The sequence below is a fragment of the Winkia neuii subsp. neuii DSM 8576 genome (genome assembly GCF_000420405.1).
In the GTDB taxonomy this organism is placed as follows: domain Bacteria; phylum Actinomycetota; class Actinomycetes; order Actinomycetales; family Actinomycetaceae; genus Winkia; species Winkia neuii.
This window is the reverse complement of the sequence record NZ_ATUW01000003.1, coordinates 1-230,686: the sequence shown is the minus strand read 5'-3', so window position 1 is coordinate 230,686 and position 230,686 is coordinate 1. Positions and strand designations below refer to the sequence as shown.

207 protein-coding genes, 7 tRNA genes, 1 rRNA gene and 1 other RNA gene (1 of these 216 cut by a window edge) are annotated in these 230,686 nt (G+C 57.1%); 138 read left to right on the top strand and 78 right to left on the bottom strand.

Going from position 1 to position 230,686, the window contains the following annotated elements; all coding sequences use genetic code 11:
* A protein-coding gene (gene ftsH, locus G437_RS0104395; protein WP_024331373.1) for an ATP-dependent zinc metalloprotease FtsH crosses the window boundary here: on the top strand, positions 1-646 show its 3' portion. 1,373 nt of this gene lie to the left of the window's left edge; 646 of the gene's 2,019 nt are visible here — the last part of the coding sequence; the start codon falls outside the window, past its left edge; the stop codon is at positions 644-646.
* A gap of 26 nt (positions 647-672) precedes the next feature.
* The gene (gene folE, locus G437_RS0104390) at positions 673-1,242 is read left to right on the top strand and encodes a GTP cyclohydrolase I FolE (protein ID WP_024331372.1); all 570 of its coding nucleotides are present in this window, start codon (positions 673-675) and stop codon (positions 1,240-1,242) included.
* Between the two features lie 95 nt (positions 1,243-1,337).
* Here the strand turns inward: folE and G437_RS0104385 are convergent, their stop codons facing one another.
* The 3 genes from G437_RS0104385 to speC form a co-directional block, all read right to left on the bottom strand.
* Positions 1,338-2,243, bottom strand: a complete 906-nt coding sequence (locus tag G437_RS0104385) for a DMT family transporter (protein ID WP_024331371.1) — start codon at positions 2,241-2,243, stop codon at positions 1,338-1,340.
* 122 nt (positions 2,244-2,365) lie between these two features.
* The gene (gene potE, locus G437_RS0104380) at positions 2,366-3,817 is read right to left on the bottom strand and encodes a putrescine-ornithine antiporter (protein WP_029769270.1); all 1,452 of its coding nucleotides are present in this window, start codon (positions 3,815-3,817) and stop codon (positions 2,366-2,368) included.
* 44 nt (positions 3,818-3,861) lie between these two features.
* Positions 3,862-6,063 (bottom strand): ornithine decarboxylase, encoded by a 2,202-nt coding sequence (speC, locus tag G437_RS0104375; protein WP_269431440.1) that lies wholly within the window; start codon positions 6,061-6,063, stop codon positions 3,862-3,864.
* Between the two features lie 514 nt (positions 6,064-6,577).
* Here speC and folP point away from each other — a divergent pair.
* Genes folP through G437_RS0104355 form a run of 4 tightly spaced genes read left to right on the top strand, consistent with a single transcriptional unit; the run spans position 6,578 to position 9,964 of the window.
* Positions 6,578-7,429: a dihydropteroate synthase gene (gene folP / locus G437_RS0104370; protein ID WP_233186746.1), complete on the top strand. Its 852-nt coding sequence runs from the start codon at positions 6,578-6,580 to the stop codon at positions 7,427-7,429.
* Entirely contained in the window at positions 7,426-8,688 is a 1,263-nt protein-coding gene (folK, locus tag G437_RS0104365; RefSeq protein ID WP_024331367.1) for a 2-amino-4-hydroxy-6-hydroxymethyldihydropteridine diphosphokinase, read from the top strand. Before folP ends, folK begins: the two co-directional genes overlap by 4 nt.
* A complete protein-coding gene (locus tag G437_RS0104360) occupies positions 8,688-9,170 on the top strand; it encodes a DUF3180 family protein (RefSeq protein WP_024331366.1) in 483 nt (160 codons plus the stop codon). Before folK ends, G437_RS0104360 begins: the two co-directional genes overlap by 1 nt.
* Positions 9,171-9,229: 59 nt before the next feature.
* The gene (locus G437_RS0104355) at positions 9,230-9,964 is read left to right on the top strand and encodes a hypothetical protein (protein WP_070454712.1); all 735 of its coding nucleotides are present in this window, start codon (positions 9,230-9,232) and stop codon (positions 9,962-9,964) included.
* Positions 9,965-9,973: 9 nt separating this feature from the next.
* Here the strand turns inward: G437_RS0104355 and radA are convergent, their stop codons facing one another.
* Genes radA through G437_RS0104340 form a run of 3 tightly spaced genes read right to left on the bottom strand, consistent with a single transcriptional unit; the run spans position 9,974 to position 13,578 of the window.
* The gene (radA, locus tag G437_RS0104350; protein WP_024331364.1) at positions 9,974-11,362 is read right to left on the bottom strand and encodes a DNA repair protein RadA; all 1,389 of its coding nucleotides are present in this window, start codon (positions 11,360-11,362) and stop codon (positions 9,974-9,976) included.
* A 35-nt stretch (positions 11,363-11,397) separates the two neighbouring features.
* On the bottom strand, positions 11,398-12,069 hold the full coding sequence (locus G437_RS0104345; protein ID WP_024331363.1) for a potassium channel family protein: 672 nt from the start codon (positions 12,067-12,069) through the stop codon (positions 11,398-11,400).
* A 21-nt stretch (positions 12,070-12,090) separates the two neighbouring features.
* Positions 12,091-13,578, bottom strand: a complete 1,488-nt coding sequence (locus G437_RS0104340; protein ID WP_024331362.1) for a TrkH family potassium uptake protein — start codon at positions 13,576-13,578, stop codon at positions 12,091-12,093.
* 190 nt (positions 13,579-13,768) lie between these two features.
* On the opposite strand from G437_RS0104340, the gene G437_RS0104335 reads away from it, so the two are divergent.
* Positions 13,769-13,984: a helix-turn-helix domain-containing protein gene (locus G437_RS0104335; protein WP_024331361.1), complete on the top strand. Its 216-nt coding sequence runs from the start codon at positions 13,769-13,771 to the stop codon at positions 13,982-13,984.
* A gap of 66 nt (positions 13,985-14,050) precedes the next feature.
* Positions 14,051-14,149, top strand: coding sequence for a 30S ribosomal protein bS22 (locus G437_RS11175; protein WP_003792170.1), 99 nt, complete (start codon positions 14,051-14,053; stop codon positions 14,147-14,149).
* Positions 14,150-14,518: 369 nt separating this feature from the next.
* On the opposite strand, the gene G437_RS0104325 is transcribed toward G437_RS11175, so the two are convergent.
* On the bottom strand, positions 14,519-15,358 hold the full coding sequence (locus G437_RS0104325; RefSeq protein ID WP_024331360.1) for an HAD family hydrolase: 840 nt from the start codon (positions 15,356-15,358) through the stop codon (positions 14,519-14,521).
* A gap of 34 nt (positions 15,359-15,392) precedes the next feature.
* Between G437_RS0104325 and G437_RS0104320 the strand changes: the two genes are divergently transcribed.
* Positions 15,393-16,058, top strand: coding sequence for a histidine phosphatase family protein (locus G437_RS0104320; protein ID WP_024331359.1), 666 nt, complete (start codon positions 15,393-15,395; stop codon positions 16,056-16,058).
* On the opposite strand, the gene G437_RS0104315 is transcribed toward G437_RS0104320, so the two are convergent.
* Genes G437_RS0104315 through G437_RS0104300 form a run of 4 tightly spaced genes read right to left on the bottom strand, consistent with a single transcriptional unit; the run spans position 16,055 to position 17,924 of the window.
* A complete protein-coding gene (locus G437_RS0104315) occupies positions 16,055-16,426 on the bottom strand; it encodes a membrane protein (protein ID WP_024331358.1) in 372 nt (123 codons plus the stop codon). The two genes, G437_RS0104320 and G437_RS0104315, sit on opposite strands and share 4 nt — an antisense overlap.
* 39 nt (positions 16,427-16,465) lie before the next feature.
* A complete protein-coding gene (locus tag G437_RS11610) occupies positions 16,466-16,597 on the bottom strand; it encodes a hypothetical protein (protein WP_269431441.1) in 132 nt (43 codons plus the stop codon).
* A 59-nt stretch (positions 16,598-16,656) separates the two neighbouring features.
* Complete coding sequence (locus tag G437_RS0104305) at positions 16,657-16,959, bottom strand: hypothetical protein (protein WP_024331357.1); 303 nt, start codon at positions 16,957-16,959, stop codon at positions 16,657-16,659.
* The gene (locus G437_RS0104300; RefSeq protein WP_024331356.1) at positions 16,959-17,924 is read right to left on the bottom strand and encodes a hypothetical protein; all 966 of its coding nucleotides are present in this window, start codon (positions 17,922-17,924) and stop codon (positions 16,959-16,961) included. The genes G437_RS0104305 and G437_RS0104300 overlap by 1 nt, the downstream gene beginning before the upstream one ends.
* 277 nt (positions 17,925-18,201) lie before the next feature.
* Between G437_RS0104300 and G437_RS0104295 the strand changes: the two genes are divergently transcribed.
* Together G437_RS0104295 and G437_RS0104290 are read left to right on the top strand one after the other, a co-directional pair.
* Entirely contained in the window at positions 18,202-20,562 is a 2,361-nt protein-coding gene (locus G437_RS0104295) for a carbon starvation CstA family protein (protein ID WP_024331355.1), read from the top strand.
* 5 nt (positions 20,563-20,567) lie between these two features.
* The gene (locus G437_RS0104290) at positions 20,568-20,756 is read left to right on the top strand and encodes a YbdD/YjiX family protein (RefSeq protein WP_024331354.1); all 189 of its coding nucleotides are present in this window, start codon (positions 20,568-20,570) and stop codon (positions 20,754-20,756) included.
* A 143-nt stretch (positions 20,757-20,899) separates the two neighbouring features.
* On the opposite strand, the gene G437_RS0104285 is transcribed toward G437_RS0104290, so the two are convergent.
* The 4 genes from G437_RS0104285 to G437_RS0104270 all read right to left on the bottom strand — a co-directional run bounded on the left by G437_RS0104285 (position 20,900) and on the right by G437_RS0104270 (position 25,398).
* Positions 20,900-21,775: a 1,4-dihydroxy-2-naphthoate polyprenyltransferase gene (locus G437_RS0104285; protein WP_024331353.1), complete on the bottom strand. Its 876-nt coding sequence runs from the start codon at positions 21,773-21,775 to the stop codon at positions 20,900-20,902.
* Positions 21,776-21,810: 35 nt separating this feature from the next.
* Positions 21,811-22,944, bottom strand: a complete 1,134-nt coding sequence (locus G437_RS0104280; protein WP_024331352.1) for an AMP-binding protein — start codon at positions 22,942-22,944, stop codon at positions 21,811-21,813.
* Positions 22,941-24,281, bottom strand: coding sequence for a YkvI family membrane protein (locus G437_RS0104275; RefSeq protein ID WP_024331351.1), 1,341 nt, complete (start codon positions 24,279-24,281; stop codon positions 22,941-22,943). Before G437_RS0104275 ends, G437_RS0104280 begins: the two co-directional genes overlap by 4 nt.
* A gap of 139 nt (positions 24,282-24,420) precedes the next feature.
* Entirely contained in the window at positions 24,421-25,398 is a 978-nt protein-coding gene (locus tag G437_RS0104270) for a 1,4-dihydroxy-2-naphthoyl-CoA synthase (RefSeq protein WP_024331350.1), read from the bottom strand.
* Positions 25,399-25,462: 64 nt separating this feature from the next.
* On the opposite strand from G437_RS0104270, the gene G437_RS0104265 reads away from it, so the two are divergent.
* From G437_RS0104265 to G437_RS0104250, 4 genes are all read left to right on the top strand, one after another.
* Complete coding sequence (locus G437_RS0104265; protein ID WP_024331349.1) at positions 25,463-25,795, top strand: hypothetical protein; 333 nt, start codon at positions 25,463-25,465, stop codon at positions 25,793-25,795.
* Positions 25,785-26,831, top strand: a complete 1,047-nt coding sequence (locus G437_RS0104260; RefSeq protein ID WP_167561063.1) for an o-succinylbenzoate synthase — start codon at positions 25,785-25,787, stop codon at positions 26,829-26,831. The genes G437_RS0104265 and G437_RS0104260 overlap by 11 nt, the downstream gene beginning before the upstream one ends.
* Entirely contained in the window at positions 26,831-28,582 is a 1,752-nt protein-coding gene (gene menD, locus G437_RS0104255) for a 2-succinyl-5-enolpyruvyl-6-hydroxy-3-cyclohexene-1-carboxylic-acid synthase (protein WP_051141878.1), read from the top strand. Before G437_RS0104260 ends, menD begins: the two co-directional genes overlap by 1 nt.
* 80 nt (positions 28,583-28,662) lie before the next feature.
* The gene (locus tag G437_RS0104250; RefSeq protein ID WP_024331346.1) at positions 28,663-30,132 is read left to right on the top strand and encodes a S1C family serine protease; all 1,470 of its coding nucleotides are present in this window, start codon (positions 28,663-28,665) and stop codon (positions 30,130-30,132) included.
* Here the strand turns inward: G437_RS0104250 and G437_RS0104245 are convergent.
* Complete coding sequence (locus G437_RS0104245; protein WP_060797707.1) at positions 30,129-31,373, bottom strand: isochorismate synthase; 1,245 nt, start codon at positions 31,371-31,373, stop codon at positions 30,129-30,131. The genes G437_RS0104250 and G437_RS0104245 overlap by 4 nt on opposite strands.
* An 89-nt stretch (positions 31,374-31,462) precedes the next feature.
* Here G437_RS0104245 and G437_RS0104240 point away from each other — a divergent pair, with 89 nt between their 5' ends.
* From G437_RS0104240 to G437_RS0104135, 21 genes are all read left to right on the top strand, one after another.
* Positions 31,463-32,218, top strand: coding sequence for a demethylmenaquinone methyltransferase (locus G437_RS0104240; RefSeq protein ID WP_024331344.1), 756 nt, complete (start codon positions 31,463-31,465; stop codon positions 32,216-32,218).
* 223 nt (positions 32,219-32,441) lie between these two features.
* Positions 32,442-33,842: a geranylgeranyl reductase family protein gene (locus tag G437_RS0104235; RefSeq protein ID WP_024331343.1), complete on the top strand. Its 1,401-nt coding sequence runs from the start codon at positions 32,442-32,444 to the stop codon at positions 33,840-33,842.
* Positions 33,843-33,933: 91 nt separating this feature from the next.
* On the top strand, positions 33,934-34,314 hold the full coding sequence (ndhC, locus tag G437_RS0104230; RefSeq protein ID WP_024331342.1) for an NADH-quinone oxidoreductase subunit A: 381 nt from the start codon (positions 33,934-33,936) through the stop codon (positions 34,312-34,314).
* Between the two features lie 13 nt (positions 34,315-34,327).
* Positions 34,328-34,912, top strand: coding sequence for an NADH-quinone oxidoreductase subunit B (locus tag G437_RS0104225; RefSeq protein WP_029769260.1), 585 nt, complete (start codon positions 34,328-34,330; stop codon positions 34,910-34,912).
* Positions 34,909-35,631, top strand: coding sequence for an NADH-quinone oxidoreductase subunit C (locus G437_RS0104220; protein ID WP_024331340.1), 723 nt, complete (start codon positions 34,909-34,911; stop codon positions 35,629-35,631). Before G437_RS0104225 ends, G437_RS0104220 begins: the two co-directional genes overlap by 4 nt.
* Complete coding sequence (locus G437_RS0104215; protein WP_024331339.1) at positions 35,631-36,998, top strand: NADH-quinone oxidoreductase subunit D; 1,368 nt, start codon at positions 35,631-35,633, stop codon at positions 36,996-36,998. Before G437_RS0104220 ends, G437_RS0104215 begins: the two co-directional genes overlap by 1 nt.
* Positions 36,998-37,729: an NADH-quinone oxidoreductase subunit NuoE gene (gene nuoE, locus G437_RS0104210; protein WP_024331338.1), complete on the top strand. Its 732-nt coding sequence runs from the start codon at positions 36,998-37,000 to the stop codon at positions 37,727-37,729. Before G437_RS0104215 ends, nuoE begins: the two co-directional genes overlap by 1 nt.
* Positions 37,726-39,024, top strand: a complete 1,299-nt coding sequence (nuoF, locus tag G437_RS0104205) for an NADH-quinone oxidoreductase subunit NuoF (RefSeq protein ID WP_024331337.1) — start codon at positions 37,726-37,728, stop codon at positions 39,022-39,024. The genes nuoE and nuoF overlap by 4 nt, the downstream gene beginning before the upstream one ends.
* On the top strand, positions 39,021-41,582 hold the full coding sequence (locus G437_RS0104200; protein WP_024331336.1) for an NADH-quinone oxidoreductase subunit G: 2,562 nt from the start codon (positions 39,021-39,023) through the stop codon (positions 41,580-41,582). Before nuoF ends, G437_RS0104200 begins: the two co-directional genes overlap by 4 nt.
* Complete coding sequence (nuoH, locus tag G437_RS0104195; RefSeq protein WP_024331335.1) at positions 41,579-42,901, top strand: NADH-quinone oxidoreductase subunit NuoH; 1,323 nt, start codon at positions 41,579-41,581, stop codon at positions 42,899-42,901. The genes G437_RS0104200 and nuoH overlap by 4 nt, the downstream gene beginning before the upstream one ends.
* Before the next feature lie 22 nt (positions 42,902-42,923).
* A complete protein-coding gene (nuoI, locus tag G437_RS0104190; protein ID WP_176745092.1) occupies positions 42,924-43,550 on the top strand; it encodes an NADH-quinone oxidoreductase subunit NuoI in 627 nt (208 codons plus the stop codon).
* Positions 43,547-44,518: an NADH-quinone oxidoreductase subunit J gene (locus G437_RS0104185; RefSeq protein WP_024331333.1), complete on the top strand. Its 972-nt coding sequence runs from the start codon at positions 43,547-43,549 to the stop codon at positions 44,516-44,518. The genes nuoI and G437_RS0104185 overlap by 4 nt, the downstream gene beginning before the upstream one ends.
* On the top strand, positions 44,515-44,814 hold the full coding sequence (gene nuoK, locus G437_RS0104180) for an NADH-quinone oxidoreductase subunit NuoK (RefSeq protein ID WP_024331332.1): 300 nt from the start codon (positions 44,515-44,517) through the stop codon (positions 44,812-44,814). The genes G437_RS0104185 and nuoK overlap by 4 nt, the downstream gene beginning before the upstream one ends.
* Before the next feature lie 13 nt (positions 44,815-44,827).
* Positions 44,828-46,774 (top strand): NADH-quinone oxidoreductase subunit L, encoded by a 1,947-nt coding sequence (gene nuoL / locus G437_RS0104175; protein WP_024331331.1) that lies wholly within the window; start codon positions 44,828-44,830, stop codon positions 46,772-46,774.
* Positions 46,775-46,789: 15 nt separating this feature from the next.
* Positions 46,790-48,328: a complex I subunit 4 family protein gene (locus tag G437_RS0104170; RefSeq protein ID WP_024331330.1), complete on the top strand. Its 1,539-nt coding sequence runs from the start codon at positions 46,790-46,792 to the stop codon at positions 48,326-48,328.
* A gap of 1 nt (position 48,329) precedes the next feature.
* Entirely contained in the window at positions 48,330-49,889 is a 1,560-nt protein-coding gene (gene nuoN, locus G437_RS0104165; RefSeq protein ID WP_024331329.1) for an NADH-quinone oxidoreductase subunit NuoN, read from the top strand.
* On the top strand, positions 49,886-50,899 hold the full coding sequence (locus tag G437_RS0104160; protein ID WP_024331328.1) for a polyprenyl synthetase family protein: 1,014 nt from the start codon (positions 49,886-49,888) through the stop codon (positions 50,897-50,899). Before nuoN ends, G437_RS0104160 begins: the two co-directional genes overlap by 4 nt.
* 107 nt (positions 50,900-51,006) lie before the next feature.
* On the top strand, positions 51,007-52,203 hold the full coding sequence (locus tag G437_RS0104150; protein WP_081638900.1) for an MFS transporter: 1,197 nt from the start codon (positions 51,007-51,009) through the stop codon (positions 52,201-52,203).
* 17 nt (positions 52,204-52,220) lie between these two features.
* Positions 52,221-53,219 (top strand): EamA family transporter RarD, encoded by a 999-nt coding sequence (gene rarD, locus G437_RS0104145; RefSeq protein ID WP_024331326.1) that lies wholly within the window; start codon positions 52,221-52,223, stop codon positions 53,217-53,219.
* A gap of 27 nt (positions 53,220-53,246) precedes the next feature.
* Positions 53,247-53,462 (top strand): hypothetical protein, encoded by a 216-nt coding sequence (locus tag G437_RS0104140; protein WP_024331325.1) that lies wholly within the window; start codon positions 53,247-53,249, stop codon positions 53,460-53,462.
* A gap of 87 nt (positions 53,463-53,549) precedes the next feature.
* Positions 53,550-54,992 (top strand): FAD-dependent oxidoreductase, encoded by a 1,443-nt coding sequence (locus G437_RS0104135; RefSeq protein ID WP_024331324.1) that lies wholly within the window; start codon positions 53,550-53,552, stop codon positions 54,990-54,992.
* 40 nt (positions 54,993-55,032) lie between these two features.
* Here the strand turns inward: G437_RS0104135 and G437_RS0104130 are convergent, their stop codons facing one another.
* Positions 55,033-55,530 carry a YajQ family cyclic di-GMP-binding protein gene (locus G437_RS0104130; RefSeq protein ID WP_024331323.1) on the bottom strand — a complete coding sequence of 166 codons (498 nt, stop codon included), beginning with the start codon at positions 55,528-55,530 and terminating at the stop codon, positions 55,033-55,035.
* A gap of 163 nt (positions 55,531-55,693) precedes the next feature.
* Here G437_RS0104130 and G437_RS0104125 point away from each other — a divergent pair.
* The 5 genes from G437_RS0104125 (at position 55,694) to G437_RS0104105 (ending at position 57,570) form a co-directional block, all read left to right on the top strand.
* Positions 55,694-55,776, top strand: a tRNA-Tyr gene (locus G437_RS0104125).
* 91 nt (positions 55,777-55,867) lie between these two features.
* Positions 55,868-55,940, top strand: a tRNA-Thr gene (locus G437_RS0104120).
* A 20-nt stretch (positions 55,941-55,960) separates the two neighbouring features.
* Positions 55,961-56,034: transfer RNA gene (locus tag G437_RS0104115), tRNA-Met, on the top strand.
* A gap of 52 nt (positions 56,035-56,086) precedes the next feature.
* Positions 56,087-56,257: a 50S ribosomal protein L33 gene (rpmG, locus tag G437_RS0104110; protein WP_004807388.1), complete on the top strand. Its 171-nt coding sequence runs from the start codon at positions 56,087-56,089 to the stop codon at positions 56,255-56,257.
* Positions 56,258-56,337: 80 nt separating this feature from the next.
* The gene (locus G437_RS0104105) at positions 56,338-57,570 is read left to right on the top strand and encodes a UDP-N-acetylmuramate dehydrogenase (protein ID WP_024331322.1); all 1,233 of its coding nucleotides are present in this window, start codon (positions 56,338-56,340) and stop codon (positions 57,568-57,570) included.
* Here G437_RS0104105 and G437_RS10905 read toward each other — a convergent pair.
* The 5 genes from G437_RS10905 to G437_RS0104080 are packed head-to-tail and all read right to left on the bottom strand — an operon-like array spanning position 57,567 to position 62,864.
* A complete protein-coding gene (locus G437_RS10905) occupies positions 57,567-59,237 on the bottom strand; it encodes an alpha/beta fold hydrolase (RefSeq protein ID WP_024331321.1) in 1,671 nt (556 codons plus the stop codon). The two genes, G437_RS0104105 and G437_RS10905, sit on opposite strands and share 4 nt — an antisense overlap.
* A 42-nt stretch (positions 59,238-59,279) precedes the next feature.
* The gene (locus G437_RS0104095) at positions 59,280-59,951 is read right to left on the bottom strand and encodes a response regulator transcription factor (RefSeq protein WP_024331320.1); all 672 of its coding nucleotides are present in this window, start codon (positions 59,949-59,951) and stop codon (positions 59,280-59,282) included.
* Complete coding sequence (locus tag G437_RS0104090) at positions 59,948-61,501, bottom strand: sensor histidine kinase (RefSeq protein WP_024331319.1); 1,554 nt, start codon at positions 61,499-61,501, stop codon at positions 59,948-59,950. The genes G437_RS0104095 and G437_RS0104090 overlap by 4 nt, the downstream gene beginning before the upstream one ends.
* On the bottom strand, positions 61,502-61,645 hold the full coding sequence (locus G437_RS11310) for a hypothetical protein (RefSeq protein ID WP_155845681.1): 144 nt from the start codon (positions 61,643-61,645) through the stop codon (positions 61,502-61,504).
* A 10-nt stretch (positions 61,646-61,655) separates the two neighbouring features.
* The gene (locus tag G437_RS0104080; RefSeq protein WP_024331318.1) at positions 61,656-62,864 is read right to left on the bottom strand and encodes a pyridoxal phosphate-dependent aminotransferase; all 1,209 of its coding nucleotides are present in this window, start codon (positions 62,862-62,864) and stop codon (positions 61,656-61,658) included.
* 194 nt (positions 62,865-63,058) lie between these two features.
* On the opposite strand from G437_RS0104080, the gene G437_RS0104075 reads away from it, so the two are divergent.
* The 11 genes from G437_RS0104075 (at position 63,059) to G437_RS0104025 (ending at position 71,957) form a co-directional block, all read left to right on the top strand.
* Positions 63,059-63,134 (top strand) — tRNA-Trp (locus G437_RS0104075).
* 91 nt (positions 63,135-63,225) lie between these two features.
* A complete protein-coding gene (gene secE, locus G437_RS0104070) occupies positions 63,226-63,450 on the top strand; it encodes a preprotein translocase subunit SecE (RefSeq protein WP_024331317.1) in 225 nt (74 codons plus the stop codon).
* Positions 63,451-63,466: 16 nt separating this feature from the next.
* Positions 63,467-64,354 (top strand): transcription termination/antitermination protein NusG, encoded by an 888-nt coding sequence (gene nusG / locus G437_RS0104065; protein ID WP_024331316.1) that lies wholly within the window; start codon positions 63,467-63,469, stop codon positions 64,352-64,354.
* A 145-nt stretch (positions 64,355-64,499) separates the two neighbouring features.
* On the top strand, positions 64,500-64,934 hold the full coding sequence (gene rplK, locus G437_RS0104060) for a 50S ribosomal protein L11 (protein ID WP_024331315.1): 435 nt from the start codon (positions 64,500-64,502) through the stop codon (positions 64,932-64,934).
* 77 nt (positions 64,935-65,011) lie between these two features.
* Positions 65,012-65,722: a 50S ribosomal protein L1 gene (rplA, locus tag G437_RS0104055; RefSeq protein ID WP_024331314.1), complete on the top strand. Its 711-nt coding sequence runs from the start codon at positions 65,012-65,014 to the stop codon at positions 65,720-65,722.
* 498 nt (positions 65,723-66,220) lie between these two features.
* Positions 66,221-66,991 (top strand): TSUP family transporter, encoded by a 771-nt coding sequence (locus G437_RS0104050; protein WP_024331313.1) that lies wholly within the window; start codon positions 66,221-66,223, stop codon positions 66,989-66,991.
* Between the two features lie 221 nt (positions 66,992-67,212).
* Positions 67,213-67,734 carry a 50S ribosomal protein L10 gene (gene rplJ, locus G437_RS0104045; RefSeq protein WP_024331312.1) on the top strand — a complete coding sequence of 174 codons (522 nt, stop codon included), beginning with the start codon at positions 67,213-67,215 and terminating at the stop codon, positions 67,732-67,734.
* 76 nt (positions 67,735-67,810) lie between these two features.
* Positions 67,811-68,194, top strand: a complete 384-nt coding sequence (gene rplL / locus G437_RS0104040; RefSeq protein WP_024331311.1) for a 50S ribosomal protein L7/L12 — start codon at positions 67,811-67,813, stop codon at positions 68,192-68,194.
* 101 nt (positions 68,195-68,295) lie between these two features.
* Positions 68,296-69,207 (top strand): 16S rRNA (adenine(1518)-N(6)/adenine(1519)-N(6))-dimethyltransferase RsmA, encoded by a 912-nt coding sequence (gene rsmA / locus G437_RS0104035; RefSeq protein WP_024331310.1) that lies wholly within the window; start codon positions 68,296-68,298, stop codon positions 69,205-69,207.
* Positions 69,204-70,139: a GHMP family kinase ATP-binding protein gene (locus G437_RS0104030; protein WP_024331309.1), complete on the top strand. Its 936-nt coding sequence runs from the start codon at positions 69,204-69,206 to the stop codon at positions 70,137-70,139. Before rsmA ends, G437_RS0104030 begins: the two co-directional genes overlap by 4 nt.
* On the top strand, positions 70,140-71,957 hold the full coding sequence (locus G437_RS0104025; RefSeq protein ID WP_024331308.1) for an ABC-F family ATP-binding cassette domain-containing protein: 1,818 nt from the start codon (positions 70,140-70,142) through the stop codon (positions 71,955-71,957).
* Positions 71,958-71,961: 4 nt separating this feature from the next.
* Here G437_RS0104025 and G437_RS0104020 read toward each other — a convergent pair whose 3' ends face one another.
* Both G437_RS0104020 and G437_RS0104015 read right to left on the bottom strand, forming a co-directional pair.
* Positions 71,962-72,465, bottom strand: a complete 504-nt coding sequence (locus G437_RS0104020) for a MarR family winged helix-turn-helix transcriptional regulator (protein ID WP_024331307.1) — start codon at positions 72,463-72,465, stop codon at positions 71,962-71,964.
* Positions 72,466-72,503: 38 nt separating this feature from the next.
* Positions 72,504-73,160, bottom strand: a complete 657-nt coding sequence (locus G437_RS0104015) for a TetR/AcrR family transcriptional regulator (protein WP_051141884.1) — start codon at positions 73,158-73,160, stop codon at positions 72,504-72,506.
* 49 nt (positions 73,161-73,209) lie between these two features.
* On the opposite strand from G437_RS0104015, the gene G437_RS0104010 reads away from it, so the two are divergent.
* From G437_RS0104010 to G437_RS0103950, 13 genes are all read left to right on the top strand, one after another.
* Positions 73,210-73,280, top strand: a tRNA-Gln gene (locus tag G437_RS0104010).
* A 44-nt stretch (positions 73,281-73,324) separates the two neighbouring features.
* Positions 73,325-74,083 carry a sugar phosphate nucleotidyltransferase gene (locus tag G437_RS0104005; protein ID WP_024331305.1) on the top strand — a complete coding sequence of 253 codons (759 nt, stop codon included), beginning with the start codon at positions 73,325-73,327 and terminating at the stop codon, positions 74,081-74,083.
* A gap of 36 nt (positions 74,084-74,119) precedes the next feature.
* A complete protein-coding gene (locus G437_RS0104000; RefSeq protein ID WP_024331304.1) occupies positions 74,120-75,109 on the top strand; it encodes a ribose-phosphate diphosphokinase in 990 nt (329 codons plus the stop codon).
* A gap of 196 nt (positions 75,110-75,305) precedes the next feature.
* A complete protein-coding gene (locus G437_RS0103995) occupies positions 75,306-75,941 on the top strand; it encodes a 50S ribosomal protein L25/general stress protein Ctc (RefSeq protein ID WP_024331303.1) in 636 nt (211 codons plus the stop codon).
* Positions 75,942-76,007: 66 nt separating this feature from the next.
* Positions 76,008-76,598 (top strand): aminoacyl-tRNA hydrolase, encoded by a 591-nt coding sequence (gene pth / locus G437_RS0103990; RefSeq protein WP_024331302.1) that lies wholly within the window; start codon positions 76,008-76,010, stop codon positions 76,596-76,598.
* 5 nt (positions 76,599-76,603) lie between these two features.
* Positions 76,604-80,161, top strand: a complete 3,558-nt coding sequence (gene mfd, locus G437_RS0103985) for a transcription-repair coupling factor (RefSeq protein WP_024331301.1) — start codon at positions 76,604-76,606, stop codon at positions 80,159-80,161.
* A 57-nt stretch (positions 80,162-80,218) separates the two neighbouring features.
* Complete coding sequence (locus G437_RS0103980; protein WP_029769251.1) at positions 80,219-80,911, top strand: cytochrome c biogenesis CcdA family protein; 693 nt, start codon at positions 80,219-80,221, stop codon at positions 80,909-80,911.
* A gap of 27 nt (positions 80,912-80,938) precedes the next feature.
* Entirely contained in the window at positions 80,939-81,508 is a 570-nt protein-coding gene (locus G437_RS0103975) for a TlpA family protein disulfide reductase (RefSeq protein ID WP_024331299.1), read from the top strand.
* A 42-nt stretch (positions 81,509-81,550) separates the two neighbouring features.
* On the top strand, positions 81,551-82,069 hold the full coding sequence (locus G437_RS0103970; protein ID WP_024331298.1) for a hypothetical protein: 519 nt from the start codon (positions 81,551-81,553) through the stop codon (positions 82,067-82,069).
* Between the two features lie 178 nt (positions 82,070-82,247).
* Positions 82,248-83,528, top strand: a complete 1,281-nt coding sequence (eno, locus tag G437_RS0103965) for a phosphopyruvate hydratase (RefSeq protein ID WP_024331297.1) — start codon at positions 82,248-82,250, stop codon at positions 83,526-83,528.
* 299 nt (positions 83,529-83,827) lie between these two features.
* Positions 83,828-84,430: an FtsB family cell division protein gene (locus G437_RS10900; RefSeq protein WP_024331296.1), complete on the top strand. Its 603-nt coding sequence runs from the start codon at positions 83,828-83,830 to the stop codon at positions 84,428-84,430.
* Entirely contained in the window at positions 84,427-84,948 is a 522-nt protein-coding gene (locus tag G437_RS0103955; RefSeq protein ID WP_024331295.1) for a DUF501 domain-containing protein, read from the top strand. Before G437_RS10900 ends, G437_RS0103955 begins: the two co-directional genes overlap by 4 nt.
* Positions 84,941-85,870 carry a Ppx/GppA phosphatase family protein gene (locus G437_RS0103950; protein WP_024331294.1) on the top strand — a complete coding sequence of 310 codons (930 nt, stop codon included), beginning with the start codon at positions 84,941-84,943 and terminating at the stop codon, positions 85,868-85,870. The genes G437_RS0103955 and G437_RS0103950 overlap by 8 nt, the downstream gene beginning before the upstream one ends.
* Here the strand turns inward: G437_RS0103950 and nhaA are convergent.
* Positions 85,841-87,073 carry a Na+/H+ antiporter NhaA gene (gene nhaA, locus G437_RS0103945; protein ID WP_231782309.1) on the bottom strand — a complete coding sequence of 411 codons (1,233 nt, stop codon included), beginning with the start codon at positions 87,071-87,073 and terminating at the stop codon, positions 85,841-85,843. The genes G437_RS0103950 and nhaA overlap by 30 nt on opposite strands.
* Before the next feature lie 186 nt (positions 87,074-87,259).
* Here nhaA and G437_RS0103940 point away from each other — a divergent pair.
* A tRNA-Leu gene (locus G437_RS0103940) sits at positions 87,260-87,333 on the top strand.
* 152 nt (positions 87,334-87,485) lie between these two features.
* On the opposite strand, the gene G437_RS0103935 is transcribed toward G437_RS0103940, so the two are convergent.
* Entirely contained in the window at positions 87,486-88,727 is a 1,242-nt protein-coding gene (locus tag G437_RS0103935) for a metal-dependent hydrolase family protein (RefSeq protein ID WP_024331292.1), read from the bottom strand.
* Positions 88,728-89,338: 611 nt separating this feature from the next.
* Between G437_RS0103935 and G437_RS11505 the strand changes: the two genes are divergently transcribed.
* Positions 89,339-90,106, top strand: a complete 768-nt coding sequence (locus G437_RS11505) for a hypothetical protein (protein ID WP_024331291.1) — start codon at positions 89,339-89,341, stop codon at positions 90,104-90,106.
* Positions 90,107-90,249: 143 nt separating this feature from the next.
* On the opposite strand, the gene G437_RS11645 is transcribed toward G437_RS11505, so the two are convergent.
* Positions 90,250-90,534 carry a helix-turn-helix domain-containing protein gene (locus G437_RS11645; protein ID WP_024331290.1) on the bottom strand — a complete coding sequence of 95 codons (285 nt, stop codon included), beginning with the start codon at positions 90,532-90,534 and terminating at the stop codon, positions 90,250-90,252.
* 36 nt (positions 90,535-90,570) lie between these two features.
* Between G437_RS11645 and G437_RS11415 the strand changes: the two genes are divergently transcribed.
* The 3 genes from G437_RS11415 to G437_RS0103910 all read left to right on the top strand — a co-directional run bounded on the left by G437_RS11415 (position 90,571) and on the right by G437_RS0103910 (position 92,408).
* Positions 90,571-90,795 carry a hypothetical protein gene (locus tag G437_RS11415; protein ID WP_024331289.1) on the top strand — a complete coding sequence of 75 codons (225 nt, stop codon included), beginning with the start codon at positions 90,571-90,573 and terminating at the stop codon, positions 90,793-90,795.
* A 289-nt stretch (positions 90,796-91,084) separates the two neighbouring features.
* Positions 91,085-91,930, top strand: a complete 846-nt coding sequence (locus G437_RS0103915) for a Bax inhibitor-1/YccA family protein (protein ID WP_024331288.1) — start codon at positions 91,085-91,087, stop codon at positions 91,928-91,930.
* 70 nt (positions 91,931-92,000) lie between these two features.
* Positions 92,001-92,408, top strand: a complete 408-nt coding sequence (locus G437_RS0103910; protein ID WP_024331287.1) for an FKBP-type peptidyl-prolyl cis-trans isomerase — start codon at positions 92,001-92,003, stop codon at positions 92,406-92,408.
* A 39-nt stretch (positions 92,409-92,447) separates the two neighbouring features.
* Here G437_RS0103910 and msrA read toward each other — a convergent pair whose 3' ends face one another.
* Entirely contained in the window at positions 92,448-93,062 is a 615-nt protein-coding gene (msrA, locus tag G437_RS0103905) for a peptide-methionine (S)-S-oxide reductase MsrA (protein WP_029769248.1), read from the bottom strand.
* Between the two features lie 96 nt (positions 93,063-93,158).
* Between msrA and G437_RS0103900 the strand changes: the two genes are divergently transcribed.
* A complete protein-coding gene (locus G437_RS0103900; RefSeq protein WP_024331285.1) occupies positions 93,159-94,637 on the top strand; it encodes an AI-2E family transporter in 1,479 nt (492 codons plus the stop codon).
* A 45-nt stretch (positions 94,638-94,682) separates the two neighbouring features.
* On the opposite strand, the gene greA is transcribed toward G437_RS0103900, so the two are convergent.
* Both greA and trhA read right to left on the bottom strand, forming a co-directional pair.
* Entirely contained in the window at positions 94,683-95,162 is a 480-nt protein-coding gene (gene greA / locus G437_RS0103895; RefSeq protein WP_024331284.1) for a transcription elongation factor GreA, read from the bottom strand.
* A gap of 106 nt (positions 95,163-95,268) precedes the next feature.
* Positions 95,269-95,961: a PAQR family membrane homeostasis protein TrhA gene (gene trhA, locus G437_RS0103890; protein WP_024331283.1), complete on the bottom strand. Its 693-nt coding sequence runs from the start codon at positions 95,959-95,961 to the stop codon at positions 95,269-95,271.
* A gap of 171 nt (positions 95,962-96,132) precedes the next feature.
* Between trhA and G437_RS0103885 the strand changes: the two genes are divergently transcribed.
* Complete coding sequence (locus G437_RS0103885) at positions 96,133-96,891, top strand: isoprenyl transferase (protein WP_024331282.1); 759 nt, start codon at positions 96,133-96,135, stop codon at positions 96,889-96,891.
* On the opposite strand, the gene G437_RS0103880 is transcribed toward G437_RS0103885, so the two are convergent.
* Both G437_RS0103880 and xseA read right to left on the bottom strand, forming a co-directional pair.
* Positions 96,888-97,100: an exodeoxyribonuclease VII small subunit gene (locus G437_RS0103880; RefSeq protein ID WP_024331281.1), complete on the bottom strand. Its 213-nt coding sequence runs from the start codon at positions 97,098-97,100 to the stop codon at positions 96,888-96,890. The two genes, G437_RS0103885 and G437_RS0103880, sit on opposite strands and share 4 nt — an antisense overlap.
* Positions 97,093-98,385, bottom strand: a complete 1,293-nt coding sequence (gene xseA / locus G437_RS0103875; RefSeq protein ID WP_231782310.1) for an exodeoxyribonuclease VII large subunit — start codon at positions 98,383-98,385, stop codon at positions 97,093-97,095. The genes G437_RS0103880 and xseA overlap by 8 nt, the downstream gene beginning before the upstream one ends.
* 109 nt (positions 98,386-98,494) lie before the next feature.
* Between xseA and G437_RS0103870 the strand changes: the two genes are divergently transcribed.
* Complete coding sequence (locus tag G437_RS0103870) at positions 98,495-99,502, top strand: 4-hydroxy-3-methylbut-2-enyl diphosphate reductase (protein ID WP_024331279.1); 1,008 nt, start codon at positions 98,495-98,497, stop codon at positions 99,500-99,502.
* A gap of 53 nt (positions 99,503-99,555) precedes the next feature.
* Positions 99,556-100,641, top strand: coding sequence for a redox-regulated ATPase YchF (gene ychF / locus G437_RS0103865; protein ID WP_024331278.1), 1,086 nt, complete (start codon positions 99,556-99,558; stop codon positions 100,639-100,641).
* A 166-nt stretch (positions 100,642-100,807) separates the two neighbouring features.
* On the opposite strand, the gene G437_RS0103860 is transcribed toward ychF, so the two are convergent.
* From G437_RS0103860 to G437_RS0103820, 9 genes are all read right to left on the bottom strand, one after another.
* Complete coding sequence (locus G437_RS0103860) at positions 100,808-101,881, bottom strand: ABC transporter ATP-binding protein (protein WP_024331277.1); 1,074 nt, start codon at positions 101,879-101,881, stop codon at positions 100,808-100,810.
* 6 nt (positions 101,882-101,887) lie between these two features.
* Complete coding sequence (locus G437_RS0103855; RefSeq protein ID WP_197409613.1) at positions 101,888-103,177, bottom strand: ABC transporter substrate-binding protein; 1,290 nt, start codon at positions 103,175-103,177, stop codon at positions 101,888-101,890.
* A gap of 14 nt (positions 103,178-103,191) precedes the next feature.
* Positions 103,192-104,061: a carbohydrate ABC transporter permease gene (locus G437_RS0103850; protein WP_024331275.1), complete on the bottom strand. Its 870-nt coding sequence runs from the start codon at positions 104,059-104,061 to the stop codon at positions 103,192-103,194.
* A complete protein-coding gene (locus tag G437_RS0103845; protein WP_024331274.1) occupies positions 104,058-104,966 on the bottom strand; it encodes a carbohydrate ABC transporter permease in 909 nt (302 codons plus the stop codon). The genes G437_RS0103850 and G437_RS0103845 overlap by 4 nt, the downstream gene beginning before the upstream one ends.
* A 92-nt stretch (positions 104,967-105,058) precedes the next feature.
* Positions 105,059-105,505, bottom strand: coding sequence for a PACE efflux transporter (locus G437_RS0103840; protein ID WP_024331273.1), 447 nt, complete (start codon positions 105,503-105,505; stop codon positions 105,059-105,061).
* A 93-nt stretch (positions 105,506-105,598) separates the two neighbouring features.
* Positions 105,599-106,132 (bottom strand): type 1 glutamine amidotransferase domain-containing protein, encoded by a 534-nt coding sequence (locus tag G437_RS0103835; protein ID WP_024331272.1) that lies wholly within the window; start codon positions 106,130-106,132, stop codon positions 105,599-105,601.
* Between the two features lie 48 nt (positions 106,133-106,180).
* Positions 106,181-107,194: an amidohydrolase family protein gene (locus G437_RS0103830; RefSeq protein WP_024331271.1), complete on the bottom strand. Its 1,014-nt coding sequence runs from the start codon at positions 107,192-107,194 to the stop codon at positions 106,181-106,183.
* A 125-nt stretch (positions 107,195-107,319) separates the two neighbouring features.
* Positions 107,320-108,429: a glycosyltransferase gene (locus tag G437_RS0103825; RefSeq protein WP_024331270.1), complete on the bottom strand. Its 1,110-nt coding sequence runs from the start codon at positions 108,427-108,429 to the stop codon at positions 107,320-107,322.
* Complete coding sequence (locus G437_RS0103820) at positions 108,426-109,517, bottom strand: glycosyltransferase family protein (protein ID WP_231782311.1); 1,092 nt, start codon at positions 109,515-109,517, stop codon at positions 108,426-108,428. Before G437_RS0103820 ends, G437_RS0103825 begins: the two co-directional genes overlap by 4 nt.
* A 273-nt stretch (positions 109,518-109,790) precedes the next feature.
* Between G437_RS0103820 and G437_RS0103815 the strand changes: the two genes are divergently transcribed.
* Positions 109,791-110,939 (top strand): glycosyltransferase, encoded by a 1,149-nt coding sequence (locus G437_RS0103815; RefSeq protein WP_024331268.1) that lies wholly within the window; start codon positions 109,791-109,793, stop codon positions 110,937-110,939.
* Here G437_RS0103815 and G437_RS0103810 read toward each other — a convergent pair.
* On the bottom strand, positions 110,936-112,222 hold the full coding sequence (locus tag G437_RS0103810; RefSeq protein WP_024331267.1) for an oligosaccharide flippase family protein: 1,287 nt from the start codon (positions 112,220-112,222) through the stop codon (positions 110,936-110,938). The two genes, G437_RS0103815 and G437_RS0103810, sit on opposite strands and share 4 nt — an antisense overlap.
* A 126-nt stretch (positions 112,223-112,348) precedes the next feature.
* Here G437_RS0103810 and G437_RS0103805 point away from each other — a divergent pair, with 126 nt between their 5' ends.
* Complete coding sequence (locus G437_RS0103805; protein ID WP_024331266.1) at positions 112,349-113,929, top strand: asparagine synthase-related protein; 1,581 nt, start codon at positions 112,349-112,351, stop codon at positions 113,927-113,929.
* On the opposite strand, the gene G437_RS0103800 is transcribed toward G437_RS0103805, so the two are convergent.
* From G437_RS0103800 to mgtE, 4 genes are all read right to left on the bottom strand, one after another.
* Complete coding sequence (locus G437_RS0103800; RefSeq protein ID WP_024331265.1) at positions 113,926-114,780, bottom strand: DNA-methyltransferase; 855 nt, start codon at positions 114,778-114,780, stop codon at positions 113,926-113,928. The two genes, G437_RS0103805 and G437_RS0103800, sit on opposite strands and share 4 nt — an antisense overlap.
* 160 nt (positions 114,781-114,940) lie before the next feature.
* Positions 114,941-116,335 (bottom strand): L-serine ammonia-lyase, encoded by a 1,395-nt coding sequence (locus tag G437_RS0103795; RefSeq protein WP_024331264.1) that lies wholly within the window; start codon positions 116,333-116,335, stop codon positions 114,941-114,943.
* Between the two features lie 33 nt (positions 116,336-116,368).
* Positions 116,369-117,655, bottom strand: a complete 1,287-nt coding sequence (locus G437_RS0103790) for an SLC5/6 family protein (RefSeq protein WP_029769244.1) — start codon at positions 117,653-117,655, stop codon at positions 116,369-116,371.
* 442 nt (positions 117,656-118,097) lie between these two features.
* A complete protein-coding gene (gene mgtE / locus G437_RS0103785; protein WP_024331263.1) occupies positions 118,098-119,441 on the bottom strand; it encodes a magnesium transporter in 1,344 nt (447 codons plus the stop codon).
* A 52-nt stretch (positions 119,442-119,493) separates the two neighbouring features.
* Between mgtE and G437_RS0103780 the strand changes: the two genes are divergently transcribed.
* Entirely contained in the window at positions 119,494-120,264 is a 771-nt protein-coding gene (locus G437_RS0103780) for an Fpg/Nei family DNA glycosylase (protein ID WP_024331262.1), read from the top strand.
* Here G437_RS0103780 and G437_RS0103775 read toward each other — a convergent pair.
* From G437_RS0103775 to G437_RS0103765, 3 genes are all read right to left on the bottom strand, one after another.
* Entirely contained in the window at positions 120,248-120,862 is a 615-nt protein-coding gene (locus G437_RS0103775; RefSeq protein ID WP_024331261.1) for a lysophospholipid acyltransferase family protein, read from the bottom strand. The genes G437_RS0103780 and G437_RS0103775 overlap by 17 nt on opposite strands.
* 50 nt (positions 120,863-120,912) lie before the next feature.
* Positions 120,913-122,439 (bottom strand): glycerol kinase GlpK, encoded by a 1,527-nt coding sequence (gene glpK, locus G437_RS0103770; protein ID WP_024331260.1) that lies wholly within the window; start codon positions 122,437-122,439, stop codon positions 120,913-120,915.
* Between the two features lie 177 nt (positions 122,440-122,616).
* Positions 122,617-124,359, bottom strand: coding sequence for a glycerol-3-phosphate dehydrogenase/oxidase (locus G437_RS0103765; protein WP_024331259.1), 1,743 nt, complete (start codon positions 124,357-124,359; stop codon positions 122,617-122,619).
* A 109-nt stretch (positions 124,360-124,468) separates the two neighbouring features.
* Between G437_RS0103765 and G437_RS0103760 the strand changes: the two genes are divergently transcribed.
* The 6 genes from G437_RS0103760 (at position 124,469) to G437_RS0103735 (ending at position 132,854) form a co-directional block, all read left to right on the top strand.
* Complete coding sequence (locus G437_RS0103760; RefSeq protein ID WP_231782312.1) at positions 124,469-125,470, top strand: sugar-binding transcriptional regulator; 1,002 nt, start codon at positions 124,469-124,471, stop codon at positions 125,468-125,470.
* Positions 125,471-125,616: 146 nt separating this feature from the next.
* Positions 125,617-127,083 (top strand): amino acid permease, encoded by a 1,467-nt coding sequence (locus G437_RS0103755; protein ID WP_024331257.1) that lies wholly within the window; start codon positions 125,617-125,619, stop codon positions 127,081-127,083.
* 466 nt (positions 127,084-127,549) lie between these two features.
* The gene (locus G437_RS0103750) at positions 127,550-129,190 is read left to right on the top strand and encodes a peptide ABC transporter substrate-binding protein (protein ID WP_024331256.1); all 1,641 of its coding nucleotides are present in this window, start codon (positions 127,550-127,552) and stop codon (positions 129,188-129,190) included.
* Positions 129,191-129,254: 64 nt separating this feature from the next.
* On the top strand, positions 129,255-130,181 hold the full coding sequence (locus G437_RS0103745; protein WP_024331255.1) for an ABC transporter permease: 927 nt from the start codon (positions 129,255-129,257) through the stop codon (positions 130,179-130,181).
* Positions 130,174-131,115 carry an ABC transporter permease gene (locus G437_RS0103740; RefSeq protein ID WP_024331254.1) on the top strand — a complete coding sequence of 314 codons (942 nt, stop codon included), beginning with the start codon at positions 130,174-130,176 and terminating at the stop codon, positions 131,113-131,115. Before G437_RS0103745 ends, G437_RS0103740 begins: the two co-directional genes overlap by 8 nt.
* A complete protein-coding gene (locus G437_RS0103735; RefSeq protein ID WP_024331253.1) occupies positions 131,115-132,854 on the top strand; it encodes a dipeptide ABC transporter ATP-binding protein in 1,740 nt (579 codons plus the stop codon). Before G437_RS0103740 ends, G437_RS0103735 begins: the two co-directional genes overlap by 1 nt.
* Before the next feature lie 63 nt (positions 132,855-132,917).
* Here G437_RS0103735 and G437_RS0103730 read toward each other — a convergent pair whose 3' ends face one another.
* The gene (locus G437_RS0103730; RefSeq protein WP_024331252.1) at positions 132,918-134,498 is read right to left on the bottom strand and encodes an aminopeptidase P family protein; all 1,581 of its coding nucleotides are present in this window, start codon (positions 134,496-134,498) and stop codon (positions 132,918-132,920) included.
* A 50-nt stretch (positions 134,499-134,548) separates the two neighbouring features.
* Here G437_RS0103730 and G437_RS0103725 point away from each other — a divergent pair, with 50 nt between their 5' ends.
* On the top strand, positions 134,549-135,391 hold the full coding sequence (locus G437_RS0103725; RefSeq protein WP_024331251.1) for a PHP domain-containing protein: 843 nt from the start codon (positions 134,549-134,551) through the stop codon (positions 135,389-135,391).
* A gap of 3 nt (positions 135,392-135,394) precedes the next feature.
* Here the strand turns inward: G437_RS0103725 and G437_RS0103720 are convergent, their stop codons facing one another.
* Positions 135,395-136,909: a DEAD/DEAH box helicase gene (locus G437_RS0103720; protein ID WP_024331250.1), complete on the bottom strand. Its 1,515-nt coding sequence runs from the start codon at positions 136,907-136,909 to the stop codon at positions 135,395-135,397.
* A 168-nt stretch (positions 136,910-137,077) separates the two neighbouring features.
* Here G437_RS0103720 and G437_RS10895 point away from each other — a divergent pair, with 168 nt between their 5' ends.
* Entirely contained in the window at positions 137,078-137,695 is a 618-nt protein-coding gene (locus G437_RS10895) for a ferritin-like fold-containing protein (RefSeq protein ID WP_024331249.1), read from the top strand.
* On the opposite strand, the gene G437_RS0103710 is transcribed toward G437_RS10895, so the two are convergent.
* Positions 137,692-137,913, bottom strand: coding sequence for a DUF3107 domain-containing protein (locus G437_RS0103710; RefSeq protein WP_024331248.1), 222 nt, complete (start codon positions 137,911-137,913; stop codon positions 137,692-137,694). The two genes, G437_RS10895 and G437_RS0103710, sit on opposite strands and share 4 nt — an antisense overlap.
* Before the next feature lie 99 nt (positions 137,914-138,012).
* Here G437_RS0103710 and G437_RS0103705 point away from each other — a divergent pair, with 99 nt between their 5' ends.
* A complete protein-coding gene (locus G437_RS0103705; protein WP_024331247.1) occupies positions 138,013-141,033 on the top strand; it encodes a PD-(D/E)XK nuclease family protein in 3,021 nt (1,006 codons plus the stop codon).
* Positions 141,030-144,170, top strand: a complete 3,141-nt coding sequence (locus G437_RS10515) for an ATP-dependent helicase (RefSeq protein WP_024331246.1) — start codon at positions 141,030-141,032, stop codon at positions 144,168-144,170. Before G437_RS0103705 ends, G437_RS10515 begins: the two co-directional genes overlap by 4 nt.
* Here G437_RS10515 and G437_RS0103695 read toward each other — a convergent pair.
* Both G437_RS0103695 and G437_RS0103690 read right to left on the bottom strand, forming a co-directional pair.
* A complete protein-coding gene (locus tag G437_RS0103695) occupies positions 144,157-144,363 on the bottom strand; it encodes a hypothetical protein (protein WP_024331245.1) in 207 nt (68 codons plus the stop codon). The genes G437_RS10515 and G437_RS0103695 overlap by 14 nt on opposite strands.
* Before the next feature lie 132 nt (positions 144,364-144,495).
* Complete coding sequence (locus G437_RS0103690; protein WP_024331244.1) at positions 144,496-145,650, bottom strand: phosphotransferase; 1,155 nt, start codon at positions 145,648-145,650, stop codon at positions 144,496-144,498.
* A gap of 249 nt (positions 145,651-145,899) precedes the next feature.
* On the opposite strand from G437_RS0103690, the gene G437_RS0103685 reads away from it, so the two are divergent.
* The 17 genes from G437_RS0103685 to G437_RS0103605 all read left to right on the top strand — a co-directional run bounded on the left by G437_RS0103685 (position 145,900) and on the right by G437_RS0103605 (position 159,408).
* The gene (locus tag G437_RS0103685; RefSeq protein ID WP_024331243.1) at positions 145,900-147,096 is read left to right on the top strand and encodes a TadA family conjugal transfer-associated ATPase; all 1,197 of its coding nucleotides are present in this window, start codon (positions 145,900-145,902) and stop codon (positions 147,094-147,096) included.
* Complete coding sequence (locus G437_RS0103680; protein ID WP_024331242.1) at positions 147,096-147,944, top strand: type II secretion system F family protein; 849 nt, start codon at positions 147,096-147,098, stop codon at positions 147,942-147,944. The genes G437_RS0103685 and G437_RS0103680 overlap by 1 nt, the downstream gene beginning before the upstream one ends.
* On the top strand, positions 147,941-148,825 hold the full coding sequence (locus G437_RS0103675; RefSeq protein WP_024331241.1) for a type II secretion system F family protein: 885 nt from the start codon (positions 147,941-147,943) through the stop codon (positions 148,823-148,825). Before G437_RS0103680 ends, G437_RS0103675 begins: the two co-directional genes overlap by 4 nt.
* A 56-nt stretch (positions 148,826-148,881) precedes the next feature.
* Positions 148,882-149,004, top strand: a complete 123-nt coding sequence (locus G437_RS11605) for a hypothetical protein (protein ID WP_269431442.1) — start codon at positions 148,882-148,884, stop codon at positions 149,002-149,004.
* Positions 148,997-149,398 (top strand): hypothetical protein, encoded by a 402-nt coding sequence (locus G437_RS0103665; protein WP_024331240.1) that lies wholly within the window; start codon positions 148,997-148,999, stop codon positions 149,396-149,398. The genes G437_RS11605 and G437_RS0103665 overlap by 8 nt, the downstream gene beginning before the upstream one ends.
* Positions 149,388-149,795, top strand: a complete 408-nt coding sequence (locus tag G437_RS0103660; RefSeq protein WP_024331239.1) for a hypothetical protein — start codon at positions 149,388-149,390, stop codon at positions 149,793-149,795. The genes G437_RS0103665 and G437_RS0103660 overlap by 11 nt, the downstream gene beginning before the upstream one ends.
* A complete protein-coding gene (locus tag G437_RS0103655; RefSeq protein WP_024331238.1) occupies positions 149,792-150,238 on the top strand; it encodes a hypothetical protein in 447 nt (148 codons plus the stop codon). The genes G437_RS0103660 and G437_RS0103655 overlap by 4 nt, the downstream gene beginning before the upstream one ends.
* Positions 150,239-150,274: 36 nt before the next feature.
* Positions 150,275-151,390, top strand: a complete 1,116-nt coding sequence (prfB, locus tag G437_RS0103650; RefSeq protein ID WP_024331237.1) for a peptide chain release factor 2 — start codon at positions 150,275-150,277, stop codon at positions 151,388-151,390.
* Positions 151,391-151,498: 108 nt separating this feature from the next.
* The gene (gene ftsE, locus G437_RS0103645) at positions 151,499-152,188 is read left to right on the top strand and encodes a cell division ATP-binding protein FtsE (protein WP_024331236.1); all 690 of its coding nucleotides are present in this window, start codon (positions 151,499-151,501) and stop codon (positions 152,186-152,188) included.
* A gap of 3 nt (positions 152,189-152,191) precedes the next feature.
* Positions 152,192-153,106, top strand: a complete 915-nt coding sequence (gene ftsX / locus G437_RS0103640) for a permease-like cell division protein FtsX (protein WP_024331235.1) — start codon at positions 152,192-152,194, stop codon at positions 153,104-153,106.
* A complete protein-coding gene (locus G437_RS0103635) occupies positions 153,107-154,354 on the top strand; it encodes a M23 family metallopeptidase (protein WP_024331234.1) in 1,248 nt (415 codons plus the stop codon).
* 41 nt (positions 154,355-154,395) lie between these two features.
* Positions 154,396-154,926: an SsrA-binding protein SmpB gene (smpB, locus tag G437_RS0103630; protein ID WP_024331233.1), complete on the top strand. Its 531-nt coding sequence runs from the start codon at positions 154,396-154,398 to the stop codon at positions 154,924-154,926.
* Between the two features lie 68 nt (positions 154,927-154,994).
* Positions 154,995-155,363, top strand: a transfer-messenger RNA (tmRNA) gene (gene ssrA, locus G437_RS11165).
* A 685-nt stretch (positions 155,364-156,048) separates the two neighbouring features.
* On the top strand, positions 156,049-156,333 hold the full coding sequence (locus G437_RS0103620) for an HU family DNA-binding protein (RefSeq protein ID WP_004807577.1): 285 nt from the start codon (positions 156,049-156,051) through the stop codon (positions 156,331-156,333).
* Positions 156,334-156,502: 169 nt separating this feature from the next.
* The gene (locus tag G437_RS0103615; protein ID WP_231782313.1) at positions 156,503-156,811 is read left to right on the top strand and encodes a DUF3039 domain-containing protein; all 309 of its coding nucleotides are present in this window, start codon (positions 156,503-156,505) and stop codon (positions 156,809-156,811) included.
* Positions 156,742-158,610, top strand: a complete 1,869-nt coding sequence (locus G437_RS0103610) for a DEAD/DEAH box helicase (protein WP_425273936.1) — start codon at positions 156,742-156,744, stop codon at positions 158,608-158,610. Before G437_RS0103615 ends, G437_RS0103610 begins: the two co-directional genes overlap by 70 nt.
* Positions 158,611-158,715: 105 nt before the next feature.
* Positions 158,716-159,408, top strand: coding sequence for a sugar phosphate isomerase/epimerase family protein (locus tag G437_RS0103605; RefSeq protein WP_162138734.1), 693 nt, complete (start codon positions 158,716-158,718; stop codon positions 159,406-159,408).
* Here G437_RS0103605 and G437_RS0103600 read toward each other — a convergent pair whose 3' ends face one another.
* A complete protein-coding gene (locus G437_RS0103600; protein ID WP_024331229.1) occupies positions 159,409-160,767 on the bottom strand; it encodes a nicotinate phosphoribosyltransferase in 1,359 nt (452 codons plus the stop codon).
* 118 nt (positions 160,768-160,885) lie between these two features.
* Here G437_RS0103600 and G437_RS11410 point away from each other — a divergent pair, with 118 nt between their 5' ends.
* The 4 genes from G437_RS11410 to G437_RS0103580 are packed head-to-tail and all read left to right on the top strand — an operon-like array spanning position 160,886 to position 163,393.
* Complete coding sequence (locus G437_RS11410) at positions 160,886-161,167, top strand: ATP-dependent Clp protease adaptor ClpS (RefSeq protein WP_070454744.1); 282 nt, start codon at positions 160,886-160,888, stop codon at positions 161,165-161,167.
* The gene (locus G437_RS0103590) at positions 161,167-161,766 is read left to right on the top strand and encodes a DUF2017 family protein (RefSeq protein ID WP_024331227.1); all 600 of its coding nucleotides are present in this window, start codon (positions 161,167-161,169) and stop codon (positions 161,764-161,766) included. The genes G437_RS11410 and G437_RS0103590 overlap by 1 nt, the downstream gene beginning before the upstream one ends.
* Positions 161,767-161,775: 9 nt before the next feature.
* Positions 161,776-162,579, top strand: a complete 804-nt coding sequence (gene murI, locus G437_RS0103585) for a glutamate racemase (protein ID WP_024331226.1) — start codon at positions 161,776-161,778, stop codon at positions 162,577-162,579.
* A gap of 10 nt (positions 162,580-162,589) precedes the next feature.
* Positions 162,590-163,393: an MBL fold metallo-hydrolase gene (locus tag G437_RS0103580; RefSeq protein WP_024331225.1), complete on the top strand. Its 804-nt coding sequence runs from the start codon at positions 162,590-162,592 to the stop codon at positions 163,391-163,393.
* A 4-nt stretch (positions 163,394-163,397) separates the two neighbouring features.
* Here the strand turns inward: G437_RS0103580 and rdgB are convergent, their stop codons facing one another.
* Together rdgB and rph are read right to left on the bottom strand one after the other, a co-directional pair.
* On the bottom strand, positions 163,398-164,021 hold the full coding sequence (rdgB, locus tag G437_RS0103575) for an RdgB/HAM1 family non-canonical purine NTP pyrophosphatase (RefSeq protein ID WP_029769234.1): 624 nt from the start codon (positions 164,019-164,021) through the stop codon (positions 163,398-163,400).
* The gene (rph, locus tag G437_RS0103570) at positions 164,014-164,745 is read right to left on the bottom strand and encodes a ribonuclease PH (protein ID WP_024331223.1); all 732 of its coding nucleotides are present in this window, start codon (positions 164,743-164,745) and stop codon (positions 164,014-164,016) included. Before rph ends, rdgB begins: the two co-directional genes overlap by 8 nt.
* A gap of 58 nt (positions 164,746-164,803) precedes the next feature.
* Here rph and nudC point away from each other — a divergent pair, with 58 nt between their 5' ends.
* Both nudC and G437_RS0103560 read left to right on the top strand, forming a co-directional pair.
* A complete protein-coding gene (gene nudC, locus G437_RS0103565) occupies positions 164,804-165,733 on the top strand; it encodes an NAD(+) diphosphatase (protein ID WP_024331222.1) in 930 nt (309 codons plus the stop codon).
* Positions 165,734-165,768: 35 nt separating this feature from the next.
* On the top strand, positions 165,769-167,829 hold the full coding sequence (locus G437_RS0103560) for an ATP-dependent DNA helicase UvrD2 (RefSeq protein ID WP_024331221.1): 2,061 nt from the start codon (positions 165,769-165,771) through the stop codon (positions 167,827-167,829).
* Here the strand turns inward: G437_RS0103560 and G437_RS0103555 are convergent.
* Positions 167,807-168,760: a hypothetical protein gene (locus G437_RS0103555; protein WP_024331220.1), complete on the bottom strand. Its 954-nt coding sequence runs from the start codon at positions 168,758-168,760 to the stop codon at positions 167,807-167,809. The genes G437_RS0103560 and G437_RS0103555 overlap by 23 nt on opposite strands.
* Before the next feature lie 85 nt (positions 168,761-168,845).
* A complete protein-coding gene (locus G437_RS0103550) occupies positions 168,846-170,363 on the bottom strand; it encodes a zinc-dependent metalloprotease (RefSeq protein WP_024331219.1) in 1,518 nt (505 codons plus the stop codon).
* 182 nt (positions 170,364-170,545) lie between these two features.
* Here G437_RS0103550 and G437_RS0103545 point away from each other — a divergent pair, with 182 nt between their 5' ends.
* On the top strand, positions 170,546-171,571 hold the full coding sequence (locus G437_RS0103545) for a YlbL family protein (protein WP_141739546.1): 1,026 nt from the start codon (positions 170,546-170,548) through the stop codon (positions 171,569-171,571).
* Between the two features lie 12 nt (positions 171,572-171,583).
* On the opposite strand, the gene G437_RS0103540 is transcribed toward G437_RS0103545, so the two are convergent.
* Entirely contained in the window at positions 171,584-172,117 is a 534-nt protein-coding gene (locus tag G437_RS0103540; RefSeq protein WP_024331217.1) for a PPA1309 family protein, read from the bottom strand.
* Positions 172,118-172,264: 147 nt separating this feature from the next.
* Between G437_RS0103540 and G437_RS0103535 the strand changes: the two genes are divergently transcribed.
* Positions 172,265-175,252: a UPF0182 family membrane protein gene (locus G437_RS0103535; protein WP_024331216.1), complete on the top strand. Its 2,988-nt coding sequence runs from the start codon at positions 172,265-172,267 to the stop codon at positions 175,250-175,252.
* 60 nt (positions 175,253-175,312) lie between these two features.
* Here G437_RS0103535 and G437_RS0103530 read toward each other — a convergent pair whose 3' ends face one another.
* Both G437_RS0103530 and G437_RS0103525 read right to left on the bottom strand, forming a co-directional pair.
* Positions 175,313-175,684 (bottom strand): fluoride efflux transporter FluC, encoded by a 372-nt coding sequence (locus G437_RS0103530; protein WP_024331215.1) that lies wholly within the window; start codon positions 175,682-175,684, stop codon positions 175,313-175,315.
* 1 nt (position 175,685) lies between these two features.
* Entirely contained in the window at positions 175,686-176,147 is a 462-nt protein-coding gene (locus tag G437_RS0103525) for a fluoride efflux transporter FluC (RefSeq protein WP_051141876.1), read from the bottom strand.
* 34 nt (positions 176,148-176,181) lie between these two features.
* Here G437_RS0103525 and aroD point away from each other — a divergent pair, with 34 nt between their 5' ends.
* The 10 genes from aroD to G437_RS0103475 all read left to right on the top strand — a co-directional run bounded on the left by aroD (position 176,182) and on the right by G437_RS0103475 (position 193,451).
* Positions 176,182-176,868 carry a type I 3-dehydroquinate dehydratase gene (gene aroD, locus G437_RS0103520; RefSeq protein ID WP_024331213.1) on the top strand — a complete coding sequence of 229 codons (687 nt, stop codon included), beginning with the start codon at positions 176,182-176,184 and terminating at the stop codon, positions 176,866-176,868.
* A gap of 47 nt (positions 176,869-176,915) precedes the next feature.
* Positions 176,916-177,752 (top strand): inositol monophosphatase family protein, encoded by an 837-nt coding sequence (locus G437_RS0103515; protein ID WP_024331212.1) that lies wholly within the window; start codon positions 176,916-176,918, stop codon positions 177,750-177,752.
* A gap of 3 nt (positions 177,753-177,755) precedes the next feature.
* Positions 177,756-178,412, top strand: a complete 657-nt coding sequence (locus G437_RS0103510; protein WP_024331211.1) for a TetR/AcrR family transcriptional regulator — start codon at positions 177,756-177,758, stop codon at positions 178,410-178,412.
* 106 nt (positions 178,413-178,518) lie between these two features.
* Positions 178,519-179,226: a biotin--[acetyl-CoA-carboxylase] ligase gene (locus G437_RS0103505; RefSeq protein ID WP_024331210.1), complete on the top strand. Its 708-nt coding sequence runs from the start codon at positions 178,519-178,521 to the stop codon at positions 179,224-179,226.
* The gene (locus G437_RS0103500; protein WP_024331209.1) at positions 179,226-180,983 is read left to right on the top strand and encodes an ATP-binding protein; all 1,758 of its coding nucleotides are present in this window, start codon (positions 179,226-179,228) and stop codon (positions 180,981-180,983) included. Before G437_RS0103505 ends, G437_RS0103500 begins: the two co-directional genes overlap by 1 nt.
* Entirely contained in the window at positions 180,980-182,539 is a 1,560-nt protein-coding gene (locus G437_RS0103495; RefSeq protein ID WP_024331208.1) for an acyl-CoA carboxylase subunit beta, read from the top strand. The genes G437_RS0103500 and G437_RS0103495 overlap by 4 nt, the downstream gene beginning before the upstream one ends.
* A 17-nt stretch (positions 182,540-182,556) precedes the next feature.
* On the top strand, positions 182,557-191,574 hold the full coding sequence (locus G437_RS0103490; protein WP_024331207.1) for a type I polyketide synthase: 9,018 nt from the start codon (positions 182,557-182,559) through the stop codon (positions 191,572-191,574).
* Entirely contained in the window at positions 191,574-192,041 is a 468-nt protein-coding gene (locus G437_RS0103485) for a holo-ACP synthase (RefSeq protein WP_029769225.1), read from the top strand. The genes G437_RS0103490 and G437_RS0103485 overlap by 1 nt, the downstream gene beginning before the upstream one ends.
* The gene (locus G437_RS0103480; protein WP_024331205.1) at positions 192,031-192,630 is read left to right on the top strand and encodes a biotin transporter BioY; all 600 of its coding nucleotides are present in this window, start codon (positions 192,031-192,033) and stop codon (positions 192,628-192,630) included. Before G437_RS0103485 ends, G437_RS0103480 begins: the two co-directional genes overlap by 11 nt.
* Positions 192,631-192,677: 47 nt before the next feature.
* Positions 192,678-193,451 (top strand): glutathione binding-like protein, encoded by a 774-nt coding sequence (locus tag G437_RS0103475; RefSeq protein ID WP_024331204.1) that lies wholly within the window; start codon positions 192,678-192,680, stop codon positions 193,449-193,451.
* Between the two features lie 54 nt (positions 193,452-193,505).
* Here G437_RS0103475 and G437_RS0103470 read toward each other — a convergent pair whose 3' ends face one another.
* Complete coding sequence (locus G437_RS0103470; protein WP_024331203.1) at positions 193,506-194,996, bottom strand: DUF1846 domain-containing protein; 1,491 nt, start codon at positions 194,994-194,996, stop codon at positions 193,506-193,508.
* 285 nt (positions 194,997-195,281) lie between these two features.
* Positions 195,282-196,118, bottom strand: a complete 837-nt coding sequence (locus tag G437_RS0103465; RefSeq protein WP_024331202.1) for an aldo/keto reductase — start codon at positions 196,116-196,118, stop codon at positions 195,282-195,284.
* Between the two features lie 170 nt (positions 196,119-196,288).
* On the opposite strand from G437_RS0103465, the gene G437_RS11500 reads away from it, so the two are divergent.
* The gene (locus tag G437_RS11500) at positions 196,289-197,647 is read left to right on the top strand and encodes an endo-beta-N-acetylglucosaminidase family protein (protein WP_024331201.1); all 1,359 of its coding nucleotides are present in this window, start codon (positions 196,289-196,291) and stop codon (positions 197,645-197,647) included.
* Here the strand turns inward: G437_RS11500 and G437_RS0103455 are convergent.
* Entirely contained in the window at positions 197,631-198,626 is a 996-nt protein-coding gene (locus tag G437_RS0103455; protein WP_024331200.1) for a LacI family DNA-binding transcriptional regulator, read from the bottom strand. The genes G437_RS11500 and G437_RS0103455 overlap by 17 nt on opposite strands.
* Positions 198,627-198,806: 180 nt before the next feature.
* On the opposite strand from G437_RS0103455, the gene G437_RS0103450 reads away from it, so the two are divergent.
* From G437_RS0103450 to G437_RS0103420, 7 genes are read left to right on the top strand one after another with little or no spacing between them, the layout of a single operon-like run.
* Positions 198,807-201,803, top strand: a complete 2,997-nt coding sequence (locus G437_RS0103450) for an alpha-mannosidase (RefSeq protein ID WP_024331199.1) — start codon at positions 198,807-198,809, stop codon at positions 201,801-201,803.
* Positions 201,791-202,951, top strand: coding sequence for a glycoside hydrolase 5 family protein (locus tag G437_RS0103445; RefSeq protein ID WP_231782314.1), 1,161 nt, complete (start codon positions 201,791-201,793; stop codon positions 202,949-202,951). Before G437_RS0103450 ends, G437_RS0103445 begins: the two co-directional genes overlap by 13 nt.
* Complete coding sequence (locus G437_RS0103440; RefSeq protein ID WP_024331197.1) at positions 202,948-203,943, top strand: family 20 glycosylhydrolase; 996 nt, start codon at positions 202,948-202,950, stop codon at positions 203,941-203,943. Before G437_RS0103445 ends, G437_RS0103440 begins: the two co-directional genes overlap by 4 nt.
* Positions 203,861-204,220 carry a hypothetical protein gene (locus tag G437_RS0103435; protein ID WP_155845678.1) on the top strand — a complete coding sequence of 120 codons (360 nt, stop codon included), beginning with the start codon at positions 203,861-203,863 and terminating at the stop codon, positions 204,218-204,220. The genes G437_RS0103440 and G437_RS0103435 overlap by 83 nt, the downstream gene beginning before the upstream one ends.
* Before the next feature lie 30 nt (positions 204,221-204,250).
* On the top strand, positions 204,251-205,549 hold the full coding sequence (locus G437_RS0103430) for an extracellular solute-binding protein (RefSeq protein ID WP_024331195.1): 1,299 nt from the start codon (positions 204,251-204,253) through the stop codon (positions 205,547-205,549).
* Between the two features lie 19 nt (positions 205,550-205,568).
* Positions 205,569-206,489, top strand: a complete 921-nt coding sequence (locus G437_RS0103425; protein WP_024331194.1) for a carbohydrate ABC transporter permease — start codon at positions 205,569-205,571, stop codon at positions 206,487-206,489.
* A complete protein-coding gene (locus tag G437_RS0103420) occupies positions 206,486-207,361 on the top strand; it encodes a carbohydrate ABC transporter permease (RefSeq protein ID WP_024331193.1) in 876 nt (291 codons plus the stop codon). The genes G437_RS0103425 and G437_RS0103420 overlap by 4 nt, the downstream gene beginning before the upstream one ends.
* Here G437_RS0103420 and G437_RS0103415 read toward each other — a convergent pair.
* The gene (locus G437_RS0103415) at positions 207,358-208,341 is read right to left on the bottom strand and encodes a S41 family peptidase (protein ID WP_024331192.1); all 984 of its coding nucleotides are present in this window, start codon (positions 208,339-208,341) and stop codon (positions 207,358-207,360) included. The two genes, G437_RS0103420 and G437_RS0103415, sit on opposite strands and share 4 nt — an antisense overlap.
* 193 nt (positions 208,342-208,534) lie before the next feature.
* Between G437_RS0103415 and G437_RS0103410 the strand changes: the two genes are divergently transcribed.
* Positions 208,535-209,911, top strand: a complete 1,377-nt coding sequence (locus tag G437_RS0103410) for an NAD-dependent succinate-semialdehyde dehydrogenase (RefSeq protein WP_024331191.1) — start codon at positions 208,535-208,537, stop codon at positions 209,909-209,911.
* 61 nt (positions 209,912-209,972) lie between these two features.
* On the opposite strand, the gene G437_RS0103405 is transcribed toward G437_RS0103410, so the two are convergent.
* From G437_RS0103405 to G437_RS10885, 9 genes are all read right to left on the bottom strand, one after another.
* Positions 209,973-211,400, bottom strand: coding sequence for an MFS transporter (locus G437_RS0103405; protein ID WP_231782315.1), 1,428 nt, complete (start codon positions 211,398-211,400; stop codon positions 209,973-209,975).
* Between the two features lie 277 nt (positions 211,401-211,677).
* The gene (locus tag G437_RS0103400; RefSeq protein ID WP_024331189.1) at positions 211,678-212,556 is read right to left on the bottom strand and encodes a YsnF/AvaK domain-containing protein; all 879 of its coding nucleotides are present in this window, start codon (positions 212,554-212,556) and stop codon (positions 211,678-211,680) included.
* Positions 212,557-213,176: 620 nt separating this feature from the next.
* A tRNA-Met gene (locus G437_RS0103395) sits at positions 213,177-213,250 on the bottom strand.
* 55 nt (positions 213,251-213,305) lie between these two features.
* Complete coding sequence (locus tag G437_RS0103390; protein ID WP_029769221.1) at positions 213,306-213,827, bottom strand: dihydrofolate reductase; 522 nt, start codon at positions 213,825-213,827, stop codon at positions 213,306-213,308.
* Between the two features lie 5 nt (positions 213,828-213,832).
* Positions 213,833-214,648 carry a thymidylate synthase gene (locus G437_RS0103385; RefSeq protein ID WP_029769220.1) on the bottom strand — a complete coding sequence of 272 codons (816 nt, stop codon included), beginning with the start codon at positions 214,646-214,648 and terminating at the stop codon, positions 213,833-213,835.
* Positions 214,649-214,650: 2 nt separating this feature from the next.
* Positions 214,651-215,418 carry a hypothetical protein gene (locus G437_RS0103380; RefSeq protein ID WP_024331186.1) on the bottom strand — a complete coding sequence of 256 codons (768 nt, stop codon included), beginning with the start codon at positions 215,416-215,418 and terminating at the stop codon, positions 214,651-214,653.
* 2 nt (positions 215,419-215,420) lie between these two features.
* Positions 215,421-215,831: an OsmC family protein gene (locus G437_RS0103375; protein ID WP_024331185.1), complete on the bottom strand. Its 411-nt coding sequence runs from the start codon at positions 215,829-215,831 to the stop codon at positions 215,421-215,423.
* 3 nt (positions 215,832-215,834) lie between these two features.
* Positions 215,835-216,359: a YdcF family protein gene (locus tag G437_RS0103370; RefSeq protein WP_024331184.1), complete on the bottom strand. Its 525-nt coding sequence runs from the start codon at positions 216,357-216,359 to the stop codon at positions 215,835-215,837.
* Complete coding sequence (locus G437_RS10885) at positions 216,356-216,844, bottom strand: DUF2505 domain-containing protein (RefSeq protein ID WP_024331183.1); 489 nt, start codon at positions 216,842-216,844, stop codon at positions 216,356-216,358. Before G437_RS10885 ends, G437_RS0103370 begins: the two co-directional genes overlap by 4 nt.
* 64 nt (positions 216,845-216,908) lie before the next feature.
* Here G437_RS10885 and G437_RS0103360 point away from each other — a divergent pair, with 64 nt between their 5' ends.
* Positions 216,909-218,372 carry a sensor histidine kinase gene (locus tag G437_RS0103360; protein WP_024331182.1) on the top strand — a complete coding sequence of 488 codons (1,464 nt, stop codon included), beginning with the start codon at positions 216,909-216,911 and terminating at the stop codon, positions 218,370-218,372.
* A 59-nt stretch (positions 218,373-218,431) separates the two neighbouring features.
* Here the strand turns inward: G437_RS0103360 and G437_RS0103355 are convergent, their stop codons facing one another.
* Complete coding sequence (locus tag G437_RS0103355; RefSeq protein WP_024331181.1) at positions 218,432-218,680, bottom strand: WhiB family transcriptional regulator; 249 nt, start codon at positions 218,678-218,680, stop codon at positions 218,432-218,434.
* 147 nt (positions 218,681-218,827) lie between these two features.
* The gene (locus G437_RS0103350; RefSeq protein ID WP_024331180.1) at positions 218,828-221,617 is read right to left on the bottom strand and encodes an ATP-binding protein; all 2,790 of its coding nucleotides are present in this window, start codon (positions 221,615-221,617) and stop codon (positions 218,828-218,830) included.
* Positions 221,618-221,716: 99 nt separating this feature from the next.
* Here G437_RS0103350 and ligA point away from each other — a divergent pair, with 99 nt between their 5' ends.
* Positions 221,717-224,077 (top strand): NAD-dependent DNA ligase LigA, encoded by a 2,361-nt coding sequence (gene ligA / locus G437_RS0103345; protein WP_101590531.1) that lies wholly within the window; start codon positions 221,717-221,719, stop codon positions 224,075-224,077.
* On the opposite strand, the gene G437_RS0103340 is transcribed toward ligA, so the two are convergent.
* On the bottom strand, positions 224,074-225,330 hold the full coding sequence (locus G437_RS0103340; RefSeq protein WP_024331178.1) for a phospholipase D-like domain-containing protein: 1,257 nt from the start codon (positions 225,328-225,330) through the stop codon (positions 224,074-224,076). The two genes, ligA and G437_RS0103340, sit on opposite strands and share 4 nt — an antisense overlap.
* A gap of 75 nt (positions 225,331-225,405) precedes the next feature.
* Between G437_RS0103340 and gatC the strand changes: the two genes are divergently transcribed.
* The 5 genes from gatC to G437_RS0103310 form a co-directional block, all read left to right on the top strand.
* On the top strand, positions 225,406-225,702 hold the full coding sequence (gatC, locus tag G437_RS0103335) for an Asp-tRNA(Asn)/Glu-tRNA(Gln) amidotransferase subunit GatC (RefSeq protein WP_024331177.1): 297 nt from the start codon (positions 225,406-225,408) through the stop codon (positions 225,700-225,702).
* On the top strand, positions 225,703-227,205 hold the full coding sequence (gene gatA, locus G437_RS0103330) for an Asp-tRNA(Asn)/Glu-tRNA(Gln) amidotransferase subunit GatA (protein ID WP_024331176.1): 1,503 nt from the start codon (positions 225,703-225,705) through the stop codon (positions 227,203-227,205).
* Entirely contained in the window at positions 227,202-228,701 is a 1,500-nt protein-coding gene (gatB, locus tag G437_RS0103325; RefSeq protein ID WP_024331175.1) for an Asp-tRNA(Asn)/Glu-tRNA(Gln) amidotransferase subunit GatB, read from the top strand. The genes gatA and gatB overlap by 4 nt, the downstream gene beginning before the upstream one ends.
* Entirely contained in the window at positions 228,698-230,122 is a 1,425-nt protein-coding gene (locus G437_RS0103320) for an NAD-dependent malic enzyme (protein WP_024331174.1), read from the top strand. Before gatB ends, G437_RS0103320 begins: the two co-directional genes overlap by 4 nt.
* 439 nt (positions 230,123-230,561) lie before the next feature.
* Positions 230,562-230,686 (top strand): 16S ribosomal RNA (locus G437_RS0103310); the annotation flags it as partial.

The window sequence follows — 230,686 nt, the reverse complement described above, 5'->3', positions numbered from 1 at the left end:
GGATCCGGTTACCAAGGTGACTATTCTGCCGCGTGGGCGGGCCTTGGGCTACACCATGGTGATGCCTAACGAGGATCGCTATTCGAAGACTCGCAACCAGCTGCTCGACGAATTGGTTTACGCTATGGGCGGGCGCGTAGCCGAGGAACTGATCTTCCAGGATCCTTCGACGGGCGCCTCCAACGATATTGACAAGGCCACCCAGACTGCTCGCAAGATGGTCACCGACTACGGGATGTCTTCGAAGGTGGGCACCATCAAACTCGGTTCCGAGGACACGCAGCCGTTCTTGGGGCGCGAGATGGCATCGGGCTCTGGCATGTCTGGCGAGTTCGCCGCCCTCGTAGATCACGAGGTGCAGGCACTCCTGGAACGGGCTAACCGTGAAGCTTGGCAGGTGCTTTCTGCTAACCGGCACGTCCTCGATCGGCTTGCCGAAAGGCTGTTGGATAAGGAAACTGTTCTGGAAAATGAGCTCAACGAGATCTTCGCTGACGTGCGTAAGCAGCCCCAGAGGCAGACTTGGGCATACAACGCGGACGCTGCTGTGGAGGGCGCCACGTTTGGCAATCCGATCGGCAACGAATCTGACGCCCAGACTCCCAGCCAACCGGTTCCCCCGCAGATTGACTCTGCTGTCGACTAAATAGTTTCAGCTGGCGAAATACGGTAATGAGTAGAGAATTCGATTACGAGCGCGCGCGCAGAGCAGCTTACGAGCTGCTGTGTGCGATAGGGGAGGATCCTTCCCGTCCTGGATTAGAAGAAACTCCCGACAGGGTTGCCAGGGCGTGGAAGGAACTGTCGGTGGGGTTGCACGAGGATCCTTCCGAACACCTCCAGAAACAATTCGAGGTTGGCACTGACGAGATTGTGCTGATTCGCGACATCCCCTTCTACTCAGTGTGTGAGCACCACCTGCTGCCGTTCTTTGGGATGGCAAATGTGGCGTATTTGCCCGCTCACGGCAAGGTTACCGGTTTGTCCAAAATTGCTAGGTGTGTCGAGGGCTTTGCCCGCAAACCTCAGGTGCAAGAACGTCTTACTGCCCAGATTGCCGACGCCCTTTCCCAGAAGCTGCACGCTGCCGGGGTAGCGGTAGTTTTAGAGGGCGAGCACCTGTGCATGACCATGAGAGGTATTAAAAAGCCCGGGGCTAAGACTGTGACTTCAGCTTTGCGCGGGCAGATGCGCAGGAACCAGGCTACCAGAGCCGAAGTTTTGCGGCTCATTACCGGTTAGAACTTACTTGCCCCGGGGTTGCGCAGCTGCGGCGGCACCTGTGTTTGTTCTTTACAGAAGTGGAGCGGGGCACGTGCGGGGGGGCGGGCGTTCGGCTAGCTTTTGCTCTCGACGCGCGCACGGGTTTTTGCTTTTCGGGCTGAGGTGAGTTCTGAAGCTAAAATTGCTGCCACGATCAGGCCTCCGCCGATTACTAGGCGCAAGGTGAGTGGTTCTCCTCCGAAAATAATTGCCGTGACGGCGGCGAATACTGGCTCGCAGGTCATGATGATTGCGACCCTGGTCTGGCTGATGCGCGACTGGGCCCAGGTCTGTAAGAGCATGGCCAGTGATCCGCCCAGCAGAGCCATATAAAACAGGGCGAACCACGTGAAGGCCGTCTTAGGTACCTGTATTCCCCCGGGCGCTGCAAGCAACAGCGACAGCGCGCCCATCATGATGAGTTGGGTTGAGGCCAATGTTTGGGAATCAGTTCGCTTGGAAAAGCGACCTAACAATACGATGTGCAGCGAGTAGCACACGGAACCGGCCAGCGTATAGGTTTCGCCGAGGCCAAAACTTAGGCCTCGCAGTGACAAGATCGCCAGTCCCAGGGTAGCTACCGCAGAGGTGTAGATAACTATGGGCTTGGGGGGCTGCCTGTACATGAGGAGTAGCAAAACTGGAGTTATCACCGCGTACATGCCGGTTATGAAACCGGATACGGAAGCATCTACTGACGCCAGCCCTATCGATTCCAGGTACTGGGCTCCCACGTAGAGGCAGGCTAGCGCCAGCCCGTACCACCAGGCCGTTTTAGAAGCCCACAGGACTCGCCGGCGAAATATCAAGAAGGTGAAGACCGCTGTGAGCACGAAGCGCCAGCCCAGAAAGTCAAACACCGGCAACTCGGTGGTTACTTTCTTGATCATAAAGAACATGGAGCCCCAAATTGAGGTGGCTAAAATCAGCCCCAAGCTGGGCAGAAGTGTGCCGGCGGATCTGAGGGGGGTGGGAAACATCTACGGGTGCTTTCGTGGGGGAAAAGATGGAATATTGACGTGTTATTTATGCGGGCCACAGATGAAGAGTGTGGCGTGACGGCAGGAGCCGCCACGCCACACTCTTGTGGTTTAGGCTAAGCCTACAGAGCTTCTGGCTCGCCCTCTACCTTGGAAGAACCGCTTGTGAGCAGATCGTCCTTATCGGCAGAGTAGTGGTCAGACAGCCTAGAGTTTTCGTCTACTTCGTGCTTGTAGCCCTTCAGGTCCATGACCTTAGGAGCAGCCAGGCCGAACAGCAAGAAGCTGAAGAAGAAGACTAGGGCGCCGCCCATCATCGCAGACTCGCCCGCAGTGTAGAGCGCGTAGCAGCTGTAAATGCCGGCGATAATCGCGATGGTATTGGTAACGCGTGCCTCGCGCTTCGGTACGTTGGCAACCTTCTGCATAACCATCAGTGAACCCATGCAAAGGATGTAGGGGACCACGTTTGTGATGACCGCAAGATTTACCAGTACCTCGAACTGCTCGGACAAGCTTGGGCTGATTGTCATCAGCGAAAGCAGAGTCTGGGCGATAGTAATAATGACCATGCCAACGATAGGGGCGTTTGCCTTGGTGACCTTGGTGAAGGCCTTCGGCATCATACCTTCCAGAGCCAGCGAACGGGCCACCTGGGCAATGGTGAACTGCCAGCCCAGCAGGGAGCCGAAGCACGAGATCACCATCATTGCCAGCACGATCTTGCCGATGGTCGGGTTGAACATCTGCGAGAACGCGAGGCCGAACGGGCCATTGGAGTTAGCAAGGTCCTTATAGTCGACAATGCCGAACATGACGTTGGTGGACACGATGTACATCGCGGCCGCACCCAGGCAGCCACCAAGAACTGCCAGGGGCACGTTCTTCTCGGGGTTCTCGACGGAGTCGGAGTTGGCCGACGCCGACTCGATTCCCAAGAAGCCCCACAGGGTCATTGCGATAGAGGCGCTGATCGCGGGGAAGGTACCCATGTGGTGCGGGTTCCAAGCGTCAACCCACATGTGGCCGCTGAACCAGAACCAGCCGATGATCGAAATACCTACGACGGGAATGATCACGCCCCAGATAGTGAACGTCGAAAGCTGGCCGGTAATGCGGGCACCACCGAAGTTCAAAACGGTGGCTAGCCAAAGCGTCACGATGGTAAGAACGCCAACTAGCAGCGGGCCTTTGTCCATGTTGCCAGTGTCAACCTGGAACAGGCTGAGGGCGTAGCCAACCGCCGAAATGGCGATTGCGATGTTAGCGATCACTAGCGAAATGAAGTAGGCGAAGTTAGTTAGGAAGTTACCTGACTTACCAAATGTGTATTCTGCGTAGCCGCCCATGCCGCCCGGCTTCTTGGTGTAGCGGCCCGCCTTCGCGAACGCGTACGCCAGCAAAGTCGCGCCACCAGCAGTAATGATCCACGAAAGAATCGAGATCGTACCGACCTGGGCCAGCTTAGTGGGGAGCATAATGATGCCAGAGCCCATCATGTTAACCATGGTGAGCACCGTCAGCTGCACTACGCTCATGCGCTTCTTATCAGGAGCGCTTTTAGTGTCTGACATATATTTCCTTGTGTCTGCGAGATGAGAGTACTAAAAGGGTTGCCTTAGTTTTCTTTGAGTGCTTCTTCCTTCAGCACGTAGCCGTAAGCGCGCTGGCGTCCGTCTTCCTCGGTGACCATGTGGACACCCTGGAGTTCGGGAGCGAAACCGGGGAGCACGTTGATGCCTTCCTCAAGGGCCATGAAGTACTTGAGCTGGGTGTCGGACCATACCTCGCCCGGAGCAACACAGATGATGCCCGGAGGGTAGGGCAGAGCGCCCTCGGCAGCGACGCGGCCTTCGGCCTCTTCGATCGGAATGAAGTCGATCTGCCCGCGTAGGAACGCGAAGTTTGCCTGCTGGGTGCTGGTAGCAACCTCGGGGAAGTGTTCCTCGCGGAACATGTCCTTCTGCAGCTGGGCAACGGTGCGATCCTTGTAGAAGTCGTGCATCTCCTGGCAAAGCTGGCGAATGGTGTAGCCCTCGTAGCGCTCGTGGTTGGCGGCGTAAATGTCGGGCAGCACCTCGGCCAGCGGGGCGTCCTCGTCAACTAGCTTCTCGAAACGGACCAGAGCGGAAACCAAATCCTCCATCTTGGAGAGGGTTTCTGCCGGAGTCATCAGGAACAGAATCGAGTTGAGGTCGTTCTTTTCCGGAATGAAATTCTGGGTACGCAGGTAGTAGCAGAGGATGTTGGCAGGAATGCCGAAGTCCTCGTACTCAAAGCCGCCGGTCTTGTTGATCAGGCCGGGAGTGGTAAGCAGCAGCTTCATCGGGTCGACGAAGTACTGCCCCTTCTCGTAAGAATCGAAGCCGTGCCAGGATTCGCCGGGAACAAATTCGAAGTACTTGCGTTCCTTAGCGATCTCCTCGGTGTCTGCGTCCTCCCAAGGCTTGCCATCTACAGTCGGCGGCACGAACGGCTTGATCAGATGGCAGTTCCGCAGGATCATCTTGCGGGTCTCGATACCCACGCGAACCGCGTCAGCCCACAGTTTCTCGCCGTTGCCGTTGGCGTGCATCTGGGCGTTGACGTCCAAGGATGCGAACAGCGGGTAGTAGGGGCTGGTGGAGGCGTGCATCATGTAGGACGCGTTGAACTGGTCGAAGTTGACGTAGCGGTCCTGGCCCTTGATGTGCGAATCCTTCTTGTGGATCTGCGAGGCCTGCGAGAAGCCAGCCTGCTGCTTGTGTACAGACTGGGTGACGATGATGCCCGGATCTTCTGGTCCAAGTTCCAGCTTCATCGGCGAGCAGGGAGCCATCATAGGAATCCACTGTTCGTAGCCGACCCAAGCGGAGTCGAACAGAATGTAGTCGCACAGGTGGCCAATCTTGTCGACAACCTGGCGGGCGTTGTAAATGGTGCCGTCGTAGGTGCCCAGCTGAATGACAGCGAGGCGGAACGGACGCTTTTCGTCCTTCTTGTCGGGGTTTACCTTAGCTACGCGCTCGCGCAGGTAATCCTCGTCGAAGCAGTGCGAATCGATACCGCCGATGAGGCCGAAGGCGTTGCGCCCGGTCTCGAGGTAAACGGGATCGGCACCGGCCTGGGTTAGAGCACCCAGGTGGACGGACTTGTGGTTGTTGCGGTCGAACAAAACCATGTCACCGGGAGTGAGCAGGGCGTTCAGCACCACCTGGTTAGAGGCGGAAGTACCGTTCAGAATGAACCAAGTATTGTCAGCGTTGAAAATCTTGGCAGCGTTCTGAGTTGCGGCAGCCGGCGGGCCATCGTGGATCAGCAAGTCGCCCATTGAAACGTCGGCGTTGCAAAGGTCGGTGCGGAAGACGTTGTCGCCGTAGAAGTCGAAGAAACGGCGCCCGGCGGGGTGCTTGCGGTAGAACTGGCCACCCTGGTGTCCGGGGCAGTCAAAGGCGGTGAAGCCTTTTTCGTGGTACTTCACGAGCGAGCCGAAGAACGGAGGCAGGACCTTGTCGTCGTACTTGCGGGCAGCCTCTTCGATCTTGCGACCGTAGAATTCGGCCTGGCCAGCATCGGGCGAAATAACGCCGTAAATGCCTTCGAAGGATTCAGGGCTCTTGTCGCCAGCAACGGAGAATACCGGGATCCCCCAGCCAGTGTCGGTAATCCGCTGGAGAGTCCCGTTTCCTAGATCTTCCTCGTCTAAAATGACTACAGATACATCGGTGTAGTCGGTGTCCTCGACGCAGACCACTTCGCGGTCGGTCGGAACGAATTCATTCTCTATCTCAAACAGTGTAGAGCTAAGCGCTACTTTGCCCTGTTTGGCCAAAGAACTCACCCCTTCTGAAGTAAGTATTAAAATCTGCTGACAACATTCAATGCCGTCAGAGCAAACACGACTGTAGAACCGTGTTACGCCGATCCCAGTTTTACATCTGTAACCCGATTCGCAAAGGACTAAAGTCGGTCAAAGCTGCAGGTGATAACTGCTGATCAAATGGGATATGGTGCGTAAAAAAGATGTAAAACATGCAGGTCATACAGGGTTTAATGTGTTGCGAGCACCACTTTTGCAAATTTGCCGTAAAAGCCCATGCGCAACTGCTTCTTTGTGGTATGGCTAACTCGCATTCTTATGCGAAGGTGCTAGTTGTAGGCCTTTGTGAGATTCCCGGCTAGGGTGAGAGGGAGAAGATTTAGTTGCTGAGTTAAGTAATTTTAATCTCGCGAAATTGTTGTCCCAAATAAGAGCTAAAACAGGATTTGCCATGATTTGCCGATGGGACTTCGGTTTTGAGTCCGCGCCCGCGTCGACTACTCCGAAGATTGTCTGTTTTCGCTAGGGTTAAAGGGTGAGTAGCTCCAGTATGAAAACCTTGTTGATGGCGGTCTGCAACGTAACTCCCGATTCCTTTTCGGACGGTGGCGACCACCAGCGTCCCCAAGAGGCAATCGAATACGCCAAGAATGCGGTGCGCGTAGGTGCCGACCTCATTGACGTGGGTGGCGAATCTACGCGGCCAGGATCAACCCGCATCAGCCCCACCGAGGAAATTAGGCGCGTCGGGCAGGTAGTCCAAGAACTCGTGAGCTCGGGCATTACCGTTTCGGTCGACACAATTCACGCTGCCACTGCCGAATACGTGCTGGATCTAGGGGCGCAGATAATAAACGACATCTCGGGCGGAGCCTACGACCCAGACATGGTCTCGGTAATTGCCGACTCCGATTGCGACTACATACTGCAACACATGCGCGGAACCCCCGACACAATGGACCAACTCGCCAGCTATCCCGAAGGCGTAGTGCCCACAGTAATCGACGAGCTGCGCCTAAACACCGACAAATTTATTCGCGCCGGCGTCTCGCCCTCCCGAATCATCTGGGATCCGGGCCTGGGGTTCGCTAAAACTCCCGCCCAATCCTGGTCCCTGCTCGGTGCCACCGCCGAATTAGCCTCCGCCAGCCCCTGCGGAAAAGTACTCATCGGCACGTCTCGCAAACGCTTTTTAGAGAGCGCGGTCCCTGCCGGCACCCAGGCGCCGGCCAACCGGGGCAACATAAAGGCGCACGAGCGGGACCTGGTTACGGCGGCGACTTCCGCCCTCGCCAGCGCCAGTGGGGCGTGGGGGGTGCGCGTACACGATGTGGCCCGCACTCGCGCCGCCCTCGACCTGATGAGCGAGCTAGAGGGGAAGCAATGAGCGCTCCCAAAGATTGCATCTCGCTGGTAGGCATTACCGCCCTCGGAAAACACGGCGTCTACGACTTCGAACGGCAAACGGGCCAGACTTTTACAGCCGACGTGGACGTATTTACCTCCACCAAAAGGGCGGGCAGCACGGACGCTTTAGAAAACACGATCGACTATTCGGTGCTTGCCGAAAAGGTGCGGGCGGTGCTCGCAGGTCCGCCCTCGAACCTTATAGAACAGGTAGCAGAACACGTAGCGCGAGTGGCCCTCGAATCAGGTGCGGCCGCCACCCGGGTGCGCATCCACAAGCCGGAGGCCCCGATCGAGGCTCAAGCAAAAGACGTAACGGTCACCATTTGGCGCGGGGCTCAAACGGACCAGGTGATCACCGACCTTGCTGCGGCCGAGGGCGGCGACCTGCCTAACGGGGAGGCTGCCCCACTTCCGCCGGACCTAGACAAAGCTACCGAGTCGATTCCAGCGCCAGGCCAGGGAGCCTTAGAACAAGCTGGACACGCCCGCGGGGCGGTTTTGGCTCTGGGGGCCAACCTTGCCGACCCGGTCGTCACGTTGCGGCGGGCGGTGGCCGACCTTGAAAAGGTTCCTGGAATAAACCTGGTAAGGGTTTCGCCACTGGTGCGCAGTGCTGCGGTAATTGACCCAGAGCAGAAGGCTCAGCCCGACTATCTGAATGCGGTACTTGAAATTACTACCACGCTCTCGCCTCGCGAGCTGCTGGACGAGTGCGCGCGAATCGAAAATAGTCACGGGCGCGTGCGCACCGAGCATTGGGGGCCGCGCACGCTGGATATAGACATCGTCACGATCGATGGAATCGTTAGCCAGGACCCGGCGCTAACCTTGCCCCACCCACGCGCCCACCAGCGTGCCTTCGTGCTCGTGCCCTGGTCGCTCATGGATCCGAACGCAGTGTTGAAAAACCAGCAGGTAGCAGACCTAGCGCGCCTTGCCCCCGATCGGGGCGGCATTAAGCACGTGTGGGAAAACTGGCTGGACGTAGTCGAGGCTGCGGCTGGAAACAGTGAACCTGCCCCCTTCACGGGCACGGTACCCCTGCCCTCGTGGGAAGCCGTAGTTCGGGGAAACCAGACCATCCGGGTTGTGGACGACGACGGGGCTAGCCCCGCCCAGGAAGGGGCGCCCACTAGGGCCAAAACCGCCAAAAAGGTCAGTTGGGTCAGGCAAATGTGGGAATTTTTGCGGCGGGAACCCACCCCGTCTCCGGTTCGTAAGGAAACTGAAAACTAGTGGTACAGCTGAAATGGTGGGCGCTAGCGCTCCTGGCAGTTGGGGGAGCGGCGCTAAACCTCGTCCTGTCGGCAGTACTGCTGGCTGTAGGGGAGCTGCCTCCCAGCCTGCACCCGATCGTCGGGGGAGTCATTGCCGTCATGGCGTTGGCTCTGTTCTGGGCGGGCCGCAGGGTTCTTGCCTACCGCAAAAAGAAATCGCACATGAGTCCAATCATGGCCGCCAATATTGCCCTTATGGCTCAGAGTGCGGCAATTTTTGGGTCCGCTTTAGCCGGGTTTGCCGCAACGGGCATTGCCGTCGCCCTCACCCAGTTGGGGGCCCACCGCGACAGTGCGGCTATCAGTTCTGCGGTGGCGCTAGTTGCAGCGCTGGCCTTTTTAGGGGTGGGCCTACTAGTGCAACATTGGTGCCGCATTGACGACGACGATGATGACGACGATTCGAAAACGTCGCGTCCGCGCGGCGCCCAACCCGCCTAAACGCCTTCGTTCGGCGCGCCAGGTGGGCGCGCGCTGGCAGGGCCGGTACCGTCTTCTATATGAGCCAGCCCAAACGCAACCGCAAAACGACCTCGAAACCAAGAAAGAACGCTGGCTCTAGCACAAACAGGGGCCGCCGCCCCTCCCCACGGCGGCAAACTAACCGGCCTGCGGGGGCACCTCGGCAACGCCGGCGCCCTACCCGCCAACAGTTCTGGGTGCGCCGCCTGGTGGCTTTGGCCATACTCATAGCTCTGCTAGCCGGGGGCGTCTACGTTTGGATGTGGGCTAAGGGAAAGCTCGCCGAGGACGCCCAAAAAGCCGCCGCAAAGGCGAAATCGCAGGCGCAGGTGTACATGCCAAAAGACTGTCAGCTGAAGAATTTAGAAATTAGGGTTTCTCCAGAACAAACCGTCTACCAGGTAGGTAGCGAAGTTGGGCTGCAGATGTCGGTCAAGAACACCGGCGAGACCCCCTGCATAGCGGACGGTTCCTTCGCGAAGGTGGGAGTTCACATAAAAAGCGGTGACCAAGACACTTACTTTTCGCTGCCGTGCAACAAGGATCTTCCCAAGAAAACCCTGTTGCTCGACAAGAATCAAACCTGGCAAAAGACTCTAGCCTGGGATGGGAGTACAGCCGACAAAAAATGTGCTGCAACCGGCTCAGCCCAAGCTGGCACCTACAAGCTCATTCCCGTCTTTGGGAACAAGGAATTCCCAGGGGAACAGTCGATAGTTACTTTTGAGGGCGCGCCGGCCCCTCAGAGCCAAGAAACCCCGCAGGGCCAGTAACCCTACCGCTTAGGAATGGCTCGGTGGCAACGCCGCCCCAACCGCCTGGGCCACGTTCGCTACGGGAAGCAAGCGCATATTTTTTGGTGCCGCCAGCTCTTCTGCCCCCTGGGCGGGCACAATCGCCAGCTGGAAACCCAGCCGGGCGGCCTCGCCAAGACGCCGCTGCAGCCCCACGCATGCCCGTAGTTCGCCGGTTAGGGACACCTCCCCGCAGGCGATTAGATGGGGATCGGCAACCCGCCCGGTAGAAGCAGAAACCACCGCCAAAGCGGTTGGCAGGTCAATTGCCGGTTCGGCAGTTTTTGCCCCACCCACCGTAGACACGTAGACGTCTTGGTGGGTTAAGTCCAAACCTAATCGAGCCTGCAAAACCGCCAATGTCATTGCCACGCGGGAGCGATCTAGCCCCACCGCTGCCCGCCTGGGCGAGCCCCCGGAAACGGAGGGGGCCACCAGCGCCTGCACCTCGGTGGGCAGAGGACGGCGGCCAGCTAAAGAGACCGTAGCGCACGTGCCTGGAACCGCCTGCCTGTCCTGGGACAAGAACAGGCCAGAGGGATCTTCTAGGCCCACAATGCCGCGTTCGCCCAATTCAAAACAGCCCACCTCGTCAGTGGGGCCGTACCTGTTTTTTACGGCCCGCAACAGGCGCAACCTGGAGTGGCGGTCGCCCTCGAACTGGCAGACCACATCGACTAAGTGCTCCAAAATGCGCGGGCCAGCAATACCTCCGTCCTTGGTTACGTGCCCCACTAGCAGGACGGGGATATTGCGGGATTTTGCGGCCTGAATTAGCGCGGCGGTAACCTCGCGCACCTGGGCTACCCCGCCGGGGGAACCTTCAATTTGGGCTGAAGCAAAGGTTTGTACTGAGTCGGCAACCACCAACGAGGGCGAATTCTGCTCGATATGCCCCAGAACCGTACCCAGGTCAGTTTCAGAAGCCAGTAGCAGGGAGGGATCTAAAGCTCCAATGCGCTCGGCACGCAAACGTACCTGAGAAGCTGATTCTTCGCCGGTAATGTACAGGACCTTCCCACCTCCCTCGGCACGGGACTGCCTGGCAGCCTTAGCCGCCACGTCGAGCAACAAAGTGGATTTGCCAACCCCAGGTTCCCCCGCCATCAGCACGACTGCGCCAGGTACGATCCCGCCGCCTAGTACTCGGTCCAATTCGCTCACCCCACTGGGGCGGGCAGTGGCCGAAGTGATGTCGACTTGCTCAATTGGCAACGCCTGCTGGCGCGGCGCCGTGGCAGCAGACTTGGTTCCAGCCGGGGCGGCCCCGACCTCGTCGACTGTGCCCCACTGTTCACATTGGCGGCATTGGCCAACCCACTTGGCAGAGGTCCACCCACATTCGCTGCAGCGGTAAAGAGTCTTATTTTTGGCCATACCAGAAATCTAACGCGCCCCACCCACAGATGAGGTTAGGGGCGTTCAGCGAAGCGTTCCAGTAGCTCGGCGTCCCCGGAAACAATGATGATGTCGTTTTTGTCGATGCGCGTTTGGGCGGTGGCATATTCGAAGGGCTGCCCCGGGCTCATTACGCCCAGGATTACCACGCCAAAGCGGGCTCGGATGTCTAGCTCGTCCAGAGTGAAGCCGTAGCATTCCTGCGGGGGGCGCATCTTTACGATTGAAAAGCCCTTGCGGTCCATCTCGATGTAGTCGAGCATGCGGCCGCTAACCAGGTGGGCGGTGCGCTGGCCTGCATCGAATTCGGGGTAGACCACGTGGTGGGCGCCAATGCGCTTTAGAATGCGCCCATGTTCGCGCGAGGTAGCCTTGGCCCAAATGGAGGGCATGCCAATGTCTACTAGGTTCGCAGTAATAAGTACGGAGGCCTCTAGTGAGGTACCCACCCCAACTACTGCGTTTTGGAACTCGCGAGCCCCCAGCTGTTCTAGCGCCTCCATATTAGAGGCGTCGGCTTCCACTAGGGGCAGGCGGCCCTGCCAACGTTGGACTATGGTGGGATCCTTTTCGACAGCCAAAATCTCGCGCCCCAGTGAGTCAAGTGTGGCCGAGACTGCCGAGCCGAAGCGACCCAAACCAATTACTAAAGTTGCCGATGCCTCGGGGGCGTCCTTTTTAGCCATGCCTTTATCCTAAACCCGTCTTTAACCAATTGCCGGACGCTCTTCTGGCATCCGGATCACCCGGCGGCGTTCGCGCAGGGCGAGGGCGGCCGCCACGGTCATAGTGCCCATGCGCCCAGAAAACATTAGTGCAGTTAAAAGGTATTTGCCAGCCGCTGGTAACAGGGGGGTGATCCCAGTAGATAACCCCACCGTGGCGAAGGCCGAGATCACTTCGAAGCTGATTTCGTCTAGCGAAAAGTTGGTGAAGACGAGCAGGCCGAAGATCGAGATTGCAACGAGTAGTGAGCCGATCGAAACCACGGCCACCGAAAGGCGCACGGTCTGCGGGGGAATGCGACGGCCAAAAGCCTCGATGTCGCGATCGCCTCGAGCCTCGGCAACAATTGCCAGCACCATAACAGCCAGGGTGGTTACCTTGATGCCGCCTGCCGTAGAGGCTGACCCGCCGCCAATGAACATCAAAATATCTTGTAAGAACCAGGTGGCGCTGGTCTCGTCGGCAACGTTGATTGTAGATATGCCTAACGAGCGCGAGTTGACACCCAACAGCAGCGAGGTGAGCATTTTGGCGTGTGGGGGCATGGGTTGCAGCGTTTGGGGATTGTCCCATTCGGAGGCCCCCAAGATGGCTGCCGCCCCGATGATTAGCAGCACGTAGGTGGTCAACGTCATCTTAGTGTGCAAGGTCCACAGCCTGGGATTGCGCCACCTGCGGGCTATGTCTAAAGTCACGGGAAAGCCTAGGGCGCCCACAAACATGCCTACGATTATGGGCATCATTATCCACCAGTCAGCAAAGTAGGCGTTCATCCCCTCGGGCAAAACTACGAATCCGGCGTTGTTGAAAGCCGATATTGCCATGAAGAACGAGTGCCACACGGCCGTTTTAAAGTTTTCGCCTAGCATCACAAAACGGGGCAGCATGATTATGAACAGCAGCCCTTCCATGGTGAAAGAAGTGACGACTACAGCTTTGACTAATGAACCTACCGCCCCTAGCGAGTCTGTTTTGGTCTCGGTTGCAGCCAACATGCGCTGGGTGAGCCCGATGTGACGGGATACTGCCAGGGCCAAGATCGAAGCGAGAGTCATCACTCCCAGGCCGCCAACTTTGATCGCCACTAAGATGACGGCTTGACCAAATACTGACCAGTAAGAGGCAGTATTCACAGTTGTTAGACCTGTCACACATACCGCGGAGGTGCCCGTGAAGAGCGCGTCAACAAAGGGGGCGCGGTGCCCGCTCTGGGTGGCGAAGGGCAGTTCGAGGGCGACAGTAACCACCGCGATGATGGTTAAAAAGGTAAGAATCGCTAAGCGTGCCGGGGATTGTTTAGCAACTTTGTCAACGTAAAGCTTGATCCTCCCGAACGAGGTGGATACGTCGGCTGAGGTGGCATTGTCGGTACGGGAAAAGTCTAACGAAGGGGGCTCTTCGATGGCGTCTTTAGGCACCTCAAGTGCGCGAATGCGGCCAGCGGGCCTTGAATATGCACGACGCGCCATCGCCTGGCGGCCTCCTCGGTGTGAACTAATAGCTTACGTGTGCGCCCATTTGGCGCAGTTCCAAGGGTACCTATAAACGCTACTTAGGGCTAACAATGTTCTAAACCGGTGTGCAGGGAAGCCAAAATCGCATACAATGTCCCTGTGCCGTCACAACGTCGGTAGGTCTCTCAGTCAAGGTGGAGTTTAAATGTCGCAGCAGCCGCCCCGCTTCGTAACCGTAGCCGAGCTGGCTGAACTAATGCGCGTATCCAAAATGACCGTTTATCGGATGATCCACAACGGAGACATTCCCGCAGTGCGGGTCGGAAAGTCCTACCGAGTGCCACAGGTAGCTGTGAATCAGCTCATTGATGCCAGCATTGGTGACTGGTCTGATAGTGGCAATGCGGCAATTGGCGGGTAGAATCTTTTAGGTTACGTGCCCGATGGCATGTGAAGCTGTACGAATCCGATTATTTAGGAGGCACCTATGGGCTCCGTTATTAAGAAGCGCCGTAAGCGCATGGCAAAGAAGAAGCACCGCAAGCTTCTGCGCAAGACTCGTCACCAGCGTCGTAACAAGAAATAAGGTGTTGAGGCCCGGGCAACCCCGGGCCTTTGCCATTTAAAACCCTGCAGTCTTCACTCCCACCCTTGCGCACTTGGGTGAGTGGTGCGCGCTCCCGCCCGCGCGCACTCGGGTAGGTGGGGTGCGCTCCCGCCCGCGCGCACTCGGGTAGGTGGGGTGCGCTCCCGCCCTTGCGCTTCGCGCAAATGCCGGCCCTCGCACGCTGGGGTCAGAAGGATGCGCTCCCGCCCTTGCGCTTCGCGCAAATGCCCGTCCGCGCCCAGAGCGCATCCTTCTGACCCCAGCGCGACACCAATGCCGGTCCCCGCCTAGAGCGTATCCAACTTGCCAAACCGGAGCAGGCGTTGTCGATGTGTCGACGTCGGCAGGTTACCTGTGCTTAGCTAGGCGCTTTAGCTGGCGCACTAGAGTGCGCGCCAGCCAGTAGGCAGCCGCAATCTTTGCCGATCGTTTTGCAGCTTTTTTGGCCCCGGAGGACAATTCTCCGCGTTTGCGCCAGCGCATGTCGTAGATACGCCACCCGGCCGCCAGGGCTGCGAGCCGCAACTTCGTGTCGGGGTTGATAGCAGCCGGGTGGCCAACCGTGCGCAACAGAGGCAGGTCATTTACAGAATCTGAGTAAGCGTAAGAAAGGTCCAAATCGATGTTGCGTTTGCGGGCTAGCCAGTGTACGGCGCCAACTTTGCCAGCGCCATGCATTAGCGGGGAATTCAGCCTAGCTAAGCAGCGTCCATTCTCGTCTAAAGCCACCTGAGTGCCAATTCCCCCGGTGGCCCCCAAACGGCGCGCCAACAGATCAGTAATTTGCGAGGGGGTGGCCGAAATTAGCCACACGTCGTGCCCGCGGGCGCGGTGGTTATCTAAGAGCTCCTTAGCTCTGGGGAATATTCGCGAGGCAAAGAACTGGTCGTAAATCTCCTCGCCAATGGCGATGATTTCCGCCTCGGAATGGCCTTCCAAACATTTGAGCGCGCGCTGAACCAGCGCATCAATTTCCTTCTTGTCCTCGCCAAAGAGCATGTATTTCCAGGCACCCTTAGCGGCTACTGCCAGATCGGCCCAACCTACTATGCCGCGTCTCCAAAGTTCTTGCGCCAATATGAACGAGGAGGAGCCGCGGATCAGGGTTTCGTCGACGTCAAAAAATGCTGCAATGCGCCGTTGGGCACCGCCCGCCCGGGTCTTTGCATCATTTCCGGTGTATGTCACGTCTTAACCCTATATTGACCGTTAGTGTTGTTGCATGAACAAAACTATTGTGCACGTGATGCGCCACGGGGAAGTGGACAATCCTCAGGGAATTCTCTACGGGCGCCGTCCAGGATTTGGGCTCACCGAACTAGGCAAGAAGATGGTTGCCGGGGTGGGCGAGCATTTCAAGTCTATCGACGCGGATATTCGGGCGGTGGTGGCTTCGCCCCTATTGCGTGCCCAGGCTTCCGCCGCCCCCACAGCGAAGCTGTACGGGTTGCCGGTGCTTTCGGACAAGCGCCTGGTCGAGGCCGGCAACACTTTCGAGGGAATGGCCGTAAATGCGAATCGGAGCGCCCTCGCCAGCCCCAAATATTGGTGGCGCTACCGCAACGTGTTCGAACCCTCCTGGGGTGAGCCCTACGAACAGATCGCGCGCCGCATGGTTGCCGGCGTAGCTCATGCCAAAGCACTGGCCAGTGGGGGAGAGGCCCTAGTGGTGTCGCATCAGCTGCCGATTTGGACGTTGCGGCGTTTCGTAGAAGGGCACCACCTCTGGCACGATCCCCGCAGGCGGCAGTGCTCGTTAGCCTCACTAACCTCGTTTACGTTCGAGGGCGACACCTTGGTAGCGCTGACCTATTCGGAGCCGGTCGGCTACATGCTAGGCAAGGCCGCAGATATGGTGCCCGGCGAGTCTGAGGCGCGCCTGGCCTAGTTGGCCTCCTTGCCATCCTCCTCGTCGCGACGCTTTTGCATGTCCCGCTTCAGCTTGAACAAGAATTCTGGATCGTCGTCGGGAGCCAGTTCTTTGGGGCGGGGGCCGGGAGCGTTGCGACGGAAATTGATGGGGGTAGCCGCCGACCACATGGTGGTAGAAACCTTCCCGTCGTTAGCTTCGGCTGCCAACACCCTGGAGGTCACGATCCAACCGAGTCCACCCAACGGCAAGGTCAGAACAATGAGCAGCATCCAGATGCCCTTCGGTAGCCCTGCGGGCATTTTTTGCGAGGGCGTGCGCCCGCAGTCGGCCAGCGCGTAGATTGTTACTGCTAGCGTAAGTATTGCCATTGCTACCCGTACCATGGGCCCAGTCTAAAGAAAACGGGCCCGCCGGGCAGCTATCTACGCGCGCGGCGAATATTTCCAGTCGGTGTTTTTGCGTTTGTCCACCCTGTTGGTGTGGCTATACCAGCAAAGGCTGCCAATTAGCCCTGCCAATACCAGTGCTGCAATAATCCAAACTCCCGTTGTCATTTCGCCTCCTCGGGAAATTCAAACAGGGAGAGGTTTACGCCCGGTTAACTGCCAGTGTGCTACAGGGAAAGTGGATCTTCGCCAGGTAAGTACGTGATGTTGTCCAGCGGACCCCAACCGACATAGTGGTCGCTAAGTTCACCGTCGCAAAACTGTGCGTGCACCTCTAAGTAGTGGGCTAGCGAGAGTACGTAGTGGCGCTGACAGTAGGTGAGTGGCACGGGCCGGCCGTTTTCGCGGGCGATTATTACGTGAGTGGGACTTTCGGAACAGTACCCCTCTTCGTAACAGCAGCGCGAGAGGTTTCCCCCAGAGCCGATCAGCTGGTCGACGTCTACATCGTCCATTGTGCGGGTGGGCACTAGTCCTCCTTCTTGAAGTATTTTTCGGCTGCCTGCGCCATTTGCCCTTCCACGGCACGGGTATGAGCGTCGAGTTCAGCATCGGTGAGCGGTTGGCGCATGTCGTACCAGCGGGCCCAACGCTCGTGGTGGCGCCTGTGCGCCCGGTTGAAGGGAACCATGGTGGCTTCTGCCTCGGTTTCGATGCCGAAGGCCGCCCCGTCTTGGTCCCAGTGCGCCAGTAGCACCTGGTCCTTGGCAGGAACTACGAGGGCGTAGGGCAGCTGTTTAGTGAAGATTGCGTAGGCGGGGGTGGGGCCCACGTAGGAAACGTCGGCTAAGGCTGGCGCGAGGGGAGCGTACTGCACACCCGCATTCAGGGCGTAGTCTTCGACCTCGGACCCGTCCATTATTACGTCGAGCGAGGAGGAAGCGGGAATTTCGTTTGCAGAAACCGAGCCGGGGCGCAAAGCGCGCACGCGCACCTGGGCCACGGTTTTCGCTAAAGATTTCGCGAGCCAATCCTGCAGAGCAGCAGCGTGCGCAAAATTGGAGGTATTGGTGTAAATATTACCGAAACCGACGATGTCTAACTCTACTCTGGCCAGGTCCCCCTCTATCCCGGGCTTGCCCCAAGGCTGGTTGGACTCGTAGGCGGCCTCGCGGGCTACAGAATTGCCAATTGCGTCATGGCGAATGATTAGTTCGTACCAGTTTTGCAGCGGTTGCACAGGGCCTAAATCTTTGAAGGAATCCGGGTCGGTGTAGTGCATGTCCTTACCGTCCACCTTGAAGCGGGCCCGTGCCCCTTCCAGCTGGAGTACCCCCTCGCGGGGAGTCCCGTCGAGCTCGCGGTAGTGGACCGCGAATGCGCTGGGGTTGCCGTCTACCTGGACGAATGAGGCTGGGGTCAGATTAGAGCCGTGAATGGAAAACCGCGAAGTAGCACCGTCCAAGAGCGCGGTGTCGGCCAAGGTACAAGTCACATAACCTCCAAAAGCGTCAACTCGGCCAGCCTAATACATAGGCATAGCAAAATGGAATGGAAGAGAAAAGTGGTGGTTGCGATGCGGACTTTTATGCAGTAGCGTCTTTACTAGCCGATTGGGGTCTGACTTGGACTAATGCTTGGAACAGAGCGGTTTTAGGCATTCGGACCTATGTGTTTTAGGTTCGCCTAAGTATTATCGAACTGGTTTGCTCTGAGCTAGATCGGCGACGAGCAGGCATATGGTAAATACCATCTAGAAAAGCGAGAAAAATATGGCAACCACATCTCAGGTTGATAAGCCATCTTATACCGCAGAAGAAGAGAAACTTGTCATCCGCAACAAGGATGGAGTGCCGGTAGGTGTAAAGCCCCACAGCAAGTGGACTCCGGCAAAGATTGTTCTGTGGGTAGCTATTGCTCTTCTCGGCGCAGTAGGCTGGACGATGCTCGCCATCGTGCGCGGCGAAAAGGTAGACGCGATTTGGTTCGTGATTACCGCTATCTGCTCCTATGCAATCGGCTACCGCTTCTATGCGTTATATATTCAGCGCAAAATCATGCGTCCCTCTGATAAGAACGCTACCCCCGCAGAGCGGATCAACAACGGCAAAGACTTCGACCCCACCAACCGCGTAGTCCTCTACGGACACCACTTCGCGGCAATCGCCGGGGCGGGCCCGCTTGTGGGGCCCGTACTCGCTGCGCAGATGGGGTACCTGCCTGGCACCTTGTGGATCATCTTTGGCGTCATCATCGCCGGTGCAGTTCAGGACATGTTAGTGCTGTTCTTCTCGATGCGTCGCGGCGGGCGCTCCCTAGGGCAGATGGCTACCGACGAGATCGGCAAGATCGGCGGAACGGTAGCCACAATCGTGGTATTCGTAATGCTCATGATCGTGCTGGCAGTGCTGGCCATGGTTTGTGTAAACGCGTTGGCCGCATCCCCGTGGGGCGTCTTCTCGGTCGGGTCCACAATTCCAATCGCAATCTGCATGGGCCTGTGGCTGCGCTACGTACAACCTGGCAAGATCACCCAGGTGTCGGTGGTCGGCTGCACCCTCTTGATCGTTGTTATCATCATGGGCCGCTACGTGGCCGAATCCTCTTGGGGGCGTGAGTTCCTCCACCTTTCGCCCACCACCCTGGTATGGGCAATGGTCATCTACGGTTTCCTAGCGGCAGTTCTTCCCGTCTGGGTATTGCTCACTCCGCGCGACTACCTGTCCACCTTCATGAAGGTCGGCACTATCTGCGTACTCGCCCTCGGCATTGTGTTCATTCGCCCAATCGTGCAGATGCCCGCGGTCACCGAATTCGCTCTGTCCACCTCGGGCCCGGTATTCGCCGGCGAGCTCTTCCCGTTCCTGTTCATCACCATTGCCTGCGGCGCCCTTTCGGGCATGCACGCCATGGTTTCCTCGGGCACCAGCCCCAAGATGATCCAAAAGGAACGTCAGGTCCGCATGATAGGTTACGGCGGCATGCTCATGGAATCCTTCGTGGCAATCATGGCGCTCGCGGCTGCCGCCTCCCTAAACCAGGGCATCTACTTCGCAATGAACACCTCCGACGCCACTGTCGACAAGCTTGCTGGCACTTCGGTGACTCAAGTGACCAAGGACCGCGAAGAAATCACCAATGCCGCCCTCGGCAACCTGGGGGTAACTAACGTAAAGGGCCAGCCCATCGAGGCCAAGTGGGAATCTTGGGACGACGCTGGCAACCCCAAGACCTTCCACGGTGCCGACGCCCTCAAGCAGGTCGCCAAAGACGTTGGCGAGCCCTCAGTTGTTTCCCGCACAGGTGGTGCTCCCACCCTGGCTGTGTCCATGTCGCACATTTTGCACAAAGTCGGCGGCGGCAAGGCAATGATGGGCTTCTGGTACCACTTCGCCATCATGTTCGAGGCGCTGTTCATCCTGTCGGCAGTGGACGCGGTAACCCGTGTAGCCCGCTTCCAGCTCTCTGACGCAATCGGCAACATGATCCCCAAATTCGCAGACCCCTCCTGGAGGGTGGGCGCCTGGGTCTCCACCGGCGTCGTCGTTGCTGCCTGGGGTTCTTTGCTGCTAATGGGAGTCACGGATCCGCGCGGTGGCATTCAGACGCTCTATCCGCTCTTCGGCATTGCGAACCAGCTGATCGCAGCAGTAGCACTGCTGGTGGTGCTCGTGATGGTGATTCGCAAGGGGTATGCCAAGTACGCTTGGATTCCCGCTATCCCGTTCATTTTTGACACGGTAGTCACCTTCACCGCTTCCTGGCAGAAGATCTTCAGCACTGACGCCAAGGTTGGTTACTGGCAGCAGTGGCGCGAAGCGCGCGCAGCGCTGCCCGGCCAGACCGGCGAGCAGGCCGAGATTACTCAGGCGATTATTCGCAACACCTTCATTCAGGGCACCCTGTCGATCGTGTTCGTAGCAGCGGTAGCCTTTGTGATCGTCTGCGCCGGCATCCGCGTCTGGAAGACCCTGCGCACCGGCGACGTCACTACCTCCGAGGATCCGTTCGTCGAGTCGAACTTCTACGCTCCCGAACACCTCATTGCTACTAAGCTCGAAAAGAAGCTGGTTGCAGAATACCGTGTGGTTGGCGACCCGAAGCTGATTCCTGGGGCTAAACCCGTAGAGTAGGAAATATGGCACTCAAAGAAAAATTGGCGCACCTGCGTTCGCTGTGGCGCGACTTTACCGGCGAAAGTGCCTACGACAAATACGTCGAACGGCACCGGTTGGAACATCCCGACCACGAGCCCATGAGTGAGCGTGCCTTCTGGCGGGCTCGCGCCGACTTCGACGAGGAGAATGTTTCCTCGGGGTGCTGTTAGCGGTAGCTTCAGGTAGCTATAACCGGACAGAAATAGGGGCTTGATTGCGACAGTCGCAATCAAGCCCCTAACTTTTACATTCGGCCCGCGGGCCCAAAGTGAAAGAGCAAGCGGGCAAGGCCAGCCGAGAAGCGGGGGACAGGTCAGAGCAAAGCCACTAGCAAGGTGACAACGCCGGCTGCCAAGGTCAATTGCCCGGTGCGAGTGAGTACCTGCAGGAGGGAATGCCCTCGTGCTCCCCGAACTACTGGCAGGCAGGAAATGAGCCCGCACACCTCTAAGACCACAGCCGCAACTATGGCAAGTACGTGCCCGGCCAAGCCCACCCCGATGCACACGGGAGCAAGCACCAGGTAGCCCACGTAGGTGCGCCTCGCCCTCGCCTCGCCCAGGCGTACCGCCAGCGTCTTCTTGCCGGCCTGCCTGTCAGTGGGAATGTCGCGAATGTTGTTGACCATCAACAGTGCGCAAGAGTAAAGGCCCATGCCCGCCCCAACCAGCCAGGAACCAAAAGGAGCGGAGAGTAGGCAGACGTAGACCGTGCCTACGGTTGCCATCAGCCCAAAAAAGACAAACACAAAGATCTCGGCTATACCCATGTACCCGTAGGGGTGTTTGCCGCCTGTGTAAAACCAGGCTGCCACTATCGCAGCCAACCCCAGGCCGAGCAGCCACCATCTGCCCGTGAGAGCCACCAGAAGTAAACCGAGTACCGCTGCAGCAGCAAAACAGCCCAAGGCCACCGCCAACACTACCTTTGCGGACACTTTTCCCCCGCCGGTGAGCCTGGGCGGGCCGGTACGGAAATCGTCGGTTCCTCGCACCCCATCGGAATAGTCGTTAGAAAAATTGACGCCAATCTGCAGCAGCAATGCCACCGCCAAAGCCAATGCAACCCGAGGAAAAGAAAATCCCTCCCCGGCATACGCGAGCCCGGCCCCGGCGAGCACGGGGGCCGCTGCGGCGGGCAAAGTGCGCAGGCGGGCGCCCTCAAGCCAATCAGAAACGGTAGTTTTCATAAAATTCCTTTCCCAGCAAGCGGGACGAAGCTCAATTATTTCACCCAGTCAGGCTCATCCAGCAAAGCCTGCCCCGCCAGGCGGTCCACCTTTCCAGAGGCCAACATTGGCACCGAGTGTTGGACGAATATGCGCGGGGCTGCCGTCCTGCCCAAGGCAGCGCCCACGTGGGAGCGAAGCTCCTCGGCATGGTCTGCAACCCGAAAATCGGCTTCGACAATGGCCCCTACCTGCTGGCCCCAGCGGCCGCCCTCGACGGGTAAAACCGCCACCCGGCGGACACCGGGAAAGGTAGCCAGAGTTTCTTCAACTTGCCTGGCAAAGACTTTTACGCCTCCGGAAATAATCACGTCGTCCAAACGCCCCAGCACTTTTAGGTGTCCGTCAAAAACCCCGGCGTCGTTCGTTACATGCCAGCGCTTACCCCCACTGGTAGAAAAGGCAGGAGAGGTCGGCTCGTCTAAGTAACCGGCAGCCAGCATAGGCCCGCTTAGGCGAATACGCCCGCCCTCGGTGCAAACGCTAACGCCCTGCAGAGGTAAGCCGTCGTAAACACATCCACCTGCAGTTTCGGTCATGCCGTAGGTAGTGACCACCGGCAGTCCGGCTTGCCTGGCACGGCGCAGTAGGGAAGCAGAAGAGGGCGCCCCACCCACCAAAATGGCACGCAGCTCGGCAAGGGGTGCGAGGTCTTGGTCGCCCTCCAAAAGATCACTCAACTGGGTGGGTACGAGGGAAACGAAGCCTCCCCGGGGAGCCAAGGTGGCGATTTTTCGTTCCCGGAAGGGGAGCTCGGAGGGGGCAAGTACCGGGAAGGTACCGCCTGCGCAAGATCTGGCAAGCACCTGAAAACCTGCCACGTGATGGGCAGGGAGGGTAAGTAACCAGCGCCCTCGCCCTCCAAAACGGGCAGCTGTGGCTGCTTCAGACGCAAGGAAGGCCCCCGCTCCAAGCCCCACCAGATGGCCAGCCCCGGTGGTAGAGCCCGAAGTCTGCAAAATGAAATCGACCCCGTCGAGATGCCCCGCGCGGGCAGCTACCACGGTGGTGCTCGCTCCGGGGGCAACGGGCATCAGCGGTTCAAAATGCCCGGGAGCGCGCAACCGCTTTTCAATCTGCTGGTAGAGGACGTCGATGCCCTGTGTAGCCGGGCAGACGAAAGTAATCATTGGCTCTTCGCAGAGTCAGCTGGGGGTTCCTCTGCGTCCGCCGCATCCTGATTCGTGTCCTCTTGAGCCTCTTCGATTTCAGGCAAAATGTCGTAGTCGACATTTTCCTCTTCGAGCTGGTCCACAGCTGCAGTGCCAATCGTAGAATGCAGATCTTGGGTATCGGCAGGGGAATCTTCCAGGGCGGTTTGCAGCGCCTTTTCGTGGCGTTTAGAAAACGGCTTGTCGTTCCGCATCTTCAGGCGGAACAAACGCAAGATCTTCCCGCGTCTAGTGGTTTCTTCGCGAATGTCAGAACGAGTCTTGAAGTAGGCCACCAACAGCACAATCGTGAGTGCCAGCCCCACCCAGCCGACCACTGGGTACACGTAGGAAACTACGTTTTGGAAGCCCATAAACGAAATGGCAAAACCAGCAGCCGGAAGGGCCACCAACAAGGTGACAAATCGCCCTCGAGAATTATTTGAATAGCGCGTTGCCAGAGCGTAGTAAATGCCAATCGCGGTGTTGAAGATCATCAAGAAAATGACCACGGACATGAGTGCGCCGAGCCACGGATGAATTTGGTTGACCAAGGTGAGCATGGGCAAATCGTCGCCGGCCACCACGTCGATGCGCGACAGCAACGCCAATGTTGCCACCACCATCAAGGCGCCGAATACGAAGCCGCCAATTACCCCACCCCAGCCGGCGATCTTGGGATTGGCAATGTCGCCCCCAATCACAATCGACATGGACACCGACAAAACGAGGGCGAGTGGCACATAGTTCAAGATAGACATGGACCAGTGCGGAACCGCAGTATGAACGGACTTGGCAGCCGCATCCATCTCGGCAAAGGACAGGTGCATGTGCGAGAAGGCATAAACAGCAGCAATGATTACAAAGACGATCATAACCGGTGTAATGCCACCAATCACAGCCGTTACCTTGTCCACGTCGAGCAAGCCGATGCCAATGGTTAAAGCGAGCAAAATGGTAGAGCCCACCCACACGGGCAGGCCAAATTGCTGGTTGAGTGAGGAACCGCCCCCGGCCATCATGGCGATGCCAATGCAGAACAGCGAAAAAGTAATTACAACGTCAAAAAAGATCGCTACGTACTTGTGAGTAACCTCGCCAAAAACGTCAGAATGGTCGTTCGCCAAGACATAGGAACCGAGCTGAACAAAAGCTAAGCCCGAAACTGCGAAAATAACGGCCGCAATCAGCGCGGCCACAACTCCCCAAATTCCGAAACCAGCGAAGTACTGCACCACCTCTTGGCCGGATGCAAAACCGGCGCCAACAGTGATGCCAACGAAGGCCATAGCTACGGTAAGTATTCTTTTGTACATAAACTTCTTTCGTAGAGTGCGCGCCTAGTTTATCGGCTCTTGGCGCACCTGGCAGCAGTAGTTGGTCTTATTCACATCTGTTTGGCCGGCAGTTTTGCATCCGTTTGCCAAAAATATTGGGGTCTGCGCAGATACTTGGCTAGTAGTAGTAAGGGTAATCCGACCAGTTCGGGCTGCGGTGTTCCAAGAAGGCGTCGCGCCCCTCCTGCGCCTCGTCAGTCATGTAGGCAAGTCGGGTAGCTTCCCCGGCAAATACCTGCTGGCCCGCAATGCCGTCGTCGACCATATTGAAGGCAAACTTCAGCATGCGGATAGCCTGCGGAGACTTGGTGGCAATGATGCGGGCGTAGGTGCACGCGGCCTCCTCGAGCTTTGCGTGGGGGACCGCCTCGTTTACCACCCCCCAAGACTCGGCCTGGGCAGCAGAATATTCGCGGGCCAGGAAGAAAATCTCGCGGGCCCGCTTGTCGCCAGCCTGCCGCGCAAGCAGCGCCGACCCGTAGCCCGCATCGAATGAACCCACGTTCGCATCCGTTTGCATCAAGCGGGCGTGCTCTAAAGAAGCCACCGCCAGATCGCACACAACCAGGAGCGAATGGCCCCCTCCGGCAGCCCACCCGTTCACCGCAGCAATAACCGGCTTGGGCATAGTGCGGATCAGCCGTTGCACCTCCAAAATGTGGAGCCTGCCCGCCCTGGCGGGGTCAATCTGCTCACGCCTCTGCGCTAGCTGCGCGCCCGCGTCGGCCCCTTCGACCTCGTAACGATAACCATCCTTGCCGCGAATGCGCTGATCGCCCCCGGAACAAAACCCGTATCCGCCATCGCGCGCAGAAGGGCCATTGCCAGTCAGAATGATTGCTGCCACATCCGAAGTCATGCGTGCATGGTCTAGCGCCTTATACAGTTCATCCACGGTAAGAGGGCGAAATGCGTTGCGCACGTCGGGCCGGTCGAACGCAATCCGCACCACCGGCAAATCCTGGCCAGCGGGACACCCGTCAACCTGCCCGCGCGAGATACCACGGTGGTAAGTGATGTCAGAAAAATCGAATCCTTCGACCTCGCGCCAACGGTCCGGGTCGAATGTGTCAGAAACAAATGGGAGCGTGCTCATGGCACAAGTGTAGCGGCGCTTTAGAGCAAGGCCGGCTAGCATTGTTAGGGCGAAAGGGGAAACAGTGATTTTTGTTGGTTTGATTTTTTCAATAGCAGCGCTCGCGGTTTCAGCATGGTTCCGCTGCGGCAGTTCGCCTAGAGCCCGCGCCTGGGTGCAGGGGAAGGGAATGTTCGACGCGCACTTTGCCCTGTTGCTGTTCCCAGGCATAGGACTAGCAGTCTTGGGTCTGTCCCTAGTTGGCTTATTCCAAATGGTGCACGGGATATGCGGCCTAATCCTGTCGCTGGTTGCAGTACTATTAGTGCTCGTTGGGGCCGTGGCCGTAGTGTGGGGATTGCTAAACTTCTCCATTCCCGCCCCCCTCTACCCGAAGTGGGCGCGCGATGCCAACTGAAAAACGCGCAGCAGGCGCCGGAAGTGGCACGGCATCGCTCGAGCAGAATGTGGTGCTAACTGAGCTGAAAAACCCTTTTCCACAGCTGAAGCGAGTGCTCGCATATTCGCTTCCCCTGCGCCGAAAGTTCCGGCGCATTTCGGTGCGTGAAGGCCTCCTTTTAGAGGGCGAAGCTGGCTGGGGGGAGGCCGCCCCCTTCTGGGACTACGACGCCCGCGAATCCGCTCGCTGGCTGAAAGCGGGGCTGAAAGCCGCCACCAGCCCATACCCCCGCCCCAAGCGGCAGGAAGTAGACGTAAACGTCACGATTCCTGTGACTGCGCCCTCGGTGGCCGCCCAACTAGTTCGCGACAGCGCGGGCTGTAAAACTGCCAAAGTGAAGGTAGCAGACCCCGGCTCTGACCTACGCTCCGACTGTGAGCGCGTGCACGCAGTAGCCGCGGCACTTGGCGAGGGCGGAAAGGTGCGTGTGGACGCGAACGCAGCCTGGGACGAAGAACAAGCCGTGAAGGCTATTAGGGAACTTACCGCCGCCGCTCGCGATGGAGGCCTGGCTGGGTTGGAATACGTCGAACAACCCTGCAAAACAGTTCCAGAGCTGGCTAGGGTGCGCTCCCGCGTGGAAGTTCCCATTGCGGCAGATGAATCTATTCGCCGTGCACGGGACCCCCTGGAGGTTGCCAAAGCGGGGGCGGCGGACGTTGCCGTGGTCAAGGTGGCTCCGCTGGGCGGCATCGACCGGGCCGTCCAAATCGCCCACGAAACCGGCCTCGAACTGGTGATTTCTTCAGCCCTGGACACCTCGGTTGGAATATCGGCTGGGGTTGCGGCAGCGGCCGCACTGGATCACCTAGACCACGCCTGCGGGCTGGCAACCGTCCAACTGTTTACCGGCGACGTCGCAAAACAAAGTAGGCTGCCCCGGGGCGGGCGACTAAGCGTAGGGAGGGCGGAAGTCGACACCGCTAAGATTAGATCCGCCCCGCGCCTGGCAGAGCGCTGGCAGAAACGTTTGGAAGAAATGATGAGGTACTAATGCATTTCGGTGCAGCCGAAGAAACATACGGCAACGATCCCACCGCCAGCCGCGCCCGCGACGTGATAGGAGCCCTAATCGGGGCGGGGGTATGCCACCTGGTTATTTGTCCAGGCTCCAGAAATGCCCCCTTGACTTATGCGGCAGCGGCAGCCGAACGCGCGGGCAAACTGAAGCTTCACGTGCGCGTAGACGAGCGCACGGCTGGATTCTTCGCCCTCGGGATTGCCCGAGGCCTGCAATTGCAGGCAAAGCAGGCGCCAGTGGCGATATGTACCACTTCGGGAACTGCGGTTTCGAACCTGCACCCAGCCCTAGCTGAAGCCGACGCAAACGGAATTCCCCTGATAGCCGTCAGTGCAGATAGGCCCGCCAGGTTGCGGGGCACAGGAGCAAACCAGACCACTTGGCAGGTGGGCATGTTCGGGCAAAATGTTCGCGCCGAAGCCGATCTGCCAGCCCGCGGCGAGGGTGGAAGGGCGCTCGCGCGGCAGATCTTTCGCCTAGTTGATGCTGCCTTGGGCGAGGGAGGCAGGCCCGGACCCGTACATCTGAACGTGTGCTTGGACGAGCCGTTGGCCGGAAAGGCAGCCGAGCCCAAAATTATTGCCCGGCCCCGCCGCGAGCGAAGCGGCCTCGGCCGACGCGGGTGGCCCAAGGGGCTAGACCCAAATGCCAACACGGTGATTGTCGCAGGGGATGACATGGGGAGTGGGGAGCAGATCGTAGCCCTATCCCGTGCCAAAGGGTGGCCGCTGCTGGCAGAACCCACCTCGCCCGCATGCTACGGGCCGGCACTCGCGCACTACCTGTACTACCTGGACAAGATGCCAGCAATCGAACAGGTGCTGGTATGCGGGCACCCCACCCTCTCGCGCCCAATAACAAAACTGCTCTCGCGCACCGACCTCAATATTGTTGCGGTTACAGATTCGACCGGCCGCTACTGCGACGTGGCGGGCACGGTAGCTACCGTCCTCGAAGAGGTTCCCAAGGCGGAAGCGGCGCCAGGGAAAACGAACCTAAGTGGGGGCGAGGGCGAAAGACAAGCGCCTCTACCCGACAAGTGGCGCGCCGCCGAAGCCGCTGCAGCGAAAGCTCTCACCTCGCGCCTGAGCCAGATTCCCGAGGCCGGCGAACCTTTGGACCCACTCCAGGTAGCGACCACGATCTGGCGCATCCAAGGGGAGGGGCACGCCCCCCTGTTGCTCTTCGGAGCCTCCAACACAATCCGCCTGGTGGATCGGGCTGGAACTACCCCTGCCACCCCGGTGCAAGCCCTGGCCAACCGCGGGTTGGCTGGGATAGACGGAACGCTCAGTTGCGCTCGCGGACTCGCTTCGGGCACCGGCCAACCGGTGCGCGCAGTGGTGGGCGATCTGACCTTCCTGCACGATTTGGGGGGACTATTGAATGGCCGCTACGAAGAGCAGGTCGACCTACAAATCGTCGTACTAAACGATGCCGGCGGATCCATCTTTGCGGGGCTCGAGCACGGCGGGCAGCTGCACCGGCAAGATTTCGCTAGATTCTTCGCCACCCCCCAAGATTTCGCGCTGCCGGCACTAGCGCGGGGGCTCGGTGCCACCTACCAGGTAATACCCACTCTCGAAAGTTTAGAACGCGCCCTCGCCATGCCGGTGCGCGGAGTGAGCATACTCGAGATCGACACAGCCGTGCCCAACCTGCGGCAGCTCGACCAAGCGCTCAGCGAAAAAATGGAGGCCGCCCTCGCGCCCCTATTTTCATAGAATGGTCACAGCAGTGCTATAGCAGCCACTAATACGCACCTGTTTGACTTAGGGTGAAAAGCTAAGACACGGAGGAATAGATGAGCCAGGACAACGTTTTCGGCCCCAACGGCCACCAGCAGCACCAAAACGAAACAGCGGCAGGTGCTTCGGAACTAGCCGGTTCCTCAACTCCTGCATCTACGAATGGTGCAGGTGGGGGTGCGGGCGCCGCAAAAGGCGCCAGCGAATCGCACCCTAGCTCAAATCCCTTTGCCAATCCGGGGGCCGGTCCAACCCAGAGGCAAGAAGCAGGCTCGGCCACGCCCTCGCGCCAAGGCATTGGCCAAGAGTGGGCTGCCACTGATACCGGCCAGGAAGGCTACCACTACAACAACCACCCCTACGGCGCCTACGGCCAGCCCACTTACAACCAGGCGTACAGGCAACCCAAACAAAAGTCGCGGCCGGGATGGGGGGCGCTCATCGCCACCGGCGTAGTAGCTACGCTCATCGGTGGGGCGGGAGCGGTGGGGGTTGTAAAAGCCACCTCTAACTCGCTCGGAGCTTCGGTTGCCACGCAGGCGCCGGTTTCGCAGGCGAAAAACACTAAGGCTACAGATTGGGAGACCGTGGCTAAAAAGGTCACTCCGGCAGTAGTTGCAATCCAGGTCTCCGACGGTCAATCCGCCGCCGACGGTTCGGGAGTGATATTCGACTCCGCCGGACACATTCTGACTAATCACCACGTCATAGCCAATGCTGCCCAGGGCGGGCGCATCGCGGTCACCACCGCCTCAGGCGAAATTTTTGAAGCTGAGGTAGTAGGCACGGATCCCACCACCGATTTGGCGGTACTGAAACCCATAAATCCGCCCAAAGACTTGCAGATGGCAAAGCTGGGGGCTTCGTCAGGGCTAACCGTGGGGCAACCAGTGGCGGCAATCGGCAATCCGCTCGGGTACTCCTCGACTATGACCACGGGCGTTATTTCCGCCCTCGACAGGCCCGTCTCTGTGCAACAAGAATCCTCGGGATTTAAACGGGGCGAGCAGGTGGTTACGAACGCGATCCAAGTGGACGCGGCAGTCAATCCTGGCAACTCCGGAGGCCCGCTATTCAACGCCTCCGGCGAAGTAATTGGCATCAACTCTTCGATTGCTTCCCTGTCCGACAGCGCGGGGGAATCCTCGGGGTCCATCGGCCTGGGGTTTGCTATTCCAATTGATCTGGCGAAACAGGTTTCCCAGCAGCTACTACAAAAGGGTAAGGTTCTCCACGCCTACATTGGGGTAATGGTTACGAACGGTTCGGCTAGAGTCGACGGCACCATTCGCGCAGGAGCCAAAATTGCCGAGGTGCTTCCCGGGCAGGCAGCTTCTAAGGCGGATGTAAAAAGTGGCGACGTGGTCGTTGCGGTAGACGGTAAGTCGGTTTCTTCGGGGAATTCGCTAATCGGCTACGTGCGTCGCTATGCGCCGGGGGACAAAGTCAAACTCACCCTGGTGCGTGCCGGCAAGAAGAAGGACGTCCAGGTGACTTTGGGGGCTCAGGATTCCTCGCGCAGCTAGCTCAGCGAATCCAGCGCAGCTACCATAGGCTGCATCTTTGCCTCGGTTTCGGCCAGCTCGGTTTGCGGGTCGGATTCGGGCATGATTCCGGCGCCCGCATAAATGTCGATTTGGCGGGCGCCCTCCAGTATTTGGCCTCCACGCAGGGCGATGCCAAATTCGCCGTTTCCAGCCTTGTCTACCCATCCCACCGGGCCTGCGTAGCGACCTCGGTTCATCTGTTCTGCCGCGGCCAGTATTTTGCGGGCGACGTCGGTGGGGGTGCCACAGACTGCGGCGGTGGGGTGGAGGGCACCTGCGGCTGCCAGTGCGGAGCTATTGGTTTTGGCGTGCACGTCTGTTGCCAGATGGCAGACGTTGGGCAGGCGCAGTAGGGCCGGGGCGGCGGGGATCTGCAGCTCGGTGGTCAGGGGAGACAGTGCTTCGCGCACCGAGGCCACGGCTATTTCGTGTTCGCGTTGGTCCTTCGCTGAGGCCAGAAGCTTGGCGCCCTCGTCGGGGCCAGCAGTGCCAGCTAAAACGCGGCAAAACAAGTTTCCGTTCGAGGTCGACGCCAGCAGCTCGGGAGTAGCCCCCACGAGTCCTTGAACCGCGTATATCCAACAGGTCGGGTAGGCGGCAAAGAGGGCGGCGCACAGCCCGCGCTGATCGATCGGGGTGGCGGTGGTGATTCGTTTGTTTCGCGCTAGGACAACTTTTTTAGCCTCGCCTTGGCGCAGTCGGGCTGCCACGTTAGCTACAGCTTCGGCCCACTCAGCCCCCGTGAGTGCTCCCGGACGCTCTGCGCCTTTGCCTAGAGGCGGCAATGCGGCGAGCCGTTTAGAGCCTAATTGGCGGAGCTTTGACGGCGAGGGGAAGAGGGGCCGCAGGTCTTCGCCCTCGTAAGAAATGAGCCAGGTGTCCTGCCTGGTTGCGACCAGCAAATTGGCGGGTATTTCTAGCAAGCCGCCACTGGCAAAACCGAACGAGCCGAAGGCGATTGGCAATTCAAATGGCAGAGATTTTTCCTGGGGTAGCTTTGGGCTGAAATTATTCCAGCGGCAATCTGCGTCGGTTATTGCGGTGGTCCCCGGTTCGCGATGCATCCTGCGCTTTCCCCAACCGATTAGGGCGAGGTCGGAGCTTACCCAAGCGCTCAAGGAAGAGGTGGGGATAAAGCCGAACAGTTCGGGGACTATTGGCAAGGGGTTGGCGAGCCTTTGCACGTTTAGTTTCGAGCCCGGCAACGATAGGGGTGCCAATTTTTACCTCCGCTAACAAAAGATATGGTCCGCGAACATACTACGCAGTAAACATGACATTGTCCGCTTGCGGTGCCAGAATAAAACTCATGACCAAGAGCTTTAAGCGCGCATTTTCCTCCTCCGCCCCTGCAGGTAGTTCCCAGGTGGCGGCGGATCTGGGGAAAGATCCGGAAACCGTGGCCTCCATGTTCGACCAGGTGGCACGCCGTTACGACATAACTAACGATCTGATGTCTCTGGGGCAGGACAGGCTTTGGCGTCTGCAGGTGCGCAAGAAGTTGGACCCTCGCGAGGGCGAAAGGATTTTGGATTTGGCGGCGGGTACGGGTACTTCTACCGCTGAATATGTAAAAAGTGGAGCTAACGTGGTGGCCTGTGATTTTTCAATTGGAATGGTCACCGAGGGCAAGCGCCGTCATCCGGATATTGACTTTGTAGCAGGTGATGCAATGGCGTTGCCCTTCGCCGACAATTCTTTCGACGCTGTAACTATCAGCTTTGGGCTGCGCAACGTGAAAGACACCTCTAAGGCTCTATCCGAGATGCTTCGAGTCACTCGCCCCGGGGGGCGTATTTTGATTTGCGAGTTTTCGCGTCCGTCGGTCGGAGGGTTCCGCCAGGTCTATAACTGGTATTTGCGGCACGTGCTTGTGCGTATTGCGAAGAAGGCGGGCTCGAACAACCCCGCCTACGCGTATCTGGCTGATTCCATTATCGATTGGTACGACCAGCCCACTTTGGCCAGGCTTATGCGCCATGCCGGATGGGATAACCCCCAGTGGAAGAATTTGACCCTTGGGGTAGTGGCCCTGCACTCGGCTGTAAAACCACTGCAAATCTGAGTCCTAGCTGCGCTAACTTGGCCTTTCGCGAATCATTTAATAGACAACATCGCCGTTGCATAATCAGGTGGGCGACGGTCTCCGAACGTGCCCTGGGTAAGGCCTGACAACAGGCATTATGCGGCCCTAGAGCGGGTTAAAGTACTTCCGAGTATTCTTTCAGCTGACATTTGCTGCCCTGTGGCAAGTGGTGGAACTGTAAGAATCGGAAAAGGAAACGACTTTGGGGTTTGACAAGAACCGCGTCGAAACTGACGTAGTTGTTGTAGGCGCCGGACCTGCAGGATCAGCCGCAGCTTACTATCTGTGCCGCGCCGGCCTAGACGTGATCGTGCTCGAGCGGGCCGTTTTCCCTCGCGACAAAACATGCGGGGACGGGCTTACCCCGGCTGCGGTCGCAGAACTGTTGCGCATGGGCATAGATCCACGAACTGACCCCGGGTATCAGAAGAATGCCGGGCTAGTGGTAATCGGTGCTGGCAACAGGGTAGAACTGCCTTGGCCAGAGCAGGCCACCCGCCCCGGATTCGGGTCTGCTCGCCCTCGCATTTCCTTGGACCAATCTTTAGCTATGCACGCCCGCGCCCAAGGGGCGCAGGTATGGGAAGGTGTAAATGTAACGGGCGCCATCTACGATTCTGGGCGCGTCGTTGGGGTACAAGTGCAGCGCAAGGCCGATCCGCTAGAGGGCCCCAAGGTCAAAGACCAAGAGCTCTATGACGCGCTCACCCCCGCTGAAGCGCAGCATAGCCCAGCGCAATTGGAGGCCGCCCGCAAGGATAGGGAGCGCGTCTCGGCAATGCCAGAAGAATTTCAGGTGCGCGCACGCCTAATAGTCGACTGTGGTGGGGTAGCTGCAAAGCTAGCCACAAAAGTGGGGCGTGTGAAATTGGCAAACCGGCCCATGGGTGTGGCGGCGCGCACTTACTACCGCAGCCCGCGGGCGCACGAAGCGAACATGGAATCCCAGCTCGAACTGTGGGACGGCAAACCGGGCAAATCTAACCTGCTTCCCGGCTACGGGTGGATGTTCCCGCTAGCCGGTGGGGTGGTGAACGTGGGGCTAGGGTCTGTGTCTTCGACCTCGGCGGCAACTAAACTGCCCTACAAGCAAATCTTCAACTCCTGGACCGGTGCTACCCCTGCTGCTTGGGGCTACAACAGCGACAATCAGGTGGGGGCGCTCAAATCGGCCGCCCTGCCAATGGCGTTTAATCGCAAACCGCAGTACGAAGCGGGGTTGGCCTTGCTGGGAGACGCGGCTGGCATGGTAAGCCCCTTCAACGGCGAGGGGATTGCTCCCGCATTAGCGGGGGCGCGCATGCTTGCCGAGGCCACCCAACTGGCCTTCGCGCGTAACAGCGTAGCCGGCTTTGATTCGGCCATGGAAGTATTTGTGCAACACCTGAGTGACGAATGGGGCGGCTATTACCGGCTCGGAACGGTGTTTGTGAAACTAATTGAACGACCAAAAATAATGCAGGCTTGCACGCGCTATGGGCTTCCCCTCGATCGCCTCATGGTTGCAGTTCACAAGCTTTTGTCCGACGGATATGAACGGCACGGCGGCTCCATCGACGATCGTTTTATTGCCCTTCTAACGAGGCTGGTGCCGAAAGTATGAGCGTTATGATTTACGCTCGAATAAAAGTCACGAGCGTTCACGGTTTTCAAGACAGGGCGTTTGTAACGCCAAATAAAAAGATGGAGGCAACATGTCACAGTTTCTGATTATGGCTGCCGCCGCCCTCGTGCTGGCGGTGGGTGGCTTGGTGCTGTCGGCTTTTTTGGGAACGAAGAAGTTCTCGCGCACTAAGGAACAGACCTACGAATGTGGCATTGACCCGATCGCTGCTGAATCCGCCCACGAGGGCAGGTTTCCAATTAAGTATTACTTCGTGGCAATGACTTACATCGTCTTCGACATCGAAGTCGTGTTCTTGTACCCCTGGGCTGTTTCCCTGAACAAGTTTGGCGCCTTGCCGAACGGCCAACACCTGGGGCTTATTTCGTTAGCTGCAATGATGATCTTCCTGCTGCTTCTAGTGGTGCCCTACGTATATGAGTGGCGTCGCGGCGGTCTGGACTGGGACTAGGAAAGGGTTGAGAATGGCTGAAGTTGGTGGCCGCCGCGAGCAGATGGAAAATGATCTGCCGAACGGTTTTGCAATTACCTCAATGGAGCGCCTCATTGGTCTAGCCCGAAAAGCCTCGGTTTGGCCTGTGACTATGGGGCTGGCGTGCTGCGCAATTGAAATGATGTCTGCAGGTACTCCCCGCTACGACATTTCGCGCTTTGGTATGGAAGTGTTCCGTGCTTCGCCGCGTCACGCAGATCTGATGATCGTCTCCGGTCGAGTGGCGCACAAAATGGCTCCTATCATCCGCAACGTCTACGATTCCATGCCTGAGCCAAAATGGGTCATTTCTATGGGGGCTTGTGCGTCTACGGGCGGCATGTTCAACAACTATGCGGTAATCCAAGGCTGCGACCACGTGGTGCCCGTCGATGTGTACCTGCCTGGCTGCCCGCCTCGGCCTGAGGCACTTATCAACGCGATTTTAGTGTTGCACGATCAGATTCACTTCCAAGAACCGCTTACCGAAAAGCGCCGCCGCGAGGTTGCCCGTTTAGCCGAGAAAGCGGCCCTCGAGGCTACTCCTACCCATATGCAGAAGGGACTGTTGGCATGAGCGAAAACAATATCGTTCCCTCCCACTCGGAAGGCAGCCCCGAGCGTGCCAATCCAAATCCCGAGCTAATCGGGGTTCGCCAGGGGCTATTCCACGTTGCTGATGCCGGCGATACCACGGGTTTTGGCGGGCTAGAACAAAAGGTATTCCTTCCCGGCGAATCCACGCGCCCCTATGGCGGTTGGTTCGACAGCGCGGTAGACGCCCTCGAGGAAGATATCCGCGAGGCCGGCCTCGAAGTTGGCAAGGTAATCGAGCGCGTGGTGGTGGATCGCGACGAGCTAACTTTGTACATAAGCCGCGAAAACATTGTGCAGGTCTGCCAGATGCTCCGCGACGATCAGGATTTGCGTTTCGAGATGTGTTTGGGCGTAAACGGAGTGCACTACCCGCAAGATGCTGGGCGGGAATTGCACGCCTGCTACATGCTCCTTTCATTTACTCATGGCCGCCAGCTGCGCCTCGAGGTCAGCTGCCCCGAAGACGATCCCAAGATCCCGTCCGTCGTTTCGGTATACCCCGGCAACGATTGGCACGAGCGCGAGACCTGGGATTTGATGGGCATCGTGTTTACAGGGCACCCGTCGCTTACACGCACCGCATTGCCCGACGATTGGGTGGGGCACCCGCAGCGCAAGGATTATCCACTGGGTGGCATTCCGGTCGAATACAAGGGCGCTACAGTTCCGCCCGCTGACGTACGGAGGTCTTACAACTAATGTCGCATTCAACGCCGCTTTACCAGGCTGCACCTCCGGTAGTAGACGACGAGGGGCTCCCCGAGTTCACTTCGTCGGGGGGTGATTGGGACGAGCTCACTCAGCAGATCGAGGAGCAGTCTCTTCACGAGAAGTTGGTCAACGAGCGCATTGTGGTCAATCTCGGTCCGGTCCACCCTTCCACCCACGGGGTGTTGCGCCTGATCGTCGAAATTGATGGCGAAATTGTTCGCAAGGTTCACGTGGGTACCGGGTACTTGCATACCGGCATCGAAAAGAACATGGAATACCGCACTTGGACGCAGGGCTCCACATTCTGCACTCGCATGGATTACGTGGCCTCGATGCTGAACGAGGGCGCCTACGTGATGGCCGTCGAAAAGCTCATGGGGATTACCGCTCAGATTCCTGAGCGTGCCCAACTCATTCGCGTACTAATGATGGAGTTGACGCGCGTCGCCTCCCACATGGTAGCCATAGCCACTACGGGCAACGAACTCGGTGGCACTACCTTGATGACAATTGGTTTCCGAGGCCGCGAAGAGATCTTCCGGATCTTCGAGCGCGTGACGGGCTTGCGCATGAATAACGCCTACCTTCGCGTGGGCGGGGTGGCACAGGATCTTCCTTCGGGCACCACCGAATATGTGCGCGATCAGCTTCCCAAGGTACGCCGCGACCTTGGCGAGCTCGAGGATCTGATCATGGATAACCCCATATTCAAATCCCGTTTCCAAGGGGTTTCGTACATTTCCCCAGAGGCTATCTTCGCCATGGGGCTTACGGGGCCTTCGCTGCGCGCTGCCGGCTATGCCTACGACGTGCGCAAGATGATGCCGTACTGCGGTTACGAAAATTTTGAGTTTGACGTGTGCACTCAAACGACTTCCGACGCATACGGGCGCATTAGGGTTCGTTTCGACGAGTGCTACCAGTCATTCCGCATCATTGAGCAGGTGCTGGATCGTTTGGACGAGTGCGAGGGGGAGCCGGTAATGGTCGAAGATAAGTCGATCGCCTGGCCATCCCAGCTGTCGGTAGCCGCCGACGGGCAGGGGAATTCTCTCGAACACATCAAGCACATAATGGGCACTTCCATGGAGGCCCTAATACATCACTTCAAGCTAGTCACCGAGGGTTTCAAGGTCCCCGCGGGGCAGGCAACGCAGATTATCGAACATGCCAAGGGCATCATGGGCTGCCACGTGGTATCGAATGGGGGAACTCGCCCCTACCGGGTGCATTTCCGGGAGCCGTCCTTTTCGAATTTGCAGTCGCTTTCGTTACTTGCCGAGGGCGGGATGATTTCCGACCTCATTGTGTCGCTGGCATCGCTTGATCCGGTACTGGGAGGGGTTGACCGCTGATGAGTAACTATTCGCCCGAGGTCGAAGAGCGGCTGCGCCGTGAGGCCCGCCAGATCATGGACCGCTATCCGGAGGGACACCAGCAATCGGCGCTAATTCCGATGTTGCACTTGGTTCAGTCCGAAGACGGTTATGTGAGCGCGAATGGCATTGCTTTTTGCGCGCAAATGCTCGATATGTCGCGCAGTGAGATTTCGGCTGTGGCCACTTTTTACACCCAGTTCAAGCGCCACCCTGCCGGCAAATACAATTTCGGTATCTGCACGAACGCGCTGTGCGCAGTAATGGGTGGGGATGCCATTTACGAGGCGGTGTCTAGCCACCTCGGGATTGGCACAGACGAGACTACCGAAGATGGCAAGATCACGCTCGAAGCTATCGAATGTAATGCGGCGTGCGATTATGCCCCGGTGGTGATGGTCAATTGGGAATTCTTTGACAACCAAACGCCTCAGTCTGCTTTGGATTTGGTCGACGACATTCAGGCTGACCGGCCTATTCATCCCACCCGCGGGCCGCAGGTTTGTCCCACGTTTACCCAGAACGAGCACCTGTTGGCAGGGTTTTTGGACGGGCATCAGCACGAGGGCCCTTCTGCGGGCGAGCCGTCCGTGTTAGGGCAGCGCATTGCTCGCGAAAAGGGTTGGAAGGCACCCGATAACGAGCAGGCAATAGCCGCAGCTAAGGCCGCGCGCGAGCAGGCTGAAAATGAAGGGGAAGAGGACAAGTGAACGGAATAACCACTGACACTCTTACGCCGATCCTCACCGAGCACTGGGGCGAGGACCGGTCGTGGACCTTGGAACATTACCGGGCTCACGGCGGCTACGAGGGGCTAAAGAAGGCTCGGGCGATGAAGCCCGAGGACGTAGTAAACGCGGTCAAAACTTCCGGATTGGCCGGTCGTGGCGGCGCCGGATTCCCGGCGGGTCTGAAGTGGTCTTTCTTGCCACCTGACGACGGCGGTCCCCGATATTTGGTGGTAAATGGCGACGAGTCGGAGCCAGGAACCTGTAAAGATATGCCGCAGATTATGGCAAATCCGCACTGCCTCATCGAGGGCATGGCCATCACTTCCCATGCTATTGGTTGTAAGCAGGCGTTTTTGTACCTGCGTGGCGAGGTAGCTCATGTTTACCGCCGCATTCTTTCCGCTATCGCCGAGGCCGAGCAGGCGGGCATTTTAGGGGATCTTAAGATTGTGGCTCACGCAGGGGCGGGAGCTTACATCTGTGGCGAGGAAACTGCACTGTTAGATTCGTTGGAGGGGCGGCGTGGACACCCGCGTTTGAAGCCTCCATTCCCGGCGGTGTCGGGTCTGTATGCCCGCCCAACTGTGGTGAACAACGTAGAAACCATTTCCCAAGTTGCCGGGGTATTCAAGAATTCTGTCGATTGGTACGCCTGTATGGGCACCGAAAAATCACGCGGTCACGGTATCTTCTCGATCTCTGGGCACGTAAAGCACCCCGGCCAGTTCGAGGCGCCGCTCGGAATCACCATGCGCGAGATGCTCGAAATGTGTGGAGGCGTTCGCGAGGGGCATGAGCTCAAGTTCTGGGCTGTGGGTGGCTCGTCCGCCCCGATTTTTACCCCTGAGCATTTGGATGTGCCGCTTACCTACCAAGACGTGGCAGCCGCCGGTTCGATGCTTGCGACTCGAGCCATTCAGGTTTTTGACGAAACGGTTTCTGTCGTTCGCGTCATTACCCAGTGGATCGATTTCTACCAGCACGAATCCTGCGGCAAATGCACTCCCTGCCGCGAGGGGACCTACTGGTTAAAGCAAATTATGCACCGTCTACTCGAGGGCAAGGGCCGCCCGGGAGACCTGGAGCTCATGGAAGACATCTCGTCTAATATCGCGGGCCGCAGTTTCTGCGCCCTCGGTGACGCGGCGGCTACTCCAATTCCCAAGGCTCTGAAGTACTTCCGCGAGGAATTCGAGGCAGGTTACAGGCATCCCGCCTGGGAGCTGTTCCCCTACGAAGCATCCACCAAGTTCAGTGAAGGAGGCGCCCGATGAGCGAAGCGAGCGATTTGATTTCGATCAAGATCGACGGCCAGAGCGTCGAAGTACCCAAGGGCACACTGATTATTCGGGCGGCGGAAAAGCTTGGGATTCACATTCCGCGCTTCTGCGACCACCCCTTGCTCGATCCCGCTGGGGCTTGCCGTCAGTGTCTAGTAGAGGTGGCTATGCCTAACCGCTCAGGCGAGGTTGCAAAGATGCCTAAGCCGCAGCCGGCATGCACCATGACAGTAGCTCCCAAAATGGAGGTCTATACCCAACGCACTTCTGAGGTGGCGAAGAAGGCTCAGCACGGAATTATGGAGTTCTTGCTGATCAACCACCCTCTAGATTGTCCAATTTGCGACAAGGGCGGCGAATGCCCTCTGCAGAACCAGGCGATGTCCCATGGGCAGGGCGAATCGCGTTTCGGCGAAGCAAAGCGTACCTTCCCCAAACCGGTATCGCTAACTTCGACAGTTTTGCTCGACCGCGACCGCTGCATTTTGTGCCAGCGGTGTGTGCGCTTCCAAAAGCAGATTGCTGGCGACCCGTTCATCGATCTGCAGGGGCGTGGCGGTGGGTCTTCCCCGCGTGACAACCACGTTTTCATGGGCGAGCAGATTGGTCGTTTCGACACGAAGTCGCTGGGCATTGCGTCTGCGGAACAGGCAGGCTCTAGTGTTGCCTCAGCTGAGCTTTCGGGCCCTGGGGGCGCAGCTGGTGCTGAGCAGGGTTACCATACCGGGCAGATTTATCCGGCGGATCAAGACCAGTCCGGGCGCCGGTTCTCCTCTTACTTTGCTGGCAATATAATCCAGATTTGCCCGGTGGGGGCGCTCACTTCTGCAACCTACAGGTTTAGGGCCCGCCCGTTCGACCTCGTTTCTACCCCGGGGGTAACCGAGCACGATGCTTCTGGCGCAGTGCTCCGCAACGACGTGCGTCGCGGCAATATTGTGCGTCGTCTGTCCGGGCGCGACATGGAAGTGAACGAGGAATGGATTTCAGATAAGGACCGTTTCGCCTATCAGTGGCAGTTCGGTAAGAATCGCCTGTCCATGCCCCTTGTGCGCAAGGACGGCGAGTTGGTCCCCACTTCTTGGGCCGATGCTCTAGATCAGGCGGCCCGAGGTCTTTCCAAGGCGCAAAACCCTGCCTTGCTGCCCGGCGGGCGCCTCACTTTCGAGGACGCTTTTGCCTGGTCTAAGTTTGCTCGAGTGGGCCTGCGCACAAATAACGTGGATGCTCGCTTCCGGCTCGCAGGGGCCGAAGAAGAGGCGTTCTTGGCCTCCTCGGTGGCGGGCAACGGACTCGACGTAACCTATGCGGATCTTGATAAGGCAAAGCAGGTACTGCTTGTTGGGCTAGAGCCCGAGGACGAATGCGCTACTTTGTTCTTGCGTCTGCGCAAGGCCTCTCGCAAGGGGCTCAAGGTTGCTACCGTGGCACCTATTTTCACAGCGGGGTCCGCCAAGATGGGGGCCGTGCACGTGCCAGCGGCCCCGGGTACTGAACCCGAAGTGCTAGCAGCGATTGATAGCTCCGCTAGCGGGGATCAGTCCTATATTGCCGACGGGCTAAAAGAGGGCATCGTGCTAGTTGGCGAACGTGCCAGCCAGGTACCCGGTCTGCTTACTGAGGTAGTGAAACTCGTAGAGCGCACCGGGGCAGCTCTGGCATGGGTGCCCCGGCGAGCCGGCGAACGTGGAGCCCTCGAAGCGGGGCTGCTTCCGTCGGTGTTGCCGTTTGGCCGCGCGGTTGCTGATCCGGCTGCACGCACTTCTTTGCAGGATCTGTGGGGTCAGCTTCCCACGGAATCCGGCCTCGATTTGGAGGGGATCTTGCAGGGGGCAGCCTCCGGCAAGGTTGACGCTCTAGTTGCCGGTGGAATCGATACCCGCGATTTGCCGGTCGATGCGTTGGCGGCAATTAGATCTTGTAAGTTTGTTGTAAGTCTCGAGGTTTTACAAACCCCGCTGACTCAGATAGCCGATGTAGTGTTGCCGGTAGCTCCCGTAGCCGAGAAGGCCGGCACGTTCATTAACTGGGAAGGGCGCTTGCGTCCGTTCGGGCAGTCTCTTTCGTCGCCGGCAATGAGCGATCGTGAGGTGCTCGATTTGCTGGCCACTGAAATGGAACGGCCGATTTCGTTAGCTTCTTTAGCGGATGTACACAACGAGGCCAATGTGCTGATGAACTGGGAAGGTAAGAGGGCGCTGCACCCGCACGTGAGCGCTGGCGCGTTGGCCGCGCCTGGGCAGGGGCAGGCGGTGCTTGCTACGCACAAGCCGCTGCTCGACAATGGCATTCTTCTTTCGGGCAACTCTGCTTTGGCAGGGAGCGCACGTCGATCCGTGGCGTGGATACCCAAGTCTTTTGGTGTGCCCGAAGGTGCCGAGGTGAATATTTCTACTGAGGCGGGCACTATTACACTGCCCGCTCACGTAGCCGAAATGGTCGATCGGGTGGTTTGGTTGCCGCAGTGCTCCGACCGCTCCCACGTGTACGAAACACTCGGCGTCGGTAGTGGCGCTGTAGTAAGCGTTACTGCCTCGGAGGTGACCCGGTGAACGCTCTGACAATATTTTCTACGGCAGGACATGAGGTCCAGCCGGCAGACTTTAGCCAGGAAACTTGGTGGCTAACCCTCATAAAAGCGGTTTTCATCATTGTTTTCTTGCTCATTACAGTGATTATGGCGCTGTGGGTCGAAAGGCGCGGTTTAGCGCGCATGCAGACCCGCCCAGGGCCGAATGTGCACGGCCCATTCGGGCTTCTGCAGGCGGTCGCCGACGCGGTGAAGTTACTCGTCAAAGAAGACTTTAACAAAGAGGGCGTGGACCGAATCTTGTATCTGGTGGGCCCCCTGATCGCTGCTTTCACAGCTTTCATGGTGTTGGCGGTGGTTCCTTTTGGGCCTAACGTGAACATTCTTGGCCACTCCACCCCCTTGCAACTAATGGATCCCTCTATTGGCGGGTTGTACGTGTTGGCGATTGCCTCGCTGGGAGTTTACGGGATTATCCTGGGCGGATGGTCCTCTAAGGGAACGCTCCCGCTGCTAGGGGCTATGCGTTCGTCGGCTCAGGTCATCAGCTACGAACTGGGCATGGGAATGGCAATGGTGTCCGTGTTCATCGTGTCTGGGTCCATGCGTACTTCCCAGATCGTGGCAGCCCAGTCTCCCGTGTGGTGGTGCTTCGCCCTCATCCCGGCGGCCTGCATCTACTTCATTAGCGCCATTGCCGAGATCAACCGCTTGCCGTTCGATCTTCCAGAGTGCGAGGGCGAGCTGGTTGCCGGCCACGAGACCGAGTATTCGTCGATGAAATTTGCTTGGTACTACTTGGCTGAATACATCAACATGTTCAACGTCTCCTGTGTATTTACCACCTTGTTCTTGGGAGGTTGGCGCTTCCCATTTGGGGAATACATTTTGGGCGGGGTCCTAAACACTGGCTTTTTCCCGATGCTGTGGTTCATCATCAAGATGTGGGCGGTTGCCTTCTGCATCATTTGGGTGCGAGGCACCTTGGTGCGTGTTCGCTACGACCAGCTCATGAATCTGGGGTGGAAGGTTCTGCTCCCCATCTCGTTGGGGTGGGTCGTAATCGTAGCCCTCATGCGTGGAATCAGCCTCTACGCTCACGTAACCCTCGTGCAGATGCTCATTGGAATTGCCGTCGTCTTCTTAGTTGCGCTCGTGGTAATCGGATTGACTGGGCGGCAAAAACAACACGACACCGGGCCCGATGAGCCGTTCGATCCAATGGCAGGGGGATATCCTCTGCCACCGCTACCTGGCCAGCAAATGCCGGTAAGTCCGCGTGCTGGGCGCGCTGAGGTAACCCTTGCTGGAGCAGGGAAGGAAGGTGAACCAAGTGAGTAGACGAAATCCCACCCGCGAGGACATGCGCTACGAGCATGATCCGAAGGGGCCACTAGGGAAACTGTTTTCGCCATGGGCAGGATTTGGAGTCACCATCTCCTCTTTCTTCCGCCCCACCGTTACTGAACAGTACCCTTTCGAGGGTCCCTATGTGCAGCCGCGTTTTCACGGCAGGCACCATTTGAACCGCTATGCCGACGGCCTCGAAAAGTGCATTGGCTGCGAGCTGTGCGCTTGGGCGTGCCCGGCGGACGCAATTTTGGTCGAGGCCGCTGTAAATCGCCCCGACGCACAATATTCCCCAGGGGAACGTTACGGCAGGGTCTACCAGGTTAATTACTTGCGTTGTATCTTCTGCGGCTACTGCATAGAAGCGTGCCCTACCAGGGCGCTGACTATGTCTAACGATTTCGAATTGGCCGAGCAGCATCGCGACCGGCTAATTTACGAAAAAGACCAGCTGCTGGCCCCAATGCAGGAGGGCATGCTTGCCGCCCCGCACCCGATGGTCGAGGGCACCACCGACGGTGACTACTACCGTGGAGCCGTTTCTGGCCCAACTGAGGCACAGATTTCATGGGTCAAGGACCATCGCCCGGAAGATCCCACGCTCTCGACTGCTAAGGCGGTAAAGGAGGAAGCACTGTGAACACGGTCCTGCCGCTAGCAGCGCAAACAATTTCTACTGGCGAAACGGTCATGTTTTGGATTGCAGCCCCACTATTGGTGTTGGCCGCATTGGGAGTCGCACTGTGCCGGAAGGCGGTCCACTCTGCAGTCTGCATGGTCGCCGCAATGCTCATTCTGGCTCTTTTGTATATCCAGCAGGGCGGACTCTTCTTGGGGGTAGTACAGGTAGTCGTATACACCGGCGCGATCATGATGATGATCTTGTTCGTCGTAATGATGGTCGGGGTCTCGGCTTCCGACAACTATCGCAAGTCCTCGACCGGGTTGCGCTGGTTCGCCTGGTTGGCTGGGGCTGGTCTTATAGCTCTACTAACCTGCGCGGTTGTTGCCTCTAAACTGCCGGTGTTTGGTCGCCTGGCAGATGCGGCCGGTTCCGACAATCCGGTGGCTGTTGGCATTTCAATCTTCACCGAACATACCCACACGCTAGTTCTTGCCGACGTTCTGCTGATCACTGCAGTAGTTGGCTCTATGCTGCTGAACCACGCCGATCGCCTGCTACCCAAGGCAGACCAGCGCCACACGCTGGCAGCCAGGTGGAATGCGTGGCGGACTCACGGCACACACCTCGGGCAGCTGCCCGCCCCCGGTGTCTATGCCACTACCAACGCGGTCGATGTCCCCGCCATTTCTGGCGAAACAGGCGAACCTATCGAAGCTTCTGTATCGCGGGTATTGCGCGCGCGGGGCGAGGCCCGCACACTCGCAACCGTAGAGCCCAAAGCGGCGGCTGCGTTGCGTGAAGAGCGTAGCGGGGATAAGTCGAAAGGGCTGCACGGCGCCGCTGCTACCAAGGCAGTGGGCCGGTCCGGAGCCTGGGGTATGCCCGGTCAGGGAGCCCCCACCGGTCTGCGGCAGCCCGGCAAACGCGAGGTGGAGGCCGCCGGCCCCCAACCCGTCCAGGGAAAGGAAGGCGAAGATAAGTGAGCCTCACTAACTACGTCGTGCTGGCAATAGTTTTGTTTGCCATCGGCGCCGTAATCGTACTTACTCGGCGCACTGCATTGATCGCCCTCATGGGAGTAGAGCTAATGCTCAACTCAGTGAATCTTATGCTCGTCACCTTCGCGCGCATGCACAACAATATAGAAGGCCAGACCATGGCATTCTTCGTGATGGTTGTGGCTGCCGCCGAAGTAGTGGTTGGGCTGTCCATTGTCGTATCGATCTTCAAGTCCAGGCGCACCACCTCGGTTGATGCTCTGAACTTGATGAAGAACTAGGAGGCTAGCTCAAATGAATGCTATGGCACCTGGGGTAGCCACCGGTGCGGCCGCCTACGCGTGGCTGATGATCGTACTGCCGCTTGTGAGCGCAGGGCTGCTACTGCTGGCCGGGCGGGCTAGCGATCGCTGGGGGCACTGGGTTGGCGTCGTCGCCTCTTGGGCCTCTTTCGTCGTGGGCCTGCTTATTGTGTTGCAGCTTTACACCCTGGCTCCCGGTTCTAGGGCGCTGCATGTAAAACTGTTCGAATGGGCAGGGCTCGGAGCAGACAACACCATTGAATTGGGACTTCGGTTAGACCCGCTTTCTATGACTTTCGTGATGCTGGTTACCTTCGTGGGTTCCCTCATTCACGTCTACGCGGTGGGCTATATGGAACATGACGCAGATAGGCGCAGGTTCTTTGCCTACCTAAACTTCTTCGTTGCGGCGATGCTCACGCTCGTGCTTGGCGATTCCTACCTATTGCTGTTCTTCGGCTGGGAGGGCGTCGGTTTGGCCTCCTACCTGCTGATTGGATTCTGGAACCACGTTCCTGAGAACGCCACAGCGGCAAAGAAGGCCTTCGTTATGAACCGCGTGGGCGATATGGGCTTGCTGTTGGCCATGATGGCTATGTTCAAGGTGGTTGGCTCTTTTGCCTTTACAGATGTGCTTGGCAGCGCCGCTGACGGTACTATGACACGCCACTGGGCAACAATTATTGGCATCTTCTTGCTAGTGGCCGCCTGCGGTAAATCGGCGCAGTTCCCCTTACAAGCGTGGTTGGGCGATGCAATGGCCGGACCCACTCCGGTTTCAGCGCTCATCCACGCGGCTACCATGGTCACGGCCGGTGTCTATTTGATGGTCCGCTCCGGGCTCATTTACTCGGCGGCTCCAACTGCTCAGCTGCTGGTAGCAATAGTAGGGGCCATTACCTTGCTGTTCGGAGCCATTGTCGGCTGCGCAAAGGACGATATGAAAAAGGTGCTAGCAGCATCTACCATGTCGCAGATCGGTTACATGATGCTGGCGGCGGGGCTCGGCCCAATTGGCTGGGTCTTCGCGATCTTGCATCTGGTCGGACACGGGTTCTTCAAAGCTTTGATGTTTTTGGGAGCCGGCTCGATCATGCATGCAATGAACGAGCAGGTAAACATGCGCCGCTTCGGCGCATTGTCGAAGGTAATGAAGGTCACCTGGCTTACGTTCATGATGGGCTGGCTAGCGATTCTGGGCATCCCCCCGTTCACAGGCTTCTTCACCAAGGATCCGATCATCGAATCCGCGTTTGTGCCCGATGCTTTCGGCACTGCAGGAGCCTGGATCTTTGGGCTAATAGCTCTAGTTGGGGCAGGGATCACGGCCTTTTATATGTCGCGGCTATTCTTCATGACTTTCCACGGCGAAGCCCGCTGGACCACGGTTAACGATGGTGGACAGGTGCACCCAAGCGAAGTTGGTCCTTTGATGACCATTCCAATGATCATTTTGGCAATATTTGCGATCGGCTTTGGTGCGGCGGTGGCACCCACAGGGTTCTTCGCCAACTGGCTAGAACCTGTTACCGGGAAAGCCTCCCACGGCGAACCCGTGCTGGCCCCCCTCGCAATAACCATTTGTACTCTTGCCGTCGTGCTTATTGGGGCAGTTGTTGCCTGGATCAAGTACGGACGCAGGAGCGTGCCGAAGATTGCTCCCGCAGCGAATCCGCTCGTTGTTGCTGCACGCAACGACTTGTACCAAGACTCAATCAACGAATCCCTATTTATGCACCCCGGTATTGCCCTTACCAAGGGCATCACAGTTGCCGACAAGGGAGGCATCGACGGAATCGTGGGTGGGCTCGGAAAAGGCTCGCTCGGGCTTGGCAACTTCATCCGCAAAATTCAAAACGGCCACATTCGCTCCTACGCCGCGTACATCGCTTGCGGCGTTCTGGTTGCCCTTGTTGCCGTGTTCGGAACCAGGCTCTGAGGCGGTAGGTAAGATATGCAAGTTATTAACGCGACGTTCCCGCTACTTACACTGTTAGTAGCAATCCCTGCCATCGCAGCCTTGCTGCTATGGTTGGTTCCTGCTCTGCGCAACAGTGGCCGCCTAATTGGCATCCTTACTTCGGGGATTGTTCTTCTTGGAGCTATTGCCGCTGCAGCAAGTTTTGACTATGGCAAGGCTGGTGCCTACCAGTGGGCCGAAACGTATCCGTGGATCAGCCAGTTGGGGGTTTCCTGGGCACTTGGTGTCAACGGCCTCTCGTTGGCGATGCTTCTGCTGTCTGCACTGCTGACGCTGCTGGTAATAGTCGCCTCCTCCCGCGAAGGCAAGTACTACGCCTCTACTGAAAAGGCCGAGGGCGGGTATGTAGCGCTGATCTTGGCGCTAGAAGCCTTCATGGTGTTGATCTTTACCGCTCGCGACGTCTTCCTGTTCTATCTGGCGTTCGAAGCTATGCTCATCCCGGTTTACTTCATGATTGGGCGCTACGGCCGTAACGGACGTGCGCCAGCACTCAAGTTCCTCTTGTACTCATTGGCTGGTGGTCTGGTCATGCTAGCCGGGGTAATTGGGCTTTACGTGGTGGCACCGCGGCCGAGCGGTACCTTCCTGATCGAAAATCTGGCTGGCCAATTGCACGTATCCGCCGGCATCGAGATGGCACTGTTCCTCAGTTTCTTCGCTGCCTTTGCGATCAAGGCTCCCATGGTGCCGGTACATACCTGGTTGGCGGATGCCGCTGAAAGCGCCCGTCCGGGAACATCCACCCTGTTAGTGGGCATCCTGGATAAGATTGGCACTTACGGCATGATCGCCATGTGCTTAGCTATCTTCCCAGGCGCTTCGCACAGAGCAGCCTTGCCAATTGTGATCGTTGCCGTAGTCTCGGTACTCTGGGGTGGAATTGCAGCCATAGGGCAAAAGGATCTGCTGCGGCTAATCTCGTTTACATCTGTGTCCCACTTTGGCCTCATGGTTATGGCTATCTTCATTGGAAACCAGACCGCGCTGATCGGGGCGATGGTTTACATGGTCGCCCACGGTCTGTCCATTGCCGGCATGTTCCTAATTTCGGGCTTTATGACAAACCAGGCCGGCACCCAGAAGATTGCTGAATTTGGGGGATTGCAGAGGATAACCCCGGTGTTGGCTGGCACCTGGCTGATTTCTGCTCTGGCAGCCATAGCCCTGCCCGGACTTTCCGGATTCCCGGCTGAGTTCATGGTCTTCGTTGGCACCTACAAGGTGCAACCGGTGGTGGCATTTTTTGCGGTATTTGGGGTAATCCTGGCGGTGTTGTATGCGCTGATTCCCTACCAGCGGATCTTTACCGGCCCGCCGAATCCGGAGCGGCAAAAGCTCCACGATCTAACCGGGAGCCAAAAGTGCGTTGTAGGGGTACTTTTAGCAGCCATGCTGGCATTGGGATTCTTCCCCAAGGCCGTAACTACCCTGGTTGAGCCTACCGCAGCCCAAGTAGTCCCGGCCCCGGTGCAAGTTGGCCCCGCCGGTGTAGACACGGAAGGGAAATAACATGCAAGCAACCCAATTTAGTCAGTGGCTTATTTTGTCGCCGCTAATCGTGCTGCTCGCCGGCGCGATCGTGGGGGTGCTCATTGAAGCCTTTGTTCCGGCCGCCATCCGCCGTAAGGTTCAGGTGGTCTGGAGCGTCATCACAATCCTGGGTGCTGGAATTGCCCTCACAATTCTGGGGCTCGAGACTTACGGGAAAATGCCTCAAACTGTGGGAGCAGGCGAATATAGCGCGGATGGTCTCACCTTTGGGGCGCAGGTGATAATGCTGATAATCGGTCTGCTGTCGGTACTTGTCATGGCTGACCAGACTGAGCTCGGGGACGGCTCATTTGCCGCCCAGCCGGCAGACGTTCCGGGCTCGCGAGCTGAAGAACTTTCCCAACACGTTGGTTACCAACGCTCGGAAATGTTCCCCCTCGCTCTGTTTTCGCTAATCGGATTGATGGTGTTCCCCGCAGCGAATTCATTGCTCACCCTATTCATCGCCCTCGAAGCATTTTCACTTCCCTTCTATATCCTGTGTGCCACCGCTCGACGCAGGCGGCGCATTAGCCAGGAAAGCGCTATCAAGTACTTCGTGCTCGGGGCTTTTTCTTCTGGCTTCTTCCTGATGGGGGAGGCAATGCTGTTCGGCTATTCGGGCTCGCTTTCGCTCAGCGAGATTGCCAAGACGGTGCCCATGGCCGGCGGGGATTTGGACTGGCTGTTGCTAGCAGGCGTTGTACTCATGACAGTAGGCTTGCTGTTCAAAGTCGGGGCAGCGCCCTTCCACGCGTGGACTCCAGACGTGTATCAGGGAGCACCGACTCCAATCACGGGGTTCATGGCAGCAGGAGTAAAAGCCGCAGCATTTCTGGCGATGGTCCGCTTCTACTTCGTGATTGCCGGACAGCTCGGCTGGAACCTCGTGATCTTTATGTGGATAGTGGCCATTTTGACCATGTTTGTGGGAACCTTCTGGGGCCTTGTTCAAGAAGACATCAAACGCATGTTGGCCTTCTCGTCCATAGCTCACGCTGGTTTCATTTTGATCGCAATCATTGCGCTAGACGACCAGTCGACGGCAGCAGTGATGTTCTATCTGCTTTCTTACGCGATCGCTACCATCGGCGCTTTCGCTGCTGTGACGTTGGTACGTCAGCAGGATCCGGAGGGCAAGATATTGGGCGAGGCTAATCGCATTGAGGCCTGGGCCGGGCTTGGGCGGAAAAACCCGCTGCTAGCTGGTTCGATGTTGGTCTTCCTGATGTCGTTTGCGGGCATCCCCCTTACGGCAGGATTTATTGGCAAGTTCGTCGTGTTCGCCTCCGGGCTGAGGGCGGGGCTGTGGCCGCTGGTGATCATCGCGGTAGTAGCATCCGCGATGACAGCGTTCTATTACTTCAACCTTGCACGCACCATGTTTATGGACGAGCCGGCGACCAGTTCCAAGGTCGTTAAATCTCAGGGCATTGTTATGCCGGTTGTGATTCTTTGTGCAGTTCTAACCGTGCTACTTGGCGTACTTCCCGCGCCGGTCCTGAATTTCTTGGCAAATGCGACTATCTTCGTTCCGTGACCCAAACTGCAGTAACTCTAAAATCAGCTGACCTGCAGAGCGAACTCGAAAATGCTCTGGACGAGGTCGAGCGCCGCCTCCGCGACTCTGTCGTGGGGGCGCGCGGGCTAGTCGACGATCTGACCGCGCACCTGATGGCCGCCGGAGGGAAGCGGATGCGGCCTATGCTGGTGTTGCTTTGTGCTCAGCTAGGATCGCCCTCGCGCAGGTCCTCTAACAGCGTGTTGGACGCTGCTGTGGTGGTGGAACTAACCCACCTTGCAACGCTCTATCACGACGACGTAATGGACAGCGCCCCCTCGCGTAGGGGAGCGCCCGCAGCCCAGCGGATTTGGGGGAACAACCGCGCAATCTTGGCCGGGGACGTGCTCTTTTCGAGGGCGTCTCGGCGCGTGGCCAAGCTCGGTCCGGAGGCCGTGATGCAGCACGCGGCCACTTTTGAGCGGCTGTGCATGGGACAGTTAAACGAGACCTTTGGTCCAAACGAAGACGAAGATCCGGTGGACTTTTACATTCAGGTGCTCGCTGACAAGACCGGTTCGCTGGTTGCTCAATCCGCCCGCTACGGCGCCGAGATGAGTGGAGCCGGACCAGAAGTAGCCAACTACGTTGCTGAGTATGGCGAGAAGGTGGGCGTTGCATTTCAGATTGCCGACGACGTAATCGATCTGGCTTCGGATCCCGAAACCTCTGGCAAAACCCCGGGTACCGATCTGCGCGAAGGGGTCGATACTCTTCCCACGCTCCTGCTCAAGTCGCAGGCTGCAAAAGGCGAATTGGACGCGAAGGGAACCCAGATCTTACGTCTTCTCAAAAACGACCTGGAAGACGATGCGGCACTGGCACAAGTCGTGGGGCTGCTGCGTGAACACCCGGTGCTGGAACAAACTCGCGCGTTGGCACGCCAGTGGGCCGACGAGGCGAAGCAAGTGTTGGAGGCGCTGCCCAAATCCGACGCCCACTCCGCACTCTGCGAGTTCGCAGACCTGCTGGTAGATCGCATGTCTTAGGCAAGAAAAGCTATACAGAAGCGCCCTTTTGGGCGCTTTTGTATGTTAAGCCTCAAATGGCTTCCCAGCCTTGGAATTACTAGCCAAATCCCTATACTGAAAAGGGTATGAGTAAATCCAGTAATTCCCCAAAGCTGTTCACCCCATCTTTCATATCGCTTACATTTTCGTCATTTTTCGTAATGTCGACTATGTACTTCTTGATGTCGACCATGGTGGGATACGCGATCTCAGAATTTGCTGCAGGCTCCTCGGCAGCAGGATTGACTTCAGGAATCTTTATTTTCGGCGGCTGCTTCGGCAGAATAATCGCCGGAAGGGCCCTAGAAAGATACGGAGAGCGTGGCCCAGCGGCCATATTTTTTGCCCTGTTCGTGTGTAGCGCCGGGGCATATTTTTTGGCTTCGTCGCTGACCGTGTTGCTAGTTATACGTCTCTTTCACGGACTCTGCTTTGGAGTTACCGCAACGATTCTGGCAGGCGCCGCCATGCGTACCGTGCCTCCGGCGCGGCGCGGGGAGGGATCCGGATGGTTTTCCACGGGAACCTCTATGGCCACCGGAATTGCTCCCTTCGTTGGTATGTGGCTGGCTTCGCTGCCACATGGGTACGCGATCCAGTTTGGCGTTTCGACGGGCATTGCGGGAGCCTCCACCGTCCTGGCTCTGGCGTGTTGGAAGCAGCTGTCAGTGGCTGAACCAGGGCAGGAAAAAGAACCAGAACACGGCATAAACAAGTGGCTGGCGCCCAAAGCCTTGCCGATTGCCCTAGTTGTTTCGTGCTGCTCCGCGGCTTACGGCTTTTTGCTGTCGTTTTTGCAGCCCTTTGCTGCTCACCGCTCGCTTGAAGGGCCCGCCCGCTGGTACTTCGTGGTGTACGCGGCAGTTATTTTATTGTCGAGGCCGATTGGTGGGGTAGTGCAGGACAGGCGCGGCGACGACGTGGTGGTTATTCCCACGTTGCTGTGTTTTACGTGCGGCTATCTGCTTACCGCCAACGCGCACGGGTCGATAACGCTGCTGGCTGGGGCCGCCCTGTTGGGCCTTGGCTATGGAACTGGAATTTCGGCCGGGCAGGCCAGTGCGGTTGCGAAGGCTGGCCAGCGCAGGGCAGGCATGGCAGTGTCTAGCTACTACTTACTCATCGACTTGGCAACCGGGGTAGGTCCCTTCGTAATTGGGGCTGTGCTGCCGCTCCTCGGCTACCAGCTCACGTTCTCGCTTGCCGGGTGCCTAGCACTCATTGGCTTGGCGTTGTACCTAACGTGGGCACGTAAAATTCCCGACGCCAAAATCCTCCTCTAATTCGAATAGTAAGGAAAATGTCCGAACAAGCTCGCCAAATAGACAAAACCGGCTACCTAGTAGGTATTGCTGCCTACGTGATCTGGGGAATGTTCCCCCTCTACTTCATTTGGCTGGCACAGGCAGATGCGGTAGAAATCGTTTTCTACCGCGCCCTGTGGGGCCTGGCAGCAGTAATTGTATTTTTAGCCTGCACACACAAGATGGGCAATCTACGTTCAACTCTCCATAACCGGCGGGCGGTAGGGACGTTGATAATTGCCGGGTTCTTAGTGTGCGCGAACTGGACGATTTACGTATACGCGGTCAATTCAGGCCGAACGGTAGACGCTGCCCTAGGCTATTTCATAAACCCGATCATGACCGTCGCACTTGGAATCGTAGTTTTGCGCGAAAAAGTGTCGAAGCTGCAGGCTGCAGCCATTTTTTGTGGAATAGCTTCGATCGTGGTGATGGTAGTAGGCATGGGGTATTTGCCCTGGATTGCCATAGCCTTACCGCTGTGCTTCGCTTTTTATTCGCTGGCTAAAAAACAGGTGGCTGCATCAACGCCCCCGGTAGCCGGGATGGTGATTGAAACTGCTGCGATCGTTCCACCTCTTGCAGTCTACGAATTTTACCTGACCAGTCAGGGCAAAGATGTGGTTTCGAAAATTCTGTCAGGTGGGGGAGGAACCCGCGAGATCGTGATCATGATGGCGCTACTTGCCGGATCCGGAATTGTGACCATAGTGCCCCAAACCATGTTCGCCTGGGTTTCCACCAGGCTGCCGCTTGGTGTGCTGGGAATGATCCAGTACTTCTCGCCGGTCATGCAACTGATAATCGGGGTATTCATTTTCCACGAGCACATGCCGCTGGCGCGCTGGTTGGGCACTGCCATAGTGTGGGTAGCACTAATGTTTTTGACCGCAGATATGCTGGTGTCCTCGCGCCGCACGAACCGAATCCTCGCAGCAGGAACAAAAGGCACGGCCCCCGACACCCACGGCGGGAAAGGCAATCTAGCGCACTGACCTGTAGGGTAGAACGCGGGAGGAAAGATGGGTAGCTTCGCGAATAGGCCGGCATTTGCACTGTTTTGCGTGGCAATAGGGTTGTTCTTGTTGGCCAGGTTGAGTCAAGTGTATGTGAACAAGATACTCGCACTGGTACTCGGAGTTGCAGCCCTGGTTGCGGCACTGGCGGGGCTAGCTGTTGCGGTATTTTGGAAACCGCCTACAGACCCCGATGAACTATGGTGGTCCAGGCGTGGCTAAGCCCACTAAAACTACTTTCCGCTTCGGCGGTGCACTAAACTGACACAAATAGTGTTACTGACAAGAAAAAACAATTGAAAGGCCCGTATGAGTGAGCGTCCGCTGAACGTTGCTGTTATTGGAGCCGGCCCAGCCGGCATTTATGCCTCCGACATTTTGGCCAAGTCCGGGCTGGATGTACAGATTGACTTGTTTGAACGGCTGCCAGCCCCGTACGGGTTGGTTCGCTACGGGGTAGCCCCTGATCATCCGCGCATTAAGCAGATCATTTTGGCGCTGTTTAGAATTTTGCAGCGCGGAGACATTCGCATGTTCGCCAACGTAAATATTGGCCACGATGTAACGGTGGAGGACCTGCAAGAACACTACGATGCGGTGGTTATGGCGACCGGTTCTGACCGGGATCGTCCTTTGGATATTCCCGGGGTTGACCTGCCCCAGTCCTTTGGGGCTGCGGACTTTGTGTCTTGGTACGACGGAAACCCGGACTACCCGCGTACCTGGCCCCTGGAGGCCGAAGAAGTAGCTGTAATTGGGGTGGGCAACGTTGCCCTCGACGTGGCGCGGGTGCTGGCTAAGCACGCCGAGGACATGTTGGTCACCGAGATTCCCGAAAACGTCTACGAAGGTCTAAAGAAGAATCCGATCAAGACCGTGCACGTTTTCGGCCGGCGCGGGCCGGCTCAGGTCAAGTTCACCCCCCTGGAGCTGCGGGAACTGGGCAAACAACCAGATGTGGACGTGATTGTCGATCAGAAAGATTTCGATTTCGACGAGGGCTCGCAGCAGCAGCTGAAGGCCTCTAACCAGGCGCGCCAGGTTGTGAAGACGCTGACTAACTACGCCACTACCGATCCGGCCGAGCAAACTGCGTCCAGGCGCATTCATATTCACCTGTTTGAGGCTCCGGTCGCCATTTTGCCTGACGAGGACGGAAACGTGAAAGCATTCCGCACCGAACGCACGAAGCTAAATGGCGATGGCACGGTATCGGGCACGGGCGAATACACCGAGTGGCCGGTACAGGCCGTATACCGGGCGGTGGGCTATTTCTCCTCGCCTGTCGAGGGGCTGCCTTTCGACAAGGTGCGCGGCATTATTCCCAACGTGGAAGGACGCGTTATTGGCCCCGACGGCGAGCCGCTGAACGGGGTGTACGCAACTGGCTGGGTAAAGCGTGGCCCGGTGGGGCTCATAGGTTCGACCAAGTCCGATGCCCAGCAGACTATCGGCCACCTGGTTGAAGATTGTAACCAGGGCAAGCTGCACGCCAAAGATCAGAAGGCAGTTGGCCACGATGCTATGGTGCGCCTGCTGGAAGAACGAGGCGTGCGCTTTACTACCTGGCAGGGCTGGGAGTTGCTCAATGCCTACGAAGAGAAGTTGGGGAAGGATTTCGGCGAGGTCGAGGGCGGACGTGGCCCCCGTGAGCGGGTAAAGGTGGTTTCCAGGGAGGCTATGACTCGCATTTCTCGCAACGAACTTTCCGAGGGCGAGGTTCTAGATCTAATAGGTGACGTAGAGAAGTAATGTCTAGGGTTGGGCCCGGCACGTGCCGGGCCCAAAACTTTTACCTATAGTTCACAAATTGCAGTGCTACGTCCACGTCGGCCTCTTTGAGGAGCGAAATTGTGGCCTGCAAGTCGTCGCGGGATTTTGAAGATACGCGCAATTCGTCGCCTTGTATTTGGGCTTTGACAGATTTTGGCCCCTTGTCCCGGATGATCTTTGAAAGTTTCTTGGCTGTTTCCTGGGGAATTCCTTCGCGCAGAGTTCCCACTAGGCGACAGATTTTCCCAGAAGGTTTGGCCTCCTTGTCGCCAAAATCTACTGCCTTTAGCGAGACGCCGCGGCGAAAAAGTTTTGATTCTAAGATGTCTATTATGGCGTTTACGCGTTCGGGAGTGTTCGCTTCGAGTGTGATAGTGTCCCCGTTCAGTTTTACCAAGGCGTCAACTCCGCGGAAGTCGTAGCGCGAAGAAACTTCTTTTGCGCATTGATTAACCGCGTTGTCTACTTCCTGGCGGTCGACTTTTGAAACTACGTCAAATGAGGATTGGCCTGCCATTTTGTCTCCTTCATCAGTTTTTGGCCAAAGCGTTGCTGCACTGAAAATTACTCGCAAAATTTACTAGTGGCAACTGTCACGTCCTGGCGATTAGCATTTGGGAGTGGAACTTTGCTATTCTTTCGGGGCACCGTTCGTTACGGCGCAAGCGTGAAAACGCACTGGCGGGTTACCAAAGCGGCCAAATGGACCTGACTGTAAATCAGATGGCTTTCGCCTTCGGGGGTTCGAATCCCTCACCCGCCACGGTCAGTAGGTAGCTACTGGTTAAGTGACGAGCCTCGCAGGGCCCCGATCTTGCTCAGCAAAGATCGGCGGGCTAAGCTTGTTCACTGTTGCCCCGATAGCTCAGGCGGTAGAGCGCATCCTTGGTAAGGATGAGGTCACGAGTTCAAATCTCGTTCGGGGCTCAGGTTCTTTTAGAACCAGTGGCGAGGTAGCTCAGCCGGTCAGAGCGCACGACTCATAATCGTGAGGTCGGGAGTTCGAGTCTCCCCCTCGCTACTACAGAAAATAGCCATCCGCTCCGGCGGTCAAGCGAAAAGAGGAATGAATCGTGGCAAGCAAGTCATCGGACGTGCGCCCTAAGATCACTCTGGCCTGCACGGAGTGTAAAGAGCGCAACTACATCACTAAGAAGAATCGGCGCAATACCCCGGATCGGCTGGAATTGTCCAAGTTCTGCCCGCGTTGCCGCAAGGCTACTACGCACCGCGAGACGCGCTAACTGATTTTCGATTAGGCTCCCTGCCCTTGGCAGGGAGTTTTTTATGCCTTCGTCCCCGCGGGCATTATAAGGTTGATGGTATGGACTTTGTTGATTCTTGTGGGCCTATTCCTTCCGAGGCCGGATGCGCGCGTCCGTCCCCTGTGCCATGGTGCGCACCGGGCAGGCAGGCGGCTATCGAAGCTGGCACGGCCACGCTAGCGCAGCTGACCACGTTGGGGGTTGGGGGCAAGGTTAAAGAGCTTGTAGTTGCGACCACGGAAGAACAAATAATCGATACCGTGAGGGCTGCCGATGCTGCCTGTCAGCCTCTGCTGGTGCTGGGCGGGGGGTCCAATATTGTTGCCTCGGACGATCCTTTCGACGGGGTAGTGCTGATCGACAACAGACGGGGAATTCGGGTTCCGGATGAATCCGCCTGCGGGGGAGCTACCGTTTCTGTAGTAGCGGGTCATCCCTGGGACGACTTTGTCTGTGAGGCCATAAGCAGGGGCTGGGCTGGAGCGGAAGCAATGTCGGGGATTCCAGGCAGCGTGGGGGCTGCTCCGGTGCAAAATATTGGCGCTTACGGTGCTGAGGCGGCCGACATCCTGGCGCTCGTTACCGTTTGGGACAGGGCGCGCAGTGCCCGGCGAATGCTTCCCCTTGCCGACTTGAAGCTGGGGTATCGCACCTCGGTGTTGAAAAGGTCCCTTACTGATCCCAACGCCGGCGGTGGCCAAACCTGGGGTCCCACGGGCCGTTACGTAGTTTTGGAAGTTCAATTCCAGATGATGCATGCGACCCGTTCCGCTCCGGTGCGCTACGGGCAGCTGGCAAATCACCTAGGGGTTGAAATAGGCGAGCGCGTAAGCTCGGCCGCACTGCGGGAGGCAGTCTTAGATTTACGCCGTTCAAAAGGTATGGTCTTGGACTATTCAGATCCCGACACTGCCAGCGCTGGCTCGTTCTTCACAAACCCGATAATGAGCGAAGAAACGGCCGCGGCGCTGCCAGAAGAAGCCCCCAAATTTGCGGTGCAGAACCATTCGTTGCTCGATTCTGTAACCGGGACGGGCCCGCAGATTAAAGGACAAATAAAATCTTCTGCAGCCTGGCTAATCGACCACTCCGGCATTGGAAAGTCCGCTAAAGCACCTGGAAGCACGGGGCGGGCAACCGTGTCCTCAAAGCACGTACTCGCCCTCACTAATCGAGGGGGCGCCACCGCCCAGGAAGTTGCCGAACTCAGCCGGTACGTGCGCGAACACGTCCGCGCCACCTACGGGGTGTCTCTAGTTCCCGAACCGGTAGCTGTGAACGTAGCGCTCTAATCCCGTGGCGTTGCCATCGCCGTCAGGGCCCGTATTACCAGGGCCCGCGCCTGCTTTGAGGTAAGCAGGCGCATGTGCCCGATGGTAGGGGCCACTACGTTTTGGGCGCCGGGTAACTCGGTGGGCGGAACATGTTCGTCCCACCGGGCACTTATCGCAATAATACGGGCATCTACCTGCGGCAACGATTGGGATTGCCATTCAGCTTCCAACCCGGATGGACGCAAATCGGAGGTGTGCGATGCCGTTCCCAAAAAACCGTTCGCCAAAGGGCTGCCCCTAAACGGGGCGCCAAGTGAGACCATTGCACGCACTCGTTGCCCCTCCGGTCCCGCCAGCACGCGCCGCCCAACCAAGCCGCCCTTCGAATGGGCTACCAACACGATGCCTCTAGCATCCGTCTCGCGCAGACGTTCTTCTACAAGTTTGGCCAAATCCGGAACAGGCCCGAGCATATTCTTCAGTTGCGGCAGCATGCGGACTTTCCCACCGCGAGCAACAATGTCCCGGGCAATGGCAGACATTGCCATAGGCTGCTCCCAAACCCCGGGAAGCATCCAACATTCCAAACCGCTCAGAGGCCCCCGCAGCGGCACTTTTGAGGAAAGCTTAGACACTTGATCGGGAGCATCCGAAAAGTCCGCTGCAACTGCCCTAGGAATTGCCACGAGGGCCCCTAGGGCATAGTCGGTAGCCGTTTCCACGACCTGACGTAGCTTGTGCAAAGGAGGCAGATCGCCGCCCTCGGCAATTTCGTAGTCGCCTACGCGCAGTTGAATCCAAGGTGAGGGCGAATCTGTAGCCCACTTGTTAGCGCGAGAGCGGGCGTGGGCTAGTTGAGCCAACTCGTCGGCCACAACGTCGGCATACTTGAAAATAACGGAATGCGCCCCGCCAGAAACCTCCACCAGACGGGTCCGCCCCTCGGCACCTCGAGAACTACACAGCTCGGCCAGCCAGCCCCTGGGAGCAATCGAATCGTATTCGCCACGCGAGATCACCAGCTCGCCCTGATATTCTTCAATGCGATCTTCGATCGCAAAATTCATCATCGCGGGCAGCGTCTCTAAGAACCAGGCCACCCCCGAAAGCAGGTAGGCGCGTGCAGCGATCAAACCCAGCTTTATGGGCTCGTGAGCACTGGACTGCAAGAATCGCAAAGCAGCCTCGTGCAGGGATCGCTCGCGGGCATTTACCGGCGCTCCCTGCAACATTATTGCCTCTACTAGTTCGGGGCAGATACGAGCCAGTTCCATAGCCACCTGCGCTCCCATGGAATGTCCGAGCACCACCACCGGGGTAGAAATGCGTTCCTCAGTCGCAAGAGTTTTCAAAGTAGCGGCCACGGTGCGCGCAAAGGACTTTATATCCATGGCCTCGCTGGGTTTCGGGAGCCCTCCGAAACCGGGCAGGTCAAACAGGATTGCGTTCCCGTACTTAGAAAGTTCGTGTGCCAGAGGAACGAAGTAACGGGCCGACACCCCGATACCATGAATCAGAACGAAAGTAGGGGGAGTAGCCACCGAAGACTTAGCCGTAACCAGATGGTAGCGCACAAAAACCCCGTCAATGTGACGCACTGACACTGCCGCGGTGCCGGCCTTCCTATTGGCCTGGTCTACCACCCACGAATCTAGTACAACTTTGTGCCGGGACTTCCTGATCATCTATCCAGCCTATACAACTGCGACTGGAGCGGGGAAAGATTTCTAGATGATCGCCAGTCTGTAGCCCATGCCACGAACAGTGACGATGCGTTTGGCGCCAATCTTGCGACGAAGATAGCCCACGTAAACGTCGATTACGTTGGAACCTGGATCGAAGCCGTACCCCCACACCATCTCGAGTAGCTGCGTCCTAGACAGCACCTGGTCGGGGTGCTCCATGAAAGCCTGCAGCATAGTGTACTCGCGCGAAGACAGTTCCACCTTTTTCCCGTCGGCCACAGCCTGGCGGCGTCGAGTATCCAGCTCCAAGTTGCCCACGGTAATAAGGTTTTCTGCATTGCCGTTAGCTCCACCGGACTGCTTGATGCGCAGCTTAATGCGCGCCACCAGCTCCTCGAAACGGAACGGTTTAGGCATGTAGTCGTCGGCGCCGCCCTCGAGCCCCGCCACCGTGTCTTCGACAGATGAACGGGCGGTAAGGACTATGACGGGCATGGTCACACCCTGGCCGCGAATCTGCTTAAGCACCTCGAACCCATCCATGTCCGGCAGGCCAATGTCCAATATAACCAGGTCAAATTCGTCGCCCAACACAAGATCTATGGCAGCGCCGCCGCTCTGGGCGACCACGGCCTCCATACCCTCTTTTTCAAGGCCTTGGGCGATGAAGGAGGAAATGCCTGCTTCGTCTTCAACAACGAGTATTTTTGTCACTCGTCCACGTTCCCTTCAATGTCGGCGGTTGACGTGTCGGTCGGTAGTGCGATAGCGAAAACTGACCCTACTCCTTCCCTGGAGCGCAGCTCGAGGAAACCACCGTGCGCCGTTGCAATTGCGGTTACGACAGCTAGCCCAAGCCCGGATCCCGGCCTCGACGAATCCGCCCGCATGTAGCGTTCGAAGACCCGACTTTGTGAATCTTCTGGAATGCCGATCCCGTTATCCCTTACCCAAAGTCGCATTATTCCACAATTCTTATCAGGCCGCTCTGGCAAGACTGGGCTGGGCCCCGCCTTGGAATTGGTGCGCCTTATAACATTGGTGGCAACTACCTGGCCGCTTTCATCTAACAGGGGCGGGCAGTCGGAGGTAGTGAGACCGATTTCTATAGTGCTATCCGCCCCCGAATATTTCACCGCATTCGACACTAATGCCATCCAAGCCTGCTGGATGCGTTGGGCATCCCCGATATACACCAAGGGAGTTATTTCGCCCAGCTTCCATTTGCGCTCCCCAAGGGCCGTAGCCCCCTCGTAAACGTTTAGTGCGAGGTCGAACATGTCGATCGGGTCGGATTGGAAATAACCGGTACGCCCAGCTGCCGCCATTGTAGTTACGTCGTTAGTCAGCCGTTCCATGCGCGCGAGTTCGTCTAACGCTAGCTTTTTTACTTTTTCGATCTGGTCGGGATCGTGCGGATCCATTACCTGTAGATGCCCGGACACTACGGTGATGGGGGTGCGCAATTCGTGCCCAACGTCGTCCATTAGGTTGCGCTGCGATTCCAAAGAAGTCTCGAGCCGATCCAACATTTGGTTGAAAGAAGAAGCTACGATCGACAGTTCCCTCGAGGACGAAACCGGCATTCGCTGTGAAAGATCGTCTTTGTCGGTGGCCTGCGATACCTTTACCATTTCTTCTAAAGAGCGCAGCATTATTCCGGACATAATCCGAATACCTACGTATAGCAGCGAGATTGAGGTAGCGGCGAAACCGAAATAGAGCCACAGGAACTGCATCGCCTCCCATAGGCGGGCGTTGCGATCTTGAACCAGCACCAGTGCGCCAGGCTTGTCGCCCTTTACTTGCAGGGGAAGCACGGTTACCAGGTACTGGGTGCGGGAGGTTTTTACCACCTGGGTGGTGCCCCGTCTGGCCGGCAAATAGTTGTGCAGAGCCGCTAGCAGTTGAGAATCGTTGTAGGCTGGGATACCCCACCTGCCCTGGTGAGCGTCCAGATTTCCGTTGTAAAAGCCCAGGTAGGCGGAGTAATCAAAGGGGTTGCGCCTAGACAGGTAGCCGTATACGGCATTCGAGGTAGTAGGAAATTTTGCGCCCTCGGCAAATGTGTGCACCGAATCCCGAAAGGTGTCGGCGTTGCGAAATTCGCGCGAGGCTGCGGTAGCCATGGCAGACAACATAAGTGTCAGCCCCAAGAATGCTACGCACACTACCGCCACTGAAAGGGTCATGGTGGTGAGGCGAGAACGGAAATTGCCAAGAGGGCGAAGCGGAAGTCTCTTATTAGTGCGCTTTGCCGCCACTTAGGACACCGACCGGTCAATTTGAATAATTGTGCCCTCGTCGCGAGGATCGGGGTTGCGGATGTCGGCGTAGGTGAAACCAAGCACGCACAGGGCAATCACCACCAAAATGGTGGCGATTGCCGCTGTGTGACGTAGTCTCAAGATCCTCGACCTACTTGGTGCCTATCAGTTTTTGTACGCGGGAGATCCCCTCTACCAGATCGTCGTCGCCCAGAGCATATGAGAAACGCAGGTAGCCGGAAGGGCCAAACGCCTCGCCAGGAACTGCAGCGACTTCGGCCTCTTGCAAAATTAGCTGAGCTAGCTCGGCGGAGGTGGTAGGGGTGTGTCCGGCAATCTCGCGCCCGAGAACGCCTTTTACAGAGGCATACACGTAGAACGCTCCACGCGGTGTAGGTACCTCGAAGCCATCGATCTGATTCAACATTTCGACCATTTTCTTGCGACGGCGATCGAAAGCGGCGCGCATCTGCTCGACCGCTGTGAGGGGGCCGGACACTGCTTCGAGGGTGGCCCGTTGGGCCACGTTACAAACATTAGAGGTCAGGTGTGACTGCAAATTTGCGGCCGCAGTAATCACGTCAGTGGGACCAATCATCCACCCCACCCGCCAGCCGGTCATGGCATAAGTTTTTGCCACCCCGTTAATCACCACCGTCTGGTCGGCCAATTCGGGGACCTCTTTGACAATGTGAGCGGGCTGCGCGCCGTCGTAAAGCAGGTGCTCGTAGATCTCGTCGGCTACTACCCACACGCCCTTGTGCAATGCCCACTGGCCAATTGCTCGCAGCTCGGCCGGAGTGTAGACCGCGCCCGTTGGGTTAGTGGGGCTACAGATTAGGACTACTTTTGTTTTCTGGGTGCGCTTTTCCTCGAGTTGGTCGACTGTCACCTTGAAGTTCTGGTCGGCGTCAGCAAACACGGGTACTGTGACACCGCCCGATAGGCTGATGACCTCGGGGTAAGTAGTCCAGTAGGGGGTAGGCAGTAGCACTTCGTCGCCAGGATCAAGGAGGGCGGCGAACGTTTGGGTAACAGCCTGCTTAGCACCATTAGTAACAAGAACGTTGGCGGGATCCACTTCGTAACCAGAATCGCGAAGTGTCTTCTTAGCAATTGCCTCGCGCAACGCGGGAAGACCGCGGCCGGGGCTGTACTTGTGGTTGACTGGATCTTTCGCTGCCGCAATGGCAGCCTCGACAATGTAGTCGGGAGTTGCGAAATCGGGTTCGCCAGCGCCGAAACCAATTACAGGTTTGCCCTGCGCTTTCAAAGCTTTAGCTTTATTTGAAACTGCCAAGGTGGCAGAAGTTGCAATTGCGCCGATCCGTTTGGATACGCGGGAGGTAACATTTGCCATGGCTTCATTCTGCCATGTTTCACCCGACCTAACGAATTGTCTATTTGCCAGCCACTCAAACAAACTTGAGCTCATGTTTACTTGCACGGACCTGCCCTCTAGGGGAAAAGTCACAGTTTCTGGTGAGGATTTTGATCAGGTGGGCGAACTCCGCTAGAGTAAACGAGCTAGTTAGTTCTAACTGAGCTAACTTTAGGGCAGTGGCGCAATTGGTAGCGCACCGGTCTCCAAAACCGGCGGTTGTGGGTTCGAGTCCCTCCTGCCCTGCCACTTAGGCAGGTTCCCGGGTAAGCTGGGATCAGTTGGAAAAAGAAAACCCGGCTCCCACCTGTAAAGCGGAGTCGCTACCAGTGAGGTGAACGTGGCCGAAACAGCAAAAGGAACTGAGCAAGAGAAGACGGGAATATTCGCCCGCGTTGCCCTGTTCCTCCGCCAGGTGATTGCAGAGCTAAAGAAAGTTGTCTACCCGTCCCGCGACGAACTGTGGACCTACTTCTTGGTGGTAATTATTTTCGTGGTCACCATTATGGCCTTCATAGCCCTGGTGGACTTCGGGTTTTCCGCCCTCGTCAAGCTCATCTTTTAGCGTCTAGGAGTATTTCGTGTCAGAACAAAACGAGGTTCCCGAAGAGGAAGTTCGCGCTGAAGCAACAGAACCTGAAACCGCCCAGGCCCCCAAGGTCGAGCAGGCGGAAGCTGCGCCAGAAGAGGGCGAACAGGCCGCTGTCGAAGCCGCGCCAGCCGAAGCTAGTGAAGAGCCCGAAGGCGGCCGCGTGTCCTCCGAAGGGGAAGCGGCTCCAGCTGAAGGCGAACCCACGGAAGCCACCCAAAAAGAGGGCGATCAGGGCCAGGATGGCGAAACTAGCGCCACTGCCGAGCAACTGCGCGAGGAGCTCGAATTTCTGCCCGGATACTGGTACGTGCTGCACACCTACTCCGGCTACGAGCGCAGAGTAAAAGCAAACCTGGAACAGCGAATCCAAACCTTCAACATGGAGGACTACATCTACCAGGTAGAAGTCCCCATGGAAAAGGTCATCGAAATAAAGAACACCAACCGCAAGGTAGTGGACCGGGTGCGCATCCCGGGGTACGCCCTCGTTCGCATGGAACTGGTGCAAGAAAACCCCGACGCCTGGCGTGTAGTAAAAGACACCCCGGCTGTGACCGGTTTCGTCGGCGATAGGCAAGCCCCCGTGCCACTACAACTAGACGAGGTAGTGAACCTGCTCGCGCCCACCCCAGAATCTGAGGCGGCAGCCGAATTCGAAGCCGGGCAGGCAAAACCCAAGAAGGAAGAACCACTACCAATCAAGGTGGATTACGAGGTCGGCGAATCCGTCACCGTCATCGACGGGCCCTTCGCCACCATGCAGGGGACAATCTCCGAGATCATGCCCGAAAATCAGAAACTCAAGGTTCTGGTGGTTATCTTCGAACGCGAGACCCCAGTAGAACTCGGCTTCAACCAGGTAATGAAGTCCAACTAACAAAGTCTTGCGTGAACTCACTCACGCAAGTCGCATTTTGGCGCCCCCGAGCGCTAAGATCGACTCCTGTGCCCATCGCCAGGGCGCAACATGTAAACACAAGCGGGGAAATCCCGCTACGTACTCAGATTGAGAAGGACCCAACATGGCACCTAAGAAGAAGGTTGTCGGCCTGATCAAACTGCAGATCCAGGCAGGCGCCGCAAACCCGGCACCTCCCGTCGGCCCGGCCCTAGGCCAGCACGGCGTGAACATCATGGAATTCTGCAAGGCCTATAACGCCGCCACCGAATCCCTACGTGGCAACATTGTTCCAGTCGAGATCACCGTTTACGAGGATCGCTCGTTCACGTTCATCACCAAGACTCCGCCGGCCTCCCAAATGATCAAGAAGGCTGCTGGGCTCGACAAGGGTTCGGGCACCCCGAACACCGTCAAGGTTGGCAAGGTCACCATGGATCAGGTGCGCGAAATTGCGCAGACCAAGATGGAAGACCTGAACGCAAACGACATCGACGCCGCCTGCAAGATCATTGCCGGCACCGCCCGTTCCATGGGTATCACCGTCGAAGGCAAGTAACCCAACCTAAAAGATCCCGTAAAGGGGAGTGGAAGAGGTAGAGCACCTCGTTCACCACAACTGCAAGGAGAAGCAGAATGAAACGCTCTAAGAGCTACCGTTCCGCAGCTGAAAAGGTCCACAAGGGCGAGCTATACGCACCCCTCGAGGCCATGAAGCTGGCCAAAGAAACGTCCACAACTAAGTTCGATGCGACCGTCGAAGTTGTCATGCGTCTAGGGGTTGACCCGCGCAAGGCCGATCAGGCGGTTCGTGGCACTGTGTCCCTGCCGCACGGCACTGGCAAGACCCAGCGGGTCCTGGTCTTTGCCGCTGGCGAGCGTGCACAGCAGGCGATCGATGCCGGAGCTGACGAAGTCGGCGCAGATGAACTTATCGAGAAGGTCCAGAAGGGCTACACCGACTTTGACGTAGCAGTGGCTACCCCCGACATGATGGGCAAAGTCGGCCGCCTCGGGCGCGTGCTAGGTCCCCGCGGCCTCATGCCGAACCCCAAGACCGGCACTGTGACCATGAACGTCGAAAAGGCCGTCAAAGAAATCAAGGCTGGCCGCATCGAATACCGCGTAGACAAGCACGCCAACATGGCATTCGCCATCGGCAAGGTCTCGTTCACTGCCGAGCAGCTCACCGAGAACTACGCGACCGTTCTTGACGAAATTCTTCGCGCGAAGCCGGCCTCCTCCAAGGGCCGCTACATCCTGAAGGCTACCGTGTCCACCACCATGGGCCCCGGTATTCCGCTGGATGCCTCTCTAACTCGCGACCTGCTAGGTGACGCTCACTGAGTCGATCCCATAGGCAGGTAAAAAGAGCACCCCAACCAAAGGGGTGCTCTTTTTGTGCGATAAATACCGTAATAGGCATCTCCGCGCCCACAAGCTGAGGTAGGTAGGGTGCGCTCCCGCCTTTGCGTTTCGCGCAAATGCCCGTCCGTTGAGCTTGGTGAATGGGGTGCGCTCCTGCCCTTGCGCTTCGCGCAAAGGTTTGTTCGGCGCACGCTTAGGTGAGTAGGGTGCTCTCCTGCCCTTGCGCTTCGCGCAAATGCCCTTCCGCGCCCAGAGCGCACCCCATTCACCAAGCTCTTGACCAACAATGCCCTTCCGCACCCAGAGCGCACCCTACTCACCAAGCTCTTGACCAACAATGCCCGTCCGCACCCAGAGCGCACCCTACCTACCCGAGGCTCCCAATCTTGCGCCTTGGGACTGAAGGGCGAAAACCAGAAATGTAAGAAGGGTCTCCGCTGCATATTCAGTTGTGGATGAGCGCGTAATATTGCACGCGTGAGTATTTCCTTGTGGGCAATTTTGTTAGTAGGGTCAGCTGTCGCCGGCTGGATTGACGCGGTGATAGGTGGGGGCGGACTCATATTGATTCCGCTGATCATGTCCACCATGCCACACCTTGCCCCGGCCGTTGCGCTTGCCTCAAACAAGCTCGCGGCCGTATGCGGTACCGCATCGGCGGCCGTGTCGCTAACCCGCAACGTCGGAGTTTCTAAAGAACAGCTCATCAAATATGGCCCAGTGGCCGTCCTCTGCGCGGGCCTCGGAGCCGCTACTGCCTCCGCAATCAACTCGGACTACATGCGGCCCATAGTGATCGTCCTGTTGCTCCTATCCGGAACATTCGTTGCGCTAAAGCCCTCGTTTGGAAAAGAAATAGAAACCACGCGCACTCCCTCCCGCCGAGGACGCATAGGCGCATTCCTGCTGGTGGCCCTTGTAGCGGTCTACGACGGACTATTCGGCCCGGGCACAGGGATGTTTTTGATTATGGGATTTACCGCCCTGCTAAGCCAAAGCTTCCTGCGTTCTGCAGCTCTCGCGAAAGTAGTAAACACCTGTACCAACATTGGCGGCCTGGTGGTATTCGCCCTCGCCGGGCACATCTGGTGGGCGCTAGGATTTGCCCTTGCCGTCGCAAACGTAATTGGAGCGCAACTCGGGGCGCGGACGGTAGTCAAAGGCGGAACTAAGCTGATCCGCCTAGCCCTACTGACGATGGTGGTAGTTATGTCTGCATATCTGGCTTACCAGCAGTGGTGGGTGTAGCGTTGCGCACAAAAAACTAGGAAGGCTTGGTGCAGGGGCGCCCCACTGCTACCCTAGTAATCGCCCAAGACCGCAGGTGTCCGCAAAGCGTGGACTCAAATCCGGATGGAGCCGGCGTAGGTGACCAAAGCGCTATAGCTTCTGCTTGTATGCCCCGGCACCTATGCCCGGGGTTTTTCTATATCCCCCTCCGGCCTGTGGCACGATCGGAAGGAGGGCCTATGGCAAGGCCTGAAAAGTCTGCGGCAATCGCCGAACTAGAAGAGCTCTTCCGCTCTTCTAACGCGGTGCTGCTGACGGAATACCGTGGGCTTTCCGTGGAGCAGCTCAAGACGCTGCGCCGCTCGCTTACTGGTATTGCTACCTATTCCGTCGTGAAGAACACGCTTGCCCGTATCGCAGCCAAAAATGCTGGCGTCGAAGGCCTTAGCGAGGACCTAGTCGGACCTACCGCTATCGCATTTGTTTCCGGCGAAGCCGTCGATGCGGCTAAGGCACTGCGTGACTTCGCGAAGGACAACGAAGCACTCGTACTGAAGAACGGTGTCATGGATGGCACTGCTCTTACCGTTGAAGACGTCAAGAAGCTCGCCGACCTCGAGTCGCGCGAAGTTCTGCTGTCCAAGGTTGCAGGAGTCCTCAAGGCTCCTATCGCCAAGGCTGCACAGGTCTTCAATGCGCCCGCCCTCAAGACGGTGCGCACCATCGACGCCCTGCGCGAGAAGCAGGAAAAGGCAGCTTAGTCTGCTAAAACCCGGCCGTTAGGCCACAAAAGAAAACCTCTGCTCGCGAAGCAGGACAAACCGAAAGGATGCCAAAATGGCTAAGCTCACTACCGACGAGCTACTCGATGCTTTCAAGGAAATGACCCTCATCGAAATCTCCGAATTCGTCAAGAAGTTCGAAGAAGAATTCGATGTTGAAGCTGCTGCTCCGGCCGCCGTTGCCGTTGCCGCCCCGGGTGCAGGCGATGCCCCCGCAGCCGAAGAAAAGACCGAATTCGACGTAGTCCTCGAATCTGCTGGCGACAAGAAGATCGCCGTCATCAAGGCTGTCCGCGCTGCCACTTCGCTCGGCCTGAAGGAAGCCAAGGACCTGGTTGATTCCGCTCCTAAGGCCATCCTCGAAGGCGCTCCGAAGGAGAAGGCAGAAGAACTCAAGGCTGCTCTGGAAGAGGCCGGCGGCACCGTCACCCTCAAGTAGTCTTATTCAGCCTCCAGCCAAGCGTTGGCACCTTGCTTTTCGCAGGGTGCCAACCTTGCGTTAAAACCAACTTTTTCTGCCCTCGAACCCCGTGTAACCTTATGAGCGTGAACAATTCTTCCCTTGAAGCTGGCCTTTTAGGCCCAGCCGAAATACGCGAAATCTGCTCAGCCATAGGAGTGACGCCAACCAAAGTATTAGGGCAGAATTTTGTTCACGATGCCTCCACTGTTCGGAAAATCGTGCGCGAGGCAGGCAACGTAGACGGCCAGCACGTGCTCGAGGTAGGTCCGGGGCTCGGTTCACTTACGTTAGCTCTGCTCGAGGCCGGCGCCGGCGTAACTGCCGTAGAAATAGATCCCCGGCTTGCCGCGGCGCTCCCACAAACGGTCCTCGCCAGACAGGCGGAGGCCGGGTCTCGTCTGCGGGTGCTGTTAGCAGATGCGATGGAAGTTACGGCGGCGGAAAAACTCGAACAGGCAAAGATCGTAGCTGGCCCTCCGTCGAAAATTTTTGCTGGACCACCCACGCACATCGTGGCGAACCTGCCCTATAACGTTGCTGTGCCCGTGCTGCTCACGCTCCTTGAGGCACTTCCGTCTGTGCACACCGTGCTGGTTATGGTCCAATCTGAGGTCGCAGACCGGCTGGCGGCCGGCCCAGGCAACCGCACCTATGGGGTGCCGTCCGTGAAAGCCGCCTGGTACGGTCAAGCAGAGCGCGCCGGAACCGTAGGGCGGGCAGTGTTCTGGCCAATCCCAAACGTAGATTCTGCGCTGGTGCGCCTGCGTCGCACGCCCAGTCCCAAGGCGGATCGGACCAGCGTGTTTACGCTGATAGATGCCGCGTTTAACCAGCGGCGCAAGACATTGCGGCAGGCTCTGAAAGGGTATTTCGGTTCCGCCGACGCTGCCGCCGAAGTGCTGCAGAAAGCCGGCATCGATCCGGCTCGTCGTGGGGAAACATTGACTGTGGCTGACTTCGTAAAGATTTCGCAAGAGGCTAATTCGTGAAGGCATCTGCGCCCGGAAAACTAAACGTAACCTTAGCCTGCGGTGCCCCCGACGAACGTGGCTACCACCCACTGCGCACCGTTTTTATGGCCGTAGATTTGCGCGAAGAGGTGGCAATAGCACCCGCTCCGGCCTGGTCGGTGCGTACGCGCATGCTCAGCGAAACCGGACAGGAACTGGCGCTGCCTCAGGAACTGCTGGAACTACCCACAAATGCGAACCTTGCAGTAAAAGCCGCCAAGGCAGTGCTGCGAGAGGCGGGTATAGAGAGCGCGGCAGCGCTGACAATAACGAAACGAGTCCCGGTAGCAGGGGGCATGGCCGGAGGATCAGCAGATGCTGCAGCAGCAATTGTTGCTACGGCGGCAACCTTCGGGGTCAAAGGGGACTGGCAGCAGCTAGCGCGCACGCTCGGGGCTGACGTTCCATTTGCACTTGCCGGCAACGCCGCCCTCGGCACAGTTTACGGGGATCACCTTTTCCCTGTACCTGCCTGCAGGCGCCACTGGGTCTTTGCCTGCGCCAACGGAGCCGGTCTCTCTACTCCCACCGTCTTCAAACGTTTTGACCAGCTACCTCGCCCAACCCACCCGAGCTGGGTGCTGCCTGCCACCTCCCTCAGGCCACTAGAGGGCCAGCTTGGGGAGGCGTTGATAGATCCTGACCCGCGCCGCCTTGCGGGAATGATGTTCAACGATCTGCAAGCGGCCGCGGTTGCAGAGCGGGGCGCTCTTGCCGAAGTAATCGAGGCCGCAACTAGCGCGGGCGCACTGTGCGCGCAGGTTTCAGGGTCGGGACCCACAGTGGTGGCGTTGGCACCAGACGGGGAATCCGGGCGGCGAATAGCTGCAAAACTGCAAAAGTTAGATTCCGTTGCGCGCGCAATTGTTACTCAAGGGCCCGCCCTGGGGGCAAGGATTGAGGGAAAATAGATGGCTCACTTGTTAGGTGTGCAAAATGCAGGAGCGCTAGCGGGCTCCCGCAAAATATTAGCTGATTTTACGGCCGGGATTGCAGACGGGGACCGCATTGGGGTACTTGGGCCAAACGGGGCCGGAAAGTCTACGTTGCTGCGCCTGTTAGCCGGCAGCCAGGAGCTGGATTCTGGCCTGCGAACAGTGACCGACGGGGTAGACATTGGCTTGGTTGGGCAGGTGGACCAGCCGAATCCGCAAGCCACCGTACGCGAAGTGCTGCACGGGGATGCGCCCGAATATAAATGGGCTTCCGATCCCGACGTACGCTCAATCCACGCCGGACTGCTAGAGGGGATTAGCCTCGACACGCTGGCCGGCGAGCTCTCGGGAGGCCAGCGCAGACGCGTGTGCCTGGCCGCCGCTTTAGTTGCTAAACCGCGCCTGCTGCTGCTGGACGAACCCACAAACCACTTAGATGTCGAGGGCGTAGCCTGGCTTGCCGAGTATCTGCGCTCGCATCGGGACAATGTTGGAGCGCTAGTGGTAGTAACGCACGACAGGTGGTTTTTGGATGCGGTCTGTTCTTACATCTGGGAGGTTGTCCCCGGGGTCGACCCCGGTTTTGGCAAACCGCAGATTGCCGGCCACATCGAGATCTACGAGGGCTCTTACGCGGCCTACATTTTGGCGCGCGAAGAGCGTGCGCACGCCGCCCAGGTGGCAGCCGAGAAACGGCAAAATGCTTTGCGCAAAGAACTCGCCTGGCTGCGGCGCGGGGCGCCTGCTCGCACCTCAAAACCCAAATTTCGCATTGAGGCAGCAGAGTCGCTAATCCAGAACGTACCGCCGCCTCGCGACAGCGTGGAACTGGTTTCTATGGCCACTGCCCGGCTGGGCAAACGCGTTATAGATCTCGAGAATGTGACTTTCTCCTACCCCGGCCAAGACCCCATCCTCGAAGGTGTCACCTGGCGGCTGGCTCCCGGTGAACGCGTGGGAATAGTAGGCATAAATGGGGCCGGTAAGACTACTCTGCTGCGTCTACTGCAGGGAAGTTTGGAACCGACCTCGGGCCATATTCGACGTGGCAAAACTGTTCAGCTTGCCACCTTGTCGCAAGCTACCCACGAGCTCGACCAGATAGCACATAGGCGCGTGGTCGAGGCGGTAGCCGACGTGAAACAGTCGATCGTGGTAGCGGGTAAGGAAATAAGCGCCTCCCAGTTGGTGGAAAGGCTGGGGTTTACAAAAGAACGCGCCTGGACGCGCATCAGTGACATATCGGGTGGGGAACGGCGTCGCCTGCAGCTTATGCGCCTATTAATGTCCGAACCCAACGTGTTGCTTTTAGACGAACCCACTAACGATCTGGATACAGACACCCTGGCTCAGATGGAAGATCTGCTAGATTCCTTCCCCGGCACGCTGGTGGTAGTCTCGCACGATCGATATTTGCTCGAACGTGCCACTGACCACCAGATGGCCTTGCTTGGAACGGGCGAGCTACTGGATCTGCCCGGGGGAGTGGACCAGTACTTGCAAATGCGCTCTAAGCGCGGTGGAGCCCAGGCTGCACCTAAGAAGGAGGCTTCGGATGGCAACGCTCAGTATGCGGCCCGCAAACTGGCCCGTTCGCTGGAACGCAAGGTAGATAAGGCCCAGGCCCAAATCGCTGAGCTCGAACAGAAAATGGCGGAAGTATCTGCAGACCTATCCGCCGAAGGGATCTCTAAGCTGGCCGAGCTGAATAGGCGGTTGCAGGAAAAGCAATCCGACCTGGACGAGCTGGAAGAACAGTGGCTAGAGGCCGCCTCGAAAGTCGAGGGCGACTAGCCGGCTACTTTTCAAAGTTGGCTAACAGGGGGCGCAACAGGTTGGCGAGTTCGCGGCGCTGCGCCTCTGTGAGGGGACTGAGGGCGGTTTGCTCAAATTGGAGAAGTTCGCCCATGGCCTTTTCCACCCGGCGGATGCCCAGTTCAGTTAGGGCCACGTTCACTACGCGCCGGTCCGTTTCGCAGGCGCGGCGGCAGACCAGGCCCTTTTGCTCGAGTCGATCCACCCTGTTAGTCATGGTGCCCGAGGAAACCAGCAATTCGTTCATCAGCTTTCCGGCGGTGAGCTCGTAGGGGCTGCCTGCTCGCCGTAGGGCCGCCAAAACATCGAATTCCCAGGTTTCCAATTCTGCTTTTGAAAAGGCTCGCCGGCGCGCCAAATCAAGGTGCCGGGCCAGGCGCGACAGGCGGGAAAGAACGTGCATGGGGCTAGTGTCAAAAGAGGGCACTTCTTTGGCCCAGGCCGCTACTATCCGGTCTACCTCGTCGGTTATCTCTGCTTTTGCCACGTACCTAAATTAGACCAGCGAGGGCGAAAACGAAAGAGCTAGGCGCTGGCGGGATCGATCGTGACCAGCTTGGGGTTTGGGCGCATGCCGCGCAGCCCATACCAGGCCAGGTTTATGACGTGGGCGGCTACCGTTTGTTTGTCGGCACTGCGTTCTTCGAGCCACCATTGGCCCACCTGCGAGACAATGCCCACTAGCATCTGCGCGTACATTGGCGAGGGCGCAGTGTCTAGACCCACGGCCTGGAGAGTTTGGGCGAGCAAATACTCGGCCTTGGCAGCTACGTCGCCCATGATCGACGAGTAGGGCCCTGTCGAGCGCGAGACGGGTGAGTCTCGCATCAAAAGCCGGAATCCGTCCTCGTTATCTTCTATGTAGGTGAGTAGGGCGATTGTTGAAGCTTCAACCATTTGGCGCGGTGACGTGGACTGTTCCAGGGCCCCAATGATGGTGTGGGTCAGCGAGGACACCTCCCGGTCGACAACTACCGCGTAAAGGCCCTCCTTCCCTCCGAAGTGTTCGTAGAGCAGCGGCTTCGAGACTTTAGCTGCAGCGGCAATTTCTTCGACCGAGGTCGCTTGAAAGCCGCGGGCAGCAAAGATCGGGCGGGCTACAGAAATGAGCTGTTCGCGCCGCTGGAGGCCGCTCATACGCGGTTTTGAAACCAAAATTAGTGCCCTTTCTAAATGTGACATTCGCCCGCCAGTTTTTACTATAGAGAAAAACATGGCATGCTTGAACCATTCCGCCCTAGTGTAATGGCAGCACGCGGGTTTTTGGTACCTACAGTCCGGGTTCGAATCCTGGGGGCGGAGCTACCAGCAAAGGCTGGTGCTGCAAAGCAACATTCGGGGGACCAGTGGAACGCACAGTAATCATTTTGGCCGCCGGCCAAGGTAAGCGAATGCATTCAACCCTACCTAAGGTTCTTCACGAAATGGGCGACAAAACCCTGCTAGGGCACGCCCTAACTGCAGCCCAGTCGATTGAGCCGGATCGCCTGTGTGTGGTGGTGCGCCACGAGCGCGAAAAGGTTGCCGCCCACGTACGCGAGGTAGCCCCGCAGGCGGTCGTTGCCGATCAAGACGAAATCCCAGGAACTGGTCGAGCCGTGGCCTGCGCCCTCGAAAAATTAGCCGAAACTAAGCCGGTAACGGGTACGTGCGTGGTCACTTCCGGCGACGTGCCCCTGCTCGAAGGCGATACTCTAAACGCCCTAATTGAAGCCCACGAGGAGGCGGGAGCCGCCGTCACCTTGCTGTCGACTAAAGTTGACGACCCAACTGGGTACGGCCGCATTTTGCGCGATGCGGACGGAAATGTAAAGGGAATTGTCGAACACCGCGATGCTAGCTCTGCACAGCTGGTAATAAACGAGATAAACGCGGGGATCTACGCTTTCGATGCGACTTTCCTTGCCGATGCGCTAAAGAACTTGGACACGAACAACGACCAGGGCGAAGTCTATTTGACAGACACCGTCGCTATCGCAGTGGATAGGGGGCTGCCGGCAGCAGCTCACATTCTGGCAGATTCGGTTCAAGCAGAAGGCGTCAATACACCCGAACAACTGGGTGCTTTGGCTAAGATCTATGCGGAACGGCGTTCGCGTCGCTAAAGCAGGGCTAGGCAAAATTTTAGAAGGGACCAGTCGATGACAGGCATCATCTCCTCCGGCGAGAAACGACTAGTTGTTGTTTCGGGGCGCGCATACCCGGAATTGGCGGAGGAAGTGGCAAAAGAGCTGAAAACTGAGCTGCTTCCTACCACGGCATACGACTTTGCGAACGGCGAGATCTACGTTCGTTTCAACGAGTCTGTGCGTGGAGCGGACGCATTTGTGATTCAGTCCTACACTCAGGATCTGAACAAGTGGCTGGTCGAGCAGCTGATTATGGTTGATGCGCTCAAGCGGGCTTCGGCGAAGCGCATCACTGTGGTTGCGCCCTCGTACCCCTATGCTCGCCAGGATAAGAAGCACCAGGGGCGCGAACCGATTTCCGCTAGGCTGGTTGCTGATCTGTTCAAGACTGCTGGGGCCGACCGCATCATGTCGGTGGATCTGCATGCGGCTCAGTCCCAGGGGTTTTTCAACGGCCCGCTCGACCACCTGTATGCGATGCCTGTTTTGGTCGACTATGTAAAGACACGCGTGGGTGCGGACAAAGACAAGATCACCGTTGTTTCCCCCGATGCTGGGCGCGTGCGAGTTGCTGAAAAGTGGGCGAATCGACTGGGAGGGTGCTCTTTGGCCTTCGTGCACAAGACCCGCGACACCACTAAACCTAACCATGCGGTTGCCAACAGGGTAGTTGGCGAGGTCGAAGGTAAGCACTGTGTGCTGGTTGACGACATGATTGACACCGGCGGCACTATTGCCGAGGCCGTGAAGGTACTGCTAGCTTCGGGGGCTAAAGACGTGATTGTGGCCGCTACACACGGCATCTTGTCTGATCCTGCGGTAGAGCGGCTATCCGAGTGTGGTGCCCGCGAGGTAGTGGTGACTAACACGCTGCCGATCGAGGGGAACAAGCGTTTTGAAAAGTTGACCGTTCTTTCTATTGCTCCGCTGCTTGCGCGTGCGATCAAGGAAGTGTTCGACGACGGTTCGGTTACTTCGCTTTTTGACGGTCCTGTAGCCTAGATTTGTTTGGTACGCCCCTGCTGGTAGCGGGGGCGTACTTTTCTTGTGATCTACTTCGCGGCCGTTGCTTTGAGGGCATCAGAGCCGCTAAACTGGCTGAGTTGCCTCGGCGAGGGAGGCCTTCGGGCGCTCCGTTATCGACGCGGCCGCAGGGGTACCTGCGTCCTCCGGGGCCACTACTACCCGAAAGGACATCATGGCTGAAAATAAGCTTGAAGCTACACTACGTAACGACTTTGGCAAGGGCTTTGCCCGCCGCGCCCGCGCTGCAGGCAAGATTCCCGCTGTAATTTACGGTGGCAAGGATCATAAGACTACTCACGTTACCCTGCCTGCCCACGAGACTTTCCTGATCGTAAAAGACAACGCTAACGCTCTGATCGACCTCGACATCGAGGGCACCGAGCAGCTCGCCCTGGTAAAGGACATCCAGCATCACCCGGTGCGTTGGGACATCCTGCACGTCGATTTGCTCGCGGTTACCCGCGACGAGAAGGTCAACGTCGAAATTCCTCTGGAGATCGAGGGCGAACCCGCTCCCGGCCTTACTCACGTTCAGGAAACCTTCGAACTGCCTGTTATTGCTCCGGCAATTGCTATTCCGGAATTCCTCACGGTTTCCATCGAGGGCATGGAGGCCGACACCACGTTGCGTGCCGAGGACATTAAGCTGCCCGAGGGCGTCGAGCTGGACATTGAGCCCGAGGCTGAGATTCTGACCGTCCGCGAGCCCGAGGAAGTTGACATTCCCGAGCCCGAGGCCGGCGAGGGCGCAGAAGAAGCTACCGAAGAAGCGGCAGCCGAATCTGCCGAGGGCGATTCCGAAGAATAAAAATCGCGATAAAATCCGGGGCGGGGGACTGCCCCGGATTTTTGTTGCCCTGGGAGGGACTGGAATATGACTTGGTTGGTTGTTGGGCTTGGCAATCCTGGGCAAAAATACGAGCGCACGCGCCATTCTGTGGGGCACCTGGTGGTGGAGGCTGCCGCGAGGCGCTTTGGGGCCTCTTTTAAGAAGCACAAGGCGGGGGCCTTTGTTGCCACCGGCAGGGTGGGCCTGGGGCCGGGAGGCGCTCCCGGGCCGAAGGTGATTCTGGCTACGCTCACCTGCTATATGAACGTTTCCGGGGGGCCCACGTCGGCTCTGGCGAAGTATTTTGAGGTCGGCCCACAAGAGCTGTTAGTCGTTCACGACGATTTGGATCTTGACGAGGGGCGGCTGCGTCTGAAAGCTGGGGGCGGTGAGGGCGGACACAATGGGCTAAAGTCTATTTCAAAGTCCCTGGGATCTCGCGATTATGCGCGTTTGCGCGTGGGGATTGGGCGGCCGCCGGGCCGGCAGGATCCGGCTGACTACGTCCTGGCTCAAATGGCTGGCAAGAAGCTTACCGAGTACGAGGTGCTTGCCCAGCGAGCCGTGGATGTCATCGAGGATGTTGTGACCACTGATTTTTTGGGGGCGCAGATGCGTCTTCACTCTAACGGTTAGGTTTTATGAGTATTTTTACGCCCCGCCTTGCGGGAATTAGTCAGCAGGTAGGCGAGCTGTTGCCTCAGCTGGATATGAGCGAACGCGAACTGGTCGTGACCGCCGTGAAGGGGGTCCGGCCCGCACTCGTGGATTTGCTGGCCCAGAAGAATGAGGGGCTTACCGTCGTTGTCACTGCATCGGGCCGGGATGCCGAGGTGCTTTCGGCTGAGCTTGCTAATTTCACTGACGGGGTTGCGGTCTTTCCTTCTTGGGAGACGTTGCCACACGAGCAGTTGTCGCCGCGCAGCGACACTATGGCCACGCGCGCGAAGGTGCTGCGGCGGCTGCTACATCCGGTCGAGGGGGATGCCCATACGCCGCCAATAAAGATTTTGTTGCTGCCGGTGCGGGCGTTGCTGCAGCCGTTGACTAGAAGCCTTGCCGAGGTCGAACCAGCGGTGGTGCGCGAGGGCGATACTGTGTCTCCGACCAGCCTAGTTAAGCGTCTATTGGAGTTGGGGTACACCCGTACAGACCTGGTGGAACGCCGTGGTGAGGTGGCCGTGCGAGGGGGCTTAGTAGACGTGTTTCCGCCTACCGAGTCGCATCCGTTGCGTCTGGAGTTCTTTGGCGACGATGTCGAGGAAATTCGTGCTTTCGCGGTTTCGGACCAACGCACTATTGAAAAGGCCCGCAATGGGCTGTGGGCGCCTCCTTGCCGCGAGTTATTGCTGGACGAGGGCGTTCGGCGGCGGGCGGCTAACCTGCAGAACCAGTTGCCCGGTTTTGCTGAAATGCTCGAGCGCATTAGCCAGGGCACCGCCACCGAGGGCATGGAAGTGCTGATGCCGGTGCTGAAAGACGATATGACGCCGTTGGCGCAGCTGCTACCTGAGGGCGCGTTGATTGTTGCCGACGATCCGGAGCGCATTGAGGCGCGCAGCACTGATCTGCTGAAGATGACTGCAGAATTTATGGAGGCAGCCTGGTCGTCTGCGGCAGCCGGGGGAAAGGTTCCCTTTTCCGTGAAGGAGCTGCCTTTTGAAAATATTGCCGACACGAAAGAGCTAGCCCTTGAGCGAGGGATGCGCTGGTGGGAGTTTACGTCCCTGCGGGCTTCGGGCGAGGGGGGAATTCGTGCTGTTGAGGTCGCAGCTACAGAGCCTGCAGCTTATAGGGGAGATGCGCGCAAGCTGGGCAAAGACATAAAGGGGTGGATAGCCAGCGGCTGGCAGGTGGTTTGTGCTACTCCCGGGGTAGGTGGTGCTAACCGGTTGCAGGCGCGCCTTGCCGAGATCCAGATTCCGGCGCGCACTGTGGACCAGATTGGCACAGCTCCCTTTGCCGATCCCGTGGTCCGCGTGCTGCCTGCTGCGGTTCAAAATGGTTTCGTTTCAGAAAAGGCCCATTTTGTGCTGTTGTCTGAGGCAGATATTACGGGCAAATCGAGGTCTAATGTAGGGGTTAAGAACAAGGTTCCGGCCCGCCGCAAGAAGGGTGTAGACCCGTTGGCACTGCATGCTGGCGACTACATTGTGCACGAGCAGCATGGCGTGGGCAGATTTATTGAGCTGGCGACTCGCACAATGGGGCGTGGCAAGGATCAGGTTACCCGCGAATACCTGGTAGTCGAGTATGCGCCCTCGAAAAAGGGCCGTCCTGCGGACCGGCTCTGGGTGCCCACCGATTCGCTGGATCAGGTAAGTAAATACACGGGTGGTGAGACCCCGCAGCTGTCAAAGATGGGGGGCTCTGACTGGGCTAAGACTAAGGCCAAGGCCCGCAAGGCAACGCGCAAGATAGCGGCCGAACTGATTCGCCTCTACGCTGCCAGGCAGGCTACTAAGGGGCATGCCTTTTCTGCGGACACGCCCTGGCAGCGCCAGCTCGAAGACTCTTTTGAATACGTGGAAACTCCCGACCAGCTTACCGTTATCGACGAGGTAAAGGCTGACATGGAAAAGCCCGCCCCGATGGATCGGCTGCTATCCGGAGACGTGGGTTACGGTAAAACCGAGATCGCCATCCGGGCAGCGTTCAAAGCCGTTCAGGATTCCAAGCAGGTGGCGGTACTAGTTCCCACCACGTTGCTAGTGCAGCAGCACTACGAGACATTTTCCGAACGGTACGCAGGTTTTCCGGTAAAGGTTGCCGCCCTTTCGCGCTTCACTTCTAAAAAGGAAGCTGAGCAGATAAAAGATGAGCTGCTGGCCGGGGGAATTGACGTGGTGATTGGTACCCATTCTTTGGTAACCGGGCAGGTGCGTTTCAAGGATTTAGGGCTTGTGATCATTGACGAGGAGCAGCGTTTTGGAGTGGAGCACAAAGAAACTTTGAAGCAGCTGCGCACCAACGTGGACGTGTTGTCCATGTCGGCTACGCCCATTCCCCGCACGCTTGAAATGGCTGTTACTGGCATTCGAGAGATGTCTACGCTGGCCACTCCGCCTGAAGAACGGCATCCGGTACTTACCTATGTGGGCCGTTACACCAATAGTCAGGTGAAGGCTGCGATCAGGCGCGAGATGCTGCGCGACGGACAAACTTTCTTTGTGCACAACAGGGTAGATTCGATTGCAAAGGTGGCCGCAGACATTGCTCAGTTGGTGCCGGAAGCTCGGGTTGGGATAGCTCACGGCAGAATGTCGGAAAGCCAGTTGGAGTCCGTGATCATGGACTTTTGGAACCGCGACCTGGATGTGCTGGTTTGTACCACTATCGTTGAAACGGGCTTGGATATTTCGAATGCGAACACGCTTATAGTGGACCGCTCTGATCGCATGGGCCTCTCTCAACTGCACCAGTTGCGGGGGCGCGTGGGCCGAGGGCGTGAGCGGGCTTACGCCTATTTCCTGTATCCGGGCGACAAGCCGCTAACCGAGACGGCTCACCAGCGCCTTTCGACTATTGCGGCTAATACGGATCTGGGAGCCGGCACTGCTGTTGCCATGAAGGATCTTGAAATCCGAGGGGCAGGTAATCTTCTTGGGGGCGAACAGTCTGGCCACATTGCCGGCATTGGTTTCGACCTGTACGTGCGCATGGTTTCCGAAGCTGTGGCCGAGTTTCGCGGGGAGCAAGCCGCTCCCAAGGAAGAGGTCAAGATTGAGGTTCCTATTGATGCACACGTGCCCGAGGATTACGTGCAGGGCGAGCGCCTGCGCATGGAGATCTACGCAAAGTTGGCCAGTGCGGAAAATCAGTCCGATCGCGAGGGCGTGCGTGCGGAATTGTTGGACCGTTACGGCCCCTTGCCTGCGCCCGTAAAGCGCCTGTTTGCCGTGGCCCAGTTGCGTCAGAAGGCTAGGGAGGCCGGGGTCAATGACATTGCTATGCAAGGCAAGTATGTGCGCTTTGCCCCCGTCGAGTTAGCGGATTCACAGATGCTGCGGCTGCGTCGAATTCATCCGGGCACCGTTATGAAGCCTGCCGTAAGGCAAGTGTTGGTGCCGGCCCCGACCGATGGCAAGATTGTGGGTCTTGAGCTGCTTGCTTGGATCGAAGAGGTATTGGTGCTGCTGTCCACCAAGGTGTCTTCGCTAAACGCCGATCCGGATGCGGGAGCAAAAAACCACAATTAGGTTAGGCCAGCCTAAGGCGTAGTATGGGGTGGTACTGACGCCCGACAACCTGATGGGATGCCCGTGGAAGTTTCTGTGACCGCCGCCTTTTTAGGTGGAATATTGGCCTTTGTTTCGCCCTGTTTCCTGCCTGTAGTTCCAGTGATAGTGGCTTACATGGCGGGTATCCAGGTCGAGGGCGGACAAACTAACCGGGTGCGTGCGGTGAGTCATGCACTGGTATTTATAGCCGCATTTTCGCTGGTATTTGTTGGCATTTGGGCCCTGGTTGGAATGGTTGGCCTAGTGGTGGGCCAGTACAGGGGGATTGTTAGGGTTTGCGGGGGAGTGATCTTGGTTGTTATGGGCCTGCAACTTGCAGGCATAATAAACGTTCCCTTTTTGAACCAGAATTTTCGGGTGGCGGTGGATGCTGCCCATGCGCCCACGTATCGCCGCTCGGCCCTGTTAGGCTTGGCTTTTGGGGCGGGGTGGACGCCGTGCATAGGCCCAATTCTGGGGGCTGTTATTGCCCTCGCCACGTCCAGTGCCACGATGGGGCGCGGGCTGGTGCTCATGGTAATTTTCTGTGCGGGGCTGGGACTGCCATTGCTTGCAGTGGCAGTGGGCTCTTCGTTTGTTACCGAAAAGCTGACCTGGTTTAAGAAACACTATCAACTGACTACCACGGTTTCGGGGGCCTGCCTGGTGGTCATAGGAATTTTGATGGCGGCAGGGTTGCTTTCAAAGGTGACTGGGCTGGCGCTGTAGCTAAGCTGTAGAAGAAAGGAAACTCCGATGCGTATTAAACAGGTCGGGCGCGTGGTGGCTTTTCTGCTGGGCGTTGCCCTGATAGTGGGAGCTGCCGTTTACTTCACTCGCGGCGGGCAGTCTTCGCAGCCGCTGCCTTCTAAGGCGGAAGCCGCTAAAACGTCCGGTACGCTAGCTCACGGAAAGCCAGCTCCCGATTTTACGGGGACTGATCTGGATGGCAAGCAGGTGTCGCTGAAGGATTTTAAGGGCAAGCCGGTGTGGTTGGTGTTTTCTGCTTCCTGGTGCGATGCCTGCAGGGAAGAGGCCCCCGATATAAATGAGGCTGCCAAGCGGTATGGGAATAAGGTGCAGTTCATTTCCGTAAATCAGGATTCGGCTAAGTCCGATGCTGCCGCCTTCGCCAAGGATTTTTCGCAGGTGTATCCGCTGGTTTTGGATTTGGATGCGAAGATTTCTAGGCGGTACCAGGTGATGGCCCTGCCAGCGCATTTCGTGTTGGATAAGGAGGGCAAGCTGGTGGCGAATACGGTGGGCGAGGTCGGCCCCGAAGAAATTGCGCGTACGCTTTCTATTGCTCAGGGGGCTAAGCACTAACTACCTCGGCTACACTTGGGGCAGTAGACGGAAAGGTACACAGTGAAGTTTTCCAAGTTCTTAGCTGCCGCAGCCGGTGTGGGGCTTGCCCTCTCGGCTTGTTCAGCTCACCCTGGGGCGGCCCTAAATATTGACGGCAAGAGCTACACGGACAAGCAGATTTCGCAGGCTGCCACGCAGCTTTCCGAGCTGACTGGGCAAAAGCTCAACAACATGTATGTGGCCCAGTTCTTGTCCGTTTCCCCGGGCGTGCAAGATGTGGTGAAGGAGCAGAAGCTGCCTGCCACTGAGGCACAGGTGCGTCAGCAGATTGCTAGGCAGCAGCAAGCAGGCCAGTTCAAGCAGGGAAAGGTTTCGGATCTGTCTGTGCGTTTTTTGCAGACTATGACCGTGCTCAACGGGCTGGGTCAGCAGAAGTCGGCGCTAGTTTTTGAAAAGAATGCGAAGCACAAGATCTCTCTTAGCCCGCGTTACGGCAAGATGAGGGCGGACGGGCGTCCGGGCAATGCACTTCCGTCCAACGTGGTCACCGCTGCCGATCCCACCTCGGGGTCTAGGTAGTCGTGGTGGCGAAGTAGCTTTAACCACAAGGTCGCTGGGACTTATGTCGGCGCTGGCAAGCATGGGGGCGCCAAGTAAGCTTCCAGCGATCTTTTTTCTGGGATGGCTAATGCGAGTTGCGACACTCTGCGGCTAGGCTAGAAGTGTATTAGCGGCCAATAACTGATTGGAGTATCACGTGGCAAGCATCATTAACGTAAGCGCACGCGAGATCTTGGATTCGCGCGGCAATCCCACCGTCGAAGTTGACGTACAGCTAGAAGATGGGGCTTCGGCACGCGCAGCTGTTCCCTCTGGTGCCTCTACTGGCGCTTTCGAGGCGGTCGAACGTCGCGACGACGACCAGAACCGTTATCAGGGCAAGGGCGTGCAGGACGCCGTCGAGGCCGTTGTCGACGTGATTGGCCCCGAGATCCGTGGCGAGGATGCTGAGGACCAGCGCCGCATTGACCAGATCATGCTGGATCTTGACGGCACCGATAACAAGGGCAAGTTGGGTGCCAACGCCATTTTGGGCGTATCCCTAGCAGTTGCCAAGGCTGCCGCAGAGTCTGCCCTGCTTCCTCTGTACCGTTACATTGGCGGGCCGAACGCGCACGTTCTGCCAGTGCCTATGATGAATATTTTGAATGGTGGCTCGCACGCCGACTCTAACGTCGACATTCAGGAATTCATGATTGCCCCGATTGGGGCTCCTTCCTTTGCCGAAGCACTGCGTTGGGGTGCCGAGACCTACCACACTTTGAAGAAGGTCATAAAGGATCGTGGCCTGTCTACCGGCTTGGGTGACGAGGGCGGGTTCGCCCCGAACCTGGAGTCCAACGCTGCCGCCCTCGACCTGATCGTCGAGGCGATTCAGAAGGCAGGTTTCAAGCCCGGCCACGATATCGCCCTGGCACTGGATGTGGCTTCGTCCGAGTTCTTCGAAAATGGCAAATACAATTTCGAGGGCGAGGCCCGCGACACCGAATACATGGTGAAGTACTACGATCAGCTGATCGACAAGTATCCGCTGGTTTCCATCGAGGACCCGCTTTCCGAGGACGAATGGGAAGATTGGGCGAAGCTGACCCAGCACGTAGGCGACAAGGTGCAGCTGGTTGGCGACGACCTATTTGTCACCAACCCGGAGCGTTTGAACAGGGGCATCGAGCAGGGCGTAGCTAATGCGCTGCTAGTGAAGGTAAACCAAATTGGTTCTTTGACCGAGACCCTGGATGCTGTCGAAACTGCCCACCGCCACGGCTACGCAACCATGACTTCGCACCGCAGTGGCGAAACAGAAGACACCACTATTGCCGACCTGGCCGTCGCTACCAACTCCGGCCAGATCAAGACTGGGGCACCGGCTCGTTCTGAGCGCGTTGCCAAGTACAACCAGCTGCTGCGCATTGAGTCCCAGCTGGGCGACGCGGCTGTGTACGCTGGTCGCAGCGCCTTCCCGCGTTTCAAAGCCTAAGGTAAAAGGCTAATAGCTGAGCCTGCCCCACCCCGGGCAGGCTCAGTTTTATTTTTGTCTCAAAGTCTGCCGCGTGCGCATTGCACGACAAAAATTTGGGGAGTTACTGGCATGATTGGACCATGGGTACAAAACGGCCGCCACTGAGGGGACAAAGACAGCCTGCCCGTACCCAAGATGCTGCCGCCGGGAGCAGGCAAAAACAGGCTGCGGCCTCGAAAATGAAGAAGGCTTTGGCCTCACCTGGTGGGCCGGCCTCAAGAAAGAGGCCACCACGTGGGGCAGGGGCGTCGAAATTTGTGCGTAACGTTCAGCACTCGCACGCCGAAGCACCCACGCCCTCGCGCTTTAGACGCAGTTCCGAGGCCGTCGAGCGTGCCCGCATCCAGGGCGCCAAAAAATCGCAGAGGGCACGCACTATCTCGCTTGGGTTCAAGAAGGGCCCGCACATTCGGGTTTCGTTTGTGGCGATGCTTGGCGTGCTCGCCCTCGTGGGAGCATTTGTGGTGCCGCCTTTGTTCAACCTGTTCGACCAGATGGAACAGGCCAGATCCTTGCACCGCCAATTAGAAGAGGCCAAAGCCCAAAACGTCGAGTTGCGCAGGCAGGTGCAAAGGTGGTCCGACCCTGCCTATATGGCGTCGCAAGCCCGCCAGCGGCTGGGGTATGTGAAGAAGGGTGAGACCCAATTTGTTGTGGTCGATCCCGGTAAAAACTACAAGCGCGACGCCCAAATAAAACCCCACCGTGGCCCAAAGGAACCGTGGTTTATGATCATGTCGGAAACTACCAAGGCGGCAGGGAAGGCAACCACACCCAAGCGCACTCATTCCTCGGGGCGCGGAACCCCACAAGAGGGCGCCACCCAGGCCCCCAAAGAAGACAAGGAGGCTCCCCAGTGAACATTACCCAGGCCAGTGAAACCGACCTAGAAGTATTGGGCTCCCAGTTAGGTCGGGTTCCCAGGGGAGTTGTTGGAATTGCTGCCAGGTGCGTTTGTTCCAAGCCGCTGGTGGTGGCTACGGCTCCGACGTTGGAAAATGGGGAGCCATTTCCCACGGTTTTTTACCTTTCCCACCCCGCATTGGTAAAGGCAGCCTCGCGTCTCGAGGCCGAAAAACAAATGGAGGGATACCAGAGCCTGCTCCAAGACGAAGCTTTTGCGCAGCGCTATAAGCAGGCCTACCAAACCTACTTGGAGCAGCGCCGCCAGATTGCCAAACTGGCGGGAGTAGAGGTCCCAGAAGCCATCCAGAAAGTTGCAGCCGGGGGGATGCCAACTAGGGTGAAGTGCCTGCACGCGCTCATTGGGCACTCGCTGGCTTCTGGACAGGGCGTAAATCCGGTTGGAGACTTGGCGTTGCAAAAGATTGCCGAGCTGGGCATGTGGGGTAGGGAGCAGTGCTACTGCAATGACTAAAGTTGCGGGAATAGATTGTGGCACAAATTCGATTCGCCTGATATTGGCCCAGGGCGAGGGCGGTAAAATCAGCTCTTTTTGCAAGCAGATGAAAGTTGTCCGGCTCGGGGAGAACCTGGAAAAGACCGGCCAAATAAGTGAACAGGCCCTGCGGCGGGCGTTCGCCGCAACCGAAGAATACGCCCGCCAAATTGAGGGGTTCGGGGCGCAGCGAGTGCGCTTTGTGGCCACGTCGGCCTCGCGCGATGCCAAGAATTCTGACGTCTTTGCGGATGGGGTGGAAAAAATCCTGGGAGTGCGCCCCGAGGTTATTCCTGGCACTCAGGAGGCCCACCTGTCCTTTGTGGGAGCGCTCAGCGGGCCAGAACCGGATTTTCCCGCTCTGATCGTAGACATTGGCGGCGGCTCCACTGAATTCATTTTGGGGGATCGGAGTGGACAAAAATCGCTGTCCACAAAGATGGGTTCGGTGCGTTTTACCGAACGATATTTTCCAGGCGAGGATGGAATCGACCTGCGCTCTGGTGCGTGTGAGCGGGCCAGGGAGCGGACTCGCGAACTAATTCGGGCTGCCGATGCCGAAGTAGACCTCAGTAGGACTCGCAGTCTTCTTGGGGTAGCTGGCACCTCGAACACTGTTATGGCGATGGCCTTAGGGCTAAGCTACGACAATCAGGAAGCCCTAGACAAAGCGGTGCTAACTTGTGAAGAAATGATTGCTGCCTGCGAAAAGATGGCAACTATGACAGTTGGTGAACGGGCCCACCTGCCCTACATGCCCTCTGGGCGCGAAGACATCATAGGAGCGGGTGCGTTAATCTGGAAAGAGATAGTCGCGGCCGTGCAGGAAAAATCGGGTATCGAATCTGTTCGCTGCTCAAGCCGCGACATACTAGACGGTATAGCGCTTAGCCTTCTGTAGGCCGCGCACAGGCTGGCGGACTCGCCAACGCAACAGGCTAGCCCCAAGCAGTGCCGACAAGCCTGTGCCAAGCAACACTCCCAGGCGGCCGGCCTCGGTCAGATCGGTCTGCGAGGGAAAGGCGAGAGAGGCAATAAGTAGGGAAACAGTAAACCCAATACCTGCCACGAAAGAAAGAGGCAACACGTCCTGGTAGTCGACCCCGCCCCCAAGCTTTAGCGGGGAAAGCTTAGTTAGCGCCACAACAGAACCAAAAATCCCGACTGCCTTCCCGAAGGGCAGGGCTAGCGCCACCGCAACCGAAACCGGGTGGGTGAGTAGAGAAATTGCGCCGCCCTCGGTGGAGGTAATGTTTACCCCCGCTGCAAAGAATGCGAACACGGGCACGGCAAACCCAGCCGACAGTGGATTCAGCGCGGTGGAAAGGCGGTGGGTGAGGCAGACGCGCTCCCCCCTCTTGCGCTTAGCTGGGACTACCAGCCCCAGGGCCACTCCGGCGATGGTGGCATGAATACCTGAGCGGTACATGAAATACCAGGCTGCAAGCGCAAGAGGGGCTAGCAGGTACCACTTACAAATGCGCTTTTGAGCTAGCATCGCAAAAGTTGCTACTGCCAGCGCGCACAGGCCCAAATTGGAAAAACTGAGCGCATCTTGCGGGTAAAAAATAGCAATAACCAGAATGCCCAAAAGGTCATCCACCACAGCTAACGTGAGCAAAAAAGTGCGCGCCGCGGGAGGCAAGCCCTTGCCAAAAATAGCCAAAATAGCAATAGCGAAGGCAATGTCGGTGGCTGCCGGAATGGCCCAGCCGCTGAGGGCCTCCGGAGCTCCCAGCACAGTGACGGACGCAGCATAAATAGCGGCGGGAACAGCCATTCCAAACACCGCCGCCAGCATCGGCAAGGCGGCTTGCTTCGGGTCGCGCAGCGAGCCCGCCACGAATTCCTGCTTGAGTTCCAAGCCCACAACGAAGAAAAAAATCGTCAGCAGGCCATCCTGAGCCAAATGCGCGAGCGACATTTGCAAACCCAAACTGGCCGGGCCAATCAGAAATTCTGAAAGCGCCTCGTAGGAGTGGCGCATCGGCGAATTAGCCCAAACCAATGCCAAGGCCGCGGCGGCCATAAGCGCCTTGCCGGCAGCAGCATCATCTCTCATCTGGTGGGCGAGTGCGGAAAAGGAAAAAAGTTTCTTCTTCACGGACATCCTGTCCTTGAGTCGTAAGGGGCTACCAGCAAATGCCGAGCAGCCGGTTGCGGCATGAACTTTCCTAGTTCTCTGACCGGGCTAGTCTAACCAGATCCGCGCAAAAAATTCACCTTCAAACTATTTTGTCTGCGAGCAAAGTTTATAAATTGTGTACACTTGCGCTAGTCTGTACTAGTTGCCCCCATGGCCCAATTGGCAGAGGCAATCGACTTAAAATCGATGTGTTGTGGGTTCGAGTCCCACTGGGGGCACTCTTAGAGGCTGCCGGGCGCCCGAATATTCATTGTAGTGCTGCGGCGTTTTGTTGAAATAGCAGCCATTCTTCGCCCTCTTCTGCAGGGTTAGCTGCTGATTTACCGAATGGAACGCTGCGAGTTGCTTCTACTGCTCACTCGAGGCTGGTTTATCTACGTGCCACCACTTCGCCCTCTTTGAAAATCCACGACATGTTTTCCACCCTTAGGTCGCGAATGTTTTGTGTGGGGTCGCCCTCCAGCACTATCAAATCGGCACACTTGCCGGCCTCTAAAGTGCCTGTGACTTGGTCCACCCCGAGCATTTGCGCACCGTTCTTAGTGGCGCAAGTAAGCGCAAAAAGTGGGCTAAAGCCAACCTTTTCGACAAAGGAATAAATCTCGCCTAGTAGCGTAGTCCCGTAGGGGGTGAGCGAAGAGCAGAAGGAATCGGAACCGGTAGTTAGGACTATGCCCTTTTCGTGGGCCTTGCGAAGGTTGGCATAGACGCGCTGCAGTTCGCGCTCCGCCCTAGTTTCGCCCGGGTATTCATCTTGTTCGGGATTATATTCAGGAGGATAGGTCTTAAACCACTGCTCTAGGAATTGAATCGTAGGGCAGAAATAGATGCCCTTTTCTGCCATGATGTCCAGGGTTTCAGACCCTAATGTCTGGCCGTGAATAATCAGATGTACCCCAGCTTTGGCTGCCTCCAAGGCGCCCTCGTAACCTTCGCAGTGGGCCCAAACGGGAACGTGAACCATATTCCCCTCGTCGACTACAGCCTGGATTTCCTCTGGCGTATAGTGCTGCTCCAGCTTGTCGTCGTAGCGCCAGATGCCGCCCCCCGTGGCCCAGATTTTGAGGGCGTCTACGTTCTCGCGCAGGCGGCGACGTACGGCTTTGCGCAGCTCCCATGGGCCGTCGACCCGTTCGGCCCACGGGTGAGAATATTCGTTGAATTCTAGAGGGAGCCGGTGCGAATCCCCGTGTCCACCCGTGCGACAAAAACCCCGGCCAGTGCAAATCATGCGGGGGCCTCGCATTATGCCAGCCTCAATAGCGTTGCGAATCTGTACGCCTGAGCGGGAAATTTCGGCGACCGTAGTGAGGCCCGACTCTAAGGCGTCCCGGGCCTGCTGGACTGCCACAACAGTTTGATAGGTAGGGTCGTCTAGAACCCACTGGGTGTCGTCGTCTGACTCGTTGCCTGTGAAATGCAGGTGGGAGTCGATCAATCCCGGCAGCACGGTCTTGCCTGTGCAATCTATAAGCTCATAACCGGCCGGTACGGGCACAGCAGTGCCCGCATAGGTGATCTTGGCTCCCTCTAGCAGAACGGTGCCCTCTTCGATGGGGGCAGAACCGGTCCCGGGAATGACCTTGGCGTTTTGGAGGGCGTAATGATTCAAGATAGCTTCTTTCGACGGGGCGCAACACTGGGCACTACCTATGTTAGGGGGAAAGCTCCGCCCGCGAGGCCATATCGCAAACGCTGCTTACCACGCCGAAACGCAAGACAGCCTTTAAAAAATGAGCGGAGCTCGGCCTTGGCAACGATTGCCAAACTATATTGTCTTTTCGAGAATAAAATTATCACCTCAACCTTTTAATAATTTCATCTCGAAAAGACGTATGCGGACGGCAAAATAGTTAGTTTTGATAATTCTTAAACGCTGGCAGGGAGTTGCACTGTTGAGAAGGGGGCGTGCGGTCTAAAAACTAGTCGAGAGGTCGCAAGAGACGGGGTGAACGCAGAATAGTTGCAGGTGAGAAGCTTTCTGCTTAGCTGTGTCTCTACCTTTCAGGCTGCTGGAAATTAGCTAGCGAAGGTGTTGAATTGGGTGATTCGGTGGCAAAAAATTCCATTCTTGCCATTTCTTGCAAATTTAGAAACCTTTGCAAGTCTGCCTCGCCATACTTTCGAAAAAAGATAGGAAATTTTCTGGATAAAAAAAGGTCGGTGCGCTAGATTAGTTTCGCGCGCGTTAATATATGTTCAATCTCGGAAAGAGGAAGAAAGATGCGTAAGACTACTAAGGCCTGCGCCGTAGGGACCCTCGCCCTGGTGTTGGGCGGAATGACACAGCTGTCTGCCCTGGCTAACGAGGCCCCGGGGGGTCAGCCCGCCCCGAGCAACACGACGGCGACCAATACTGAAAACAAGCCTGCCGCTGAAAAGCCTTCGACGGATAAGCCGTCGACCGACAAGCCTGTCAAGGAAGAGGAAAACGACTACGGCCACACTCCGGGAACCCTCGACAAGATGAAGGATACCCGGGCTCAGCTTGAAAAGTACCAGCAGGCACTAACCGACAAGGTACCAGCTGGATACGAGAAGTGGGCTCAGTCCAAGGAGGTGCAGGAAGCTCGGGCCAAGGCTAAGAAGGAATACGATCAGGCATTCGGTGGCCAAAAGCTCACTCGCGACGAGATGAAGCAGGTAGTTGCCTACAATGAAGGCAAGATCAACTACTTGCCGAAGCACCTGTGGAAGTACTCCGAAAAGGCTCAGAAAGAAAAGCCAGCGGTTGCTCCCGCAGCCCCCGAAAAGGGCAAGGTAGCCCAGAAGAAGGTTGCCGAAAAGAAGGCTGAGCCTAAGAAGGTAGAGGCCAAGAAGGCCGCCGCCAAGAAGGGCGAGGTCAAGAAGGTAGTAAAGGTGGTTGCCGGAACTTCGCAGAAGAAGGCTCTCGCCAACACCGGTTCCACCGCAGCTATGGTAGGCGGGGTGTCGCTTGCGCTTCTGCTCGCCGGCGGCGGTGCCTGCGCATACGCGCGCAAGCGGGCCTAGTTTTCCCGCTCGCCTAGGGGCAGTGCGCCCCTTGTTGCCCCTAGGCATATTACTTGCTGGCGGATGTCCTCTAATCAGCCTGTAATGTGAAAGTAATTGGCCCCCAAGGTAATCTTGGGGGCCAATTACTGGTTGGAAACAGACTATTTTTGGCGGATGTTGCGAATTAGTGACAGAGCCTTTTGCGGATCTTCTTCATATAGTTTAACTAACTTGGAGGAAGTAACCGAATCCCCTTGCGAATCGTTGCAAAAGTTAGTCTCTTTATTTAGATAGTCTATGACGTCCGCAAAATACACTTTACGATATTTATTGATTGTATGGCAGGGGAGTTTGCCTCTGTTGCAAAGTTCGGCGACCGTGTAGCGCGAGACTCCCAAAAGGTCTGCCGCTTCTTGCAGCGAGATGAGCTCTTCGTGTGGGCACAAGGTGATAGGTTTCCAGGTAGAGAGCGCTTTTGCCGCATGGATCAGAATTTCGCCAAGGGGATTTGGCAGGTCTACTACCTCGCCATTTACGACCAGTTCCGCCTTGCACCTTTTCGTGAAGTTTTGGGCGGTGCGGGCTACGTGTCTGTAACTGTTGAGCAGCTCAGTGCGATCGCGAGCCCTGTCCGGAAAAAGGTCTTATTCTCAACTTTTAGCCCCATTTTGTCTCCATCGATAAGCTCAGAGCGTGATGCTACGTAGGTCTGAGTGAAATGCAAATATGTTGAAAACGTGTAACAGCTACCATCGTTAGTAGAGGGCGGTTTCTATATCTACATTTCTACCTTCGTTGTTCCATGAGATATTTATATAGTAATTGAGTGAAAAAAACTAATTTAGTTGGGGTGTTTCGTTTCCATTTCGCCGCCAGTTGGGGCAGGGAGGGCTAGCTCATATTGCCGAGCGTGAAAAGTTGCCCTTTCGGCGAGCAAAATTTGCCGATGCTAATACAATGGCGGTGAAACGCAACTAGTACGCAAAGGAAACGCTCATGGCAAACCCCGTAATCAACGGTGTTGAACAGGACCTGCGCAGGGGGCGCGTCGCTCAAAGAGGCTACGTTCCTCCGCAGCAGGGGCAATTCACTCAGCAGGACCCATATGCTCAGGCCGGGCAGGCGGCACAGGGGTCTCCAGCGCAGACCTCAGCCCGTCCCATTACTTACGAGGACGTAATCAACAAGTCCGGCATCATGCTCGGATTGCTCTTTGTAGCCGCAGCAGCAGTCTGGGTAATCGGCAGTTATATCCCGGCCGTGGCTGCCCTAGGCGCCAGCCTCGGAGCCCTCGGTGCTTTTGTTGTGTCGATGGTGTGCATCTTCAAGCGGAAGATCACCCCGGCTCTCTTTGTTACGTATTCGGTCCTTGAAGGTGCCGCACTCGGCGGTATTTCGATGGTCTTTGAACAGAGGTTCCCAGGTGTAGTGGTCCAGGCTGTGGTTGCTACTGCAGCCATATTCGCGGTCACGTTGATCCTATTTAAGTCGGGTTACGTGCGCGGGTCTTCGAAACTCATGAAGTTTGCCCTGATCTCTCTGGTCGGAATCTTGATATATTCCATTGCTTCGTGGCTACTTACCGCCTTCGGCGTTATTACAAATCCGATGGGCGCTGACTCGATTACCCTGTTTGGTATCCCGTTGGGTGTCTTGGTGGGGATCTTCGCGGTAGTGGTTGGTGCCATCTGCCTGATCTTGGATTTCGAGGTGGCCAGGCAAGCAGTAGAAACAGGGGCCGCCTCCGAACTCTCCTGGCGGGTCGCCTTCGGCATAGTACTCGATACCGTCTACATCTACGTTTACCTGCTGCGCCTGCTGGCTGTGGCACGCGACAACTAGTTCGTAGCAACTAGCTCGCAACATCTTTGGAAAACGCGCCTTCGGGCGCGTTTTCTATTACCCTGAAACCATGAGCGAACAACTATTGCCCGAAGTGCAGGGCGAATTCGGAACCAAGCCCAAGCTAACTTTTGCTTGCCCGGAACCGCCGGCAGAACTCGAAGTATCCGTCCTCAAAGAGGGGGACGGCCCGGCCGTGGAAGAGGGCGACTACATTGCCTGCAACTACTTAGGGCAGGTGTGGGACGGCAACATTTTTGACAACTCCTACGATCGCGGGCAGCCACTCTCATTCCAGGTGGGCGTTGGCCAAGTAATCCAAGGCTGGGATAGGGGCCTGGTAGGGCTAAAAGTAGGCACGCGCGTGCTACTTTCAATTCCCCCTGAACTCGGCTACGGCCAGCGCGGGGTTCCGCAGGCCGGCATCAAAGGCGGAGACACCTTAGTGTTCGTAACGGACGTACTAGGCATCCTGTAAGAACGAATGTTGGCGGCTCGCGGGCCGCCAACATTTTTGCTAAACCAACCCGGTGGGGCAGGTAAAACCGTTCGGCCCATGCATGCAGTATCCGTTTGGGTTCTTATACAAGTAAGCCTGATGTTCTTCCTCGGCTGGGAAAAATAGGCGTTCGCTATTAGGGGCGTGTAATTCGGTAACAATCCTGCCCTCGCCGGCCTCAGCTAAAACTTTTGCGAATGCTGTGCGCGTGGCTTTTGCAACCTCGAACTGGGCGTCGGTGGTGGTAAATATAGCGCTGCGATATTGCGTGCCCAGATCGTTGCCCTGTCGATTTAGTTGGGTGGGATCGTGGTTTTCCCAAAACACCTTTAAAATCTCTTCTGCGCAAGTCTCTTCCGAATCGTAAACTACGCGCACGGTCTCGGCGTGGCCGGTTTTCCCAGTGCATACCAGGCGGTAGGAAGGGCTTGCCACGTGCCCGCCTTCGAAACCGACCGAGGTATTTACCACCCCGGGCGTGTTCCAAAAGATGCGTTCAGCGCCCCAAAAACAGCCCATAGCTAAGTCGATGATTCTTGCAGAGGGTGCGAATGGGCCCTCGGGTGCGGTGCCCAGCACGGGATGGACCCCGCCCTCGGCAGATAGTTTGTTTCGAAAAGGAAAAGTAACCATTGGGCCTCCCAGCTTGTTGTTACCCCAAACATCCCACATTGGGGCAGTTAGTGCATTACCTATAAGCTTGATTCAATCGCACATTTAGGAAGAAGTATGGCAGACAAAGAAACAAGACGCGTCCCTGACTTTGCCGGCACAGTCAAGCGGGCACTAGAACGGATTCGCGAATCGCGCAGCGAAAAACAGGCTGACAGGTACAAGCCCCGCCGGCACTCAGCTGGAAAAACAGTGGAGCTCGAGGACGCGGCCCAGGCGGTATCTCCCACGCTCAGGGTGGCTGCCGCCTGGTCGTGGCGCCTGCTGCTTGTGGGCTTTGCTGCCGCCTGCGTGCTCTGGCTTCTCTCGCAGCTGACAGTGGTGGTGATCCCGCTGCTCGTAGCCCTGCTGCTTACCGTGCTACTAGAGCCAATCGTGAGGCTGTTCCCTTCCACCTCGGCGTGGCGCACAGTTGGCACCGTTGTGGCACTGCTAGTTGGGTTGGGTCTAGTTGGCGGGCTACTGTATTTGGCCTCGAGCCAGATAGTTGACAACATCGGCCCGCTAGCCGCCAAGGCGCGAGGTGGCTTAGATGATGCCGTGGACTGGATTTCGAATGGTCCATTAAAGCTCGACCAACACCAAATCGAAGAATACGTACGCAAGCTACAAGGCGAAATTGGTTCCTTCTTGCAGTCGAATAGCTCGCGCATTGCCTCCGGGGCACTTGCGGTTACCTCCTCGATAACCAACATTGTTACTTCGGCTTTGATGGTGCTTTTCTGCGTGTTCTTCTTCCTAAAAGATGGGCGCAAGATCTGGCAGTTCTTTGTGCGGTGCATGCCCGAGGGGGCGCGCAATCCCGCAAATGAAGCTGCCATCCGCGGGTGGGTTACTATTTCTTCATATGCCAAGGCGCAGATGGAAGTTGCCGCCATTGACGCGGTGGGCATCGGTGCCTCCGCCGCAATCTTGGGGGTGCCACTAGCGTTACCCATCGCTGTTTTAGTGTTCTTAGGCGCGTTCATTCCCATTGTCGGAGCTATTGCCACGGGTGCAATTGCCGTCCTGGTAGCACTAGTCGACCAGGGCATTACCGTGGCGCTAATAATGCTGGCTGCCATACTAGTGGTGCAGCAAGTTGAATCGAATCTGCTGCAGCCCCTGCTCATGTCGAATGCTGTGTCTTTACACCCGCTGGCAGTCTTACTTGCGGTCGCTGCTGGCGGTTTCACCATGGGTATTGCCGGGGCAATGTTCGCCGTGCCGCTAATGGCATTTATCAACACAGTGGTCATGTACCTGCACGGATACGACTCTTTCCTGCGCCTTGCCTACGATCCGAAAAGGCCGGGTGGGGCACCGGGAACCCTCGACGACGAAATAGCCAGGTCCTTGCAGCCTAAGGCCAATAATCTGCGCGAAGCAGCAAAGATGCGCCAGAAGTTGCAGGGCGCAAACGCGGCTCCCGACGAGGTCGAAATTGAGGTAGTTTCCGCCCAAGAGGCGCAAAAGGCGGTGGGTGAGGACGCCGAGGTCGCCCAGGAGGATCGTGAGGCGCTCCAGAGTGAGGTGCGCACCAAACTCGAGGATTAAATACTTGTGGGGACCAGCTGGTCCCCACAAGTATTTTGCCTAACTCTAGGCGGTGTAAGGCTTAACTTCCCCGATCTGGACCTCGATGTCCTTACCATTTGGGGCCGTGTAAGTGACGGTTTCGCCGCTCTTGTGCCCAATTAGCGCCTTGCCGATTGGGGCGTCAGGCGAGAAGACCTCGACTCCTAGGCCTTCTGAGGCCTCACGGGTGCCGAGCAGGAAGCGGATCTCGCGCCCCGCCATCTTTACGTTCACGATCATGCCGGGTTCGACAATGCCGTCGTCTGCCGGGGTCTCGCCAACTTCGGCATTTTCCAACAGATCTTCGAGCTGGGCGATGCGAGTTTCGTTCATGGACTGGGCCTCGCGGGCGGCGTGGTAGCCGCCGTTTTCCTTGAGGTCGCCCTCCTGGCGAGCCAAGTCAATGCGCTTTACAATTGCGGGACGCTGTACGTCGCGACGGTCGTTAAGTTCTTCTACCAGCTTGTCGTAAGCTTCCTTAGTGAGCCAGGTAGTGTCTGCCATAGCATCCTCCATAACTAAAACACTGGTGCCCGGGAGCTCCCGGGCACATATGCCGCCTAGGATACCAGCTCGGTCGCTTTCACTACAGTTTTAGCTAGCCAAGTCACTAACTGAGCAGCGCAAAATAGGCGCTAATACAGTGGCAGACCCATCCCGCCAACGTGAATGCGTGAAAGAGCTCGTGAAAACCAAAGTAGCGAGGTGAAAAATCCGGCCACTTGAAACCGTATACGACTGCCCCCACCGTGTAGCAAATACCGCCGGCAGCTAGTAGCCAAGTGAAAGCTAGGCCGCCATAGTGTGCCAGTTCTGGCAAATACCACACGGCTACCCATCCCAAGATCACGTATATGGGGGTATAAACCCAGCGCGGGGCTGCCGGCCACAACCATTGCAACGCTATGCCGGCACCTGCTCCAATCCACACTACGAGCAACAAAACCACTGTGTCGTGTTCGGGCAAAACGCCTACTGCCATGGGTGTGTACGTGCCTGCGATGAGCAGGAAAATGTTGGAATGGTCCCAGTTGCGCAAGAACTTGTCGGCGAGGCGCCCCCAGTAGTGACGGTGGTACAGCCCAGAGATGCCAAACAACATTAATGAGGTGAGTAAAAATACGGCCGCCGCTGCCCGCCCTCCAACGGTAGGCGTAAGCACTATTAGCACTAGCAAAGCTGCCATAGAAACGGGTGTTGCAACAGTGTGAAACCACCCGCGCAACAGCGGTTTTTTTACGGTTGATTCGCGCGGATCGAGCCTGTGCCAGAGCGAACGCTCGCCATTTCGTTTTGCGTGCAAGAGGGAACCTCCGAACTTACCTAACCGTAACTTACGTTAGCGTAGGGAGACAGGTTTAGCCAGACGGTCCAGGAGAAAACGGACCTGCCAAACGCACACAAATATTATTGGTTAGCGAAATTGAAACAGACAAGGCCGGCTAGGTGCATTAGATTGGTTAGCGGAGGTGCCATGGCCTACAACGTTTTATATGAGGTATACGAGCGGCGACTAGTCGGTGAAATCGACACCGACAACATGCCCCGCCACATAGGTGTAATCCTTGACGGGAATCGCCGGTGGGCAAAGTCTGTTGGTATCGAGGCCAGCGCGGGCCACCGGCGCGGAGCTTCCAAGATAGAAGAATTTCTAGGGTGGGCAAACGAGGTTGGCACCGAGGTAGTAACTCTGTGGATGCTCTCGACAGATAATCTGAAGCGCGACCCCCAGGAACTGTCCGCACTCTTCGAGATCATTGCCGAGGCTGTGGATCACATAGCCCAAGCTGGAAAATGGCGTATCCGCGTAGTGGGCGCCAAAGATGTGCTGCCCGAAGAGTTCGCCTCCCGGCTACGGGCAAACGAACAGGCCACAGCTTCGTGCAAAGGCATGCAGGTAAACGTGGCAATAGGCTACGGCGGTCGCGAAGAAATAGCCGACGCGGTTAGGGCGATCCTACGGGAAGCCGCAGAACGAGGCCAAAGCCTCGAGGACGTAGCCGCCAACCTGAAGGTTTCGGACATTACCGAGCACCTGTACACCAAGGGGCAGCCCGACCCAGACCTAGTTATCCGCACCTCGGGCGAACAGCGCCTGTCCGGATTTTTGCTGTGGCAGAGCGCCCACTCAGAGTTCTACTTTTGCGAGGCCTACTGGCCCGACTTCCGCAGGGTAGATTTTCTGCGTGCGCTGCGCGACTACTCCCAGCGCGAACGGCGGCTAGGGCGCTAATCCTGCTTAGGGGCTGCCGCATCCAAACGCTGCTTGGCTGAATCCAAAAACGCCTGGCAGTGCTTTGCTAGCTCCTCACCACGCTCCCACATCTTGAGGGCGTCCTCGAGCGGGACTTGCCCGCCCTCCAACTGCCGAACAGTAGCCACTAGTTGGTCGCGTGCTTGCTCGTAAGAGAGCTCCTCGACCGGAGGCAGATTCTCACTCATTTTCGTTACCTTCCTTTCCTGGCGTAGCGCCCACAACCTGGGCAACCATGCGTCCTTTAGCTAATAACCCCTCGATCAGATCACCCTTGGAGACCTGCTTGGCCGAGGTAATTACCTGCCCTGAAGGGGTGCGCAACACGGTAAAACCGCGCTCTAAAATGCTCTGCGGGGATAGGGCCCGCAGCGCTTGCGCAGCACTTTGAATCTGCCCCTCAGCAAGTTCGACCAGCGACCTGGTACGCAAACGGAGGCGCTCGCGGGCCCCCGCCAGACGCTCGGCCTCGACGTCGAACATAGCCGAAGGACGCGCCATCACAGGGCGCGCTCGCAGATTGGCAAGGCCCGTAAGCTCGGCGTCAAGGCGCTGCCCCAACAGGTACGACAGGCGCGCGCGAATATCGGCAACGAGCACTTCCTGTTCGGCAACATCCGGCACTACCTTGCGCGCCGCATCGGTAGGAGTGGAAGCGCGGTAGTCGGATACCAGATCCAAAAGAGGAGCGTCAGTCTCGTGGCCGATAGCCGAAACTATGGGGGTTCTTGCCGCCGCTGCCGCCCGCACTAACGATTCCTCGGAAAAAGGTAACAAATCCTCGACAGATCCGCCCCCGCGCGCAATCACGATCACTTGTACGGCCGGATTGGAATCCAGTTCGGCGAGGGCGGCCGACACTTCGCCAACACAGCGTTCACCCTGGACTGCGACCTCGCGAATTTCGAAGCGGGTAGAAGGCCAGCGGGCCTGCGCGTTCACCACTACGTCGTGTTTAGCCTTGGCGTTGCGCCCACAGATCAATCCCACTACCTGCGGCAAAAACGGCAGGGGCTTTTTGCGCTCTGTAGAAAACAGGCCTTCGGCGGCCAGCGCCTTGCGCAGCATTTCGATTCTGGCTAGAAGATCCCCGAGTCCGGAGGTATGAATTTCGTGAGCGAACAGCGACAGAGAACCGTTCACCTCGTAATAGTCGGGTTTCGCGTTGACTACCACGCGGGCGCCCTCGTCAAACCCGGGACCGGCCTTGTCTACTACGCCAGCAAATGCCTTCACCGTCATGGAAACGTTTTGATTCAGGTCGCGAATAGTGAAAAATGCCATGCGAGTGCCCGGCCGGCGCTTGTATTCGACAACCTGACCTTCAACCCACAGGGCCGACATGCGGTCTACGTACTTTTTGATGTTCGCAGAAAGCAGCGCTAAAGGCCACGGGTTCTCGCGTGTCGTCAGAGACGCCCTGGGGGCGAGGTTAGAAGTATTCACAAGGCCAAGCTTTACATACTTTGGCACCCGGCGGTTTTTATCCACAGCTTTTGCCCTAGTTCGGCCTGAGAGGAGCCGTTAGCGAAATATTTCTCACTGGAGGGCACCTCTTGGCAGAAGTAGGTACATTAGGGGCGTGAGCGAAAAGAAAAAGATCCTGTTAGCCGCACCTCGCGGCTACTGCGCCGGCGTAGACCGCGCGGTAGACGCGGTCGAAAAAGCTCTGGAACTTTACGGGGCACCCATCTACGTGCGCAAAGAAATAGTGCACAACAAGTATGTGGTTGAAACCTTGTCTGAGCGGGGAGCCATCTTCGTTTCAGAAACGGACGAGGTGCCCGAGGGCGCACGCGTTGTTTTTTCTGCCCACGGTGTCTCGCCAGCTGTACATGCTTCCGCTAAGGCGCGGCAACTGCAAACTATTGACGCCACCTGCCCGCTAGTTACCAAGGTGCACCGGCAGGCGGTCCGTTTCGCCAAAGACGACTACGACATTGTGCTAGTTGGCCACGAGGGCCACGAAGAGGTCGAAGGCACCCAGGGCGAGGCCCCCGAACACATCCAGGTAATTGACGGCCCCGACGAGATCGACAAGCTGCAGGTGCGCGACCCAAATAAGGTGGTGTGGCTGTCCCAAACTACGCTGTCGGTAGACGAAACGAAAGCTACCGTAGACCGGCTCCGCCAGAAATTCCCCAATTTAGTTGACCCGCCCTCTGGCGACATTTGCTATGCCACCCAAAATAGGCAGGGAGCGGTAAAACAGATTGGCAAGCAGGCAGACGTGATGATCGTTGTTGGCTCTGCGAACTCGTCGAATTCTGTGCGCTTGGTCGAGGTCGCACTCGAGGCGGGAGCCGGGGCCGCCCACCGCATCGACAAGGCCGGGGAATTGCAAGAAGAATGGTTTGCAGGCGCAAATACCGTGGGGCTCACTTCTGGCGCTTCCGTGCCCGACATCTTGGTGCGCGACGTAATAGCCTGGCTTGGCGAACGCGGCTTTGAAACCGTCGAAAAGGTGCGCACGGTAGACGAATCTGTCACTTTCTCGCTTCCCAAGAACCTTCGCGCAGATCTGATGGAGGCTGGCAAGCTCGATCCGAAGGAACGCAAACGCAAGCCGGGGCCGGGCCACACCTGCTAGCAAATTACGGGGCACGGATTTGGCTAGACTCCCTTTGCGGCTAGACTGGTCCCGTGGCTTTGACAATTGGTATCGCAGGACTGCCCAACGTAGGCAAATCGACATTGTTCAACGCGCTCACCCGCGCGACCGTGCTGGCGGCGAACTACCCGTTCGCAACCATCGAGCCGAATGTGGGGGTAGTGCCTCTGCCCGATGCGCGTCTAGACGAATTGGCCAAACTATATAATTCTCAAAAGATTGTGCCCGCCACCGTCTCGTTTGTCGACATTGCGGGGATTGTCCGCGGGGCTTCCGAGGGCGAAGGCTTGGGCAACCAGTTCTTAGCCAATATTCGCGAGGCGGATGCTATCTGCCAGGTTACGCGTGCATTCGAGGATCCGGACGTGGTACACGTCGACGGGAAGGTGGATCCCGCCTCCGACATTGACACCATCACTACCGAACTGGTGCTTGCAGATCTGCAGACTCTCGAGAAAATGATCCCGCGCCTCGAAAAGGAAGTGCGCGGCAAGAAGACTGAACAGGTTGTCCTGGATACCGCCCTTGAGGCACAAAAAATCTTGGAAGAGGGCAAAACGATCTCGTCGGTCAGTGGGGACAGGGACCTGGATCCCGACGTGTTAAAGACATTCCAGCTGATGACCTCCAAGCCGTTCATATACGTGTTCAATATGGACAGCGCCGGTATGGAGGACAAAGAAAAGCAGGCTGAACTAGCTAAGATTGTTGCCCCTGCGGAGGCAGTGTTCTTGGACGCAGGGTTCGAGGCCGAACTAGTAGAACTGGACCAGGACGAAGCCCGCGAAATGCTACAGGAGGCCGGCCAGGAAGAATCCGGTCTGGACAAGCTGGCTCGCGTAGGTTTTGACACCCTGGGGTTGCAGACCTTCCTAACAGCCGGAGAAAAAGAATCCCGGGCGTGGACCATTCACAAGGGGGATACCGCCCCGCAGGCAGCAGGTGTAATCCATACTGACTTTGAGCGTGGATTCATCAAAGCCGAGATCATCAGTTACAACGAATTGATGGAATTCGGCTCCATGCACGAAGCCCGCGAGCACGGCAAAGTCCGTATGGAAGGCAAGGACTACGTAATGCAAGACGGCGACATCGTCGATTTCAAGTTCAACGTATAGTCACTTCTGCTCTCGGCGTTTCAGGCAGGTTTGCAGTCGGTATCGGAGGCAGCTAGTACACCAGCTTTACTAACTTACTGCGGTGGGGTGGTGGGCCGGCGAGCCGCGGAGACCTGCTAGGTTCTGAGCCTGTCGCCGGCCCACCACGTTAGCGCCCGGAGGTGGCCTATAGGGCAGTACCATCCTCGGGGTCAAAGAATAGGACCTGCTCGTTTGGCCTGATCCATACCGGTTCGCCGGAGGCCGGGCGCGTGTGCCTATCGATCATTACAGCCACCCTGGAACCGGTGCGAAGCTCGCTTGTGGGCTTGGCGTGCAGATAGTTTTGCGATCCCAAAACCTCTACTAGATCTGTTTGCATTCGAAGACCTTCGCCCTCGCCAACTAGGTCCCAACCTTCGGGCCGTACCCCGATGCACACGTGCTTGCCCACCTGGGCAGCAACTTGGTGGGGCAGGGGCAGCAAAAGACTGCCCAAATGTACGCCCTCTTCGGTAACTGGACAGTCGAAAAGCGAAATTGCGGGAGAGCCGATGAACCCGGCCACAAACGTGTTCACTGGGTGGTTGTACAACTCGGTGGGCGTTGCCACCTGTTGCAGTACGCCCTCTTTCATTACCGCCACCCTATGCCCCATGGTCATGGCTTCGACCTGGTCGTGGGTGACGTAGACGGTGGTTACTCCCAAGTCCCGCTGCAAAGCTGCGATTTCCCCGCGCATCGACACGCGCAGCTTTGCATCGAGATTGGATAGCGGCTCGTCCATGCAGAAGACGGTAGGTTTGCGAACTATTGCTCGCCCCATGGCTACGCGTTGGCGTTGCCCTCCCGAAAGGGCGGCTGGTTTGCGCTCTAGCAGGTCTGTAAGCTGGAGCATTTTCGCCGCCCACCCTACGCGTTCGGTGATGGTAGCACGGTCGACCTTCGCATTTTCGAGGGCGAAAGCCATGTTTTGCGCCACCGTCATGTTCGGGTAGAGGGCGTAGGACTGGAACACCATTGCCACGTCTCGGGAACGTGGGCGCGCCCCGGTCATATCCTTGCCGCCGATTAGGATTCGCCCAGAGGTAGTGGGCTCCAGACCCGCTACCATGCGCAGGGAGGTGGATTTGCCGCAACCTGACGGGCCTACTAACACTACACATTCGCCGTCTGCGACCGTTAGGTTTAGCGAATCCACTGCGGGGCGGTCGGCCCCTGAAAAGAGCCTGCTTGCGTCCTGAAAGACTACCTCTGCCACAATTTCCTACTTCAGTTTGGGTTTGATTTGCTTGTCGATGATTTTCTGGTGTTCCTCGTCAACCTTCTTGAAGGTCGAGGCTACGTCGGCTCCCTGGGAGATCTTGTCTAGGGCTGCCCCGATGCGCTGGCCGCCCCCTTGGACGAAGGCTCGCCCTACGTCTTGCTTGCGGGTGTGGTCCAGCTGTTTTACAGCGGTAGCAAAATTGGGGTGTTCTTCCAGGTATTTCTTTTCTTCTGGCAGTTCCCGGGCGGAGGTACGCACGGGCATGTAACCGGTACCTTGAGAGAAGGTGACCGTGTTTTCGGGATTTGTCATGAAGGCAATGAATTTGGCGGCGGCTTCTTTGTTCTTGGATTTAGAGGTGATGGCTATGCCGGAGCCGCCGGTCGATACGCCTGCGGTTCCCTCGGGGGAGGGAAGGAAGGCGGTACCTACGTTGATTTTGCCGTCCTCGGATACCCCTTGCAAGGAGCCGGTGGATTCAAGCATAGAGGCGGCCTGCCCGGACACGAATGCTACCGTGGCGTCTTTGGCAGCTTTGAAGTTGCCATCTTTGAACTGTTTTTGCAGGAATTCGCCGGCTTTTACGGATTCGGGCCTGGCCATGGTCATCGTCCAGTCCTTCGAGTACTGTCCGCCTAGGGACCAGATCATGCCTTGGAAGTACCAGTCTAGATAGTTCGACCCGTCGGGTACCGAGAGCGGTTGCACCCCGGCGGCTTTGAGTTTGGGAGCGAAGTCTTTATCCCATTCCTGCCAGGTCTTGGGGCCGCGGTCGGGCAGGCCCGCCTTCTTGTACAGGTCTTTGTTGTAGTAGAACAGCGGGGTGGAGCGGGCGTAGGGAACCGCAAAGTGGGAATCGTTTAATTCGTATTCGTCGTAGAGGTTTTTGACGTAGTCGTCGGCTTTGCCGTCGACTTTTTCTAGGAGGTCGTCTAGGGGCTCGAACTGGTCGTTGAGGGCGAAGTTGAACCAGGTCACGTCCGAGGCTATGACTACGTCGGGCACCTGCCCGCCGGAGAGCGCCGCGTTGAGTTTTTGGGCTACCTCTTCGTAGTTTTTGCCGGCGTCGGTCAGCTTTACCTTTATATTCGGGTTTTGCTTTTCGAATTCGCTTATTAGCTCTTCTTCGATTTTCTTTGAGGAGGCCGGGTGGTTAGACCAGAAGTCGAGGGTGACTTTGTCCGAGGACGAGTTCTGTTCGACCTCGGTGCCGCCGGTGCCGGCACAGCCGGACAGAACTAGGCCGGCTGCTGCCAGGGAGGCCCCTAACGCGTAGCGTAGTTTCATCATTTTCCTTTCGTGGGCTAGCCTTTGACTGCTCCAGAGGTGAGCCCTTTGATCATGTTTTTTTGCAGAAGTAGGAAGACAATTAGCACAGGAAGTACTGCAAGTACTGTGCCTGCCATTACGGGCCCCCAGTTCGAAAGGCCCTCGTTGTTTTGGAGGAAGGTTAAGCCAATTTGCAGGGGAGCAGTGCGCTCGTCGTCCGACATTAAAAATGGCCACAGGTATTCGTTCCAGTCGTTCACAATTGTGATGAGGGCGAAGGCCGACAGGGTGGGCCAGGACATGGGGAGGACGACTTTAGTGAGGAGTTTTAGGGGGCTAGCTCCGTCCATTCGGGCGGCTTCGATTACTTCTTTAGGGAGGGACAGGAAGTGGTTGCGCATTAGGAAGGTGCCGAAGGCGGTACCTGCCAGCGGCAAGATAATTCCGGCGAAGGTGTTGCGCATGCCGTATGTGGCAACGAGCGAGTAGTTGGAGATTACGGTGATTTGGCTGGGGACCATCAGCGAAGCAATCACGACCAAGAAGATCAGGTTTCGCCCTGGGAAGCGCAGCAGGGACAGGGCGTAGGCAGAGGCAACGCCTAGCACTATTTTTATGCTCGAGAGGATGACCGTGATAATTACAGAATTTCGCAGGTAGGCGCCGAGGGCGATGCGCTCGTTTACATCCTTGTAGTTTTGCAAAGTAAACGGGTGCGGCCACAACGTAACTGGTTTGGCATAAATGTCGCCTTGGACTTTGAACGAGGCGAGCAGGATCCAATATATAGGCACCAAAATTATTAGCAGGGCGGCGCCCATTGCCACGTAGCCTAGAATTTTCATTGTCTTTGAGCGGCCCACGTAGTTCAGTTCGGAGGGAGCTGCTTTTTTGCTGCGAATCATTTTTCGTCCCTTTGCATGAAGCGAACCTGGATGAAGGTGACTACCAGCAAAATCAAAAACAAGATGGTAGCTACTGTGGCTCCGTAGCCGGCTCGAGTGTTCACGAAGGTTTCTTGGTAGACCTGGTAGACCATGGTCGAGGTCGCATTCCCCTGGGGGCCGCCTCTGGTCATCACGTTGATAATGTCGAATACCTGCATAGAGTTGAGCAGTACCGTAATAGACAAAAAGAAGGTGGTGGGGCGCAGCTGAGGGAGCAATACTTTGGTGAGACGCCGCCAGGCGGGGGTGCCGTCTATTTCGGCGGCCTCGTCTAAGTCTTTGCGCCGTCCTTGCAGGGCAGCGAGATAAATGACGAAGGTGTAGCCAATATTTTTCCAAATGTAGGTGGCGGTGATCATGAACAATGCCCAGCCGGGATTTTGGTAGAAATCGGGGCTTTTTATGCCCAGCCCCGAAAGGATGTTCGCAATCAAACCAACGCCGGGGTCAAAGACGAATTGGAACGCGATGCCTATTGCTGCACCCGAGATTATGTAGGGAGCAAATACTACCGCTCGCACGCCATTGCGCCCGAATAATTTTTGGTCGAGCAAGATAGCTAGTGCCAACCCAACTAGTAGGGAACCGAGCACGGTAGCTAGGGTAAAAATAGCTGTGTTGGCAACTATCTTCCAAGAATCGGCACTGGTGAACCACTCGGCGTAGTTGTCTAGGCCCACGAAATGGGCTGTGGGGGCAGAAATGTTCCAATCGGTGAACGACAGGCGGATGTTGTCGAAAAGGGGCCTGTACGTAAATACGGCAAGTAGGGCCAGATTTGGCGCTAGCAGGAGGAGAGCTAGGAGCCACTCGCGTGAGTCGGGTCGATCTGACCTGCGCGGTTTAGACGTACCTTCCTTCATAGGAAAGAAAGTAGATGGCACAGGTGAAGTAGAGGCTTGCAGATGGTGAACAGAAGGTTATAAGCCCAGGTGGAGCCATTAAGTAATGTGTCTCACTGCGAGGCGGCGCTCGCGGCCTGTTCTACCGGAGGAGCGCACACGTAGCGGTCGAAAACCCAAGAAAACAGGTAGGTGTAGAACAAGAAAAACACGAGTTGTCCGGCCTCTAAAGCCAAGGCGGTAAGTAAAGATACGTCCAGAATCCAAGCTTCTATGGGAGTTAGCCACAGGGCGAGACCGCCCTCGAAACCTACGGCCTGAACCGCCCGCCGCAACGGGGTGCGCGGGCCCGCGTCAGTACGCTTTTCCCAAGTTTCCAGCAGCAGGTTCCACAGGTAGTTCCAAATCACCGCTACAGTCGAAGAAATGATTCCCATGAGCAGGGAACCGGCCGCATCAAAATTAAAAACCAACAAAAAGGCGGCGGTGGCAAAAACAGCTATGACCTCGTAGCTAAGTGAATATACTATTCGCCGCCGCCTCGGAGATAACTTGAGCATTTGCCCTCCCACCGGCCACGATACTGGGGTATATCTTTCGAGACCAAATCAAAAGGTGGCCGGGGTGCGCCCGGCCACCTAAAGGAACCTGGATTAGTGTTTGCCCTCGGCAAATTCTTCTACAATCTTGGCGTTGAACGCCGGCAGGTCGGCTGGGGTCCTAGAGGAGACCAGCCCCTGGTCGCAAACCACTTCCTGGTCGGTCCAAATCGCCCCGGCATTGATCAGATCGGTCTTGAGAGACGGGTATGAGGTCAAAGTGCGTTCGTTCAGCACGTCGGCGTCGGTAAGAATCCAAGCTCCGTGGCAGATAGCCCCTAGCGGCATTCCGGCCTCTACATGCTTCTTCACAATGGCGACGGCAGAATCGTCTAGCCGAAGATGATCGGCGTTAGTGGTGCCGCCAGGCAAAATGATGCCGTCAAAGCATTTCTCCGCCGACTCGGCAGTGGTGGTGTCGACATCGACCTTGGTGCCCTTCTTGCCCTCAATTTGGCCAGCTTCCGGAGCTAGCACAACCACGTCTGCTCCGGCCTCTTTCACAGCCTGAAGCGGGGAAGTAAGTTCTGAATCCTCGAAACCATCGGTAGCAATGATGGCTATAGTCTTTCCGTTTAGCTCGGCCATTTCTTTCCTTTCGTTGGCTGCAACCTCACGCTAACAAGTGGGCTGTTTTTATGCCAGGGACAACCCCAGCAAAGAGACCGCGTTGGAGGAAGCAATCTTGTTTCGATCTTCCTCGGACAAATCGGCCTCCTGCAGGAAGGAACGAATGTTCTTGCACTTCAGGTAGGGGATATCTTCGCTCCACAAAATGTGGTCGGCGCCCACCTGGGTGAGCGCCAAGTTCAGCTGCCCGGGCGTTAGTATTCCCGAGGGCGTAATCCACACCTGGTCCCTATAAGTTTGCGAGAAGGAGCGTTCCAAGTAGGTGGCGGCAATGCCGATCTGGTCGTCGAAACGTTCCAAATATGCTGGAAGGGTTTCGCCCCAGTGCCCAGACAGGATCTTTAGATCGGGCAGTTCATCGAACACGCCCGCGGCGATCAGCCGCAAAACTTGCACACCTGCTTCAGCGTGCCAGCCGAAACCCGAGGAAGCTAGCATGTACTCGACCGAGGCGGGCCAGTCGCCGCCGCAATAGTAGGCGTTAGCCACGGAGTCTAGGATCGGGCCCGGGTGGATGTACAGCGGCACCCCCAGCTCGGCATGAGCTTTCAAAAGAGGGCGAAAACGTGGGTGGTCTAAAAAGATGTCCTGGTAGCGCCCCAGTACTAAAGAGCCGTGAAATCCCAGTTCGTGCACACACCGGTGCAACTCGTCGACTGCAGCCTGCGGATCTACGAGCGGCAGGGTGGCAAAACCGGCGAAACGGTCCGGCACCTCGCTAATCATCTTGGCGAGGCGATCATTTACTTCCTTGCACATGTCCACGGCGGCGGGGTGGGCAAGTTGACCGGGGGAACCGTGCCCATGTGAGACTACCTGCACGTCTACGCCTTCGGCGTCCATGAGTTCTAAGCGTTTCCCAAGAAGCTGGTCCCAGCCCTGGACAGATTCGAAATAACTGCCCAGGAACTTCGCCAGTTCAGGGTCGGTGCGAGTTGGGCGGGCCGGATCTAGCTTGCGGACCGACGCAAATATGTCTTCGAAGGTGAGGTGCTCTTCTACCGTTACTAGCTTTTCCATATCGCTTCCTAAGCGTTGTAGGAATTGGCTTCGAAAACATCATAAGACAGATTGTGCGCAAGTGTATGAGTTAGAGTGCTTCGGTACTTGTGTTAGATCCGGGTCTTTCGGAGGCAAGGGATACGTTAGAGCAGATGCGAATAAATCTGGTCAAGCTGCCTGCAAGAGTTGGCGAGCGAACGTTCCTTTACCACGAACTGGCGGCCTCGCTGTCCCATCTCGGCGCGCTCGGCCGGTGCCATGGCCAAAAACTGTGCCAGGACGCGGGTAAGCGAGTCGGTATTGCCGCGCTCGGCAATGAGGCCCGTTTCGCCTTCTACAAGCATTTCGGGTGCTCCGCCAGAACGGTTAACTAACACCGGGGTGGCGCAACTTTGGGCCTCTAGGGCTACCAGGCCGGCTGCCTCTTCGCGGGAGTCAACTTTCTGACAGGCGAGCACAAAAATGTCGGCTTTCCGCATTGCCGCACGCACGCCCTCGCGGCTCGTAGGGCCTAGATAGTGGATGTGCGGGTGCGCCCTGGCGGCCTCGCGCACCAGGGGTTCGAGTGGGCCGGTGCCCACCAGTTGCAGCTGGTGGGGGTAATGGTCTGCCAGACGCACAGAGGCCTCGAGTAAGGAGGCGATTCCCTTGTTTTCTTTGAGTGCGCCCACGTGTAAGAGCACCGGACGCTCATTTTCAGTGGGGCGGGCGGGGGTAAAGAAATTGGTGTCTATTCCCTGGTAGTGCACCTGCAGTTTGCGCTGGGGAACACCACCTTCACGGGCCTTTCCGGCCAAGAACTTGCTGACGGCAAGTACCTCGCTGGCCTGGTCGACCGCGCGCTCGAAATTCAGGTAGTGCCAGCGCTGCATCCACGTGGAAGGACGCGAAAGGTGTGTAAACACGTCGAAGCCGTGCATAGTCAGCACCAGTGGAACGCCCTCAATTCTGGCGGCCCGGACTGCGGGCAGAGTCCACACGGCAAAATGGTGGTGGATCAGCTCGGGGTGGAACTTTCTGATCATCCTGGAAAGGCGGCCCAGGTGGAGCGGCTCTAAATACTCGCGCTGCCTGAACGTAGCCCGCCCTCCAAACGAAGGCACGGCAGGGTAAAAAGGGGTCTTTAGGGTAGGATCGTTCTTTTCTAAGACCAACCCGAACAGGGCGCAGGTATTGGCCATGGCCTCGGCATGGGCAACCGCGAAATAGGTGGGCGGTACCTTAGCAATGCCAATCGAATAGGCGATCCTCATAATGCCTTCCCGGTAAGGGTGGTGGCCACCTGCAGAGCACGGTCTTGCCAAGTATTTACCGCGGCAGCAGCCCGGGTCTGGTGAGCTTTTTGCTGCACTTCTTCGGGGTGGTTGGCAAGGTGGCGCAAAGTCCTGGCTAGTGTCTTCCCGTCGTAGGGGACCTGCCAGCCGCAACCTAGCTCGCCAACGATGCGGGCGGCCTCGGTGCCTTCGGTTACCAATATGGGCCGCCCCTTGGAAAGATATTCGTAGAGCTTTGCAGGCACCGCGAACTGCCAATACTCGGAGGGCTTTACAGTTAGTACCCCGATGTGGCTACGGGCGTAGACCCCGTCGAGCTGATTCGCGTTCAGGTGGTGCGGGTGAACGTTTGCAGAACTCAAAGTGGCGAACTCGCCTGCAGAATTTTCCCATTCGCGCTGGCGAACCACCATGTTCAAGTGGACTGAGCTGGTGGCCTTTAAGGCCTGCGCCAACTCGGTAAGTACGTAGTGGTTGCCGAGCCCCCCTACATAAACGAGTGTTAGCGGCCCTTCCGGCAGAGGCAGTGTCTGGCCGGCAGCTCCCGCGGGTGGCAGCGCAGAATAGGACGTGCCTTCAGGCAAGCCGAGGTAGGGGCTCATAGCCGTAGAGGGGAAGAAAAAATGTGCCTTAGCAGCTAAATAACCGCGCAAATCTAAGCGGTGAAATGCTGGCGCCAGCCGCCCGGTGACAGATTTAGCCCGAAACGAGCTGAAACGCCAGTACACGTCGCGGTAAAACACCCCAACTGGGATGCCTGCTCTATGGGCCGTAGCCATGATAGAGGTGTCAAGCAGCGGGGCTAGTCCGTCGCGGATGGAAGTGGCAAAGATATTTGGCTGAGTGGAATTTTCACTGTACAAAAACGCCGGTTTCACTCCGGCGGCAAGCTGCTCCTTCAATCGCCTGTACCCAGTCCTGCGCTGTGGCGTAGTGCCGGAAAGATCGATTACCTGGTAGCCGGCCGCTTTGAAGGCCTCCCTCATGCGCAGCGGGCGTAGTCGCGAGGCAGAGGTGGGATTGGGCTCCATGGGGTACGGAGCGTGGAAGATCATAGTCGGAGTCAAGTGCCACCTCGCGGGTTGAAAAGAAGTCAGCTCCGATTCTAGTGCACGAGGGGATAACGCTGGAACTTGGCTCTTAAAGGGCAGGTCGACGGGGCCCTGTTATACCATCTACCTGTGCGTGTTGTTTCAGTTGGAGGCGCCCGGGCGCAGTTTGCGGCTCATTTTCAGAAGGCAAGTGTGCAACTAGGCGCCTTTCGCTTTACCTTTTGTACCGGCAGGCAGACAAAACTGAAATTTCCACACGCTAGACCAACCGATCTGGAGGAAGTATAGGTGCGTCCTCTACACGTTCTCTGGGTACCGTCGTGGTACCCGGACACTAACAACCCACTGAACGGTTCGTTCTTTCGCGAGCAGGTACAGATGCTCCGGCGAGCTGGCATGAAAGTCGGAGTGGTGGCCCTAAATGCTGTAAAACCGTGGCAATACAGTCCCAAGCTGCGTGTGAGCAGCGAGGAGGGCATTACGGTGGTGCGCGGGAGTGTGCCCGGCATGCCCCACGAAAAGTTGCCGTTCGAGGGCGAACTCTTCCGTTTTGCCTGTAGGCGGGCTCTGGCAACCTACGCCAAAGCTGAGGGAATCCCGCAGCTGGTCCACGCCCACTCTGTTTACCCCGCAATAACGGTTGCATCTCAGGCGGCTCACTCTTGGCAGGTGCCCTACTGCCTGACCGAGCACCGCCCGTCCTCTACCGAGCGGGACCTGAGCGTGGGACGTGGCAAACATATCCGCGCCGAGGTAAGGCAGGCGGCGGGCAGGGCCACAGTGTCTAAGCCCTTTGCCGAGGTACTGCAGCGCTACTATGACACCCCACCCTGGCAGGTAATCGCCCTGCCCGTACCCGAGGCGGCTTTTGCGCTTCCGTTCGCCCCAGTAACGGAACAATTCACTATCTTGCACGTGTCACATTTAGGTAACAACAAACGCCCGAAGATGCTGCTTAGAGCGTTTGCCAAAGCTCGCCAGAACACCCCCAATCTGCACCTTCGCATAGTGGGAGCGGGGGCTGCAGGCGAATTGCAGGCGCTATCGGCGCTAGCGCGCAGCCTGGGCGTAGAAGAGGGCGTCGAATTCTTGGGAGCGCTGGATCGCCAGCAGGTTTTTGCCCAGCTTTCTAGGGCGGACGCCTTTGTGCTGCCCAGCGCTGTCGAGGCCGGAGGTACGGTGTTGGCTGAGGCACAAGCGGTTGGTCTGCCCTGCGTGGCCACTGAAACTTGGGCGGGCCGGTTCATGGTGGAAGAGGACACGGGGATTACCGTTCCCGTTGATGACGTACAGGCGTTGGCGGGGGCTTTGGGCGAGGTGGCAAGGCCTGGCCGCTTCGACCGAGCCCAAATTCGCCAGCGGGGCCGCGAGCGCTTTAGCGAGCAGACCTTCGTGCGTGACACCCGCCAGCTTTATTGCAGGACACTTTCTAGTTAGTCGAGTCTGTCGTAGGTGCGGGCGCAGGCGAAGGCCATTGCCAGCTGGATTAGGAGCAAGGCGGCCATCAGGGCGCCGAGTAAGAAGATGGTGGGCAGCAGCTCCAGCGGCGAGAGCCAGAGCCACAGTAGGGGCAGCACGCAGTAAAAGATAGCGAAGATCAGCATCTGGCGCTGATTTTCGGTGACTACGAAGATGTTTGAAATCGGTGAGGTTAGCACCGTCATGTAGAGCCAGGGAGTGAGGGCTTGGGCAAAGTAGCCGGCTTGGTCCCACTGGGCGCCGAAGAGGAACGGGAATAGCCAGGGGGCTAGGGCAAATAAGAGGGCGAAGGGCACTAGGGCTACTACGGCTGCGCGAACGATAGTGAAGCGCACTAGTTTTCGCATGTGGCCTGGTTCGGTTATTGCTAGTTTTTTTAGGAATACCTGCGAGACCGAACCGGCGATCAGCGCGATGGGGACCTGCATGATCGCCCAGGCAAGTTGGAATTGTCCGAGCGAGGCGATGGCTACGGAGCCGATCAGAAGGTTGATGCCCATGTTGCGCACGGAGTCCACTAGCACGTTAGGGCCGTTGAGCAGCGGCATTTTTCGGTAACGCACCATTAGCGAGCGCATGGAGGGGGCATCTTTGGGCAGGGGGCGGTGTAGTTCTGGGGTGCGCAAGTGGATGGCCACGAAGGCGATTAGCTGACCGCCCATTGTGCCAACTATTAGCCCGGTCAGGCTACCGTGTAGTAGCAAACCCATAATTAGCTGCAGGACCACCACCGAGACGGTTTGCAGTACCCGGTTAGAGGCCAACGCGCCGAAGCGCTCTGTGCGCGTTAGCCAGTATTGAATATTGGTTATTTCGGCTACTAGGAATACGGTCACCCCAGAAATCATTAGCCACTTAGCTAGCTCGGGGGAGTGATGATAGTGCTTAGTAAGCAGGGACGAGAAGATGATGCAAAATAGCGACGTGGCCAATGAGCTAACCACGATGGCGCGGGTGGCGAGCTTTTTGAGTACGCGTGCCACCACATTGTCTTTAGGAAGAATCAGGGTTACATCGAAACGCAGGGCAGCAACTGCGATTACGAAAGTGGTAATAGACCCGTATACCCCGAACAGGCCTTTTTCGTAGTCGGAGTAGATCCTGTTGATGAAGATCTGAAAAATGAAGGTGACTACCTGCGAGGCCATGGTGCCCGTCATCAGAGTCAAAATAGCGGCAAGTACAGGACTTTTCTTTTTTTGCGCTTGCAACCAGTAGTTGGTGCGCTGGCGGATACTCACCCTGTATTTGTCCTCCTGTTTGGGTATTCCACAGTCTATACTGCCAGTCGCTGTGTTTGTCTGGGCGGGGCCGAGAGATAGAATACACGCATATTTGTACGCCTAAACCGGCCCTGAAGGATAACTATGGGATTTGAAATTTCGTTGCGCTCTGATGGGTGGGTCAGTGATTCTAGCGGGAAGTTGCACGTTTGGGCGCCGCTGAAGCCCGAATTTGACCTGGCTGCTTTGGCGCAGCCGCTGAGCCAGCAGACCTTAGCCCAACTGCCGGGGCAGTGGACTATAGTCGATCAGCGCTCGCAGTCGCTAGTACTGGCCTCCGACAGGGTCCGTTCGCACCCACTTTGCTATGGCTTCGATGGCAAGAACTGGGTGGTTACCGACGACGTAAACGTGTTTCAAGGCAGTTCTTTTTGGCACTTGAACAGGCAAGATGCGGCCCTGTTTCCCCATATCGGCTACGTGCTGTCGGATCGCACGTTGCTCGAGGGCGTACGTGCCCTGCAGGCGGGCACGAGGGTCGAACTCGGCGAGGGCGGCCAACTGGCTCACGCCCCCTATTTTACGTATGGTTTCCTCCCAGATCCGGTTACTGATCAGGCGGAATACGCCCAGCTGTTTACCGCCGCTTTAGAGGAATCCCTGGGGCGGGTACTCAACCAGGCTGGCTCGCGTCAGCTGGTAATTCCGCTCTCGGGAGGGCTTGACTCTAGGCTCATGGCGGCATTCTTAAAGCAGCTAGGGGCCCCCAACGTTTTGACTTTCACCTACGGCAAAGAGGGGTCTAAGGAGGGGCAGATTTCCCATTCTGTAGCTGCCGATCTGCACTTGCCATGGTTGTTTGTGCCTCTGGATCCGGCCCAGGTGCGCAAGGAGTGGGCTAGTGAGCAGGCCCGGGAGTTCATGGCTTCCGTGTGGAAGGGGGTCGCGCTGCCGCACGTGCAAGATTATTATGCTTTGACGCAGATGCGGCAAAAGGAACTTATTGATCCTGATGCCGTGATCTTGCCCGGACACACGATTGTGGGAAATATGCACGACGAACAGGTCCTGCAGCGTCGCCCCAGCGGCCAGGAGCTCAATCGGCTTCTCGCTCTTCACCATGCAAATCAGCAGGGGCGCTCGCGGCGCATTTGTTCTGCAGAAGAATGGCTGCAAACCGTCCGCGAACTTGCCGACCAGGTGCGCCTCGGGCGTACAGAGCGGGATTTGCAAGCCTATTTTGAGTGGTTCAACATTGCTGAACGGCAGGCTAAATACATCAATAATTCGATGGCCGGGTATGAGTTCTTCGGATACTCGTGGGCGTTGCCCATGCTGGATCTTCCCATGTGGCAGGTGTGGGTGCGAGGCAGTGAAGAGCTCACTGCTACGCGAGACTGGTACGCCTGCTACACGGACGAAATATATTACCGCCAAACTGGCAAACACCTTGGCCTGTTTAGCCCCAAATCCACCCAAATGAGCCCAGCCCTAAAGCAGCAGCTGCTGAAGGGGATGCGGTTGCTTGGAGCCGATAAGTTGCTGGCCAAGTATCGCTCTATTCGCACGATGGTCAACCATCCCATGGCGTTCGAGGCTTTTAGCCGAAAGGCAGTGCCAGCTCAGGTTGGTGCCTACATCTTAGGTGCCTCGCAGATGGGGCTGTGGGCCAGCGAGTTTGTGCACAACGAGTGGGGGAACATCGTGCCCTCGGCACAGGATTAGGCGGTGCGATAGTCTACCTCGAGGGCGCTAAAACGGTTTTGCATAGTTTCAATTGCGGCGGGATTTTGGTCCACTAGCACAAAGTGGCGTCCTAACTCAGCGCAGGCCGCCCCGGTAGTTCCCGAGCCCCCAAAGAAGTCCAGTACCCAGTCCTCTTCTGCAGAAGAAGCCTGCACTATTCGCCTCAAGATCCCCAGCGGTTTTTGGGTAGCGTAGCCTGTCTTTTCCTTTCCAGTGGGCGAAACTATGGTGTGCCACCACACGTCGGTGGGGAGTTTGCCGCGCTCGCGTTTTTCGGGCGTCACTAGCCCCGGGGCCATGTAGGGTTCGCGGTCCACCCGCGCGCTGTCAAAGTAGTAACGCCGCGGATCTTTTACATAGACGAGGATGTTGTCGTGTTTGGCAGGCCATTTCCGTTTAGTTCTAGCCCCGTAGTCGTAGGCCCAGATAATTTCGTTTAAAAAGCACTCGCGGCCGAATAGGGAATCCAAGAGCACTTTCGCGTAGTGCACCTCTCTGTAGTCTAGATGCAGGTAGAACGTGCCCGTGGGGGATAACAGGCGCCAGGCCTGTTCGAGGCGCGGCTCCAAGAACTCCCAGTAATCGACAAAGGAATCGTTGTAGGAAAAGACTCGTCCGCGCACGGTGTCGTAGGTTTGTCCCTTAAAGCCAACCCTGCCCCCTTCTTTGGAGGCTTTGGTGCGAAGGGATTGGCGACGCTGTACCTTGCCGGTGTTGAAGGGGGGATCAATGTAGATTAGCTGGAAAGATTCCGAGGCCAGGTGGGGGAGCACATCCATGTTGTTGGCATGAAACACACTGTCTTGCGTAATCTTCCAAGTTTTTTCCATGGCTCAACCTTAGTCTACGGGCAGGGCCTAACCTATTTTGCAAGCGCGAAAAGATGACACCTGCGCATGAACTGCTCCCCACTAGTTGGAATGAAAAATCAGTTACCTACTAGTGGGGAGCGCTACGTTCGGGGCAAAGTCGGCAGCTTCTAAAAGAGAGCTAGCATTCCACTACCGTTACGGCTAGCCCGCCCAACGCAGTCTCTTTGTATTTGTTGGACATGTCGGCGCCTGTTTCCTTCATGGTCTTCACTACTGCGTCAAGTGAAACCATGGCAGAATCCCCGTCGTCAAAGAGGGCCATACGGGCGGCATTTACTGCGGTTGCTGCCGCGATGGCATTGCGTTCAATGCAGGGGACCTGAACTAGGCCGCCCACCGGATCACAAGTCAGCCCCAGGTGGTGCTCCATGGCGATCTCGCCGGCGTTCATGACCTGGGTGGGGGTGCCCCCCATCACCTCGGCAAGTCCAGCGGCAGCCATAGAAGAGGCCGAACCGACCTCGCCCTGGCAGCCGACCTCGGCCCCAGAAATTGAGGATTGTTCCTTGATAACTGAACCCACCGCACCGGCAGCGAGTAAGAAATCGCAGATGATCGATTCTTTGGCCTCCTTGGTGTCTTCCTTTGCCCTGTCCGTATAGTGCAGGGCGTAGAAGAGGACCGCAGGAATGATGCCTGCTGCGCCGTTGGTGGGAGCGGTAACGATGCGCCCCCCGGAAGCATTTTCTTCGTTCACGGCCAAGGCAATCAAGTTTACCCATTCGAGCCAGTGGCCAATATCGTGGTTGGGATCGATCCGCTTTAGTCGGTCGTACCACTTGGGAGCGCGCCGCTGAGTCTTGAGGCCCCCGGGAAGAACTCCTGTGCGAGTGAGCGAGTGTTTGGCACATTCGTCCATCACTGACCAGATTTCGAGGAGCTTGGCGCGCACCTCTTCTTCCGAGGAGCGAGCCGACTCGTTGGCCATGCCAATCTGACTTATGCGCTTGCCGGTCTTCTTGCAGTGCTCGGCAAGCTCCTGCCCAGAACCGTACTCGTAGGGCAGCTCTGCAGCGTCCTGGACGAGGGCGGAAGAATCCTCGCCGTCGTGGACTACGAAGCCGCCGCCGATCGAATACGAGTAGCGGTCGAAGAGGGAATTGCCATCCTTGTCGAAGGCCTGGAAGCGCATACCGTTGGCGTGCCTGGGAAGCACGGTCAACGGCCGCTTGATCAGATCGTCGATGCCATAGTCAATCTTTGGCCCGTCTCCGCCCAGGCACAGCGGGGAGCCGTTTGCGATCTGGGCCAGACGGCCGTCTACCGTCTCGGGGCCGATCTTTTGAGGACGATGCCCTTCCAACCCCAGCAGCACCGCACCGAAGGTGCCGTGGCCGAGGCCGGTGGCAGCAAGTGAACCAAACAAGTCGACCTGGATGCTGGCCACCTTTTGCAAGCACCCGTCCTCGCGAAGTTTGTCGATGAAATCGGCAGCGGCTGTCATAGGCCCCACGGTGTGGGACGAAGAAGGCCCGATACCGATACTGAACAGATCAAAAACGCTTACCGTCATGATTCAACTTTCTGCCAAAGGCATTGATTATACTTACGCGACTAGTTTGAAGATGATCGCACTAACCGCCAGTAGTCCCATCACAATAACAAAGATGTTCGAAACGCGATTGCGGTACTTCTTTAGCGAAGGCACCGTGTAGAAGGCGACCATCGGCATCAGGTACAAGATCGAAGCGATGACCGGCCCAGACAGGGATTCGATCAGCGAGAGGATCGAGGGGTTGATGATCGCGATTCCCCAGGTGAAGAGGAATACGAACACTGCTACGTAGCCGTAAATGCGGCGTTCGCCAACCCGGCCCACGTAGGAGGGGACAACCTGCCGAACGATGCCAACTGCGCCCTCGGCAGCCCCCAGATAGTGTCCGAAGAACGAGGAGACGATTGCCGCGATGGCAATGGCCGGCCCGAGGTATTCGATTACCGGGGTGTGGAGCACGTTAGCTAGGTGGGAAAGTACGGGCAAGTTTGCCTCGCGGGCGTCTGCCAGGCCCTTTTCGCCCAAAGTGAGCACGCAAGACCAAACAAACAGCATGGTAAAGACGACTAGCATGCCAGCGGTGTACAGCAGAACGCGCGAAGCCTTCTTGGTGGCCCGGTCTCCGTAGATGCGCTGCATTGCGAGCGAGAACTGCGAGATAGCCGGGGAGTGGTTAAAGGCGAATACCAAAACGGGGATCGAGATCCAGATGTACTTCAGCAGGTTTCCGAACGAAGGGAAAGCGCCGAGGCCGCCCTGGAAGTTCCAGTGCGGAATCAGGTAGAGCGAAATGCCGAACAGGCACAAGATTAGGGGATAAACCAGTGCCGAGGTAACGATGAGCATCAGTTTCTGGCCCAAAACCATAACTAGCATCATGGCGCCGATTAACACGCCGGAAAGGAGCCAGCGGGGCCAGGGGCTCATGTGCAACTGGTGCACCATCAGGGAGTCTACGGTGTTGGTGATGGAAACGCCGTAGATCAAAACGATCGGGAAGATCGCCATGAAATACAAAATGGTAATAAAACGGCCCCAGCCAAGGCCAAAGTAGCCTTCTGCCACCTTGGTGATGTCCTCGCCTTTGCGCGGAGAATCACAAACAAAGTGGGACAAGGCCCTGTGGGCAAAGTAGGTCATGGGACCAATTAAGAACGTGACGATAAGTAGAGGCCACAGGCCGTTCGCGCCGGCGTTTATGGGTAGGAACAGAATGCCTGCGCCGACCGCAGTGCCAAATAGGCTGACTGCCCAGGTGATATCTGTGCCGGTGCCCGGCTTCTGGACGTCTTTAGTGGACTCGGGATGGGGTTGAGAATCAACTCTTGAGTTGGACATCGGTGTCCTTTGCTAGGCGGATACATTTCTTCGATTGCTCACTCCTAGGTGAGCGCACCTATGGAGACTACCGCGAATCTGACAAAAAGGGCACTTTGACAAAGAAAAATGAGTAAAGAAAACGTAAGAAAAATATAGGGGTGGTGTAAAGGAAGGTCGCATATTTAAAGTTTGTGATCCAAGTTTCTTTCTTTTTGATTCGAGTGTGAATGGACTAACGTTCTTTCTGCCCATAGCAGACAGTTGTGTTTGACTACGTGCTGCCGCTTCAAAGAGCTCGATCTGGGGCTTCAGTCCTACCTAACGAAAGCCGGTATATGTATAAGGCGCCTAATGGATAAGTTGTTTACTCTCGCTTTTCGCGGCCCCATTATTTAGAGATATATATCTCACTTAAGATTAAAAAGATATAAGCGATGTGGCTCAACTCGCTCTCCTAGGACTATAGGCCAAGAAGAGCCTTAGCAACTAGGAAGTAGACGAGCAGGCCGCTTGCATCGCAAAAGGTAGATATGAATGGAGTCGAAAAGACCGCCGGATCCACTTTGCAAGCCTTGGCAACTAACGGGATCACACCGCCCACAGTCGCGGCTATGGGACAGTTCAGCGCCAGCGTGAGGGCGATTACCAGGCCTATGTCGAAACCGTATACCGCAGAGGCAATCGCCAGTGCCACCAATGCCAATAGCGAGCCCACTGCAAAACCGGTGCGCACCTCCTTGAAAGCCACCCGCCCCACGTCCTTGATGTCGATTTCCCCCGTGGCTAGCGCGCGAGTCACGGTAGTGGCCGCCTGTGATCCGGTGTTTCCCCCAATGCCGATCACCAGGGGAATGAACAGGGAGAGGGCAATTTTCTGCGAGAGAGTCGCTTCAAATATTTCAAGCACCTGCACCGTCAGCGTCGCCGAGATGCCCAGTACCAAAAGCCACACGATGCGCGAGCGCGCAACTTTCAGCACAGAGGTGAGCAAATACGGCCTCCGCAGGGGCTCTGCACCACCGGCGCGAGCGTGGTCCTCCTCGGCGGCGTGGTAATCGATACGCGCAGCATCTAGAAGAGGAACGATGCCCACTAGTCGGCGCTCAGAATCGACGATGGGATGAATTAGTTCGCCGTGGCGCAAAATTTCGCGCGCAACCTTTTCGTCGTCCTCATAGGTGAACGAATAGTAGGGATCCGCCTCCATCAGGGTCGCTACCTGAGCGTGCTTTTCGGCCTCCAGCAGAGCCTTCAGTTCCACCTTGCCGACCAGCTTGCGATCTTTGGTGAGCACTGGAATTTCAGAGAGCACATCGTTGTCGGAGTTGCTCGCTCGGATCCGCCCCAGCAATTCGCCTACCGTCTCGGTAGGGCGCGAACGCAGCACTTGCGGGGACATGCGCCTGCCAATAGATTCGCGCGGATACCCCAGCAGAGAGAGCGCTCCCTCCATCTCTTTGCTCCCCAACGCCGCCACGATCTTCTTGGCCACCTTGGAGGGCATCTCGTCAAGCAGCCACGTCTGCTCCTCGGGGTCGAGCGAACGAAAAATTTCGAGCACCTGCGAACGCGAAAGGACCGTGATCAGATCGGCCTGGGTATCTTGGTCTAGCTCTTCAAAAACTGCCAAAGATTCGTTCTTTTCGAGTAGTCGAAATACGATTGCCGCCTGGTCAAGGGGAAGTTCCGAGAGAAGTTTTACCACGCGATTTTGGGACAGCTTTCGAACTCTTGATCCGAGTGTGGCGAGGTCACGATCAGTGATCAGCTTACGGACGCGTCCGGTCGAGATTTCGTCTTGCATATAAAGCCCTTTCAGCCGGCCTAAACTAGGATAGTTGACTTTAGGAGGAAACGTGCCAGAAGGCCACAAGATCCACCGGCAAGCGCAGTATTTAGCCGCTGCGTTTGCGGGCAAGGCGCTCGCGGTGTCCTCTCCGCAGGGGCGATTTGCTAAAGAGGCCGCCACCCTCGACGGGACGGTGCTGAAAGAAGTATTCGCCTGGGGCAAACACCTCTTTTTGGATTTTTCCGGCACCTACGTACACGTGCACCTGGGCCTATACGGGGATTGGCGAGCCAAAAGCGGGCCCAACGCGCGTCTGGGACTTAGCGACGGTTCACGCAGCATCTACCTTTCCGGCCCTACCACCTGCGAATTGTTGGACGAGGGCGGAGTACGTGCCGTGCTTAGCCGGCTTGGGCCGGATCCGCTTCGAAACGGCAGCGGGGATAAAGAACGTTTTGTTGGTGCGGTGCGCGCCAAAGCGGTGCCTGTCGGCAAACTAGTAATGAATCAAGCCATAGTTGCGGGGCCGGGAAACATCTACCGGGCAGAATGCCTCTTCCGCACGGCAATCAATCCGTATCGCAAGGGTAAGAATATTGCCGCCTCTCGCCTGGCATCTCTGTGGGAAGACCTGGTGGAAGCTATGGGGGAAGGGCTACGGACGGGAGTGATAGATACTCTGCAGACTTGCTACAAACGCGAAGGGGCTTCTGAAACGGACAGGCGCTTCGCTGTCTATCACCGCGCTGGCAAACCCTGCCCTCGTTGCGGGCGCGTAGTCAAAGAAGCGCTGCTGGAGGGGCGCCGCCTCTTTTGGTGCCCTAACTGCCAGAAGTAGGCAACAGCGCGGCTCTAGCTCGCCTTAGAAACGAAATTTGGGATTCGCCCGGGCGCAAGGACAACGGGCTGCAAAAGCACACGGAGGATTTATGAGGGAGTGGCAAATGGTGCCCCTTTGGCAGAATTTTCCCCAAATCTTGGAGCCGCACCGGTACCACCGGCACCTGCGGATTCTGCTTAGCTAGCAGATAAATCCCTCGGTGGAAATGCCCAAGGGCCCGGCCATCTCCGCGGGTGCCCTCGGGAAAAATGAGCAGAGACTCCCCGCGAGTAAGAACCTCGTTCATGCCCTTAATCTGGTTCTTTTTTCGCTTTCCACTCCGGTCAACCAAATAGGCATGGAATAGGCGAGCTGGCAGCGCCCTCGGAAAAGAACTCCAGTAATCTTTTGCTGCCACGGGGCGGATGCGCTCGCGCAGCGGCAACATTGCCCACAGCACCAAAAAATCTAAATGGGAAGTGTGGTTGGCGTAGAAGATAGTGGGTGAGGAAAACTGGTCCGGGCGGGCCGAATCGGCGCAAAGGTGGACCCTGCAGAGGGCCACTACAATGCGTGCGAGAGCTCGGCGCACTCCGCCGGAAAACAGCTGGGCCATAAAAGAAGGCTAGCCCAAGGCAGTGCCTCGGGCTAGCGTTCTTCAAATACCTACGCGGTCTCGACGTCCTTGTCTACCCACTCGAACGTGCGGGTGACTGCCTTCTTCCAAAGGCGGTACGTGCGGTCGTATTCTTCACGGTCCTCGCCTGGAACCCACTCGTCCTTCTTGGCCCAATTGGCCTCGACGTCGGCCTCGCCGTCCCAAAAACCGACTGCGATGCCAGCAGCATAGGCAGCCCCCAGAGCCGTGGTCTCCATAACCTTGGGGCGCACGATCTTGCAGCCCAACTGGTCGGCTTGGAACTGCATGAGCAAATTATTGTTGGTCATGCCTCCATCCACGCGCAGTTCCTTCAGGTCTACCCCTGAGTCGGCGTTCATCGCCTCGAGTACCTCGCGGGTCTGGAAGGCTGTAGCTTCGAGAGCCGCGCGAGCAATGTGAGCCTTGGTGTTGTAGCGGGTGAGTCCCACAATTACCCCGCGAGCGTCATCCTTCCAATAGGGGGCAAACAGGCCTGAGAAGGCTGGTACAAAATAAACCCCGCCATTGTCGTCAACGCTGCGCGCGAGCTCTTCGACCTTGTCTGAAGCAGAAATAATGCCCAAGTTGTCTCGCAGCCACTGGATCAGCGACCCGGTAACCGCAATGGACCCCTCGAGGGCGTAGGAGGGGGCTTGATCGCCAATCTTGTAGGCGACGGTAGTAAGTAGACCATTCTTTGAAAACACCGGTTCCTTGCCTGTGTTGATCAAAGTGAAACAGCCCGTGCCGTATGTATTCTTGGCCATTCCCTTCTTGAAACAGGCCTGCCCGAAGGTAGCCGCCTGCTGGTCACCCAAGATGCCGGCAATGGGGGTATCGATCAACAGTCCGTTCTTACGACCGTAACCGTAGATCTCGGAGGACGAACAAATTTCGGGAAGCATACTCATCGGGATCCCGAAATCCTCGCAGATATCTTCGCGCCAGGTGAGGCTTCTAATGTCCATGAGCATGGTGCGCGAAGCATTAGTCACGTCGGTCTTGTGCACACCGCCGTTTATGCCCCCGGTCAGGTTCCACAGTACCCAGGTGTCGGTGTTGCCAAACAGCAAGTCGCCGGCCTCAGCGCGCTCCCGTGCGCCCTCGACATTGTCTAAAATCCACTTGATTTCGGGGCCGGAATAGTAGGTGGACAGATCCAAGCCGCAGATGTCGCGATACTTAGAAAGGCCGTCCTCACCTGCTAACTCGCGGATGATCTTAGAGGTACGCGTGTCCTGCCAAACGATGGCGTTGTAGACGGGTTCGCCAGTGTGCTTGTCCCACACCACGACTGTTTCGCGTTGGTTAGTAATGCCAACGGCGGCCAGCGAGTGCCGGTTGATCTGCGCCTGCTGAAGGGCGGAGGCGACGCAGTAGCGCACCCCATCCCAAATCTCGGCGGGATTGTGCTCCACCCAGCCGGGCTTGGGAAAGATCTGCTCGTGTTCTTTTTGCGCCGAAGCTACTATGTCGCCACTGTGGTCAAACAAAATCGCGCGAGAGGAAGTGGTCCCCTGGTCGATCGCAAGTACATAATCTTTGTCAGTCATCATTGTCCTCCAAATTAGTTTCGCCAGATCCAGCCGGCATCTTTTGGTAATGCTACCCGATTGGCCGGCTGCTGGCTCTCCGTTGAATCGGCAGCAGACCCTGCGGGCCACACATACAAAAGTGCCCCCGCACCCGCTCTTCTCTAAAAAAGAGCCGGAGGGCGCGGGGGCAACTAGTTAGTTCTGCCCTTTGAGCGGGTAGAAATCAGTCACGTCGCCGATGTGATCGCGAATTGCCTGCGAAGAGGCATCGTCGGTGGCAGTGCGAGCTTCATCTTCCGCCTTTACGCGAGCGGTGTAGGAATCGATCTCGAATTTCTTCTTTTCATCGTTCCAGTCGAGCAGGGAGGCCATGATCGAGGCGATTTCCTCGAGGGCGGAAAGCCCGTGATCCTTGTGCTCGTAGGTGAGGCGGATGCGGTGGCAGAGAACGTCCTCGAGGTGCATTGCGCCCTCGTGAGTGACTGCGAAGGCAACCTCGGCACGCAAATATTCGGGAGCGCCTTCAAGCTCTTCACCCAAGGTGGCATCCTTGGCGATGGAATCGAGCAGCAGCTCGATGTCGGAGCCGTACCGGTCGAGCATATCTTCAATGTGTTCCACGGAAAGGCCCGAATCCTCGGCTAGAACCCTCCTGCGGTTCCACAGGGCATGGTAGCCGTCGGCGCCACGCAGCGGGGTCTTGGCAGTTAGAGACTTCAAGGTCTTGGCGCGGTCGCCGAGTGCAAAGTCCACTGCGTCCTCGGCCATGGGGCGGTACGTGGTCAGCTTGCCGCCGGCGATTACCACTAGTCCGGGAGCGGCCTCGGTAACGGTGTGTTCACGCGAAACCTTGGTGGACTTGGCGGAGTCCCCATCTTTGGTACCCGGCTGCAGCAGTGGGCGCAGGCCCGCGTAAACGCCAATGATGTCGTCGTGAGTGAGCGGATCGTTGAGCACCTTGTTGGCCTGGTCCAACACGTAGTCAATGTCGGTCTTATTAGCTACGGGATTGCGCAGATCCTCGACGTACTTGGTGTCGGTAGTACCAATGATCCAGTAGCGCTTCCACGGAATGATGAAGAGCACGGACTTTTCAGTGCGCACGAACATGCCCGTCTTGCCCTTGATGCGCTCCTTGGGAACAACGATGTGGATCCCCTTAGAAGCGAGTACCTTTAGGCCGCCGCCAGTGCCGCCCATTGCTTCGGTTTTCTCGGTCCAGACGCCGGAAGCATTGATAATGGTGCGGGCGCGAACCTGGTATTCCTTACCATCTTCCAGATCCCGAATAGTAGCGCCAGTGACGCGGCCGGTGGAATCCTTACTCATGTCTGTGACCATGGTGCGCGAAGCCGCCAGGGCGCCGTAGTCGACTGCCGAGCGAACTAGGTTCACAACTAGGCGGGCGTCGTCGACGCGGGCATCGTAGTAGACCATTGCGCCAATCAGGGAATCACGACGTAGGTCGGGAACTAGCGAGAGGGCGCCCTTGCGGGTTACGTGGTGCTGAATTGGCACCGAACCGCGATGGGCCATCTGAGCCATGGCGTCATACATGCCTACCCCAACGGTGGAGTAGGCGCGCTCGATCACGGGAGTCTTGAAAGGCCACAGCAGCGGCAGTTTCTTAACCAGGTGGGGGGCGGTGGTCTCGAGCAGCAGGCCGCGCTCGGTCAGAGCCTCGTGAACCAGTTTGAAGTCCAGCTGGTAGAGGTAGCGCAGGCCGCCGTGGACAAGTTTAGAAGAACGCGAGGACGTACCTGAGGCCCAGTCCTGGGCCTCGACAATACCAACGCGCAGCCCGCGCAGCGCTGCATCGTATGCAATGCCGGCACCAGTTACGCCGCCGCCCAATACTAAGATGTCTAGTTCTTCGCCGTTTGCCATTTCCTGCAGGGCCGCGCGGCGGTGTTCAGGATTTAGTGCACCTTCTGTCATTACAAACTCCTTTGTTGGACCTGTCACTATTGCAGCATTGTCTACATTGTTTCGGACCAAGGTCATATGTGCAATCGAATTGCACAAATGTGCAGTTATACTTTGGGTTATGAGTAAAATGTCTGGTCAGTATGCATTAACGTCTCAGGACAGCCAGAAAGTAGAGGCGGCCCGCAAAGCCGCCGTCCTTTACTACGCCGAGTCCCAGACAATGGCAGCGATATCGAAAAAATTGGGCGTTTCCCGCTCTACGGTGTCCCGCCTGCTTGCCTACGCGCGCCAGGCCGGCATCGTGCAAATAACTATAAGGCCGCCCTTTGCCACGGAGTCTGTGCTCACGATGAAGCTCAAACAGCGTTTCAGGGTGGATGTGCAGGTAGTCGACGTCGAAGCTTCACTCAGCCAGAACCGGCTCCTGCAGGTGGTTTCCAAGGTGGCCGCGGGCACCTTGGATCAAATGGTCCAAAGCGGCGACACAGTGGGCATCGCGTGGGGTAACACTACCTCGGAAGTGGTTCAACACCTGCCCGCCCGCGACACCGGGGGGGTGTCCGTAGTACAGCTAAACGGAGCGGTGTCCACGACCTCTTCAGGAAGCGCGCACGTGGGCTTTATCCTCTCTCAAGCAGCCGAACGGTGGAACGCCAACGTAATTCACTTCCCAGTGCCGGCCTTTTTTGACAAAGCCGAAACCAAAAAAGCCATGTGGCAAGAAAGTGCCGTAAAACGCGTACTCGAATATCAGCGCAAAGTAAACGTCGCCGTCTTTGGGGTAGGAGCCTTCAGGGGAGAAATGCCCTCTCACGTCTACTCCGCCGGGTACCTGTCAACCAAGGAACTCTACGCCCTCTCGAAGGCCGGCGTGGTAGGCGACGTGTGTACGGTACTCCTAAAAAAGGATGGCACCTGGCGCAACATTGAGTTGAACAAACGCGCCTCCGGGCCAAATCCGGCTGTGCTGGCGCGCATCCCCAGGCGCCTCTGCGTGGTGGCAGGGCCAGCTAAAGCGGAGGCCCTACTTGCGGCGTTGAATGCTGGGGTAATGACGGATCTGGTGTGCGATAGGCCCACGGCTGAGCTGGTGTGGAAGCTGGCCAGCCGCAGTAAATAGCCGTTCCAGCCCCCAACTGGGAATACTTACAAGTGGAAGATATGTCTCAGTTTGGCGGCGGCCAAGACGTATACTTTGAATCTATTGAAAAATGCTCTTATGCTCGATTGAATCGGAAACGTTAATTTATTGTTTTGAGGTACAACATGGCGGACATTGACGTGGCTGCACACGATGCGGACAACAACTTGCACCGATCCCTCAGAGCACGACACCTAAATATGATCGCTATTGGCGGCGCCATCGGCACCGGCCTGTTCGTGGCATCGGGCGCGACCATCTCTGACGCCGGACCCGGAGGCGCTCTGCTCGCCTACGGATTGATCGGGATCATGGTGTATCTGCTCATGCAGTCACTGGGCGAAATGGCTACCTACATACCTTCAGCGGGTTCCTTCGAAGACTACGGAACCCGCTTTATTTCGCCCTCTTTCGGATTCGCAGTGGGTTGGAACTACTGGTACAACTGGGCAATTACGGTGGCCGCCGAACTAGTAGCTGCGGCCCTGGTAATGAAGTACTGGGCTCCTTCCGTACCCTCTTGGATATGGTCTGCGCTCTTTTTAGCGCTGTTGGTTGCTCTCAACGCGGTGTCGGCACGTGCATATGGTGAGGGCGAATTTTGGTTTGCCACCATCAAGGTGGTTACCGTGTGCGTCTTCTTGGCGCTAGGTGTAGCCATGATTGTCGGCATTTTGGGCTCCGGATCCCCGGGTTTTAAAAACTGGACGGTGGGGGATGCGCCCTTCGTAAATGGCGGAATGGGGGTGCTCTCCGTATTTATGATCGCCGGCTTCTCGTTCCAAGGTACCGAGCTGGTCGGGGTCGCGGCCGGGGAAGCGGAAAATCCTAGCGAGACCATCCCCCGAGCCATTCGCACTATTTTCTGGCGCATCTTGCTGTTCTACATAGGCGCAATTGCGGTCATAGGATTCCTAATTCCGTACACTAGTCCGGACCTTTTGAACGCTGACGTGGACAACATTTCGGTCAGTCCGTTTACGCTGGTCTTCCACAATGCCGGCATAGCCGCTGCTGCAGCCGTCATGAATGCGGTAATTTTGACCTCCGTGCTCTCGGCAGGCAACTCCGGACTGTACGCCTCTACGCGCATGCTCTACGCTTTGGCCAAATCGGGCAAGGCCCCGCGCGTGTTTGCTTCTACCTCCGCTCACGGGGTGCCGGTGCCAGCGCTGGTCGCTACCACCTTGGTGGGTGCTGCCTGCTTCCTCACCTCTCTGATTGGCGACGGGGGAGCCTACACCTGGCTTGTAAATGCTTCAGGGCTAGCTGGCTTCATCACGTGGGTGGCGGTGGCCTGGTCGCACTTGCGCTTCCGCAAGGCGTTCGTGGCCCAGGGGCATTCCTTGGAGGAGCTACCCTACAAGGCCTCTTTCTTCCCTCTAGGGCCAATTGTCGCGCTTGTCATGTGCATCGTGGTTATCTTGGGACAAAATTACGAGGCGCTTTTGGGCCGCAGCGACTTTACCACCCTGGCCACTAGCTACATCGGGCTGCCGTTGTTCTTCGCAGTGTGGGGAATTCACAAGTTGGTAACTAGGGCGCCGGCGGTAAAGCCAGCAGAGGCCGACCTATCGAGGCCGGAGCACTAGCTTTTAGTAGCAGTGGCGGGGAAGGGCCCCGCCACTGCTATTTAATTGGCCTTGGCGGAATCTACATCCGGAGGATAGCTGGCGTCGGTTTCGCCGAGTTCTTTTTGTAATTTCAGGGACGTTTGAGTTGGCGCGGGTCTCTTGGGGCATTCAGCCCCAATCGCGCGGTTCGTAGAGTACGGCTCCGCAAAGGTCAAGAAACTGTAAAGCAAAATTTAGGAAGAATTGGGGAAAAGACTATAAAAAATAAGGTTGAGAAGAAAATGTCCACATAGTGGACAGCGCTTAAATGCCTGTTCGCGCCGGAAAATCAACCTTTTCGCCGTCGGGAACATTGGAGAACTCCAATCTCTATTTGGTTAAAGCTTTACCTTTCTTATTAGAATGAGCCAACGGAAGTCCCCGGTAGAGCAAAAATCCCTTTGTCTTACTTGCAGGGGCGTTCCGGCCTAACCCGGAGGAAACAGTGAAAACTAAGCGCATCCTTGCCGTAGTTTCCGCCGCCGCATTAACCTTTACCCTTTCCGCTTGCGGAGGGTCGGGGTCCGGTTCAAGCGCCGGTGGCGACGAAGCAAAGACCATTACTGCAGTCAATACTGAACCGCAGAATCCTCTAATTCCCTCTGCCACAAACGAAGTTGGTGGCGGACGAATCCTTACCAGCATCAACTCTGGACTGGTTTACTACACCAAGGATGGGAAGACTCAAAACGAGCTTGCTGATTCCATCGAGCACAACGATGACTTCACCAAGTTCACCTTCAAACTCAAGAAGGGGCTCAAGTTCTCTGACGGCTCCGACCTCAAGGCACAGAACTTCGTAGATGCCTGGAACTGGGCAGCTAACCCGAAGAACGCGCAGACTCAGGCCCCCTTCTTCGAGGCCATCAAGGGCTACACCGAAGCTCCGGCAGATGAAGGCGCCACAGCGCCCGACGTTCCCAAGATGGAAGGCCTAAAGGTAGTGGACGACACTACCTTTACCGTGGAACTGAATTCCTCGGCCCCCGACTTTGCCGACCGTTTGGGCCACCAGGCATATGCTCCGCTACCCGAATCGGCTTACAAGGATATGAAGGCATACGGGCAAAAGCCTGTCTCGTCCGGTCCTTACAAGTTGGCTGACAAGGATGGCTGGGTACACAACGAAAAAATTACCCTGGTTCCCAACGAGCACTACAACGGCCCGCGCAAGGCCAAGAATGCTGGTATTGAATTCCAGATCTACGCCCAGCCCGAGGCTGCCTACCAGAAGCTTCTGAGTGACGACCTGGACGTCCTAGATGGCCTGCCAGATTCTGCCTTCGAAACCTACAAGAAGGATCTTGGTGAGCGGGCAATCAACCAGCCTGCGGCCGTATTCCAGTCCTTCGCTATCGACGTGAAGGCCCCCCACTTTGGGATGGACGAGGAAGGCCGCCTGCGCAGGGCAGCTCTCTCGCAGGCCATCGACCGCAAAGAGGTCACCGACACCATCTTCAAGGGCACTCGTACCCCGGCTGACGATTTCACCTCGCCTACCGTTGACGGCTACTCCAAGGACGTCCCCGGAAATGACGTGCTGAAGTTCAACGCCAAGAAGGCTAAGGAGCTGTGGACCAAGGCGGATGCTATCAGCAAGTACGATGGCACCTTCGAAATTGCCTACAACTCCGACGGAGGCCACCAGGCTTGGGTGGACGCAGTTTGCAACCAGCTCAAGAATAACCTTGGCATAAAGGCACAGGGCAAAGCCTACCCAGACTTCAAGTCCATGCGTGACGACGTCACCAAGCACGCCCTCCAGTCGGGCTTCCGCACTGGCTGGCAGGCTGACTACCCGGGCGTCTTCAACTTCCTTGCACCCCTGTACAAGACCAACGCTCCTTCTAACGACGCTCGCTACTCCAACACCGAGTTCGATCGCCTAGTTGACGAGGGCGCTGTCCAGACCGACAAGGCAAAGGCCAACGCTAAGTACAAGGAAGCGCAGGAGGTCCTCTTCAAGGATCTGCCGTACATTCCTCTCTGGTACGCAAACGTAAACGGCGGCTACTCCACCAAGGTGAAGAACGTCGATTTCGGTTGGGACTCCTTCCCGCTGTACTACCAGATCGAGAAGAAGTAACGAATCTGATGGTTTGATGCGGGGCCGTCCAGGCCCCGCATCTGCCTGCTATTCGAGGAACACAATGGGCAAATACATACTTAGGCGTCTGCTCCAGGCGATCCCTGTTTTCTTTGGCGCCACGCTACTCATATACGCCATGGTCTTTTTGATGCCGGGCGATCCGGTAGCCGCCCTCGGTGGCGACCGCGGCCTCAACCCGGCTATCGCTGCGCAAATTCGCGCAGATTACAATCTAGATAAGCCCCTGATTGTGCAGTACCTGCTGTACCTCAAGGGGATCCTCACCTTAGACTTCGGTACCACCTTCTCGGGACGCCCCGTCCTCGACGTGATGGCCGGTGCCTTCCCTGTAACTATTCAGCTAGCACTCATGGCGCTAGTATTCGAGGCGGTTTTGGGCATTGGCTTCGGTGTCATCGCCGGAATCCGCCGTGGGGGTTTCTTCGACTCCACCGTGCTGGTGCTGTCGCTGATCGTCATCTCGGTACCCACCTTCGTAATTGGGTTCGTTTTGCAGTTCATCTTTGGTGTCAAGTATGGCCTTTTACCCATTACCGTAGGTTCCAACGTATCCTTTACTTCACTGCTGCTTCCGGCGATCGTGCTAGGGGCCGTGTCTTTCGCCTATGTGCTGCGCCTAACTCGCCAGTCAGTGAGTGAACACCTGAGTGCTGACTACGTGCGCACTGCTCGCGCCAAAGGCCTGGACAAGGGCACTGTTATGCGCAGGCACATCCTGCGCAATTCGCTAATTCCCGTGGTGACCTTCTTAGGTGCCGACCTCGGATCCCTGATGGGCGGCGCAATCGTTACCGAAGGCATCTTCGCAATTAACGGTGTTGGCGGCACACTCTACCAGGCGATCATCAAGGGCGAGCCCTCGACAGTTGTCTCATTTACCACCGTGCTCGTACTGGTCTACATCGTGGCCAACCTACTCGTTGACCTTCTGTACGCAGCCCTAGATCCCAGGATTCGCTATGTCTAATACTTACCCTTTGCAGGAACACTTCGTAAGCGAGATCGACGAAACCGGGCTCGGTGCCGTAGACGCGGTCGCAGACGAGAGCGCGCCCTCGTCGATGTGGGGCGAAGCGTGGCGCTACCTGCGCAAACGTCCCCTCTTCTGGATATCCGCAGTGATCATTGCAGCAGTAGTGATCGTTGCGGCCTTCCCCGGCCTGTTCTCGTCTGTGGATCCAAACTTCTGTGAACTGTCGAAGTCCTCGGCGGGGGCCTCCTCCGGCCACCCCTTCGGCTTTGACAGGCAGGGCTGCGACGTCTACTCACGCGTAATTCACGGGGCCCGCACCTCTGTGCTGGTAGGTGTGCTAACCACCATCGTAGTCTCGCTCATTGGGGTGGCTTTTGGGGCTCTCGCAGGCTATTTTGGGGGTTGGCTAGACACAATCCTCTCGCGCGTCACCGACATCTTCTTCGCCATCCCCTTCATCCTGGCTGCCATCGTTATCATGCAGCTGTTCAAGGAACACCGCACGGTGTGGATGGTAGTAATGATCCTGGCCGCATTCGGGTGGCCGCAGATCGCTCGCATCACGCGCGGGTCGGTCATGACGGTCAAAAACGAAGAATTCGTAACCGCCGCGCGTTCGCTCGGAGTACCCGGGTGGAAGATTCTCACCCAGCATATTTTGCCCAACTCCGCCGCGCCCGTTATCGTCTACGCAACCGTAGCGCTAGGCACCTTTATCGTCAGTGAGGCAACCCTGTCATTTTTGGGAGTCGGACTTCCCACCTCGGTAGTTTCCTGGGGTGGCGACATAGCTAAAGCACAAATGTCCCTGCGTTCTGACCCGATGATCTTGTTCTACCCATCAATTGCCCTGGCAGTAACTGTTTTGTCCTTCATAATGATGGGCGACGTAGTACGCGATGCCCTTGACCCGAAGGCGAGGAAGTAATGAGCAGCTCTAAAGTCCAATTCACGCCCACCACCGGCGGCGAAGGCCAGCCCCTGCTGCGCGTCAGCAACCTGGAGGTTGCCTTCCAATCCTCGACAGGCATGGTACCGGCAGTGCGCAAAGCCAACCTGACCATATACCCTGGCCAGTCCGTTGCGATCGTGGGCGAATCTGGCTCCGGCAAATCCACCACTGCTGCTTCAATCATCGGGCTGCTGCCCGGAAGCGGCAAGATCACGGGCGGGACCATCGAGTTCGATGGGCGGGACATCACCAATCTTTCCGAGAAAGAACTGGTGAAACTGCGCGGTTCAGAAATTGGTATGGTTCCCCAAGACCCCATGTCCAACCTCAACCCGGTGTGGCGCATAGGCACCCAGGTGGCCGAAGGATTGCACGCCAACAAAACAGTCCCTGGCAAGGACATAAAGGCGCGCACAGTCGAAATCCTCGAACAGGCAGGCCTTTCGGATGCTGCAAGGCGAGCCGGCCAGTACCCCCATGAATTCTCTGGGGGCATGCGTCAACGCGCCCTGATTGGCATAGGTTTGGCTTCCGAACCAAAACTGCTGATTGCAGACGAACCGACGTCCGCCCTGGACGTGACGGTGCAAGCCAGAATTTTGGATCACTTGGAAAAGCTAACCCACGATTTTGGCACTGCGGTACTATTCATCACCCACGATCTGGGACTGGCGGCCGAACGCGCCAGCCACCTGGTGGTAATGCATCGAGGTAGGGTAGTCGAATCAGGTCCGAGCCGGGAGATCCTTTCCGACCCGAAGCATCCCTATACTCGCCGCCTGGTAAAGGCTGCTCCTTCGCTGGCCTCGCACCGCATTCAGAGTGCGCACGCCGCTGGGCACGATTCTGAAGAAGAACTGCTGGGAGCCCATGCTGGGGCAAGTGCCGACGAAGAGGTAATCCGGGTCGAAAATCTAACCAAGATCTTTGACGTGCGGGGGGCGAAGGGAGCCAACAAGACCCTCAAAGCTGTAGACAACGTCAGCTTTGGCGTCCGCCGAGGCACCACCTTGGCGGTGGTGGGCGAATCTGGGTCCGGCAAGTCGACGGTAGCCAACATTATCTTGAATCTGATCGACCCTACTGAAGGCAAGGTGTACTACAAGGGCACCGACCTTTCTACCCTGGGACGCAAAGAGCTCTTCGAAATGCGCCGCAAACTCGCGGTGGTGTTCCAGAACCCCTACGGTTCGCTAGATCCCATGTACTCGGTGTACCGCTGCATAGAAGAACCGCTAATCACGCACAGCATGGGCAACCGCAAAGAGAGGGAAGCGCGGGTGGCGCGTCTGCTGGATCTAGTTGCGCTGCCCAAATCCGCGATGCGTAGGTACCCCAACGAGCTCTCCGGAGGGCAACGCCAGCGCGTGGCAATCGCCAGGGCACTGGCTCTGCAACCGGAAGTTGTGGTGTTAGACGAGGCAGTGTCTGCGCTGGACGTGCTTGTGCAAGACCAAATCTTGCACCTGCTCAACGACCTGCAGGCACAGATGAATTTGACCTACCTGTTTATCACCCATGACTTGGCGGTAGTTCGTGAAAATGCCGACGACATAGTTGTGATGGAATCCGGCAAAGTGGTAGAACACGGCCGCGCAGACGACATTTTCGACCACCCGGCCACAGATTACACGCGTGAGTTGATCGAGGCCGTCCCAGGTGGCTCCCTGCTGGCTGGACGCACTGACTACGTGGAGGCTGTGGTAAAGCACTGACAGCTTTAAATGGTTGTGGCCCAGGCTCGCCTGGGCCACAACCATTTAAAGCTAGAAGCTATATCATTTGCCCTGTACCTGACTGATCCATGTCTCTACGTCCTCGACAGTGCGGGGAATGTCCTCGCTCAGTCGGACGGCCTTGCCCTCTTCGGTGATAACCACGTCGTCCTCGATACGCACTCCGATTCCGCGCAACTCTTCGGGAACAGCCAAATCGTCCTGGTTGAAGTAGAGACCGGGTTCTATAGTGAACACCATGCCCGGTTCCAACTCGGCATCCAAGTAAAGCTCTTTCTTAGCCTGTGCGCAATCGTGCACGTCTAGGCCTAGGTGGTGACTGGTGCCGTGCGGCATCCAGCGGCGGTGCTGCTGGCCGTCCTCGGACATCGCCTCGGCGACGGAAACAGGTAGCATGCCCCACTCGTCGAGGTGATTGGCTAGCACCTCCATAGCTGCGTCGTGTACGTCGCGGAAGCGAGCGCCGGGCTCGTTGGCCTTCGCCAGGGCAGCTTCACAGGCATCTAACACGGCGTTGTACACCTTGGCTTGCGCGTCGGTGAACTTGCCCGAAACCGGTAGAGTACGCGTAATGTCTGCGGTGTAGAGCGAATCAGCTTCTATACCTGCGTCCACAAGCACCAATTCGCCTGGGTTTACCTTGCCGTCATTGTCAATCCAGTGCAAGGTGTTGGCGTGGTTGCCAGCAGCGGCAATAGTGTCATAGCCGAGCCCGTTGCCCTCCTCACGTGCCACAGCCCCAAAAGCGCCCTCGATAACACGCTCCCCACGCCAGTGTTCGCTAGCGCGCGGCAGCGACTTGATTATCTGCTCGAAACCACGCTTGGTCATTGCTATAGAGTGGCGCAATTCGTCGAGTTCGTAGGGATCCTTCTGGAGGCGGATGGTGGAGGCCGCCTCTTCGAGTGCCTCGTCGGCCTGTTTGGCCTCGTCACCCTGCGGGAGGGAAGCACTCTGCCGGACCGCAGCGACCTGGGCGTCGACGTTGGCGTCCTGGCCGGCAATAACTCGCAGTGAGATCTGCCCAGCATCCTTTGCCAATGCGTCGGGGAAAGAATCGATGTGGGCGCACTGCAAACCAGTTAGAGCCTCCATGTCCTCTAAAGAAGGACGGGCCCCAACCCAGAACTCGCCATAGCGCGAATCGGCATAGAACTCCTCGGAGGTGCGGGGTGCCCTGGGCTTGAAATACAAGATCCCCACGTGAGTGGCATCCTTGGGATAGCCGGCGGGAATTTTTCTGCCAGGTAGTAGGTTGCCGTCTTTGTCAGTGAGCGGTTCCAGCACGAATACCGCGTCTGGTTCGCGTTCCCCGCCCAAACCGGTTAGGTGGGCAAATGCCGAATGAGCGCGGAAGCGATAGTCGCAGTCGTTGTTGCGAACCTTGTATTGGCCAGCCGGGATTACCAGGCGTTCGCCCGGAAAATACTTGCCGATCTTGGTGTGCCTGGCAGGCAAGTAATCGGCCGCCCCACCCCTAGCGGGCAGCTCGCTAGAGCGCGGCGCCCAGTTAGTTCCAATGAAGGCGCGGAAGGCCTGTGAATCTGCACGCCTGGACCGGTTGTTGACACGATCAGACAATTCTTGCGGTTCTTCTTTTTCTACATGCTCTGTTTCGGTCATAACTTCATTGTGCCACGCGCGATAGTTTTGGCGAAGGATAGTCTGAAACTATGAAGATCGATCCACACACCCATTCTGCGTGTTCAGACGGCACAGACACACCAAGTGAACTAATGCAAAAAGCGGCAGAGGCTAACCTGTCCGTATTGGGTCTTACAGACCACGATACTCAAGCGGGTTGGGCCGAAGCGGCAGCGGCGGTATCCCTAACGGGGGTGGCGCTACTGCGGGGAACTGAAATAAGCTGCGCTGCTCAGGGCAGAACTGTTCACCTGCTTGCTTACCTGTTCGACCCCTCGAATCAGGTGCTGCAGGGATTTTTTGAAAAATGTCGCGCCTCTCGCCTAGTGAGGGCGAAGAAAATGGTGGAAAAGCTTGCCGTAGACTACCCAATTACCTGGGATGAAGTATGCCGCTTCAGCCCCTCAGCCACCGTGGTGGGGCGCCCTCACATAGCTGACGCCCTGGTAGCAAACGGGGCGTTTGCAAATCGTAGCGAAGTGTTTCAGAAGGTATTGCACCCCTCCCACAAGTACTACGTTCGCCATTGGGCACCGGATCCGGTTGAAGCTACGGCGGCGGTGCGCGCAGCCGGGGGAGTACCGGTGTGGGCGCACCCGCGTGCCACTTCGCGCCAGCGCCTGGTACCCACCACAGTGCTAGCGAAGATGGTGGACGCCGGCCTCTTTGGGCTGGAAGCTAACCACCGAGACCACAGTGCAGAAATGCGTCAGGCAGTGCTAACCATGGCTGCGCACTACGGCCTGGAAGTAACAGGCTCTTCCGATTATCACGGCACCGGAAAACCAAATCTGCTAGGAGAAAATCTGACCAGTGAGCGGGTACTTGAAAAAATAGAGGCGCAGGCAGCCCTGCAGCTGGTGCGCCCCTAGCCGTTAGCTACCTTGGCGCCTGGACCTAGAACGGTTGCGCCGACGCCGCCTGCGCCCGCCAGACTTACCGGAGCCAGCCTGTGAGCTAGAAGAAACGGATGTGCGCGACCTGCGGCGGCGCCCCGAGCGGCGGCTGCGGGGCCCGGTTTCACCTAGATCCTCGACCTTTTCTGCTTTGAGCCCGGCGCGGGTGCGCTGCGAACGCGGCAGACGCCCGGTGGCTTCGGGAGCAATATCTAGATCTGTATAAAGGTGCGGGGAAGTGTGATAGGTCTCCAAAGGCTCGTCTACCCCTAAGTTGAGGGCCTTAGAAATCAGCTTCCACCTGGGAACGTCATCCCAATCCACAAAGGTAATGGCGGTACCTGACGCCCCCGCCCTGCCAGTGCGGCCGATGCGATGCAAATAAATCTTTTCGTCCTCCGGGCACTGATAGTTGATCACGTGGGTCACGTCGTCGACGTCGATACCGCGGGCAGCCACATCTGTTGCAACTAACACGTCCACCTTGCCGTTGCGGAACGCCCTCATTGCCTGTTCGCGTGCGCCCTGACCAAGATCACCATGCAAGGCAGCGGAGGCAAAACCGCGCTCAGCCAAATCGTCTGCCAGACGTGCCGCCGTGCGCTTGGTACGGGTGAAGATAATGCACAGCCCGCGCCCTTTGGCCTGCAGAATGCGCGCCACCACCTCGAGCTTATTCATCGAGTGGCAGCGGTAAATCACCTGTTTTACCGAGTTCACCGTGGCGTGTTGGTCTGCCGGGTCCTGTGCCCTTATATGGGTGGGATGGGACATGTACCGGCGCGCTAGGGCGATCACTTCCCCGGGCATAGTAGCACTGAACAGCATGGTGTGCCGCCCGCTCGGGGTGCGCGCCAGGAGGGTTTCCACGTCAGGTAGGAAGCCTAGGTCGAGCATCTCGTCAGCCTCGTCCAAAACCACTACCTTTACCCCAGATAAGGTCAACTTGCCGTGTTTCATAAGGTCGATCAGGCGCCCGGGAGTGCCCACCACCAGGTCTGTTCCCTTTTCAAGGGCCTTGAGTTGAGGGTCAAAAGCCACCCCGCCATAAATCTGAGTAATGCGCACGCTGCGCTTGCTAGCGGCCACCTTCAAGTCGCGCGCAACCTGCTTGGCCAATTCGCGCGTGGGGAGAATAATTAGAGCCTGTGGTTTGCCGGGGTTCAGCAGGGCGTCGTAGCCGTCCTCGCCCGGTCCCTTGATTGTCTCTAAGGCCGGGATACCAAAGCCTAAAGTCTTGCCAGTACCCGTCTTTGCCTGCCCAATGATGTCGTTACCTTTGAGCGCGACGGGAAGAGTCAGTGCCTGAATAGGGAAGGGATGGGTGATTCCTTCCCCTGCCAGAGCCTCACAGATGGGGGCAGAAACGCCAAAATCGGCGAAAGTTTTTTTGTGCAGTTCGAGAGCTTCGCCCTCGTCGGTAATGTCAGCTTGAACATCCTCGGTAGGCGCGATCGCATCCTCGAGTTTTACTACTGCAGCAGAGTCAGTCATATTAGCCTTTCTTTGCGGCGGAGGCGGGTGCCTCGACGCCTTCCAGCCGATCGTGACGAGAGGCGGAAACCTTCCGCAAAACTTACTGTCCAGGCGGCGGCTCCTTTTAGTGTAGCCGCTAGGACTTCCAGCGCATACTTTAAGGGCAGTCGCGATAAAGTGGGATTCATGACTACCTCTGATCCTCGCATCGTTTCTCTAGTTGGTTCGCTCGCGCTGTCCAGGCAAGGAAGACTGGGTAAAGACATGACGCTTGCCCCGAACATGAAGCAAAAAGTCGCCTTGGCAGCAATGAGCGCCGGAGCGTACGGTATGTTCCGCAAGATTGAATCTATTTCGGGAATAGACGATTCTCAGATGGCTCAGCTCATGGAGCCAACCATTTCCATAGTGGACGATTTGGAAGCCAGGCTGCGTCCGGGGGATTGGTGGGAGCGACTGGTGAAGTCATTCATTCTGATTGGGGTACTTTCGGATCTTTCCGTCGAGATATCGCGCCTGCACGCCCCGGAACTGCTCCGGGAAATAGGGGCTGAAAACTACGACGGTGGGCACGGCGAGTGGGCTGCGGCGATAGTGCGCCAGGCCGCCCAAGCTGACCCGCAATTGGAATCTAGGCTCTCGCTATGGGGGCGCAGGGTAGTAGGGGAAGCCCTGGGTGTTGCTCGACAGGTCGCCAAGATCTACGACGAACAATTGGACCTGGATATAGCTAGTGCTGCGGGTCTGCATCCGCTGTTGGCCCGCCATGGCCAGCGCATGGCCAAGGCGGGGTTGAAAGCTTAGAGGCCGAACCCCACTTTGCGAGGTTCGTCGGTTACCACCTGAAGGTAGGCGATCCCATTAGCGGGCACTAGCACGGTGCCGTGTTTTTCGGATTCAAACACTAAGGTTTGCAGCTCTTTTGCGGCAGCCGAAACCTGCTGTGCCAGTGCCTGGGCATCCTTTTCAGTTTCTACAACCAACTCTTGTGAGTTCTGGCGCAACCCAATTTTTATCTTCATGGCTCTCCTTATCAGCTTCGTAGTACACAATAGCGGGTTAATTCCTCAGGAAAATCCGCAAGGTTGCAAGTTCGCCATCAGATGACAGAGGCGAGCTATATGGTAATCGGTATGGAACAAATGCCCCAGCTTGTCTTGCCCTCCCGGCATATTGACAATTACCAGCCCAGCCCCGCTCAAAGCCAGGTGCTTACGGCTATAGACGCGGGCAATTCTCTGGCGGTGTTCGGGGCAGCTGGAACTGGCAAATCGCGCACTGCTTTGCAGGCGTTGGCAGATTTTCAGGGCGCCGGCAAGGCGGTATTCCTTACCCCAACTAGAGCGCGTGCAGATCAGCTCCTAGACGGTGCCACAGCCATCTCTGCGCAGGGGGTGCGTCCTGTGCGGACGCCAGCGTCTTTGGCTTTTTCACTGCTATCTGCAGACGGCGGCCCAACCCTGCTGACTGGGTCTGACGAACAGGCACTCGTGGCCGAACTTGTAGCCAGCACTGCTTGGCCCAAGATAGTGCCTGCCGAATCGGTAGTTTTGGATGCTTTCCACACGGAAGTGCGCAACTTTTTGGCGCGCGCAGGCGAATTCAATATCTCAGCTACCCAAATTCGTAAGTGGCGGGCAAACCCCTTGTGGCCCACGTTGGCGGAACTGCTCGAACGCTACGAGGCGCGGCTAGGGGAGTTGGGTTTAGTAGATTCGGCTCGTGCCCAGCAGCGGGCGGCGCAGCTGGTTGCGGCTGAAGGTAGCCCTTACGAGCTGGTGATTGCCGACGACTGTCAAGATTTCACTCACGCCAGTGGGGCGTTGCTCAGTGCTTTGGCAAAACGGGGGGCAACGATAGCGCTTTTCGCCAATCCCGACTCTGCGGTGGAATCTTACCGCGGCGGCGACTACCGTCTTCCCCACCTGTTAAGTGAAAAACTGGAGCTTCGTAAATATCAGCTGACTGAGCAATTCTTTAGGGAGGCGCCGGTAAATGGGGTGGGTGGCAAGTTCATAGAATCGATCGGCACCGCCGGTACGTTAGGGCGCGCCAGCGAACGGTCTGCCTACACCGGCAAGCTGCACAGCGGAATCGACCTGGCGGTCACATCCTCGCCAGGGCAGGAGGCGCTGCAGGTGGCAAACCTCTTGCGCACAGAGCATCTATTAAACGGGGTGAACTGGCAGCACATGGCAGTCATCTGCCGCTCCGAAGCTTTGGCCCAATCATGGCGTTCCTATTTGGCGGGGAGGAACATCCCGCTAGCTGCAACTTCGCGTCCTCTGGCTTTGGGGCTTGACCCCGTAACGGCAAATCTGACTCGCATTGTACTTCTTGGACTGCGCCTTAGTGCACACCCTGCTGAGGAACCGGAAGCCCTGCTGGCCGAGCAAGCTGAGATTTGCCTTTCCGTGTTGCGCTCTCCGCTGCTTGACATGGATTCGCTAGCGTGGGTGGCCCTATCCCGACACCTGGGTGAGGAACCCGAAAAGGGTCTAGTTTGCCTGATTGCCGACCCATTAAAGGCCGCTTCTTTTGCCACTGCCCTCGAAAATACCGGGGCACACCAACACTGCCAGCCGCTAGTGCGACTTGCTCGTGCTGTTGCGGCGGTAAAAGGCCAGCAGAATATCAACACGATGTTGTGGGCAGCGTGGCAGGGAATGGACGTTGCCGACAAGTGGGCTCGGGCTGCCCTCTCAGATTCGAAATACGACGACTACCTGGACGGGGCGCTTGCACTGTTTCGTTTTGCAGACGTGTGGTCGCAGCGCAACCTCGATAGTGAACCCGAAGACTTTATCCAGGAAGTCCTCACTCAAACCTTACCCACAGACCACCTGGCTGTGGCAGGTCAGCGTCCACACGGGGTACAGGTACTTACCCCCGCTTCCGCTGCAGGTAAGCATTTTGAGGTAGTCGCACTAGTTCAGGTGAGTCAAGATGTCTGGCCCGATATGAGGGTGCGCGATTCCTTCCTAGGGGCTACCCTGCTCGCCGACCTCGCCAAGGGAAGGGCAAGCCTTACGGCGCAGGGGGCCGTTGTAGCTGACCCCGACCCGTTTACCTCCGTCCGCCACGACGAAGCGCGAATGTTTGCTTGCGCCCTCACCCGGGCCAGCAGGTATGTTTTGGTCACCTCTAGCCAGGATAGTGACAACCAGCCCTCTGCCTTCTTCACCACTTTGGAAACTGCAGGCGCTACCACACGCCCGAGCTCGGACCAAGATGCCCCCTACGCTTTAGACATGCGCGGATATGTGGGGCGGGTACGTGCCAAAGCCGCCGCTGGGGACAAGGACTCGGTAGCAATCTTGGCCTACCTAATGGGCCAACACATCCAAATCGCGAATCCTCAAAACTGGTCAGGTGGCCCGATTTCCACGGACACCCCACTGGTGCTGCCCGGCCAGTTGGTAACGGTTTCACCTTCTGCGCTTGAGGCGGCGCTCGATTGCCCCCTGAAGTGGTTTTTTACCCAGCACGGCGGCAATCCCCCTGCTACAGGAATGCAACAGATCGGTACCTTGATTCACGCGCTTGCCAAACAGTATCCCAAGGCAGACATGCATACCTTAGAAGAGGCCCTCAAAGAGCGCCTGCACGAGTTGCAAATTCCCAATACCTTTTGGGGCAGACAGGAGGAAGAGCGGGCACTAAATATGGTCCGGAACTTGGCCCGCTGGTACGTGGGGGGGCGCAAAGTTTTGGCCAGCGAGGCTACCTTTAACTTGGTAGTCGATCAGGTGCGCCTAAAGGGAAGCATCGATCGGGTCGAATTAACTGAAGACGGCAACATAGCCATAGTGGATTTCAAAACGGGGCGCAACGCGAAAACTGCTAACCAGGTCAAAGAAAATCCCCAACTGGCTGCCTACCAGGTGGCTTACCAGGGCCAGGAAGGTGCCAACATTGAAAGTGCGGAGCTCGTGTATCTGGGAGTCAAGCCTGACAATTTCAAAGCTTTGGCGCAAGAGGGCATCGGCAGTCAAAACGAAGGGTTCGCTCACGAACTAGTACGAGAGGGCGCAAAAGGCATGCGCGGGCCCACTTTTCTGGCGCATACCCAAAGCACATGTCGCACGTGCCCCGTACGTTCTTCTTGCCCCGCCCTTGCTGAAGGAGCCACCCTAATATGAGTTATACAGCCGCCCAAGTTGCCGCCCTGTCTGGAACTAGTTTTGCCCCTGCTGCCCAGCAAGAATCCATAATCTGCCACCCCATGACTCCTCTACTAGTTGTGGCTGGGGCGGGGGCTGGGAAAACAGCAACTATTGCAGCCAGAGCTGTTTATCTGGCAGCCAACAAAGCTGTGCGGCCGGGCAACATTTTGGGATTGACCTTTACTCGCAAAGCTGCCCAAGAGATGCGCTCGCGGATTGTGACTTTGTTGGGGCGGTTTCTTCAGAACGCCAAGAGCGCCGGTTTCGAAGAGGAGCTGAGGGCGTTACAGACGAACCCGCCCACAGTCACTACCTACAATGCCTTCGCGGGTAAGATATGCCGCGACTACGGTTTGCGTGTGGGCATAGATCCGGACGCTCGGCTCATAACCGAGGCGGAACGTTGGCAAATAATGAACCAGATCGTTATGGACTGGCAAGAGCCGCTGCGCACCAAGAAACGTCCGTCCTCGGTAGTTAGTGCCGTCCTAGCGCTAGCAGGGAAACTGACCGACAATTCCCTGTTCGTTGAACAAGTGAAGGCGGAGCTACAGGCGAACGCTGCCGACATATTGGACTCGGCCCCAGTACCGCGAAAAAAAACTCCCTACAAGGCCGCCCAAGACTTAGCCGAGTCGCTGCGCGTGCGAGCCGAATACATGGATCTAGTGAAGGCCTACATGGATTTCAAACAGGCCAACTCACTGATTGATTTTGCCGACCAAATTGGGGGCGCGCGCCAGATTATTTCCCGCTGCCCGGATGTACGCGACACGTTGCGGCTGCAATACCAGAAAGTTTTTTTGGATGAATTTCAGGACACGTCGGCCAACCAGATCGATTTTTTGTCTGCCCTTTTTGCCGATCACCCCGTCACTGCTGTAGGCGATCCCAACCAGGCAATTTACGAATGGCGAGGAGCCTCACGCCTGGCTTTGGATTCGTTCACCGAACGTTTTGCACCCAACGAGGATGCAGATATCAAGCCACTAACCACCGCCTGGCGAAACTCTGCTGCTGTGTTGGAAGTGGCAAATGTCCAGGTCGATCAACTAGCTAGGCCCAACACGCACTTACCTCAAAACCCGTATTCGCCGGTAAACCTTCCCAAATTGACCTTGGCTCCGTCGGCGCAACCCGGGGCCGTTCTGGGGGCCTATTTTGCCACCGATGTCCAGGAGGCGCAGGCGGTCGCAAACTGGTTTGCGAATCACTGGAACCGTTCGGGCACAGCTGCCGTGCTTTGCCGCAACCGCGCCTCCATGGCACCTATTTACGAAGCCCTCGCAGGCGCACAGGTTCCGGCTGCCATAGTGGGAGCTGGAGGGCTTATTGAATCACCTGCGGTGGCAGATTTGATTGCGGCACTCACGGTAGCTTTTGATGCTGGGCGGGGCGATTGCCTGATGCGCCTGCTCAATAAGGCCAAGTTAGGGGCTACCGACATAAGCGCACTGTGGCACCAGGCGCGTGACATTGCCAGCGAGGGCGGCGAAGGCCACGTGGATGCCTTCTTAGCTGAGGCCGTCGAGGCCGTACGTTTAGGGCGGATTCCGCAGCAGCTGTCGGCGTTGGGGAAAAAACGTGTTGCAAAGCTAGGGCGCGAACTGGCTGAAATCCGTGCTTTGCTGTCAGGGCCACTGACCGTATTGCTGCGCAAGGCAATCCAGATATTGGATTTAGATTTGGATTCCGCCTTGGCGGGGAACGAATCCACGGCCTCCCTAGCGTTGGAGCAATTTTTAGCGGTAGGGTCCGACTTCGCCTCTCGCGGGGGCGATCTACAAGATTTTTTGGCCTGGCTCGAGGCCGCTGCCACCGAGGAACGCGGTATTTCTATGCCGGAGGTGCCCACCCAAGTTGGGGTGGTGCAAATTCTAACTATTCACGCCGCGAAGGGGCTCGAATGGGATTCGGTAGCGGTAGTTGCTCTCAGCGAGGGGGTGTTGCCCTCTACTGCCCCCCGAAAGGGAGGAACGCGTACGTCTTCTCGGTGGCTCACCGACGAATCTGAGCTGCCCGCTTCGATGCGGGCAGATGCGCTCACTTTGCCGGATTTGCAGATCGGCCCTGCCCCCACCCACAAGGATGTAGACCAAGCTATTGCGGCCTTGCGAGAGGCCAACGGCATTGCCGATTTGATCGAAGATCGCAGGCTCGCCTACGTAGCGTTCACCAGGGCAAAGCAAAATTTGTTGCTCACAGGGGCGGCACTACGCGGGGGAAATTCCAGGCCTGCCGCGCCTTCGGTGTTTTTTGACGAGTCCGTAAGAGCCGGTTTGGTTGGGCCTCTGCCGGGGGTGGAAGTACCGTTTCCAGATAAAGCTGAGCTTGCCCAGCTAGTAGAGGCAGCTCCGTCCCCAGACGTTGAAGTGAGCTGGCCAGGTGAACCCAGCGAGCAGAATTTGGCGCTGCAAGAAGTCGCCTCTCAGGTAGTTAAGCTAGCGCAGGATAATCCGGCAGAGCGTTTATCTAAAGAAGATCTGCATTGGGCTAAGCTCCTAGTGGCGGAGGCCAAGGAGAAACCTCACCCGCAGGTTGTCCTTCCTAGGCATATGGCTGCAACCACCGTGCAGCATCTGGGGCCTGAGTTGGCCATGCAATTGCGCAGGCCGGTGCCAGCAGAGCCGTCGGATTCTGCATATTTGGGTACCGTGTTCCATTCCTGGGTCGAGAGACACCTAACCGGCAGAGACGAACAACAGGCGGAAACTCTGGAGCCGGCTGCAGCGCGGAGACTGAAAAAGTGGCAGCAAAACTGGCTAGACATGCGCTTGTTGGAGAAATATCAGGTTCTCGAAGTTGAAGCCGAGCGCGACATAATTGCTGCCGGGGTGCGCATAATAGCGCGTATAGACGCCGTAATGCGTGCCAAAGAAACTGGGCGCGTGCACATTATGGATTGGAAGACCGGGCGCGTTCCGGTAGGCCAGGATTTGGAGTCGGCTAAAGTGCAGCTGGAACTGTATAGGTTAGCCTGGGCGAAATCCGAAGGTATAGAAGCTGCCAACATCGACGCCTCATTGGTCTATGTTGGCAGCTCCACGTGGGTTACATTGGACACTGCTGCCTGGACTGGCAAACAGGTCGAAGGGATATTTAGGCGGCTTTAGAAAGCTGCAATCCCAAGTAAGACAATGCCGCTTCGCGCTTAGAATCGTCAGTCAACAGTGCAATAGCCTGCATGGTCTTAGCATCTGCCGTGTCGGCAAACCAGGGCCGAACGGCGTCGGCAAGGCGATCCAGACGCAGGTAGTTGGCCTGGCGGGATCCTTGCAAATCGCGAATGTTGTAGAACTTATTCAATTTTGATACTCCTCTTTCCTATATTCGGAAGGGGCCACGCTGTTTGGGCCGGAACTTCCTGGTTGAGCCTCTGCCCAACCACAAAAAGCTTACTATAGGCAAGTTAGTTTTGCAGTGTCAAGGTGACGGAGTTTAGTTTTCGTCACTTTCGGGTTCGGCGTGTCCCTCGGCAACCAGCTGTTCAAATGGGATAACGGTGGTGACAGCTTCAGAATCCGCCTCGCCGGCCCGCTTCTGCTCAGGTTCGCCATTGCTCGGAGTAGAGCTAGACTCGTCGCTACTTGGTTGCGCAGAAGTGTTGACTGCCGTAGAGTCCCCCACCGGGGTGCCGAGTACGGGGGAGGCACTCTGGAAGGCCGCCGAAACCGATTCGCGTGGGTTGGGATTGTCGAGTACCAGGTCAGCTAAGTCGCGTAGCATTTGCCTGGCATCTTCTATGATTTGCAAGTCCTTGCGGTGCATCCCATGCAAGAGCCAGCGAACTAAGGCAAGTTCAGAATCGAGCTCGGCGCGTTCGGCAAGGTGCGGGTCTGGCTTAGCAGGGGAGTAGGCTTGCAGGGCCGCTTCGATTGCCTCAGGAGAAGCAATCGCCATAAGCCAAGAAAGATCGCGGGCAGGATCGCCAATATGGCAGCTAGAAAAGTCGTGTAGCGCGCTTAGCCGGCCGGCCTTGAAGAGGACGGAGTCGGCAGATATGGCGCCGTGAACAAACCGCGGGTTGAAACGCCACCAGGACACATTCTCGAGCATTTCCTCCCAACGCTGCCAGAGCCGCTTGGGAATTACGCGAGCGGGAGCGGCTTCATCTAAATCTGCCAGCAGTCGGTTGCGGCATTCCTCAGCTGTGAAAGTGGGTACGCCCTGTGCAGAAAAGGCGGTTGTAGGCAACGTGTGCAGCTGGCACATGCCTTCGGCAAACGAAGTCGCCAATGCCGGCGTCATGGCTTCGACGTCCGCGCTTGCGCCCTCGAGCGCAGGATAAACGGCAGCTCTGCCGCCCTCCAATAGAGGCGCCCACCCTGCCGGAGTGGGAACCTGGAAAGATATCTTTCCTTCTTTGGAGAAGTTGAGAAGCAGCTGCAATACTGAAAGTTGTCCGATGATCTCGGCTCCTGCTGCTTCGGAATCCGGGCGCGCTACTGTCCACTTTTTGCCGGTCGAATCCACTACGTCCACCCGGGTTACGTCCCCGCTAGATATGGCCTGCCCGCTGACGCCAACAAATTCGCGCTCGGGGAGGGCAGCCGTCGCTAACGCAGCAAGGGTTAGCCTGTCTCGATCGTTCACTCTTTAAGCCTAAGGGACGAAGTGGGCAAGAGCGCCGAGTGAAACGGGGAAGAGCGAAGGTGGCAAAGCGTCAGGAACTCGAATTATGAAAATAAAATGAGAATTATGGAGGAGAAATATTAAAAAATATTAAGCATTAAATAGAAAAAGTTATCCACAATTTTTGCTACATTGCTGAAAAATTAGCAAGCGTCAAGTATTCTCTGAGCGTAACCCCTCGACAACAGAATTGAGTTCAAGTTGACAACGATGCCAGCTGCGCTCACGTCCCAGGTGCAGCAAGCCTTATCCGACTCGGCGGTAGATCCCACCAACGATTCAGAGGCTGCCCGCAAAATAATTGAAGCGCAGGTAGACAATTTCCAGAGCCTGCGGGCGGAAGAACGCGACGAAATCATTCTTCAACTGGTAGACAACGTGTGTGGATTGGGGCCGTTACAAAAATACCTGGACGATCCCACTATAGAAGAAATATGGATTGATTCCCCCTCACGAGTTTTTGTTGCAAAAGACGGCAGAGCGCAGCTGACAACGGCGATTTTAACTGACACTCAGGTACGTGAACTGGTAGAACGCATGCTTCGAGCCTCTGGGCGACGCCTAGATTTGTCCTCGCCTTTCGTGGACGCACAGCTAGCTTCGGGCGAGCGCCTGCACGCCGTAATCCCACCCGTGGCTGCGCACCACTGGTCGGTAAACATAAGGAAGCATGTAGCTAAAGCTAGGCGGCTAAATGAGTTGGTGAAATTGGGCATGCTGACCCCGCAGGTGGCGCAGTTTTTGGACGCCGCGGTACTAGCTGGGCTCAATGTTTTGGTTTCCGGTGCGGTGGGGGCGGGGAAAACCACACTGCTGCGAGCGTTGGCGGGAGCTATTGCTGCCTCCGCGCGCGTGGTCACTTGCGAGGAAGTCTTTGAACTGGACCTGTCTGCGCGCGACTGTGTGGCGATGCAAACTCGCCCGGCAAATTTGGACGGAAGCGGCGAAGTGACGCTACGGCACCTGGTAAAGGAAGCCTTGCGAATGCGCCCCTCTAATTTGATTATCGGCGAGGTTCGCTCTGCTGAGGCCCTCGACCTCCTCATCGCCTTGAATTCAGGTATCCCGGGCATGTGCACCATCCACGCCAACTCCGCGCGCGAGGCTTTGTCGAAGCTAACGGTGCTGCCGTTGCTTGCTGGCCCCAACGTTACTGAGGGGTTCGTAGTGCCCACGGTAGCCAAGGCACTAGATCTAGTTGTCCACGTGAGCATGGATGCGCGCGGGTTTAGGCGCATTGATCACGTCAATGCCGTAACTGGGCGGGTCGAGGGCGGCGTAGTGGAAGCGGCTACGCTGTTTAGCTCGCGCAATGGTCGCCTGGTGCGCGACAGTGGTTCACTCGACGCCCACGAGCGTTTTAGAGCTGTGGGGCTAGACTTGGCAAAGCTGCTGGCGGTGGCGTGATGGGGTTGACAATAGGTTTCTTCCTAGGTGTGGGAATAGTTCTGGTTTACCGGTCGCAAACCACCCCGCCCCCGCGCAGATTTAGGGGCCCTTCCAAAGTTGCACACCTGCTGCGCACGGCCGAAGTTAGTTCCATTAGTCCCACCCAGTATGTGCTTGCCTGTGCCTTCGCTGGCATTGCAACGCTTGCGCTAGTTGCTGCGCTCACGCAAACCTTAGTGGTTGCCCTCATTATTGGGGCTGGAGTGGCGGGGCTGCCAACATTCCTACTTCACATGCGTAGGAAGCGTATTTATGCAGCCAGGCGGCAGGTGTGGCCCGACGTTATAGACGACATGATATCGGGTATAAGTGCGGGCATGGCGCTGCCGGACACTCTTATTGCTCTGGGGCAAAAAGGGCCGGCGGTATTGCGCCCGCACATGCGGGCCTTTGCTTCCGATCTAGCGGCCAGTGGGAAGTTTGACCAGGCGCTCACTAAATTAAAAGAGCGTCTGGCAGATCCGGTTGGCGACCGCATAGTCGAGGCACTGCGCATTTCGCACACCGTTGGCGGCACCGACTTGTCGGAACTGCTGCGGTCACTGGCGCACCTGCTGCGGGAAGATGCGCGCACTCGTGGAGAGTTGGAAGCGCGTCAATCTTGGACAGTAAATGGAGCTCGTCTAGCAGTAATAGCGCCGTGGATCGTGGTGGCTCTAATGTGCCTGGAGCCTTCTGCCGCCCGAGCCTATCAAAGTGCCAAAGGGGCAGCCGTCTTGGTGGCAGGGGCAGTGATGTCTGCGCTGGCCTACTGGGCGATGGTCAAAATTGCGGCGCTGCCCAAAGACCAGAGGACTCTGGCATGAGCTGGGGTGCAATCGTGGGGTTTGCCTTCGGCCTGGGTATCCTCTGTGTGCTGTGGTGGATATGGGCCGGACGCAATACCCTGGCCTCGCGCGTTAGCGCCTACCTTTCGCCCTCGCAAAAACGTCAGTCCCTCCTCGCGCAGCTGATCTTCCAAGTATCGAAGTGGGCTCGTTCGGTGCTCAATACAGCCGGTTCCACTAACCAATCTGTGCAACGGCGCCTCCGCCAAGCCGGAGGACACGTTAGTCTTGGCGAATTTAGGCGTAGCCAGGCGCTTTGGGCCGCCTGCGGAGCTGCAGTGGCGGTGGTAGCGGCCATTGCCGCGATGTCACTCCGGGGAATGCCAATCGTATTTGCCCTGCTGTTTGTGGCCTTCGGTGCCCTCGGCGGCGGGCTGGGACGCGATCAGTACCTCACTACTCAGGCAAAAAGGCATCAGCGCTTGCTAAGCACACAACTGCCCGATGCCGCAGAACTGCTAGCGCTTGCGGTAGGTGCTGGGGAAGGTCTGGCAGCTGCCCTGGAACGGGTGGCGGATTCGGCCTCGGGAATAATTGGTGAAGAATTCGGGCGGGCAACGCGCTCCCTGAAAGCCGGGCTGCCCCTGTCTAGATCATTGACTCAAGTGTCTGCGGCCAACGACTGTCCGCCGCTTGCCCGCCTGGTAGACGCCACCGTGACCGCTGTGGAACGTGGTACCCCGCTCGCCCCAGTTTTGCGCGCTCAAGCTGCAGATTGTCGCGCCCAAACCAGGAAAATGTTGCTGGAAGAGGGCGGAAAACGCGAAATTGCAATGCTCCTGCCGGTAGTGTTCGTGATTTTGCCCCAAGTTGTCCTGTTTGCCCTCTACCCGGGGCTACTAGCACTCAGATTGGAATAGAAATGAAGATTCAAAGATTAAAAAATTTGCTTTGTAGGCCTAGCGAACGGGGTGACGTGCCCGGATGGGTAATGGTTACCGTCATGACGGCCGGGCTGGTAATGATGATTTGGGCGCTGGCTGGCCCTCAGCTCAAGGGGCTGTTCGAACGCGCCATCTCGATGATCACAATTGGTTAGTAAAGTCCGCGAGGACGGCTCGGCCATTGCCTCGTTTGTAATGATTAGCGCCCTTTTGCTGGCGGTGGTATTTGCTTTGTTGCAGCTGGCACTCATACTGCATGTGCGCGCAATAGGTATTGACGCCGCTGGCGAGGGGGCCCGCCGAGCCGGTCTTTACGGTGCTTCCCAGGCCGAGGGGAGTGCTCGAGTCAAGCAGATGATTCATACGGGTGCGCCCGGCCTTCACGTGGGTAAGGTCAGTTTTACCGAACAACCTAGCCCCGTCAGAGGGAGGCGAATGATCGTAGCCAGGGTCAGGGTGGATTTGCCGCTAATTGGCCCCTGGGGCATTCCAAATAAGTTGGAGCTTTCGGGCCGTTCATTGGTTGAGGAGCCAGTTCGTGCATTCTGAACGCGGGGATGTGACAATCGAATTTATTGGTGTCACCTTGGTGTTGCTGTTGCCTCTAGTGCAGCTGATCTTGATCATTGCCACCTTGGAGGGGGCTTCGTTCGCAGCCGAATCTGGGGTGCGCGAGGTTTCCCGCGTCTTGGCTTCTGGCAGGGCAGATACGTCCCAGCTCGAACAGATCGCAAAGATGTCCTTTGCTGATCAGGGGATTGAAGCTGTTCCCAAGGTGCGCGTCTCCTGTAAGAGCGGCCCTTGTAAACCGGGGCAGACTGCCAGCTTGAGAGTTAGTGCGCGGGTCACTTTGCCGGGCGTGCCCGCAATTGTTGGAAAAGCTGTAGACACCAAAGTCTTAGTTACCTCTAGTGGGAGCGTACCCCTCTACAGGCAGGCTTCATGAAAAACGGGCACGAGGAGGGGCGGATCCTGATTTTGTCCCTAGGGTTTGCTGTGCTGATTCTGCTGGTTATTTTTGGAGCAGCTTCAGTTGCCAGCTTGTACTTGCAGCAGAAGCAGCTGGTGGCTGCCGCCGACACGCTGGCAACCGGGGCTACCCGAGGCATTTCGACTAACTCCTACTATGTGGGTGCTACTTCGGGGCGGCCTGTGCTTGCGGTGCAAAAGGCAAAGCAGCGGGTTCGTGAACAGGCCGTTAGCGAATTTAGGCAGCGTGAGCGGTTGGCCAGCCCGCGCGTGGTGCGAGTGAGCTTGCCTGAGCCGGAGCTTGCCCGAGTGGAGCTCACCGCACGTGGGGAACTTCGCTTTTTGCCCCCAGCTCTTTCGCAGATTGCCCCCACGGTTCAGCTGAGGGCGGTCTCGACAGCGAGGATGGCATCTGATTGATGCTGCTTTTTGGCAGTTGTGCTTTACCCTGGAGGGGTGGCTATTGATTATTCTGAAGAACTCGAAACACTGCGGCACAAATTAGGTCAGATTGAGGCAGTTACCGACTTGGAGTCCCTGCGCGCCAAAATCGCTGACCTTTCCAAGCAGGCTGCGGCCCCCGACCTTTGGGATGATCAGGAGAAAGCTCAGGCAGTTACCTCTAAGCTTTCGCATGCCCAGTCTGAACTTGAGCGGGTTCAGAAGATGGAGCACCGTCTTGCTGACACGCAGGCACTGTTTGAGCTAGCTGAAGAATCTGAGGGCGAGGAAAAGGAAATGCTGCAAGCCGAGGCTGCTTCAGACTTGGCCGCCCTCGGCAAAGATTTAGGGGAGCTAGAAATCCGCACTCTAATGTCGGGTGAGTACGACGAACGCTCCGCTGTGGTCACGATCCGCTCGGGAGCGGGCGGGGTTGATGCTGCCGACTTTGCGCAGATGTTGCTTCGGATGTACACCAGGTGGGCGGAACGGCACGGCTACTCCTATAAGGTAATGGATACCTCTTATGCGGAAGAGGCGGGCATAAAGTCGGCTACGTTCCAGGTCAATGAGCCTTACGCCTACGGGCGGTTGTCTGTCGAGGGCGGCACGCACAGGTTGGTGCGTATTTCTCCGTTTGACAATCAGGGCCGCAGGCAGACGTCGTTTGCGGCGGTGGAAGTGATTCCGCTAATTGAATCTACAGATCACATAGAAATTCCCGATTCTGATCTGAAAATCGACGTTTTCCGGTCTTCTGGGCCTGGTGGCCAGTCGGTGAACACTACGGATTCGGCGGTGCGAATGACACACCTTCCCACCGGGATTGTGGTATCCATGCAAGACGAAAAATCGCAGATTCAAAATAGGGCCTCGGCGTTGCGGGTGCTGCAGTCTAGGCTGTTGGCCCTGCGGCAGGAAGAGGAAAAGGCGAAACGCGACGAGTTGAAGGGCGACGTGAAGGCCTCTTGGGGAGACCAGATGCGCTCTTACGTGTTGCAGCCGTTCCAGATGGTGAAGGATCTGCGTACCAACTTTGAATCCGGTAATCCGAGCGCAGTTTTCGACGGGGACCTGGACGGCTTTATCGACGCTGGCATCCGCTGGCGCAAGGGCGCGCAGGCCGAATGAGGGCGTGCCCTTCTCTGGCGTAATTGGCATTACCTGCGTGTCTAAGGCCTAAAGCGGCGGTTGCGCTTTAGCCTAGATGCGTCAGTCATGTCTAGGAACCGGAGAACGATGATTACCTTCGACAATGTTTCGATGGTCTACAAGCGGGGCGCTAGGCCGGCTTTGGATGACATCTCGGTCCAGATCGACAAGGGCGAGTTTGTGTTCCTGGTGGGGCAATCTGGGTCGGGAAAATCCACGTTTTTGAACCTGGTGTTGCGGTCTTTGCGGCCCACGGCCGGGCACCTATTTGTAGCCGGCAAAGATGTGACTGCGCTTTCTTCTTGGCGGGTGCCTCAGTTGCGCCGCAAGATCGGCACCGTCTTTCAAGATTTTGCGCTCTTGGATAATAAGACTGTCTTTGACAACGTGGCCCTGGCGCTGCAAGTAATTGGCAAGCCGCGGCACACAGTCAAAACTGAGGTCCCCGAAGTTCTGCAGATGGTGGGCTTGGAAGGTAAGGGCAAGCGCTATCCTCACCAGCTTTCTGGTGGCGAACAGCAGCGTGTAGCTATTGCGAGGGCGATGGTGAACCGTCCTCAGTTGTTGTTGGCTGATGAGCCAACTGGCAACCTGGATCCCACTACGTCGATCGGGATTATGCGGCTGCTCGATCGCATCAACAGGACTGGCACGACCGTGGTAATGGCAACACACGACGACGAGATCGTGGACGCGTTGCGCAAACGAGTTATTGAGCTCGTTGACGGGAAGATTTCGCGAGACCAACTACACGGCGTCTACGGGGCTACGAGGTAAATAATGCGTTTTTGGTTAGTAGTTTCTGAGGCGTTCAAGGGCATCTTCCGCAACTGGGTGATGACGGTTTCGGTTATCTTGGTGACGTTTGTGTCGCTGCTTTTCGTGGGGGCTGGGGCTCTTTCGCAGGTTCAGGTGAACCGCATGTCTAAGCAGTGGTATTCCAAGGTAGAAGTCACCGTTTCCATGTGTGCTCAGTCCGATACCTCTGACTCTTGTGGAGGGCAGGCGGCCTCGGAGGAGCAGATAGAAAAGGTAAAGGCTCGCCTGCGCAGCCCAGAACTTGCCAAGCTCATCCAAAAGGTCGACTTTGTCGACCAGAAGCAGGCGCTCAAGGAATTTCGTGAGCAGCTAGGGGATACTCCGCTTGGCGAGGCCACTACTGCCGACATGCTGCCTGTGTCGTTCCGCGTAAAGCTCAAGGATCCGCGCCAGTACCAGGTGATTGCCGACGAGCTTACCGGTCAGAACGGGGTGCAGTCCGTCCAGGACCAGCGCCAGGTAGTAGAGCCTTTGTTCAACGTGCTCAATAAGGCCACGATTTTGTCGTGGGGGCTGGCCGGAATTATGTCGCTGGCTGCTGTGCTGCTCATTGCCACCACCATTCGGGTTAGTGCCTTGCTGCGGCAAAAACGCACCGAGATTATGCGCCTAGTGGGGGCGTCGAACCTATTCATCCAACTGCCCTTCATGCTCGAGGGCGCAATCGCCGCGATCATTGGGGCTGTGCTAGCCGTGGGCGCGCTCGCGGCTGGAGTGAAGTTCTTTATCCAAGGTTGGTTGCGTTCGTCTTTCAGGTGGGTAGATCTGATTACTACCTCCGACGTGCTGTGGATTTCCCCGTGGCTACTCTTGTCGGCCATCGTGGTTACGGTTCTAGCGTCGCTGGGTTCGCTCGCGAGGTATACGAGGATTTAAATGAAAAAGTTTCTGGCTGCATCTATGGCAGTTCTCTTGAGTGCAAGTTTTGCGACTTCAGCTTTTGCTGACGAACGCGGGGACGCGGTGAATAAACGCGATAGTGCCGCCCAGCGCGAGGCCAAGGCTCGCAGTGCTCTAGAGGGCATAAACGCGGATCTTTCAAAGTCTGCTTTGGAACTGGATAAGGTGAATGCGGCTTTGCCCGGGGCACAAAAGTCTTTGGCTGACGCTCAAAGTCAGTTCGGCGCGGCCCAGCGCAAACATCAGCAGGTGGCCGACCAACTCGACGTGGCTAAGGCCGAGCAGCAGCGGCTAGTGGACAAGATTGACTCTTCAAAGAAAGAGGCCGACGCTACTGCAGCCAAAATTGCTGCGGTAGCTGCCAAGGCGTACCGGCAAAATGGGCGTTCGGCAACGTTGCGTCTGGCAATGACTTCTGCCACCACCGAGCAGTTTTCGAAGGCCAGCGCGGCGGCAGACCAGGTGTCGCGGGCCGAGTCCGCGAATTTAGCGAATGTGGAAGCAGAGCTTGCGAACACCCGCAATGCCGAGGACCGCCAGAATGCGCTGACCCAGCAAATTGCGGGTCTGGAAGCGGAGGCCAGGAAGACTGCTCAGGCGGCTGAGTCAGCGGCCAAAGCCCAGCAGAAGCGGCTCGAAGATCTGGGTGCGCTCAAACAAAAAAATGAGGCACTTTCTAAAGAATTGAACGCTCGCAAGGGGGAGGCTCAAAAAGACCTGGATGCCGCCTCGAAAGACGTTGCCAAATATCAGGGCAAGATCAACGAGCTGGATCAGAAGAATCTGGCTGGGGGAGCAGGGGCGCCAGCTCCCACCGGGGGTATCTTCATCCATCCCGTAGCGGGTCCGCTAATCGTTACTTCCCCGTGGGGGTATCGCACTCACCCGATCTTGGGGACCGCAATCTTGCACGAGGGCGTCGACCTCGGCAATGCCTGCGGCACCCCGCAATATGCCACGGCTGACGGCACCGTTGCAGAGGTAGGCGACTACGATACCGGCGGGAACGGGGTAATGATCAACCACGGCGTAATCGGTGGTAGTTCGTGGGTCACTATGCACTTGCATCTTCAGCAGTATGTGGTGGGTCCCGGACAGCACGTCAAGCAGGGCCAGCTGATTGGTTACACGGGTGCCACTGGGCGTGTGACCGGCTGCCATGCCCACTACGAAGTGCACCAAAATGGGCAGACTATAGACCCCATGTCTCTTCCCGGTTTCTGACGGGCGTGTACAATAGCTATCGCACTTTTTGGGGGTGAAGTATGGCTAAGGAATGGAAGAAAAACAAGCAGTCCGCCGCTCAGAAGGCTAAGGCCGAGGCGGATGCGGTGAAGGTTATTGCGCGCAATAAGAAAGCTAAGCATGACTACTTCATCGAGGATACTTACGAAGCGGGCTTATCGCTCATGGGAACTGAGGTGAAGGCGCTGCGCATGGGGCGCGCCTCGATAGCCGAGGCGTGGGTGGAACTGGATCGCGGAGAAGCCTGGTTGCAGGGGGCTATGATTCCCGAGTACCTGTCGGGGTCGTGGACCAACCATTCCCCTCGTCGCAAGCGGAAGCTCCTATTGCACAAGCGGCAGATCCAAAAGCTTGCAATGGAAGTTCAAGCGAAGGGATACACGGTGGTTCCGCTCGAGCTTTACTTCGTTCGAGGGCGAGTTAAGGTGCAGATTGCTTTAGCTCGCGGTAAGCAGGATTGGGACAAGCGCCAGGCGCTGCGGGAGGCACAGGATAAGCGAGAATCACTGCGAGCTATGCGCGAATACGAGCGGACCGGTAGCTGGGAATGAGCTCTTGCCGCAGCGGCGGGAGCGTGCTACCATCGTTTTTCGCAGTTTTGCTGTTTAAAAACTACACAGGGGATGATCGGTTTCGACGGTGGTCGTCGGTTTAGAGGAAGCGGGCCGAGGACGTGGAGTCCACTCGATAACGCTCTTCACAAAACAATAGGTGCCGAACACAATCGCACCGATTTCGCTCTCGCTGCCTAAGCGCGAGGCAAATCCGTCAGCCCAGGGGTTGCCTTCGACCTGGAACTGGCGTCGTTTAGGAGGCCACTGGTTGTCTAGCTCGCCATCGGCTAGATAACGACACTTTGATGGCTGGGCCTGTTATGTGTCTTGTCTGCAAGAGCGCATAGGGCCAAGAAAATCATTCGCAGACTGCGCCCGGAGAAGCTCTAAGGGCCGGCCGCCGGACCGGGGTTCGATTCCCCGCATCTCCACTATTACCCCGCTCTTCCGTTGGAATGGCGGGGTTTTCCATTGCAATGGCGCGGAAAAGCTCGAGGGTGCTTTTAGTCTGAGTTAGTCCCTGTTAGCCTGTTTTAGTGTTCAATTTGGCACGCTAATCGCACGAAAAATGGCAGCGCCTGGCCAAATGTTGCTCTTTTCGGTGCCTCTAAAACGTTTTAGGGGCGGAAGTGGCTGCCCGCGGTAGTGCCTTTTCCCGTTCGGCGAGTACACCTCGCAGGCAGTTGAGGCCGCCTGCGTTACGCATTTATCACCCGGTCAAATTGACTGTGAATTTTCCGGAAAATATTTAGCAGTGTAGAAATTTAAACAAATAATTTAGGGAAGGTTAATTTCTAATTGCGAGTGTATTTTTCCAGGCGAGAAATTTGCGGTACCTGTTAGGCGTCTGCTAGAGGTGGGCGTTGAGTCCAGTCCCCGGCAAGTGCGGGGGCAGAAAACCTTATTCTCTTGCGAAAAATGTGGGAAATAGGGGTATCATGGGACCCCGTACAACAAGTTCCGGCAATCTGATCCTAGATTTCGGAAAAGATGGCAAAACGGTAGTTTTGGGCCTAAATGCCAGGCTTAGGTTGCCGTTTTGGCTATACGATAAGGTCGGAACTGTTGAACAGTAGGCCCTGCGGGTGCCTAACTCTTTATCTACACGAGAGGAAAATAATGTCCGTAAATCGTACCGAGCTCGTCGCGAGCATTGCTGACCGCGCATCCCTGACCAAGGCCCAGGCAGATTCCGCCCTGGCCGCATTTCAAGAGATTCTTATCGAAAACCTGTCCAAGGGCGAACCGGTAAAGATCACTGGTCTAATGTCGGTTGAGCGCGTCGAGCGCGCTGCACGCACCGGCCGCAACCCTCGCACTAAGGAAGAAATCCAGATTCCTGCAGGCTATGGCGTTCGCATCTCCGCTGGTTCCACCTTGAAGAAGGCTGTTGGCAAGAAGTAAACAGGCTTTTTTCTAAGCTTTTGAAGAGGGCGGGCTCTGCTCGGCCTCTTCAATTTTTTAAGCCAACGCCCAGATGGACACGATGCACAAAACGCTCCTGGCTGCGCAAATAGCGAAAATGTGTTCCCTTAGGCAGGCTCGGCAGTAAACGTATAGCTAAACTGGGGGCATGATCATTTCTGGAATGCGGAACATGGCCGGTCAGCCTGACTCGTCGACCTCGGTGCTGGAACGCACCCAGACAGAAGTGAAGCCAAGTAAGGACGACGGCGACAACGAGCGTTTCGCCCACTACGTCCGAAAAGATAAGGCTACGGCCTCGGCCGTAACGGGTTCGCCGGTGGTGGCCCTGTGCGGCAAAGTATGGGTGCCGCTTCGCGACCCAAGTGGATTCCCCGTTTGCCCCAAATGCAAGGCGATCCACGAACAGATGAAAAACTTCGGCCCCAATTGGCCTTTCGGGGCGGACGGCGAGTGAGCGCGGAACATCAGCGCCAACCCCAACAAGTTTCTATATTCGCAGCAGAGCAGCTGTCTCCGGCTTACCCGAAGAGGGCGGCCTGGGGCACTGCGGGGTCGTTGCGCGCTTGGCAGGCCGCTGCTTTAAAACAGTATCTGGAACAGTCTCCCCAAGACTTCTTGGCGGTAGCTACTCCCGGGGCGGGCAAGACCACGTTCGCGCTGCGCGTGGCTACCGAATTGATAGGTTCTGGGGTGGTAGACAAGATGACAGTTGTGTGCCCTACAGAGCATCTAAAGGCCCAGTGGGCTGATGCGGCTGCGCGGGTGGGCATACATATTGATCCTTCCTTCCAGAACTCGCAGGGGAGGGCCGGATCCCACTTTGACGGGGTTGCGGTAACTTACGCTCAAGTGGCCGCCAATCCGCGAGTACACCAGGTCCGTACCCAGGCGTTCAAAACGCTGGTAATTCTCGACGAGATTCACCATGCGGGTGACGCTAAAACGTGGGGTGAGGGGATCCGGGTTGCGTTCGAAAGTGCGACGCGCAGGCTGGCCCTGACCGGTACTCCCTTCCGTTCGGATACTTCGCCGATCCCGTTTGTGCGTTACGCCGAGGACGAGCAGGGCATCAAACGTTCGCGTGCTGACTACACGTATGGCTACGGCAATGCGCTGCGCGACGGGGTGGTGCGCCCGGTGATTTTCTTGTCTTATTCGGGCTCAATGCACTGGCGCACTAGCGCTGGGGACGAGATATCGGCTCGGCTTGGCGAACCGCTCACTAAGGACATGACTAAGCAGGCCTGGCGCACCGCCCTCGACCCGAATGGGAAGTGGATTCAGGAGGTGCTGGCGGCAGCTAATCAGCGTCTTGACCTGGTGCGTAGGCAGATTCCAGATGCTGCTGGGTTAGTCATTGCCTCCGATCAGACCCGTGCCAGAGCCTATGCAGGCCACCTGGCGCGCATTACAGGGAAGTCGCCCGTGGTGGTACTTTCTGACGACGACGGGGCCTCCGAGGAGATAGACAAGTTCCAAAATTCTTCGGACCGGTGGATGGTGGCTGTGCGCATGGTGTCCGAGGGCGTGGACGTACCCCGCCTCGCCGTGGGGGTTTATGCTACTTCTGCCTCTACTCCGCTCTATTTCGCGCAGGCTATTGGGCGTTTTGTGCGCGCTCGCAAGCGGGGTGAGACCGCCTCGGTGTTTTTGCCCTCCGTGGAACCGCTGCTCGAGCTGGCTGCGTCTTTGGAAGTTGAGCGCGACCACGCCTTGAATAAGCCTTCCGCTGAAGAGGAAGGGCAGATGAGTGCTGAAGAACGCGCCCTCGCTATGGCTAACAAAACGGAAAACGCCTCGGCGGATTTGCTGGGTGGATTTGAGGCTATAGATTCGGGCGCCGAATTTGCGGGGGTGTTGTTCGACGGCTCTGATTTTGGCACTGTTGCCGAGGTCGGTTCGGTTGAAGAACAAGAATTCTTGGGCATTCCCGGGCTGCTGGAACCGGATCAGGTGGTTTCACTGTTGCACGAGCGCCAAACTAAGCAGATGGCGCAGCAGCGGAAAGCACAGGCTGCTGCTATGACTCGAGCACAGAATTCCGGCCTCTCTGACCATCGTGCCAGAGCTCAAATGCGTAAGGAACTTTCCCGCTTGGTGGCGAAATGGGCGCGTTCTTCAGGGCAGGCCCATTCCACGATTCACGCGAAACTGCGGCGAATTTGTGGGGGGCCACCCGTAGCCGAGGCAACTACTGAGCAAATTCATGCTCGTATTTCGAAACTCCAAGACTGGTTTGTAGGAAAACGGTAAAATGGCGGCGTGCAAAGCTAATGCACGTGCGTTTTGAATCAGGGAGCATCTATGTGGCAAGTTGCGGGCCTACTCACGCACTCGCCTGCTACTCAACTCAAGAATTTGGCTAGCATCCATGTGCCTGGAGTTGAGCTCAGGAGTGTCGGTGGAACATCTATTTTGGATTTAGAAGATCGCCAGGTCTGGGAGCTGAAAGCAGATCTTGACCGCTACGGCTTGCAGGCAGTTGCCCTGGGCACCGATTTAGCCACCGGGTCAGTAGAGGACGATTACACCTTGGACCGGGTCTACAGGGCAACCGAGGTGGCAGGCATATTGGGTTGTCAGCGTATCTGCGGCTACTCCTTTAAGATTCCGGCCGGGCATAATCCGGATCGCTACAAAGGCGAGGTTATTGACCGGATAGGGAAAATCATTCAGGTGGTGGCGCGCGCCGACATGTCCTACCTACACGAGAATGCGCCGGGTTACTTTGGCGACGTGCCCACCCGAGTGTTGGACCTGGTGGAATGCTTTACTGAGGACGAATTTTCGCTAGTGTTCGACCCCATCAGCTATTTGCAATGTCAGGTGGCACCCCTGGGGGCGGCCTACACGCAGGTTATAGGCCGCACCTCCTATGTGCGTCTGCACTTGGATCCCGGGTCTAAAGTGCTAGAACACGGCAAGTATTTAGACGACTTGTTGGCTCGACTCAGGGATGATTCCTTTGCGGGCATTATTGCTCTGAGCGGGCTAGCAGACGTGAAGGGCGGCGAAGAGCTTTCGTCCCTCGCCGCCCTACTTTCCCGTTAGTTAGGCCTTCCCCTTCGAGGATATGTCCACGTAGGTGGTGCCTATGGCCGGATCGCCCTCGGACAGGCGCCATGCCTGGTAGGGGAGTTCGTTGCGTGAGGTTACGTGCCGTTCAGCGGCCTCGGCCAGGGCGGCCGGGCCCATGAAGGATTCGTTGATTTCCCCGTCTTTTACGTAGGTGACTTGCAGAGGGCGGGCTCCCCGCTTGGACAATTCTGCTAGTGCCTCTTCCTCGGAGTCCGCCATGACTAGCAATTCTTCGGCAGAGTAGCCCTCTTCGTTGCGTATGCGCCCCGCCCACTTTTTGCCGCCCACGGTAGCTTTGGAAGAGGACTTTTTGGCTACCGGAACCGGCTTGCCGTCGGGGCCATCGTGTTCTACCAGCTTGTAGACGAGGGCGGCAGTGGGGATCCCGGAGCCCGTAACCAGGCGGGTGCCCACTCCGTAGGAATCGACGGGGGCAGCCCCCAGCGCGGCGATCTGATATTCGTCGAGGTCGGAAGTTACCGTGATCTTGGTGTCTGTGGCGCCTAGCGAATCCAGTTGGCCCCGAACAGTGAAGGCCTGCGCTACCAGGTCGCCTGAGTCGAGGCGTACTGTTCCAAGCTCCCCGCCAGCGTTGCGTGCGGCTTGGACGGCCCGTTCCACCCCTTTTTCTACGTTGAAGGTATCTACCAGCAGGGTCGTGTCTGTGCCGAGCGAATTAATCTGGGCGGCGAAGGCGTCCTCTTCACTGTCGTGGATAAGCGTGAACGAGTGGGCGGCGGTACCAATGGCGGGGATCCCGTAGCGCTTTGCAGCTTCCAGATCAGAAGTGCCTTTGAAACCACCGATAATAGCGGCCCGAGCGGCAGAAATAGCAGCTCGTTCGTGGGTGCGCCGGGCCCCCATATCCATGCAGGGACGGCCGTGGGCAGCGATGGTCATACGTGAGGCCGCGGAGGCCACAGCACAGTCGTGATTCAAAATTGACAGTGCCAAAGTCTCGAGCACTACCGCCTCGGCAAAAGTGGATTCGACCGTGAGCAGGGGAGAGCCGGAAAAATAGCATTCGCCCTCGGGATAGCCAATGATGTCGCCAGAAAACTTGAAGCCTTTTAAAAAGTCCAAGCACTCGTCGGAAACGATCTTCTGCTTGGCTAAGTAATCGATTTGTTCGTCCTCGAAATGGAAACGCTGGAGGGCTTCCAGAATGCGAGCGGTGCCCGCAACCACCCCAAACCGGCGCTTGGCAGGCAATTTGCGTCCGAAGAGCTCGAACACTGAACGTCTTTGCGCAATGCCGCTCTTCAAGGTTGCATCGATCATGGTCAATTCGTACATGTCCGTCAATAGTGACGTTACTGGTGATGCAGTCATAGGTTTAGTCTACTTTCAAAGGAGGCATACCGCCCCGAAAAAACGATTTTTACGCCCTTCGCAACTAAGGCGTCTCATTTGCCAATATTTCGGCCTCAAAACCATCTACCCTAGTGGCATGAGCTTTAGTTCGCCTAGTCGGAGTCAATCGGGGCGTACCTGCGCCCGCTGGCTGGTGCGAATTTGGGAAGATCCAGTTACTCTGGACCCGTATTTGACCCGGGTACTCATAAAACAATTTGGGCTAACGCGTGGGGTCGCTATCCAAAAAGTTGACCAGCTGCACCGGCACGGAAGTATCAGTGTAGCTACCTGCCCGCGCGAGCGTGCCGAAGCCATCGCGGCCGCCCTGCACGAATACGGGATAGGCGCCACGGTAGCGGCGGATGGGGACAGCTGATGCAGGCGTTCACAAGCGTTCCCGGCGGGTACCTGGCAAGAATAAGCCGGGGGGAAAGACGCATTCTGCTGCAGGCCGTTCAAGAAGTGATAAGGGCTTTGGATGCGCCGCTAGCGCACCTAGAGTTGGTGGGCGCTCTGGGGGCATTAGAACCAGAAGAAGAACGCGAACAGCCAAATTCGCTGTCGTTGCGGCGGCTGCTGCCACCGCTGTCCGAGAATCCGAGGGTGGCTGCGCAACTGCGGGCTCTGACCGAGGATTCCTTGCGCACGGTAAAGACTGAGCGGCTGCAGGTGATGGAAAAAGAGCTGGCCGAGCCATCAGGCCCGCAAGGGCAAATATTTGTTCCCCATAGCCAGTTGTGGCAGTGGTTGGCCGGAATAAACGATCTGCGCCTATCCATCGCGGGAGCCTTGGGAATTCATGGGGATAATCCCGGCGGGGTTTCGCTAGCAGACGTGCGCGAACAATTTGAAGCCCAAAAATGTGACCCAACTGAAGAACAGCGCAACGTTTTTGTGGCCTCCGTCTACTCTGCCCTGGGGTGGTGGCAGACTTCACTGATAGAGCGCATGGAGGCTGGCGCTGAACCATCGTAGTCTGGAACGGTGAACGACGCGCCGATTGGAATATTTGATTCTGGACTAGGCGGGCTAACCGTAGCCCGCGCAGTTATTGACCAATTGCCGCACGAATCTATCTACTATGTCGGCGACACTGCCAATACTCCTTACGGCGAAAAATCTATCGCCGAGGTACGCGAACTCGCCCTCGCGGTAATGGACGATCTGGTGTCCAAACGCGGCGTAAAGATGCTTGTGATTGCCTGTAACACGGCTACCGCCGCTGTCCTGCACGACGCCCGCGAACGCTACACTGCCAAAGCGGGCATCCCGGTCGTGGAAGTGATTCGCCCCGCTGCCAGGCGTGCTGTCGAAGCTACCCGCAACAACCGCATCGGAGTAATTGGCACCAGAGCAACCGTCAGGTCGGGAGCCTACGTGGACGCACTGGCGGCCGTGCCCGGGCTGCAAATTACTCAGCAGGCCTGCCCCCGTTTCGTGGAATTCGTAGAATCCGGCATTACTACCGGCGCAGAAGTGCTGAAAGTCTCCCGCTCCTATCTGGAACCCATAAAAGCTGCGGGCGTGGACACGCTGATTTTGGGATGCACCCATTATCCGCTCCTGCAGGGCGCTATCAGCTACGTGATGGGGCCAAAAGTGACTCTAGTTTCGTCCTCCGACGAGACGGCGGCAGATGTCTACCGCGAACTTGTAGGGGGGGACCTAGAGGCGGGACCCACCCCTCCAAAACACAGATTTACTTGTACCGGGCCGTCAGAACCGTTCCTCTCGCTTGCGAAGAGGATCATGGGCCCGGCCGTTCCCGTAATTCCAGCAAGCACATAGGAGTGACTAAGTGAAGCTCACCGTTCTTGGCGCATCAGGATCCATGTCTGGCCCCGATTCTGCCGCTTCTGGCTATCTGATCTCGGCTGGAAGTTCGCAGATTGTTTTAGACATGGGACCAGGATCGTTCGGGGCTTTGCTGCGGCACGCCAACCCGGCGAGCCTAGACGGCATCTTCTTGTCGCATTTGCACGCCGATCACTGTACAGACATTTTGTCCATGCAGGTTTACAGGCGTTGGCATCCCGAGGGGAAGCTTTCGCCGGTACCCGTGTACGCCCCCGAAGGGGTGCTGGAACGCGTACGCGGTATAGAAGGCAACTCCGACCTGGCCGAAGATTACTCTGACGTGTTCGAATTTCGCCCTCTTCCCTGCGACGTCGTGGTGGGGGACCTGAAGGTTCGAGCCACGCCGGTGTATCACTCTGTGGAAGCCTATGCGCTAACCGTGACCGGTCCCGGGCGCACGGGGGGCCAGGTTTCCCTCTGCTACAGTGGCGACACTGACGAATGCGAGGGAATTGTTCAGGCGGCTGCGGGAGTAGATCTGTTCCTTTGTGAATGTGGTTTCACTAAGGCGGACACGGCCCGCGGCATCCACCTGAATGGGGCTCAAGCTGCTGCTGTGGCGGCTCGAGCTGGGGCCCACAAACTCCTGCTGACTCACATCCAGCCCTGGACCGAGTCTAAGGTGTGCCTAGGTGAGGCCGAAGAATTTTTGACTTCAGCAGAAGGGGCCGCCTTAGCAGGGTCGGCCCAGCTGTTGGATGCCGGGGTAGACCTTGCCGAGGACGGCCAAACCTATCTGCTCTAGCCTGCTAGAGCAACTCGGCAATTAGGGGTGCTAGAGACCTAAATGCTATGCCGCGGTGGCTGATCTGGTTCTTTTGCTCCGCACTCATTTCTGCCGTGGTCAGCTGGTAGCCGGCGGGCAAAAAGATTGGGTCGTAGCCGAATCCGCCGTGCCCGCGGCGGGCAGTAAGCAGTTGGCCGCGGACCTTGCCCGTTCGTACTGTTTCCGTACCATCGGGGCTCACCAGGGCAGCGGCACTGACGAAGGCAGCCCCCCTGTTCTTTTGAGGGACGTCGGCCAGCTGGTTTAATAGCAGGTCCAAATTCGCCTCGTCATCGCCGTGGCGGCCTGCCCAACGGGCAGAAAAAATGCCCGGCGCTCCGCCTAAAATGTCTACACAAATACCCGAATCGTCGGCGATCGCGGCGATGCCAGTTGCCTGCACGATTGCCCGTGCCTTGATGAGCGCATTTTCGGCGAAGGTGGCGCCGTCCTCGACCGGTTCGGGAGCCCCAATCCCAGCGGCGGAAACCAGCGACTCGGGTGTGAAGGCCTCGACTTCCTGGCTCAAAATCTGGCGTAGCTCAGTGAGCTTGTGGGGATTGTGGGTGGCGAAAATGAGTTTAGTGTGCTGCGGCAACTCAGCCATTTAGAGCTTCCTTTTGCGCCTTAGCCAGTTCGTCGCAGCCTGAGGCCGCCAAGTCTAGTAAATTGCCCAGTTCGGTGCGGTCGAAGGGGGCCCCTTCCGCCGTACCTTGAACCTCGACAAATTTGCCTGAACCGGTCATGACCACGTTCATGTCAGTTTCGGCGCGCACGTCCTCTTCGTAAGGTAGGTCAAGGCGTGGTTCGCCGTCGATAATGCCCACCGAGATTGCAGATACAGAATCGGTAAGTACCGGCGCCCCTTCAGTTCGGATTAGACCTTTGCTCTGTCCGTAGCGAACTGCGTCCACCAGTGCTACGTAGGCTCCGGTAATTGAAGCGGTGCGAGTGCCCCCGTCTGCTTGGAGTACGTCGCAGTCGAGGACAATCGTGTTCTCCCCAAGTGCCTCGGTGTCGATAATGGCGCGCAGAGAGCGGCCAATTAGCCGCGAGATTTCGTGGGTGCGACCCCCAACTTTGCCCTTGCGGGATTCGCGCTGAGAACGGGTGGCGGTGGCGCGCGGCAACATCGAATATTCGGCAGTTACCCAGCCGCGTCCCTGCCCCTTTAGCCAGCGCGGTACCCCTTCGGTTAGGGAAGCCACGCAAAGTACCGTGGTGTTTCCGAAGGATACGAGGACGTTGCCTTCGCCCTCTTGCAGCCAGTTGCGCTTAATTTTTACTTCGCGTAGTTCGTCAACCTTGCGTCCGTCAGCTCTATTAGTCATACCTTTACAATACAGCCGTCGGCGGGCGCTCCGGCTGTCAAAGCAATAGTGTAAAGCTATGGTGCAAAAACTTCCCCTAGCTCGTGGCGGAATTGATGCCGCCTGTGCCCTGCGCTCCGATCTAGACCTTGCCGCCCTGTGTACTACCGCTCGGGTGGTAGCGGTAGATTTGCGGCGTCAAGTGCTGCTCTCAAAGCAGCAACCCCCTACTTTGGGTGGACTTTCGTGCCCGGAGATAGCGCGTGAATTTCCGCAGCTTTCCCAGGCGGTGGCAGCCGGGCGAATTTTCTTCTTAGGTAAAGTGGACGGCAGGGTAGTGCTGGGCGCCTACTTCGCCGACCTCGATAAGTTACCTGGGCGCGCAGGGGTCCCCATCCGCGAGGTGGCACACAAGCTCAGCCCCTCCGATTCGTCGCTCGCCTCTGCGGCGCTAGCGCTCGCAACATGGCATTCGAGGGCGGGCTACTGCGCTCGGTGCGGATCCTCTACCTATGCGCAGGCTGCCGGGTGGGAGCGGCGTTGCACAGGCTGCCAGTGCGTGGAATATCCCCGTACCGATCCGTCGATTATTTGCGCGGTTACCGACCCCCAGGAGCGTCTGCTAATCGCTCACAACGTAGCCTGGGCTCCCAGACGTATCTCGGTCCTAGCCGGCTACGTCGAGGCGGGCGAGGCAGCAGAAGAAACGGTCCACCGCGAGATCGCCGAAGAAGTGGGCATTGAAGTTACTTGCGTGCGCTACCTGTATTCGCAGGCCTGGCCGTTCCCCAGATCTTTAATGCTGGCGTTCACCGCCGAAACCACAGCCCAAGATAGCGATCTAGTTTTGCAGGAGGACGAAATCGGTTGGGCCAAGTTTGTTTCCCGCACGGATTTTATTTCGCTAGCTATGAATCGGAAGATAATTCTTCCCTCCCAGGCGACTATCGCTGCTAGCATGATCGAGCGTTGGCTGGGTGAGCCTCTCCCGCGGGTGGCCAGCTGCTAGTCTCATCTGTCAGTGGTAGGAGTCAAACTATAGATATGGAACCTGCGAAGTTACTCGATGCCCTCGACCCGGAACAACGACGGGTGGCCCAGCAGGTCACGGGGCCGCTAGTGGTTCGTGCGGGGGCGGGCACCGGCAAGACGCGGGCTATCACTTACAAAATTGCCTACGCGGTGGCTTCGGGGGTGTATTCCACCCACGATGTCCTAGCCGTTACGTTTACTACAAGGGCGGCCTCGGAGATGTCCGCTAGGCTGCGTGCTTTGGGGGTTCCGGGGGTACAAGCCCGCACTTTCCACTCGGCTGCCCTTAGGCAGTTGCGCTATTTTTGGCCTACTGCCGTTGGGGGGCCGGTTCCTAATCTTCTAGATCACAAGGCCCCCTTGGTTGCGGCTGCGGCTACTAGATTGGGGTTGCGAGCCGACAAAACTACGGTTCGCGATTTGGCCTCCGAAATAGAGTGGGCCAAGGTTTCTTTGATTAGCCCTGCAGACTATGCCCAGACTGTGGAACAACTGGGGCGCGACATTCCAGCTGAACTCACTCCGCAGCAGGGGGCGCGCTTACTCAGCATCTACCAGGACGTAAAGAGCGAACGCGGGGTAATAGATTTCGAGGACGTTCTGCTGCTGACGGTCGGAATGCTCGCCGAGCGCGACGATATTGCGGCCCGGGTACGCGCCCAATACAAACATTTTGTGGTGGACGAATACCAGGATGTTTCGCCGCTGCAACAGGAACTGTTAAACCAGTGGATTGGCGGACGCAACGACGTATGTGTGGTGGGCGACGTGGCTCAGACCATTTATTCCTTCACCGGGGCCACTTCGAAGTATTTGGTGAATTTCACCAAGCGTTTTCCAGGGGCGGGTGAAGTTGAGCTAGTGCGCAACTACAGGTCGTCTCCGCAGATCGTTTCGCTGGCCAATAGGCTAGTCAGCAACATGGGCAGTAAGCGCAAGCCGCTGGCGGGGGCGGTGCGCCTCCAGACTCAGCGCGAAATGGGCCAGGCAGTCAGCTATACCGCCTATAGCGACGACCAAGCCGAGGCACAGGGCGTGGTAAGGCACATAAATAAGTTGCGCGAACGTGGCGTAGCGCTGGCCGACCAGGCGATCTTGTACCGTACCAACGCCCAGTCGCAGGCTTTCGAACAGGCTCTTTCCGAGGCCGGAATCGGTTACGTGGTGCGCGGGGCCGAGCGCTATTTCAACCGCCAAGAAATACGCAAAGCCATGGTCCTAATCCGTTCTATGGCAAAGGCCGGCTCACCGGTTGCGCTGACTCAGGCGGTTGCCGACGCTGCCTCGTCGGTGGGGTGGACTGCGAAACCTCCAGCTGGTACCGGAGCAGTTCGCGAACGCTGGGATGCTTTAGACGCACTAGTGCGCCTTGGCGAAGACCGAGCCGAAAAAGGAATGGGGTTGCGCGATTTTGTCGCTGAACTAGAAGAGCGGGCACAATCGGCGAATGCGCCTCAAATTAACGGGGTTACCCTGTCTTCCGTGCATGCGGCAAAGGGACTCGAATGGGCGGCGGTATTTTTCGTGGGGGTTAGCGAAGGGCTATTTCCTATTTCGCAGGCGGATACGCCCGAGCAGATTGCTGAAGAACAGCGCCTTGCCTACGTGGGTGCCACGCGCGCCCGCGACTACCTATATGTTTCCTACGCCAAGGCCCGCTCTGAAGGGCGGCGTGCCTCGCGCAAGCCCTCGCGCTTCTTCGACGGGATCTGGCCTGCGGACACCGTCAAGAATCCTCCCGCAGTGCGGGCCGGTGGCAGAGCTGCAGCAAAAGAATTTGACCAGGAGGCTAGCGCAGAGCAGAAGGAGTTATTCCAGAAACTGCGTGCCTGGCGGAAGCTAGTAGCGGCAGGACTGTCGAAGCCAGCTTTCACCGTGCTAACTGATGTGACACTGCGTGACACCGCCATAGTACGCCCGGCTACGGTAAAGCAGCTCTCGCTTATCCGCGGCATCGGAAGGGTAAAACTTGATCAGTACGGCGCTGCCATTTTGGGAATTGTGCGTGGGGAAGATCCAGAGCGCTTGGCGGCTAAAACGTTGCGGGAATTTATTGATTTGGCGGCAGATTAGGGCAGCAGCCGCAGGCGGGCTCTAAATGCCAGCGGTCGTAAGTAGGCAAAGGGCTCGAGGCCGAAAAGGTCCACGTGGCTCCCACCGTGGCAGGTGTGTGCCCGCGGGCTAAATCAGCCGCCTGTCGCGCCACAAAGGCGGCCACAGTCTGGGTGAGTATAGATTCTGCCTGGTGAGGGGCTGTTTTGTTGAGCATGCACTGCAAGTTAGCCCAGTAGGGATCGGTTCTTTGACGAGCAATATCCACGCAGTTGGTACATGCACTCACCGAGGGCAGTACCAGTGGTCCAACCTGGATCGACGAATCGAGGACGGTGACTATTAGGTGGGCTATGCCATCGAACATGTAGCCTAATACGCGATCCGCCGGCACGGCGGGGGAGGCAACAATTATGGCCAGATTAGCTGGCCCCCGAAAGCTGCGGGAATGGCCTTCAAGATGCTGGCGCACCGCCTGTTCGCGGGGCTTGCCGCCGTCGTGGGAATTGTAGAATAGCCCAATGTCCTTATCGGTAACCGCGGTAGGATCACGCGGATCTATGCGCAGAAAACCTGCCTGTGAGAGTAGCAGGCAAATTTGGGCTCCCAAAGTGGGCAGGCCCTCGACACGGGTGCGCAGGTAGGCACGGTCCTTTACTCCTTTAAAACTGCCGGTTTGCCGAGCCCACCATTCCTGATCCGGCCCATCGGGGCGAGCGTGGCTATCCCACACCAGATTGGCCTCTTTGAGCAGCTGCCAAATCTCGTTGTATTCGGCCTCGGGTAACGACCTGCGGCGTTTAGTACCAGTGGGAGTGGAAGCCAAACTGAAAAGGTAGGCGCGTTGGGCATCAGTCAGCCCTCTTATACGGCAGGCAAGGGGTGGGGCAGTGCCCAGCTGTAGGGCATTACCTGGCAGCGGTACTACTGATATTCCCGGTTTTAGTTTCATACCTCCCCTTTCCCTTCAAGGGTGGCACGAGCCCGCCGGAAAATTTTAGGGCAGCAAAAACCTGTGGAAAAACCTGTGGGTAAAGTTACTTCCGGGGGCCTTCGCCCTCGTCAGATTCGTCTGTGTCGGAGTCAGAATCGTCTCCGTCTATTTGCTGCTGGCCTGCTGATTCATCGCCGGCATCCAAACCTTCGGCATAACCCAGAGTGCCCTGCAAGAGTGCCTCTAATTCGGCATCCACCTGCGCGTCGGCAGCGGCAGCCTGCTCGCGTGCTGCTAGAAATCCCTCGGGATTGTCTAGCTCAGCTGCAGTTGGCATCACATCGGGGTGAGACCAGTACTTGTCGCGCTCCTGCTGGCCTACCTTGTCGCCCAAAATTCGCCACAACTTTGCCGCGTCGCGTACCCGTTTGGGGCGAAGCTCGAGCCCCATGAGTTGGGCGAGCACCTGTTCGGCAGGACCGCCCTGAGCACGTCTGCGGCGCATCATCTCTTGTAGCGGTGCCGCTGCGGGCAGATAGGCGCTGCAGGCTCGTGCAGTCACTTCTTCTACCCAGCCTTCAACCACTGCCAAAATAGTTTCCACCTCTTGCTTTGCCCGATCCTGGGCAGGCGAAGATGAAGGTGAAAGCATGCCCGAGGACACCGCGTCCTGGATTTGCGCTGGGTCCATGGTCTGCAGGTCGCGGACAGCACTCTCGATATGGCCAAAATCTATCTGAATTTCCTCGGAATATTTGGTTATTGCGCCGAGCAAATACGAACGAAGCCAGGGGGCGGCATGGTATAGACGCGCAGAGGCGGCCTCGCGTACAGCCAAATACTGCAGCACGTCAGAGGCGCTAATACCCAGGTCAGTGCCGAATTCATCCACATTCGAAACCACCAAAGCGGTGAGCGAAGTAGTAGAAAGCGGCAGCCCCACGTCGGTAGATCCCAGGGCCTGCCCAGCTAAGGTGCCGATTGCCTGGCCAATCTGCATAGCAAACACGGAACCAGACATGCGCCGCACCAGCTCTGCGGGATTCATTTTGCCCAGTGCACCCGAAATTCCTAGCCCCGGAATAGAAAAGGAGCCCTCGGCATCTTCCAGACCTAGCCGCCCCAGCTGTTGGGAAAGTGCCTGGGTCATGGCGTCGGAGGCATGGGTGGCCACCGGCATGCACATAACCTTCCACGTGGGTAGGGTTTGGCGGACCCACTCCGCACGCGACCAGGCGTGCCGGTTAGCCTTTCCCGGCGAAAGCGCAGTCACTGAATCTAGCCACAAATCGGCTACGGACAAGGCCTGCCTCACCTGGGCCGCTTGAGCGGCGGTGGGGGCCGGATCTGAATCTTTGGCCCCGGTGGAAATAGCAATCTGGCTTACCACGTCCCAATCCAGCACCTCTCCGGATCCAGAAAACAGCTGAGTCACAGATTGGACAAGGCGCTGGATCTGCGCCGGATCTGTGGGCAACTTTGCCCCGCCCGTAATTGCCTGCGGGTCGAGCCCGCTGGCACGCATTTGCTCGAGCATTTGCTCGGCTGCCTGATCGCCGAGCAATTGGCGAAGCATCTGCTCGATTCCAGAAAGGTCGTCGTTGCTGTTGGTATCGGCCATATTCGATTCCCCCACTAATTGCTTGCCACTAGCTTACAGGCCGTCGCCCGCAAGCTTTTGCCGAGGGCGGCCATTATCGCCCTCGGAGGAAGTAAACGAAGAATGCGCTAGAGGAACAATGTTGGCACAATGGAACGGTGCAAAAAAATCAGCCTTGGTATCGCCGTAAACTGACGCTCGGGGTGAGCATAGTGATAGCCCTACTTTTGGTTGCGCTGGCAATCCCCATGCCCTACGTCATTGAAAAGCCTGGTCCCACCTTCGACGTGTTAGGAAAACAGGGGAAAAAGGACGTTATCACCATCGAAGGTTCTAAAACTTACCCAACCAAGGGGGCATTGCGCATGGTTACCGTGTCTATGCGCGGGGGCCCGGGAGCACAGGTGTCGCTGGCAGAGCTAGGTTTCGCCCTCACCCAAAAGACATCGCAGATAACTCCCCAGGAGGAAGTATTTCCCAAGCACGTCACCCGTGAACAAATTCAGCAGTTGTCGGCGGCCCAGATGCAAGGCTCCCAACAGAGTGCCGAGGCAGCGGCCCTGGCCGAGCTGGGCTACCGTGTTCCAGCTACCTTCGAAGTCAGTGCCGTCGCCAAAGGCACAGATGCCCAGGAAAAGCTGAAAGAGGGCGACCAAATAGTGGGGATATCAGCCGGCTCAAAGTCTGTGCGCACTGACACGGCGGGCTCGATCTTTGCCTTTCTGAAGCAGATCCCGCCAAAAACTAGCGTGCGTGTTCAGCTCAAGCGGGCTGGCAAAGAACAGGCTGTCGACGTAACTACCTCTAAAGCTGAGGGGCGAGCAGGCTCCGTGTTGGGCGTGGGCTTAAATCCAAAACTCACCCTGCCAGTAAAAGTGAACATTTCGCTTGCCGACGTCGGCGGCCCCAGCGCTGGCACTATCTTTGCACTGGGAATAATCGACCAGCTCACGCCCGGAGCCATGACCGGGGGCAGGCAGATCGCCGGCACAGGGGCCATCCGGATGGACGGGCAGGTTGAACCTATCGGGGGAGTGGCTCAAAAAATGGCCGGCGCACGTGCGGACGGCGCCGAGTATTTTCTGGTTCCGAAGGCCAATTGTGCTGACACAGTTGGCAAAATTCCCACCGGGCTAAAAGTAGTGCGAATCGACACTCTTAAGGAGGCCCGCAACGCGGTAGAGAATATAGGGGCAGGCAAGGCAGAAGGTCTGCCCACCTGTAAATAGCTGCTACTGCCGCTAAGGCAATAGCGTCGCCTGCAGGGCCTTTTCGAGTTCTGGAACCAGCCCCGAGGAGGCAACTACCTGGTCCTCACTATCGTGGGAGCGAGTCCGCACTGCGGTGAAAGAAGCGCCAGAGCGCAATGCTCCAGCTACCATGCGAACCTCGTCGCGAGCTGGGTGCGAGAGCAAAAATTCGGTGCGCTCTTCGGGATCTTCGGGCGCTTCGGCCTCGACCTGCGGGGGAACTATGATGCGTTCTAAGGCTACTGCAGCGCCCTCGACCATCTTCGGCCACTCGATCTTAGCGAGCATGGCGCCAATGTCCTCCGAGACGTTCTCTTGAAGGACAGCGGTGAGGTTGTCCGGGGAAGACTCTAGCAGTAGGCGCATCTTCTCCTTCGACTGCTGGTCTAGGGCACCCGCCTCGTCAAGTACGTAGCGGGTGGGCACGAGTGCAAAGAGCGAAGGCGCCTGGTTCCAACCGAGGCCGGCCAGTTCGCGTTCAATGTCGTAAATCGCTGCGGCGAGCGCTTCTGGGGCAATATCCATGTCTAAATACTGCCACCTAGCGCAGGCGGTGCCCAATCGGTTACGCCTGGTGTGAACGCGGGCCCTCAGCGTGCGGGTAGCTGGAGGTCAGCAGGGAAAACGTGAGAGACTGGGAGTGATTTTAACCCCTACGCAAATAGGAAAGCTGTGAGTTCGAACAATCAGTTTCCCGGCTTCCCGGATTTTGCGAATTTCGGCTCGGGGCGCCCGCGGCGGCCCTCGGGGGCAAAACCGCATTTGCCGAAATTCAAAAAGCCGGGTCCGCTTGGGATTACCGTAATAGTTTTGGCAGCCTTGCTGCTGGTAATTGCTCTGATGGCAGGGCTGTGGACCGAGGTGCTCTGGTATAGCCAGCTCGGGTATTTACAGATTTTGTTCACCCAGTGGGGGTCGGCGGCCCTAATGGGGCTGGTGGGCTTTGCCCTCGCCTTTGCCATTGTGGTGGTGAACGTGATCTTGGCGATGCGTTCTATGGGGGCCAGATCCGCCAATTCGGAATACTCCAAAACTATTATGGGTAAGCCAAAGCTGTTCACCTTTGGTATTGCCAGCTTGGTGGGCATCTACTCGGTGCTGAAATTGGCGCCCTCTTGGTCGGTGTTGCAGGTCGCGCTCCATTCCACCCCGTTTGGGCGCAAAGATCCCATCTGGGGTTTTGACCTGTCCTTCTTTACATTCCAACTGCCACTGTTGGACCTGCTCTCGTCGGCAATATTGGCCATGGTGGCAACGGCTGCAGTGGCCACGGCCGTCATCTACTACATGGGTGGGGCAATCCAGGTCACTCCAAAGGTGCACGTTGCTCGCCGGGCCCGCATCCACCTGGGGATTTTAGCTGGCATTTTGTCCTTGCTGGTTGGGGTGCGCTACATTGTGGGCCGGTTTAATATGCTGGCTCAGCAGGGCAAGCCCACCGACGGTGCCATGTATACCGACATTAATGCGGCGCTGCCGGCGAACACTATCCTGGCTGTAATCAGTGCACTAATTGCGGTGCTGTTCTTTGTTGCCGCCTTTAAGGGGACCTGGCGTTTGCCCGTTGCCGGGCTGGTGGTACTGGTGGTTTCCTCGCTGGTCATAGGCTTTGGCTACCCGATGTTGATGCAGCGTTTCAAGGTAGATCCGAACGCTAAACAGCTCGAATCTACCTACATCCAACACAATATCGATGCAACTTTGGCGGCTTTTGGCATGGAGGATTTGGAATACAAAACCACCTCGGCAACTACTAAGGCCGAAGCTGGCCAGTTGGCTGAAGACCAAGCTTCCACCTCGCAGATTCGTCTACTCGACCCCGAGATAATTTCACCTACGGTTAGGCAGTTGCAGCAATCGCGGCCCTACTACACCTTCCCTGAACAGTTCGCGGTCGATCGCTACAACGTTGAGGGCGAAAAATCCGACACGGTTATAGCCGTCCGCGACATTAACCAAGACGGCCTCTCGAAGGGGCAACGCACCTGGGTGAACGACCACACGGTTTACACGCACGGTTTTGGCGCGGTGGCTGCGTTCGGCAACAAGGTCACCCCTGATGGGCTTCCTGCTTATTGGGAGCACTCGATCCCGTCCAGGGGCAAAATGGGTGAATACGAACCGCGCGTCTACTTCTCGCCTCGGTCGCCTGAATACTCAGTGGTAGGCGCTCCCAAGGGAGCGTCTCCTCAAGAGTTGGACTACCCGGACGACAATGCTGAATCTGGGCAGGTGAACAACACCTTTAAAGGTAACGGAGGGCCGTCACTCGGCAACTTCTGGAACAAGTTCTTGTACGCCTTGCGCTTCCAGTCGACGGATTTGTTCTTTTCGGATCAGGTAAACGAAAAGTCGCAGATTCTGTACGACCGCGATCCGTCCCTCAGGGTAGCTAAGGCTGCCCCTTACCTGACGCTAGATCGAAAGCCGTACCCGGCCGTGGTCGACACTGACGGCGATCCCAAGACCCCAAAGCGTCTGGTTTGGATCGTGGATGGGTACACGACCTCGAACGCCTACCCGTATGCCGAACACGTGTCGGTGGAATCGGTGACCGACGACTCGCGCACTAACGACGAGGAACAGTTCACCCCGCGTAACCAGATCAATTACATGCGCAACTCGGTAAAGGCAGTCGTAGACGCCTACGACGGGTCGGTTTCGCTCTATCAATGGGATAAGAATGATCCTGTGCTGCGCACCTGGCAGAAGGTATTCCCTGGCAAGATCAAGCCGATCTCGCAGATTTCTGGGGATCTAATGGCACACCTTCGCTATCCGGAGGATCTGTTCAAGGTGCAACGGAAGTTGCTCGAGACCTACCACGTCACTCAAGCCGAGAAGTTCTACACCGGTGGCGACCAGTGGAAGCTTTCTGAAGATCCCACAGTGTCGGTGCCCAAGAATGTTTCGGCCCCCGTGCAGCCGCCGTATTACCTGACCATGAAGATGCCGTCGCAACCCTCAGCAGAATTCTCGCTGACCTCGGTATTCATCCCCGGGGGCGGGTCTAAGCGGGCGGCAATGGCAGGGTTCTTAGCTGTTGATTCCGAGACTGGCTCTACTGCCGGTAAGGTGCGCGAGGGATACGGAAAGATGCGATTGATGGCGCTGCCGTCCTCAACCACTGTTCCGGGCCCGGGCCAGGTACAAAACAATTTCAACTCTGACCAGAGGGTTTCCAAAGAGTTGAACTTGCAGGACCAGCAGGGCACCAAGGTACTGCGCGGCAATTTGCTCACGCTGCCGGTGGGCGGCGGACTGCTTTACATCCAACCAGTTTACGTGCAGTCCACCGGTACCACTTCCTACCCGCAACTGCGTTCGGTGCTCACCTCCTTCGGTGACAAGGTTGGTTTTGCACCCACCCTTGAAGAATCGTTGAACCAGGTCTTCGGTGGGGATGCGGCCGCGTCTACCTCGTCAGTAGTAGGTGGGGAAGGCGCCAAGGAGGCCACTGCCGGGCAAAAGGAACAAAGCGCAGACCAAAAACTGCAAGGTGCTTTGCAAGATGCGAAGGCGGCAATTGAATCTGGCAACAAGGCGTTGGCGGAACAGAAGTGGAGCGAATACGGCAAGGCTCAAGATGCTTTGAAGAAGGCACTTGAAGATGCGGTAAACGCTGACAAGGAGCGTGCTAACGCAAAGGCTAGTAAGTAACCTAGCTCAAGAAGAGTGGGGGCCCGCAAACGCGAGCCCCCACCCCATTGTCGAAATGTTTTACAGCCAGGCTGCAGCTATGGCCATTCCGGCTCCGCACAGGGCCATCCCCAGCACTACCGGTAAAATCGCCAGGGCTAGGCCGCGAGCAATTTTTTGTTCCCTGATGGTGTTTACCGCTTCTAGCATCGCTGTCGAGAAAGTGGTAAAGCCGCCAAGAAATCCGGTCGTGAGCGCGTAGTGAAGAACTTGAAAATCCTGCATGGTCAGCGGGGCTAGGAGGCCGATTAAAAAACAGCCGAGCAAATTTACAAACACTGTTGCCGGCTTAGACCAAAAAAATTTGGCTATCGCATCCAGGCAGTAGCGGCATATGGCACCTACTGCGCCGGCAACACAGGTAACGAGTAAAACAAGAATAGTCGGCGTCATGTCAGTCCCTAACCCTAATGAGCCAAGATAGGCCTCGCTCTCCACAGAGCAGCCCGCTTACCGCCGCCGTCAATCCCAACGCGACTATAGCTCCGCCCTCGACTAGCCCCGAAAGCGACGGCCCCTGTGTCAAATCGGTTAGGGCCAGTGCAAAGGAGGAAAAGGTGGTGAACGCGCCCATAAAGCCTGTGCCGAATAGCAAGTAGTAGCGATCGAACACCGACGAGATGCGCCCGGCCCGAGCTTTTGCAGCTCTGCCCGCAATAAAGCCGAGTAAGAATGCCCCGAACAGATTCACTACGGCAGTGGACCAGGGTACCACCAGCCACTGCAAGGGAAAAGCTTTTTCGAGCATGTCCGTGAGCGCTCTAGCTGCGGTACCAAAAAAACCGCCGGTCCCAACCAGCAAGATATTTTTTATACTCCACACGTGCCAGAACGCTGCGTTCGTATTGGTGCGCATACACTCAGGATATAGCAATGCGTTTGGAGGGACAGTGGCTGAAGTTGCGCTGGGGTCGGTGAGCTTGGGCGGGGAAACCACCAAAATAATTATTCCCGTATCCGACCTAGAACAGGTAGGCCAGGCGGTAGGTGCAGGAGGGGACATATTTGAGATCCGTGCCGATTTGGCGGGCGCGCTCACTTCACAGCTGGCCTCGCGGCTGGCACCCTTTGGCCCGCTTTTGCTTACTCTGCGTTCTACTGCGGAAGGTGGGGCTTGTGCCGAGGGCGAGTATGCGGGGCGGGTGCGCGAGCTTCTATCCTTACAGCCTCAGGCAATAGATGTCGAGATCGCCCGCCCCGAGGCCGCGGTCCTCATAGAGGCGGCCCATAGGGCGGGGGTAGTAGTGTTCGGAAGCTTTCACAGTTTTTCCGCCACCCCGCTTGTGGACCAGGTGCTTGCGCGGCTAATCCGGGCGAGCGAGGCGGGAGCAGACGTGTGCAAGATCGCGGTAATGCCCCAACACGCTCAAGACGTTCTGACGCTGTTGGAAGCGTTGGCGCGGGCACGCCAGCAAATAGACAGGCCTCTAATAGGGATTGCGATGGGAAAACTAGGGCAAATAAGTCGCCTGGCGGGCCCCCAATTCGGGAACTGTGCCACCTTCGCGACTGCCGGCCCGGCCTCAGCTCCCGGTCAAATGGATGCGGTGCTCGTTAGGAAGGTTCTTGGCAACTAGCCCCGGATGTTCCCGCGAAAACCCCCTTTGTGTGGGATCGTTAATACATGGAATCGTTTGCTCTGCCTATTTCAGAAGCCACCCGAGACGGATTGTGGGCGCTAGCTAAAGATGTGGCCATCGAGGCCGCCCAGCTTGCTGAAAAACGCAAAAGCGAAGGCAAAGTAACGGTAGCCGCAACAAAGTCTTCACCCGTCGACCCGGTTACCGAAGTCGACCGCGAGGTAGAAGCACTCATCCGCCAAAAGATTTCTGCAGCACGCCCCGAGGACGGCATTATGGGCGAAGAAGCCGGTATAGACGGAGGCAAATCTGGACTCTTCTGGATAGTTGATCCGATCGACGGCACAGTGAACTACATCCGCCAAGTTGCCCCTGCCGCGGTCTCGGTTGCTTGCGTCTACGGCTCAGTAGATCCCACTACCTGGGTTCCCGTGGTTGGGGCGGTAGCTGAAATTGGCACCGACAGGCTCTACCACGCCGGAGCGGGCGGGGGAGCCTACCTCGGGGAATCTCCAATAGGCGCAAGCTCGCTCACTCGGCTGGCCCCCGCCCTCGTGGCCACCGGTTTTGGCTACGTGCGCGAACGGCGCCAAAGGCAGGGCAAGTTCTTGGCGAGTCTAATTGGCGACATTGCCGACATTCGCAGGTGCGGAAGCGCCGCCCTCAGCCTGTGCGCTGTTGCCAGTGGAACCGTCGACATTTACTACGAAGAAGGGCTAAAACCCTGGGATATGGCCGCGGGCGAACTGATCTGCGCCGAGGCGGGAGCGACAGTTTCCGACGGCTGCTCAGGGCGCCCGTCTGCAAAGATGCTAACTGCCGCCCCGCCCGAATTGGCTAATATTTTTAACCAGAGGATTTCGTCTATCTACTGGGAGTAAATAGTGGCAGAAGAGTTTGAAACTGCTAACAAACTAATCGATGCCACCCGCCACATTGTAGTTTCCGAGGGAATAGAAGGCTGTTCCCTAGAAAAAATCTGCGCGCGGGCAGGATTCACGCGCGGGGCGTTCTACTCGAATTTTTCAACCAAAGACGAATTGTTTGCCGCCCTCGCCGAGGACGAATACGCCAGGCTCATAGACGGGCTTACCGATACCGTGCAAGGGTGGGCCAAAGCGGGGCCCGGGGAAGTGACTATGGAGGCGCTGCTGGACGAAGTGCTAGAGGTTCTGCAGCTGGATAGGGACTTTTACGTGCTGCACTCCGAATTGTTAAATAGGTCTGTCCGCGATCCCAAGTGGGGAATGCGACTCGCCGAAATAAACTCTCAGTTTATTCGCCAGGTGGCTCAGGTATTAGAAACTATTGCCGAGGCAACCGGTCGGGTAGTGCACGTTTCTTCTATTTCGCTAGCTCACGCTGTCGTGGGCATAGCCCTGCGAGCGGCGAACATTGGTGCCATGAGGGCAGCGCTCGCGGGCAAAGATTTGCATGCGACTGAACCCGCCCAAGATATCGTGCAGATGTTACTAACGCTAATTTATGCTTCCACCACAGAGCCGGTGCAGCAAAAAGATTCGCATAAAATAGCCAAATAACCACTCATAGTAGGGGCATTCCCAACCCCGCAGATACCGAACGGTATTTGAGCTTGCCCCCCTCCTTCCGAAAAATGTCTAACACAGATCGACGGAAGGAAAATAGGTGAGCTCTCAGATAACTTTTCTGCCCGAAGTAACCTCAACGAATGACGTGGTTGCCGAGCTTATTGAGGCTGGCGCCCACCCGTTCGACATGGTTGTGGCCGCTTCGCAAACTGCTGGGCGGGGGCGCTCGGGGCGCAGTTGGGAGTGCAGGGCAGGGTCGGGCTTGCTTGCTACCACTTATTTGCACCTGCCTTCCTACGAGGTCGAAGACTATGGGTGGGTGACTCTGCTCGCCGGGGTGGCAGCCAAAAAAGCCGTCGCCTCTTTCGGGTTGCAAGTGAGCCTGAAGTGGCCCAACGACCTCCTTATTGGCCAGGCCAAATGTGGTGGCATCCTGACAGAACTGCACGCACCCGGGCAGTTCATCGTGGGGGTGGGAATCAATTTGACCGAGGCCCCGAAAATTGACAGGCCGACCGCCTGCCTGAGCCAACTCGGCACGGCTCCCTCGCCCCAGGAGGCTGCTCGCGCCCTCAAAGCACAACTGGAGGCTGTCTTTACTAAAGTCGCCCCCGGCGCCGAGGCGCTGGCCTTGTACCGTGCTAATGCTGTATTTGACGTTCCTGTGCGAGTACATGTTCCCGGGGGCGAAATTATTAGCGGGGTTGCTAAAGACGTAGACATAACCGGGGCCTTGATATTAGAAACTGATGGTAGAGAACGGGTAATCACCTGCGGCGATGCAGATGTCGTAAAGGGAGCCTGATGAAAAAGATCGAAAGAATTCTTATCGCTAATCGCGGCGAAATTGCGCTGCGGGTGGTGCGGACGATCCGAGAAATGGGGCTGACTTCTATAGCTTGCTACGCAGACGAGGACATAAACACCGCAGCAGTTCGCGAGGCTGACGAAGCTTACAGTTTGCCCGGCAAGAGGGCGGTGGAAACCTACCTCAACCAGGAGGCGGTTTTAGAACTTGCGAAGAAGGCGCGCGTAGATGCAATCCACCCCGGATACGGCTTTTTGTCCGAGAACTTCGACTTCGCTGCCAAAGTAGCCGAGGCCGGCATTACCTGGATTGGCCCCGATGCCAGTGTGATTCGTGCTTTGGGCGACAAAATAGACGCCCGCGCGCTCGCGAAAAAGGCGGGAGTACCAACTGTTCCCGGTTCCTCGGGGCCGGTGCGCACCAGGGAAGAAGCTGCCGAATTTGCGGCGCAAATTGGTTACCCTGTTCTGCTCAAGCGGGCCGACGGGGGTGGAGGGCGCGGCATCATCCGTGTAGATTCGGAGAAGGATCTGCACGATTACTATTCGGTTGCTTCCGAGCAGGCTCTTGACCTGACCTTCATAGAGAAGATCTGCACCCACGCCCGCCATGTGGAAACCCAGTGCATGCGTGATTCGCTGGGGAATTTTGCGGTAGTTTCCACGCGTGACTGCTCGGTGCAGCGGCGCAATCAAAAGCTGATTGAGGAAGCTCCCGCGCCGGCGTTGGACGAGCAGATAGATAAAAACCTGCACACCTGGTCGGAACAACTGTTCACCCACGCCGGCTACGTGGGAGTGGGGACCTGCGAATTTTTGGTGGCTGCTGGCAGGGCCTACTTCTTGGAAGTGAACCCCCGCCTCCAGGTAGAACACACGGTTTCAGAGGAGGTAACTGGACTCGACCTGGTAGCCGAACAGATACGCATTGCGCAGGGCAAGGCAGCCTCCGCGGTTCCGTCCGCTCGGGGGCACGCGATAGAAATTCGCATCAATGCCGAAGATCCGGGCGCTGAATTGGCTCCCGTGACTGGTACGGTGAAATCTCTTCGCTGGCCCGGCGGCCCGGGAGTGCGAGTGGATTCCTTCCTTGAGGAGGGGTCTGTAATTGGCTCTAACTTCGATTCGCTCATCGGCAAAATTACTGTGCACGGCGCCACCCGGGAACAGGCTATTGTGCGGATGAGGCGTGCGTTGGCTGAAACGGTAGTAGAGGGCGTGCCTACGTCCAAACCTGTGTTAGAGGCCGTGCTCTCGACCGAGATTTTCGCGCATATGCACCACTACACTTCGTGGTTCGACGAAGAAAAAATTGTCGACTCGCTGGGACTGGAGCCTTTTGCGCCTTCTGGCAGTGCCGATCCTGTGCCGGTAAAAATAGCAGTCGAGGTCGACGGCAGGCGTCACCAGCTGATCATCGACAACACTGTCCTTTCCGCCCTGCAGGTGGCTGGGCCTACGTCTGGGCGGCCGGCTCGCCCTCGGCAACCGTTGCGTGGGGCGCGCAAACAGGTGCAGGTGGAAAACACTGACGAGCCTGGAGTGGTTACTTCGCCTATGCAGGCAACTGTTGTGCGACTGCCTTTGGAGGACGGAGCTGAAGTTGCCGAGGGTGATCTAGTTGCGGTTATAGAAGCTATGAAGATGGAGAAATATCTGCACGTCCCCTCGGCAGGAATCGTGAAATACGAGGTGGCCCAGGGGGACACTGTGGCCGCCGGAGCAGTGATCGTAAGAGTGGAGGAAAAGAAATGAGCCCCACCTTTGATATAGACCGGGATACGTTTGCTGGCCGCGCTGAAGAGCTGAAAGAGCGCGCCGAAGAACGCGCCCGCAAGCGCCAACATGCTAAAGGGCGGGGCACTGCCAGGGAACGGATCGCCGCATTGGTAGACGAGGACACGTTCCACGAAATTCATACCTTCGCTGGCGGAAACATTGCCGAAGCCTACCTAGGGTGTGCGGTCATTACCGGATTTGGGCAGATAAATGGGCGCCCCGTTGCGGTCTACGCGCAGGATTTTTCTGTAAACGGGGGCACGTTGGGCGAGGTTGAAGGCCACAAGATTTGCCACCTGATCGACGAGGCGCTGCGGCTGCGCATTCCTGTCTTTGCTCTTCTGGATTCCGGGGGCGCCCGTATTCAAGAGGGCGTTGCAGCGTTGGCCCAATACGGCAACATTTTCAAGAAGATCAGTGAGGCCTCGGGGATTGTTCCGCAAATTTCTGTGATTTTGGGGCCCTGTGCAGGCGGTGCGGTGTACGGGCCTGCACTTACAGATTTCATTATTATGACCAAGCGTTCCTCGTACATGTTCGTTACTGGTCCGCAGGTGGTGCGGGCTGTGACGGGGGAACAGGTTTCCTCCGAGGATTTAGGGGGTGGGGACCTGCACTCCACTATTTCAGGGGTGGCCCACTACCTGGCTGACGACGAGGAAGATGCGCTGCAATTTGCCCGCTCGATCCTGACCTACCTGCCGCTGCACTGTGAGGAGGCCCCTCCGGCTTACGACTACGAAAATGATCCTGTGGCGGAGGCGTTGGCCGAGAAGGTCGGTTCGTTGGTGCCTACCTCTTCTAAACAGCCCTACGACATGATCGAAGTTATTGAGGCACTAACCGACTACGGAGAATTTGTCGAGATTCAGGAGCTCTTTGGCCGCTCAATAGTGGTGGGATTTGCCTGTTTCGACGGCCGCTCGGTTGGTATCGTGGCTAATCAGCCAGCATTTGACGCCGGTACGTTGGACGTAAATGCCTCCGAAAAGGCAGCCCGTTTTGTGCGTTTTTGTGACGCCTTCGGCCTACCCGTGGTCACCCTTGTCGACGTGCCCGGTTACCGTCCGGGGAGTGAGCAAGAAAGGGCTGGCATTATCAGGCGTGGAGCTAAGCTGATCACGGCCTATGCTACCGCCACGGTGCCACTGGTGACCGTCATCTTGCGCAAGGCCTACGGAGGAGCCTACATAGTGATGGGCTCTAAATCCCTTGGCGCCGACTTCAATTTTTCCTGGCCGCAGACCGAGATTGCGGTTATGGGTTCCGAGGGCGCGGTAGACATTTTGTTCCGCAAAGAACTTCGTGCTGCCGGAGAAGATGGGGCAGACGTAGCGGCGCAACGTCAAGCCTACCAAGAACAGTACAAGCGCGAATCCATAAGTCCGAACCTCTCGTTAGAGAAAGGTGAGCTGGATTCGTTGATCAATCCCAAAGACACTAGGCGCCTCATAGTTCGCTCCTTGGCGGTGCTGGAACGCAAGGCGCGCTCCTACCAGACAGTCAAGTATCACGACAACGCCCCCCTGTAGGGCCGAATGGATAGCAAATGAAATCTTTTTTTGAACAGCTAAATGTCCCCTACACCCTCATTTTTGGAGGCCAAGGGAGTGCCTGGGCGCCGCAGCTAAACAATTTGTCTCGAGTCGCAAAAACCGCGAAGGTTCTTACCTCAGCTTGGGAAAAGGCGAGGGCGAAGGTAGCCCCGGTGATTTTGGAAATTACCACGTCTGCCCCGGGCGGTCTGGATAGCCTCACCGCTGCTTTGGAGGGGAATGAAGACGCGCTGGATCGGGCGAGTGCTAACGCAACCGTGTCGGTGCCAGGCATCACCCTTGCCCAATTTGGCACTGCGCTTACCCTGGATGCCTCCTCGCTGCATCTGCGCCAGAACAAGCCCGTTGCCTTCCTGGGGCACTCCCAGGGGGTGTTGGGAGCAGAGCTGGTGCGAGCCTACGTCGACGACAACGCGGCTAAAGTGGCGGATCTGTTGGCCTTGGCGATATTGGTTGGGGCAGCAGCATCGCGGGCAACTGCCCAGGCGGGGGCCGCAGGCACTCGCGAGTCCAGGCCAATGGTCTCCCTACGGGGCTTGCCCTTAGAACAGGTACAAAAGGTTTGCCAAAATTCTGTCTCGTTAGCTGTTTACAATGGCGACAAAGCGGGGGTGCTCTCGGGACGCCCTCGGGATCTGGAGGTAGCGGTTGCGCGCCTGCAGGCACAGGTAGAGGCCGCCAACGCGGATATTGCCTCTAGGCGGCGCGGGGGTAGTGCAGTAAACCTGCAGGTGGATCAGCTCGACGTGGCAGTTCCTTTCCACAATGCCATCTTGGAGGACGCTGTAGCTGAGGTAAGTCGGTGGGCCAAGAAGTGTGGCATCGACGTATCCCAGGCTACTAAATTGGCTCGGCAAATCCTGGTTGAACCGACTAGGTGGCCAGAGGCCCTGCGGGCTGCGCAGGCCGCAGGTACCAGGTGGTTCTTGAACGTGGGGCCCGGCCCCGTCCTCGCGCAAATTACGGCCCCGCTAATCGCGGGGGCAGGAATAGGTGTAGTTTCGGTGGGGGACGAACACCGTCTTGCCGATCTGGATACGCCCGGATACTCGGTTTCTAAGCCGCTAGATTACAGTGAATTTGCGCCTAGGCTGAACGAACTTCCTAACGGCAAGATTGCCGTTTCCACCAAGTTCACCAGGCTAACTGGCTACAGCCCCATAATGCTGCCAGCTATGACTCCTACCACGGTAGATGCCGGGATCGTTGCGGCTGCCGCAAACGGGGGCTACTGGGCAGAACTCGCCGGCGGTGGGCAGTATTCTCCGGAAGTTTTGCAGAAGAACCTGAACAATCTTTCCCGTCTTCTCGAACCGGGCCGTGCCGCCCAGTTCAACTCGATGTTCTTTGACCGCTACATGTGGAACCTGCAGTTTGGCGTGCAACGGATCGTTCCGAAGGCACGCGCGAATGGGGCAGCCGTAAATGGCGTCACCATTTCTGCCGGCATTCCCGAGGTCGAAGAAGCCACCAAGCTGATCGAGTCGCTGAACGAGGAAGGCTTTAGGTACGTTTGCTTCAAGCCGGGCACCGTCGAGCAGATCCGGCAGGTACTCGCCATTGCGGGGGCCGCCCCCGACCGGGACATTATTATGCAGGTTGAGGACGGCACTGCGGGCGGGCACCATTCCTGGGAGTCGCTGGATGATTTGTTGCTAGCCACCTACCATGACATTCGCAGGGCCAAGCGCGTTGTTTTGGCTGTTGGCGGGGGAATCGGCACGCCGCAGAAAGCGGCTTCTTACATCTGTGGCAAGTGGGCCTTAGCCTACGGGCGCCAGCCCATGCCGGTAGACGCGGTGATGATTGGTACCGCAGCGATGACGGTGAAGGAAGCTACTACCTCGCGCGCGGTGAAGCAGCTCCTCAAAGACACCCCCGGTATCGACGACGGGTGGATTGGCCGCGGTGCCGAACGTGGTGGAATTACCTCGGGGCTGTCCCACCTAGATGCCGACATGTACGAAATTGAAAACTCGTCGGCTAAGGCCTCCAGACTAATCCACCAGATCGGGTCGGACGCCGAAGAGCTGGAGCGCCGCCGAGATGAAGTTATTGCGGCGATCAACAAGACGGCCAAACCCTACTTTGGGGATTTGGAGGACATGACCTATGCGCAGTGGGCATCTCGCACCATTGAACTGTGTTATCCCTGGGCGGACCCCACGTGGAACGACCGCGTTTGGGACTTGTTCCGCCATATTGAGGCCCGCCTCTGCGAGGCCGACCACGGGCCGGTAGAAACCCTCTTCGCAACCGTAGAAGACATAGAAGATGGGCCCGCCGCCCTCGAAAGACTTCTTGCCGCCTACCCGAATGCCCGCGAAGTAAAGGTTATTTCCGCAGACGCAGCATGGTTTGTGGACCTGTGTCGCAAATACGTCAAGCCCATGCCATTCGTCCCTGTAATCGACACTCAGCTGGCACGTTGGTGGGGGAGAGACACGCTGTGGCAGTCCCACGACGAACGTTTTGACGCAGATGCGGTGCGCATCATCCCGGGGCCGCGCTCAGTTGGGGCAATCGACAGGATCGACGAGCCGATAGCACAGATGTTTGCGCGCTACGAGGCCGGGGTGGCCCACGAAATTGAAGCTGCCCCGACACCTGTTTACTCCCGGCTTGCTGAAGCCCCGGATGAGGCCGCCTTCATTGCTGCTACTCCGCTTATTGAGTGGAATGGCAATCTGGTAGAAAATCCGTTCCGGCATAGCCCCGCCCAGTGCTCGCTGCGCCAGGACGAGGACGGATTGACGCTAGTCGTGGCCTGCGACAGCCTGTGGGATGGGATGGCTAAGCGCCCGTATGCGGTACCCGCCTTGGAGCTTCCTCTCTCGCTACCCGAAGGTTGCGCCGGGGGCGCCTACCCTGTCGTGGACATGGATCGTTTGGCGAAGACCGCCTACCACCTGCTGGCGGGTGCTGCTGGGGTGGGCTCTACCGCAACTTCCGGGCAGGTTATCTCGCAGATGCCCACCTATGTCGCCGGTGAGGGATTTGGGGAAGTACATGGCGAATTCTTGTTGGGTGCGAACGTTCCTGCCGCCCACGCGGCCGTGACCGGGGCTGCTTTGGACGTTGAATTGGCTTCCTTTGTTCCGGATGCTCTGGTTGGGCCGTGCTGGCCCACTATCTACGGGGCCCTGGGTACTGCCACCTACGGTGGTTACCCGGTGATTGAGGGGCTGATCAATGCGGTCCACCTAGACCATACTGTTCGCGTGCTGGGAGATATTCCCTACGGGCAGACTGTTACTAGCGTGGGACGTTGCGCAGGGGTTGCTGAATCGGCATCCGGCCGTGTGGTTCGCGTCGAGGTGAGTTTGTACTTTGAGGGGCGCGAATTTGCCCAGCTTATTGAGCGTTTCGCTATTAGGGGCCGTGTCACCACCTCTGAGCCAGCAAGCCCTAGCCCCCATCCTTGGAGCGAGGGAACCCAGATAGAGGACACCCCGCGCAAGTTGCTGCGCAGGATGACTGTTACAGCGCCTGCCGACATGACGGCGTTCGCGAATGTTTCGGGTGACTTCAACCCGATTCATACCTCTTACTCTGCGGCTCGCATGGCCGGATTGTCGGCGCCGTTGGTGCACGGCATGTGGCTGTCGGCAACCGCTCAACATGCTATTCGTGCCGAGGTCGAAAAGAAAGCCGGCTTTACAATAACGGCTTGGACCTACGCGATGTTTGGGATGGTGAACCTCAACGATCAGGTGAGCATTTCGATTGAACGCGTGGGCCGCATTCGCTCGGGTGGGTTGGTCTTGGAGGCCACTTGCAAGATCGGCGACGAACTGGTTTCGCGTGGGACCGCGCTCACCCAGGCTCCCGCTACGGCCTACGTATACCCAGGTCAGGGCATTCAAAAACGGGGCATGGGCAAGGAGGACAGAGCTCGCTCGAGTCGAGTGCGCGAGGTTTGGCAGAGGGCGGATCGGTTTACTAGGGCTGCTCTGGGCTTTTCAATTCTGACTGTAGTAGACGAGAATCCGACGGAGCTGAAGATTGGTTCCGAAATCTACCGCCATCCCGCCGGGGTCATGAACCTGACGCAGTTTACCCAGGTAGCGCTCGCGACGTTGGCCTACGCACAAACTGAGCGTTTGAAGGAAGAGGGCGTTTTCCAAGAGGGTGCTGCTTACGCGGGCCATTCGTTGGGCGAATACAATGCGTTGGCCGCCTGCGCCGATATCTTCCCGCTCGAGAAGGTCATTGAGATTGTTTACCAGCGGGGTTCCGCTATGCACCACCTGGTCGAACGCGATGAGGCTGGCCGCTCCAACTATGCGATGGGGGCGCTGCGCCCGAATCAGTTTGGCGTAGGTGATGGCCAGGTACGCGATTATGTGGCAGCTGTCGCTAAGGAATCGGGCCAGTTCCTGGAAATTGTCAATTACAACTTGGCCGGGGCTCAGTATGCCGTGGCTGGGACTCTGGCCGGGCTGAAAGCTCTGGAGGCCGATGCTGCTGTCCGCGCCAAAGAGTGGGGCGGAAAGCGCCCGTTCATGCTGATTCCCGGCATTGACGTGCCATTCCATTCTTCGGTACTACGTCCGGGCGTTGCCGAATTCCGCCAGAAACTCGACGACGCTATCCCCGCGCAGATCGATACCGAAAAATTGGTGAATCGCTACATTCCGAATCTAGTGGCTCGCCCCTTTGAGGTAAGCGAAGCGTTCGCTAAGGCTATCTTGGAGGTTGTTCCCTCTAAGGGAGTGGCTGCCCTCATTGAGCATGGATTCGACGACTACAACCGGGCCGCGCGTACGCTGCTAATCGAATTGCTCGCCTGGCAGTTTGCCTCCCCGGTGCGTTGGATTGAAACCCAAAAACTGCTGTTGTCGGATCCGGCAGATGGCGGTCTGGGAATCGACCAGTACATCGAGGTGGGGCTATCTTCCAGCCCAACTTTGGCGAATTTGGCAGCGAAGACGTTGCGGCTTCCGGAATTTTCGGATCGACACGTAGAAGTTCTGAACGTCGAGCGCGATAGTGAGCGCATCTTCCAGAAGGATACGGCTCCGCAGCTGCCCCAGGTGCAGCCTGCGCCCGCCCCCGTAGCTTCCCCGGCCGAGCAGGCCGAGCAGCCGGTCGAGGCGAAGGCTAACGCTCACCCTGCCCCGCAAACGCAGACGGTTGCCCAAAGCGGGTCGACCGCTCCTGAGCTGAGCTACGACGCGGGCGACGGCATAATGTTCTTGCTTGCATACGCCAACAAGCTCAACCTGGGACAGGTCGAGGATACCGACACTGTCGAGACATTGACGAACGGCATTTCCTCTAAGCGGAATCAGCTCCTCATGGACATTGCCGCCGAGGTATCCCTGCCCGGGGTTGACGGGGCAGAAGAAGCTGATGTGAAAACGCTGCGCGAAAAGGTGCGCGAGGCCGCCAGCTCCTACACTCCGTTTGGGCCTGTTCTAAGCGAGATCGCGGCAACCAAGGTGAGGGCACTTCTGGGCGGTGCCGGTCTGGGAGTTGACCACATCGGCACCCGGTTAGAAAAGCACTGGGCACTGCCTGCGGGATGGGAACCGAGGGTACGCGAACAGATTGTCCTCGGGACCCGCGAAGGGGATTCCGTGCGGGGAGGGTCTCTAACCAGTTTGCCCACTCAGGTTGCTTCGAAAGCAGAGGCCGACGAGCTTATTGACGAGGCCCTGGCCCTGGTTGCAAAAGCTCAGGGAGTTGCCCTCACTCCGGCCGTTGGCGCCGCCTCTGGCGGTGGCGTTGTGGATTCGGCTGAGCTGGATAATTTGCGTTCGCAGGTACTTGGCGAGGACGGAATCCTAGCTGAGCTTGCAAAGGACGTGCTTGCGCGTTTGGGAGTGCAGAAGGATTCGACTCTGCCCGTAGCTGGCGATGCCGGGCTACTCGAAAGTGTAGAAGCTGAGCTTGGCGCCGATTGGCAAAAGTTTGTTAGTCCGGCATTTGACCCCAACAAGGCTGTCCTGCTAGATGATAGGTGGGCGCTATACAGGGAAGATTTGGCTCAAGCTGCAGCCGCGCTTGCTCGTGGAGAAGAGCTGGTTGCGGACGAGCGTTGGGTGGGCGCCGGCGCAACAGTTGCGGCCGGAGCCAAGTGGCACGCGGGCCGCTCGCAGAACAAAGCCTTCTTCGAAGAGGTTGCCGAGAAAGCGTTGCAAGAGGGCAATTTTGCCTTCGCCAACGACGTTGCCCTCGTAACTGGGGCTGCTCCAAATGCGATCGCTGCCCAACTGGTGGCGCGCCTGCTTTGGGGTGGGGCCACGGTGGTCATGACTGCTTCGAAGGTCACCCAGAAGCGCCTGCAGTGGGCAAAGAATCTATACCATGAGCATGCTCGTGGGGAGGCCGCCCTCTGGCTGGTGCCAGCTAACTTGGCGTCGCTTCGCGACATCCATGCCCTCACTCAGTGGATTGGCTCCGAGCGTCGGGAAACTGTAGGGGGCAAGACTACGGTTACCAAGCCGGCTTTGCTGCCAACTTTGGCCTTCCCATTTGCGGCTCCGCCGGTGCTTGGGCGACTGGGCGAAGACCCACGCAAGGGACTAAACGAATTCCGCCTGCTGCTAACCAGCGTCGAGGCGACGATATTTGATTTGGCCCAGATTGGTATGGACACTGCGATCGGGCACCGGGTACACGTGATACTACCTGGCTCGCCCAACCGGGGTACCTTCGGCGGGGATGGGCTGTATGGCGAGGCTAAGGCGAGCCTGGATGCGATCTGTAACAAGTGGAAGGTAGAATCCGGCTGGCCCGAGCGAATTACCTTGGCACACCCGCGCATTGGCTGGGTTGCCGGCACCAACCTCATGGGCGGCAACGACGCGATCGTACCCGCCGCGAAGAAGGCCGGCATCCACGTCTACAGCACCGACGAAATAGCTGGCGAACTGATCGCATTGGCTAGCCCGCAGGTTCGCGAGCAGGCTTGCGAGGCGCCGGTGGAGGCGGACCTCACTGGTGGGTTGGAGAAGATTTCTCTTTCGCTTACTGAGCTGGCTGCCTCCGTGGAAAAGGCGCCTGCTCCTCGGGAAGAAAAGCAAACGGCCACTGTTGCTGCGCTGCCCAGCCCCCGTAGGCCTAAGCAGGCTACGGCCGAGTGGGCCAAGGTGTCGACTCCGCTAGAAGACATGGTTGTAATAGTTGGCGCTGGCGAAGTCGGGGCTTGGGGCTCTTCCCGAACTCGTCTCGAGGCTGAACTTGGCATCTCGCCGGCGAACATGTCTACCCACGCGGTGATCGAGCTTGCTTGGATGATGGGTCTGCTCACCTGGAAGACCTCTCCCACTCACGGGTGGTACAACAGTCAGGATGAGCTTGTCCCCGAAGAGCAAATCCACGACCGTTATGCCAACGAGGTAATCGCCCGTTGTGGCATCCGCCCTCTGGGAGACGATTCGAACCTGCGTGCGGGCGGATCCGACGACGTCACCACTATGTACTTGCCCGATTCGGTGACTTTTGAAGTGGCTTCGGAAGAAGCAGCAAAGGCGTATCAGAGCGCCGACCCTGCCCACACCGATATCTACTTCGACGAAAAGTGGTTCGTGCGCAAACTAGCCGGGGCTAAGGTTTTGGTACCTACCTTTGTGCCTCTAACGCGCACAGTAGGGGGCCAACTGCCGGACGGTTTTGATCCTGCTAAGTGGGGCATCAGCGCCGGTATGGTCGAGGCGCTAGACCGCATTGCCGCCTGGAACCTGGTAACGGCAATTGATGCATTCACCTCGGCGGGCTTCACCCCTAGTGAGCTACTCCACGTGGTTCACCCGGCAGACGTGGCTTCCACCCAAGGTACCGGAATCGGGGGAATGGAATCCCTGCGTCAAGTGTTCTTGACGCGCTACCTCGGCGAGGAGCGGCCGCAGGATATTCTGCAGGAGGCTCTGCCGAACGTAGTTGCTGCGCACACCATGCAGTCCTACGTGGGCGGGTACGGATCGATGATCCACCCGGTTGGTGCCTGCGCCACCGCAGCAGTATCCATAGAAGAGGGCGTCGACAAGATCGCACTTGGCAAGGCCGATTTCGTGATTGCGGGTGGCATAGACGATATCTCGGTGGAATCCCTCACCGGATTCGGCGATATGAACGCCACCGCCAATTCCGCGGAAATGGCAGCCAAGGGAATTGATTCGCGGTTCTTTTCTAGGGCTGGGGATCGGCGCAGAGGAGGATTCGTCGAGGCCGCAGGTGGTGGCACAGTGCTGCTAGCCCGCGGATCTGTAGCAGCGAAACTGGGATTGCCGGTGCTGGGGGTTATAGCCTATGCCCGCTCGTTCGCAGACGGAGCACACACGTCAATCCCGGCTCCCGGCCTCGGCGCACTGGCCGCTGGCAGGGGAGGCAAGAGAAGTGATTTGGCTAAAGCGCTTGCCGGACTCGGCCTGAGCCCAGACGACATTGCGGTGGTTTCGAAACACGACACCTCCACCAATGCCAACGACCCAAACGAGGCCGAACTGCATTCGCGGCTCGCAAAAGCTCTGGGGCGCAGCAGTGGCAACCCCTTGTATGTGGTCTCGCAAAAGTCTTTGACCGGCCATGCCAAGGGTGGGGCTGCACTGTTCCAAACGGTTGGGCTCACCCAGATCATGTCCTCGGGGATTATCCCGGCTAATCAGGCCCTAGATTGCCTGGACCCGGCCATGCGGCAATGGGAAGAACTGGTCTGGCTGCGCAGTCCGCTTGACCTGGCACAGCCAATCAAAGCTGGGGTGCTAACCTCCCTGGGATTCGGTCACGTTTCAGCGGTGGTAGTAGTTGCCCATCCGGGCGCTTTCTACCGGGCACTAGCAGATAGCGAGGGCGAAGAGCAGGCTAAAGTTTGGCTGGAAAGGGCAAACGAGAGATTGGCAGCCGGCCAAGCTAATCTGGAGCGCAACATGCACGGGCAAGTGTCCCTGTTCCAGGCTCCGGTATCGCGACGCTTCAGTGGCGACGACCGAGTAGATCACGAGGCCGAAGCGGCAATGCTGCTCGACCCGGATGCTCGCCTCCTCGCCAATGGGAAGTACCTGTAATGGGTTCGCTGCTAGGGCTTGGCTGCGACGTGGTGGATATTGCCTCCTTCGCGTCGCAGCTGGCCGAGCCGGGATCGGTCTTTTCGGCAGTATTTACGAATGCCGAATGGGCCTGCCTCGAGCGGCGCCTAGAAGGGCTTGGCCCAAGTCTTGCTAAGAGGCGTTCGGCCTCCCTGGCGGCCCGCTGGGCGGGCAAAGAGGCCGTGGTAAAAGCCTGGTCTTGCGCCCTGGCGGGTTCGCCACCTTTCACAGGGGAACAAATATGGTCCCAGATTGAAATCTTGAATGACCGGTGGGGGCGGCCGTTTGTACGTCTCAGTGCCGCCCTACAGGCACAAGTTGCCCATTCACTCGGGCAGGAGCCAAGCCTCCTTTGCTGGCTGGTCTCGCTGAGCCATGACGGCAACTGTGCCTTTGCAACCACCACCTTGCAACTAAACGAAGGAAAAGAAACACATGAAAACTAAAGCAGTAAATCCAAATGTTCTTTGCGACTATCTTTCTGCTGGCAAAGGCTGGGTAGCTAACTGCGCGTTGGCTTTTGTCGGCGCGGCGGTAACTGGCATTTCCGCCCAGATTGCAGTGCCTATCTGGCCTGTTCCGATTACCGCGCAGACGTTAGCAGTTATGCTGGTAGGGGCAGCGCTGGGAGCTCGCCGGGCGGCTTTGTCGATGCTCTTTTACATGGTGGGCGGGGTTGCAGGCATCCCGTGGTTCGCCAGCCTTACCGGAGGGCCGGCTACAGTCATGAAGCCCTCTTTCGGATACATCATCGCTTTTATCCCCGCAGCCTGGGTTGCAGGCCGGCTGGCTGAGCGGCGCATGGATCGCAAGTTCTTGCCGACGTTGGTGGGCTTCGCCCTCGTCACGGTTATTCCGTTCTTGGGTGGGGTTCCGTACCTGGCCCTGATCATGTCGGTTATGGGCAAGCCCATCACGTTTGTTGAGGCAATCAACTTGGGGGTGACCCCCTTCATCGTTGGTGGCATTATCAAGTGCGTGATCGCAGCGGTGGCAATGCCGGCAGCGTGGAAGATTCTAGACAAGCTTTCATAGCGAACTTCCTTGCCTCGAGTCTGTTTTAATCGAGGCAAGGAGGAACAATGATCACGTCAAAACGGTTTGGTGGCGCCCTTCCTGTTCAGGAGGGGCGTTACCATCTTTTTGTCTCGCCCGTCTGCCCGTGGTGCCGAAGGGTGTCCATAGCGAGGCGAATTTTAGGTTTGGAAGAAGCCATTAGCATTTCCGAATCCACCGGCAAGGGCAAAGATGGTTTCCTGTTCGAGGGCGAAGACGGCTTTGATCCGATTCTGCGGGTGCGTACGGCTCGCGAGCTGTATAGGCGCCAAGAGGATTGGGAGGTTGGCGAGGCGACTTCGGTGCCCGCACTGGTGGATTTGTCTGCTCCAAACACTCCCATTGTGGCCAACGAATCTGCCGATTTGCTAATAGATCTGGCTACCGTCTGGCGTCCCTTGCATAAGGAGGGGGCGCCCGATTTGTACCCGGAAAAAGAACGGGAGAAACTTGCAGGGTTAGATGAGCAGATTCATCAGAACGTGAACAGCCAGTTTTATCCGATTGCTCACAGGGAGGACGAAGAGCAGGCCCAGGCAGCAATAGAGAAGATTTGTGCCTATTTACACCGGGTCGATCCGCTTCTTGCTCAAAGCACCTACCTAACTGGCGAGCAGGTCCGGGGCAGCGATATTCGCCTATTTACCACTTTGGAAGGATTGGCGTCCGTTGTCCCCTTTGCTTCTACGTTGCGGGGAGCATTTGCAGATACCCCGAATGTGGCTCGCTACTTCCGCCACTTGTGTGCGCAAGACGGATGGGTTAGCGACTTAGAAGCAAAAGTGCTTCATCTCAACTAGTGGGGAAGGGGTGAGGCTGCCTTTTGCCTCACCCCTTCCCTCACAGGCTTGCCTTTAGCGCTTTTGGTATAGGCCTTTCTTTTGGAACTCGGGTTCCGAGGTGACCTGAATATCGAGGTTGCGGAATATGCCCTCGTCTACTGTTCCCAGGATCGTTGTAGTGTGCACCTGGGTGCCGCGCAGCTCCTTGAGCTTTGCTAGCGCTGCGGCCGCGTTCGGGTCGCTGGCTGCCGAGACAGACAAGGCGATCAGCACCTCGTCGGTGTGCAAACGGGGGTTGCGGGATCCTAAATGCTCAGTCTTCAATGTCTGAATTGGAGCAATCGAAGAGGGGGCCAGCAAGTCGATGGACTTGTCGATTCCGGCAAGCAGCTTTAAAGCATTCAGCAGCATTGCGGCCGAACAGCCCAGCAGAGCGGAGGTCTTTCCGGTAACGATAGTGCCGTCGTCAAGTTCCATTGCCGAGGCCGGGGCCCCGGTCTGGGCGGCAAGCTCCACGGCAGGGGGGACTACAGGGCGGTCTGTGCGCGTGATGCCCAGTTTGGACATAACGATTGAAATGCGCCTGGACTCGATAGGTTCGCGTTGGTTGCGCCTCTCGGAGACTAGAGCCTTGTAATAGCGCCGGATTACTTCCTGCTTCGCGGCGTAGCGGCACACCTCGTCGTTGCTAATGCACTTTCCGGCCATATTCACTCCCATGTCCGTGGGGGAGTTGTAGGGGCACTCGCCGGTCAACTGGGTGAGCAATTGGTGCAGTAGCGGGTACACTTCGACGTCGCGATTGTAGTTGACCGCCTGCTTTCCGTATGCCTTCAGATGGTACGGATCGATCATATTGACGTCGTCGAGGTCGGCCGTGGCCGCCTCGTAAGCGAGGTTGACGGGATGATCTAGGGGGAGGTTCCAGATCGGGAAAGTCTCGAATTTGGCGTATCCGGCCTTAGTGCCGCGTTTAAATTCGTGGTAGATCTGGGATAGGCAGGTTGCCATCTTTCCTGATCCTGGACCGGGTGCAGTGACGATTACCAGGTCGCGGGAGGTTTGCACGAAATCATTTTTGCCGAAGCCTTCGTCCGATACCACGTGGTTCACATCGGCTGGGTACCCTTCGATCGTGCGATGGCGAGCAACTTTTACCCCCAGCTTTTCGAGGCGCTGTTTGAATGCCTTCGCCGGTTTGTTGTCGTCCTCCATCTGGGTCATTACGACGTTTTCCGCTAGGAAACCGCGCTCCCGGAAGACGTCGATTAGGCGCAGTACGTCCTCTTCATAGGGAATGTTGAGGTCGGCGCGAACTTTGCCGCGAGCAACGTCTTTAGCGTTTATGACCACCAAAATTTCTAGATCGTCTTTGAGCTGTTCGAGCATCGCAATTTTGTTGTCAGGGGTAAATCCTGGCAATACTCGTGAGGCATGCATGTCGTCGAAGAGCTTGCCGCCCATTTCGAGGTAGAGCTTGCCGCCAATTTCGCTGCGCCGCTTGGCAATGTGCTGAGATTGCAGAGAAATGTACTTGTCACGGTCGAATCCTATTTGACTCAACTGTCCTCCAATAGATCGTCACTATGGGGCCTAACGTTGAGCCCTAACAAGTATACAAATGGCGGGGGTAGCCGGATAGTTCAAACGGAGTGTTTTTCGCGACTACGCTTGCCTTGTTTGTTAGAAATTAGCGCCATCTCGAGGAGCGCTCCTATTAGTAGGAGCGCTCCTGCCACTATCAGTATCCATGAGTTCCAGCTGGAACCGTGTATACAGATTCTGGCTATGCCCACTATGACCATGGCGCTAAAAACTACCAGTCGTAGGCCTAGGAGTATTTTTGCGTTAGTCGACATCGATCTCGTCGGGGTGAGCTGCCACTCGATTGCCGCGTTCTAGGGCATGGATCTTGAGGAATTCCTCGTCAGTCAGTTCGAAGTCGAAAATATCCAGGTTTTCTGCCATGCGCTCTTTGTGCGTGGTTTTGGGGAATACGATATTTCCCTCTTGGATGTGCCAGCGCAACACTACCTGGGCGGGAGTTTTGCCATGCGCCTTGGCTGCCTGAGCAATGGGCTCCTCGTTGAAAAGGTCGTATTTGCCCTGTCCTAGCGGCCCCCAGGCCTCAATCTCTATTCCCCGCGAGCGGCAGTACTCGGTTACTTCGCGCTGCTGGTAGGTGGGGTGCAATTCAATCTGGTTCACTGCGGGAACTAGCGGTTCACCGCCGGGGCTAAGTAGATTGTCTAAATGTTTGGGAAGAAAGTTGCAGACGCCAACTGACTTTACAAGTCCTGCCTCACGTTGGCGGCCGAGTTCCTCCCAGGCGCTCGTGTAAGCCCCCTGTTTTTCGCAAGGCCAGTGAATCAGGTAAAGGTCCACGTAATCCAGCCCCAGACGTTCGAGGGAGGCCTGCAGGGCTTCCTTGGCATTCTTCTGTTCGTCGTTCCAAAGCTTGGTGGTGATGAAAAGCTCTTCGCGAGCAATACCTGAGGAGGCTATCGCTCGACCAACGCCCTCTTCGTTGCCGTAAATTTTAGCCGTGTCGAAGTGCCGGTAACCCGCCTCGAGCGCCTCACTTACTACCCGTTCTGCGTCATCTGCATCGACCTTGAATACGCCGAAGCCAAGTTGGGGGATTAGGTTGCCATCGTTCAGTTTGATGTTTGGAATGTTGCTCATGTTTCCCAGTGTTTCATCTGTGAGTAGGCTCTCGCAGGGGGAGTAGCTACCTGTTCGCCGCCAGGTGAAATGCGCAAACACCAGCGTTAGAGGTAAATCGTTAGATAAGCTAACTTAACCGGTTTAGTTGAACTTAGCTGGCGCAACGGAGCGCCAAGAAAGCTGCCGCAATGAAGACAATAAATAAACTTGCGTTGGTGTGTTCGCTGGGGCTAGTAGCTGCTACTTTGCCCGGGGTAAGTTTCGGAGCAGAAACGCCGCGCCCGGTGGGGGTGCGAAGATCCTGCCCGGCTCCCGTGTTCATGGCGTATTATCGCACCTGGCGCGATTCTGCTATGCCCGCGAGGGCGAATTCCTCCCTTCCCGATCAAAACGTAATCTCGATGACGGACCTGCCCCAGGGCGTGGACATCGTTTCACTTTTCCACTACGTAAATCCTGCCTCCGGGGTAGACCAAAGACCGTTCTGGGACAAGGTCAAAAACGAATATGTACCTGCTTTGCATGCGCGCGGCACGAAAGCTATTCGCTCGGTTGGCGTTGAGCAGATTTACAAGTACGGTCTTAAGCCGGATTCTACTGCGGAAGAATATGCAAGGGCCGCTAGGCAGATTGTGGCTGAGTTTGTGGATAAGGACGGCATTGACGGCTTTGACGTGGATATGGAAACCACCCTGAGCTCGGAGCAGCAGGTTGTTCTGGGAAAGGCCTTCAAAGCGTTGCGGGCTGAACTCGGGCCCCGCCGGCTACTGATTTACGACACCAACCGCGATGGCGAGGGCGCTTACGTTTCGCGGGTTGCACCATATATTGATTACTTATTTTTGCAAACCTACGGCCGTTCTGTAGGGGAAATTTCCCGTTCGTGGGATTCTTACGCGCCTTACATTTCCTCTTGTCAGTTTCTGCCCGGTTACACCAGCCCGGAAGAGCAAGACAGATATAACCGCTGGTTCGATACGGTTGGGCCCGTCGAGGAATCGAATGCTGTAGCCATGGCTAAATGGAATCCGAAAGGCGGGCAAAAAGGGGGCGTTTTCGCCTATGCCATCGATCGCGACGGCATGACGTATTCTGCTGCAGATCTAAATAGGATCGCACCTACTACATTCGACTATGCTAGGGCAGTTATCGCGCACCTAAAACCTGGGCTTGTCGCACCTGAGCCCGGTGAGCCTACAGGTGAACCGGGATCTGGGGGAGCCGAACCGGGAATTCCTGCGCCCGAGTCCGGCGAGTCTGAAATCGGAGCGGGCTCTGTACTTGGAAGGGAGCAGGTCGGCACTGGCGGGCGGCAAGTGGTAGCAGGTGGAAAAGACGATGCTGGAAAGGGACAGCCTGCCGGCGAACAGGATCGTCGAAAGCACCGGGGTAATAAGCAAGAGCGAACTCAAAGTGACAGAGCTGCAAAGGTGTCTACGGTGGGTGGGTGGCTTGCCAACACTGGCGGATCATTGTTCGCACTGCCCGGCGCCTGCCTGCTGGTAGGGGCAGGGGCGCTGACGCTAAGAGTTAGAAAGAGGTACTAGTCGATTCCCGTTCGATTAGCTGTGGAGATAGCTCTTTTGTAGTCCCGGTGCTCTGCTCCAGCAGGGCTCCGGCAACAGCTTTGCCGAACTCGTAAGTGTCGCGATGTAGGGCGGTAATCGTGGGTGACATTGCCTCGCAAACAAGTGAATCCTCCAAACTCACTACCGCAACGTCAATACCAATCCTGGCCTTGGCATGCCTGAGCGCCTGCACTCCTGCGATTGTCAAAGCCTCGTTTTCAAACACGTAGGCGCTGGGATCTGCCCCCTCGAGCTGGCGACGTACCGCCGCAGCCGCAGCAGGGCCCGAAAAGTCCGTATATTCGACCTCGACTTGGAGCGGAGGTAAGCAGGAAAATGCTCTGGCGCGCTCGCGCACGTGGTGCAATTGGGGGCTGCCTGCGATATACGCAACGCGTTCGTGTCCGTGCTCGCAAAGGTGTTTTCCCACGGCGGTCATTGCCGCAGAATCGTCTATGTCCACACTGGGAAAGAGCGGGCTGGTATCGCCTGCGATAACTGCGCGCATACCTAGGGAAGACAGGAGCTTAGGGCGGGGATCATCCTTGCGAAGATCAACAACCGCTACGGCATCGACACGCTTTTGATCTGCCCACTGTTGATAGATGGTGCATTCCTGGTCGATTGAGGGGGCCACCTGAAAGAGTAGTCCGTAGCCGCGTTTTGACAGCGTTGCCTGCATGCCGGTCATAAGTTGTATGAAAAAGGCTTCCGAACCTACTGCCTTGGGATCGCGGGCGATGACGAGCCCAATTGTGGAGGTGCGTCCGTCCGACAACGCGCGAGCAGCATAGTGGGGGGACCAGTTTATTTCTTCGATTGCAGTGAGGATGCGCTCGCGGGTCTTTTTCGAGATGCCAGGTTTGCCGTTGAGCGCGAACGAAACGGCGGTGGGCGATACGCCGAGCGCTTTGGCGATGTCGCTAACCCTAGATTGTCTAGTTAATTTCGGAGTCATCTTTTTCCTTTACCTCGTTCGAAGAATATCTTATTTAGGCTAATAAATCGGCATGTTAGTGCGGATTAGGGAGAAATGCGCAAACCTTAGAGTTTTGTAATAAAAGTAGTTGCATCTTTAACTAAAGCGGTTTAGTGTAGGAGTGGAATGCAACGACGCAGACCGGTCAGGAGCAAGTACATGCATGACATTCATTCCCTCTTAGAAGCGCGTTTTTCTAGGGTGCTAAAAGAACGTGTGCGCCGCGCAGAGGAAACGGTGGTGGCGCAGCTAAAAATCTCGGCGTTCGAAGTAACTGATCGGGGCGGAAACAGAGGGCAGGGCGAACCCATAAGCTTCACTCAAGCGCTGGAAGGTGAATATGAGCCCTTCCAGGTGGGGCAAAAATGGGGGCCTGCGTGGGGGACAACCTGGTTCAAATTCGAAGTGCAGCTACCTGCCGACATCTCGAATCTAGAGTGTCAGGTGGACCTAGGATGGGAAGATCATTCCCCCGGGTTCCAGTGTGAGGGCCTGGTTTATACCCCTCAAGGGCAGATCCTAAAGGCAATTAATCCGAAGAATCAGTGGATTCCAGTCAGAGGCCAGGCGGGGCAGCTATATACGTTCTACGTCGAAGCAGCTTCGAACCCTCTTTTGCTTGCGGTGCCGCCATTCCAAGTGACGTATGACGGGGATAAGGAAACGGCCAGCTCCGAGCCAATATACAGGTTGGCTAAGGCCGAGTTGGTACGCTTTGATCCACAGGTGCGCGCTTTGGGCTTCGACCTCGAGATGGCTTCCACGTTGGCCCAGACATTGCCTGACAGTGAACGTGTGCGCATGGATCAACAGATCAATCAAGCCGTCGATGTTCTGGACCTAGCAAACATTGCCAGCACAGCTAAAGCTGCCCGCAAAAAATTAGCCCCACTTTTGGGAAACGGTGCCCACGCAGGCTCGCATGAGCTCACCGCCGTGGGACACGCTCACATTGATTCGGCTTGGCTTTGGCCAGTGCGCGAGACACGTCGCAAAGTCGCCCGTACTCTGGCAAATGTCTTGCGGCTACTCGAAGACGGGGCGGATATGTATTTTGCGCTGCCAGCCGCCCAACACGTGGCCTGGCTAGAGCAGGACTACCCGGAATTGTTCAGCCGGGTGCGCAACTGGGTCGAGAGAGGCCGCATAGTGCCCGTGGGGGGAATGTGGGTAGAACCAGATGCGGTCCAGCCCTCCGGCGAATCTATGTGTAGGCAGCTCCTATACGGGCAGGAATATTTCAAAGAAAAGTTAGGCAGAAGGTGCCAGGGAGTGTGGCTGCCCGATTCCTTCGGCTACTCAGCATCTTTGCCGCAGATAGCCAAACTGGGTGGAGCGAATTGGTTCCTGACACAAAAGATTTCTTGGAATCAAACTGACGTCTTCCCACATCACACGCTGAACTGGGAGGGGATTGACGGGACGCGAATTTTCACGCACTTTCCCCCTGTCGACACCTATGGTGCCGAAATGAGTGCGCAGCAGGTGCAATATGCGGCAGACAATTTCAAAGACAAAGCCAAGGCCTCGTTGTCGCTAATACCTTACGGTTACGGAGACGGGGGAGGCGGCCCTACTCGCGAAATGCTCGAGCGCACTAAACGATTGGCGAACACAGCTGGAAGTCCGCGAATCGTACACGATACCCCAGAACACTTCTTTGCCCGGGCCCGCGAGGAATATCCGGAGCCGCCGGTGTGGGTAGGGGAGCTTTACCTCGAGATGCATAGGGGAACCTTCACCTCTCAAGCGGATATAAAGCTTGGCAATAAGCAGGCCGAGGCCTCGTTGTTTGCTGCTGAGCTGTGGGCAACCAACGCTGCGGTGGCAGGTGTAATGGAATATCCAACCCGCCTCGCCGAGCTTTGGAAGGATACTTTGCTATGCCAGTTCCACGATATTTTGCCAGGCTCCTCGATCGCCTGGGCGTGTAAAGATGCGGTAGCTTCCTTAAAAGCGGTAAAAGAGGCAGCGGACCAGATTGCCGCCACCGCCAGGAAACGCCTCGCTGGCGTGGGCGAGCAAGTATTCAACGCTTCCCCCCAAGCGCATCCGGTACCATCCTATTCGTTCGGCGCTCCGGCGCAGGAAACTTCCGTAGCCCAGCAAGCAGTAGTTCGCAACACGGGTGGGGGCTTCAGTCTAACCTGCAATGGCCTCACGGCCCACGTAAACGAAGAGGGGTTAGTCGATTCATTCGTGGGCCCCGACGGGCGCCAGGTAGTGCCTGCCTGCGAGGCGCTGGGCGGGTTGCATCTTTACCAAGATTTCCCGAATATGTGGGACGCCTGGGACATAGACGAATTCTATGCGGCTTCAGAGCAGACTTTGCATGCCGAAAGCGTGGCTGTCGAAGCCGATAGGGTGGTGGCAACGTACAAATTTGGAAACTCGCAGGTGAAGGTGTCCTATGGGCTGAGCGACGCCCTCGAGATTGGGGTGGATGCTGACTGGCACGAATCTGAAAAGCTTTTGAAGCTCGCGTTGCCGGTTGACGTGCACACCAACCACGCTCTTTACGACACGCAAATGGGCCACATTAGCCGTCCTATACACCAAAACACCACGTGGGAATCAAATAAATTCGAGGTTTCGGCCCAGAAGTGGATTTACGTTCCCGAGGGCGAATACGGGGTGGGTATTGTAAACGAGGCCACAGCAGGCTGGTCGCATCGGCGCAAGGTCAACCCAAAAGGCGGGACCTACGCGATATTTGGAGCTTCGCTATTGCGGGCACCCAAGTTCCCTGATCCACACACTGATCAAGGAAAACATCACCGCTCCTTCCAGATTTTGCCTGCAGCTTCTGTACAGCAAACCATCGAGCGCGGATATGGGATTAGCCAAAGTCCTATCACGGAAACAGGAAGCGGTAGCGGATGCAGGCCACTGTTCACCGGTGTCGAGGGCCTAATCGTCGAGGCGGTTAAGTGGGCCCAGGACGGGAGTGGATTTGTAGTCCGCGGCTACGAGGGGCTGGGGCAGCGCCAGCAGATGCGCATCGAATTGGGCTACGACATCGACTCCGTAGAGGTGGTAAACGTGCTTGAAGAGCCGGCGCCAGAACTTTGCGATCTCAGGGTGGAAGCTCGAAGTATCTCCGCCGTGCTGCGTCCCTTCCAGATACTTTCTCTGAAGGTCAGGTGCTCGCAGTGAAGATAGGAGTGAACTATGTGCCCCGCGTAGGCTGGTTTTACCAGTGGGCACATCTAGACAAGGCGGCATTGCGCGACGATTTTCAAGCCATTGCCGAAATAGGGCTCGACCATGTCAGGCTGTTTCCGCTCTGGCCGTTGCTGCAACCTAATCGCGCCCTTATCTCCGATTCTGCTCTAGCCGACGTCGAGGCGATGGCGCAGGTGGCCCTAGACGCTGGCCTACAAGTCAGCGTCGACGTTTTGCAGGGGCACTTGTCGAGCTATGATTTTTTGCCGTCGTGGGTGTTGTCCTGGCACAGACGCAATATCTTTACGGACCCTCAGGTGGTTTCAGCCGAGACGGAGCTGGTTGCGAAGTTATGTGAACGGCTTGCTCCTATGGAAGGCGTGACCGGTATCTGCCTGGGAAACGAAATTGTCCAATTCGCTGCCCGGCGCCACCCGCACCCGTGTCAGGTTTCCAGTGAGGCTGCCTCAAAATGGGTGGATTTGCTACTGCACAGTGCCTACGAGGCTTGGCCTGACGGGCAGCATACGTTCTGCTTCGACGACGATGTGCTGTTTGATCCCACCCAGCCCTTCGACCCTTCCGATGCGGCCAAGGGGGCCGCAATCACTGCCCATTCGTGGATATTTGGCAGACTCGGACCGAAAATCGGCAAGGATCATCCCTGGCTGGCACTGTTTGCACGGTACCTACTCGAATTGGAGAGGGCCTGGCATCCAGGCAAACCATTGTGGCTACAAGAGGTAGGGGCGCCGTTAAACTATCTCTCCAAAGAATATGCTCCCGAATTTGTGCACCAGACCTTGTGCCATGCTGCATCTGTAGCTGAATTGCAACAGATTACCTGGTGGTGTTCACACGATTTGGATCCGGCTCTAGCAGATTTTCCCGAGGTCGAATACGACCTCGGTATTTTCGACTACGAGGGCAACCTAAAGCCTACAGGCAAGGCGCTTTCCGAGTGGGCAAAGGCAGCCCGCCAGGGAAACGCTCCCGCCTGCAAGGGAGGAAGTCGGCAGCTGGAAATAGATGGTCCGGACACTGGCAGAGTTAGCACGCGTCCCGACGGGGAAATCTTTGCCACCTGGGCCCGGGCAATAGAACAAGGCGAACCTCTAGTACTTAGGAGCCGGCAATGACGTCTCTTCCTGATCCGCTGTCTCTGGATATTGAAACTCGCCAAGATGGCCCTGACCTGGGCTACGAAGTTGTGCGAATCCCCACCGACCCAACTACACCTGGGAGCGGGGCGGTTGGGGAGCACTCCTTTGTAGTGCGAGCAACCCGTGCCGGCGACAGGCTGGCAGGACAGATCCAGGTCGCCCTCGAGCAAGCAGCAGGGAAAACCGTTACTACGGGGGTGCATTGTTCCCCGCTAGCACACCGGTCGCTACACCTGGATGCCGGGCGCCACTACTTTCCCGTACCCGAAATAAAACAGATAATGCAGCTCATGGCATGGGCGCGGCTCAACGTCCTCAATCTGCACATCTCTGACACTCATGGCTACAGAATTTCCTCCCAGCTACACCCCGAGATTGTAGCTGGCCAGCATTTAGAAGCCGAAGAGGTCAACGAAATTGTGGAATACGCAGCCACCCTTGGCATCGAGGTGGTTCCGTCGTTCGACATGCCGGGGCATTTGCACAAGGTGTTAGAGCCAAACCAGTGGGCGGGGCTCAAAGATGACTGTGGAAACCTAATTCCCGGGGCGCTAAATATTTTAGATGAGGGCGCAAAAGAACTCGTGTGGGATCTATTAGACGAGGTCGTAGACATGTTCTCGGCCAAAACTGTAACCGTTGGAGCCGACGAATTCCTCGAGTACGGAACTCGAGTGCACACCCTAGAGCAGGCGGCGAAAGAAAAATTTGGTCCGCGTGCTTGTGCCGCTGACTTGTGGATAGACTTTGCCAACCAATGTGTTGAGCGCCTGGCCCGTCGCGGTCTCAAGGCAAACCTCTTCAACGACGGGGTACACGTGGACGCCCTCGTAATGCCAAGCCGACAGGCAGACATCTTCTACTGGACCCGGTGGGGGGGCCCACATGATGCCTCCGCAGCGCTTTGCCCAGCTTGGCTACAGGTTGCACAACTGGGACGGGCAGAGCCTCTACTTCATTTTGCGTGAACCCGGAAACTGTCAGATTCCCACCTTCGAAAGCGTGTGGGCCAACTTCGACCCCAATATTTTCCCCGACAAAGCGGGCACGTTCAGAACTGAACCAGCCGGGGCGAACTTCTCGGTGTGGTGCGATCAGCCCCAGACTATGTCCGGGCAGGAAATAATAACCAAGTTAGTTGGGCCGCTCTTCGCGTTCGGGCAGATACTGTGGCCAACGGGCAGGCGCCGCAACGAAGCGGACACCAAGGCCCTTCTCGATTCTCTTCTAAGTCTTCAACCCTAGAATACGAAAGGAAATGCGATGAGGCATTCAATGAAAACGCTCGCCTCTGTGTTGGCTGTAGGAGCCTTTACGGCAACTGCTCTTACAGGCTGCGCTGGAGGGGGCTCTTCCGAGTCGAAAGTCGATGCTTCCGACGTAAAAGATCAAGAGGTCTCCGGGACGATTACATTCCAGACCTGGTCTTTGAAGAATGAAAAGTTCACTCCTTACTTCGAAAAGTTAGTTGCGGATTTCCAGAAGGAGAACCCGAAGGTCAAGGTAAAGTGGATGGATCAGCCGGGGGACGGCTACGAGGAAAAGATTTTGCAACAGGCAAACTCTGACCAGCTGCCCGATGTGGTAAACCTGCCTCCCGAATACGGCGCTCCGCTGGCCAAGGCGGGGAAATTGCTCGACCTGGCAAAAGCCGACAAGAAGGCTATTGGCGAGTATGTAGACGGAGGTGTAGAAGCCTACCAATACCACGGTGTGGACGGCTCTTTCGGCTACCCCTGGTACCTGGGCGTTGCGTTCAACTATTGGAACACAGATGCGCTACAAAAAGCTGGACTTTCCAAGGAGCAGCTGCCAACTAGTGACGACGAATTGTTCGCCGCGGCTGAAAAAGCTGCCAAAGAGGGGGTAACCCTCATGAACTCTCGCCCTGACCTCGGATATTTGGCTTCTCGGGGAGTGAAGGTGTGGGATCCCGAAAAGCGGGAATTCGTGTTCAACAACCCCGATGCGGAAAAGCTGATCCAACGCTACGCGGATCTGTACAAGAACCACGGCGTTGCCCCCGAGATGATCGGCAAAGCCGACGATGGGGCTCAACTCAACGAGGCCTTCTACAAGGGGGCCCTAGGTGGCTTGAATTCCACGCCTTCGTTTGCTTCCGACATCAAGAAGGATGCCCCCTCGATAGCCGATAAAGTTGTTGTGAATGAACCGTGGGAAACTCCGACCTTGCTGGTACAGGGGATTTCGGTGTCGGCAAATTCGAAGCACCCCGCAGCTGCATTGGCATTTGCGCAGTACGTAACCAACAATGCCAACCAGGAAGCCTTCGTAAAGATCGCCAAGGGATTCTTGCCCGGCACCAAGGCAGGCAACGACGATCCGAACTCTTTTATCTCTGAGAGCGACACTCCACTGGTAAAGGAAGCTATCAAGACAGCTGCCAACACTGCTAAGAAGGCAAAGCGGCTCACTCCAATCGAATTGAGTGAAGAAATGAAAACTGCCTATTTGCAGCAGGTCACCGCTGCGATGCAAGGCGACATCTCTGTAAAGGAAGCACTCGACAAGGCTGCTGCCGAGTGCAACAAGCTCGTCAAAGAGAACGAGTAAGGAATCTGGAGCGCGGATCATGAAAACTCACAAGTGGTACACCCCGTACCTGCTAGTAGGGCCCGCCGCCCTCTGGGTGGTGGTGTTTGCCCTCTGGCCATTCCTAAACACGGTAGTGCTTTCGTTTACAAACGCGAAACCACTGCGGGCCTACAAATTCATAGGTCTGCAAAACTACTTGGAGCTCTTTCATGATCCGCACTTCGGCTCTGCGATCATAGTTTCTTTGGTCTACGTGCTGGTATGCGTTCCGCTGCTAACTATATTGCCGCTGTTGCTAGCGGTACTTGTACGGAAAAAGATTCCCGGCATCGGATTCTTCCGCACCTCCTATTATTTCCCTGTTGTCGCCTCCGTAGTAGTTGTAGGCATCATTTGGGCCTGGATGTTCAACTCGAGGGGCATCGTGAATGAGGCACTGAAAATGGCAGGCCTCATCGACCAGCCAATTAATTTCATGCTCGATAGGTGGAAGCTACTTTTCTGTGCGATCTTGCTGACCGTATGGAAGGGACTCGGCTATTACATGGTGGTGTACCTGGCTGCTTTGGCGAATGCGTCAAAAGATGTATACGAGGCAGCAACTCTGGATGGGGCAGGGTGGTGGCACCGTTTCCGCTCAGTAACTATTCCCGCAGTTAGAGGAGCAATGCTCCTTGTAAGTGCTCTAATCTGTGTCTCAGCTATCCGCGTCTTCTCGGAATTGTACATACTGTCGAATGGCACCGGCGGTCCGGGCGGGAAGGACCAGTCGATCGTAATGTTGATTCAACGCACGGGGTCCGGCCTCAACGGCAACCTCGGGTATGCGTCGGCGCTTTCGATTGCGCTGTTCTTCCTGACAGTCGGTCCACTACTACTGGTCGCCTACATAAACTATGGCAAAGATGCGCGTAAAAACTCGAAAAAGGCGGCAAAAGCGAAGGTGCAAGGCAAATGAAAGCTGCAAAAGAAAAATGGTATCAGCGCGGATCTGCGCCTTACGAACATGTTCGCCCAGCGTTGGTAATAAGCAAATACGTGCTGCTTATCGTCATCTTCATAATCTCTGTAGGCCCCTTTATCTGGCAATTGTCTACCGCCTTCAAAGGTGCTAGCGAAGATATCTATAAATTCCCCCCAGACCTCATTCCCAGGGCGCCCACGCTGGCGAATTTTGCCGAGGTCACCAGGCGTATTCCCATTTGGGATTACGGTATGCATTCGCTTGGGGTCGCCCTGGCCTCAGTCGTGACCAATGCGATATTTGCAACCATGGCAGGGTATGCTCTGGCGTGCATGAACTTCCGGTTCAAAAAAGTGATAATGGGGCTGTTCCTATCGACGCTTTTATTGCCTGGCGAAGTCACCCTCACCAGTCAGTTTTTGACGGTGCGAGGCCTCGGGTTAGATAACACCCTTGCGGGGGTTTGGCTGCCCGGAGCGATTGGAGCCATGAACGTACTCCTCATGGCAGTTTCGTGTCGCATGATTCCCAAGGACATCCTAGATGCCGCCGTTATCGACGGGGCTTCCACATATCAGCGTTTGCGGTATGTGGTGTGGCCGAACGTACGCGGCATGGTTTCGGTGGTCGCCCTCTTTAGTTTTATTGGAGCGTGGGACGACTTCCTGTGGCCTCTGGTCGTGTTGAATGATCCGGCAAAGTACACCTTGACCGTAGGCATGCAGTACCTGCAGTCTAACTTTGGACAAAATCCGCGCGTCGTAGCAGCGGGAACGGTGATCGCCCTTGTGCCGATCATCATCATCTTTGCTACTATGCAGCGCTACTTCTTCAAAGGTGTCGAAGAAGGTGCGGTGAAAGGCTAGCGGCAGCCCATTTGGGCTAGCCATTCCCGCGCTGCTGCCGGGGCATCCGAAGCTGTGGTTCGAGTATCTGGCGGGATCGGGCTTTCTCCGTATTGCTTGCCCGCGCGATCCTCTGTAAGTCCGGTGGTTAGTTGCAGCAGCGAACCGGTGGGTAATGACAAGGAGGTATTTACCGAGGCATAGCCTGCAGTTGGCTCGCCGAAAGAGTGGGCTCTTTCGAGGCCTTTGAAGGCAATTAGAGTTTGCTCGCCGGAACTGGCAGTTTCTCCATCGGTTAAGAGTGCGACCGGAATGTCGAGCTTTTGCTTTGGTAGCTCAAACGAGGTTGCGGCTGGCCCGGATTTGCTGCCGAAATGTATATTTCCGCCGGCCAAGAATTGCTCGCTCTTATTTTTGCCGCTGAAGCGCGAGAGCTTGCCGTCTGGCAGCAGAGGCGACAATCCCGAGATCATTGGGTACATGTTGCCGCCCCGGTTGCCGCGCAGGTCTACCACGGCCCCGCACAATTTTGTGTCCGACGTGAGGGCCGTGGATAGTTTTTTGGCATAGTCCTCTGTCTGTTTAGCGCTGCCACCCATTTCTGGGACTTTCACGGTGGCTACAGTTCCATCTACCTGGACTGTTGGAGGGACGTAGGAGTGCTCGCCCTCCTTTTGCATATCTGGGGTGGAGATGAACGAATGCTTACCGCCGGCTACTTTCAGGGCTCTTGCTAACGCAGCCTCAGTTTGCTGTAAGGTTTTGGCTTTCTCGATCTGCTGGCTGGCCTTTTCTCGGGCTTTCTGCCATTTTGGGCCTTTCGCGTAGATACCGTCGTCGAGCCACGAAAGAACCACCTTGCCATAGCGTTGGGGAGAGGGAGAAGGAAACCAGATTCCAAGGCGCGGGCCCCACTGGTGCAGCGCGATTCCAGCTGCCAGGGCGAGTAAGACGACAATCGTTACAAGTACCGACAGTACGATCTTTACGGTCTTTGACATTGGTTCTCCGTATGTTGGGGATTGACACTCCTATTATCTGGTAGTGCTTGTGGGTGGGGGAGGGGGCAAAGTAGAAGTTACTGGTAGGGTCAGCCCTACCTGTGCTATCTAAAATTTTCCTATTGCGTAGGCAAAAATTCGCTTCCCAAGTTAGAGTAGGATTTAAGTCCTATTTATTCAAAGGAGAATTCTGATGGCAAAGGAAGACGCTAAAGGTTACAGGACGCAGAACCCTGCCACCGGGGAGGTCTTGCAAAAGTACGACCAAATTTCTGACGGCGAGCTAGCAAAGGTGCTAGAACAAGGGCATAAAGCTGCTGCAAAATGGGCTCGCACAGCGGTTGCTGAACGGGCGAAAATAGCGCACAAAGTTGGCGATGCCTTCATACAGAAGAAGGAAGAGCTTGGGCGCATTATTGCCGAAGAGATGGGCAAGCCGCTCGAAGAGTCGATTGGCGAAGCCGAATTTTCCGGCGAAATTTTCAACTATTACGCTGAAAATGGCCCGGAGCTGTTGGCTGACCAGAAGAACGAAGAGGCAGTAGTACAGCGTCGTCCCCTAGGGATGCTGCTGGGCATCATGCCGTGGAACTACCCCTACTACCAGGTTGCAAGGTTTGTAGCTCCTAATCTGGTAACTGGCAATACCATCGTTCTTAAGCATGCCGAGATTTGCGCCCATTCGGCGCTTTCGATTGCGCAGATTCTTCAGGATGCGGGCGTGCCTCAGGGCGTATTTCAAGTAGTGTTCGCCTCTCACGAGCAGATTGCTACCGTGATTGAGGATCCGCGGGTGCAGGGCATATCGCTTACGGGCTCGGAGCGAGCTGGGGCCATAGTGGCCGAACAGGCTGGGCGCAATTTGAAGAAAGTTGTGCTAGAACTTGGCGGTTCTGATCCGTTTGTTGTGCTTTCCTCTGAAGATCCGCGTCAGATTGCTCGCGACGCCCTAGCTATTAGGCTCGAAAATACTGGTCAGGCCTGCAATTCAAACAAGCGTTTGATTGTTATGGACAAAATTTATGACGAGTTCGTTGAGGAACTCGTAAAGGGAGTAAAAGACCTAAAGCCTGGCGATCCGCAACACTTGGAGCAGGGGGAGTATTCCGCTCTATCCTCTTTCTCTGCACGCAAGACGTTGTTGGAGCAGTTGGACCAGCTCACCTCCGATGGGGCAAGGCTGCTAGTAGGGGGGAGCGCTCCTGATGCTGAGGGCGCATATGTGGCTCCGGCAGTATTGGTGGACATCAACCGCGAGGCAGAATCTTACTATCAGGAATTGTTCGGACCGGTGCTTAGCGTTTACAAAGTCAGCAGTGAGGAGGAAGCTCTAGAGCTAGCCAACGATACCCAGTTTGGGCTCGGCTCGTCGGTGTATTCGACGGATCTGGAACAAGCCGAGCGGTTTGGGGAACAGCTGCAGGCAGGAATGGTCGGAGTAAATGGGCAGGCTCCCGAGACTGCTCACTCGCCATTTGGCGGGGTGAAGCGTTCTGGATACGGGCGCGAATTGGGTCCGCTAGGAATCGACGAGTTCGTCAATAAGCGGTTGTTCTATGTAAATAAGTAGCACTGTCTTTGGTTCTAGGCTGAAAAGGTTATTTCCCGGTGGGAACCCACCGGGAAATAACCTAGGCTTTTTGTCTTCGCCAGTAGGTTGTCGCTAGCGCTGTAGAAGCTAAGACAAAGGCGACTACCACCAGGTTTGCGATGGTGAAACCGTTTAGCCAACCGGTCCGTGGTGCCCCCACTTTAGCGCCAGCCGCGAAGAATGCTGCGGTCACCACTGTGTTACCAATGGCAGTGGCGATTCTTTGGGAGGTTTGCGCGATACCGCCTGCGGTGCCGCCATGGGCAACGGGCACATCAACCATAGCCTGGGTGGTATTTACCGACCCCATGATGCCCAGCCCTATACCTAGCGGAGTGATTGGCACTGCGATCCAGGCAGGTGCCAGACAGCCAGCAGAAATCGGGTAGGCGATAGCAATTGTTGCCAATACGGAAATAATAATGGTCGCTAATGCTCCAACTTGAAGTGCTCCGCCCTGTTTTAGTGCGCGTTTAGCGGACCATACTGAAGCTATGCCGGAAATGGCTGCGTTAGGAAGTCCTATTAGCCCTGTGAAGAGGGCGCTCTTTTCTAACCCTTGCTGCAAATAGAGTGCTAATAGAACGAATATAGAGGTTGATCCTAGAAACTGCAGTGCTGATATGGTTATGCAGTAGCTGAACGAGCTGATTTTAAACAATTTTAGTTCCACCATTGGGATATGGCCGGCGCGTTCGTACAAATACTCCCAACTAGTCCAGGCGCCCAGTACCACGAGGGCGAGTGGAAGCAGCCAGTAACGGCCCGAAAAACTGGCTGTGAACGGGATCATAATCAGGAAGATCCCCCCGCATAGTAGTAACATTCCCACAGGATCTAGATCCAGTTTTGTGCCCCGTTCTTTGTTGGGGTTGCGGCCTGCGGCCGCCTCTGCGCTGCGATATTGTGCAGCGGCAAGATTCTTTTTCGCCCCGATGGTTCGCCGTTCTTTCGAGAAGGGGAGCCAGCGCAGCGCAAGTCCAATACCGGCAAGCCCGAGGGGAGCGTTTAGGGCGAAGGTGTACCGCCAGCCAGGATCGTCGCCTAGGCAGGCAACCATGATCCCTGAGATTAGTGGGCCCGCGGCTACCGAGGCAGCAATGGTCAGCCCCATCATGCCGTAGGCGCGAGCCCTATCGTCAGCTTTGAAGTATTGCTGGATCATGCCGGTAACCTGGGGTGAAAATACGCCGGCTCCTACAGCTTGGAGTAGGCGCATCAAGTTGAGAGAGAATATGGAACCGGCTACCGAACAGCCTATGCAGGCTAAACAAAATATTAACAGTCCGATTACAAACATGAGGGCGCGGCCGACTAAATCGCCTATGCGTCCAGCAGGTACTAGAACTATTCCGTAAACCAGAGCGTAACCAGCCAAGACCCATTGGATCCCGCTTGTCGAGGCTCCGAGTGTAGACTGCACTGCAGGTAAAAGTGTGTTCACAGAAGATACTTGAAGCAACGCCATGACCAGTGGGGCAAGTGTAGCTATAAGAATCCTGTTTCGATCGTAGCGTCTGGATGAACCAGGCACCGTGAAATAGCGCGGGGCAGACAAGGCTTCTCCGTAAAAGCAGATAGGAAAATTTTAGTTTTTCCGTATGTTATGCCTACTTCTGGGGTGCCAACAATTTACATGAGGCAAAGGTAATGAGCATTACAACCTGCGCCTATGAAAGAAACAGTAAGCAAAAGGCAAAAAAGTGGGGCCCACTTTAGTGGGCCCCAAGCTGGAAAGAGCTTATTTACTTCCTCTTGCCTTCGTCGAAGTTGGTCTCGATCTGTTCCTTCTTGAGATCTTCAGAAACAGTCTTAGTGTCCTTCACGGTCTCTTTACCTAGCGAGATCTTTTCGACAGGTACGGATTCCTTAGAGACATTTACGCGATCTTCGTGAAGGGTGACAGAAGCTTCGCCCTCGGAAATGTCCTGGTTGCCGAGCTTCTTAGCTTCGTCCTCGTTGATCGGGGTACGAACAAGGCGAACCTCTTCGCGCTCTACCGGAACCTCGACGGTTTCGGTTTCGGTAACTACGTTCTTGCGCAGCTGAGCCTGGCCAGTGGCCACGCGCTCCTTAGCGACGTTCAGCTGTTCCTCAGAGCGAATGATCTCGCCGTCGTCGGCAATGTCCTTCTTGTCCTGGGGGCGGGCGTCGCGCTTGGTTTCCTCGGCGCGATGACGTCCAGCAGCTTCGTGGTCCTCGGTGTGGCGGGCTGCGGGAGCTCCAGCAGCAACGGGGGCTCCGGCTGCGGCCTCGCGACGCTGGCCCTCGCCAGCCTCCTGCTTGCCATAACGAGTAGTATCGTCGTCCTTCAACTGGTCAACGCCGTAGTGACGGTACAGGGCATCCTGATCCTCGGGGGTCAGGTGGCCGGCCTCGGCAAGATCCGGAGCGTCCTTGATGCGATCCTTGGCGAAGGCTAGGTGAAGGCCCTCGTCGTCAAGGCGGTGTCCGCGTAGCGGAACCAGGCTGGAGCCAAGACCAAAGAGGCCGTGAGCGACCTCGATGAAATCGGGCTGGCCGGTTGCGTCGTTAGTGAAAACCTGCTTGACATCGCCGAGCTTGTCACCGTTCGAATCAAACGCGGTGGCAGCTGCAAGTTCCTCAATAGAGTGTGTGGTCATTTATTGTCCTCTCGCAAAATGCTTTAGCAGGGGTGTGACGTAGGCCCCAGCTATAAAAAGACTAACATCTGTGTACGAAGCTGTCGCTTTAAAAGAATTCCATCCTGTAGGGGGAAATGATGAATGCGAGTTCGCGCCGATAAAAAAAGATTAAAACTGGTTAATCAACGCGTGCATGAGCGGGTGCGGCCGTGAGTTTTTGCGCTTCGTCGGTGTAATTAGAACGCGAGAAGAGTTGAGGTTTTGGCGCAGTATATTGCGGAGTTTCTATCTAGAGGAGTGCTAGTAGCAACAGTTCTGGGGCGTGAATGAGTCTGATCGGTGATGGAAGGAACATCGCGAGTGCGTAAAACTGAGGCCGTAGATTAAAGAAAGATTAGAAAGAATAATTTGTCTATTTTTGCCAATGGCAAATATTTGTCCGAGCGGTGGCGCCTTACCGGTAAATGCGCTATGGGGAGAGTAACGCCGACGCTGTAGAAGTTACGTATGGCTCGGGTGATAAAGAAGCTGTGAAACGGCTGGGCTGTCTGCGCATTTTGGCGGCTTACCCTATTTGTGTCATTAACTTGAAAAAAGACCCCCCGATCACGCTTTCGCCTAATCAGGGGGCCTTATAGTAGCGGGGATAGGATTTGAACCTACGACCTCCGGGTTATGAGCCCGGCGAGCTACCGAACTGCTCCACCCCGCGTCGGTGATTACAGTGTATTGAATGAAGCCCCCGCATTTCAAATGCTCACGGGGTGTCATTGCTCACCATAGCTTTTGTTGTACACCAGTACCTTCCAGCGGGCGTCGCCGGAACGCAGCCTCCAGGCAGTATCGGAACAGTCAGGATCGAGCCGCCAGGATTTGTTGAGCTGTGGCGCATAGACGGCTTCGGGAAAAGCCTCAATCTTGTCGCTTACGTCTAGATCGAGTTGGGTAACTACTATCTGGTCAGCTACAGGTAGTGCTGCCTGATATATCTGTCCACCGCCCGCGATCCACACCTTTTCGCCGCCCTCGCAAGAACTGGCAGTTGACAGCGCTTCCTGAAGGCTGTGGGCGCGGGTACCTCCGTGCACTGCAAAGTTGGGATTAGAAGTAATTACGATATTCGTGCGCCCAGGTAGGGGGCGAGAGCCAAGAGCCTGCCAAGATTTACGGCCCATCACGATGGGGTGTCCCATCGTGAGTGCCTTGAAATGTTTAAAATCCGCGGGCACATGCCAGAGCATTTTTCCGCCCGCTCCCAAGATTCCATTTCGATCCTGGGCCCAAACCATCCCGATCAAACGGCCACCGGAGCCTTGATAGCAGGGTGGTGACGGTACCCCTCCGTAGCATTTATGTCTTCCATCTGATAGCTAAACAGGTCTGGCGCCTTCTTCAGGTACAGAGTGGGGAATGGATACACCTCACGGGAGAGCTGTTCTTTGACTTGCTCGACGTGGTTGTTGTAGATATGGCAGTCGCCTCCGGTCCAAACGAAATCGCCTACCTCCAGACCTACCTGCTGAGCCACCATATGAGTGAGCAAGGAGTAGGAGGCAATATTGAAAGGCACTCCTAAGAACAAGTCACATGAACGCTGGTAGAGCTGGCAGGATAGTTTGCCGTCAGCAACATAGAACTGGAAGAAAGCGTGGCAGGGAGCCAGCGCCATTTTGTCGAGTTCTCCGACGTTCCAAGCTGAAACGATCATGCGCCTTGAAGAAGGGTCAGAGCGCAAAGTGTCGAGAACTTTCGAAATCTGATCTATATGCTGGCCAGACGGAGTTGGCCAGCTGCGCCACTGGTAGCCGTAGACGGGGCCGAGCTCGCCCTCGGCGTCAGCCCATTCGTCCCAAATTGTAATGCCGCGCTCTTGTAGCCAGCGAACGTTCGTGTCGCCATTTAAAAACCACAGCAGTTCGCCCTTCACTGCCTTCATTGCAACGAACTTCGTGGTGATGCGGGGGAATCCTTCTTGGGCGAGGTTATAGCGCAGTTGCCTACCAAACACTGAACGGGTTCCCACCCCGGTGCGGTCGCTCTTTTGAGTACCGTTTTCTAGGACGTCTGCAAGTAGATCTTCGTATTGCCGATTTATGGGGCGCTGGGTCATTTTTACCTCTGTTCTCCTAAGATCTCGGAGTCAACCTGGATAGGCTCCTGGAAAGGGGCCAGAGCGCTTTCGGCGCCCTCGATAACATTGTTGGCAAGTGAACGTCCACTCATCCATCCGAGCGCGGCGCCCACTCCAAAGGGGATAAAGCGGCCTAGGGAACGGCCTGCCCACCGTTTCCCGAGCTTCTTACCTAGGGCCTTCACCAGCCTGGCATTTATGGATTTCATAGCTGGGTTGGAAGCGGATAGTAAGGTTTTGCGGGCCCAGTTTAGCCCGGAGATGCCCATCTGATCTGCGACCAATTTTGCGCCCTCGTCACCCATCAGTGAAGACATAACCAGGGTGCGGCGGGCTTCCTTGCCTTGCACCGGAACGCCGCTGAGTTCGGCCAGCCCCAGCACGTAGTAGGCAGTTTCGGTTAAGAAGGTGAGTAGTTCTGCTCCGGTCAAACCTACCGCAGCTACGGTGCCTACGCCAGGAAATACCGCCCCCGCGCCCACGGCAGCAGAGGAGGTGCCAGCCCAGTTCCGGTAACGCTTGGCTAGGATTTTGACCAGCTGCTGGTTAGACGAGCCGGGATTTGCCACCTTCAAAGCTGCAATGCGCCTTTTGATGTCGGCTGCTGGTACCTCGAGGGCTGCATCTAGAACGCCGGTCCAATCCATGCGCGCGGCCGATGCTGAGGCTTTTGAGGCGGAGGAAACTACCGTACCTAAGTTTGCGCCCTTTGGGAGGGCCGACTTGTCTACCTTATTTTTGCCCAGCATTCTTACTCCTCGACGATCGTGGTCTCGTACGTTGCCCCGTCTTCGATAGTGTGGCCTACAGTGCAGTGCTTGTCGATAGCTCCGAGGGCGCGTTCTACTAGTTTTTCCTTAGCGGTGTCGTCAACTTCAGAAAGATCGGTTACGATCTCGACGCGGAAAGTCTTGTAAGAGTTGCGTTCTTCATCTTTGTCGGTTTCTACGCCTACACTGGCCTGGAAATCCTCGCCGAGCACGCGGGCCAGAGTGTGGTCTGCCGAGAGCGTATTGCAGGTTGCCAGCGCCAGCTTTATGAGCTCGCCCGGGGTGAATTGCCCTTCACCGGTTCCAATTTCGACGGTTGCACCCTTACCGTTGCGTCCTAGGTAGTGGCGGGTTCCTTTTCGTTCTGCCCACAGTGCGTCATTTTGAGTCATATCTTAATGGTGCCATGAATCTTTCTGCTTCGTGCTCCCGGAACATTTTTGTGAGTAAAAGGTATGGGCAATCCGCAACGAAGATATTGCCAAGGCTGCTACCTCACGTAAGGACCATTTCAGGAAAGAAGCAGGGGGAGCGCCCGAACCAATCCCCTTGGCTCTCAGTCCCAGCGCATAGGACCAGGCGAGGGCGCGTGGCAGGTGAAAGGCAGAAGTCACCAAGTACGCCCGTTTTGTTCCGCAGGGCAGAAGACGTAGGCTGTAGCGCAAATTCTCTTCGGTAGATGTCGCCTTATCTTCCAAAATTATCGCTTCGGGTTCGACTGCGCGGTTAAGGGCATACCGGGCCATGACCTCTGCTTCCGACGCCAATTCGTCTGGGCCTTGTCCGCCGGAAACAATGAATGGGGCACCTCCACCATTGCGATGCCAAAGCTCAATTGCAGCATCCAAGCGACGTGCGAGGATTGGCGAGGGCGCCATTCCTCGCAAGCCTGCGCCCAGCACAATAATCGGAAGCTTCACCGGCCTAAATACCGCTCGGCCGCGGATTCTTCGAACTTGCTAGCTCTTCCCAGCTGGCCAGCCACCTTTTCTTCAATCATCTTTCCCACGAAGGGGATCTTCACCCGAATCTCACCTGCAATCTTTCGGATCGTACATTCGCCCTCGTCAATTAGGTTCGAGGTAGCGCTTACCATAACCGGCACGCCTGACACTGACACAGACAAAGAGCCCGGACGCGACCCGGCTGCCGCCGGGCCCCAAGCTTCCACGATTGAAACCTGCATAGTTTCAGGAATGAAACGGCGTACTTTCGCCGGGGCCTCTCCGCTCGAAACACCCGCCGTGGAACTGGCTTGAATGCGCCCCGCTCTGCAAATCAGGTCGATGTTTTCGAGGCCGACTCCAATTGTCTCTGCGCGCGTGGTGTAAAAGTCCTCATCCTGGAACATTTCCTGAGTTTTCTGAAATGAAGCGGGGTAGCGAATTTCGAGCTCAAATTTCATTGGGTCCTCCGGAAAAGTCGGGGCATTGGCGCCGGTCGTTAATTTATACGTTTACTCTATATGTATGAGGCAAATGACAAAGATGGGTGAGCGATTCAACCTGCTGCCGGTTTCAGCATCCGAGGCAGATCGCTTACACGTGCTTATGGCAGATTGGCAGATTCTGGCAGATTTAGCAATGGCTGACCTAGTACTCTGGATGCCAACCAAAGATGACCGCTTTGTTGCAGTGGCCCAGTGCCGTCCTGCCACCGGGCAGACCGTGCATTTAGACGATGTGGTTGGAAAACACGCCTCGCCCATGCGTCGCGAACGCCTGGGTACCACTTATTCGTCAGGGAAGATCATCAGCGCTGATTCGCCGCGGTGGGCAGGTACCTACTCGGTGATGGAAACCTTCATTCCTGTTGTCGTGGACGGGCACACCTGCGCAGTTATGAGTCGCGAATCGGGCTCCGGCTTGACTCGGATTGCGAACATGCAGGCTCAGTGGTCGGCAAGTGCTGCCGATTTGCTGTGTCAGATGATGACGCGAGGCGAATATCCCTACGACGTAGCGCCTACCGTGGGGACGTTGGGGGCACCGCGCGTGAGCGACGGAATCATGCTGGTCGACGGGGAAGGGCGACTTTCTGAGATATCGCCGAATGCGCTTTCTTGCCTGCGCCGAATCGGTTTGCCTCAGGATTTGCGCGGGCAGGTGTTGGCTGAAGCTATCACAGACCTGATTAGCAAGGAAAATGATCCTGTCGAGGAAACGCTTGCGGTGGTGGTTATGGGACGGGCGTCTTGGGTAACCGAGGTTGAAACCCGTCTGGGGACAATAACGTTGCGCGCCCTGCCACTTACTAATGGCAAGCAACGGTTGGGCGCAGTGTTACTCTGCCGTGACGTTACCGAGATGCGTAGACGCGAACGCGAAATGATGTCTAAGGATGCCACGATTCGCGAGATTCACCACCGCGTAAAGAACAATCTGCAGACCGTGCATGCACTTTTGCGCATGCAAACCCGCCGTTCTGACATACCCGAGGTGCAGTCTGCGCTGCAGGAGGCTGGCCGCCGAGTAGGAACAATTGCGAAGGTACACGACGTGTTGTCGCGAACTTTAGACGAGACGGTGGATTTCGACAAGTTGGCCAAGGAAGTGCTGGCGCTCGCGGCTTCCATGGCTTCTTTCGAGGGCGATGCCACAGCAAAGATCGAGGGATCTTTTGGCACCGTGGGAGCCGACGCGGCTTCGGCGCTTTCTGTTGTCCTTTCTGAACTGGTTACTAACGCCGTAGAACACGGGCTCGAGGGCGAGCGAGGAACGGTAGTTGTGCGTGCGCATCGAGATGGGCCAAAACTGCATGTTGAGGTCAGAAACGATGGAAAGTCCATACCGGAAGGGGCTACCATGACCGGACTGGGAACGAGGATTGTTCAGACTCTGGTTCGGGGAGAGCTTTCCGGCACTGTAGAGTGGGCGAATCTGCCCGAAGGGGGATCCGTAGCGACTGTCAACGCAGTGGTCGACGATCTATGATCGCGGCCGTTAAATAGTTTGTGCGGGGCGTTGCCCCGCACAAACTATTATCGTTGCGCTTAGCTAGCGCGGCGTGCGCGAGCGGCACGACGGCGCATGGAACGCCTTTCGTCTTCGCTCTTGCCGCCCCAGACACCAGAATCCTGATGGTTTTCGATTGCCCATTTTAGACAGGTTTCTTGCACGTCACATTTGTTGCAAACTAGCTTCGCTTCCTCTGCCTGAGCAATAGCTGGCCCGGTATTTCCGATTGGAAAAAACAGTTCGGGATCGACTGTCAGGCAGGCAGCACGGCTACGCCAATCCATTGGGCACTCCTTCGATTGGGAACAGTAGGTGTCCCCGAGATGACTTCTGCGTTAACGCAGATTGGAACGTGTATCCATTTTTCTTATCTCTGCAACGTTTTGCAAGGGTTTTGAGTGTCGTATTAGTTGGTTGGAGGGTGGGAATAGTCACAGCGCAGTTCTGGCGGTGGTTTGGATCACCTTAGCCTCCGCTCCGTCGAAATAAATACCCCGCCCTGGCTTGGTCTGCCCGGGGAGCGGCAGCATGCCCGTTAGGTCGTAGTCTCGAGCCCAGCTTCGAATTGCCGAGTTCGGTGCTAAAACAACGATCTTGGCGTTGGCCGCGTAGTCGCTTAGTGGCCCTGAAAAGGCGGTAGTCAGTTCAGTGATTGAGCAGGTGAGAAGAGTGGTTGAGTCAGTGATGGGTGGGCGCGATCCTTTTGCTGAATCTATAACCTGCTCAGGTTCTATAGCGAGAGCTCTTGCGAGGGCGCTGCACAGGGTAGATTTGCCGGAGCCTGCTGGCCCAGCTATCAGCCATCTGCCGGGGCTCGGTACCCAAGGCGTTCCAAGTGGCCCCTGCCAGCCAATGCCCACTCCAGCTATAGTTCCTGGCTGCGGTAGTGTGCTGACTAGCGGCATACCTGCTGCGGACAGTGCCTCTGGTAGGGCTATTTGTACTACTGTTTTTTCCTGTGTCACTACGAGCGCCCTGCCTGGATTTTTGAGCTGGGCCGCATCTTTAGCTTTTAGTCCTACTCGGGCTATGTCGAGGGGATCTGTAAGGCCTAGATATATGCGAGTGGAGAAGTTGGCACACCAACGAGCGCCCGTCTGAGCTGGGCGGACAGTAACCACTAGGTCGATCCCATCCATTCGGCACAGCTGTTCTAATAATTCCAGACCTATTCCGGTCCCCTCCGATAAATCTAGGTTTGCAAGTAGCGCTTCTATCCCGTCGATAATTACCAGTGCTCCTGCACTCTGCCCCGCTAAGAGAAGTGACAGGCCTTGTGCCTGCAGGCAGGGGGCGTCTATTACGGTGGTGGCTCCTTTCCATTCGCTTGGCCGTGAAGTGAACACGTGTACGGGCCTGCCCACTACTTGGCAGGCTAACGTTTTTGCGGCGGTTGTAGCACCCATGCGGGTAGGGCCGCAGAGCAGGATTTTTCCGAGGGTGGGAAGGCAGAAACTGTCTGTGCATTGGCGGTCAGGGTAGTCTGCCTCTCCGAGCACGCTTCCGCTTCCACCTCCTGCGGCGGCCTCGCAAAGTGGTAGCGCACGTGGCAGCTCTGGGGCCCAGGGGGCCGAGGCAACGAAATCGGTTGCAGCTTGGATGCGCCTAACTATGGCCATGGCTACCTCAGGTTTCGTCCAGGAGATTTGGACGTCCCTTCGCGAGCCTGCGGCTTCGAGAATTGCTCTGCCTGGGATCGCCGGCAGAGAAGCGGCGGTAGCGTCCCCAAGCACATCCATGGAATCGGTGGCTTCAAGTACCCGTAGGCAGAGTCTGATCGAGGCGTTGGCACGAATATGCGAATCCACTACGCCGCCGGGACGTTGAGTTGCAAGCACTAGAGATACTCCGAGCGAGCGGCCGAGCGCAGCAATGCGGGTTAGATCTTCTAGGATCTTGGGGTGGGTCAGAGCTAGCTCGCGAAATTCGTCTACCACTATGACTAGGCGCGGGCCGGGGGCTTCGCCTTGTGCCTGTGCACGTTCGCGCCGTTTTAGTTCGGCCATTAGCGACGAAAGGGCTCGTTCTGTGGCCCCAGAATCCAGGTTCGTCAACATTCCGGCTACATGGGGTAGGCCTTCTAACGGGCCGAAGGCAGCCCCACCTTTGTAATCGACAAGGATGAAGTTGAGTTGCCACGGGGGAGCGGCCAATGCGAGTTGCAGCAGCCAAGTTGTTAGCGCTTCCGATTTACCTGCCCCTGTAGTACCCGCTACTAAAGCGTGGGGACCGTCAGCCAAATCTAGAAATACTGGGCCAGAGGTATCCTGGCCTATCTGCACCCTGTTGGAGGGGTGCTGCCATAGCGTTCCCTTGACTGTTTCTGCTGGCATTTCGGTCAATACCACCTCTGGCATTTTGGCGCCCGAATTCAAAAAGTTGGCAAACCAGCTGTGCGATACCCCGACGGGGGAGTCAACCAGCACTATTCGAGTTGCCGCGGCAGGAACTTCGCCCTCGTCAGATACTGCCGCCAGGGTGGCCTCACCATCTTTCCAAGAGACCTTGTAACAGTCCTCGCCCGCGGAAATTTCTGCTCCGCATTGGGCCAGCCACCACCACAGGTTTGCCGAGGAGTGTCGGCCCACCAAATAGACGCATTCGCCGGGCTCGACCTTCAGAATCTCACCCTTTTTCGGATCTGAAATCCATGCCACTAAAGGCCCCGAATGCGTAGATGGAGCTTGCACGCTCTGTGCCCGCAAATACAGCCCCCACGGGGTTGGCAAAGGGAGTTTTTGCCGTATTTGCACGCGCCACTTATAAATGCCAATCCCACCCACCGCGGCCGTTATAGCTGCCAGAACGCCTAGCAGCAGCCAATTTGCCGCGAACGTCCTGAACAGGAACAGTGGCATCACTAACAAGGGGAGAAAAAATATGGCGCGGTTCAATTCCCTCTGACGCAGCTGAGGCTTGCGATAGCGCAGATCGTTTGGGCGGGCGCATACCCTTACCCTTGTCTGTCCGAGTTGAAAGCAGGTGCCCGGATGGATCCTAAAGGAACGCTTGGAAAGCCACCACCTCCCGAAGAGTACTCGCGGTAAGTTGTGGCGGGCGAGGGCGTGGGCCCGGAAAGTGGAGCGAACGCGCCTCACCTGCACCTGCTTTCTGGAGGCCGTGGGATCTGCAACAAGGCCTCGCCCCAGCACGCCCTCGACAAGTGGCGTCGGGCAGCCGGCTTGAGGGCCTTCCAGTGGGGTCAGGAGAAGTTGCTTCATGGTTCTTACCGTAGAAAAAGTGGTCAGGCCATGGTCGTATTCTCCACAGCTGGACAACTCAAATAGACCTGGGTGGAACTGTGGATAACAATAGAAGCCATGAGCGAGCATGTAAGCCAGAAGACGGCGGCCGATCTGCACAGGCAATTGGTCGACCAAATTGAAAAGGCCCGAACCCAGTATTACGACCAGGATTCCCCCGAGCTTTCAGATGCCCGCTATGACGAAATCTTCTCGCGCCTGCAGCACCTCGAGGACGAGCACCCGGAGTTAGTCACGAATTCTTCGCCCACCCAGTCCGTGGGTGGGGAGCCTACCCAGGCTTTTGCCCCGTTCACTCATTTAGAGCGCATGCTTTCTTTAGACGACGTTTTTTCGCTCGAAGAAGTTGAGGCCTGGTACCGACGCATGCAGAAAGCTGCCGGCACGCAGAAGCTGCCAGTTACCTGTGAGGTGAAAGTAGATGGACTGGCAATTTCCCTTCTCTACAGGGACGGGAAGCTGGAGCGGGCGACTACTCGTGGCGACGGTACAGTTGGCGAGGATGTAAGTGCGAACGTGGCTACGATAGCGCAAATTCCTAACCAGCTCACAGGTGAAGACGTTCCTAAAACTATCGAAATTCGCGGCGAAATATATATGCCGATTGAAGCGTTTAAGGAAATGAATGCCCAGGCAGCCCTGTTTAACAAAAAACAAGAAGAGCTGCGCGAAGCGAAAAAAAAGGCGAAACCCAAGCGCAAAATTTTCGTCAATGCGCGCAACGCGGCGGCTGGATCTTTGCGACAGAAGAATCCGCAGGTAACCGCAACCAGACCTTTAGCGATGATTACACACGGCGTCGGAGCTGTTGAGTGGGACAATGCCCCAGCTACCCAGCATGGCTGGTACAGGCAGTTGAAAGAATGGTCACTGCCTGTATCTGAACACACTGAGGTGGTTGATTCTCTTCCCCAGATTTACGACTACATAGACCGCATTGGGAAGAAGCGGCCTCAGATTGCACACGGCATCGACGGGGTGGTGGTGAAGGTCGATAATGTGGAGCTGCAAACTCGTTTGGGGCAGACCTCTAGGACTCCTCGATGGGCCACCGCTTATAAGTTTCCTCCGGTCGAAGTGCACACCCGCCTGTTAGACATAAGAGTGCACGTCGGACGCACAGGCAGGGTCACCCCTTACGGGCTCATGGAGGAAGCCTTTGTAGATGGATCCAATGTATCTAGAGCCACCTTGCACAATGCTGAAGAGGTAGCCCGAAAGGGGGTGCTCATCGGCGATACTGTGGTGCTGCGAAAGGCAGGGGACGTAATACCCGAAATCGTGGGTCCTGTGGTTGCGGCAAGGGATGGTTCCGAGCATGAATTCGTAATGCCTACCCATTGCCCTTCGTGTGGGAGCAAGATAGCCGCCCAAAAAGAAGGCGACGTCGATCTACGCTGCCCAAATCAAGCATATTGTCCTGCCCAAATTACCGAGCGCATCTCTCATCTCGGTTCGCGTGGGGCGCTAGATATTGAGGGGTTAGGCGACGAATCTGCCCTAGCGCTTACCCAGCCGGAGGCCAACCGAGACGAGGTTGCTGCGGCCCTGGTGGCAGGACAGACGGTAGTTCTCGATTCCGGAAAAGTACTGCGCCTAGAGGGGGCCGAAGAGCTGCCCCACGCAGAGCAAATTCTGAGGGCGGAGGCGCTGCTGCCGCCTGCCGCTGCGCCGGTACTGTCCAATGAAGCTCCGGTGTTCAATTTGACTAGTGCCGATTTGCGCGACGTAATGATCTGGCGCAAGAAGAAGAACTCGTGGGTGCAGACCCGTTATTTCTGGTCGAAAGGGGAAAAGCTTTCTGCTGCTGAGGCCGAAAAGACGGGTTCGCTCTATGGGCCGCCGCAGGCGGGTAAGACTGTAACTTCGCTATTGCGGGAGCTGCAGGCTGCGAAGGAGCAGCCGCTTTGGCGAGTACTGGTAGCGCTGTCGATTCGCCATCTGGGGCCTACGGCATCCCGTGCTTTGGCTAGCCATTTTGGTTCCTTGGAAGCCTTGCGGGATGCGTCGGAAGCAGAAATTGCCGAGGTTGAAGGCGTGGGTGCGGTAATTGCCCGTTCCGTAAAATCCTGGTTTGCAGAGCAGTGGCACCTCGATATTGTCGAGGCCTGGAAAAAGGCCGGGGTGCGCATGAGCGAGCAGGCCAACCAGGTCGAACAGACCCTGGCAGGTATGACGGTCGTGGTTTCAGGAAAGATGCCGGGGGTTAGCCGCGACGAAGCCAAGGCGGCTATCGAAGCACGCGGGGGCAAGGCTGCGGGCTCGGTGTCGAAAAAGACTACGGTGGTGGTTGCCGGAGACGGGGCAGGCTCGAAAGCCTCTAAAGCCGAAGCGCTTTCCATCCCGGTCCTTTCCGATGAGGATTTTGTTCCTTTGCTTGAGGGCGGGCAGGACTATTTAGATTCGAAGCTCGGCTAGAGGATGTGGCGTAGGGGGCGTACCAGCCGTTCGGTCATGCGCACTAGTGAACCTCTAGATTCCCATTCGAGCAGACTCATTTCGCGCGAGTTGGTAAGGTCTTCGAGGAATACTTTTTCGAGGTAGCCTGCCTGTTCGCGATCTGTTATTTGCAGGTTTATCTCGAAGTTTCCGGTCATCGAGAGTTGGTCGATGTTTGCGGTACCGATGGTGGACCAGCGCCCGTCGACGGTCATGGTCTTGGCGTGAATCATAACGTCTTGGTATAGCCAAAGCTGCGCCCCAGATTCCAGCAGTTCGGCGTAGAAGGAGCGAGCTGCCCAGTCTGCGATTAGGTGGTTCGATTTTTCGGGTACCAGTACTCTTACGTCTACTCCACGGTGGGCGGCCGCTAGGAGGGCATCTTGGATTTGGGCGTCGGGGATGAAATAGGCGGAGGTGATCCACACGCGTTTTGAAGCGCGTTCGATTGCGTCTATGTATATGCCTCGCACGGGGAATAGTAGCTTGCGGGGCGTGTTCAAGGCAGCCGTGATCTTGTTGTCCCAGCTGCGGGCGCCGCGGTCGAGGAGGTGCTTTTGCGAGGCCTTGCAGTGTTCATTCCAAAAGTCCACGAAGGCGTTATCAAGCTCCCAAACATTTTCGCCCTCGATGCGCAGGTGGGTGTCGCGCCACTGGTCGATGTAAATTTCTCCGATGTTGTAGCCGCCTACGAAGCCAATTTTGCCGTCTGCCACTAAAATTTTTCTGTGGTCGCGTCCCATGGCTCTGAAACCGCGTTTGAAAATTCCGAATTTGACTATGGGGAATTGGAGCACGTGCAGATGATCAAGTTTGGGAAAGCGTTTGAAGGGCGGTGGCACTACTAAGTTGGCGAAACCGTCGTAAATGATGAATACTTCGACCCCCCGCTCTGCTGCCGCGATTAGGGCGTCTTTGAAGCGGTGGCCTGTTTGGTCGCCCTTCCAGATGAAGGATTCGAAGAAGACATATGAGTGGGCCCCTTCGATGGCGTCGATCATGTCGTCGTAGAGCTGGCGCGCATCCATGTAGGTGGTCAGCTTGTTGTCCGAGACTGCCAGTTGTTTGGGAGGCAGCGTTGGAAACGACAGCGGACCGGAGGGGCTGCGGCGTTTTCGCCATTCGTCTACGCACACGAGGGCGGCAGCCGCCACCGCTTGAGCAGTAAAGAAAGTACCTAACGCGTATTTTGTGGCTTTCTTTGCCGTCTGTATCTTGGATCGTTTCGCCATGGGGTTACTCTATCGCGGCTAGTTTTTTTGCGGGCCGCTTAGCTCGTTGCCGGGCCGAGAAGGTACCATCGAAGCATGTCGACTATTTCCACTGAAGAGGTCGCCCGGTTAGCTGGGCTGGCCCGTATTGCACTTACTGATTCGGAGATTACGCGACTTGCTGGTGAACTTGACCAGATTGCAGATGCGGTTTCGCGCGTGTCTGAGGTTGCCACTCCTGATGTTCCAGCTACTTCTCACCCGATCGCGTTGCAGAATGTGATGCGCGAGGACGAGGTTGGACCCACTTTGGATCGGGACGAAGTTTTGCGTGCCGCACCCGAGTCGGAGCGAGGCCAGTTCAAGGTTGCGCAGATTTTGGGGGAGGAATAAATGAACAGCATTTTGCAGTTGTCTGCGCTGGCAATGGCTGAAAAGCTGCGGGCCGGCGAGATCACCTCGGTTGAGTTGACGCAAGCCTGTTTGGATCGCATTGAAGCGTTCGATTCGAAAGTGCACGCATTTTTGCACGTGGATGCCGAGGGGGCTTTGGCTACTGCGCGGCGTGTCGATGAAGCACGCGAGCAGGGCAAGGAATTGCACCCGTTGGCTGGGGTTCCTATTGCGGTAAAGGATAATATTGTCACCCGCGGAGTACCCACCACTTGTGCGTCTAAGATTTTAGAGGGGTGGCTGCCTCCCTACGATGCCACGGTAGTTTCGACGTTGAAGAAGGCTATGCTGCCTATTGTTGGCAAGACCAACATGGACGAATTCGCCATGGGCTCTTCCACTGAGCATTCTGCGTTCGGCTCCACGCATAACCCGTGGGATTTGGATCGCATCCCCGGCGGTTCTGGCGGGGGCAGTGCGGCCGCTGTGAGCGCCTTTATGGTTCCTTTTGCACTAGGTTCCGATACTGGCGGGTCTATACGTCAGCCAGCTGCGTTTACCGGCACTGTAGGTGTGAAGCCTACATATGGAGCGGTTTCCCGTTACGGTTTGGTGGCAATGGCTTCTTCTCTCGATCAGATTGGTCCTTGTGCGCGTACGCTGGCCGATGCGGCGGCGCTGCAGGAGCTCATTGGGGGGCATGATCCGGCTGATTCTACTTCGTTGGATGAACCGGTTGCTGATCTTTCTGGGGCTGTGCGCTCCGGTAGTGCCAAGGGTTTGCGCGTTGGCATTGTCAAGCAGCTGCAGGGCGAGGGATACCAGGAGGGCGTAGTTTCTACGTTTAACAGGGTCATCGATTCCTTGCGGGAGGCTGGAGCTGAGGTAGTCGAGGTCGATTGTCCGTCGTTCGAATATGCTCTTTCGGCTTATTACCTGATTATGCCTGCCGAGGTTAGCTCCAACTTGGCCCGTTTCGACGGGGTTCGCTACGGCTTGCGAGTGGAACCGAAGGAAGGGCACGTTACTGCCGAACGAGTCATGGCTGCAACTCGCGAGGCCGGCTTTGGCGACGAGGTAAAGCGGCGCATTATTCTGGGCACGCACGTGTTGTCGGCTGGTTACTACGATGCCTACTACGGCAGTGCGCAGAAGGTACGCACTTTGGTCCAGCGCGATCTCGAGAAGGTGTTTGGGCAGGTGGATGTACTGATGTCTCCCACAGCTCCCACAGTTCCCTGGAAGTTTGGGCAGAAGTTAGACGATCCGTTGGCTATGTACTTGGGTGACGTCACTACTATTCCTTCGAACTTGGCTGGCATTCCCGGGGTATCGGTACCGATTGGTTTGGATCCAAAGGAAGGCTTACCGGTGGGGCTGCAGGTACTCGCTCCGGCGCGCCAGGATAAGCAAATGTATGCTGCCGCTGCAGCAGTTGAGAGCGTTGTAGAGGCTGATTTGCCGGATTACTGCCCGGCTAAGACGTGGGAGGAAGACAAGTGAGCACGTTGATGAAGTACGAGGACGTGGTAGCGAACTTTGATCCCGTCCTCGGTATTGAAGTACACGTAGAACTGGGGACCAAGACTAAAATGTTTGACGCTGCCCCAAATGCCTTTGGGGGCGAGCCAAACACTCAGATTACGCCTGTTTCTTTGGGATTGCCCGGGTCGCTGCCGGTGGTCAACCACAAGGCGGTCGAGTACGCAATCAAGATTGGGCTGGCGCTGAATTGCAATATTGCCGAGTTCTGCCGCTTCGCCCGCAAGAACTATTTCTATCCGGATTTGGTTAAGGCCTTCCAAACTTCACAGTACGACGAGCCTATTGCATACGACGGCTACGTAGATGTAGAGCTTGACGACGGGAGTATGTTCCGGGTCGATATTGAACGTGCCCACATGGAAGAGGATGCGGGCAAGAACACTCACATTGGGGGTGCCGAGGGGCGCATTCAGGGGGCGGCATACTCTCTGGTTGACTACAACCGTGCTGGGGTGCCGCTGGTTGAAATCGTTACTCGTCCCATTGAGGGGGCTGGGGAGCGAGCTCCTGAGGTGGCTGCTAAGTACGTGCAGACGCTGCGCGATATTTTCCGGGCGTTGGACGTGTCTGAGGCCCGCATGGAGCGCGGCAATGTGCGCGCGGACGTGAACGTTTCGTTGCGCAAGGATCCCTCTTCTCCATTGGGCACTCGTACGGAAACGAAGAACGTGAACTCGTTCAGGGCCATTGATAAGACTGTTCGCTACGAAATGCGGCGCCAGGGTGCCATATTGTCGAAGGGCGGAAAGGTTATTCAGGAGACCCGCCACTGGCACGAGGAGGATTCCACTACTTCTTCGGGGCGCGAGAAATCGGATGCTGAGGATTACCGTTACTTCCCGGAGCCGGATTTGGTACCGGTGGCCCCTGCGCGGGAGTGGGTTGAGCAGTTGCGCGAGTCTCTTCCGGAACTTCCGGTTGCCCGCAGGCGCCGGTTGCGCGAGGAGTATGGCTTTACCGATATGGAGATGCGCGATGTCGTCAACGCGGGGGCGTTGGATCTAATCGTGCAAACGGTCGATGCTGGTACCAAGCCTGCCGCAGCCAGGAAATGGTGGATGACCGAGTTGTCGCGTGCCGCTAAGGATCGCGGCGTGGAACTCGACGAGCTTGCTGTAACGCCAACCCAGATTGCTGAGCTGCAAAAGCTCGTTGATCAGGGCAAGCTTACCGACAAACTGGCGCGTAAGTGCCTTGAAGGAGTGCTTGACGGCGAGGGCGATCCGGCTACGGTAATGTCTGCGCGGGGCCTCGAGCTCGTTCAGGACGACGGCGCATTGGATGCCGCAGTGGCAAAGGTGGTCGAGGCTAATCCCGATATTGTTGCCAAGATCCAGGGGGGTAAGACCAAGGCTGTTGGCGCTCTCGTGGGGCAGGTAATGAAGGAAATGCGGGGTAAGGCCGACGCTGCGAAGGCCAGCCAACTTCTATTGAAGGCATGCCAGGATAAATGAGGACTTCACCTTCTTACACCGTCCAGTTTCGGTTGCTTCTTTCCTCGGCAGCAGTTTCAGCCGGGCAGATTGTCGATTTGGTAACTTCCACGGGAGCCGAGATCACGGGGCTGGACGTGGCCCATTCTGGGGGCGCCCGGCTGACTGTGGACTTGACTTGCGACACCCGCGATAGCGGCCATCGCAGGCAGTTGGCCTCCCTTTTACAAAGTACAGAGGGCGTACAGGTGTTGGCTGTTTCGGATGCGACCTTTTTAGCCCACGTTGGGGGCAAGTTGGAGGTGGCGCCTAAGAGTCCGATTCGAAACCGCGACGATTTGTCTCGGGTGTATACGCCCGGGGTGGCGCGAGTGTGCACGGCTATTCACGACGAGCCGTCGAAAGCTTTTTCGCTCACGGTCAAGAAGAATACTGTGGCGGTAGTTACTGATGGCACCGCGGTGCTTGGCCTTGGCGACATTGGCCCCGAGGCGGCAATGCCTGTCATGGAGGGCAAGGCCTGTCTGTTCAAGCAGTTTGGTGGGGTTGACGCTTGGCCGGTTGCTCTGGATACCAAAGACACCGATGAAATTGTGAACATTGTGAAGGCCATTGCCCCTGCCTACGGAGGTATTAATCTCGAGGACATTTCTGCTCCGCGGTGTTTTGAGATCGAGGAGCGGCTCCGCAATGAGCTCGATATCCCGGTGTTCCACGATGATCAGCATGGAACTGCCATTGTTACTTTGGCGGCTTTGCTGAATGCTTTGAAGCTCGTAGGCAAGGATATTTCTGACATTCGGATAGTGGTGTCGGGAGTGGGCGCTGCGGGGTCGGCGATCATCAAATTGCTACTGGCTCAGGGGGCTCGCGACATTGTGGGCTACGGCCGTTCTGGGGCCTTGGTTTCTGACGAGGTCGAGGGCATGCACCCGGCACGCAGATGGCTTGCTGAGCATACTAATCCTCGCAAGGTACGCGGTTCGCTGAAAGACGGGTTGCGCGGGGCCGATGTTTTTATTGGGGTTTCCCATGGGGGAATCTTGAGCGGGGAAGACATCGCGCAGATGGCGGAAGATGCGATTGTCTTTGCTATGGCAAATCCAACGCCCGAGGTGGATCCGATGGAGGCATCGAAATATGCCAAGATTGTGGCCACTGGCAGGTCTGACTTCCCGAATCAGATCAACAATGTGTTGGCGTTCCCCGGGCTGTTCCGCGGGCTGCTCGATGCTCGCGTCTCGCACATCACTACCGAGGTGCTGCGGGTGGCAGCTGTAGCTATCGCCGAGGTGATATCCGAGGCAGAACTATCGGTTGACTACATAATCCCGGGCGTTTTCCATCCTGGGGTAGCTACTGCTGTCGCGGAGGCAGTGAAGAAGGCGGTAACTGATCTGCCGCATCATGAAATTGCCGCTCAGGAGCACGTAGACTACTAATAGTTAGCTAAACTCCCAGTTCAGCGGCAGGTGTGCGCATGCTCACCTGCCGCTGATTTGTAATGGGCTGGGGGAATCTGTTTATATTGTTTCCTGTCGCCCGGCGGAAACGACGGGAGATTGGAAAACCAAATAGCGCTTCTGAGGCCTGTCTCACTGGAAACAGAGTTGACAAACTTGGAAGAAATAGCTTAGAGTAGTTTTCTGTTGCCGAGAGATCGGGCTCTTGTTTGGGGTTTGGTTTTTTGGTGTGCCCCCAGGTGGCTGGCTGTTTTGGTTGGTTGTTTGGTGTGGTGGGGTTGTTTTTGTTCTCGATAGTGTGTTTTTGTTTTTTGCTCTTTTTTGTGTGTGGGCTTTGCACTTCTTTTTTGGTTGTGTGAGTCTGTTTTTTGTTTTTTTGGTTGGGATTGCCCTTTTTTGGGTGTTTTCTGAATGTTTTTGTTTGGAGAGTTTGATCCTGGCTCAGGACGAACGCTGGCGGCGTGCTTAACACATGCAAGTCGAACGGGATCCATTGGTGCTTGCACTTTTGGTGAGAGTGGCGAACGGGTGAGTAACACGTGA

What these genes read in the sequence shown, in the direction of transcription:
- folE (WP_024331372.1), top strand. Translation starts at nt 673, where the DNA reads ATGAGTAGAGAATTCGATTACGAGCGCGCGCGCAGAGCAGCTTACGAG.
- G437_RS0104385 (WP_024331371.1), bottom strand. Translation starts at nt 2,243, where the DNA reads ATGTTTCCCACCCCCCTCAGATCCGCCGGCACACTTCTGCCCAGCTTG.
- potE (WP_029769270.1), bottom strand. Translation starts at nt 3,817, where the DNA reads ATGTCAGACACTAAAAGCGCTCCTGATAAGAAGCGCATGAGCGTAGTG.
- folK (WP_024331367.1), top strand. Translation starts at nt 7,426, where the DNA reads ATGAGCGCTCCCAAAGATTGCATCTCGCTGGTAGGCATTACCGCCCTC.
- G437_RS0104355 (WP_070454712.1), top strand. Translation starts at nt 9,230, where the DNA reads ATGAGCCAGCCCAAACGCAACCGCAAAACGACCTCGAAACCAAGAAAG.
- radA (WP_024331364.1), bottom strand. Translation starts at nt 11,362, where the DNA reads ATGGCCAAAAATAAGACTCTTTACCGCTGCAGCGAATGTGGGTGGACC.
- G437_RS0104345 (WP_024331363.1), bottom strand. Translation starts at nt 12,069, where the DNA reads ATGGCTAAAAAGGACGCCCCCGAGGCATCGGCAACTTTAGTAATTGGT.
- G437_RS0104340 (WP_024331362.1), bottom strand. Translation starts at nt 13,578, where the DNA reads ATGGCGCGTCGTGCATATTCAAGGCCCGCTGGCCGCATTCGCGCACTT.
- G437_RS0104335 (WP_024331361.1), top strand. Translation starts at nt 13,769, where the DNA reads ATGTCGCAGCAGCCGCCCCGCTTCGTAACCGTAGCCGAGCTGGCTGAA.
- G437_RS11175 (WP_003792170.1), top strand. Translation starts at nt 14,051, where the DNA reads ATGGGCTCCGTTATTAAGAAGCGCCGTAAGCGCATGGCAAAGAAGAAG.
- G437_RS0104320 (WP_024331359.1), top strand. Translation starts at nt 15,393, where the DNA reads ATGAACAAAACTATTGTGCACGTGATGCGCCACGGGGAAGTGGACAAT.
- G437_RS0104315 (WP_024331358.1), bottom strand. Translation starts at nt 16,426, where the DNA reads ATGGTACGGGTAGCAATGGCAATACTTACGCTAGCAGTAACAATCTAC.
- G437_RS11610 (WP_269431441.1), bottom strand. Translation starts at nt 16,597, where the DNA reads ATGACAACGGGAGTTTGGATTATTGCAGCACTGGTATTGGCAGGGCTA.
- G437_RS0104295 (WP_024331355.1), top strand. Translation starts at nt 18,202, where the DNA reads ATGGCAACCACATCTCAGGTTGATAAGCCATCTTATACCGCAGAAGAA.
- G437_RS0104290 (WP_024331354.1), top strand. Translation starts at nt 20,568, where the DNA reads ATGGCACTCAAAGAAAAATTGGCGCACCTGCGTTCGCTGTGGCGCGAC.
- G437_RS0104285 (WP_024331353.1), bottom strand. Translation starts at nt 21,775, where the DNA reads ATGAAAACTACCGTTTCTGATTGGCTTGAGGGCGCCCGCCTGCGCACT.
- G437_RS0104280 (WP_024331352.1), bottom strand. Translation starts at nt 22,944, where the DNA reads ATGATTACTTTCGTCTGCCCGGCTACACAGGGCATCGACGTCCTCTAC.
- G437_RS0104275 (WP_024331351.1), bottom strand. Translation starts at nt 24,281, where the DNA reads ATGTACAAAAGAATACTTACCGTAGCTATGGCCTTCGTTGGCATCACT.
- G437_RS0104270 (WP_024331350.1), bottom strand. Translation starts at nt 25,398, where the DNA reads ATGAGCACGCTCCCATTTGTTTCTGACACATTCGACCCGGACCGTTGG.
- G437_RS0104260 (WP_167561063.1), top strand. Translation starts at nt 25,785, where the DNA reads ATGCCAACTGAAAAACGCGCAGCAGGCGCCGGAAGTGGCACGGCATCG.
- menD (WP_051141878.1), top strand. Translation starts at nt 26,831, where the DNA reads ATGCATTTCGGTGCAGCCGAAGAAACATACGGCAACGATCCCACCGCC.
- G437_RS0104250 (WP_024331346.1), top strand. Translation starts at nt 28,663, where the DNA reads ATGAGCCAGGACAACGTTTTCGGCCCCAACGGCCACCAGCAGCACCAA.
- G437_RS0104240 (WP_024331344.1), top strand. Translation starts at nt 31,463, where the DNA reads ATGACCAAGAGCTTTAAGCGCGCATTTTCCTCCTCCGCCCCTGCAGGT.
- ndhC (WP_024331342.1), top strand. Translation starts at nt 33,934, where the DNA reads ATGTCACAGTTTCTGATTATGGCTGCCGCCGCCCTCGTGCTGGCGGTG.
- G437_RS0104225 (WP_029769260.1), top strand. Translation starts at nt 34,328, where the DNA reads ATGGCTGAAGTTGGTGGCCGCCGCGAGCAGATGGAAAATGATCTGCCG.
- G437_RS0104220 (WP_024331340.1), top strand. Translation starts at nt 34,909, where the DNA reads ATGAGCGAAAACAATATCGTTCCCTCCCACTCGGAAGGCAGCCCCGAG.
- G437_RS0104215 (WP_024331339.1), top strand. Translation starts at nt 35,631, where the DNA reads ATGTCGCATTCAACGCCGCTTTACCAGGCTGCACCTCCGGTAGTAGAC.
- nuoE (WP_024331338.1), top strand. Translation starts at nt 36,998, where the DNA reads ATGAGTAACTATTCGCCCGAGGTCGAAGAGCGGCTGCGCCGTGAGGCC.
- G437_RS0104200 (WP_024331336.1), top strand. Translation starts at nt 39,021, where the DNA reads ATGAGCGAAGCGAGCGATTTGATTTCGATCAAGATCGACGGCCAGAGC.
- nuoI (WP_176745092.1), top strand. Translation starts at nt 42,924, where the DNA reads ATGCGCTACGAGCATGATCCGAAGGGGCCACTAGGGAAACTGTTTTCG.
- nuoL (WP_024331331.1), top strand. Translation starts at nt 44,828, where the DNA reads ATGAATGCTATGGCACCTGGGGTAGCCACCGGTGCGGCCGCCTACGCG.
- G437_RS0104170 (WP_024331330.1), top strand. Translation starts at nt 46,790, where the DNA reads ATGCAAGTTATTAACGCGACGTTCCCGCTACTTACACTGTTAGTAGCA.
- nuoN (WP_024331329.1), top strand. Translation starts at nt 48,330, where the DNA reads ATGCAAGCAACCCAATTTAGTCAGTGGCTTATTTTGTCGCCGCTAATC.
- G437_RS0104150 (WP_081638900.1), top strand. Translation starts at nt 51,007, where the DNA reads ATGAGTAAATCCAGTAATTCCCCAAAGCTGTTCACCCCATCTTTCATA.
- rarD (WP_024331326.1), top strand. Translation starts at nt 52,221, where the DNA reads ATGTCCGAACAAGCTCGCCAAATAGACAAAACCGGCTACCTAGTAGGT.
- G437_RS0104140 (WP_024331325.1), top strand. Translation starts at nt 53,247, where the DNA reads ATGGGTAGCTTCGCGAATAGGCCGGCATTTGCACTGTTTTGCGTGGCA.
- G437_RS0104135 (WP_024331324.1), top strand. Translation starts at nt 53,550, where the DNA reads ATGAGTGAGCGTCCGCTGAACGTTGCTGTTATTGGAGCCGGCCCAGCC.
- G437_RS0104130 (WP_024331323.1), bottom strand. Translation starts at nt 55,530, where the DNA reads ATGGCAGGCCAATCCTCATTTGACGTAGTTTCAAAAGTCGACCGCCAG.
- G437_RS0104105 (WP_024331322.1), top strand. Translation starts at nt 56,338, where the DNA reads ATGGACTTTGTTGATTCTTGTGGGCCTATTCCTTCCGAGGCCGGATGC.
- G437_RS10905 (WP_024331321.1), bottom strand. Translation starts at nt 59,237, where the DNA reads ATGATCAGGAAGTCCCGGCACAAAGTTGTACTAGATTCGTGGGTGGTA.
- G437_RS0104080 (WP_024331318.1), bottom strand. Translation starts at nt 62,864, where the DNA reads ATGGCAAATGTTACCTCCCGCGTATCCAAACGGATCGGCGCAATTGCA.
- rplK (WP_024331315.1), top strand. Translation starts at nt 64,500, where the DNA reads ATGGCACCTAAGAAGAAGGTTGTCGGCCTGATCAAACTGCAGATCCAG.
- rplA (WP_024331314.1), top strand. Translation starts at nt 65,012, where the DNA reads ATGAAACGCTCTAAGAGCTACCGTTCCGCAGCTGAAAAGGTCCACAAG.
- rplJ (WP_024331312.1), top strand. Translation starts at nt 67,213, where the DNA reads ATGGCAAGGCCTGAAAAGTCTGCGGCAATCGCCGAACTAGAAGAGCTC.
- rplL (WP_024331311.1), top strand. Translation starts at nt 67,811, where the DNA reads ATGGCTAAGCTCACTACCGACGAGCTACTCGATGCTTTCAAGGAAATG.
- rsmA (WP_024331310.1), top strand. Translation starts at nt 68,296, where the DNA reads ATGAGCGTGAACAATTCTTCCCTTGAAGCTGGCCTTTTAGGCCCAGCC.
- G437_RS0104025 (WP_024331308.1), top strand. Translation starts at nt 70,140, where the DNA reads ATGGCTCACTTGTTAGGTGTGCAAAATGCAGGAGCGCTAGCGGGCTCC.
- G437_RS0104015 (WP_051141884.1), bottom strand. Translation starts at nt 73,160, where the DNA reads ATGTCACATTTAGAAAGGGCACTAATTTTGGTTTCAAAACCGCGTATG.
- G437_RS0104000 (WP_024331304.1), top strand. Translation starts at nt 74,120, where the DNA reads ATGACAGGCATCATCTCCTCCGGCGAGAAACGACTAGTTGTTGTTTCG.
- G437_RS0103995 (WP_024331303.1), top strand. Translation starts at nt 75,306, where the DNA reads ATGGCTGAAAATAAGCTTGAAGCTACACTACGTAACGACTTTGGCAAG.
- pth (WP_024331302.1), top strand. Translation starts at nt 76,008, where the DNA reads ATGACTTGGTTGGTTGTTGGGCTTGGCAATCCTGGGCAAAAATACGAG.
- mfd (WP_024331301.1), top strand. Translation starts at nt 76,604, where the DNA reads ATGAGTATTTTTACGCCCCGCCTTGCGGGAATTAGTCAGCAGGTAGGC.
- G437_RS0103980 (WP_029769251.1), top strand. Translation starts at nt 80,219, where the DNA reads ATGCCCGTGGAAGTTTCTGTGACCGCCGCCTTTTTAGGTGGAATATTG.
- G437_RS0103975 (WP_024331299.1), top strand. Translation starts at nt 80,939, where the DNA reads ATGCGTATTAAACAGGTCGGGCGCGTGGTGGCTTTTCTGCTGGGCGTT.
- G437_RS0103950 (WP_024331294.1), top strand. Translation starts at nt 84,941, where the DNA reads ATGACTAAAGTTGCGGGAATAGATTGTGGCACAAATTCGATTCGCCTG.
- G437_RS11505 (WP_024331291.1), top strand. Translation starts at nt 89,339, where the DNA reads ATGCGTAAGACTACTAAGGCCTGCGCCGTAGGGACCCTCGCCCTGGTG.
- G437_RS11415 (WP_024331289.1), top strand. Translation starts at nt 90,571, where the DNA reads ATGGATCAGAATTTCGCCAAGGGGATTTGGCAGGTCTACTACCTCGCC.
- G437_RS0103915 (WP_024331288.1), top strand. Translation starts at nt 91,085, where the DNA reads ATGGCAAACCCCGTAATCAACGGTGTTGAACAGGACCTGCGCAGGGGG.
- G437_RS0103910 (WP_024331287.1), top strand. Translation starts at nt 92,001, where the DNA reads ATGAGCGAACAACTATTGCCCGAAGTGCAGGGCGAATTCGGAACCAAG.
- msrA (WP_029769248.1), bottom strand. Translation starts at nt 93,062, where the DNA reads ATGGTTACTTTTCCTTTTCGAAACAAACTATCTGCCGAGGGCGGGGTC.
- G437_RS0103900 (WP_024331285.1), top strand. Translation starts at nt 93,159, where the DNA reads ATGGCAGACAAAGAAACAAGACGCGTCCCTGACTTTGCCGGCACAGTC.
- greA (WP_024331284.1), bottom strand. Translation starts at nt 95,162, where the DNA reads ATGGCAGACACTACCTGGCTCACTAAGGAAGCTTACGACAAGCTGGTA.
- G437_RS0103885 (WP_024331282.1), top strand. Translation starts at nt 96,133, where the DNA reads ATGGCCTACAACGTTTTATATGAGGTATACGAGCGGCGACTAGTCGGT.
- G437_RS0103880 (WP_024331281.1), bottom strand. Translation starts at nt 97,100, where the DNA reads ATGAGTGAGAATCTGCCTCCGGTCGAGGAGCTCTCTTACGAGCAAGCA.
- G437_RS0103855 (WP_197409613.1), bottom strand. Translation starts at nt 103,177, where the DNA reads ATGATGAAACTACGCTACGCGTTAGGGGCCTCCCTGGCAGCAGCCGGC.
- G437_RS0103850 (WP_024331275.1), bottom strand. Translation starts at nt 104,061, where the DNA reads ATGATTCGCAGCAAAAAAGCAGCTCCCTCCGAACTGAACTACGTGGGC.
- G437_RS0103845 (WP_024331274.1), bottom strand. Translation starts at nt 104,966, where the DNA reads ATGAAGGAAGGTACGTCTAAACCGCGCAGGTCAGATCGACCCGACTCA.
- G437_RS0103840 (WP_024331273.1), bottom strand. Translation starts at nt 105,505, where the DNA reads ATGCTCAAGTTATCTCCGAGGCGGCGGCGAATAGTATATTCACTTAGC.
- G437_RS0103835 (WP_024331272.1), bottom strand. Translation starts at nt 106,132, where the DNA reads ATGGCCGAGCTAAACGGAAAGACTATAGCCATCATTGCTACCGATGGT.
- G437_RS0103830 (WP_024331271.1), bottom strand. Translation starts at nt 107,194, where the DNA reads ATGGAAAAGCTAGTAACGGTAGAAGAGCACCTCACCTTCGAAGACATA.
- G437_RS0103825 (WP_024331270.1), bottom strand. Translation starts at nt 108,429, where the DNA reads ATGAGGATCGCCTATTCGATTGGCATTGCTAAGGTACCGCCCACCTAT.
- G437_RS0103805 (WP_024331266.1), top strand. Translation starts at nt 112,349, where the DNA reads ATGGGATTTGAAATTTCGTTGCGCTCTGATGGGTGGGTCAGTGATTCT.
- G437_RS0103800 (WP_024331265.1), bottom strand. Translation starts at nt 114,780, where the DNA reads ATGGAAAAAACTTGGAAGATTACGCAAGACAGTGTGTTTCATGCCAAC.
- G437_RS0103795 (WP_024331264.1), bottom strand. Translation starts at nt 116,335, where the DNA reads ATGACGGTAAGCGTTTTTGATCTGTTCAGTATCGGTATCGGGCCTTCT.
- G437_RS0103790 (WP_029769244.1), bottom strand. Translation starts at nt 117,655, where the DNA reads ATGTCCAACTCAAGAGTTGATTCTCAACCCCATCCCGAGTCCACTAAA.
- mgtE (WP_024331263.1), bottom strand. Translation starts at nt 119,441, where the DNA reads ATGCAAGACGAAATCTCGACCGGACGCGTCCGTAAGCTGATCACTGAT.
- G437_RS0103775 (WP_024331261.1), bottom strand. Translation starts at nt 120,862, where the DNA reads ATGGCCCAGCTGTTTTCCGGCGGAGTGCGCCGAGCTCTCGCACGCATT.
- glpK (WP_024331260.1), bottom strand. Translation starts at nt 122,439, where the DNA reads ATGACTGACAAAGATTATGTACTTGCGATCGACCAGGGGACCACTTCC.
- G437_RS0103765 (WP_024331259.1), bottom strand. Translation starts at nt 124,359, where the DNA reads ATGACAGAAGGTGCACTAAATCCTGAACACCGCCGCGCGGCCCTGCAG.
- G437_RS0103760 (WP_231782312.1), top strand. Translation starts at nt 124,469, where the DNA reads ATGAGTAAAATGTCTGGTCAGTATGCATTAACGTCTCAGGACAGCCAG.
- G437_RS0103755 (WP_024331257.1), top strand. Translation starts at nt 125,617, where the DNA reads ATGGCGGACATTGACGTGGCTGCACACGATGCGGACAACAACTTGCAC.
- G437_RS0103745 (WP_024331255.1), top strand. Translation starts at nt 129,255, where the DNA reads ATGGGCAAATACATACTTAGGCGTCTGCTCCAGGCGATCCCTGTTTTC.
- G437_RS0103740 (WP_024331254.1), top strand. Translation starts at nt 130,174, where the DNA reads ATGTCTAATACTTACCCTTTGCAGGAACACTTCGTAAGCGAGATCGAC.
- G437_RS0103735 (WP_024331253.1), top strand. Translation starts at nt 131,115, where the DNA reads ATGAGCAGCTCTAAAGTCCAATTCACGCCCACCACCGGCGGCGAAGGC.
- G437_RS0103730 (WP_024331252.1), bottom strand. Translation starts at nt 134,498, where the DNA reads ATGACCGAAACAGAGCATGTAGAAAAAGAAGAACCGCAAGAATTGTCT.
- G437_RS0103725 (WP_024331251.1), top strand. Translation starts at nt 134,549, where the DNA reads ATGAAGATCGATCCACACACCCATTCTGCGTGTTCAGACGGCACAGAC.
- G437_RS0103720 (WP_024331250.1), bottom strand. Translation starts at nt 136,909, where the DNA reads ATGACTGACTCTGCTGCAGTAGTAAAACTCGAGGATGCGATCGCGCCT.
- G437_RS10895 (WP_024331249.1), top strand. Translation starts at nt 137,078, where the DNA reads ATGACTACCTCTGATCCTCGCATCGTTTCTCTAGTTGGTTCGCTCGCG.
- G437_RS0103710 (WP_024331248.1), bottom strand. Translation starts at nt 137,913, where the DNA reads ATGAAGATAAAAATTGGGTTGCGCCAGAACTCACAAGAGTTGGTTGTA.
- G437_RS0103705 (WP_024331247.1), top strand. Translation starts at nt 138,013, where the DNA reads ATGGTAATCGGTATGGAACAAATGCCCCAGCTTGTCTTGCCCTCCCGG.
- G437_RS10515 (WP_024331246.1), top strand. Translation starts at nt 141,030, where the DNA reads ATGAGTTATACAGCCGCCCAAGTTGCCGCCCTGTCTGGAACTAGTTTT.
- G437_RS0103685 (WP_024331243.1), top strand. Translation starts at nt 145,900, where the DNA reads ATGCCAGCTGCGCTCACGTCCCAGGTGCAGCAAGCCTTATCCGACTCG.
- G437_RS0103680 (WP_024331242.1), top strand. Translation starts at nt 147,096, where the DNA reads ATGGGGTTGACAATAGGTTTCTTCCTAGGTGTGGGAATAGTTCTGGTT.
- G437_RS0103675 (WP_024331241.1), top strand. Translation starts at nt 147,941, where the DNA reads ATGAGCTGGGGTGCAATCGTGGGGTTTGCCTTCGGCCTGGGTATCCTC.
- G437_RS0103655 (WP_024331238.1), top strand. Translation starts at nt 149,792, where the DNA reads ATGAAAAACGGGCACGAGGAGGGGCGGATCCTGATTTTGTCCCTAGGG.
- ftsE (WP_024331236.1), top strand. Translation starts at nt 151,499, where the DNA reads ATGATTACCTTCGACAATGTTTCGATGGTCTACAAGCGGGGCGCTAGG.
- ftsX (WP_024331235.1), top strand. Translation starts at nt 152,192, where the DNA reads ATGCGTTTTTGGTTAGTAGTTTCTGAGGCGTTCAAGGGCATCTTCCGC.
- G437_RS0103635 (WP_024331234.1), top strand. Translation starts at nt 153,107, where the DNA reads ATGAAAAAGTTTCTGGCTGCATCTATGGCAGTTCTCTTGAGTGCAAGT.
- smpB (WP_024331233.1), top strand. Translation starts at nt 154,396, where the DNA reads ATGGCTAAGGAATGGAAGAAAAACAAGCAGTCCGCCGCTCAGAAGGCT.
- G437_RS0103620 (WP_004807577.1), top strand. Translation starts at nt 156,049, where the DNA reads ATGTCCGTAAATCGTACCGAGCTCGTCGCGAGCATTGCTGACCGCGCA.
- G437_RS0103615 (WP_231782313.1), top strand. Translation starts at nt 156,503, where the DNA reads ATGATCATTTCTGGAATGCGGAACATGGCCGGTCAGCCTGACTCGTCG.
- G437_RS0103610 (WP_425273936.1), top strand. Translation starts at nt 156,742, where the DNA reads ATGCAAGGCGATCCACGAACAGATGAAAAACTTCGGCCCCAATTGGCC.
- G437_RS0103600 (WP_024331229.1), bottom strand. Translation starts at nt 160,767, where the DNA reads ATGACTGCATCACCAGTAACGTCACTATTGACGGACATGTACGAATTG.
- G437_RS11410 (WP_070454744.1), top strand. Translation starts at nt 160,886, where the DNA reads ATGAGCTTTAGTTCGCCTAGTCGGAGTCAATCGGGGCGTACCTGCGCC.
- G437_RS0103590 (WP_024331227.1), top strand. Translation starts at nt 161,167, where the DNA reads ATGCAGGCGTTCACAAGCGTTCCCGGCGGGTACCTGGCAAGAATAAGC.
- rdgB (WP_029769234.1), bottom strand. Translation starts at nt 164,021, where the DNA reads ATGGCTGAGTTGCCGCAGCACACTAAACTCATTTTCGCCACCCACAAT.
- rph (WP_024331223.1), bottom strand. Translation starts at nt 164,745, where the DNA reads ATGACTAATAGAGCTGACGGACGCAAGGTTGACGAACTACGCGAAGTA.
- nudC (WP_024331222.1), top strand. Translation starts at nt 164,804, where the DNA reads ATGGTGCAAAAACTTCCCCTAGCTCGTGGCGGAATTGATGCCGCCTGT.
- G437_RS0103560 (WP_024331221.1), top strand. Translation starts at nt 165,769, where the DNA reads ATGGAACCTGCGAAGTTACTCGATGCCCTCGACCCGGAACAACGACGG.
- G437_RS0103555 (WP_024331220.1), bottom strand. Translation starts at nt 168,760, where the DNA reads ATGAAACTAAAACCGGGAATATCAGTAGTACCGCTGCCAGGTAATGCC.
- G437_RS0103550 (WP_024331219.1), bottom strand. Translation starts at nt 170,363, where the DNA reads ATGGCCGATACCAACAGCAACGACGACCTTTCTGGAATCGAGCAGATG.
- G437_RS0103540 (WP_024331217.1), bottom strand. Translation starts at nt 172,117, where the DNA reads ATGGATATTGCCCCAGAAGCGCTCGCCGCAGCGATTTACGACATTGAA.
- G437_RS0103530 (WP_024331215.1), bottom strand. Translation starts at nt 175,684, where the DNA reads ATGACGCCGACTATTCTTGTTTTACTCGTTACCTGTGTTGCCGGCGCA.
- G437_RS0103525 (WP_051141876.1), bottom strand. Translation starts at nt 176,147, where the DNA reads ATGCGCACCAATACGAACGCAGCGTTCTGGCACGTGTGGAGTATAAAA.
- G437_RS0103515 (WP_024331212.1), top strand. Translation starts at nt 176,916, where the DNA reads ATGGAATCGTTTGCTCTGCCTATTTCAGAAGCCACCCGAGACGGATTG.
- G437_RS0103500 (WP_024331209.1), top strand. Translation starts at nt 179,226, where the DNA reads ATGAAAAAGATCGAAAGAATTCTTATCGCTAATCGCGGCGAAATTGCG.
- G437_RS0103495 (WP_024331208.1), top strand. Translation starts at nt 180,980, where the DNA reads ATGAGCCCCACCTTTGATATAGACCGGGATACGTTTGCTGGCCGCGCT.
- G437_RS0103490 (WP_024331207.1), top strand. Translation starts at nt 182,557, where the DNA reads ATGAAATCTTTTTTTGAACAGCTAAATGTCCCCTACACCCTCATTTTT.
- G437_RS0103485 (WP_029769225.1), top strand. Translation starts at nt 191,574, where the DNA reads ATGGGTTCGCTGCTAGGGCTTGGCTGCGACGTGGTGGATATTGCCTCC.
- G437_RS0103480 (WP_024331205.1), top strand. Translation starts at nt 192,031, where the DNA reads ATGAAAACTAAAGCAGTAAATCCAAATGTTCTTTGCGACTATCTTTCT.
- G437_RS0103475 (WP_024331204.1), top strand. Translation starts at nt 192,678, where the DNA reads ATGATCACGTCAAAACGGTTTGGTGGCGCCCTTCCTGTTCAGGAGGGG.
- G437_RS0103465 (WP_024331202.1), bottom strand. Translation starts at nt 196,118, where the DNA reads ATGAGCAACATTCCAAACATCAAACTGAACGATGGCAACCTAATCCCC.
- G437_RS11500 (WP_024331201.1), top strand. Translation starts at nt 196,289, where the DNA reads ATGAAGACAATAAATAAACTTGCGTTGGTGTGTTCGCTGGGGCTAGTA.
- G437_RS0103455 (WP_024331200.1), bottom strand. Translation starts at nt 198,626, where the DNA reads ATGACTCCGAAATTAACTAGACAATCTAGGGTTAGCGACATCGCCAAA.
- G437_RS0103450 (WP_024331199.1), top strand. Translation starts at nt 198,807, where the DNA reads ATGCATGACATTCATTCCCTCTTAGAAGCGCGTTTTTCTAGGGTGCTA.
- G437_RS0103440 (WP_024331197.1), top strand. Translation starts at nt 202,948, where the DNA reads ATGACGTCTCTTCCTGATCCGCTGTCTCTGGATATTGAAACTCGCCAA.
- G437_RS0103435 (WP_155845678.1), top strand. Translation starts at nt 203,861, where the DNA reads ATGATGCCTCCGCAGCGCTTTGCCCAGCTTGGCTACAGGTTGCACAAC.
- G437_RS0103430 (WP_024331195.1), top strand. Translation starts at nt 204,251, where the DNA reads ATGAAAACGCTCGCCTCTGTGTTGGCTGTAGGAGCCTTTACGGCAACT.
- G437_RS0103425 (WP_024331194.1), top strand. Translation starts at nt 205,569, where the DNA reads ATGAAAACTCACAAGTGGTACACCCCGTACCTGCTAGTAGGGCCCGCC.
- G437_RS0103420 (WP_024331193.1), top strand. Translation starts at nt 206,486, where the DNA reads ATGAAAGCTGCAAAAGAAAAATGGTATCAGCGCGGATCTGCGCCTTAC.
- G437_RS0103415 (WP_024331192.1), bottom strand. Translation starts at nt 208,341, where the DNA reads ATGTCAAAGACCGTAAAGATCGTACTGTCGGTACTTGTAACGATTGTC.
- G437_RS0103410 (WP_024331191.1), top strand. Translation starts at nt 208,535, where the DNA reads ATGGCAAAGGAAGACGCTAAAGGTTACAGGACGCAGAACCCTGCCACC.
- G437_RS0103405 (WP_231782315.1), bottom strand. Translation starts at nt 211,400, where the DNA reads ATGGCGTTGCTTCAAGTATCTTCTGTGAACACACTTTTACCTGCAGTG.
- G437_RS0103400 (WP_024331189.1), bottom strand. Translation starts at nt 212,556, where the DNA reads ATGACCACACACTCTATTGAGGAACTTGCAGCTGCCACCGCGTTTGAT.
- G437_RS0103390 (WP_029769221.1), bottom strand. Translation starts at nt 213,827, where the DNA reads ATGGTTTGGGCCCAGGATCGAAATGGAATCTTGGGAGCGGGCGGAAAA.
- G437_RS0103385 (WP_029769220.1), bottom strand. Translation starts at nt 214,648, where the DNA reads ATGACCCAGCGCCCCATAAATCGGCAATACGAAGATCTACTTGCAGAC.
- G437_RS0103380 (WP_024331186.1), bottom strand. Translation starts at nt 215,418, where the DNA reads ATGCTGGGCAAAAATAAGGTAGACAAGTCGGCCCTCCCAAAGGGCGCA.
- G437_RS0103375 (WP_024331185.1), bottom strand. Translation starts at nt 215,831, where the DNA reads ATGACTCAAAATGACGCACTGTGGGCAGAACGAAAAGGAACCCGCCAC.
- G437_RS10885 (WP_024331183.1), bottom strand. Translation starts at nt 216,844, where the DNA reads ATGAAATTTGAGCTCGAAATTCGCTACCCCGCTTCATTTCAGAAAACT.
- G437_RS0103360 (WP_024331182.1), top strand. Translation starts at nt 216,909, where the DNA reads ATGAGGCAAATGACAAAGATGGGTGAGCGATTCAACCTGCTGCCGGTT.
- G437_RS0103355 (WP_024331181.1), bottom strand. Translation starts at nt 218,680, where the DNA reads ATGGATTGGCGTAGCCGTGCTGCCTGCCTGACAGTCGATCCCGAACTG.
- G437_RS0103350 (WP_024331180.1), bottom strand. Translation starts at nt 221,617, where the DNA reads ATGAAGCAACTTCTCCTGACCCCACTGGAAGGCCCTCAAGCCGGCTGC.
- ligA (WP_101590531.1), top strand. Translation starts at nt 221,717, where the DNA reads ATGAGCGAGCATGTAAGCCAGAAGACGGCGGCCGATCTGCACAGGCAA.
- G437_RS0103340 (WP_024331178.1), bottom strand. Translation starts at nt 225,330, where the DNA reads ATGGCGAAACGATCCAAGATACAGACGGCAAAGAAAGCCACAAAATAC.
- gatC (WP_024331177.1), top strand. Translation starts at nt 225,406, where the DNA reads ATGTCGACTATTTCCACTGAAGAGGTCGCCCGGTTAGCTGGGCTGGCC.
- gatA (WP_024331176.1), top strand. Translation starts at nt 225,703, where the DNA reads ATGAACAGCATTTTGCAGTTGTCTGCGCTGGCAATGGCTGAAAAGCTG.
- G437_RS0103320 (WP_024331174.1), top strand. Translation starts at nt 228,698, where the DNA reads ATGAGGACTTCACCTTCTTACACCGTCCAGTTTCGGTTGCTTCTTTCC.